The organism is Paraburkholderia tagetis (genome assembly GCF_022213065.1).
Classification (GTDB): domain Bacteria; phylum Pseudomonadota; class Gammaproteobacteria; order Burkholderiales; family Burkholderiaceae; genus Paraburkholderia; species Paraburkholderia tagetis.
This window is the reverse complement of the sequence record NZ_JAKLJA010000007.1, coordinates 57,672-250,136: the sequence shown is the minus strand read 5'-3', so window position 1 is coordinate 250,136 and position 192,465 is coordinate 57,672. Positions and strand designations below refer to the sequence as shown.

The window sequence follows — 192,465 nt, the reverse complement described above, 5'->3', positions numbered from 1 at the left end:
CTGACTTACTTTAGTGTGAGACTCTTGATACTTTCGCTACTCCCGATAACCCCGAAGAATCATCAGGTCACGAAACCCGTCAAGCGCCCACACTTATCGGCTGTAAATTTTTAAAGAGCAATCGCTCAAAAACAGCATTTAAATCCGCTGTTTTTTTCGCGCCCCGCATCAGAAGGGAGGCGAATTATGAATCGCCACGAACCTCTCGTCAAGAGAATTTCGAATATTTATTTTGAGGTCCCGACGCTGAATGTGAAAGCGGGCGACCTGGAACGGGCCGGCGCCGCACAGGCAAGCGGCTGATGAACCACGTTACCTTCCTCTGGGCGAAACACTGTCCGGGCGTGCGTCTGGGGGAAGGCTGATGCGGAGGCATTGGCTGGCGCCGCCGCTCTTGCTTCGCAACGTGGCCTTTCCGGGCAAGTGTCTTTCCATTGCGAAGACGCGTGGCGTTCGAGGGGCCGGGGTGAACTCGACGTCGTGACGAGCAACGGCCTCAACATCTACGAGCCGGACGACGAGCGGGTGACTGCGCTGTACCGTGTGTTCTTCGACATGCTGAAACCTGGGGGATGGCGCGTCTCGAGCTTCCTGACACCGCCGCCAGCAATATCTCCCCAGTCGCCCTGGAACGCCGAAGCGATTGACCAGACTGCGCTCGCACTTCAACATCTGCTTCTGGTGCGCATTGTTGAATGCAAAATGGAATGCGTTCCGCACGCACACACAGACCGCGCGACAACTCGAGGAAGCAGGGTTCGAGGACATCAGGTTCGTCGACGACCGGGCGCGGATGTTTCCGACTGTCGTCGCGCGAAAGGCTCAACGTCGATAGACCACCGGCAAATGTTCGCTTTTGTCCCCGACACACCGATGCCTTCGTGGAACACGCTGATGATCATGTTCGTCGGCCGCGACAGGCGAACATTGGCGGACCCAAAAAATACAGCTCTTGCCGCTTTAGCGCGCATGCGCGTGAACGCACTGCGGACCATGGCAGGGAGGGTCGGCGCATCATTGACTCCGACTCCCCCCTGCGCGCGCAAGCACGCGTCCCCCCGATATGGTTTTTATGTGGCGCTTGTGACAGGTCTAAGGTCTTCGCGCTCTGTGTCCCCCCGAAATGCATTGCCAGTGTATCGACGCGGAGCCGCATCCAATGTGGCGCACCTAACAAACGATCCTATTCTTCTGTAGAAATGGCGCACGAACCGCACGAGGGCATCCGAGTGTAGTCCGGCTCCGATCCAACGAGTGTTCTGGCGTCGGTCGCATACGAGGCCAGAACACCGAGGTCCAGCAGAAAGTCTCTTCGTTTCATGTCGGTCCTTGACTAATCGGATTTGCGAGCGGCCGGCCCGAGCACTGCAATTCACCCGGCGCCCAGCAGCATCGTGGACACCGAGGGAAACACGCCAATCAGCGCCAGCACGCCCATCATGATGAACACATACGGCAGCGTGCCGAGCACGATGCGCCGCAACGGCACGTCCGGCGCCACGCTCTGAACCACAAACAGGTTCAGACCGACCGGCGGATGAATCAGCGCCATCTCCATGTTGATGACCACCACCACGCCAAACCAGATCAAATTCCAGTGATACGCCTGCACCACCGGCACCAGCACCGGCATGGTCACGACGATAATCGCAATCGTCTCCATGAAGCAGCCGAGAAAGATCAGCAGCACATTAATGCTGATGAACAGGACCCACGGCTGGACATGCGCCTGCGCGATTGCCTGCGTGAGCGACGCGGCCACCTGGCTCGTCGTCATCACATAGCCGAACACGATGGCCGATGAAATCACCGCGAGAATCATCACGCTGCTGCGCGCGGCGTCGACGAGAATCTGCCGGAACGTGGTCCACGACAGCTCGCGATACACCACGCCCGCCAGCACGAGACTCGCGACGATGCCAAGAGACGCGGCTTCTTGCGGCGTGGCGAGCCCGCGGTAAAGCGACCCCAGGATAATCAGGATCAGGAGCGCGAACGGGCCAACGTCCTTTAGTGCAACGATACGTTCGGACACGCTCGCGAGCGGCCGTGTGCGTCGCCCCCTGAGTGCATCACCGCGCACCCGGTCGCGCATGGCGAGGAAAATCTGATACACGCCGAACGCCCCCGCCATGATCGCGCCGGGTACCAGTGTGGCGACGAACAGCTTGCCGATGGATTGCTCGGCAATCACGCTGTAGATGATCAGCGGAATGCTCGGCGGCAGCAGAATGCCGAGCGTGCCGCCCGCCGCCACGGCGCCGCATGCGCGACCTTCCGGCACCTCGTGACGGCGCATCTCCGACACCGCGAAGCCGCCAATCGCCGCCGCCGTGGCAACGCTCGATCCCGATACCGCCGCCATCACGCCGCACGCGAGCGTGGTCGCCACCGCAAGGCCGCCGGGCACGCCATCGAGGATCGTCGCGAGCGCCGAGTACAACCGTGCGCCCATGCCTGATGCCGAGATGATTGCCCCCATGAACATGAACATCGGCACGGATGTCAGTGTGAAAGTCGCAACCGATCCCCAGTACGTGCTCGCAATGAGGTTGAGCGCATCCCAGCCGCCGCCGGTGACGAACAATGAAACGAGCGCAATGGACAGCAAGGCGAATGCGATCGGCACACCCACCGACAACACGGCAAGCAGGCCACCGAACATGCCTGCACCGATCAGAAATGGATTCATTCACTCCTCCCCAGAAGCATTTCGTCCATCGCAAGGTTCTCGCCCTTCGGCGCGCGCACGAACACGATCGTCATGAGGCGAGTAATCTGCACGATAGACAGCAGCAGCACACCCGCCAGAAACCCGGAATACGGAATCCACAGCGGTAGCGAGAGCATGCCCCACGATTGCTCGCCGCCAGTCCACGCGTCCAGCCAGAAGTCGACGACGAGTCGCGCGAGCACCAGCGCCACGGCGGTCTCGATCACCGTGGAAACGCAGGCGAGCACGCGCTGGCCCTTCTCGCCGAGATGTGCGCTGATCACATCGACCTTCAGATGACGCCCTTGCCAGGCGAGTGCCGCCGAACCGACAAAAGTCATATACGCCATCAGGTACGTGGTGACTTCCGTGACCCACACATCGGATAAATGCAACACCTCGCGCGCAAGCACGCCGTAGGAAATCACGAGCACGGTTGCGATCACCGTGGCGCCCACCGAGAACGCAACGCCGCGGCACAACGCGTCAAGCCCGCGCGAGAAGCAATCGATCGTATAACGCATCGCAGTGGCCTCATTACTTATAGAGCGCCATGCTCTGGTCGAGCAGACGCGTGCCGTCCGGTACTTCGGCGCGGAATTTAGGGAAACTGACCCTCGCGAACAGCGCCTGCCACTGCTTCCACTCGTCGAGGGTCATCTTGTGGATCTTCACGTTATGGCTCGCAAAGAGTTGCGCGACACGCCGGTCATCGGCCTTTGCGCCCTCGAATGCGCTTTGCTCGAGACTCTTGCCAACGTCCGTCAAAATCTTCTGCTGCGCGGGCGTAAGCTTGTTCCACGTCTTCATGCTGATCGCGATCGGCTCGATCGTATAAAAGATGCTGTAGTCCTCGGGCGAGTTGTAATACTTCGCCACTTCGAACATCCGGTAGGACTCGAAGGTGCCCGACGACGTCCACAGGCCATCCAGCAAGCCGAGCTGCATCGCGCTATACGTCTCCGACGAGGCCATCGACACCGTGCTCGCCCCCGCGCTCTGCAATGCCGCTTCCATCATCTTTCCGGCGCCGCGCACCTTTTGTTGCGCCAAATCGCCAGGCAGGTTAATCGGCTTGGACTTCGACGCGACGCCGCCCGAAATCTGAATCCAGCAGAGCGTCTTGAAGCCATACTTTTCCAGCTTCGCTTCGAGTTCAGCCCACACGGCTGAATTGCGGAACTTGTAGACGTCCTCTGGGGTTTTCCAGAGACCGGGCAGCAGAATGAGGTTCATCTGCGGAATCGCACCCGCCACGTAGATGTACGGATAAATCGCCAGATCGACGCTGCCGCTCCTGAGCGCCGTATGGGTATTCAACGCCTTGACCAGCGATTCCGCCGGAAAGATGTTGATGTGAATCTTGCCGCCTGACTTCTGCTCGACCGCTTGCGCGAACTGCTTGCCGGTCTGCACGACGTAGTCGTTCGGGTCGTCAGGCCATTGATGGGCCATTTTCAGCGTGATGGTGTCGTCGGCGCGCGCGACGGTCGGCCATAACACGCTGCTCGCGGCCGCGGCCAGCACCCCTGCCACCGCAAGCCTACGGGCCGCTTTTTTCAAAAGGAATCGCTGCATCTTTGTCTCCTGTTTCATAGTTGTATGTAGTGAAGCTCAGAGGTACACCGCCATCTGCCAGATCAGCGCCGCATTCAACACCAGGGTGATCGCGACGCATGCCCATGCCAGAGCAAGCGCAAGGCCCTTGACACGGAAAACACCCATGAGTCCGGCATCCGATCCGAAGCGCACCAGAGGAATAGCCGCCAATGGCAACTGAATGCTGAGTACGACCTGACTGAAAATCAGCAACTGATTCGATCCGTGTTCGCCATACAGGCTGACCGCAAGCAATGCAGGTCCTATGGCGCAGACGCGGGTCAGCAGCGCACGCATCCATCGTGCGCTTTTCATGCGCAGAAAACCTTCCATCACCACCTGCCCGGCCATCGTGCCCGTAACGGTCGCGTTAAGCCCGCACGCAAGCAATGCCGCCGCGAAGACGATGCTGGCCCACCGGGTTCCGACGAGCGGCGCGATCAGGCGATGCGCATCAGCAAGATCGTCGACTTCGTAATGACCATTGGCATGGAAGACAGCGGCTGCCACGATCAGGAGCGCCGCATTCACAAGGAAAGCCAGGCCGAGCGAGACGAACGTATCGATGTTGACGCCTTTCATGGCGTTCAAAACGGATCGTTCATCACCGGCTCTCGCATGCTGCTTCACGAGCGCCGAGTGCAGATAGAGATTGTGCGGCATCACCGTGGCGCCCAGCATGCCGGCGGCGAGCCAGATCATGCCGGCGTCGCGCAGCAGTGCAGCGGGCGGTGCGACGCCGGCCAATGCACTATGCCAGGAGGGGTTCGCAAGCGCGACTTCGACAACGAAGCACAGTCCCACAAAGAAGATCAGCGCGCAGACGACGACTTGCAAAGCGCGCTGGCCTCGACTCTGGAGCGCAAGCATTGCGCATGCACCGATGGCGGACAGCAGCACACCAACGCTCAAAGAGACCCCGAGCAAGAGTTGCAACGCCACGGCACTGCCCACCACCTCCGCAACGTCGCACGCGATAATCGCCATCTCGCAGGCAATCCACAGAACGATCGTGGTGCGCCGGCTATAGCGCTCGCGGCATAACTGGGCGAGATCCCTGCCGGTCGCCACGCCGAGCCTGGAAGCCAGCCATTGCAGCAACAGGCCCATCAGGCTGGCTGCGAGCACGACGCTCAGGAACTGGTAACCGTATTTCGCTCCGCTGCCCAAGGCCGTGGCCCAGTTGCCCGGATCCATATAGCCGACCGAGACCAGTGCGCCTGCACCGAAAAACGAAGACCATCGTGCACGGCCGCCAGGCCCGGCGCTGCGCAAACGGCCTCGTCGTCCGCTGGGCCAGGGGCGGAAGGCTCCCGAAGATGCAGGGTCTACAGATCCGGTATGAATCGAATTTACCGACGTGGTGTTCATGCGGTTATGAGGCCAGGTGAGAAGCGTAGGGTCGTGCGCCGCGGGCGTATCGCTCGCGCCCGCTGATGCAGGAGATGGGAAAGCGCGCAGTTCGAAATCAGGATGCGGCGCTGATCTGAACGCCGGCCATCTCTTCGACGACGAGCGCAATCGCGCTGTGATCCATATCGCCACGACCCTGCTCGACCCCACGTTTCCAAAGCTCGTGAACGGCAGCCGAAATCAGCGCGGGCGAGTCGACATCGTGCGCCATGCCGAGTGCGATCCCCACGTCCTTGCACATGAGGGCGATCGAGAACCCGGGCACAAACTTCCTCGACAGAATCTGTTGAGGGAACTTGGTTTCACTGGCGGCGCTACGGCCGCTTCCTGCGTTGATCACGTTGAGCAGCGCCTGGGCATTCACGCCCATCTTCACGCCCAACGCCATGGCCTCGGATGTGATCGCCAGCGTTGTCGCGGTGATGAGGTTATTCACCGCCTTGGCTGTGTGACCGGCTCCGATGCCCCCAACATGAAAGATCTGGCTGCCAATATCCTCGAGCACGATTCGGGCGTCTTCGAAAACCTGTGCTTCTCCGCCCACCATGATCGTCAGCGCTCCCTGCTCGGCCTTCTGCACCCCGCCGCTCACAGGCGCGTCGAGCATGCGGATGCCGCGTTGCGACAGAATCCCGGCAATTTCCCGGGTGACGGCCGGCACCGAACTGGTCATGTCGATCAGCACGCTGCCCTTTGCCAGACCAGCAGCCAGGCCGCTAGCCAAGCCGCTAGCCAGGCCGCCCTCGCCCAGCACGACACGCTTGACGATGTCGGCGTTGGGCAGCACGGTCAGCACGACGTCGTGCCCGGCGGCAAGGCCACTGAGGGTGTCGTAAGGCGTCGCGCCGAGTGCTGCGAATCTGCCTGCCAGGTCGCGGTCGACGTCGAATACGCCGATAGGGTGGCCCTTGTGCAGCAAGCGCCGCGCGATACGCCCGCCCATCTGCCCAAGACCGACGACTGCAATACGTTTTTCCATGATTGACACCGAAAGGGTTTGATAGAGCGATGGGTTCAGCCCTGCGATTCCGGCAGCCGGATCAGCAGTCCGTTCATGCCGTCGGCAACCTTGACCTGGCAGGTCAGACGCGAGCCCTCGCCGCGCCGGTAGGCGAATTCGAGCATGTCAAGCTCGGCGCCGTCAGCAGGCTCGATGCGATCGCGCCATGCTTCGTCCACATAGCCGTGGCAGGTGGCGCAGGAGCAGGCGCCGCCGCAATCCGCATCGATGCCTTTCACGCCGTGGTGAACCGCGGCTTCCATGAGAGACTGGCCGGGCGCCGCGTCGACTTCTCGTCGGGAGCCGTCCGGCTCGATGAAAATAATGGTGGTCATTCTGGTTCCTGCTTGAGTTAATGAATGTTCGACAGGGGGACTGCGTTCAACGCCACGCCGGGGTCGGCGATCGCGTCGGCGGCGGGGCTGCGCCCGGCGCTCAGCCACTGTCTTGCGCTCATGAATGCTTTCGCATCGTTGATCGCGTCGACGGCGATAAAGCGCGGGCCGTCGTAGTACCAGATCGAACATGCCGTCTCCGACGTGTTCCGGACCACCACATGCGTGTAGCCGAGATTCAGGCCGGCGATTTGCAGCCTGGTCGAATACTGATCGGACCAGAACCATGGCACCGGCCGGTATTCAGCCGAGCCACCGACGATCGAACGCGCCACGGTTTCCGCCATGTCGACCGCGTTCTGGATCGACTCGAGCCGGATTTGCTGGCCCCGGTACGGAAAGCGCGCGCAATCGCCGGCCGCGTAGATGAACGGATCGCTGGTGCGCCCCCCGCAGTCGACCACGATGCCGTTGTCGATATGCAGTCCTGCCTGTTCGGCGAGGCCCGTTTGTGCAATCACACCGATACCCACCACCACGACGTCCGCGTCGATCGCGATGCCATTGGCGAGCCAGGCGGTCTTGCCGTTCCGGTCGGCATGGGCCAGCCGCTTCAACTCCACGCCTTCACAAATACGCACGCCGTTTGCCAGATGCAGCGCCCTGAAGCGGGCGGCCGTTTCGGCCGAGGCCACTCGCCCGAGAATGCGCGTGTCGCGCTCGACCAGCGTGACTTCCATGCCGAGCCTTCGCGCCACCGCCGCCGTTTCCAGGCCGATATAACCGCCTCCCACCACCAGCAGGCTCGCGCCAGGCTTCATCCCGGTACGCAGGCGCTCGGCATCGGCCAGCGTGCGGAACGTATGGACATTCGGCGCATTCCCGCCCTGCTCGAACGGCAGGCACCGGGGCGTCGCGCCGGTCGCGAGAACCAGGTGGTCGTAGCGAAGCGACTGGCCGTCCGCGAGCAGGATCTGCTTGCCGTCCCGATCGATGGACCTCACGTGAGAATCGGCCCGCAACTCGATCCGCTCGCTCTCGTACAAGGCGCGGGCCTTGATATGCAAGCGCTCGACATCGGCCTCGTCGGTCAAGTACTTCTTCGACAACGGCGGCCGCTGATAGGGCAAGCCCGGCTCCTCGCCTACGAGCGCGATGTGCCCTTGATATCCAAGCGCACGCAGCTTGAACGCCGCGGACACTCCCGCCTGGCCCGAACCGACGATTACGACACGTCCACTCATCCCGACTTCCTCTTCAATTCAACGATGCGCCGATCAAACGACATCTGGCCAGCGCGCGCGCTCATTCAAAGCCGAACCGATGCACGACGGTCTTGGTGGTCGAGAACTCGTCGAGTGCGTCGAAGCCCTTTTCGCGGCCATAGCCGCTCTTCTTGCGACCGCCGAACGGCAGCTCCACGCCGCCGCCAGCGCCATAGCAATTGATGTACACCTGGCCTGCCACCACCGCGCGAGCCATGCGTTGCTGACGTGCACCGTTCTCGCTCCAGATCGCCGCGACCAATCCGTATTCGGTCGCGTTGGCCAACGCGATCGCATCCTGTTCGTCTTCGAACGGCATCGCCGCCAGCAACGGACCGAACGCTTCGGCATGGGCGAGTTCGTGATCGCGCGGCACCGGGCCGAACAGCATCGGCGCAACGAAAAAACCGCCGGCCGGAACTTCGGCAACCTGGCCCTGGGCGATCAGCGGCAGGCCCGAGTCCTTGATGCGTTGCAGGAACGCGTTGATGCGCCCGAATTGCGCCCGGGTGATGATCGGACCGCAGTCCACCTGCGCTTCAGGCATGCCGGCGCGAATCCTCGCGATCGCCTCGGCCACGCGGCCCACGACTTCGTCGTACACCGTCTTCTGGACCAGCAACCGGCTGCCGGCCGAACAGGTCTGTCCGGTGTTCTGGACAATCGCAGCGACGATCGTCGGCACCGCCTTGTCGAGGTCGGCATCGTCGAACACGATCTGAGGCGACTTGCCGCCCAGTTCGAGCACGCACGGCACGTTGTTCGGCGCGGCAGCCATCTGGATTTGCGTGCCGACCGCGGGGGACCCGGTGAAGGTCACCAGATTGATATCCGGATGACTTGCCAGCGCGGCACCCGCTTCGTTGCCGTAGCCGGTAACGATGTTGACGGCGCCATCCGGCAGCCCCGCCTCCTGCATCAGCCTGGCGATCAACAGCACGGACTGGCAGGCCTCCTCGGAAGGCTTGACCACGATCGCGTTGCCCGCCGCCAAGGCCGGGCAAACAGTGCGACCAAACATCTGCGAGGGGTAGTTCCACGGGATGATGTGCGCGGTCACGCCGAGCGGCTCGCGCACCACCTGCACGCTGAAGTCGTTCAGATAGGGAATGATCTCCCCATGGTGCTTGTCCGCAGCGGCCCCATAGAACTCGAAATAGCGCGCCAGCACCGCGATATCCTTGCGGGCCAGGTGCAGCGGCTTGCCGGTATCGCGCGACTCCACCTGCGCGATCTCCTCGGCGCAGGCCTGAATGCGTTCGGCAACGCGCGAGAGCAGCCGGCCTCTTTCGGCGGCGCTCAGACGGCCCCATGCATTGTCATAGGCGTGGCGCGCAGCGCGTACGGCCGCATCGACTTCGATGGCCGTCGCGCGGCTGAGTCGCGTGAAGACCTCGCCGGTGGCGGGATTTTCCACGTCGATGACGCGTCCATCGGCGGCGGCCTGCCAGGCGCCGTTGATCAGTAGTGTCTTCATGCTGTGCTGGCACCTGCCATCTCGGCCATGACGTCCTGCGCCACGCGGAAGCTGTCGATACCGGCCGGCACGCCGCAATAAATGACGGCCTGCAGGAACACTTCGCGCAGCTCCACCTTGGTCAGGCCGTTGTTGAGGGCGCCGCGTACATGGGCGCGCAGTTCGGCGGTACGGCCCAGCGCGGTAATCATGCCAAGGTTGAGCAGCGAACGGTCGCGGCGGCTCAAGCCCGGGCGATTCCAGATCTCGTCCCAGCAATATTCCGTGACCAGTTCCTGCATCGGCCAGTTGTATTCGTTCGCACTATTGAGCGCGTTGTCGACATAGGTGTCGCCGACCACCGCGCGCCGCGTGGCGAGGCCTCGTTCGAATTTTTCGCTGCGTTTCCCTTCGTACATCCTGTGCCTCCTGAGAATGGGATCCGGCGCCTGCGCGAAAGCGCATGGCTTGCGTCGGCGCACGGCAGTTCCGGGTATTCGATTCACGTATGCGCCATGCGCATGGCGGTGCTCAGAGGTCTACGTAGACATCGCCGTCGCGGACCGACACCGGATACGTCTTGACCTTGGCGGCACTTTCGCAAAATAGGCTCTCACCCGTTTCGATGCTGAATTCCCAGCCGTGCCACGGGCAGCGCAGGACCTGACCTTCCATCCCATAGTTGAGCTCGCCGGCGTGATGCACGGGCAGCATGGTCCCTTCGACCGTGCCACACGCGAGCGGCGCGCGGCGGTGCGGGCACATGTTGCGAAAGGCGTAGACCTTCTCGCCGACCTTGCACACACCAATGGGCCTGCCGTCGATATCGAGCGCACGCGGGTTGCTATCGGTAAGCTCGTCCAGGCGGACGACTTTGATCTCCATTTTGGTTCCCGTGATTAGTTGGATTTCAGGCCAAACAGCTCGGCGGCGTTGTCATGAAAAATGCGCTGTCGCATCTGCGCGGGGAATTTGTGCATGACGGTCGCCGGATAGTCCGAATCCCAGTGCGGATAATCAGTACTGAAAAGCATGGTTCGCTCCGCATGCGCCATTTCCAGAATCTGCGTCAGATACTCGTCTTTTTCCGGCTCTTCGAGCGGCTGGCTGGTGAAGCGGACATGATCGAGCACGTACTTGCTGGGGGCCTGTTCCAGCCACGGCACCTCGCGGCGGAATTGCATCCAGTTCTGATCGAAGCGCCAGAGCATGTGCGGCACCCAGCCGAAGCCGAATTCCGCAAGCAACACCTTCAGCTTCGGGAAGCGCACGAACACGCCTTCGAACAACAGGCTCGAGAGATTGCCCATGGCGATCTGCGGGAAGCACGAGTGCCGTTCGATGTAGGTGCTCGGCGTACCGCCCGCGAAATGCACACTGGTCTGAAACGCCCCCTCGGTCCCGGTGGGGTGCAGGAAAATCGGCAGGCCGCATTCTTCGGCTGCCTCGTAGATTGGGTAGTAATGCGGGTTGCCCATCAGGATGTTCACCAGCGGCAGATAGACCGCTACCACATCCTCGCGATTACCGATCCGGCGAATTTCCCTGGCCGCTTCGTGCGGGTCGCCGGCCGTCACGCTCATGGCCAGGCGGTAGCGCTCATCCAGGCTCAACCACTTGTCGATAAAGTAGTCGTTGAACGCGCGGGCCAGCACCACGGCTTCCCCGGTATTCGGCAGGGCCACCAGCTTGCCCGCCTGGATAGACGAGAGGATCGCGAACTCGATGTTGAGCTTGTCGAGGTGGTCTTCGCGCAGGAATTGCGGATCGGAACCGCCGACGTCGCCGCCCGGCGTGGTCGTATCGCGGCGAATCGAGGTCGCGCCGGCCAGCGGCGGACGCAGCGGATGATCCGGCAAGATCGCGCGCTTGCCTTCAAACCGCATTTGCCAACTGCGGCTTAGATAAGGCTTGAGCCCTTCGATATCGCCCGGAACCCACGGATGAACATCCGAATCGATGATTTTCATGTCTGAACTCAATACTCGTTTTTCACTTTGTTAGAACACCGAATTACGGTCGAAGCAATTCAGTGCGGGTGACATAGCCCACGGCGGCCGCGGCTTTCGTTCCTGCGCTACTTCAGTGCGCTGCGCCTGCAACTCAATTCGTCGGTAGCGACAGCGTTGAGGTTGTGATGATGCTACTATCGGCCGGGCGTTCGAAGAATCTTGCTTTTTGGGTACCTGGTTTCGGCTGCGGCGAACGCCAGGGTTTATCCCAAGTACCGGCTTTGCCGATCCGCTTTGCCGATCCGCTTTATCGATCCCTTACCGCCCCCATAGATGGTTTTGCAGGACATATTTGCCAATGCATTTCGATCTCCCCGATCTCCGGGTATTCATCCACGTAGCCGAATCATCAAGCGTCACCCAAGGCGCACGGCGCGCCAACTTGTCGATCGCGGCGACCAGCGCGAGGATCAAATCCCTGGAAAGTCAACTGGGCGCCAAGCTGCTGTACCGCGATAGCAAGGGCGCAACGCTGACGCCGGCCGGTGAAAACCTCTTGAAGCACGCGAGGGTGATCATGCGTCAGGTCGACTATGTGAAAAGCGAGTTTGCCGAGTACGGGAGCGGTCTGGTCGGCCATATTCGGATATTTGCCAACACCACAGCGGTAACGGAGTATCTGCCGGAGATACTGGCGCAATTTCTCTCCACACGTCCGGCCGTTACGGTCGATCTTCAGGAGCGGCTGTCCCGCGAGATCGTCAGAGGCGTACTCGATGGAACCGCGGACCTCGGGCTTATCGCGGGCCCGATCGAGGCGCAAGGGCTCGAGATCATCCATGCCAGCACCGACCGATTGTTGCTGGCGCTGCCGGAAGGACATGAGCTGACGAAAAGGTCGTCCGTCACCCTGGCCGAAACGCTCGACTATCCTCACATTGGCTTCCGTGAAGGAAGCACCTTGTTCGATCTGGTGACTGCGCAGGTTGAGAACCTGGGCCGGACCTTATCCATGCGTGTGCAACTATCGAGCTACGAGGCAATTTGTCGGATGATTGAATCGGGTGTCGGAATCGGTATCATCCCCGAGTCCGCCGCGGTGCGTCATCGTCGAACGATGCGGCTTGTCACCGTGCCTCTTGGGGAATCCTGGGCGATACGGGAGCGTAGCTTGCTCGTTCGCGAGCTCGATGGAATGCCAGGGTGTGTCAGGGATCTGATGGATACCCTCAGATCGAATTGAAGCGTCAGTTTGAATTGCCGTTGGCTGTGTGGCGATCGCCTCGGGCGGATCGCTTCCTTTTGCGCGCCTGCAATGACGTTGATGACCTATATGGCCGGGAGCGTCCAGTATGTCGCTTTCAGCGTGGCGGCGTTGCTGTGCTGCAGGCCGTTGTTGTTATGGTGTTTGGTGTCGAGAGCGCGTTTCCTTGTGATCGTGTCGGTCTATTAGTGTTGCCCCTGTGCGGGGCGGCACCTACTTTTCTTTGCAGCCGCAAAGAAAAGTAGGCAAAAGAAAGCGGCTCAAACCGCTAGTGTGACGCAGTGGACCACTTGCCTTATATCGAAGTGGTTCCGGGGCATCCGTCACCTCGCGCCTTCAAACATAGTGACAAAGGACTCATGCATCCCGCTGCTCGCTACGCGCGCAGCGGTCGGGTCTGCATGGGAAACCAAGAGTTCTGCCTGGGCACTCGAAGGCGCATGCGCTGCATCGATTCGTATGCATTCCTCTGGTTTTGGATTATGCCCCACGGCGCGCGTAGCGCCGCCGGAGGTATGAGCCCTTAGTCACTCCGTTATACGGCGCGTGGTGACAGACGCTCCGGAACCGCTCTGATCACGGGCAAGTGGTGGACGGCGTCACACTAGCGGTTTGAGCGGCTTTCTTTTGCCTACTTTTCTTTGCCGCTGCAAAGAAAAGTAGGTGCCGCCCCGCACAGGGGCAACGCTAGCAGACCGACACGAAAGCAAGGAAACGCGAAAAGAAACGCGAAAACCCAGGCCCACGAAATAACAGAGAGAGAGAGAGCCGCTTCCAGTTCAGTTTCTCAACCGAGCCATGCCTTGACCGCTGAGGTCATCGCGTTAGCCGAGATACCGTAGCGATCATGAAGCGTAGGCAGCGCGCCGGCGGCGAGAAACTCATCCGGCAACGCGATTTGTCTGAACGGCGGCGTGACGCCCGCGCCGAGCAGCGTGCGTGCAACCGCTTCGCCCAGTCCGCCCATCACCGTATGGTTCTCAGCCACGATCACCATACGGCCACTCTTGCTCGCTTCGCGCACGATCGTCGCTGTATCGAGCGGCTTGATGGTCGGCACATGCAGCACGCCCACGCCGATGTTGTCCGCTTCGAGCGCCTTCGCAACTTCGAGCGAGCGCATCGTCATGATGCCGGACGAGATCAGCAGCACGTCGTTTCCGTCACGCAGCAGCTTCGCCTTGCCAAGTTCGAAGCGGTAGCCGTATTCATCGAGCACGGCAGGCACGTTGCCGCGCAACAGGCGTGCGTAGACCGGTCCCTTGTGGGCCGCGATGGCCGGCACCATTTGCTCGATATCGAGCGCATCGCAAGGATCGATCACGGTCATGTTCGGCATCGCGCGCATCAACGCGAGGTCTTCAGCGGCCTGATGGCTCGGGCCATAGCCCGTGGTAAGCCCCGGCAGCGCGCAGACGATCTTCACGTCGAGATTGTCTTCGGCGATGGTCTGATGGATGAAGTCGTAGGCGCGCCGCGTCGCGAATACGGCGTATGTCGTGACGAACGGCTGCGCGCCTTCATGCGCGAAGCCCGAGGCGGCGCCCATCAGCAATTGCTCGGCCATGCCCATCTGGTAATAGCGCTCCGGAAATTCCTTCGCGAAGAGGTGCAGGTCGGTGTATTTGCCAAGATCGGCTGTCATGCCTATCACGTTTGCCTTCGTGCGCGCGAGGTCGCACAGCGCGTGTCCGAACGGCGCGGAACGCGTGACCTGGCCTTCGGCCGCGATCGACGCAATCATCGCGGAGGTCTTCAGGCGCGGCTTCTTTTCGATGGTGCTCATGCTTGTCTCCCGGCTTCGAGTGCTTCGAGCGCGAGCTTCCACTCGTGCGCATCGACGCGGATAAAGTGATTCTTTTCGCGCTGCTCGAGAAACGGCACGCCGCAACCCATCTTCGTGTCGCAGACGATGATGCGCGGCTGCGGCTTGTCATGCCCGCGCGCATGATCAAAGGCGCGCTTGAGCGCGTCGATGTCGTTGCCGTCCACGCGCTGCACGTACCAGCCAAAGGCTTCGAGTTTCTCGACGAGCGGCTCGAACGCCATGATCTGCGTGGAAGGTCCATCGGCCTGCTGGTTGTTCACGTCGACGATGGCGATCAGCTTGTCGAGCTTCCAGTGCGCGGCGGACATGAGGCCTTCCCAGATCGCGCCCTCGTCGAGTTCGCCGTCCGAAAAGAGCGTGTAGACGAAGGCGTCCGAACCCTTGCGCTTGAGGCCGAGGCAGCGTCCCACTGCGATCGTCAGCCCCTGGCCCAGCGAGCCGCCCGACATTTCCATGCCTGGCGTGTAGCTTGCCATGCCCGACATCGGCAGGCGGCTGTCGTCGCTGCCATAGGTTTCCAGCTCTTCGGCAGGCAGGATGCCGGCTTCGAACAGCGCTGCGTACAGCGCGATCGCGTAGTGCCCGTTCGACAGCAGAAAGCGGTCGCGCCCTTCCCAATCGGGATCGTGCGCGCGGTAGCGCATCGCGCCGAAATACGCGACGGCGAGCACGTCCGCGATATCGAGCGCCTGGCCGATATAGCCCTGGCCCTGCACTTCGCCCATCAGCAGGGCATTTCTTCGGATGCGGTACGCGCGCTCGACGAGCGTCACGTCCTCGGTAATGACTTCGCTGTCCATGTATGGCTCCTTCGCGGGTCAGCGGTTGACAGAGCGGGCGGGAACGAGGAACACGAGCAAGGCGCCCAGCGTCACCGCCAGTGAGATGAAAACGAGGCCGGCGGTCGATTTCCCGGTGAGATCGTTGAGCCAGCCGACGATCGCCGGCGAAAAGAACCCGGCGAGGTTGGCAAAGCAGTTCACGGCGGCAATGCCCGCGGCAGCCGATACCCCACCGAGCAGTGCGGTAGGCAGCGACCAGAACTGCGAGGACGACACGAGAATGCCGGCCGATGCGATGCTCAGGCAGACGATCGACGCCCCCACGCCGCCGAGCATGGGCAAGGTCGCGAAGCCGGCGGCGGAGACGAGCATCGGAATCGCGAGGTGCAGGCGGCGCTCGCGGCGGCGGTCCGCACTCATGCCGATCAACGGCAGCGCGACAATGGCGCAGAGGTAGGGAATCGCCGTGAAAATACCCACCCAGAGCGGATCGGCAACGCCCGACTTGCGGATGATGGTGGGCAGCCAGAACGTCAAGCCGTATTGACCCAGCACCACGCAGAAGTAGATCGCGGCCATGAGCCACAAGCGCCGGTCGCCAACGAACGCCCGGATCGAGAGGTGGGCGGTGCGGTGTGCGTCGTCGCCTGCCACGTTGCGCTCGAGCAGCGCCTTTTCGGTGTCCGTGAGCCACTTCGCGCTGGCGATGCCGTCATCGAGAAACAGCAGGATCGCGACACCAAGCACGAGCGACGGCAATGCTTCGAGCACGAACAGCCACTTCCAGCCTGCCAAGGCCATCGTGCCGTGCAACGCGTGCAGGATCGCGCCGGAAAGCGGCCCGCCGACAATGCCCGCCAGCGGAATCGCCATGAAGAACAGCGAAAGCGCCTTGGCGCGGCGCGCCGACGGGTACCAGTAAGTCAGATAGAGAATCACGCCCGGCGCGAAGCCCGCTTCGGCAACACCGAGCAAAAAGCGCAGCGCGTAAAAAGCCACCGGCGATTTGACGAACACGAAGCTCGCGGAAATGACCGCCCACGTCAGCATGATCCGCGCCAGCCACCGGCGCGCGCCAACCTTGTGAAGCACGAGATTGCTTGGCACTTCGAACAGAAAGTAGCCGAGAAAGAAAATGCCCGCGCCCATGCCATACACGGTTTCACTAAAGCGCAGATCATTGAGCATCTGCAGCTTCGCAAAGCCCACATTGACGCGGTCCAGATACGCGCCCAGGTAGCAGAGCATCAGGAACGGAATCAGCCTGCGGCTCACCTTTGCATAAGTTCGGGCTTCGAAAGTCGACGAATCGCTACGCGCGGGTGCGTCGCCAGCCTCGCCCACCTTGCCCGCGACGAGCGGCGCACTGTATCGGGTCTTCATGGTTGTCTCCTGCCACGGCCCCGGGTGGTCCCGGGTGCCTGTCAATACCTGCCGCGCGAGCGCGGCGCTTCGGGTCAGCGCGTCGCGGCCTCAGTGGATGAGCATGCCGCCGTTGACATCCAGTGTGACGCCCGTCAGGTAGCTCGACAGGTCGCTCACGAGGAAAAGGCACGCATTCGCGACGTCGGCCGCGTCGCCGAGCCGGCTGAGCGGAATGCCCTTGATGATGTCGGCACGCATCTCGGGCGTGAGCTTGTCGCCCGTAATGTCGGTCTGGATCAGTCCAGGTGTGATCGAATTCACGCGGATGCGGTTCGGACCGAACTCGCGCGCCATCGCCTTGGCGAGGCCGAGCACGCCCGCCTTGGCGGCGCTATAGTGCGGGCCGCCGAAAATGCCGCCGCCGCGCTGCGCGGAAACCGACGACATGCAAACGATGCTGCCGCCGCTCTGGTCCTTCATGACCGGAATCACCGCCTGAGACATATAGAGCGTGCCGCGCAGGTTCACGTCGACGATCGCGTCGAAGTCCTTTCCGCTGATTTCCAGCGTCCGCACCGGTTGCGTAATGCCCGCATTGTTGATGAGGCCGTCGATGCGGCCAAAGTGTTCGAGCGTCGCGCGCGCGGCCTCGACACAGGCGGCCTTGTCGGTCACGTCGCAGGCGAGCCCGAGGTGCCCCGCGCCGAGATCGGCAGCGGCGGCCTGGGCGTCTTCCTTGCGCAGATCGAGAATCGCAATGCGTGCGCCTTGTGCAGCCAGCGCCTTCGCCGTGGCCTTGCCGATTCCGCGCGGCGAGGCCGCTCCCGTCACGATGACGATCCGGTTCTCGAGCAACATGAGTTGTCTCCTGAATGTTGATTGATTGGTGACTCAAGTGTCAGCGCACAGAGCCGCCGCATCAACGCGGAAACGTTCAACGATAGCTGAGAAAAATTCAGATGGAACCGGCGCCCCCCCGGTACACACGCGCGCACACACACACACGCGCGCCGGCGTAGCCGCGCGTTTAGCGGCGCGCCGGCTTGCCGGCGGCTGCCTCGCGCTCCATCCAGGCGAGGAAGCGCTGGACACGCGGCAGATCGGCATTCTGCGTCGGGTAAACCAGATGATGCGCGCCCACTTCGACCGCATGGCTGTCGTCGAAAACCGGCACGAGCAATCCGTCCCGGATTTTTACCGAGGCGAGCATGAGGCTTTCGAGCGCAATGCCCAGACCCAGCACGGCGGTCTCCAGCGACATATACGAGCGATCGAACGAAAAATCGAAAGTCTTGCGCGCCGCTGGCACACCTGCCCTGCCGAACCATTGTTTCCACTGGACGAGCGGCGTTTCAGAAAAGATGAGGCGATGGGCCAGCAGGTCCTCCGGCGTGCGCACCGGATGCTGCTCAAGATACGCGGGGGAAGCCAGCGGCGCGATGAATTCGCCGCGCACGGTCTTCACTTCGAGGTTGTCCCAGTTGCCGTAGCCGTGGCGAATGTCGATGTCGTAAAAGCCGTTGGAAAACGAAACGTTTTCATACGAGCAGGCCAGGTTGAGCTGGATGTCGTCATTCGCCTGCTGAAACGACGAAAGCCGTGGCAGCAGCCACATGAGGCCGAAGCTCGGGCTCGAGTGCACACGCAGGATATCGAGTTCCGCGGGGCTCGACGCGCGTTCCGTCGCGCGGCTCAGGTCCGCGAGCGACCCTGTCACATCGGCGAGATAACGCTGGCCCGTCGGCGTGAGGACGAGGCCTCGCCCCGAACGCTGGAACAACGGCTGGCCGATGATCGACTCGAGATTGCTGAGCTGATGACTCACCGCCGAAGCGGTCAGTCCGAGTTCTTCGGCTGCGCGGTTCACGCTTTTCGTCCTGGCCACGCTTTCGAACGCGATGATTGCCTTGAGCGGCGGAATACGCATAGTGAAATTTTTTCAGTTGCGGGATCGCCATGCGCCTGGCGCGCGCACGACTGCACAGGAGACAGCCATGCATTATCCGCATTTCCGTTCAGCCGTGCGAGACGGCCCGCGCCCGAGTGCCCCGAGTGCCCCGAGTGCCCCGAGTGCCCCGAGTGCCCCGAGTGCCCCGAGTGCCCCGAGCGGGCTGATGCCCCTGCGATCTCGCATGGCACACGGGCATGCCCGTCGATCGCTCGATGCGTTCAAGGCGATTACCAGGGGGTTTTCCCCAACGAAGCGGCGGGCGCTCTTTCATGACAATGCACAGCGCGTTTACCGCCTCTGACACCTTAGCCGATCACCGCGAGACGGTCTGCCGCCCTGACGGCCTGCCCGTCTGCCGGAAGGACGGGAGGGACAACCGAAGCTCGCCGCTGGTCGATCCGGAAATATGCCGCGGCCTCGGTCAGTCGGCTCCCCTGCTCCTGGAGCGAATGCGATGCCGCTGCCGCTTCCTCGACAAGCGCCGCATTCTGTTGCGTCACTTCGTCCATCTGCGTGATCGCCTGATTCACCTGTTCGATGCCGCGGCTCTGCTCGATAGATGCCGCTGCGATCTCTCCCATGATGTCGGTGACGCGCGAGACCGCCTGCGTGACATCGGCCATCGTCTTGCCCGCCTCGCTCGCGAGAACGGAGCCGCCCTGAATCTTCTCTACCGACGTGGCGATCAGTTCCTTGATCTCCTTGGCCGCGCTGGAGGAACGTTGCGCCAGACTTCTCACTTCGCTTGCGACCACCGCGAAGCCACGACCCTGCTCGCCGGCGCGCGCAGCCTCGACCGCTGCATTGAGTGCGAGAATGTTCGTCTGGAATGCAATACCTTCAATGATGCCCGTAATGTCAGCGATCTTCGACGAGCTATCGCTGATGTCGTTCATCGTGACAACGACCTTTTGGACAACTTCGCTGCCCTTTCCCGCTACCTCCGATGCATTGGCTGCAAGCGCACGTGCCTGCTGCGCGTTTTCCGCGTTTTGCTTCACTGTCGTAGTCAGCTCCTCCATGCTCGCGGCCGTTTCTTCGAGCGATGCAGCCTGCTCTTCGGTACGGGACGACAGATCCTGATTGCCCGACGCAATTTCACCCGATCCCGTCGCAATCGCATCCGTCGCCGTCTGAATGCGCAGGACAATGTCGACCAGGCCGTCGCGCATCGTCTTGACCGCGAACAGCACACTCGAACGATCATTTTCTCGCGCGGTGATTTGCTCGGTCAGGTCGCCGCGCGCGATATGGGTCGCGACGTCAGCGAGATGGCTGGGTTCGGTTCCGAGTTGGCGCAGCAATGTACGCGTGATCCACGTACCGAGCAGCACGACGATAACCAGCGTCGCCCCGCTGATCATCATGAGACTGACTCGCGCCGACGTGATCGTCGCCTGAGCTTGCGCTGCGCCTGCTTCCCCAAGCTTCACGTTATAGGCGCGATGCTCCATAAGCGCGTCGTTTGCTCTCTTCGCGGCATCCATGAAATTCTGCAGGGCTTCGCCATCGATCTGGCTTCCACTGCTATTTAGAGAGCTTGCTGTGAGCCGCTCCAATGCTGCGTCGAATTCCGCCAGACGCGCGCGGTCGGCGGAGAGTAATTCCCTGTCTTGTTGATCTGCCAGAAGCGGCTCGTATTCTTTCAAATGCGCGTCAACACCTGCGCGCCCTTCCTTCACCGCTTGCTGCATTCCGCTCCTTTTAGAAGGATCGGATGTAAGCAACGATTCGTATGTCTTGGCTCGCATCCTGATGAAACTGGCCTGTACATTGTCCAGCGCCATGAGGCTGGGAACCACATTGACCTGGGCGAACCCGGCCGTATCGTGCACGTGATCCATTTGCAGCAACCCCGTCGCCGTAATAGACAACAAACCCGTTGCCGCAACCAGGATTAAAAGGGCGAGACGTTTACCCACCGTCAGTGCACCGAGCCATTGCATTTTTCTTCTCCTTCGATTCGTTCCGCGCGCTGAGGTAGCGGCTTTTTTTTAAAACGCTTTTTCTATAGCTGACGAAAACGGCTCGCCCACTCGTTCCGCCAGCGCGGCAATTCCTCCACCGCCATCGGCCGACCAATGAAATATCCCTGCGCGCGATCACACGCCAACTCTCGCATATGGTGCCAGTCGTTGGCGTTTTCGACGCCCTCGGCAACCGTGGTCATCTTTAGCTGCTTTGCCAGCGACAGACTCGCCCGAACGATAGCGTCGAGCGATTCGTCTGCGTATGACCCGTGAATGAAGCTGCAATCGATTTTTATCTCGTCATACTGGAAGTCACGCAGTTGCGCTAGCGATGCGTGGCCAGTTCCGAAGTCGTCAATCGCTAATCCGATCCGCTTCAGCTTGAGTCTTGTCAGAATGTCCAGTGAGGACAGTTGATCGCCCACCAGTCTTCGTTCCGTTATCTCCATTGACAGCCTCGATAGCGGAAACCCGGCGTTCGCCGCTGATGCAGCGACAAAATCGGGGAAGTCCAGTGCATTGAGATTGTCCATCGACAGATTGACGCTCAGACGCAATTCGTCGCCAGGAAGCTGGAGCCCGGCGATCTCGCTCAATGCCGACGGCAGGACTTCACGCACGAACTCGTCGACAAGCCCGTGTTGCTCAACAAGTCCGATGAACTCACCGGCGCTGACGATCCCGTCACGCGGATGCCGCCACCGCACGAGCGCTTCCACGCCTGCCACCGCGCCTGTTGCGAGCGAGACCTGAGGCTGGTAATAGTTGACCAGCTGCCCGGTCCGGATGGCCGACACGAGATCATCCAGCGGGTATTTCGGTCCCGCCTCCGAACCTCTTGCCTCCCTCGCTCCTTCAGCCCGGCTCAAGTGGTCTTTCAATTGTTCACGTGTTGCCGGTTTCGGAAGGGCACCCAGCACGTTTAACCCGTGTGCCCGTGCCAGTCTTTCCGCGCTTCGAAGGATCCGTGGATCCTCGCCGCTGACGAGAACGAGGTGGCCTTCGTAGCGGGCACCGGCAAGGCGCCGCACGAACTCCACCCCATCCATTTCCGGCATCTGCAGATCCGTGAACACGACATGGGCACCGGGGCCGCCTGTATCGAGCATCGAAATCGCATCTTGTGCACGCTCGAAGGTGTGTACTTCATAGCCGAGCAGCGATAACTGGCGCGCCAGTACTTTCAGTACAAACGGTTCATCGTCGACGACAATGATTCTTCGTTTGCCCGTGCCCTCACCGGATCCGGTATTTTCAGGCTCGCTCAATTTGCATCTCCATACAGGAAGCATTACGCAGGCGTACCCGCTGGCAGGAAGTTCCGCAGCTTGTCGAGCAGCCTGGTTTTATCAAGCGGCTTGACCAGAAAATCCGTTGCGCCGGCCTGAAGGCTTTCGACGACAACCTGCCGCTCGCTATGTCCCGTAACCATGACAATTTTTACTTCCGAGAAGTTTGCGATGCGGCGAATACGCCGGGTCAACTCCACGCCACTGATATCGGGCAGGCCGACATCCATCAGCACCAGGTTTGGGCGACGTTGCCACATCAGCGCCATGGCTTCCGATCCGCACGAGGCAAATTGCGTCACGAGGTTCTGGCCGGCCAATAACCTGGCAATCAGCTTTTGCTGAAACTCGTCATCCTCGACAACCAGCACGCCAGGGCGCACCTTTTGCGAAAGCTTCAACACCTTCCGAACGGGCTCCAGTTGCGCCGCAAGCTGCTGCTCCATTTGCGGCGCCCGCTGTTGCAGGTCTGCAATTGCGGTCGATATCGCGCGGATCAGCTTCCCGAAGGTTTCGCCCCCCCTATGCTCGGGTCCACGAAGCGCGTTGGGCAGGTCGGCTCGCGCGCCTGCGTCTGGCACGCCATCGAGTGCGCCGTTCATGGCTTGCTCGGCTTGCCTGACCGTCATCCCGACGATGTCGAGCTCGTGTCCAAATTGCGCAATGCTTCCCCGCAGATCCTGCTCGAGCGAGCCCAGGGCGCCCGCCTGCATCGCCAGTTCACTGACCGTGACCGGCGCGAGCGCCTTCTCCTTCAGCCGGCGCATTGCATGGTGAACCGCCATTTTGAGCCGCGGGGCATCGTTGGTAATGGGCCAGAAGAGCACGTAGTCGTCGAACCGTTCGTCCCTGCAAAGCTCGTACGCACGCCATACCTCGCCCTTGCCGCAAAGTATCAAGGTGCGATGAGGCGCCTCATGCACGACTGCGCTCAGGCGCCCCAGGTCTGCGTAGTAGCGCTCGCAGGCGTCCAGCGTATCGAATGCCAGGATCAGTACCGCCGGCCGGTGTGTTTCGAAGTCCGCTACCGCGTCTTCCGGCTTGACTGAAAGCGCAACATTCTGGAATTCGCCGGAGAGAATCGATGCCACCAGTTCGGCATCTGCAACCGAACCGGTTGCAACGAGGATAGGCGCCTGAGACGGCAAAAAATCGATGTCTAACATGTCGTTGAATGATTATTTCTGATCCGGTTCCAGCAGCCTGGTGATTTCGCTCTGCACCGCGTCGACCATCACCTCGAACTCCGCTACCCACGCCCTCAGGCGCGCCGCATCTGCGGTCTTACCCATGTCTTCCAGGCGCGCACAGAGTTCGCCGAGCCCCAGCGCCCCCACTGAACGCGACGACGACTTGAGCTTGTGAGCGACAGCGCTGGCATCACGGCCGCGACCCGCCACGCAGTGTTCTCTCAACTCGACGGACAAACGCTGGATGGATGCAAGGTAGTCCTCAAGCAGTTCGCGAGCGACGTCGGGGTCGTCACCGACCACGCTGTGCAGGACCGTCAGGTCGACTGCGGACGAAGACCGCGCCACTTGCTGGGAGATTGTCATGTCAGGCGTCACGGGTGGTTCAGGCTCGGCGAGATGCTGATCAAGAACCGCTTTCAGTTGGTCGAGCCGCAGGGGTTTCGTTAAATAGGCATCCATTCCCATGGCGATGGCGCGCGTTGCCTCGCCCTGGATGGCATTGGCGGTGAGTGCAATGACAGGGCATGGCGTATCGCGCTCTTGCGCCCTGATTGCCGTCACCAGTTCGTATCCATCCATTTGAGGCATGTGAAGGTCGGTGAATATCAAGGCATATCGATGCTTTCGCCAGAGCGCCAGGGCCTCTGCACCATTATTCGCAATCTCCGCAACGTGACCGAGAATTGCCAGTTGCTTCAATATGACCTTCTGGTTCACCTCGTCGTCTTCTGCGACCAGGATCAGATGCCCCCGTTCGCGGGCCTCCTCGACCGTCAGGGCCACTTGCTTGCCGGCACGGCTGCGGGAAGCCGGACTCTCCCGGTGGCTGATGACCTGCGATCGCCCGAGAGCCAGACTCGCAGCTTCAAGCAGCGATCGCCGCTGCAGACCGGTTGCACCGATCCTGACGACACGTTCTCCGGCACGTTGCAGCGCTCCCCTCAATCCAGGTTTCACCCACACCTGCGCCAGCGGCGCCGCGCCCGTGTCGCTCGGGTACGACAACTGCGCCGTGTCGTCCGCGTCTGGATCCTCCCGCACGAACAGGCGCGCACCTGCCGAAACCGCACTTTCCTGCCAGCCCGTGTCCAACACAGCCTCATTGAGAATGATCGCACCAGCCCGCTGCAGCCACGCTGCCGCACCATGGCGGTCGTAACAGTCGCCCGTGAGCACACACTGCACGCCATGCAGATCCGGCAGATCGACGAGCGGCGCGCACGCCGGTTCATTGAACTGCAGGGTGACCGCGAATGTCGCGCCCTTTCCTTGCGCGCTGACCACGGAAATCTTTCCGCTCATCATCTCGACGAGCCGCCGACTGATGGCGAGCCCCAGCCCTGTACCACCGAACCGGCGCGTCGTCGAGGCTTCTGCCTGAGTGAACGGCATGAACAACTTCGACGTCACTTCCGGCGACATGCCGATACCGTTGTCTGCCACACTGAAAATCAGTTCGAGCGGATTGCGCGAGTTCATCGCAACATTGACCAACACCATTCCTGCCAGCTCCGGCCGCCCTCCTGAAAACTTGATGGCATTGCCGATCAGGTTATTCAGCACCTGTCGCAGACGGGTCCCGTCAGTCACAACATACTCAGGCACGTCAGGCTGCACGACGAGCGAGAGTTTGACTCCGCGTCTGCCGGCTTCAGTCAACATGGAATGACAGACACTTTCAACCAGATCGACGAGCGCAACATCCGTGAATTCGATGTCAAGTTTCCCCGCCTCGATCTTCGAAAAATCGAGAATGTCGTCAATGATGACCAGCAAGGAATGGGCAGACTGACGGATGGTCGAAAGCATGTCGGCCTGGTCGTCGGCAAGCTCGGTCTGCGCGAGCGCTTCGGTCATGCCGATGACCCCATTCATCGGAGTCCTGATTTCGTGGCTCATCGCGGCGAGGAAGGCACTCTTGGAGCGGGATGCGCTTTCAGCCTCGTATCGCGCATGCTCGAGTTGCTGTGTCGCAACCCGGCTGTCGGTTACATCACGCGCCGTCGCATAGACCATGCCGTCAACCAGTGCCGCCTTCCAGGCGAGCCAGCGTATCGATCCATCGCGGCACAGATACCGGTTTTCGAAATAATCGATGAAACCGCCCTGGCTCCGCTCAATGACTGCCAGGGTGGCTGCGCGATCGTCAGGATGGACGAATTCGATGAAGGGTCGCCCGGTCAATTCCTCATACGACCAGCCCAGCACCCTTGAAAACGCCGGGTTGACGCGCCTGAAATGGCCTGTTGCGTCGACCAGGGCAATCAGATCCAGGCTGAGGTCGAAGAATCTGTCGCGCTCTGTTTCGGCCCGCTTGCGATCGGTGATGTCGGCCAGCATGACGAGCGCACCTGGCTTGCCGTCGACTTCATAGGGAACGGCGGTGACCTCTCCGATAAAGGTCGTACCGTCGAGCCGCCGCCACTTTTCCTCGATCGTGGGCGCCATCTCGCCGTATTGCTCCATGCGCGCGATCCGCTGCGCGACGACCGGGATGCTCTCGGGGTGCAGGAAGTCGAAAGGCGATCTGCCGAGAACCTCATTGGCGGCACGCGCGCCCAGCATTTCGAGGGCATGCGGATTGGCGAATTTGATGGTCTTGTTCTCCCCCAGAATCACACCGTAGGGAAGCATGCCGATCAATTGCCGGTGGCGTTGTTCGCTGCGAATCAGTGCCTGTTCGCTGATGTACTCCCGCGTGACATCCCGCAAGACCACAACAACGCCCAGCGCATCCCCGCGCGCGGCTCGCGCGGGCGCGATGCTGATCGCAATTTTGCGCTCGTCCTTGCTTTTGGTGACAAGTGCACGTGTTTCCGCCAGACGGAACAGGTGCCCCGATCTGATCACCTCATTGATCGGAAGCGGCGCATCCTCGCAGGTTGCAACGTTCCTGATGCAGAAGATGTCCTGATAGTGTCGGTCAATGACATCGTCCTGCTTGTGACCCACCATGTCCTCGGCGGCAGGATTGAAGCGTTTGACCCTTCCCTCCCGATCGATGACGATCACGGCGTCGCCTATGGCACTCAGCGTCGCGTCGAGGTCACGTTCATTGTCCCTGATGCCCGTCTGGGCCGTGACATCCCGAATGAGTACGATCGTTTGTGAAGGCGCGTCCGCCCGGCGTTCGATCCGCAGTTCGTACACGACCGTCTCGGGTACCGCCATCTCGATGGTCTCGCAGACCATACCTCCAGCCGGCTCCCCCCTCAACAAAGCGGTCAGGCGGCACGCTTTGGCAGCCCGGTCATCGCTTTCATCGCGGGCCAGCAGCGCACGCACTACGTCGTCGGCTGTCGCGCCTGTCGTGACCTCCTTGTCCCACTCGAGCAACGAAAGCAGACTCGGGTTGTATCCGTCGATGCGCCCCTCCACAGAAAAGCCAACGACGGCGTCCGGTATTGTTCTGAACAGCGATTCGACACGCTTCGCTCTTTCGATTTGCAAACGGTCGCTGTCGCGCTCTCGCTGCAAGGCATCCCGCATCTGGCGCGAGAGCCGCGTTCTGTAAAATTCCGCGACCACGATCAACAGGCTCAGCACGACGCCGGCTATCGCAACGACCAAAGCCCGCGTCCAGTGGATCGCGAGGTAGTCGGAGACCGAGAATCCCACGACAACGGCAATCGGATAGCTGTGTAGCACCCGATATGCCGTTACACGGCGAACCCCGTCAATCCCGCTCGCCCTGGCAAACGAGCCTGCGGTGCTCTGGCTCAACGCGCGGCGGAGGGGACTGCTGTCCGGCAAGGGCATATCGACAATGGTTGACGCCCCAACCCGACGCAAACGGACCGTCTTGTCGGCGATGCCGATGACTTCCACCAGACCGTGATTGCCTATACGCAGCGCATCATAAAGGTCGGTCAGATACGCTGGCGCCATTGACACCACGACGACACCCAGAAAATGGCCGTGCATATCGTCGATCCTGCGTGACAGCTGGATGGATGGCTTGCCGCTCACCCGCCCGACTACTGCTTCCCCGATATAAAGCTGCGTTGAGCGGTCATGGACGTGTACCCGGAAATGGTCGCGATCGGACAGATCAACGGGTTTGAATCCCGGGACCGTGGACGCTCGCAGGATTCCGTTCCCGTCGATAACCGATATCTGCACCACGCCATCGGGCTCGACGAGTCCAGACGACACATATTCACGCAGGGGAATGTTGACGCCCTCGCGTCGCACGTGCCAGGCAATGGTGGCCGCGATTTCGTCTGCCGCGCGCAGGGAACGGTCCGTATTGCTGGCTAACACGTCCGCCAGTGCCTGCGCCTGCAATACGGCACGAGACAACTCGGCCTGGCGGTCCCAGGCCATGCAGGTAATGAGGGCGGCCCAGAGAGCAATCAGCAGCGCGGTGAAAGCGCGACTCTCCTTTTGACCCGTTACCGGTCGTGCCTTACGTTCATCCAAAGGAGACGTCATTTTCGGTATGGTGCTTGACATGTTGTGACGAAGCGGCTCGCGGTCTCCTTTTTTCGCAATTGATGACCAGCACGAGACTGGCGCGCAACGCATGTATGTTCCGGGCCGCGCCAGTTCTGTATAACGTCTTCCTGGCGGAAAACTTTAGGGGCTTGAGGCTCGCCAGCCAGGCGCATGGCAGACATGAAGCGCGCCGAAAAATCCAGGGGGAGTGGTATTCTTCAGCAGATTGACCAGCTGCCGGGGGAAAGATGAAAAAGCAACCAGATGCAGAGGCGGTCATTACCTCGATTCGTGCACCATACCGCTGGTTGATCAGGCCGGAACGCGCCCCGCTCATCGAAAAGGCGAAATATGATGCGTTCCGTACCGAACTCCCTTTTCTCTATGGGATCCTGATCGCGATTGCGTGCGGACTGGCTCTCACCCATGTCCGATACGCGCCCTCCTGGCTGGCGATCTATCTCCCCCTGCCCCTGGGCGCGGCCTGTGTCGTCCGGATGGTCTACTGGTTACGGACAACCGGTTGGCGTCGTCCGGCGACGTCAAGCGGCAACCCGGTCCGAATCCGGCTCGGCCTGGGAGCGGTCCTCGCATTCGGATTCGCTTGCTGGGCGTTGGCACTTTATCCATACGGCGATGCTCTCGCAAAGAGCAATGTCGCGGTCGGGGTGTTCGGGGCAGCGGTTGGCTGCGCATTTTGCCTTGTCTACATGCGCGCGAGACCCGTGGTCGTCACCATTGTCGCCCTTGCTCCGTTTGCACCGTTAATCCTCTTCTCGCTCCTGAACGGCGAGTACGCATCGACGGCGATCGCGATTGACCTGGTTCTCATGGCTGGCGCACTGGCCTTTGTCTTTCGCGGCTACTATGCCAGGCTCGCGCAACTGATCCGGTCACAGCAAAGACTGGCAAGAAGGCGCGAATGGGCCGCGCGGCTCGCCGAGGAAAATTTTCGCCTGGCGAACGTCGACGCCCTGACCCTTTTGCCAAACCGGCAGCGCTTTTTCCTGGACCTCGATGCACTGCTCCAGGCCCGGAGTGGCGACCGCTCCGCATTTGCAGTCGGCCTGCTTGAGGTCGACGGCCTGAAACCCCTCGATCATCTTTTCGGCCGCGAATTCCGGGATCATGTCCTGAAAGAAGTCGGGCGGCGGCTGTCTCTGCTGGCGAATCCCGATGTGATCATCGCCAGGGCTGGCGATCGGACGTTCGGACTGATCGTCCGCGGCAATGTCATGGACTCCCAGTTGCGCCAGATGGGGACCATGATCCGGTTCCATCTGGAGCAGCCCTACAATGTCTCGGAAAAACTGGCCCGCCTGTCTGTGTCGGTTGGCTTTGCCGTGTATCCGGAGGCGGGGGCCATCGCACAGCACCTGTACGAGCGCGCGGAATTCGCCCTGCAGCATGCGAAAACGGTACGACGCGGTGACACGGTCGTATTCGAGCAGGGCCACGAGAAGGCGATCAGGCGCGAGAGCGAAATTGAGCATCATCTTCGGCGGGCCGACCTCGAGAAAGAGCTATCCGTCCATTTCCAGCCAATCTTTGACGTCTCCTCGAAAGGTATCGTCGCTTTCGAGGCACTTGCCCGCTGGAAAAGCCCGGTGCTAGGTGTTATTCCCCCCACCGACTTTGTGGCGGTCGCAGAGCGCACCCATCTTATTCACGCCCTGACGGGCGTGCTGTTGCGAAAGACGCTGGACGCCGCGTCGGCATGGCCCGCTCAGATTCGTGTTTCCTTCAACCTGTCTGCGCGTGATCTCAGCTCGCCCGGGGCGATTGACACGATCATTGGCATTGTCCTGGCAAGCGGGATTGCCGCGCACAGAATCAACTTCGAAGTCACCGAAACGGCCCTCATCAACGATATCGATCGCGCTGGCGAAGCACTGCTCGCGCTCAAGCGCACGGGCGCGCATATCTATCTGGACGATTTCGGGACTGGCTACTCAAATTTAAACTACATCCACCGCTTGCCTCTCGACGTGGTCAAGATCGATCGCAGCTTCATTGCCGATATCGCCGAGCAGGAAAGCGCCCGGATCGTCGTCCAGACGATCGTCGATCTGTGTCATCGCCTCTCCCTCGACTGCATCGCAGAGGGCGTGGAGACGGCATCTCAAGTGAATGTGCTTGTGCGGGCGGGCTGCAGTGTCATGCAGGGGTATTTCTTCGGCAGACCCATCGGGGGATCCGACGTAGTCGACTCATTTCTCTCGAATGGATTCCTGAACGAGTTCAGCGGGCATCATTCATAGAGGGGCGATGCGCGGAAAGCGGCGATGATAGCTCGCGACCGCGCATGGCAGAAAATAGTAGGCCACCGAAGGCACGCAGGCGACGGTCACATGCCCCAGTCGACTTGCGTGCCAGCGCGACCTTCTCAGGTTTCGTATTTGAACGATACGGATACCCGGGCGCGATATTCAACCACCTTGCCATTGTCGATTTTGACGTCGAGCTTGCACACCTCGGCGATGCGCAAGTGACGGAGCGAATCGGCTGCCGTTTCCACCGCATTTTTCGCCGCTTCCTCCCAGGAGGTCGGGCTCGTTCCGATGATTTCCGTAACCTTATAGACGCTGGGATCCGTGCTCGTGCTCATGGTCTTTCTCCGCGTTGAGATGTGCAATGGTCCAGCCCGCGCATGGCGCGTGCCTCACGGGCCAGCCCCGCGCGAACGTTGCGCGGAACGACGCTGGCGTCGAAAAAAATTCCATAGCATCGCCGTCGCGTCAGGACCTTTGCCGGAATGAAACGCTTCACGCGGGTCGCCGCCGCTCCATGCATGACCCAGACCTCGAACGAGGCAAACTCTCACGACGAGCCGCCTTGCCCTCAGATAGTCCGTATATTCGACCGCATCCCGGCTGTATGTCCGTTGCTCGCCCACGCGCAGCGCGCCTTGTGCATCGATCAACCGGTTGAGCCATGCGAATTCGACCGCGAGTTGCGCAGCGTTGCGCTTCGAAACAACTGCATCGAGTTCCCCGTGAACAATAATGGCCGGCATGCCCGGATGGCTGACCAGGTCGACAGCCTTCTCCATGAGATGCAGCGGATCTTCGCGGCTGCCGCCACGCATGATGCGCATCGCGCTCATGGCGGAGTTAGCGGCGCCAAACACGGGGCCCGAATGCAGACCGACGGCGGCAAATAGCTCCGGATAGTGAACGGCGAGAACGGCGGCGAGACCGGCTCCCGCCGAGATTCCTGCGAGATACACGCGCTCGCGGTCGAAGCCATGCTCCCCGGCGATCTTCTCGACGAGCGACGCAACGGCCGGCGCCTCGGAGTGCGCCAGACTCTCGTGCCAGTGCCAGCAGCGGTGCGCGTGCGCGGTCTTTGCCTGCTCTGGAATCAGCACCGCAAATCCGGCCCGCTCGGCGAGCCGGCAAATACGGGTGCCAGCAGCAAACGACTCGGCGGTCTGCTTGCAACCATGCAGCATGACCACGAGCGGTTTGTCCGCGCAGGACGTCACGGTGGCCGGAAGATACAACGCGTAGGTGAGATGGTTGACGAGACGGCCGGCCAGCGCAGGCGCGGAGTGAAACGAGCGTATCCACCGACCTGCCGCGCGCGTCAGAAGCGGGCGCCCAGCGCGCGGTTCGCTAATACGCTTTGGCGCGGGCGGACGAGTGGACCTGAGCGTCGTCGGCTTGGGCGCGATCGCTTTCTTCTTCTGCCGTCCTCCCCTCTGGCCGAAGAGCAACTCGACACCTCTGAGCCAGAGGCTGGTTTTTTTCCTTGGCATGGGCAAGTGCTGTAAGCGGTCGATATCGACTTGGTGACGCGGCGCACGGGAAGGCCAGCAGCCGAATGCGCAAGTTGCGCACCAGCGCGGAGCTTCGCCGTGAAATGTGTCCAGCCATTTCACGCGGGCACTGATTGATGTTCGAGGCGTTGACCGCACGCGGCGACCATTCAAGCGTTACGCGTAATGGCTACAACGCAGCACCCCGCGCCGCGCGTGACCGCTAAGCGTGACTTCCGTACATCGACGGGGATCGGTGCGTTTGATATCTTCACTTTCGACAGTTGTATCGCGCTCGCATGACATTCTGCCCTTGGACACACTAGCCATGTGTCCATTGACCTGAGCCCGTCATATCGCCCTGGTATGACGGGCTCCTTTTTGCGCGGGCTTAACGCGCTAGCAGAACCTCAGGGGTTCTCATGCTGCCAGGCGGTTGTGCGCGCAACCCTATGCGCGCTGCGCGACCTGCTCCGCATGTCTTCGATGCATCAAGACCGTTGAGCATGACGCCATTCCACGACCTGCCAGGCAACGAGCCCCGGCAAAAAGACGACCAGATCGCGAATGCGACGGGCGAACGCCAGTGCGATGCAGGTTTGCGGATTGAGGCCCAGCGCCGTCCCGATCAAGAGGAAGCCACCTTCCTGCACACCGACTGCGCCCGGCACGAAGAATGCAATGGAACTAAGCGCCTGCACGAGCGACTCGATCACCAGCGCCTGCACAAAGCCGGTTTTCGCACCGAGGAAATATAGCGCGAGCCACACCTCCAGCGCGGTTGTGATGCATTGAAGCGATTGCCAGATCAGCAAGTAGCGCGTCACGATACCGCGCCGATGCCACAGCGCATTGACCCGATCCTCGACCTGCTCCGATTCATCGACGAGTTCCGCGACCTTGCCGCTCGCGATGCGGTTGAAGTGTTTCGAGAGCCGCCGGAACGGATTCGCGCGCAGCACGAGCGACAGCACGACGAGCGTGGGCGCGGAAGCGGCAATGCCCCAGGTCAGGATCGGCGGCAGATGCACGGCCCCCGAACCCAGCAGCCAGGCGAGGCTCGCGCCGGCGAAGAGTGCCTGGCTGATGAGCGTGAGCTGGATGTCGACGATGAAACTCGCCAGTACCGCAGGCGGCTCCATGCCCCATGCGTGCATCATGCGAAAAGTCACGACTTCGCCGCCCACGCGAGCAACGGGCAACATGCCGTTCACGGACTCGCGAATCCAGACGAGACCCAGCACCGCAATCAGTTTCGGCTGTATGGTGCCGCGCATCAGCAATTGCCAGTCCCTTGCGCTCGCGATCATCGGCAGGACATGGGCAATGCCCGCAAGCACGAGGCCCGCTCCAGCGGCGCGCATCAGCCCGAGCACGGCTTGCAGGTCGGCATGCCAAACCAGCCAGACCGCGAGGGCCAGGCCAGCTAATGCAATCAAGGGACCTGCGAATTTCATGCCTCGGACGCCGGCCGCCGAAGCGGCGGCACACTTTCGTATAGCGTCGAGAGTTGGGCGATTTCCATCGACGTTCCTCCGCGTGCTTATGTACGTGCTTACGTTGGGCGCTGCATTGACTGTGCCCGCGGACCGCTTTCTGCATCTTCACGATAGTCATTATCCAGCGCAGCGATAATCGTTTTCCGCCGGCATGAACATCGCCTGGAGCCGCCTGCCACGGGGCGTTCCGCCCTCAAACCGGTGATTATCCATAGGGCGTCGGTGTTTTCACTCATTTGACCGCCCTGCTTGTCTCTTTGCAGAATTCGTTCAGTAAAAGAACGCGGGTTCATTACGCGAACATACGGAGAGGCAATGAGTCAACATTCGGTCGTCAACGTGCAGACGTTCATTAACGAGCAGCCATTTGGGAAATTTCAGTGGCTCGTATTTTCAATGTGCTTCGTCATCGTCTTGCTGGACGGCTTCGATACGGCCTCCATCGGCTTTATCGCGCCCTCTCTGCTGGCCGAGTGGCATCTGGGCAAGCCTGAGCTTGCTCCGGTTCTCAGCGCCGCGCTTTTTGGCCTCGCGTTCGGGTCCCTCGCTGCGGGGCCGCTTTCGGACCGCCTCGGCCGCCGCGGGCTGCTGCTCGGCGCCGTGATTCTGTTCGGCACGGCCTGCCTCGGCTCGGCCTTTACCGTCACGCTCAACACCCTCACGGTGCTGCGCTTCGTGACCGGGCTTGGGCTTGGCGCGGCCATGCCGAACGCCGTCACGCTCATGAGCGAATTCTGCCCCGATCGCCGTCGTTCAACGGTCATCAATCTGATGTTCTGTGGTTTTCCGCTTGGCGCGGCATGCGGCGGTTTTCTCGCGGCATGGATGATTCCTCATTTCGGCTGGCGTAGCGTGCTGATACTCGGCGGTGTCACCCCGCTGCTGCTTGCCGTGCTACTGGCGGCAAAAATGCCGGAGTCGGTTCGATTCATGGTGGCGAACGTCAAACCGCATGCGCTGGTCCAGCAAACGCTTGCCCGCGTCTCGCGGGCGGCTCTCGACGCCGAACGCTTTGTCCTGAGCGAGAACGCGCCCGACACGGGCCGCAGGGGCCTCGGTGTCGTCCTGTCGAAGTCGTATATCGTCGGCTCGGTGATGCTGTGGGTAGCCTATTTCATGGGGCTCGTGATCTTCTATGCATCGATCAACTGGATGCCGCTCCTGCTAAAAGACGCGGGGCTCGCTCCGAAAAGCGCGACGCTGATCTCCGCGCTCTTTCCGCTCGGCGGCGTGGGCGCGGTGCTGTGCGGGGCGCTGATGGATCGTCTGAACGCAAACCGCGTGGTCGCCATCTGTTATGCGCTAACGGCCGTGAGCGTCTATGCGATCGGGCAGCTCGCAGGCAATGTCGGCGCGCTCGTTCTGGTCGTGTTCCTCGCGGGCATTCTGATGAACACGGCGCAATCGTCGTTGCCCGCGCTGGCGGCTGCGTTGTATCCCACCGCGGGCCGCGGTACCGGCGTGGCCTGGATGCTTGGCATTGGCCGTTTCGGCGGCATTGCGGGTTCATTCCTCGTCGCGGAACTGACTCGCCGGCACTTCGGGTTCGCTGACGTCTTCTCCACCGTAGCCATTGCGGGTGTGATCGCTTGCATCGCGCTGGCGATCAAACAAATGGCCGCGCCGCGAGCGGCTGCGGCGGCCGGAACAATCGAAACCGTTGGGCACTGAATGCATGACCGCGCGAGTCCAAAGGACATGCGCGGGCAGCACGATTGACCACGCTATAGGCGCGCGCTGTGCAGGCACTTCAGCGCGGCGAGATCGATCCAGCCACACTCCTCGCCCGCGACGGTTTCCGGCAGCGGCTGCTGCGGGTCGCCCAGATGCGGCAGCACGCGCAGTGCACCGTCGAAGCACTGCGACGCCGTATAGGCATTCGTCGTGATGACGGCGGGAATACCCGCAGCACGCGCCGCGCGCAAGCCGTTCTCCGAATCTTCCAGCGCGAGACATGCGGCGGCCGGCAAGCCGATCTGCTGCAAGACCGCGTAATACACGTCGGGCGCCGGCTTTTTCACGGGTGCGCTCGATGCGTCGCACACTGCCGCAAAGCGCTTGCGCCAGGCCGCGCCGAACGGCGCACTGAGCAGCGCGTCGAGGTTGGCCGTCGTGGTCGTGGTCGCAATCGCCAGCGGCAAGCCAGCCTCGTTCGCCTCGTCGATCAGGCGCGCGATGCCCGGCCGCAGCGCCACTGCGCCGCCATACACGCGCTCGGTGTAATAGCGCGTCTTGATGGCGTGAATCGCGGCTATCGTCTCCTTCATTCGCTTGCCGTCTGTCTCTTCCGGCTCGACACAGCGCCAGTAGCGCTCGATGCGCTCCTTGCCCCCTGCCACGTTGAGCAGACGCGTGTACAACGCTTCGTCCCAATGCCAGTCGAGCCGGACTTCGGCAAACGCGGCGTTGAACGCTTCGCGATGCACCGCTTCGGTGTCGGCCATAGTGCCATCGACGTCGAATATGAGCGCCTGCATGAGTCGCCTCTCCTTGCTGTTTTCCGCCATGAACTTACGAACAGGTCACGTTGGGCGCCTACGCCTGAATGCGCGCATGCTCGGCGCGGCTGCGCAGCCCTTCGATCACGCTCCGATAGTCCGGCACACCGAACACAGCGGAGCCCGCAACGAGCGTATCCGCGCCCGCCGCCGCCACCTGCGCCACGTTATCGAGCTTGATGCCGCCGTCGACTTCGAGGCGCAGCCGTCGGCCCGTGCGCGCCGCCGCATGGTCGATGAGCGTGGCCACGGCGCGAATCTTGCCGAGCGCCGACTCGATGAACTTCTGCCCGCCAAAGCCGGGATTCACCGACATCAGCAGCACGAAGTCGAGGTCGTCCAGCACCTCGTCGAGCCACGAAAGCGGCGTGGCGGGATTGAGCGCGAGACCGGCGCGGCATCCGCGCTCCTTGATCTGATGGAGCGTCCGGTGGACGTGATCGCTGGCCTCGGGATGAAAGCTGATCGAATTCGCACCGGCCTGCGCGAACTCGCCGACGAGCGCATCGACCGGCCGCACCATCAGATGCACGTCGATGGGCAACGACGTATGCGGGCGCAGCGCCGCGCACACCATCGGGCCGACCGTGAGATTCGGCACGTAGTGGTTGTCCATCACGTCGAAATGGAGCCAGTCGGCGCCGGCCGCTTCGATCGCGCGGACTTCGTCGCCAAGGCGCGCGAAATCGGCGGACAGCAGGCTCGGCGCAATGAGCATGGGATTGAGCGCATTCATTGCGTCACCTCCGCGCGCCGTAGCGTTCGGCCATGCGTTCGAGCGCAACGGGCTTGATGCGCGGGGCTGCCCCGGCGCAGCCGAATGCGTCGAAGCGGGCCGCGCAGATGCCGCGCGCCGCCTTTTTCGCGGCCGCGAATGCCTTGCGCGGATCGAATTCCGCAGGCTGTTCCGCGAAGAGTTTGCGCATGGCGCCCGTCATCGCGAGCCGGATATCGGTGTCGATATTCACCTTGCGCACGCCGTTGCGAATGCCGCGCTGAATTTCCTCCACCGGCACGCCGTAGGTTTCCTTGATGTCGCCGCCATAACGCCGGATGATTTCGAGCCATTCCTGCGGCACCGAGGAAGAGCCGTGCATCACCAGATGCGTATTGGGAATGCGCGCGTGGATCTGCGCGATGCGGTCGATGGCGAGAATGTCGCCGCTCGGCTTGCGCGTGAACTTGTAGGCGCCATGCGACGTGCCGATTGCAATCGCCAGCGCATCCACGCCGGTACGCTCGACGAAGTCGCGCGCCTCGCCCGGGTCGGTGAGCAGCATGTCGTGCGAGAGCTTGCCTTGTGCGCCGACGCCATCTTCCTCGCCCGCCTCGCCGGTCTCGAGCGAGCCGAGACAACCGAGTTCGCCTTCCACCGAGACGCCTACCGCATGCGCCATTTCGCAGACCGTGCGCGTGACGCGCACGTTGTATTCGTAGCTCGACGGCGTCTTCATGTCTTCTTCGAGCGAGCCGTCCATCATCACGCTGGAAAAGCCCGAGCGGATCGCCATCTGGCACACGGCGGGACTGCCGCCGTGGTCCTGGTGCAGCACGACGGGAATGTCGGGATGCGCTTCGATGGCGGCGAGCACCATATGGCGCAGGTAGGGCTCGCCCGCATACTTGCGCGCCCCTGCCGACGCCTGCAGGATCACGGGACTTTGCGTGTCCTCGGCGGCCTCCATGATGGCCTGAATCTGCTCGAGGTTGTTGACGTTGAACGCGGGCACGCCGTAGCCATGTTCGGCAGCGTGGTCGAGCAACTGGCGCAATGAAATGAGTGCCATGAGAATCTCCTTGATAAAAACCCGATGCGGCCCAGACCGCGAATCAGCCTGCGCGGCGCTGCAAGATATCGACGGCGGGCAGCACTTTGCCCTCCAGCACTTCGAGGAACGCGCCGCCGCCCGTGGAGATGTAGCCCACCTCGCTGGCAATGCCGTATTTCGCAATCGCGGCCAGCGTGTCGCCACCTCCTGCGATTGAAAACGCCGGCGACGCGGCAATTGCACGCGCGATCGTTTCGGTGCCGTGGCTGAACGCGTCGAACTCGAACACGCCGACCGGTCCGTTCCAGACGATCGTGCCCGCCCGGGCAAGCTGCTCCGTCAGCATCGTCGCGGTCTTCGGGCCGATGTCGAGAATCAGATCGTCCGCTTCGACATCCTGACTATCTTTCACGGTGGCCGGCGCGCTCGCACCGAAGGTCTTCGCGCATACCACGTCGACCGGAATCGGCACCGACGCGCCGCGCGCGGCCATCAGGTCCATGATCTCGCGCGCCTCGCCGGCCAGATCCGGCTCCGCGAGCGACTTGCCGATCGGCAGCCCCGCAGCGAGCATGAACGTGTTTGCAATGCCGCCGCCCACAATCAGTTGATCGACCTTCGCCGCGAGCGTCTTGAGTATCGTCAGCTTGGTCGATACCTTCGAGCCCGCAACGATCGCCACCAACGGGCGCGCAGGCGCACCGAGCGCCTTGCCGAGCGCATCGAGTTCCGCGATCAGCAGCGGCCCCGCGCATGCGACGCTCGCGTGCCGCGCGATGCCTTCCGTGGTGGCTTCCGCTCGGTGCGCGGTGCCGAACGCATCGTTCACGTAGATGTCGCACAGGTGCGCCATTTTTCGTGCGAGCGCGTCGTCGTTGGACTTCTCGCCGGGGTTCGCGCGACAGTTTTCGAGCAGTACGACCTCGCCCGGCTCGACGTCGAAGCCGCCTTCGACCCAGTCTTGCACGAGCCGCACGTTGCGGCCGAGCCGTTCCGAAAGACGCACGGCGACCGGCGCAAGCGATTCCTCGGGCTTCAGCGCGCCTTCGCGAGGGCGTCCGAGATGCGACGTCACCATCACTGCCGCCCCGGCTTTCACGCACATTGCAATCGCCGGCAGCGACGCGCGGATACGCGTGTCCTCGACGACGCGGCCTTGTTCGTCGAGCGGCACGTTCAGGTCGGCTCGGATGAATACGCGCTTGCCGCGCAACGCGTCGCGCGCCGCCAGATCTTCGAGCCTCAGCACCGATGCCTTCATTGCGGCGCCTCCATCCACGCGAGCGTCGTATCGAGCATGCGATTGCTGAAGCCCCATTCGTTGTCGTACCAGCTCAGCACCTTGACCAGCGTGCCGTCTCTTGTGCCGCCTATTACGCGTGTCTGCGTGGCGTCGAAAATCGACGAGCGCGGGTCGTGATTGAAATCGACCGACACCAGCGGCAAGTCGTTGTAGCCGAGAATGCCCTTCAACGCCCCATCAGCGGCGTCCCGGACGATCGCGTTGACTTCGTCGACGCTCGTCGCGCGCGCGGCCGTGAAGGTCAGGTCGACCACCGAGACATTGACGGTGGGCACGCGCATCGCGAAGCCATCGAGCCGGCCGTCCAGCTCGGGAATCACGAGACCGACGGCGGCCGCCGCGCCCGTTTTGGTGGGGATCATCGACTGCGTGGCGGCGCGCGCCCGACGCAGATCCTCGTGATACACGTCGGTAAGCACCTGGTCGTTCGTATACGAATGAATCGTCGTCATGAGGCCGCGCTCGATGCCAAGCGCCGCATGCAACGGCTTGACGAGCGGCGCGAGGCAATTGGTCGTGCACGAGGCGTTCGAGACGACCGTGAACGACTGGCGCAGGACGTCATCGTTGACGCCATAGACAATCGTTGCGTCCACGTCTTTGCCGCCCGGCGCGGAAATCATCACCTTGCGCGCGCCCGCCGCCAGATGCGCGGAGGCTTTTTCCTTGCTCGTGAAGCGTCCCGTGCACTCGAACACCACGTCGATGTCGAGTTCGCGCCAGGGCAGTTGCGCAGGATCGCGCACGGACAGCACCTTGATGCGGTCGCCGTCGACCACGAGGTCGTTGCCATCCACCTCGACGGCGCCAGCGAACGGGCCGTGCACGGTGTCGTAGCGCGTGAGATGCGCGTTGATATGCGCATCGCCGAGATCGTTGATCGCCACGATGCGAATTTCGCGGGTGCGCTTCGATTCGTACAGCGCGCGCAGGATATTGCGGCCGATGCGGCCATAGCCGTTGATCGCTACATTGACAGGCATGTGCTCTCCTTGATGTCGTGAACGGGCAGCGCCCAGTTCGGTATCCTTTCTGGTTCAGTTCGGCGGCAGCACGTGATCCGCCATCTCCGCGATGGAAGCGAACACGCGGTCCGGATACGCTTGCGCGATCGGCGCGCCGTGGTTGTAGCCGTAGGGCACGGCCCATGCCGCGACACCCGCGCGGCGTGCCGACTGCACGTCGGTGCGCGAATCGCCGAGGTGCGCAGCCGAGTCCATGGGCACATCCAGACGCTCCAGGCAATAGAGGATCGGCGCCGGATGGGGCTTCTTGTCGGGCAGGCTGTCGCCGCCGAGCACCACGTCGAAATACGGCGCGAACCCGGCGCGCTCGATCAGCCGCTGCGCGAACCGGTGGTCCTTGTTCGTGACCACGGCCATGCGCATGCCGGCGGCGCGCAGCCGCGCGAGCGCGGCAGCCACGCCCGGATAGGGCGTTGCCGTCGTGCCCGCCGTGGCGTCGTAATGCGTGTCGAATACGGGCATCATCTCGTCGAGCGTGATCTGCGCTTCGAGACCGTGGCTCGCGAGCACCTGGCGCATCAGCTCCCGCGTGCCGTTGCCGATGTAGCCGATCACGGTATCGAGCGAGACCGGCGCGAGACCGTGGGCTTCGAGCGCGCGGTTCACGGCAAGCGCAATTTCAGGCGCGGTGTCGAATAGCGTGCCGTCGAGATCGAATGTGATGAGTTGCGTCTTCATGGCAGGCAGGCCTCCACGATGTGCTCCACGGTCAGGCCGAAGTGCGCGAACAGATCGGCTGCCGGTGCCGATTCGCCGAACGACGTGAGGCCGATCACCTTGCCTTCCGGGCCCACATACTTGTGCCAGAAGTCGCCATGCGCGGCCTCCACCGCCACGCGGCGCACGCCTGGCGGGAGCACCGCCGCGCGATATGCAGCGTCCTGCCGGTCGAATACGGAAGTCGACGGCATCGACACCACGCGCACGCGCACGCCCTGCTGCACGAGCCGGCTTTGTGCGGCAATCACCATCGACACTTCGGATCCCGTAGCAATTAGCACCACATCGGGCGCGCCATCGGCAGCATCGCTCAGCACATAGCCGCCCTTGCGGATGCGCTCGATCCGGGCGTCGTCGGACGGCGCTTGCGGCAGGTTCTGGCGTGACAGCACGAGCGAGGTGGGTCCGTGCGCGCGCTCGATCGCCATCTGCCACGCAACCGCGGTCTCCACCGAATCGCACGGGCGCCAGACGTCGAGGCCCGGAATCAGGCGCAGGCTCGCAACGTGCTCGACCGGCTGATGCGTCGGCCCGTCCTCGCCCAGCCCGATCGAATCGTGCGTGAGCACATGAATCACGCGCAGCTTCATCAGCGCGCTCATGCGAATGGCGTTGCGCGCGTAGTCGGAGAACACGAGGAAGGTGCCGCCGTATGGAATGAAGCCGCCGTGCAGCGCCATGCCGTTCATCATCGCCATCATTCCGAACTCGCGCACCCCATACGAAAGGTAGTTCGCATGCGCATCGTGCGCGCCGCCCGGCACGAACGCCCGGGACGCCTTGACCGCCGTGAGATTGGAGCCGGTCAGGTCCGCCGAGCCACCGAACAGCTCGGGCAATTCGGGCACCAGCACTTCGAGCGCAAGCTGCGAAGACTTGCGCGTGGCGCAAGGCGCGGTGGCGTCGCGCGCCACGCCAATCAACTGCGCGACGACGCGCGGCCAGTCCTCAGGCAATTCGCCGCGCATGCGGCGCTCGAACTCGGCGGCCTCGTGCGGATACTCGGTGCGATACGCGTCGAACAGTGCCTCCCACTCGCGCACGCGCGCCGCACCGCGCTCGACTTCGCTCCAGCTCGCGCGAATGTCCTCGGGAATCTCGAACGGCGGATACTCCCAGCCCAGCGCGCGGCGCGTCGCGGCGATTTCATCGGCGCCGAGCGGCGCACCGTGTACGTCGTGCGTGTCCGCCATATTCGGCGAGCCCCAGCCGATGGTCGTGCGGCAGATGATCAGCGTCGGGCGCGCGTCGTCCGCATGCGCCTCGCGTATCGCCGCGTCCACCGCCGCCGCGTCGTGGCCGTCGAGCGGCCCGACCACCTGCCAGCCATACGCGCGAAAGCGCGCCGCCGTGTCGTCGGTAAACCAGCCGCTCACGTGGCCGTCGATCGAAATACCGTTGTCGTCGTAGAACGCAATCAGCTTGCCGAGCCCGAGCGTGCCGGCCAGCGAGCAGGCTTCATGGCTCACGCCTTCCATCAGGCAGCCGTCGCCGAGAAACACATAGGTATGGTGATCGACAACCGGAAATCCCGGCCGGTTGAAGCGCGCGGCCAGCCGCTTCTCCGCGAAGGCCATGCCCACACCGTTCGCGAGCCCCTGGCCGAGCGGCCCCGTCGTCGTTTCGACACCGGGAGTCAGACCATATTCAGGATGACCAGGCGTTTTCGAATGCAGTTGCCGGAAGCGCTTGAGTTCGTCGAGCGGCAGATCGTAGCCCGTGAGGTGCAGCGCCGCGTACAGCAGCATCGAGCCGTGCCCGTTCGAGAGCACGAAGCGGTCGCGATTCGGCCAGGACGGCTCGCACGGGCTGTGCCGCAGATGAACGCGCCACAGCACCTCGGCAATGTCGGCCATGCCCATCGGCATGCCGGGATGGCCCGATCGGGCGACCTCGACCGCGTCGATGGCGAGAAAGCGCAGCGCATTCGCGAGACGACGGCGGCTTGACGGCGCCGCGCTCTCGCGGCCCGCATGACGGGGATGATTCATGACGAAACCTCTTTTGTGAGCGCGGTTACAGCAGCGCCTGGCGGCGGTTGCTCATCAGGCGCAGGATCATCGGCGTGAAGATCAACTGGACGGCGAGACCCATCTTGCCGCCGGGACACACGATCGTGTTCGGCCGCGACATGAACGAGCCGTGCAGCATCGAAAGCAGATACGGAAAGTCGATGCCCTTCGGGTCTGCGAAGCGAATCACCAGCATGCTTTCGTCGAGCGATGGAATATCGCGCGCGATAAACGGGTTCGACGTATCGACGACCGGCACGCGCTGCACGTTCACATGCGTGCGCGAGAACTGCGGGCAGATATAGCTCACGTAGTCGGGCATGCGGCGCAGGATCGTGTCGACCACGGCCTCCTGCGAATAGCCGCGCAAGTTCTGGTCGCGATGCAGCTTCTGGATCCACTCGAGGTTGATCGTCGGCACGACGCCCACGAGCAGGTCCGCATGCTGCGCGACATTCACGCGATCGGTCACGACGGCGCCGTGCAGCCCTTCGTAGAACAGCAGGTCGGTGCCTTCCTGCAGATCGGCCCACGGCGTGAACGTGCCCGGCGCCTGGCCGTACTCGGCGCCTTCCACCTCGTCGTGCAGATATTTACGGCAGCGTCCCGTGCCGCGCTCGCCGTAGGCCGCAAACAGTTGCGCGAGTTCCTCGAACAGGTTCCCGCTCGGTCCGAAATGGCTGAAGCTGTGCTCGCCCGCCGCTTCGGCCTCCTTGAGCTTCTGGCGCATTTGCAGGCGGTCGTAGGCATGAAACGAATCGCCTTCGATGATGGCGGCGTTCACGTTCTCGCGCCGGAAAATATGCTGGAATGCGCGCGTGATCGTCGTCGTGCCTGCGCCCGACGAACCCGTGATCGCGACGATGGGATGTTTGGTCGACATGTCTCCTCCTGATGCTCGATCTCGTTGGCGCGAGCCTCAATGCGCCGCGCGGAACAGCGAACGCGTGTTGAAAAGCGGCGAATCGAAGCGCTCGCCGGCGCCGCGGTCGAATTCGCAGTGGTAGTGCTCGATGCGCTCGACTTCGCGCCGCGAGCCGAGGATCACCGGCACGCGCTGATGCAGCGCCTCGGGCTGCACTTCGAGAATGCGGCCGCGTCCCGTGGAGGCGCGCCCGCCCGCCTGCTCGACGAGCATCGCCATGGGGTTCGCCTCGTAGAGCAGCCGCAGCCGCCCCGGTTTGGCCGGATCCTTTTTGTCCTTCGGGTACATGAACACGCCGCCGCGCATGAGGATGCGATGCACTTCCGCCACGAGCGACGCAATCCAGCGCATGTTGAAGTCGGTCTGGCGCGGACCCGCTTTGCCTTCGAGACACTCATCGACATAGCGCTGCACGGGCGGCTCCCAATAGCGCATGTTCGACGCGTTGATCGCGAATTCGCGCGTTTCCTCGCTGATCCGCAGATCGGGGTGCGTGAGGATGTACGCGCCAATCTCCGGGTCGAGCGTGAAGCCGTGCACGCCGCGGCCGAGCGTCAGCACGATCATGTCGGCCGGCCCGAACAGCGCATAGCCCGCGCAAACCTGCGCCGTGCCCGGTTGCAGAAAGTCTTCCACCGTGGGCTCGGTCACGCCGGGAGGCGCCATGAGCACGGAGAAAATGGTGCCGACGGTCACGTTGACGTCGATGTTCGAGGAGCCGTCGAGCGGGTCGAACAGCAACAGATAACGCCCGCGCGGATACCCGGACGGAATCTCGTAAGCATGCTCGAGCTCTTCGGAGACCATGCCCGCGAGCTGGCCGCCCCACTCGCAGCACGCGAGCATGATCTCGTTGGAGATCACGTCGAGTTTCTGCTGCGTCTCGCCCTGCACGTTCTTCATGCCCGCCGCGCCAATTGCGCCATCGAGCGCGCCGCGAGCGACACGCGCACCGATGTACTTGCACGCGGTCTGGATATCGTTGACGAGCGCGGCAAGCTGCTCGTCCTGCGCCGGATGACGGCGGTGCTCCTCGATGATGAACTTCGAGAGCGTCGTTCGGCCATGCTGCATGGACGTCTCCTTTTATCGATCTGTCGTTCTATGGGGCTTTCTATGGGTATTTCCGTGGGTACTTCTACGGGCATTGCTATGCGGCATCGCCGAACACGCGGCTCGCGCGAATGTCGGCGGCTACGATCGTTTCGAGCGCCTCACGCGTCACGGGCGCTTGCGACGTAAATACACGATTGGCCTGGCGCAGCCGCGCCCGATCGAGCGCATTGCGAATCGAGCGCGCGTTCGCGAAATTAGGCTGCGCCTTGCGCCGTTCGACGTATTCGTTAAGCGCCGCCTTCGCGCCATCGTCGAGCCGGTAATGCATGTCGTGCAGCATCCGCTCGGCAATCTCGAACAACTCCGTATCGGTGTAGTCGGGAAAATCGATGTGATGCGCGATGCGCGACTTGAAGCCCGGATTGCTCTGGAAAAACGTGTCCATGCGCTCCTTGTAGCCCGCGAGGATCACCACGAGATCGTCGCGCTGGTTCTCCATGATTTGCAGCAGAATCTCGATCGCCTCCTGGCCATAGTCGCGCTCGTTTTCGGGGCGATACAGGTAGTACGCCTCGTCGATGAAGAGCACGCCGCCCATCGCGCGCTTGAGCACCTCCTTCGTCTTGGGCGCGGTGTGGCCGATGTACTGGCCCACGAGATCGTCGCGGGTCACGGCCACGACGTGGCCTTTTCTCACATAGCCGAGCCGGTGCAGAATCTCCGCCATGCGCATCGCGACCGTGGTCTTGCCCGTGCCCGGATTGCCGGTGAAGCACATATGCAGCGAAGGCGCGGCTGTCGTCATGCCAAGCTCCTTGCGCGCGCGCTCGACCACGAGAAATGCGGCAATTTCGCCGATACGCGTTTTCACCGGCCTCAAGCCCACGAGTTCGCGCTCGAGACGCTCGAGCACATCGTGAATCTGCGCGTCGCGCACGATGGCCTGCAGATCGATGGCGGTTTCAGTGCTCATGGCGTCCAGTCCCGTTAATAGTGAGGATTGCCTGGCGCACGGCTTGCGCCGCGCGCCACCTGCTTATCATCGTGCCCGCATCACAGGTAGCGTTCGCCCGATGGCTTGTCGTCCGCATAAGGACGCACGCTGTAGTGGATCGTGCGCGCCGCGCCGTCGTCGCGGCCGAGGCGGAAGCCCGGCTCGTTTTCCGGCCGGCTGACGATGAACGACAGGCGTGTCGTCTCGAAGCCGAACGTGGAATCGAACGCGTTCACCTTCACGTAGTGGTGCGGCTTCGCCTTGCGGCACGCGTTCACTTCGAGCATCACGCCGGCTGCGTCCCTGAGATCGAACATCGGCAAGCCCCACATGTCCCAATACGCGTTGCGCGGGTGCGGGTCGTCGGTGAACTCGACGGAGCAGGCCCAGCCCTCGCGCAGCGCGTAGTCGATCTGCGCGCGAATCTCGTCGTCGGTCAGGTCCGGCAGAAAAGAAAAAGTCCCTTGAGTGAGTCGCATATCGTTCTCCAGTCCTTCTGGCATGAGTTCTTGCACGAGTTACGAGGCCGTTGCCGTGGCTACGAAGTCCGGCGTGTCGGTGGACGCGTAGTTGAAGGTCACGTCGCGCCAGGTGTCGAGCGCCTGCTTGAGCGGTGTGCACCAGCGCGCCGCTGCTTCGAGAATCTGCGGGCCCTCCGTTGCAATGTCGCGCCCTTCGTTGCGTGCCTTCGTCATGGTTTCGAGCGCGACCCGATTCGCGGTCGCGCCGGCCTGAATGCCCATCGGGTGACCGATCGTGCCGCCGCCGAACTGCAGCACGACGTCGTCGCCGAACAGCGTGAGCAACTGATGCATCTGGCCCGCGTGGATGCCGCCCGAGGCGACCGGCATGACCTTCTTCATGGCGGCCCAATCCTGCTCGAAGAACAGGCCCCGTTGCAGATCGATCTCGTTGCGCTCGTCGCGGCACACGTTGTAGAAGCCCTGCACGGTGAGCGGATCGCCTTCGAGCTTGCCGACCGCCGTGCCCGTGTGCAGGTGATCGACGCCCGCGAGACGCAGCCATTTCGCGATCACGCGGAACGATACGCCGTGGGACTTCTGCCGCGTATAGGTGCTGTGGCCGGCGCGGTGCATATGCAGGATCATGTCGTTCTTGCGCGCCCAGTTCGACATCGACTGGATCGCGGTCCAGCCGATCACGAGGTCGACCATCACGACGCACGAGCCCAGCTCTTTCGCGAAGTCGGCGCGCTCGTACATGTCCTCCATCGTCGCGGCGGTAATGTTCATGTAATGCCCCTTGATCTCGCCGCTCGTCGCCTCCGCGCGCTTGACCGCTTCCATGCAGTACAGAAAACGGTCGCGCCAGTGCATGAAGGGCTGCGAGTTGATGTTCTCGTCGTCCTTCGTGAAGTCGAGGCCGCCGGCCAGCCCCTCATAGACCACGCGCCCGTAGTTCTTGCCGGAGAGGCCGAGCTTGGGCTTCATCGTCGCGCCGAGCAGCGCGCGGCCGAACTTGTCGAGCCGCTCGCGCTCCACGACGATGCCGGTCGGCGGCCCCTTGAAGGTCTTCACATAGGCCACCGGAATGCGCATGTCTTCGAGACGCAGCGTCTTCAAGGGCTTGAAGCCGAACACGTTGCCGATGATCGACGCGGTGAGATTCGCGATCGATCCTTCCTCGAACAGTTCGAGCTCGTAGGCTATGTAGGCGAAGTACTGCTGCTCGGTGGACGTGCCCGGACCCGTGTTCGGCACCGGATCGACGCGGTACGCCTTCGCGCGATACTTGTCGCAGGCGGTGAGCCGGTCGGTCCAGACCACGGTCCAGGTCGCCGTCGAAGATTCACCCGCAACGGCTGCGGCCGCTTCGTCCGGCTCCACACCCGCTTGCGGCGTGATGCGGAACAGGGCGATCACGTCCGTATCCTTGGGTTCATAGTCCGGCTGCCAGTACCCCATCTGTTTGTACTTGAGCACGCCGGCTGCATAACGTTGCTTGGCGTCCGTAATCACACCGCTTTCCACAGGCTTGGTCATCGTCTCGCTCCTTGGTGGCTGACCTCATGGACACCAAGGTTAAGCGGCGGGATAATTCATGTACATTCACGAATTACTTTCTCCCGATTAAGGATTTCTTAATGCGAGGCGTGACGCTCCGGCAAATCCGTGTCTTCGTCGCAGTGGCACGCCATCTGAACTTCTCGCGCGCGGCTGAAATGCTGAGCCTCACGCCGCCCGCGGTCACGATGCAGATTCGCGAGCTCGAAACGCAGGTCGGCTTGCCGCTCTTCGACCGGGAAGGCAGGAATGTCTCGCTCACCATTACGGGCGAGTACTTCCTCGTCTACGCGCGCAAGATCCTTGCGACGCTGAAAGACGCCGAGGACATGGTGGCCCGCTTCAAGAAGGTCGAGACCGGGCGCATCGTCATTGGCATGGTCAGCACCGCGCAGTATTTCGTGCCGCCGCTGCTGGGGCACTTTTGCAAGGACCATCCGGGCGTCGAGGTAAGTCTCACTGTCGGCAATCGTCAGACGCTGCTGGAGCAATTGCAGCGCAACGAGGTCGATCTGGCCGTGATGGGACGCCCTTCCAGAGAGCTCGCCACGCGCGCGGAGCCGTTCGCGGCCCACCCGCTCGTGTTCGTCTCGGCGCCTGACCATCCGCTGGCGCGCCTGGGCCACGTGCCGGCCCAGGCGCTTGCCGGCTATAACTTCATCGTGCGCGAGCCCGGTTCCGGCACGCGTGCGGTGCTGGAGGCGTACTTCGAGAAGCACGGCCTGACGCCGCACATCAGCATGGAAATGTCGGGAAACGAGACGATCAAGCAGGCCGTCATGGCGAACATGGGCGTCAGCCTCCTGTCCTTGCACACGCTGGGGCTCGAGCTGAGCAGCGGCCGTCTTGTCGTGGTCGACGTCGAAGACACACCGGTACTGCGCCGCTGGTATATGGTGAACCTGCTGTCGAAGATATTGTCGCCGCCTGCCGAGGCATTTCGCTATTTCATGCTCGAGCACGCGGAAGATTATCTGTCGCAGGAATTCGGACAGGAATGAGATACGCGGGCATTGCCGATATTAATTATCGGTTTTGAATCGACCATGCCGCCGATACTTAGAATCGGATCCGGGAAGACACAACCGCCGATGGCTGGAATCGGATCTGAATAGTCTCAACCGCCGATGCATAGTATCGGTGCATCGGCGGATACTCGTTCGGATAACTTAGGTTCCGGCGCCCTCCGACGCGGGTGTGGCCGCAGCCGACGGGTGGCCGATACCGCCTTCCTGCAGCCAGTAGCCGAGGCCCATGAAAACCGCGCCGCCAGCAATATTCCCCGCCGTCACGAAAATTTCGTTGTGGATTGCACCGGCGAGCGTGATCGACGCGGGATGATCGGACATCAGCGCCAGTGCGAACGCAAACATATTGGCTACGCTGTGTTCGAAACCGCAGGCCACGAATGCGAATATCGGCCAGAAGATGAGCCCGAGCTTTGCCGCATCGTTCTTCGTGCGTGCGGCCATCCAGATCGCGAGGCATACCAGCCAGTTGCAGAGCAGGCCCTTGGAGACGAGCACGAGGCCCGGAGCCGCCATCTTTGCCTCCACGGCCTTGAAGAACGCACCCGAGCCGTCCGTCAACAGCACCCCGCCGCCGCCCGCGAGCAAGATGGCCGCCAGGACAATGGCGCCGGTGAGGTTGCCTATCCACGACGCCACCCACACCAGCAACAGGCCACCCACGCCAGTCTCCCCTCGCAACAGTGCGAGCGGCATATACATGGCCGTTCCCGTGAACAGATCGGAACCGGCGAACACGACAATGGTCAGCGCGCAGGCGAACACGGCCCCCATCACGAGATGCACATAGGCCGGATCGACATGCGCACCCACCGTAAACATCAGAATGTCCCCAAAGCCGATATAAGCACCCGCCATGGCGGCACCGATCAGAAACGCCAGCGGCGTGTGCTGTGCCGTCGACGCCCGGTGGGCACCTGTCCTGGCAAATTTGTCGATACTTTCTGCGTACATTGCTGCTCCCGATAAGGATCGGTCTCCGCCGCCGGAGACGGGCCGGGCCATGCACTGCACAGCCCGCTGCTTTCATGGCCCCTCTTTTTCTGCTCGCCATGGATTTATGGAGAGCAAGGTTATGCGGCGCGATAGCCCATGTACATTCACGATTTTCTTGCCTGAACTTAAGAAGTTCTTAATCGGGCGTGATCGGCGCATTTTCGTTGCCGATGCGGGGCCCGTTGAAATTTCGACGCTGGCGGTGAAATGGGGACGGCGTCGCAGGTACGGCCGCTGCTGCGGTTTCGTTAGCCTCGCCGATGCCACGCAATGCCGCGGTTCGGTGCAAATGGCGAGGCCCATCGGAAACTGGAGGCCCGTATGCAGCCTGTGAAGCCCTCCGAAGGGCATCAAAGCGAACCGTTGAATCCTGGCGACGAAGGACCACCTGATGCGCCGGGCGTCGGCGAAGATTGGTGTGGCGCATGCCACGGCACGGGAATGGTGGAAGGTCAGCGCTGTTCCGTGTGCGGCGGCACCGGTAAGGTGCTCCAGGGAATTGGCGGAGGCTGAGCTGGAAAAAGACAGCGCCTTCCGAACTCCGGGAGGCGCCGCAGGAAGACGCCGTTCAGAAAGTCTCTTTCCACAGCTTCGCGCTAGCTGCCTCGATCTCACACTTGGGATAACGAACCACAGCGCGCAAGGCCGAACTCGTGGCGAAGCTCGAAGCGGCTGGCATCAAGCACACCGGCGATCGGACCATCACGCTCTCGCATCGCGACTTTCCAGTTTGAGGCGCCATACAACGACGCCCGACGCGTTTCTGGAGCATGGCCTTGCGCAGCACTCTCTCAGTTCCATCGCGAGAAGTCGTCCAGTTGATTCAGCCGCCGCATCCGCTGCGCGCGCAGATGCTCCTGCCGGTAATGGCAGACCACGAAAATAGTCGCCATCGCCAGTACCGCGAACCCGATCACCATACCGACCCAATCCACATCGCCTCCTTCAACATTGTCTGCAGGCTCCGGCCGTCTCTGCGGATTCTGTCCATGCTGCACGAATCGATATCTACCGTTTCCCTTCCCGAGCCGCCGATTCGAACCCGCCACGCCCATCTCTCGCGCCAGCCTCCACCAGCGTTCCGGCGCACTGGCTGTGGCCTTCCAACAATGCATGAACGGTGCGAATCCATTCTGCGTGCGTTGCCGCCGCGACTTCGTACCACCTCCGGGTCCAATCGTGCAGTCTTTCTGTGGCGAGCAAGGCAAGACTGGTTTGCTGCGCAAACCACTGTCCCCCGTGCGACTCGTTTGCGCCCACGTCCAGCCCATGCGCCTTGCTGAACACTGAGTGGATGCCGTGCATGCTCGGCCCGGTAACGACCCCGAAGCTCTCCAGAGTCACACTGGTCAGTTTGACAAGGCATTCGAGGTGGAACTTCTGCCTGGCGGCAAGCTGTTCTTGAGTCAGCATGATGAATTTAGAAGAGGGTTGACGGTGGCGAAGCCCGCTCAGCGCGGCGCCACGATTCGCGACAAGGTCTGGTTATTAATGTATTTTTTCAGCTAACAGCGAGGCCAACGTCAGCTTGCCTCGTTGCACGCGAAACCAGCGGTTTTATTCTAGCGTCGATTTCAATGCCTGGCGTGTTCGTAACTTATGCGTTACGGACGCCGACGACCTACGACTACGCACTCGATTCCCACGCAACCGATTTGAGCATCACCAGGTGCATAGGCCTCGTGGCGCGGCACAGATCTACGCGTAACGCCGCAGGTGGCATCCCCCACCCATTCATGCATGAGACATATTCAATCAGACGGTGTGCGTTGTCACACACTCCTTTTAATTTATCGGATCACCGCCAGGCGATCATCTTTCCGCACGCACCGATTGAATGCCTGTCCTTTGTTCGCTCAAAACGTCATGGCCAGCCAGAGAAGAATCACCATTCCCTCGGTGGAACGCCAAAGTACCGACGTTTCGACCGATGCGAAGGAAACCAATAAGTTGCTGGACCTGTCGTCCGCGATTGCCGGGCTGGATCGTGCGGCCGGCCTGATCGTCGAGAACGAAGCAGCGGAGCCGACCAATCGACGGATGCTCGACAAGGCGGAAAAGCACTATTGACACTGAATACAGCGTCGTTCGAATCCGGTACTGCGCGGCGGAATATCCGCCGCCCCTTGCCAGTCATCGTCACTGCGCGGCAAACGCCTGAATGCGCCGTGAGAGCGGAATTAATCTGAATCCCACTTCGCGCAGAAGCCATGTTTGTCGACTGCCAGACACTTCTTCTTGCTTATCGCGAGTGAATCATTCCCGCCGTAAATCGCCACGTCCGAAACGGAAGCGGGTTTCTCCGGCATATTGGCGCCAGCCGATACACGCTCTGTATTGTCGGTGGCATCTTGAGCGGGCTGCGCTGCGAGGACGACGGCCGGGAGTATTGCGGGCAGGACGAAAAGTATTAGCTTCATGACCAGACCCCTCACGTCTGAACAGAGATCCAAGTGTAAAGGCGCCTGCTTACGCCGCCCCTACGCTTTGTGTGTTGCCGCACGTTATGCGGATTTTTTTGAACACCGATCATGAGGCTCGCGTGCATTGGGAATGCAGCAGCAGATCTGTCCGGAAATGCCGGCTTGCGGACAACGCGCCCGGATGTACTTCTGTACGTCCCTTGACATATGCTCGACACAGTCGCTTCCCGCCGCGCTGAGTCGTATCAAGCCGCTGCCGGGCCTCACTGTGCGCATCGCAGTAGTCGCGGCAAAAGCCATTTGCAGCACGTTTCCAATCGACTTTAGATAAACCTTTGGCTCTCGCGCCGTGATTGCCGCATTGAACGAGACGCGCCGCAAAACCGCAGCACTTGATTGGCACGCAGTGAACGTGATCCAGAGATTTCAACGCGATGCCTGGCAGCTTCAACGCAGGCGCGCTTTATCAACCCGAGAATAGAAAATGACTGACATTGTGATCGTTTCGGCCGCACGCACCGCGGTCGGCAAATTCGGCGGCACGCTGGCAAAGATTGCGGCGCCCGATCTGGGCGCGCTGGTCATCAAGGCGGCGCTGGAGCGCGCGGGTGTGAAGCCCGAGCAGGTGAGCGACGTGATCATGGGTCAGGTGCTGACCGCCGGTTCGGGCCAGAACGTCGCGCGCCAGGCGTCGATCAAGGCGGGGCTGCCCACGGGCGTGCCCGCGATGACGATCAACAAGGTCTGCGGCTCGGGCCTGAAGGCCGTGATGCTCGCCGCCAACGCGATTCTCGCGGGCGACTCGGAGATCGTCGTGGCCGGCGGCCAGGAAAACATGAGCGCGGCGCCGCACGTGCTGCCGGGCTCGCGCGACGGCTTCCGCATGGGCGACGCGAAGCTCGTCGACACCATGATCGTCGACGGCCTGTGGGACGTTTATAACCAGTACCACATGGGCGTGACCGCCGAAAACGTGGCGAAGGAATACGGCATCACGCGCGAAGAGCAGGACGCATTCGCGGCGCTGTCGCAGAACAAGGCGGAAGCCGCGCAGAAGGCGGGCCGCTTCGACGCGGAAATCGTGCCGGTGCAGATTCCGCAACGCAAGGGCGACCCGCTGGTATTCAACACCGACGAATTCGTGCGCCACGGCGTGACGGCGGATTCGCTCGCGGGCCTGAAGCCGGCGTTCTCGAAGGAAGGCACGGTGACGGCGGCGAACGCATCGGGTCTGAACGACGGCGCAGCGGCAGTGGTCGTGATGTCGGCGAAGAAGGCCGAGGCGCTGGGCCTGAAGCCGCTCGCGCGCATCAAGGCCTACGCGGCCGGCGGCGTGGACCCGAAGGTGATGGGCATGGGCCCGGTGCCGGCGTCGAAGCGCTGCCTCGAGCGTGCGGGCTGGTCGGTGAACGATCTCGATCTCATGGAGATCAACGAGGCGTTCGCGGCACAGGCGCTGGCCGTGAACAAGCAGATGGGCTGGGACACGTCGAAGATCAACGTGAACGGCGGAGCGATTGCGATCGGTCACCCGATCGGCGCGTCGGGCTGCCGGATTCTGGTGACGCTGCTGCACGAAATGCAGCGCCGTGACGCGAAGCGGGGTCTCGCCTCGCTGTGCATCGGCGGCGGCATGGGCGTGGCGCTCGCGCTCGAGCGCGGCTGAGCCGTATCGAAGTAAAGCGGTTTGCCCGCAAGGCAGGAGCACTGCGCACAGGCGGGCAAACCGGATAAGTAGTGGCGACCCGTGGCCAGCCACCACCTGAATGATTGTAATTCTTCTCTCCTGGATAAATAGTATGACTAAGCGTATTGCATTGGTAACGGGTGGAATGGGCGGCCTCGGTGAGGCAATCAGCGTCCGGCTATACGACGCAGGTTTTCAGGTTGTTGTCACGCACTCGCCGGACAACGCCGGCGCAAAGGACTGGCTGGCCAGAATGAAGGAGACGGGCCGCGATTTCCACGCCTACCCTATCGATGTCGCGGACTATGACTCATGCCAACGCGCCGCGCAGAAGATCAAGAACGAAGTCGGCCCCGTCGACATTCTGATCAACAACGCCGGCATTACGCGCGACGCGACCTTCAAGAAGATGGACAAGGTCAATTGGGACATGGTCCTGCGCACGAACCTGGACTCCATCTTCAACATCTCGAAGCCGCTGTGCGATGGCATGGTCGAGCGCGCGTGGGGCCGCATCATCAACATCTCGTCGGTGAATGGTTCAAAGGGTTCAATCGGCCAGACCAACTATGCGGCAGCGAAGGCCGGCATGCACGGCTTCACGAAATCGCTCGCGCTGGAAGTCGCGCGCAAGGGCGTGACGGTGAACACGATTTCGCCAGGCTATCTCGCCACGAAAATGGTCACCGCCATCCCGCAGGAAATCCTGGACACGAAGATCGTGCCGCAGATCCCAATGGGCCGGCTCGGCAATCCGGAAGAAGTCGCGGCGCTCGTGCTGTTCCTCTGCTCGGACGACGCGGGTTTTATTACCGGAGCGAATATTCCCATCAACGGCGGCCAGCACATGCAATAATCGTCGGACTTGCGCGAATGGGGCAGCGACAGGTTCTTTGAACCGGTCGCATTTCCCCGGCTTCTTTTCGTCAGGCACGGATTGTGCGCAACGGTGTAGCCGCTGGCCGTTCGTAAAACGTATCAGCCCGTCGGGCGCAGACCAGCGGCATTATCTAGAACCCGTCTTTCCAGGAACATTCAGAACATGGCAACCGGTACCGTCAAGTGGTTTAACGATTCGAAGGGGTTTGGGTTCATCACGCCAGACGACGGCAGCGATGACCTGTTTGCTCACTTCTCCGAGGTTCAGGGCGCTGGCTTCAAATCTCTTCAGGAAGGCCAGAAGGTCAGTTTTGAAGTCAAGCAGGGCCCCAAGGGGAAACAGGCAGCAAACATCAAAGCCGTTTAAGTTTTCCGCCCTGCTTACCTTCCCTCGCCAATGCGCGCGCGAGGCACAGTGAGTTTGTGCACGTAACGGACGCGCCAGGTGCAACGCTCGGCGGCAAGCAGCAACACAATCGCGGATAAGGCCTTAAGGATGGCTCCGGCTACGACGCGCTTGTGCAGTATCCCCCTTGGAGATACTGGAGCCGCAGTGCTTGCACCTGATTGCATCCCTGCGTACACGGCGGTGGCATTCCGGGCATCTGCCGGGAAATGCAAGCGAACGCCCAACCATGGCAAGCGCTGACAGTCCCGCCAGAGCAAGAAAAATGACACCAGTCATGACGTGTTTTGTATTGACGGTTAGCAGAAATCCTGTGAAGAATAAAATTTTAGCGGTGATTTCGAAAAAACCATTGATATTTTCCAGAGTGAAGAAAGCGTATTTTTTGGGCGATGATCGTCCAGACAGACCACGGATAAAAAACGGTATCCGTACCAGTAGAATCGCCAACCAGAACGTAATAATCCAGGCGGCAATATCATCCCTCAAGAAAGCCGGTAGCCACGTCCAGCTATCTAAAGTTCGCGTCATCCAGCCGCTGTCAACCGCCGCCCCGACAAGCGCGTCGCCCCGTACCAGATGAACTATCCGCCCTGCTACACGAAGCGCGTCGCCACTACACCGGGCGACTTCATCGGGAGCGTCTCGAACTCGGATCAATAGCGACAACAGACTGATGTTTACCATGCCCGGATTCCTCAGTTATTGCGGTCTCTGAACAGGTTATCCCCTGCCAGGAATCCAGCCCGCGATGGCGAGCATGATGGCCTCCGACACAAAGGCCCGGCAAAGGCGAAGGCGGGCGCGGTAGAAGCGAAGGCAAGAACGTCCGGGCATCGCATGGCTCCCCCGAAAGAAGGCCTATGGGCTGCAACGGCAATTAGCAAGCCTGATGCCACGCGTCGCTGACTACACCACGCAACGCGTAACGACGGCAGCAGCGGTAGTGTCGTACCTGGTTCGATACCCACTTCTCAAGCCGGCAGGCAAGGTGGTGCATTCGAACAGGGCACGGCCGGATTTTTGTCGACACTACTATGCCGCGCACTATAATGCCAACGGGGTAAATCCGACGAATCCCGTTTCCGCTCTGCACCATGGCCCGAAATAAAACAGAAAACCTGCCCGATCTTTCCACGCTCCTTACGCCGAAGAATTCGCTGATGCTCGCAGTCGAGCGGGCGGTGCTGCGCGGCCAGGACTGGGCGGCCGCTTCGGTGCCGATTGCCGAGCAGATCGCGGCCCGGCTCGCCGGGGTCATCACGCTCGACCTCATGAAATCGGGGCAACGCCTGCTGGAAGCCGATATCAGCGAAGTGCTGCATGTGAGCCGCGCACCCGTGCGCGAAGCGCTGCGCATACTCGAACGCGATCGTCTGGTTGAGTTTCAGGCACGGCGCGGCGCAATCGTGACCGCGCCCGACCAGGCGGAGCTTCGAGATATCTTCCGCGTGCGCAGCGTGCTTTACATCACGATGCTGGAGCAGGTGGCACGCGAAAATCCATCGGGGCTCGAGGCGTTGCTGACCGAATACGTACCCAAGCTCACCAAGGCAGCCGACGAATCGGTAGACGCCTATGCCGTGGAAAGCTTCCTGCTGAATTTCGCCACCATCAGCCTGTGCACCAACCGGTTGCTGGTCGATATCCTGCACTCGATCTCGCTGCGGACGTTCCGTTATGTCCGGCTGGGATTCGTGGCTTCGCCTCAATCGATTCGCGCATCGCTGAAAGTCTGGCGTGCATTGCAAAAGGCTGCAATCAAGCAGGATAACGAACTACTGCTTTCTCTTGCAGCCTCCCGTCTGGACGAAGCGAGGGATGCTGCCGTTCGCGCGATAGCCGCAACGTCCACCGACAGCCTGCGTGCGCGTGCTTCAAGGACTCCGCGTGCCAAAGCGGGAACCGCTCCTGCGCAATGAGCGGCCCCCTCTTCGGCTGCGTGGGTGTCTCCTTTAACCCAATACCTCCAACTCAGACCGCTGTATCCGCGCTCACGGTGCCAGCGAAAGCAGGCGCCACATCGAGTTGCACATCGGAGATCCTGGCCGCATCGGCGTCGTAGCGGCGCATGGCGATGACAAAAAACACTGCCGCCAATACGCTACACAGCGGGATAACCGCGAGCGCGTGCTGCAAACCCCAGTGGTCTGATAGAACACCCGTCAGGACGGGTCCCACTGCCAGGCCAAACACGTTCTGAAACAGGGAAAGCACGGCCGCGCCGGTCGAGCGCACGCCTGGGTGAATGACGTCCATGGCGATGCCGGCAACCACACCCACGGTGCAGTTCATGAAAAAGCCGCCAAGAACGATCAGCATGAACTGTATATGGGCCGTGTAAGCGCCGCCAAACGCCACCACGAAGATCACCGAGGTGGCAACGCACAGCGCCGATAGCGCGGGCAGCTTGTTGCGCGGTTGGCGACGTGCCAGGCGCCCCACCACGATTCCCCAGAACGAGCAGCTAACCGCACCGACCAATACCACCAGCGCCGCCGCCTTGGCCGCGGCCTCCGGGGGCATGCCATGGAAACGGTTCAGATAGCTGGGCAGCCACGACCACATGGCCGACACGGTGATCAGTTGAGCCGACGCGCCAACGCAAACCCACAGCAGGGTGCGCGTGCGGGCCAGCGTGCCAAAGATGTGCTTGAGCGTCCCGCCCAGCGACTGGCTCGCCTGCTTCGAGTGGGGCGCCAGTGCCACGGTCTTGTAGTCGCGCACGAGCAGATAAAGCCATGCCAGCACGAGCCCAGGCGCGCCGACCACGCCGAACGCGGCCTTCCAGCCCCACCTGGCCGCGATCATCCCTCCCAGCGCGACACCCAGTACCGAACCCAGCGCTGGAGCAGCGTAGAAGATACCGAGCGCGGCGCTGCGCAAGCGCTTGGGAAACAGTGTCGAGATAAGCGCTACGCCTACGGAACCGTAGCCGGTTTCCCCCACCCCAACCACCGCACGCGCCACGAACAATTGACTGTAGTTGGCCGTGAACATGCACGAGATCGTGGCCAGGCTCCAGGTGATAGCCATGACGACGATGCTCTTTACACGCCCCATGCGGTCCGCCACCAGCGCAACCGGCAGACCCCCTACGCCCACCACGACGGAAACGACGGAAACCAGCGAGCCCAGTTGCTTGTCGCTCAGATTCCATTCGCTCTTGATGTGCGGAAATAGCGAAACGATGATCTGGCGGTCGATGAAATCGAAAAACATCAGCGCGAAGGTCATCGCAAAAGCAAACCAGACCTGCCGCCGGCTCGTCAGGTAATCGCCGTTATTGCTGGCCTCGGGGCCCTCGGGTCCATCGGGGCCATTGGTTAGCACGTTCATGCTTGCCTCTATTGATTGATGAAATTCCGCACGGTCAAACCGTTGCACGTGAAGATCGCTCAGCGCGTCGTGCTTCGGCAATGTGGTATCGCCGGCCAATGAGGTACACCGCGAAAGGCAGAATTGCCGCGAGCGGAAGCCAGCGCAACGCGCCTTGAAGACCTACCGCGTCCGCTATCACGCCGGTGAAAAAGGGACCTGCAGCGAGGCCGAGAATATTGTTGAAAAGCGTAAGCGTGGCAAATGCCGAGCCATGGATCGCCGGCGGTGTGGCCCCCGCGATAATCGCGCTACAGGTGCCGAACGAACTGGCAAGAAATAGCACTGCGGGTGCGAGAAGCGCGAGTTGCAGATTGCCTGGTGGCAAGCGGAACGCGATCGCCAGCAAGATGCCTAGCACGAGGCAATAAGCAATGGCCATGTTCCAACGCTTGAGCGACGAATCTCCGCTGATCCGGTCGGTCACCACACCACAGAGGAATTGCCCCAAGCCGCTGACGAGCACGAGACCGGCCGCCACCACGGCAGCCTTGCTGACCGGCATGCCCCAGTAGCGGTTCAGATAACTGGGCAGCCACACGAAGAGCGTGCCCTGAATGAAGATCTGCAAGGCGCTGCCGAGGTATGCACAAAATACGGAACGGGACGGAAACAAGGCAGCGGCAAGCGCTCGAGGTGTCAGTTTCAGGCGCTCATGCACCGGGGTTGCGCTGACAGCGTCTGGACGCGCACAGGCAACCCTTTTCTCCGTGACGACGAAGAAGTAAATGATCACCAGCGCAAAGCCGAAGATCGCCATCAGCGCCATTGACCAACGCCAGCCAAAGTGGCTCGCGATGATGCCGGAAACCGAAACGCCGAGCACTGATCCAAAGGCAGCGGCAGATGTGAAGCCGCCGGCAATGGTAGAGCGCAGATTCGCCGGAAAGAGGCTCATGAGCATGGCGAGTCCGACACTTCCGTATGCAGCTTCGCCGACACCAACGAAAATACGCGCGAGGAACATCTCGTGGTAGCTATTGGCAATCGCACATCCGAGCGTGGCGAGACTCCATAGCGCGGCCATCAGCGCAATGCTTTTGGCACGTCCCCAGCGGTCGGCAATCAGGGAAAATGGAAGCGTCAGCACGCCGACCGCCAACGGCACCACACCGCTAATCGAACCGAGTTGCGTATCGGAAAGCTGCCACTGGATTTTCAGAATCGGAAACAAGGCATTGAGCGCCTGACGCGACATGTAGTCGGACAACAAGAGGCAAAACATCAATGCGAATACCACCCACGCGTAGGCTCGGGCGCCACGGGTTGCCACGGCCTGCTCGGCCGGCACTGCGCTACTTGTATAAAGGCTCAATTTTGTCTCCTCCGGTGAGCGCGGAAAGATCGGGCAGGCTGTCTGTTTTATTTCGGACCATGGTGTAGAGCGGAACCGATATAAACGACTCAATAAGGCATGTCGCCTTCGATTCCCGCTCGCTCCATCTTGCGCGGCGCCGGCCAATAATCCATTACGGCGTAATGCTGCGTTGACCGGTTGTCCCAGACCGCAACGCTATTGGGCTTCCATCGGAAACGGACCTGATACTCCGGAATCGATGCCTGGCTGATCAGGTAGTTCAGCAGAAGACTCGCTCCCGGCGTCTTGTCCAGACCGTAACGCACATTCTCGGCGGTATGGTAGTTGACGAAATGCGTGGTGAAACTGCCGACGTAAAGCACCTTTTCGCCAGTCTCCGGGTGCGTGCGCACCACAGGGTGTTCCACCTCCGGATTCTGCGTCGCCAGTTTTCTTCGTTCGTCCGGGTCCATCGCCGCACCGAACGAGTGCTCGATGCTGCTTTTCGCTCTCAGCCCCTCGATACGCCTCTTGATTTCCTCAGGCAGTTGCTTATAAGCCTCGACCATATTGACCCAGATGGTGTCGCCCCCCACCTCCGGGCACTCGATACAGCGCAGCACGGCACCCATGGAGGGGTTGGGCCGCCAAAGCCCATCGGTATGGTAGTTATTCTCGTAAGGATTTTTTTCCTCCGAGCGATAGATCCGCACGAGGCCTGGATGCTCCGGATCGCTTCCCGCTACCGGATGATCTTCCAGCTTCCCGAATCTGCGGGCAAAGGCGACATGTTCCTCGCGGGAAATATCCTGGTCCCGGAAAAAGAGAACGCGGTGCTTGAGCAACAGCGCTTTCACTTCTGCGAACAGCGACGCATCGCGGGATGCGTCCCCCAGGCTCACACCGGACACTTCGGCGCCAATGCAAGCGGTCAGTCTTTCTACTTTGATCATGAACGATATCTCCTTGCGTCTGGCTGCGGTTTCGCTGATTCCCCACAGCCGCAGTTGCTACCTACGGGCACCGTCTGCGCGCCCCACTACTACTATCCGTTTCAATCTCGAATCGTCAGAAGCTGTGACGCAGACCGATCATCGCGGCCGTGGTCGATACGCCCGGCGCGACGGGCTGGCCGTACATGATCGTCTGGTTCATGGCCCCCCGGTTCGCGACATACCCAACCTGCGCAGAAACGATGGTGCGCTTCGACAAGCTGTAATCCAGGCCCACCGCGTATTCGCTCGAATGGTTCGCCGAGTGGTTGCGGTCCTTCAGGTAGTAGAAGCCGGACGTGACCTTGAGGAACGGGGTGAATTGATAGCCCAAGCCACCAGAAATCATTTCGTAGTCCGTGAGGCCTGGATTCGACGGGTTTTTGCCGATGCCGTACGACGCCGATACTGATACGCCCCGGAACGTGTACTTCGCGCCGAAATAGTAGAGACGGTTGTTGTCGAGCCCGGTCGGCGCGGCTGCCGCGAGGTTCGTGTCGTGAGCGTTGTAGTAGACGGCGGACAGATTGAGACCGTAGTTCGAATACTTGAGCACCGCCGATTCGCGCGTGCCGCCCTGCATCTGGCCCGGAACACCCCCGGGCGCGTACTCGAGCGCGACCGACGCGCCGTAGAGCTTCGGCGACTGGTAGACAAGCGCGTTGCTGTCGTACAGCGCGCCAATCGGCACATTGGTGTTCGTTCCAGGCCAGCCGGCAGCCTGGTTCATCCCGAGCCATGCGCCGAGGACGCTGCCGAAGTACTCCGCGGCGCGAACATCGGTATCGGCCATCGCATAGATCATTGGCGTGTATTGGCGTCCGGCGTCGAATGTGCCGAACGGTCCGGAGAGGCCGATCGTCGCCTGCTGGTTGAATACCGCCGTGCCGCCTGTCGTATCGGCCAGTCCGAGCTTGCCGTTGCTGCTGTTGAACACGCCCTGCAATCTGAAGTTGACCTTATAGCCGCCACCGATGTCTTCGCTCCCCTTGATGCCCCAGAAGCTCCCATAAATACTGCCGTCCTTGACGCCAAATACATGCCCATTGTTGCGGGCGTTCGGTGCGAACGACGACGCAGCCGTGCTCTGATAGAAAACGCCCGAGTCGATCGCGCCGTACAACGTGACCGACGACTGCGCATGCGCCGCGCTGGCCAATACCACGAGCACCGCTACGCCGCTCCACTTCAGTTTCATTGAGTCTCCTCTGCTCTTTATGTTTCCACGCGAATCCCAGATCCGTGCAACGGCCTGGCCTGCTCACCGAACGCTGAGGATGTCGATCATCCATCAAAATATTTGATGTCGACATTAATGTTTATACTGAGTCGAACGCGCAGAGGGAATGGATGCGGCTTCGCGTCAGGTCCGCACCTGCCCCGGGATACGAAAGACGCCCAATCATATTTATGTCGACATTATTTGTATCAAGGAATACACTCCGAACCACAGTGCTCAACCCGGAGACCCCTCACCATGAACTTCCTTGACGGCCACCTGTATCCCGAGAACCAGCAGCCTCTGATCATCACCGCCGCACCGTATGCGCCGGGCTGGATTCCCTCGGACTTCCCGGAAGATATTCCCGTCACCATGGAGGAGCAGATCCAGAAGGCGGTGGATTGCTATGAAGCCGGCGCCACCGTGCTGCATCTGCATGTGCGCGAAGCCGATGGCAAGGGCAGCAAGCGCCTGTCGATGTTCAATGAGCTGATCGCCGGCGTGCGCGAGCGCGTGCCGGAAATGGTCATTCAGGTGGGCGGCTCCATCAGCTTCGCGCCTGAATCCGAGGGCGAAGCCGCCAAATGGCTCAGCGACGACACGCGGCACATGCTGGCCGAACTCGATCCGAAGCCCGACCAGGTGACGGTGACCGTCAACACAACGCAGATGAATGTGACGGAGCACGCCGGGGTGGACGACTTCAAGGGCGTTTCGCGCGGATTCCCGAATCTCTACGCGACCTACAGGGACATGATTGTTCCCTCGAATCCCAGCTGGGCCGAGGAGCACATTCGACGACTGACGGCCGCCGGAATCCAGAGCGAATTTCAGGTCTACAACATCAACAGCTTTGAAACGATCGAGCGGATGATTCGGCGCGGCGTCTACAAGGGGCCGCTGGTGATGAACTGGGTGGCGATCAGCGGCGGCATGGATCAGGCCAATATCTACAACCTCGCCAACATGCTGCGCGCGGTGCCGGACGGCGCGGTGGTCACGGTGGAAAGCTCGGTGCTCAATGTGCTGCCCGTGAATATGATCGGCATCGCCTTGGGCCTTCATGTGCGCTGCGGCATCGAAGATGTGCTCTGGAACCAGACCCGCACGGGCAAGATGAGCTCCGTCGAGCAGATCAAGCAGTTGGTGCGTATCGCCGGCGAATTTGGCCGCCCCATCGCGACTGCGAAACAGGCACGAGAGATCATGAAGATCGGGGTCTTCTACGACACGGCGGAAGAAACGCTTCAGGCCAATGGCTTCGCGCCCAATCGCAACGGTGGCGACCAGGGATTCCTGCGCAAGCCCGGCTGAAGATTCGGATCGCTAACGAGCCGCAGGCAGACTGCGGCAGTCGATACATGACAGGAGAGAACATGGCGAAAGTCGTTAAGTTCTACGAAACCGGTGGCCCCGAGGTCCTTCGCTTCGAGGATGTCGAGATTGGCGAGCCGGGACCGGGCGAGGTGCGCGTGCGCCACGTGGCAGTGGGTCTTAACTTTGCCGACACGTACTTCCGTGGCGGTACTTACACGGTTGCGCTGCCTGCCGGCCTCGGCAACGAGGCTGCCGGCGTGGTCGAGGCCATCGGTGCGGGCGTGACGCATCTGGCGGTTGGCGACCGTGTGACCTACACGGGCTTCATCAACACGCTGGGCGCCTACAGCACCGAGCGGCTGATTTCGGCCGCGCTGTTGATCAAGTTGCCCGAGGCGATCCGTTGCGACGTAGCGGCGGCCATGACCATGCGTGGCCTGTCCGCCGCGTATCTGGTGCGCCGAATCTACCCGTTCAAGGCGGGCGACACCGTGCTGCTGCATGCAGCGGCAGGCGGCGTTGGCCTGATCGTTTCGCAGTGGGCCAAGTTGCTGGGGCTGACGGTGATCGGCACGGTTTCGACCGACGCCAAGGCCGCGGTCGCACGCGCGCACGGCTGCGATCACACGATCAACTACAGCCATGAGGATGTGGCCGAACGCGTGCGGGAATTGACCGGCGGAGTGGGCGTGTCGGTGGTCTTCGACAGCGTGGGCAAAGACACTTTCATGTCGTCGCTGGACTCGCTCAAACGCCGCGGCCTGCTGGTCTGCGTCGGCACCGCGTCCGGCAAGATCCCGCCGTTCGATCCGCAAATCCTGGCTCGTAAGGGCTCGCTGTACGTGACTCGCCCCGGACTTGCCGACTACATCGCCGATCCGCACGAAAAGGCGGAACTGGTCGACGAATTGTTCGGCCACGTCGCGGCCGGCCGCATCCGCATCGAGATCAATCAGCGCTATGCGTTGCAGGACGCGGTGCAGGCACACCGGGACCTGGAGGCGCGAAAAACCACGGGCTCCTCGATTTTCGTGATTTGAGTGTGCTGGTTTCCGGAACCGTTTCTGGAAACCACGAAAGCGGCTCGTCAGCCGCTTTTTTGGCAGCTGCGTTTTTGATAGCATCGGAGACAGTGATAACGAATCTTTACGCATCGTCTCCGATTAAATGATCGACACTCGCCAGCTCAGATACTTCACCGCCGTGGTCGAGGAATTGCATTTCGCGCGCGCGGCGGATCGCCTGGATATCGCCCAGTCGGCGCTGAGCGCGCAGATTCAGCGCCTCGAACAGGAACTCGGCGTGCGCCTGCTGAACCGCAACAAGCGCCAGCCAGTCACGCTCACCGATGCGGGGCGGCTCTTCCATGCCGAAGCCGTGGCGGCATTGCGGCATATCGAACGCGCGGACCAGATCGGCCGGCTCGCGGCCCGCGGCATGGCGGGCATCGTGCGGATCGGCTACGTCGCGTCGGGCGTGTCCAGCGGCGCGCTCTCCGCGCTGCTGCGCGATTTTCGCCTGTCGCATCCGAACGTGCGCATCGACGTCGTGCCGATGGAAACGCCACGCCAGTTCGAAGCGCTGGACGGCGGCGAAATCGATATCGGCATCGTGCGGCCGAGGCGCCAATATCCGCCCGGCATCGTGGCTACGATCGTCCATACCGAGCGCCTCATGGTCGCGATGGCCGACATGCATCCGCTGGCGACGCGTCGCAAGCTGACTGCGCACGACCTGAAGGACCAGAGCTTTATTTCGCCTCAATTCGACGACGACGAAGGATTCGGCGAGGTGCTCTCCGCGCTGGGCGCCGCCGGAGGTTTCTCGGCCTTTCTCGACTATCGCGTGCGGGACTTCATCTCCGGGCTCAGTCTGGCGTCCGCCGGCTATGGCGTCGCCGTGGTGCCCGAGTCGATGTCGCATTTCACGCAACCCGGCCTGTGCTACAAGCCCATCGCGGATTTCGAGTTTCCCGTCCACCTCGCCCTGGCAAGCAGGCGGCGGGAGCTCTCTCCCGCCGTGCGCGCTTTCGTGAGCGCATCACTCGCGCGCTCAGGCCAGGCATCGGCTTGAGCGTGTGCCGCGTTAGTCGAGCGCGCGCCGCTTTAGGGCACCAGCACCGTCGAACCGATGGTCTTGCGCGATTCGAGCGCGCGATGCGCGTCGGCGGCCTGGATGTCGATGAAGTTGACGGCGACATATGCATGCCGCACGCGGGCCTGGCCGGGGCCGGGCTCGCCGACATCGACGGTTTCCAGCCGCAGCACTTCCGGTCCGCCGATCTCATGAAAACGAATAGCTTTTGCCATATTGAGGATTCCTCGATGAGTTTCGAACTTCACTGCGCGAGTTTCATTGCGCGACGCTTATTGCGCGAGTTTCGCTACGCTTCAAGCCTCGATACGCGCGAGATCGCGCGCATAGCTGCGCTTGCCGACGAAGAATGCGGTGGCCGCAACGAGACTGACGAACGGCATGTACGCCAACGCGCCATGCAGCCCGATGCGATCCGCAAGGAAGCCGGTAAAGTAAGGCCCCGGTGCGGTGCCGAGCAGGTTGTAGGTAATCGCCAGCAGCGCGAACGCCGATGCGTGGATGGCGCGCGGCGTGAGATTCGCCACCATGGCGCCGCCCGGGCCATTGGTTCCCGAGGTGATGAACATCGCCACGCCAATCAGCACGAGTTGCCACACACCCGGTGCGAGACGGAACGCAATCGCCAGCAGCGCAAATACCGTCAGGCAATAGAGGAACGCCGCATCCCATTTCCGCACCGGCCGCGTTTTGCTGATCCTGTCGGCAATCAGGCCGCACGTGATCATGCCGACGCCCGAGAGCATCACGAATGCGGCCGCCGTGAGCGCCGCGCGGCCGGTTGCCATCCCGTAGTAGCGGTTCAGATAGCTTGGCATCCAGGCCCACAGCGACGCCGTGCAGAACAGTTGCAGCCCGCTGCCGAGATACGCGCAAACCAGCGACCTGGACGAAGCGAGGCCGCTCATCAGGCTGCGCAAGGTCGCCCGCGCGCCGGGCGCGGCGGGCGCACCCTCCACTTTGCCCGGCTGATAACGCGACACCCGCTTTTCCGTCACGACGACACGAAACACGATGACCAGCAGGAGTCCGAAGATCCCCATCGACGCGAACGACCAGGGCCATCCCAGATGGACCGCGATCATGCCGCCGAACGCCATGCCGAGCACCGAGCCGAACGACGCGCCCGCCGTAAAGGCCGCGAAGAGACTGGCGCGCATGGAGACGGGAAACACGCTCAGCAACAGCGCGGGCGCCACCGCGCCATAAGCGGCCTCGCCGAGGCCGACCAGCGCGCGGGCGACGAGCATCTCGCCGTAGTGGGTGGAAACGGCGCAGCCCAGCGTGGCGAGGCTCCACAGGGCCGCCATCACGGCGATGCTCTTGACGTGCCCCCAGCGCGCAGCCAGTAGCGACAAGGGAAGCGTCAGCGTGCCCACAAGCAGCGCCACGACGCTATTGAGCGAACCGAGCTGCGTGTCCGACAAGTGCCATGCTGCCTTGATCAGCGGGAACACGGCTGTGAGCACCTGCCTCGACATGTAGTCGGACATGACCAGGCCCAAGGTCAATGCGAATACGATCCACGGATACACCGGCAGCTTCTCTCGATGGGCAGGGGTTGTCGTCTGCCTGTCGTCAATTTCGTGCATCCTCATTCGTGTCTCCTTCGTCTCGTTGTTCTCGTGGCTCGCTCTGGTTTCTTCGATCTCTTCGATCTCTTCAATCTCTTCGTCAAACGACGCCATCCGCCTTCAGCTTCGCGATCCGCTCATCGGAGAACCCGAGCAACGCATGCAGCACATCCGCCGTGCCTTCACCAAGCTGCGGCGGCGCACGCCGCACCGGCGGGCGCACGCCATCGAGCCGATACGGCGGCGCCAGCACGTTCGCACTACCGCACTCCGGATGCTCGTGCGTCGCCACGAGCCCCGCATCGACGGCCCGCTTCGACGTGAGCGCCTCATGAACCCCGAGCACTTCGCCGCACGGAATCCCGGCCTCCCTCAGCCGCTCCAGCAAGTCCTGGCGCTTACGCCGGCCCAGCTCGCGATCGATTTCAGGCAGCAGCACGTCGCGGTTTTCCGCACGGCCGATATTCGTCCTGAAGCGATCGTCGTCAGCGAGATCGGGACGATCGATCACCTCGCGGCAGAAACGTTCGTACTGCCCATTGTTGCCCACCGTGATGACGAGCGGTCCGTCTTCCGCGTTGAACACGCCATACGGCACGATCGACGGATGGGCGTTGCCGAAGCGCCGCGGATCTTCACCCTTCATCAGCGCTTCGAGCCCGTAGTACGACGTGATCATCAGGCCGCAATCGAACAACGCCATCTCGATGTGGCGCCCCTTGCCGGTCTTCTGGCGTTCGAACAGCGCCGCGAGAATGGCTTGTGCCGAGTACATGCCGGTGAAGAGGTCGACGGCGGCCACACCGAACTTCAGCGGCGGCTGACTGGCCTCGCCGTTCAGCGCCATCAGCCCGGCCTCGCCCTGCACCACGAGGTCGTAGCCGGGGCGCGTGGCCTCCGGCCCCGTGCGGTCGTAACCGGAGATCGAGCAGTAGACCAGGTCCTCGCGAACCTGCTTCAGTTGCTCATAACCGAGGCCCATTTTTTCCACGCCGCCGAACTTGAAGTTCTGGATCACGACGTCGCTTTGCCGCGCGAGTTCGCGCACGATCTGCTGGCCCTCGGCCGTTTGCAGATCGACCGTCACCGAGCGCTTGTTGCGGTTCGCACTGTTGAAATAGGACGTCTGCGTCGAGCCGACCCGCATTCCCCAGTCGCGCGTGTCGTCGCCGCGACGCGGGTGTTCGACCTTGATGACTTCCGCACCGAGATCGCCCAGCACCGTCGCGCACCAGGGGCCCGCGAGCACGCGGGAGAGATCGAGAACGCGCACGCCCGCGAGCGGCAACGAAGAATTCAGAGTCGACATGACGAGTCCGGATAAGTCAGGGTTCAGGGCAGCAATGCCGTGCCGCGCGAGTGCTCAGGCAAGCGCGATATAGCGCGCGAGATGATGGTCTTCGTCGCCGAGTTGATGGTCGATCATCACGAGGCGCTTCGCGTAATGCGCGAGCGGCAGTTCCCACGTCATGCCGATGCCGCCGTGCAATTGAATACACTCCTCGGCCACGCGCGCGCCGATGCGGCCAATGCTGTACTTCGCCGCCGACAACGCACGCTCGCGCGTCACGCGTTCGCCATGCAACGCGGCCGCCGCGTTGATGACCGCCGAGCGCGCCTGCTCGATTTCGAGCAGCAGATCCGCCATGCGGTGCTGCAATGCCTGGAAGCTGCCGATCGGGACGCCAAACTGCTTGCGCGTGCGCAGGTACTCGAGCGTGTGATCCTTCGCCACGTCCATCGCGCCGAGCGCTTCCGCGCACAGCGCGAGCACGCCACAGCCGATCCCGTACTCGAGCGCCGCATACCCTTCGCCTTCGCCGCCCAGCAACGCCGCTGCGTCGAGCCGCACATCGTCGAACGAGACTTCGGCGGCGCGCCCGCCGTCGATCTTGCCGTAGCCGCGCACCTGGACGCCGGCTGCGTCGCGCGGCACGAGGAACAGCAAAATGCCGTCCTCGGCATCTTCAGTGCCGGCGGTGCGCGCGGACACCAGCAGCACTTGCGCATGCTCGCCGTGCTGCACGACGGCCTTGGCGCCGTTCAGGCGCCAGCCGTCCGCTTCGCGCACGGCGCGCGTCGCCACGCGTGACGATTCATAGCGGCTGTACGGTTCGCCATGGGCGAGCGCGACAATCTTCGCGCCGCTCACGACATCGGCCAACAACGCCTGTTGTGCCGCATTGGATGCGCGGGCAACGATCTGGCCGACCATCAACGCATCGAGAAACGGTTCGACCACGAGCCCACGGCCAAGCTGCTCGAACACGACGGCAATCGCGAAGCCGTCGCCGTCGAACCCGCCGTGCGCCTCGTCGAACAGCGCGCCGACGATGCCGAGTTCGGCGAATCGTGCCCACAGGTCCTCGCTGAAACCCTCTGCCGAGTGCGCAATCCTGTCGCGCGTTTCGAAGCCGTACTGCTCGCTGACGAAGCGGTTCAGCGTGTCCGCCAGTATGCGGCGGTCTTCGGTGTGCTGGAAATTCATGGCGTGCCCCTTTACAGCCCGAGGATCATCTTCGAGATGATGTTCTTCTGGATTTCGTTGGAGCCGCCGAAGATCGACAGCTTGCGATTGTTGAAGTACGACGCGGCGGCGCTCGCGGCACCATCCGGGCCGAGCGGCGGCGCGTCGTAGCCGTCGTGCAGCGCCTCCTCCACGAACGGCAGCGCATACGGCCCCATCGCGCGGCGCGTCAGCGAGAGGATTTCCTGGCGGATCTCCGTGCCGCGGATCTTGAGCATCGAGCTTTCCGCGCCCGGCACGCCGCCGCCCGCCACTGCCGCGATCACGCGCAGATTCGTGGTCTTCATGTTCTCGAGATCGATTTCGACGCGAGCGATGCGCGCGGCGAACATGGGGTTCTCGGCAAGCGGACGGCCGTTGCGGGCCACCTTCGCCGCGACCGCCTTCAGGCGCTCCAGCGCAGCTACGGAATAACCGACGCCGGCGATATTCGTGCGCTCGTAGGTCAGCAGATACTTCGCATAGGTCCAGCCCTTGCTCTCCTCGCCGACGAGGTTCTGCGCCGGCACGCGCACATCGGTGAAGAACACCTCGTTGACCTCGTGCTCGCCATCGAGCGTGATGATCGGGCGCACTTCCACGCCGGGCGCGTTCATGTCGACGAGCAGGAAGCTGATGCCCTCTTGCTTGCGCACGCCGCTCGCCGTGCGCACGAGACAGAAGATCATGTTCGCGTGCTGGCCGAGCGTGGTCCAGGTCTTCTGCCCGTTGACGATGTAGTGATCGCCATCCGCATCGGTGCCGCGCACGGCGGTGGTCCGCAGCGAAGCGAGATCGGACCCCGAGCCCGGCTCCGAGTAGCCCTGGCACCACCAGTCCGAGCCGTCGAGAATGCGCGGCAGCCAGTAGCGCTGCTGCGCCTCGCTGCCATACTTGATCAGCACCGGACCCAGCATGTTCACGCCGAACGGCACGACGCGCGGCGCACCGGCAAGCGCGCACTCATTCTCGAAGATGAACTTCTGCACTGCGCTCCAGCCCGGGCCGCCATGCTCCTTCGGCCAATGATTGGCGAGCCAGCCCTCGGCATTGAGGATCGCATGCCATTCGTTCAGGTCGTCGCGCGTCAGGCGCTTGCCGTCGCGAACCTTGTCCGCGAGCCGTTGCGGCAGTTTTTCGCTCAGGAAGCGCCGCACTTGCGCGCGAAAGGCTTCCTCTTCAGGGGTAAAGTTCAAGTCCATGACCGGGCTTCTTTCAGTAGATTTCGAACAAGGCGGCCGCACCCATGCCGCCGGAAATGCACATCGTGACGACCGCGTATTTCGCACCCCGGCGGCGGCCTTCGAGCAGCACGTGCCCCGCGAGGCGCGCGCCGGTCATGCCGAACGGATGCCCCACGGAGATCGCGCCGCCGTTCACGTTCAGCCGTTCCTCGGGAATGCCCAGGCGCTGCTGGCAGTAGATAGCCTGCGAGGCGAAGGCCTCGTTGAGTTCCCAGAGGCCGATGTCGTTCATCGTGAGGCCGTGGCGCGCGAGCAGCTTCGGCACCGCGAACACGGGGCCGATGCCCATCTCATCGGGCTCGCAGCCCGCCATCGCTAGACCACGGAATGCGCCGAGCGGCGCGAGGTTGCGGCGCGCGGCTTCCTTCGCTTCCATCATTACGCACGCCGAAGCACCGTCCGAAAGCTGCGATGCATTGCCCGCCGTGACGAACTTCTCCGGCCCCTTGACGGCGACCAGCTTCGCGAGCGCTTCATAGGTGGTGCCGCGGCGGTTGCAGGTGTCGACGTCGATCGTGACTTCGCGCTGGCTCACCTCGCCGGATTCCTTGCCGGTGACGGCCATCGTCGTGGTGACCGGCACGATCTCGTCGGCGAAGCGGCCCGCGCGCTGCGCCGCTTCGGTCTTGTTCTGGCTCGCCACCGAAAAGCGGTCCTGCGCCTCGCGGCTGATTCCATAGCGCTGCGCGACGATATCGGCGGTATCGATCATTTCCATGTAGAGCGCCGGCTTGTGCTCGACGAGCCACGGGTCGAGATCGCTCGCGCGATGCTGATCGCGGCGGATGCCGGAGATGCTTTCGACGCCGCCCGCGATCATGGCCGGTGCACCATCGACGACGATGCGGCCCGCGGCAATCGCAATCGCCTGTAGACCCGATGCGCAGAAACGGTTGACGGTCGTGCCGGCAATCGAGAGCGGCAAGCCGGCCCGGACCACGGCCTGACGCGCGATGTTGCGGCCGGTGATGCCTTCGGGGTAGCCGCATCCGAGGACAGCGTCCTCGATCGATTCGGGATCGATGCCCGAGCGCTCCACGGCGGCGCGCACCGCGAACGAAGCGAGTGCCGGACCGGGCGTGATGTTGAATTCGCCGCGATGCGCCTTGGTCAGCGGCGTGCGTGCGGTGGAGACGATGACGGCTTCGCGCATGGTCAGTGATCCTGAATGAAAATCGAGGTGGAGAGATCAGGCGATGTAATCGAGGCGTGCAACGTTCGCGCGTCTCCATGTACTGATCCATCGTTCAGCACATTGTCGAGCGACGATTATTTCTTGACAATCACAGTACGGATTGACGGACTGTTAACAGAGAGTTGACAGTCCAACGGCGCGGGGCACAATGGCACGCAGCCGGCGCGCGAGTGCGTCAGGCCCAGGTCTGGGCGAGTTCGAGAACTTTGTCGTGCAGGAAGTCGATCAGCGCTTGCGTGGCAGGCGACGGATAGCGGTTGGGCAGCGTGACGATATACACCGTGCTTTGCCGGCCCACGACGCGATATGCCGGCAGAACCGGCAGCAAATCCCGCTTTGGCTGGAGGTGGATCACATAGTCTGGCAGCACACCTATCCCCATACCCTCGCGCACCGCCTCCGCGAGGAATGGATAGTCGGACGATTCCAGCGCGGGCGGGACCGTGATCGTGTGGGCGTCCGCGGCATTCTCGCGGTGCAGGAGGTCGATCGGTACGCGCCGGCCGCTATAGGGCGCGCAGATGAGCGCGTGCTTTTCGAGGTCGGCGGGACACTCGATCGGGCCGTGCTCGCGCAGATAATCGGCCGACGCGCACAGGCTCCAGTCGAACGAGCAGATCTTGCGCGCGACGCAGTCGAGCGGCGGCGTCGAGGTAATCCTGAGCGCGACATCCACTTCGCCGGCGATCAGGTCTTCGATCCAGTTGTTGAACGTGACGGTGAGCGCGATGCCCGGATTCGCCCGCGCGAATTCGAGCAGTTTCGCGCCAGCGAACAACCGCCCGAAACCGGTCGGCACGCTGATCCGCACACGGCCGCGCAGAGTCTGGCCGAGGCTGTCGATCGACGCGCGGGCCGTGCTCACCTCTTCCATGATGCGCTGGCCGCAGTCATAGAGCGCGAGCCCGGCCTGCGTCAGCTCGAAGCTGCGCGTCGAGCGGCGCAACAGTTGGGCGCCGGTCTCGCGTTCCAGCAATTTCAGCCGCTGGCTCACATTCGCGCGCGTCATGCCGAGCTTGCGCGCGGCGGCGCTGAGGCTGCGCGCTTCCACGATCTCGACGAACAGGCCGATCAGGTTCAGGTCCATGGCTAGGTATGCGGGCTTTGTTATCCGCGCTGTTGTTCGCGCTGTTCGCGCTGTTATCTGGGTCACAGCGCGACATCTTACGCGCCCGACGCCTCCACCATAACGATGTGCGCGTTCGTCAAATTGTGGCGCGTTCGGTCAAGCGCGTCGCCGCCATAGTGCCGACAATCGGAAGCAGGCCAATAGTTGGCGCTAACGCATCGGGACGATTCCGCCCTCGGGAAACCGGGAATCGCGCCGATGCGTGCAACCCTCAATATCCGTGGAACTGTCACCATGAAGATCAAACTCCTCACCTGCTCGATTGGTGCCGAGCTCAGGGACGTGAGTATCGCCGACGTGGCGAAAGACGATGCCTTGTTTGCCGAAATCAAAACGCTGCTGTTGAAGCATCGGGTGCTGTTTTTCCGCGACCAGGATATTACGCGCGCCGACCATGTGGCGTTCGCGAGCCGCTTCGGTGATCTGGAAGACCACCCCGTGGCGAACACGGTGCCGGGCTACCCGGGCCTGATCGAGATCTACAAGAGCGAGAAGCGCGACCATTTCGAAAATACCTATCACAGCGATGCGTCGTGGCGGGCCAATCCGCCCAAGGGCGCGGTGCTGCGCTGCATTTCGTGCCCCGAAGTGGGCGGCGACACCATCTGGGTGAACATGGTGGAGGCGTACAAGAACCTGCCGGACGACATCAAGCAGAAGATTGAGGGCTTGCGCGCCAAGCACGGGATCGAGCATTCGTTTGGCGCGGTCATGACGACCGAGGAGCGTGAAGAGCTGGTGCGCAAGTATCCGCTGGTCGATCACCCGGTGGTGCGGACGCACCCGGAGACGGGCGAGAAAATCCTCTACGTGGGGCCGTTCTCGACGCATTTCATCAACTACCATACGCCAGAGAATGTGCGCTTCGGCCAGGACAAGACGCCGGGCGCGAGCCTGCTGTTGAACTACCTGATTAGCCAGGCCGCGATTCCCGAATACCAGGTGCGCTTTAAATGGGAACCGGGCAGCGTCGCGATCTGGGATAACATCGCGACGCAGCATTACGCGGTGAGTGATTATTGGCCCGCGCCGCGCCGGATGGAGCGTGCGACTATCTCGGGGGATCGATAGGGCGCGCATTGCGTGGGGCTTTTATTTCGGGGTTCATGTGTTTTCGTGGTTCGTTCGCTTTTTCGCGTTTCCTTGTATTCGTGTCGGTCTATTAGCGTTGCCCCTGTGCGGGGCGGCACCTACTTTTCTTTGCAGCCGCAAAGAAAAGTAGGCAAAAGAAAGCGGCTCACACCGCCAGTGTGACGCCGTCCACCTCTTGCCGGTTATCGAAGTGGTTCCGGAGCATCCGTCACCTCGCACCTTTAAACTGAGTGACAAAGGACTCATGCATCCCGCTGCTCGCTACGCGCGCAGCGGTCGGGTATGCATGGGAAACCATGAGTACTACCAAGGTAATCGAATGCGCACGCGCTCCACTGGTTTGGGGTTATGCCCCACGGGGCGCGCAGCGCCGCCGGAGGAATGAGTCCTTAGTCACTCCGTTGTACGGCGCGTGGTGACAGACGCTCCGGAACCGCTCCGATCACAGGCAAGGGGTGGACGGCGTCACACTAGCGGTTTGAGCGGCTTTCTTTTGCCTACTTTTCTTTGCCGCTGCAAAGAAAAGTAGGTGCCGCCCCGCACAGGGGCAACGCTAATAGACCGACACGAATACAAGGAAACGCAAAAAAGCAAAAAACCGAAAACCCCAAACCTGGCCCACCATGCAACACCTCGACAAACTGATACGCAGCGCCAGCCTGAACGGCTACATCGAGCTGGTGGAGTCGCTCGGGCGCGACCCCTACGCGTTCCTGCGCGCGGTCGGCATATCGGCGCGCGTGCTCGACAACCCCGAAGCGCTCATCCCCAGCCACACCGTGCGCGAGCTGCTCGAAGTCACCGCGCGCGACACCGGCGTGGAGGACTTCGCGCTGCGTCTCGCGGCCAGGCGCACGCTTTCCAACCTCGGGCCAATCTGGCTGGTGCTCAAGGACGAGCCGACTCCACGACAAGCGCTCGATACGTTGTGCCGCTACGAAAAGCTGCTGAGCGCCGCGCTGATCACGCGCATCGAGGACGCCGGCCAGTCCGTGGTGATCCGCGAAGCGCTGCTGCCGAGACCCGGGCTCGGCACACGCCAGGCGATGGAGCTCGCGGTCGCCGTGAAATTCCGCATTCTGCGCGAACTGATCGGCCCGCAGTGGCGGCCGCAGCAGGTTTGCTTCACCCACCGCCCGCCGGCCGACATGGCGCCCTATCGGGCCTTCTTCGACCGCACTCCGATGTTCAACCAGCCGTTCAACGGCCTCGTCTGCACGGCCGCCGACCTGTCGATGCCGCGCACGCGCGACGACCCGGGAGCCGCGTATTTCGCGCGGGACTATCTGGAGACAGCGCTGCGCCGCCGTGGTGAAGGTATCCGCGAAACCTGCCGGGAAGTCATCCTCGCCCTGCTCCCCGGCGGACGATGCACGGCGCAACTCGTTGCGCGGCATCTGCGCATCGACCGCCGCACGCTGCACCGTCACCTCAGCGACGAAGGGCTCACGTTCTCGGCGATGCTCAACCAGTTGCGCTCGGAACTGGCGATGCGCCACTTGCTCGAGAGCGACCTGCCGGTTGGCGAGGTCGCCGTACTGCTCGGCTTTTCCGCACACAGCAGCTTCAGCCACTGGTTTCGTGCCGAGTTCGGGTGCAGCGTCTCGGATTGGCGCAAGCAAGCGGCTCAAGCGACCCAAGCGACCGACCAGAAAGGACCGGCCGCCTATCCATAGCGGGTGTGGTGCTGCCGCGCTCGCGGCACCTTCAGCCTGACCGGCGAACGACTGGTGGCCTGAGACCCCGGCCCTCAGACCGTGGGCGCTCAGGCCGTGGATCGAACACTGCTGCCGTTCAGGCCGTCTTGCGCAGGAAGCCCTGGTTGCCGCCGTTGCGGTTCGGTGCGAAGCCGTTCGCGTGCAGCGATTCCTCGACCGTATCGTAGAACACGCCGATCTTGCTGATCTCGCGCGCCTCTTTCGCGGTCGCGATATCGCGGCCGAATTCGCGCGAGATGCGCACGAGCTGCTCGATCTGCTTCACGGTGCTCTGCTTTTCGGTGCGCGACTGGTTCCACAGACAGTCTTCCGTGCCGCAGCGCACGTGCAGGCCCATCGCAATGCCCATCATGTTGACCGGCAGCACGTTGCGCACGTTGCTCTCCACCGTGACCACGGCGCCGTCCGGCACCGCGCGAATGAAATTGCCGAGGCTGTAAATGTTCGGCGTATCCATGCCGCCCGCGATCGCCACCCAGTTCATCACCAGCGGACCCTTGTAAAAGCCACGGCGCATCAGCCGCTCCACCGACTCGAAGCTGTTGAGGTTGTAGCACTGAAACGCGCTCTGGATGCCGGCGGCCGTGAGGCGGCGCACGTGCTCTTCGACCCAGCCCGGCTGCGCGGGCACGGTCATTTCCTTGTAGGCGTTGAAGAGCGTCGGGTTCTCGCGCGAGGTGCCCTTGAAGTCCGCGTCTTCGGCCTGATCGGTGACGTTCATCTGCGAGGTGTTGACCGTCACCGTGACCTGGTCGGGCGCGGGGTCGAGATCGGCCAGCATGTGGCGCGTGTCGTCGGAGAGCCATTTGGCCGCCTGCCCTTCGTTTTCGGGTGCGAACGAGATCGAGCCGCCCACCTGGATGATCATCTCCGGCACGGCCTTGCGCACCCCGGCAATCAGCTCATTGAACTTGGAGAGGCGCTTGCTGCCCTTGCCGTCCAGCTCGCGCACGTGCAAGTGCAGCACCGTCGCGCCCGCGTTGTAGCAGTCCACCGCCTTCTGGATCTGCGCTTCCATCGTGACCGGGATGTCCTCGGGAAAGTCGCTGGGCAACCAGCCGGGCGCATAGGGCGCGGCCGTGATGATCAAGGGTTGCTGGTTCTCGGGGAAGAGGTGGCCGTCGAGAAAATTCATGATGCGTCTCCAGGGGAATGGCTGCTGTCGATTCAGCAGGAGCGGTTTTCGACGAGACCGGAACGCCATCTGGCGCGGCGCGTCCAGCTTCGATCCATGCTCACGAGTATCCGGAGTACCCATCATTCCCGCTTGCTTTACCGGGACATTCGTTTGCTTTGTTGGGACACCCTTTGTTGGAATACCACAAGGACGGCGCGGTCGGGAATCGGAATGTAAGTTGCGCTACTCAGCAAAAAGCTGTTGGGGGTTTTTTCATTTTGGACTCATGCCGGTGGAAACATCGAAACGACCATTCCGAGCAGCAGCAGCGCGGGGAGCGCGAGCAGCGCCACCGATTGAAGCACACGGAGCCAACGGGGGATGGACGCACCGGTGCGCAGGGTGACAAGGAACACGACGATAGAGAAGAAGCCGATTATCCAGAGCAGGTAGGCGGCGTCCCCGTCGGCCAATGCCGAGGCTGCTCCAAGAAAAGCAGAACTTGCAATCAATGGTTGAACTCCAGGAAATCCCACCGATAAAGCTCAAAATATTTCAGGAAATCCGTCTGTGTGGCACCGGTCGTGTTATTTCTGTAGTTCCAGCCATTCGCGGCCCGAATGAACAGCCCTGTTTCGGGCTTCATGCCGGCGTATGCGTCTTGGGAAGGGTCCGCAGAATTGCGCCCGAACAGCTTGTTGACCCAGGTAATCGGCTTGTGAATCTGCCAGTTTGAATTGCCCTGGTAGATGCTGATGCTCGATTCGGTCTTCCCTGTCACGACCTGAATATGGTGCGCGCGGCCACCGCTCGCCCGACCTTTACTGTCATGCGATAGCGCCAGAATGTCGCCGGGAAGAAGCGCCCTCGGGTCCGACAGCCGCACCGTGTTTTCTCCGCTTCGTTGGATGTCCGGCGCACCAAATGAAACCATAACCATGGTGATGAATCCGCGAGGCGTTTGCGGGTAGTTCTCGTGGTAGTCCGGATCGTAAATGTCCATGTTGCGGTATTCTCGCACGCCATCCGTCAGCTTTACGGGAAGCCCGCGCTTCGATGCGAAGTCGCATAGCAACTCGAGCGTGAAATCCTCACATGTGAACCTGCGCCCCGATAACCTGGCTGCCTCCGCCAACTGCGGGACTTGTGCGTGGTACGCCTGAATGTCGCTATCGGTCCACAGCCGTGTGGTCTTCCAGTAGACCTTGAGCTTGCAGGTATATGGAGTCTCGTCTGCCTGCCGGGTAAGGGGCGCCCAGATAACGTTGCTCATCGCATGGCCTCCCTGCGGAGAGATACGCCAATTCGCTGCTCAGCCGAACCGGACTTGATGGGTGTCCGGCCATTCGAATCGGTCATCACCGGGCTAGTCTGCCCATCCACATCGGTCAGGTGCACACGGATGCTCCTTTTCCGGATCGTAGAGCGCGACCTGATTGAAATCGGTGCCGGAGGACTGGAGCTTGCCAAGCTGCAGCAGAGCGCGCGCGACAACTGCATCTTTGCGGGCTCGTGGCCATGCCTTGAAGTCGTCAATGACGTTCCTGTACGCCGGCAGACCGGCACTCTCATGAAGGCGCGCGATGCAGTCGACTATGCGCTGCTCGATGCTGACTTCAATCGAGCGCGAGTGCTCCAGATTCACATTCCATTGGAGGGTCTTCTCGAAGGTCATTGGTTTGCCATTCGGGCGGGCTATCAGCTTGCCATCTCGCGCAGGCCATCCGAGATGAATACCGAGCCGGAGCGTGCCGAATAGGTCATCAATGAACACCGTCGGTACGAAATCACTCGCAGAAACTGCGTAATAGCTCTTTCCTGGCCTCGAGTTGAAAACGGAATCTAGCATCGCGTCGAATGGAGACAGGTACGCACAAATCGACTGGTCGGTGTCGGCGCCCTCACACATCACCTCCACCCACTTTGGATCATCGGGCTTTGGTGCATGCCGCACAACGACGAAGGTCGGCGGAATAGTAAAAAGAACCTTTGCAGAAGCATTCTTCAACGACGGCTCGGTTTTCAACACGCCTCCCGCAAAAAGAATTGGAGGGGCATTCTTTATTTACGAGATGAAAATGATCAATCAAATGTGTCCACCTTTGATCTTTATTGACACATTTCCCAGCCATCGCTTGGACATAAACTCCGCAATATCACGGCCTGAGCAGAAGTGTCTGAAGCGCCCCACCATGACGCCGTTCCTACCCTCACGCAAGCACGTCACTCGTAACCTCATCGACCGAGCACGTGCCAAGCATCGCCATGTTCCGGTCGACCTCGTCGCGCAAAAGCCCAATCGCATGCCGCACCCCCGGCGCACCACCCACAGCCGCCGCATACATGAACGGCCGCCCCACGAACACGCAACGGGCGCCGAGCGCGAGCGCCTTCAGCACATCGGCGCCACGCCGGACCCCGCTGTCCATCATCACGACCAGATCGTTGCCCACGGCATCGCAGATCTCCGGCAGCACCTGCAAGGGCTCGACCGCGCCATCGAGCTGGCGTCCGCCGTGGTTCGAGACGATGATGCCGTCCGCGCCGATGGACGCGGCGCGCCGTGCGTCGTCGACATGCAGGATGCCCTTGATCACCAGGTTCCCGCTCCAGCGCGCGCGAATCCGGGCGATATCCTCCCACGAAAGATGATCGCGGCCCGTGGTGTCGCGGATCGCCGACGCGGACAGCATCGGTGCGCCGCGCGTCGCGAACGAGTTTTCGAAGTGCGGCATGCCGTGGTTGATCAGCGTGCGCAGGAAGGTGCCGCAGAGCCAGCGGGGCCGGACGAGGCCGTCCATCGCGAGGCGCAGCGACGGGCGCAGCGGCAGCGAAAAGCCGGTGCGGACGTTGTTCTCGCGGTTCGCCCAGACGGGTATGTCGACCGTGACGACGAGGGTCGCGAAGCCCGCGGCCTGGACCCGGTCTATCAGCGCATCGAGGCGTGTGCGCTCGCCTGGCAGATAGGCCTGGAACCATGTGCCTGGCGCTGCGGCATGGACGGTCTCCATCGGAATCAGCGAGGTGCCGCTCATGATCGCGGGGATGTTCTCGCCCTGCGCGGCCTCGGCCAGCGCGACGTCGCCGCGATACGCGGAGATCGCGCTGATCCCGATTGGGGCGATGCCGAACGGCGACGCGTAGCGGCGGCCGAAAATCGTGGTTTCCTGCGACCGGTGCGAGACGTCGACGAGCACTTTCGGCCGGAACTTCAGGCGCTCGAATCCGGTGCGGTTCGCGGCGAGCGACAGCGCGTCCTCGGCGGCGCCGGAAATGTAGCCAAACAGCGGGCGCGGCAGGTAGCCCCGCGCCGCCACCTCGAAATCGGCCAATGAAAGGATCTTGCGCAGCCGCGCCGGAACATCCTGCTTCACGCCATACGCGGCCTGGCTTTTCTGCGCGGCACGCGGGAGCGGCTGGACGTCCGCAGCGCCGAGGTGATCTTTCATCTGTCTCTCCACAATCTGATTCTTCAAAAGGCTGAACGCCCGGGTCCGGATCGCTGATCCTCGCAGACAAACAGGCTGCCTGCCGGATCGGGCGATGGTGCCGTCACGCTGCGAACGTGCCTCGCTGGCGCATCAATTCGCGAAAGAGCGCTTCGTTGCGCTCGAACGGCGCGCGGCCGTGGACATAAAAATAATTGTTCAGGACAACCAGGTCCCCGACCGGCAGGCCGACTTCCCTGGTGCCCTTCGACGCTTCCATCGATGCCGAAAGATCATACAGATAAGCGGCCTCTTCCCGGTTGGCGGGTTGCACGAACTGGTCGATGAACGACAGCGACAAACCGAATTCGCTCTGGAAGAACACCGGACGCTCGACCCTTTCGTTGACGTTCTTGGAGCCAGGCGCCTTGTACAGGAACGGCCGGGTTGCGAGCTTGTGGTTCACGAAGCGCTCGCGCTCGTCCCAATCGTCGAGGTGCAGGAAGCGCGACTCGCCGCCGACCGCGTTCTGCTCGGCGAACTTCATCATCAGCAGCCAGTCGGTCGCCTCGGTCACGAACGTGCCGTCCGTGTGCATCGTGAACAGACGATAGGCCTGGCGCAGATAGGAGTCGCTGTCGTCGGTATGCCTGACCAGGAAGCGCGCGTAGTAGGTGCCGGACATCGAGTCGTGGTTGCTCGGCCCAAGGATGTGCCCGACCGCCGTGCCGAATTTGACGTAGTCCGAATCGTCCTGCGACAGCCCCTGAAGGCCGATGGTGAAACCGCCGTGGTCGCGGTCCTTGACCAGGTCGACCAGGGTGCGCGCGAACGCGTTGCCGAGGCGCTTGATCAGCAGCTCCGCGAGGTGGTAGCGCATGTACGGCACGTATTCGAGATTCTGGACGTCGATATGCCTGGCGTCCTCCAGGAATCCGGCGAGCGCGTCGAGGTCCGCGCTCACGTGGACGATTCGATGATGATGTGGATGCGGCGACAGACGAAACGACGGCTGGCGTGTGGCGGGAAGCGTGTCGGCGAGCGTGAGTTCCATGGTGTTCTCCGTTGAGTCGAATGACTCCATTTGAGCGCGCTTTTTTAATAACGACCAGTTCATTACGATGAATTTTTGTTCGCTATCTCAGATTAAAACCCAGGTAGCCCGCCACCGCCCCTCCCGGATTGGGGGGGAGCCGGCCCGCTGTGTTCAGTATGCTTGGCACGATGACGCGGCACGCCGCTGCGCCGATAGCCCTACGAGGTAGCCTCCGTGTCAGCGCCCCAAACACCGACGCTTTTGACAACCTGATTATCGCGACTCCGTCGGCCTACGCTTACCCATTGCTCATCAAGCAACTGCTGCTGAATTCGCAGAGCGTGAGCGCCAGCCAGCAGATCAGTTATCGAGGCGAGTTGCGCTATACATTCGCCGATCTGCGCAAGCGTATCGGGCAGCTCGCCTCCTCGCTCGAAGCACTCGGCGTACGGCACGGCGGCACCGTTGCCGTGCTGGATTGGGACAGTCACCGCTACCTCGAAAGCTACTTCGCCATCCCGATGATGGGCGCGACGCTATTCACGGTGAACGTTCGCACTTCCCCCCCAGCAGATCGCCTACGCATTGAACGACTCGCGCGCCGAAGTGGTGCTCGCGCACGTGGATTTTCTGCCGGTTCTGGAGCAGATTCAGGCGAAGCTGAAGTGCGTGCGCCAGGTCGTGGTGCTCGCCGACGGCAATCCGCTGCCGTCCACCGCACTGCCCTTCGCGGGCGAATATGAAGCGCTCCTCGCGCCGGCATCGGCGGATTATGTCTTTCCCGAGTTCGGGCTGATGCTGCCGCGTGGCATGGTATAGCGCGGCGGTTCCTTGTTTTCGTGGTGGTCGCGCTGTCGGTCGCGTTTCCTTGTTCCGGTCATATCGAACGGCCCTCCAGCCAGGAATCGAGTTTCGGCCACATGCGTTTGACTGCGTTCGCGCCGGCGGCAATGCTCACATGGCCGCCCGGCAACACGACTTCTTCCTTGTCAGCCGAGCCGACGCGCTCCACCAACGGGCGCGCGCACTCCGGCGGCACGATATGGTCGTATTGCGCCACGATATGCAACAGCGGCACGGTGATCTTGTCGAGATCGACGCGTCGCCCGCCAATGCGCAAGGTGCCTTCGTATAGGGCGTTTTTCTGCAACAGCTCTTGAGTCGTCTGGCGAAAGTAGCCGCCGGGAAGCGGCAGCGTCTCGTTGCCCCAGCGCTCCATCATGCGGTAGCCCTTGACGAACCGGTCGTTCCACAGGTTGTCCCACAGCCTGACCTGGCCGGCGATACGGCTGGCCGGGCGCAATGCGTCAAAGGTTGCGAGCACGAAATCCGCCGGCACGACGCCGACGCCATCGACGAAACGGTCGACGTCGAAACTCCGCTCGTCCGCCAACGACCGGAACAGCTCCATCTTCGAGAAGTCAACCGGCGTCGTCATGCAGACAAGGTTCTTTACCGGCCCGTCCGCGTGCAGCGACTGGTAGATCGCCGAGAGCATGCCGCCCGCGCAGTAGCCGAGCAGCGTCACCTCGTGTTCGCCCGAGTCCCGCTGCACACGGCGGATACAGTCGGGGATGAAGTCGAGCACGTAATCGTCGATCTTCAGCTCGCGCTCGTCGTCGGTTGGCGCGTTCCAGTCGATCAGGTACACGTCGTAGCCACGCTCGAGCAGGAACCCGATCAGGCTCTGCCCCGGCGCGAGGTCGAGGATGTAGCCCTTGTTGGTCGGCGCCATCACGACGAGCAGCGGCACACGATAGACTTCGTCGACGACCGCGCGGTAGTGCACGAGCTCCAGCGTGCCGCGCCGATGCAGCACGGTCTTGGGCGTGCGTCCGACCGGCGGCGTACTGACGCCGAGCATCTCCATGCTCTTGAGGCCGCGCTGCACGGCGCGCTCGACTTCGAGTTGCAGGCGCTCGGTCAGCGCGAGATCCGCGCCCTGCTTTCCAGTGGACTGCGAGGCCATCGTTCAGCCCCGCCTGGTACGCGCGCCGCGCCGCGTTTGCTTTGCCGCGGCAGCGGGTTCGGAGACAGCGGCTTCGGAGACAGATTCGAAGGCAGATTCGGAGGCGGGTTCGGAAGCAGCAGCCGCGCCGGGCGGGCGGCGAGTTCGCGCGGGCCTGGGCGCAGGCGCGGCGGACGCCTCCTGCGACAACAAGCGGTCGAGCTTCTCCTCGATGCGCCGCAACGACGTCGCCAGTTCATCGACCGACTTGCGGCTCGGCAGATTGGCGCGCCGCAAATACTCTTCGGTAGTTTTCTCGAACCATTGCTGCATGCCAAGCGAAACCGAAGAGACCTGGTGAACCGCCTGGAGCGCTTCCTGCGTTTTCAGAGTGCCGGCCGCGAACGCGTTGGCGTCGTTCTCGAGTTTCGACAAGGCTTCACGCCAGATCTGAAACGGATCGTGAAATACAGAGGATGCCATATCGTTTTGATACCGTTCGATAGAACAAAAGGGGGACCCGGAAATCGAGCGCCCTCGCGTATATACAAATACAAATGCAGCGGATCAGGTGTATCAAGCGGATCAAGCGAAGCAGGAACCGCCTTGCGCATGACCATGCCAGGTTTCGTTTGCCTCGATCGGCGCGAAGTACTGCCCGAGCAGCGCCCTGTAGACGGACACCGGGTTGAACAGCGAGAAAGCGCCAGGGGCCGCGATCCATCCGATATCGGTCAACGTGCGGCGCATCATCGTCCAGCGCCAACCCTCCAGCCGCTCACCGAGCATGAGCCACGCAATCAGCAGATTGCGGCCCATGGGCAGTCCTCCCCACACGAAATCGTCACGGCATCGCGCCGACAATTCGATGGTGCGATCGACCCGCACCGCCGCTTCGCCAGCGGGCGTTGCGAGGCGGAGCTTGAGCGCCGCGCCAATGCGATCGAGCGCATCGCGCGCGGCCCGCAGCACGCCATCGAAGTTCAGGAAGCCGTGAAACTGTCCCGCGTAGTGCAGCAATTCGACCGGCACGCCCGCTTCACGCAGACGCCGCGCGTAGGCCAGGCCATCGTCGCGGATCGGATCGAAGCCCGCCGTCACGACGAGCGCCGGTGGCAAGCCGCGCAAGTCGCACGCGAATGCGGGCGAGATCCAGGGATTCGCGAGGTCCGTGTGGCCTTGCGTGATCAGCACCCGGATCGCGTCGATACTCGCCGATGTCAGGACATAGCCGCTGGCGTTTTCCGCCTTGGAGGCGAAGTCGTCGAGCAGATTCGTGGCCGGATAGGCCAGCACTTGCAGCCGCAGCGCCGTTCCGCCTTGCTCGACATGACGCTGCGCCACGGCGGCGGCGAGATTGCCGCCGGCCGAATCGCCGCCCACGGCCAGGCGCGTGGTGTCGATGCCAAGCGAACGGCCATCGCGGACGATCCAGTCCAGCGCCGCCATGCAATCGGCCCTCCCGGCATGCAGGTCGTGCTCCGGCGCCAGCCGATAGCGAACCGCAACGACAATCGCGCCGCTGACCGCTGCGATATGGCGGCAAATGGCATCGGCGGTCGCGAATCCGCCCATCAGGAAGCCGCCACCATGAAACCAAAGGAGTGCTGGCATGGCCTCGGCCTCGGCCATCACCGAGGGCCGATACAGCTTCAACCGGATCGGCGCGTGCGGGCCGGGAACCGACAGCGTTTCGACGCGGGCCACCGCATCGGCGCGGCCGAGCGCAAGCGCCGACAAACGCCAGGCCAGCCGATGCTGGCGAAGGTTAAAGCGGTTGACCGGCCTGCGCTTCACGAAGTTGAGCAGTTTCAGAAGCGCTTCGGCTTCCGGATCGAGGCTTGCGGCACGCAGGCGCTTCGGTCGGCCAGGATCATGGCCAGAATCACGGCCAGGATCGCACCGCCCCGGCGCGCCCAAGGGATCGGATGCCCCGTCTTTGTATGTCGTCGAATTCACCGGCTACCCTCGCGCGCGTTGTGAAATATCGAGTCGTCCCCAGGCGTGCGCGGCATCACCCTCCTTCGCGATCAGGCGATCAGGCGAGCTTGCGCAGATGGCCTTGTTGCCTGCCCTGGCGGTTGGGCGCGAAGCCGTTGGCGTCCAGGGTTTCTTCCACCGTGTCGTAGAACACGCCGATGCGGGAGATCTCACGCGCCTCTTTGGCCGTGGCGATCGGCCGGCCGAACTCACGCGAGATGCGCACCAGTTGCTCGACCTGCGCGGCCGTGCCGATCTTTGCCGTGCGCGACTGGTTCCACAGGTTATCTTCGGTGCCCGTGCGCACGTGCAGACCCATCGCGATACCCATCATGTTCACGGGCAGCACGTTGAGCACGGAGCTTTCCACCGTCAACACCGCGCCATCGGGCACCGCACGCACGAAGTTAGCCAGACTGTAGATATTGGGCGCGTCCATGCCGCCGCCAATGGCGACCCAGTTCATCACCAGCGGCCCCTTGTAGATGCCGCGACGCATCAATCGCTCCACCGACTCGAAGCTGTTGATGTTGTAGCACTGGAACGCGCTCTGAATGCCCGCTGCCGAAAGGCGCCGGATATGCTCTTCGGCCCAGCCGGGCTGCGCGGGCACGGTCATCTCCTTGTAGGCGTTGAACACCGCCGGGTCTTCCATCGAGGTGCCCTCGATATCGCGCGCATCGAACTGCTCCAGGATGTTCATCTGCGAGGTGTTGATCGTCACCGTCACCTGGTCGGGCTTGGGGTCCAGTTCGGCCAGCATGTGGCGCGTATCGTCGGAGAGCCACTTGGCGGCTGCGCCCTCGGTTTCCGGCGCGAAACTGATGGAGCCGCCCACCTGGATGATCATCTCCGGCACGCGCGCACGCACCCCGGCAATCAGCTCGTTGAATTTCGACAGACGCTTGCTGCCCTTGCCGTCCAGCTCGCGCACGTGCAGATGCAGCACCGTCGCGCCCGCGTTGTAGCAGTCCACCGCCTTCTGGATCTGCTCCTCCATCGTGACGGGAATCTCGCCTGGGAAGTCCGACGGCAGCCACGACGGCGCATACGGTGCGGCCGTGATGATCAACGGCTGCTGGTTTTCGGGAAACAGATGTCCGTCGAGAAAGTTCATGGCGTGTCTCCTGAGTAAGCAACGAATGTGTTAGCGACGATTTGAAAAGAATATCGCTGCCAGATCGGCTGAAATGTATTATTTGGGACATCCGATATCTAAATTGGGACACCTGCATGCAGCGACCCATGCTCACAATCCGCAGCGCCAGCCTCACGGGCTATACCGACCTCGCCCGCCATGTCGGGCTGGACCCTGCGCGCATGCTGCGCAAGGTCGGCTTGAGTGCGCGCGACCTCGTGAATCCCGATACGCCCATCAGCACCAGCGCGGTACGCGAGCTACTGGAAAACAGTGCCGCGGCGGCAAACGTGGAAGATTTCGGCTTGCGGCTGGCGATGCGCCGCCGGTTGTCCAACCTCGGGCCGATCAGCGCCGTCATGAGCGAGGCGCCCACGGTGCGCGAGGCGCTCGAGAGCCTGTGCCGTTACATGCGTCTGATTAATGCGTCGCTACTGACCCGCATTGAAGACCATGGCGACGCCGTATTGATTCGCGAGAGCATTCTGGTGAACGACAAGAACTCGGTGCGGCAGTCCATCGAGATGGCCGTCGGCGTGCTTTATCGAAGCCTTGAAGAACTCCTCGGGCCGAGCTGGCGACCGCGCAGCGTCTGCTTCGAGCACCGCCCGCCGGACAGCGCGACATGCCACAAGACCTTGTTTCGATCGGCAGTCGAATTCAATTCGGGCTTCAACGGCATCGTGTGCCACGCCAGGGATCTGGCCGCACATCGGTCTGCCGGCGATTCGCAGATGGCGCTCTATGCCCGCCGCTTTCTGGATCAGGCATTGTCGGGCGCCAATGACAGCACCACGCACACCATTCGTCAGGTCATTGTTGCGATATTGCCCAATGGCCGCTGCACGGCGGACCAGGTGGCAAGGCACCTCGGCGTGGATCGTCGTACTTTGCATCGGCGTCTGGCCGCCGAGGATGCGAGCTTTTCGTCACTGCTTCAGGCTGTTCGATGCGAGCTCGCCTCGCGGCAGATCCGCGATGGCGACCGCTCGCTCTCGGAGCTAGCGGATCTGCTCGGCTTCTCCAGTTCGAGCGCGTTTGCTTTCTGGTTCAAAAAACACTTTGGCATGACGGTTTCGAACTGGAGGAACGCTCAGTAGATTGCGGCGGCGCACGCCCCGCGCGATCTGGGCCATGCGTTCGTCGCGATAGCCTCTTTTCTAGCATCGACGGTGCCTGTTAAGGGCAAACCCTGGCATTGACCTCAATCAAATTCACCCGTCACAATAGCCATATCGTGGACCACACGTCCACAATATGGACAAACAAGGATTCCTATGACGAACCAGACTTATTCCCCCATGACGCCCTATCAGCTTCCGTTTCCCAAGGAAGCGCAGCAGGAAATCGTCGTGCCGGCCGCCATTCCCGACGACGAACGCGTCTGGGTCCCGCAGGCGGAAAACGTCTGGTTCCGTCCGCTCTGCCTGAACACCTCGCAAGGCTACTGGATGAATTTGCTGCGCGTTCGCAAATCAGGTGTCCTGAGCAGGCATCGTCATCCGCAGGCGGTGCACGGCATGGTGCTCAAGGGCCGCTGGCGCTATCTGGAGCACGACTGGGAAGCCACCGAAGGCAGCTACGTGTTCGAGCCGCCGGGCGAAACGCACACGCTCTATGTGCCCGAAGACGTGGAGGAAATGATCACCTTCTTCCAGGTGAACGGCGTGATGTTCTACTGCGACCCGTGGGGCAACCACACCGGCTACGAAGACGTTTTCACGAAGATCGACATGTGCCGCAAGCATTATGCGGCGGTCGGTCTCGGCGAGGACTACGTGGACCAGTTCATCCGATGAGCCGCGCCCAATACGATTTCGCGGAGCGCGTCGTGGTCGTGACGGGCGCTGCGGGCGGCATCGGCCGCGCGATCTCCAATGCGTTTGCGCGCTGCGGCGCACGCACCGTCAACTGGGACCGCGTGCCTGGCGCGCTCGACACGCCCGATGCGCCGCGTCACGTCGAAGTCGATGTCACGCGCCCGGAAACGATCGAAGCCGCGCTCGCACTCACGCTCGAAACTTTCGGCCGCATCGATTACCTCGTGAACAACGCAGGCTTCGCCGGCTCGACGGTTCCGCTCGACGCCTACGATCCTGTCGAATGGCAGCGGATCGTCGAGGTGAATCTCGTGGGCACCTATCACGTTTGCCGCTTCGTCGTACCGGCCATGCGCCGCATGGGCACGGGCCGCATCGTCAACGTGGCCTCGCTCGCGGGCAAGGAAGGGACGCCGAATACATCGGCTTATAGCGCCGCGAAAGCCGGCGTGATCGCCCTGACGAAATCGCTGGGCAAGGAACTCGCGCAAACCGGCGTGCTCGTGAACGGCATCGCGCCCGCCGCAGTGGAAACGCCGTTGCTCGCGCAGATGTCGCCCGCGCATGTGCAGACGATGATCGACAAAAGCCCGATGAAACGGCTGGGCACGGTCGATGAAGTCGCCGATCTGACACTGTGGCTCTGTTCGGATTCCTGCACATTCAGCACCGGCGCGATCTTCGATCTTTCCGGTGGCCGCGCGACTTACTGACCGCGCGCGCTTTGTGGTCACTTTTCCGTCGCCTCGCCATCGCCTCATCCGCACATTAAAACAGATCAAGGAGACAACAACCCATGCCCCAAAAATCGCCCCGGCTCAAGCGCATACAGACGATCGCCATCGCCTTTCTGACGATAGCCGGCATCGTCAATTATCTCGATCGCAGCACACTGTCCATCGCCAATCACTCGGTCGCGCAGGAGCTGCATTTGAACGGCGCGCAAATGGGCCTGCTATTGTCGGCGTTTTCGCTCGCCTACGCGTTTTCGCAACTGCCGGTTGGCGCCCTGCTCGACCGTTTCGGCTCGCGCGCGATGCTCGGGCTGGGTCTCTTCGTCTGGTCGCTCGCGCAGGTTGCGGGCGGCTTCATCGTGACGCTCAACCACTTTCTCACGGCGCGCGTGGTGCTCGGCATTGCCGAAGCGCCGCTCTTTCCGGCGGGCGCGAAAGTGATACACGAATGGTTCGCCGTGCGCGAGCGCGGCGCGCCGACCGGCACGTTCGTCTCTTCCTCGACGATTGCGCCAATGATCGCTCCGCCGCTGCTCACCGCGCTCATGCTCTCGTTCGGCTGGCGCCCGATGTTCATCATCATGGGCGTACTGGGTGTGTTCGTGGCGATCGGCTGGTATGCGGTCTATCGCAACCGCGATCAGGTCGCGCTCACCGCCGGGGAAACCGCCTGGCTCGAAGACGGCGCACAGGAAGCGCCGCAGAAGAAAGGGTTGAGCTTCGCCGAATGGGGCATGCTGCTCAAGCTGCGCAACACGTGGGGCATGATTTTTGGCTTCATGGGCGTGATCTACATGGTGTGGCTCTATCTCACGTGGCTGCCGGGCTATCTGGAGAATGAACGCCATCTGAGCATCGCGCATACGGGCTGGCTCGTCGCGATTCCGTATGTATTCGGCACGATCGGCATGGCGAGTAGCGGCTATATCGCTGATTACCTGCTCAAGCGCGGCATGGCGCCCATTCGCAGCCGCAAGTGGCCGCTGTGCGTCGGCCTGATCGGCGCGGCGGCGTTCACGGTGCCGGCTGCGTACACACCTAGCACCGCGCTCGCCATCACTTACGTCTCGCTCGCGATGATGTTCGTGAACCTCTCCAGCGGCAGCGCGTGGGCGCTCGTGAGCGTGGCCGCGCCGCGTCACCTCGTGGCATCGCTCGGCAGCATGCAGAACTTCGGCGGCTATCTGGGCGGCTCGTTCGCACCGGTCATCACGGGCATCGTGGTCGATCAGACGCATTCGTTCGTCAACGCCCTGCTCATTAGCGCGGCCGTGGCGTTCGCCGCCGCGTTCGTCTATCTCTTAGTCGTCAAGGAAGTCGCGCCACAAAGCGCGAGCCAGGAGGCGGCGGCCCAACTCACCTGAACCCGTATTTCCGCACTCATTTACGCCATCGCATCATGACATTCAACGACTCTCTATTCGAAGGCAAGGTTGCGCTCGTCACGGGCGGCTTCTCCGGCATCGGCGCGGCCATCGCCAACCGGCTCGCGCAACTGGGCGCGCGCACTGTCGCGGCGGGCCTGCCGCCGCCCGCCTGTACGTCCAGCACGCCGGACGCGCTCGACCGCCGCGTGCAGCGCGCAACGCTGGACGTGCGCTCGGCCGACGACGTCGGGCGTGTGATCGGCGGCTTCGAGCGGCTCGATATCGTCGTGAACTGCGCGGGCGTCATCAGCCGCGGCGAAGAGCATCAACTCGACGTATTCGAGCGCGTGCTCGACATCAATCTCAACGGCACGATGCGCGTGTGCGCCAACGCGCGTGAATTGCTGAAAGCGTCGGCGGGCTGCATCGTCAACACGGCGTCCATGCTGAGCTTCTTCGGCGGCGGCCTCGTGCCGGCTTACAGCGCGAGCAAGGGCGGCGTCGCACAACTCACGCGCTCGCTCGCCATCGCCTACGCGGCCGACGCCATTCGCGTGAACGCGATTGCGCCGGGCTGGATCGCGACGCCGCTCACTCAGGCGCTGCAGGACGACGAGGGCCGCTCGCAAGGCATTCTCGAGCGCACGCCGATGAAGCGCTGGGGCCAGCCCGGCGAAGTGGCCGACGTCGCCGCGTTCCTCTGCTCGCCGGCCGCCTCGTTCATGACGGGCGCGATCGTGCCCGTCGATGGCGGCTATCTTTGCGCGTGAGCCTTGGGGGCATTGCCAGCGGCTCGGCGCTTCGGCGCGGCGCCCACTGCAGCCGCGCCCGAGCGCGGCAAACGCGGGCATAATGACGCGATTGTGATGCCCGCAAGCCTGCCGATGTCCGCCACCGATTCCAACGATTCCGCTCTCACCCCGCAGCCCGGCGACGCCAAAACCGTCGCCGGCGCCGCCGCGTTCTCGAAGTTCATCGCCGTCCTGCAACTGATTGCCGATGCCGACGCGCCGCCGAACGTCGCGAAGCTCGCGGCCGCGAGCGGCTATCCGCGCCCGACCGTGCACCGCATCGTCGCGGCGTTGCAGGCCGAGGGGCTCGTCGTTCCGCAAGGCGGCGGCAATACCTTCGCGCTCGGGCCGCGGCTCGTGAGCCTGGCGAGCCGTAGCTGGGAGCGGTCCGATCTGCGCATCGCCGCCGTGGACGCACTCATGGAATTGCGCAACACCACGTTCGAAACGGTGCACCTCGCAGTGCCCAGCGACGGCGCAATGGTCTACATCGAAAAACTGGAAAGCCCGCATGCCGTGCGCATGGCCTCGCGCATCGGCACGCGCGTGTCGCTCACATCGAGCTCGGTCGGCAAGGCGTGGCTCGCGACGCTCGCGCCCGCCGAGCGCGAGCCGCTGCTCCTGCAAGCGCCGCGCGTGCGCTACACGGAGCACACGATGACGGACCTCGACGCGATCCGCGAGGAAATCACCCTCACCGCGCAACGCGGCTACGCCGAGGATCGCGAGGAGAACGAACAATCGATCTGGTGCTATGGCGCAGCGATTCTCGGTGCGGACGGCCGCGCCGTGGGCTGCATCAGCGTCAGCATGCCGATGTTCCGGCGCCAGGCCGACGCGAAGCGCAGCTATATCGAGCCGCTGCTCGCCGCGTGCCGTACGATCGCCGCGCGCCTCGGGCCTGTTTCGGCGCACTGATTACGCCGCGCCCGGCAGAGGTCCTTTTTTATTTCAATGTGATCGCTCTGGAATAGATCAGGCACACAAGCCGTTTAGATGACATGGCGCTTGCCGCGCGAGGTGCGATGCGCCAGCGCGTGCATGGCGGCTCGGACGGGCACAGGTCATGCGCAATAGTGCGAAACGGCCGGCTCAAGTGCGGCAAGCCACGACTCTATCTGGTGCAGCCATGAAACCTCTCCATCACGCGGCGATGCTAATCGGCGCGGCAACGCTCTGTGGGAGCCCTTGTTACAGCAGTGCACAGCAAGTCATCAACACGACGTTGCTATCCAACGCGATTCATCTGGATAGCGGCGAGGTGAAAGCGGGAAACGTGACATTTGACGTCCACAACGCTGCGGGCAACAAGCTGGTGCACGAACTGGTGGTATTGAAAACGACACTGGCCGACAACGCGCTTCCGGTTCGCAATGGCCAGGTGCCCGAGCAGAAGTTCAAGAAAATGGGCGAAGTCGAGGACGTTTCACCGGGCGCGAGCAAGCGCCTGACCATCAAACTTGCGCCCGGTCGCTATGTGTTGGTTTGCAACAAGCCAGGCCACTATGCCATGGGCATGCATTCCTCGCTCACCGTCACACCGTGAGAATACGGTCGTTCCCGCACCGGGAACGGCCGCATTCCATTGCGTGGGCAACGCTACATGCCGACGCTCGTCCCTCCGCCCGTGCTTGAGCCGGTGCCCGAACCCGTGGTCGTGGCTGGGATCGGCGGCTTGTTCAGATCGATTCTTCCGTAGACGCCATCGGCTTCATCATTCGGCCCCGCTGCGAAGAACAACGTGCTGGAAGGTTGATTGCTGAGATCGTTGCCGAACGCGATACCCCACACGCCTTGCTCGACGATCGGACTGCCGTTCGCTCCATTGAGCGGTCCCATCGACTGGCCGCTCGATGCATTGAATGCATTGATCGTGCCGTCGCCGAAATTGCCGATCAGTATCGCGCCGCTCATTGAGCCAAAGTTAGCGGGCGCGTGCGCAATGCCCCAAGGCGCGTTTAGCCGGCCGCCCGACGCGAAGCGCTGCTTCAGGTTGCCCGCGGTGTCGTACACATCGACCATGCCGAGTCCCGAGCCCGCGACATCGTCATGTTTGGCTGAGTCCTGCATCGCATACGTGACGAACAGATTCGAGCCGATCGCCTGAATGCCGAACGGCGCGAAACCGGCCGGAATCGCCGGGTCGGTAAAGGTGCCCGGCATCGCGACCTTCTTGAAGGAGGTATTGAATACGTCGATCTTGTTGTTATGGAAGTCGGTCGCGTAAAGGAAGCTATTGCCGTTCGTCGTGGCGAGCGCGAGACCCTTGTACACGGCGCCACCCGTGCCGTCGTCGTACATGACGAACGCGCTGGTCGGCCCGACGACGGGCGCCCACGCAGTGAGGGTGCCGCCCTCGCCCGCAAAGATGAACGCCGCGATGCCGGATTTGCCGTTTTCCGTGACGGTGAAGCTTTGTGTGTCGTTGAAGACAATGCCCGTGGGCGATGCCGAACCGTTCTTGCCATTGGGTATGGTGACAACCAGCGGTTGCGGCACGCCGTTGCCGTCATAGAGCGTCGCGACATTGGTGCCATTGTCGGCAACCCAGGCGAAACCTTTCGGATTGAAGGCGACGCCCCATGGGTTCTTTAGATTCGCATCGGTATGCGCGGCGGATACCGCGCCATCGGACACGAGGGCCGTCACAGCAAACGACGTCTGGACGGGTGGATTCGCATTGTTCGAACCGGAGCCGCCGCCGCAGGATACGAGCGTCGCGATGGCCGCGGCGCAGGCTGCGGCGCCGAATACGTCGGGTAGAGACTTCATGACCGTACTCCTTGTGCTCTACATGCCCTGACGGTCATTCAACGAGGGGGAGATGAAGTTTATTCCTGCCGTGAGGGGTTTATTGTGTGTGGGGATCCTGGGTGGCCGCAATGGTTGAACTGGGTAGATAAAAGTGGGGATGAGGTAACGGATGGGGTGTGTGGATATTCCGTCTGGATAGTTGAAAATTTCTGGCGGGGTGTTTGGGAATTATGATTTTTGGGTTGCTTTGGACCGTTCCATTGGCACAGGTTTGCCATAAGCGTAGGATCGCGGAGGACGACCGCTCATTCCCAGTTATCAAGGCATCGAAAAGATATTAAACATCGGCAATAAAAATTTCTCAGCAAGCTAGCGACTTGACCAGGAGAACATCAATGAATAACAGAGAAAGAAATCCAGGGGAAAGAACTCCAATAAACCTGGTGCATCGCGCGATGCAGATCGCCGCTACCGCATGGCTTCTCACTGCATCATGCATCGCCATGGCCGACAATACCGTCCCACCCAATATCCCCGACTGCCAGGGGGCCCAATGCTTGCCGTACACCCTGAAAATCGTCATCCTGATCGGTATGTCCGTCCTGCTTTTCGTCAGCCTGATCATTGTGATCAAGTCGCTACGCGTGCAGAAATGGAGCCTCGCGCTTGCGCTATCCGAGGAAGCTTCTCTACCCGAAGGCACCCCGCAGCCAGCAGCAGGACAACTTCCCCCAATGGTCCCCAGCTCTTCGCGACTCATCGCCTTGTTTGGCACCATCATCCTCGGCACATTTTTTATCGGCGTCGGCTTTTATGTTATCTGGCAGCTTTGCTCGGGCGGCAGAATTGATATGGCAAACTCCGCCTGGGCATTCTTCGCATCGGGCGCCACCCTGTTCATCCCTTACGGTGTGAACAAGGCTGCAAGCGCACTTAACTAATCGCGCACGCGGAGCAAGCCATGCCGGTTTTTCAGCAAATCAAGAAGATGTTCGTGTTGATGATGGAGAACCGCTCCTACGACAACATCTTCGGATGGTCGGACCTGCGTGGCTGGACGCCGCAAGGCACTGCAACCGTGGCGGACGGGTTGCTCGGCAAGCCAACGTTCAATATCGGCGACGCGCACGGCAGAAGCTATCCGGTCGCTCAAGGCGCGCCATTCCGGCTGACCTTCGACCCCGGCCACGAGTTCACGGACACACTCGTGCAACTGTGCGGCGAGGCCCATGCCAAGCCCTACCTCGCGAATATCATTCACGATACGGCCAGCCTTCCCAACGGCGCCTATCCGCCGATGGCCGCGGATCCCACGGCATCCGGTTTCGGCTACGACCTCGATGCATACGGCTACGATGTCGCGACGGCCTTGCGCTGCTTTACGCCCGATCAGCTTCCGGTACTCAACTTCCTGGCGCAGCAGTTTGCCGTCTGTGATCGATGGTTCGCGTCGATGCCCGGCCCTACCTGGCCGAACCGCTTCTTTGCTCTCGCCGGCACCTCATGGGGACTCGATCATTCGCCGAGCAGCGCGGCAACCATAGCGTCGACGGTCTTTGACGGCTCGCGCTTCGGCACCGGCTCGGACTCGCTGCTCACCCGGTTGACGCCGGCGGAATGGCTGGTCGCGCATGGCGACACGCCACAGTCATGGGCGTTGAAGGGCGTCGATGCATCGCCTTCGCGCTTCGTTAAACACTCGGACTTGTTTTCGATGCTGGCGAGCCAGCAGGTGGATGCCAGTTTTATATTTATCGAGCCTACCTACGATCCGGCCGGCAATTTTCGCAATGGCGAGTCGATGCATCCGTGCGGGGACGTGCGCAACGGCGAGCAACTGATAGAGCGTGTCTACAACGCGATTCTCAATTCGCCGTACTGGGAGGAAAGCCTGCTTCTGATTGTCTTCGACGAGCATGGCGGGTTCTTCGATCATGTCATTCCCGAGCCGGGAAAAGTCCCCGGCATGCCGGCGCTGTCACCCACTGCCCCAACCCCGCTCACCAGGCGCGGGTTCCGCTTCGACCGCTTTGGCGTGCGCGTTCCGGCGCTGGTCATCTCGCCGTATGTCAAGCAGGCAACCATCGACCATACGTTTTACGACCATCTTTCAATCGCGAAGACGCTCGCACTGGTCACCCGCCGTACCGCATCTCCGCTCCTCAATACCGCGCGCTTTGCCAACGCCATGGACTTCTCCTCGATCCTGACGCTAAGCCAGCCACGCAAATCCGCGGACATTCACGCTTGCCCCTCGGCGCTACCCGTTGCCCCTCCGGCGACAGTGGCCACGCTCAATCGCAGTGCGACCGCTTTCAACAATTTGAACTGGCCTGTGCAATCCACTTACGGCGGCGCGTAACCATAGCCGCGGCCAGTGGGTGTAAGCCGCCGTAATGCACCCAACCCCGCAGACACTGCCCAAACCTGCCGGGTCGAAACTTTCATAACGCTGTCGACCATTCGGCAGTCTGGATGCATTCCATAAAAAAAATAAACTTTCATATAAATTTCTTTTACCTCATCCTTCGCCTACCCCTCAGCGTCGACGCAGCCCGGTACGGGCTCGCGAATCAGGTGGACCGTTCCCGAAAGACAATCGAATCGCTCTAATTAATTCGAAATCCGAATTAATTATCAATGCTTTCAAATAACAAACGGAGACATGCATGAAGAACTGTTCGAAACGACGACTCGTCGCATCGAGTGCGCTCGGCACCACGATGCTCGCCCTGTCGTGTAGCACTTACGCGCAGAGCAGCGTCACGCTTTACGGAACACTCGATGAGTCGATCGCCTACTACAACAACGTCGGCAACGGATCGCTGGTGGAGTTGCAAGGCGCCGATCTGGCGGCCAACAAGTGGGGAATGAAAGGCGGTGAAGATCTTGGCGGCGGACTGAAGGCGATCTTCACACTCGAGAATGGCTTCAATATCAATACCGGAAGGCTGGGTCAAGGCGGCCGGGAATTCGGGCGACAGGCCTTCGTCGGCCTCGACAGCCAATCGCTGGGAACATTGACGTTCGGTCGCCAGTACGATCCGACTGTCGACCTGGTGCAGGGCATTACCGCCGACAGCTACGGGCCCACCTTCACGACACCCGGCGACGCGGACAACAACGACAATTCGATCCGCGTCAGCAATGCGATCAAATACGCGAGCCCCGTCCTCGGCGGGCTTCAAGTCGAATTGCTTTACGCGCTCGGCGGTGTCGCGGGCAGCCCGTCCTCAGGCGAGACGTTCTCAGCCGCCGCGGCCTATAACAATGGCGGGTTGAGCCTTGCTACCGGCTATCTCTTCGCGAAAAATGACGACGTCAATGCGGGCGGCACTTCGGACCTGATTCAGAATAATTCCGTCACCCCGCTCTTCGACGCAATTCCCATGGTCGGATCGCGCCAGATTTTTCACGTTGCAGCCCAGTATGTGATCGGTTCGCTGACCGCGAACATTCGCTACAGCAACGCGCAGTACAAGCCCTATACGCAATTCGCGGCGTTCAATCGAACCGAAACCTATAACACCGGAGCCGCTTCACTCGGCTATCAGGCAACCCCGTTCGTGCTGCTCGCGGTCGGCTATACGTACACGCATTCGAGCGGTGCATCGTCGGCGAATTATCACTCCGTTGCAGCGGGCGCGACCTACAGCTTGTCCAAGACGACCACGCTCTACGCAGCGGCCGGTTACGCGCACGCAAACGGCACGACCTTCAGCAGCGACGGCGAGTCGATCGTTCCCGCCACTGGCGCAGTCGGCGACCTGACTTCGAGCTCCAGCACGCCCAACCAGGTTTCCGTCGTGGCCGGCATCGTTCACAAGTTCTAGATAGCCGTTTCGCCTCGATTCCTCTAATGGAGAAAGATGATGCAACTTCGCTCTAAAGCCATATCGCTCGCAATTGCAGGCATGGTCGGCTCGCTCACGCTTGTGAGCGCGAATGCCGATACGCAATACAAGCTCGTCAAGACGATCGACCTGCCCGGCACCCAGGGGGGACATGGAGACTGGACCACGTTCGATCCGCTCACGCACACGGTGTGGATATCGCAGTCGCCGGATCACAATGTGGTCGTGATCGATGCACAATCGCTCGACATCAAGCATGTGATCCCGGACATCAAGGACGGCAACGGCATCGCGCTCACGACCCAATACGCGTTCCTTTCGGACAATGGCAACGATCAGACCGTCGTCATCGACAAGAAAAGCTTCAAGAAAGTCGCGACGCTAAAGCCCCAGGGTAAAGGCCCCAACGGCGCCGTATTCGATCCCGCAACCAACACCGTGCTGACCACCACGGATAGCAACGACGCAACGTTCTTCAGTGCCGCAGCGCCGTTCAAGACGGTCGCTCACTTCCGCCTGTCACCGGACCCGGCGAAAGACGGTCCCGATGTCGGGCTGTACGTGGGCTCGAAACGGAAGATCTTCCAGCCGGTAGACAATCTGGTCGACGTCATCGACCCGGTCGCGCACAAGGTCGTGGCGACATGGGACGCGGGTATCCACGGCAGCGCGAAGCCAATGGTCTACGACAGCCGCACGAACCATTTCCTCCTTGGCTCGACGGACAAGAAGGTCGTGATACTGGACGGGGAAACCGGCAACGTCGTTGCATCGATTCCGGTCAAGGATAAAGTCGATCAAACGACGATCGACGAAGGGGCGCGGCGTGCGTTCGTGGGTGACAAATCGGGCGTCGTGGAAGTGATCGATCTCGACAGCAACAAGGTCGTTGCCGAGATACCTTCCGAGAAGAATACGCATACGCTGACCATCGACCCCGGCACGCATCGCCTGTTCGTCTATCGGAACGAGAGCAACAAGGTGGACGTGTTCGCTCTTGCCTGATGCTGGCGGCAGCAGATCATTTTCCTGAATGAAGCGCAACGCGCGGCGCAGCGGGCAATACGAAGCCCCGCTGCGCCGCGCGAATGCCGTGAGCGGCATTGATTCAATGACGTCGATGTGTGGTTGCGCCGGGAACCGGCGTAACGAAGGGCGCTGGGCGGGTGGACGGTTAGTTGCACTTCGTGCATGACCCGATCGCGTCGAAATACCGGAACGCCAGGAATCTCTCTGGCACAGGTCATCCGCGCATCTTGTCCGCGTGTTAGTGGGTCCCAGTCCGAAATGCGACTCCATCTTTCATTGGAACGGCAGCCCAATACCACTCAACCATTTAGCTGTCTACTCGCTACATAGAATGAGAATTCTTATTTGTTTTATCGAGCATTATCCCCCCTTGCATGAACCCATTTCAGGCCGTTGCTCGCACAACCACCACCAGCAACGCGCTACGTTGCTGCGCTTGAATCCACCGAGAATATGCAAATCAGATTTTTCTCGGCTTAAAAACTTTAAATATTGTCAATTCAAAAAGTTAACCATTGAGAGCCCTTCTTCAATGCTCTATAAAAACTAAAAACGAAACACAGGCGCTCAAAAATTCATTAATTGAAACACGGCAATTGCATTGCATGCCGCGCAGTACAACAGCGCATAAACCGGGCCAATACCTTTTCGGAGAGGAGGAAACACCATGGACAAACAGCGCATTGCGCAAGCCGCACGTTTGACAGTCATTGCCACGACCGTTGCCACACTGCTTTCGCTGACCGCCTGCGGCGGTTCGGGCTCGCTCAGCAGCGGCACCGGCAGCAGTGGCAGTGGCGACTTGCAGACGACCGGCGGAGCCGGCACCGACGGCGGCAGTGGCGGCGGCAGCGGCTCTAACACCTCGGCGGCCAACGGCGGCACGACCACCGGCGATAACGGCGGTATCGGCAACAACACGGGAGGCAACGTCGGCCCAGCCGTCGCGGCCAACGCCGTAGGCCAGGTCGTGCAGCCCGGCGGCAACGTTGTGAGCGACGCGGGCTCGACCGTCTCAGGCGTCGGCAGCACAATCGCTGCGCAAACACTGCCTGGCGTGAGCCCGCAAACCACACAGGCCGCGGGAGGCGTCGTCCAGAATCTTGGCGACGCGGTGACCACGCTCGGCAATGGTATTTCCCAGGGGCTCGGCCAGCTTGGCACGAGCAGCAATCCGATTGGCACCACGCTCGCAAGCACGGGCGGCGTCGTGAGCGACACGGGCGAGGCCGTCACCAGTTCAGGTCAACTCGTCACGAGTCTCGGCAGTGGCCCGCTTACGCCGCTCGCCGCCGTCACGACGCCCGTTGGCACGACGGTCAGCTCGATCGGGACCGCCGTCACCGGCACGGGCGACTCGCTCACGGGCGCATTCACGCAGGGCCCGGTGCAGCAGTCCACGGCACAACTGAGTTCGACCATCACGCCCATCACGTCGACGCTTGCCGCCACTACGCAGACGGTGGGTAACACGACGGGCGTCGGTGCGCCGGTCGCTGGCCTGCTGCAAACACTCGGCGGCGACATCCAGAAAACCGGCACGCTGGTCGCGCAAACGGGCGGCGCGAATCCCGTCACGACTGGCGCGGGCAATCTCGTCGCCGATACGGGCAAGACCGTTGCCAGCACAGGGAATCTGCTGACTGGCGGCAGCGCGAGCGGTACAGGCGGGTCGCTCGCTCCGGTCACGGGCATCCTGGGCGGCACGACGGGCGGAACCACCGGCGGCGGCACGGCTATCGGCGTTGGAGCCGGCGCGGGTGTCGGTGCGAGCCTCGTCTCGGGCGCCGTCGGCACGGTAACGGGCGCCGTGGGCAGTGTTGCCGCCGGCGCGGCGCTAGGCGCCGGTGTCAAGACCACTGGCACGTCCAGCACAGCGAGCACGGGTAACACCGCGCCCAGCCTCGCGCTCACTTCGCTGACCGGCGACAGCTCCGGCAGCAACTCGGCCGGCCTGCTCAGCAGCCTCACGTCACTCAGCGGCAGCCTGCTCGGCACCAGGAAATAATCGTTGCACACGCGTTGCAGCGTATCTGCGAGACCACGCTCAACGACCATCGACGTGCGAGATCGGCCATGTACGACGCAGCGTTTGGAGAGGAACGCCGCGTCGTGCAAAGCCCGGCAATACAGCGCCGTATAGTACGGAATCCATAGCAATAAAAAACCCAGGCAATCAGGGAATCGCATAAAAACCGCCAGCAAGGCGGCACGAAGAGACGACCGCGCCGGAGGGTTCAGGCAACCGGCGCGCGTCGCCCGACAAGTCGAGGGGAATTCAATGAAATGCGCAGAATGGGCCGTGCTCGCCACGGTGGGGATCATCGCGAGCATCGGTTTGACCGGGGTGGCGGTCGCGCAACAGAGCCGTCCAGTGGCGGCTAATGTGCCGGGCGGCGCTCCGCAGGGCGGCAACCCGCTAGAAGCCCTGCCGCAAATCAACGCGCCCAAGAAGGCGCCCAACGTCACCGTGCAGGTGCAGCAGCAAACGCCTGCCCTCCAGCAGTTGCTCGCCACGCACATCACGCCGACCACCTTCAAGGTCGAAGGCGTCAAATCGATTCCGTTCGACGAGGTCGCCAAACGCTTTACGCCCCTCGCGAATCACGACATCACAATCGGCCAGCTCATCGAGACGGCCAATGGCGTGACGAAGCTCTATCAGGACCGCGGCTACGCGCTCTCGTTCGCGTTCGTGCCCGCACAGGATTTCGCGGGCGGCGTGGTGCGCATCACGGTCGTCGAAGGCTATGTGAAAGACGTAAAGGTCACCGGCAAGCCCGGCGCACTCGAAGGCAAGATGCGCGCGATCGCCGCGCACATCGTCGAGGACCGGCCACTGCGCACGGCTACGTTCCAGCGCTATATCAACGTGCTCGGCATGCTGCCGGGCCTCACGGTGAAGGCCAACGTGCCACCGCCCACGACCACCGACGGCGCCACCACGCTCGAACTCGACGCCACGCACAAGCCCTTGAACGTGAGCACCGGCATCGATTTCAATCACCCGGGCGTGCAGGGTCTCATTACGCTCACCGAGAACGGCCTCACGCCGTTTGGCGAGCAGTTGAGCTTTTCGGCGCTGCTGCCCAAAGGCCGCGACAACGTCACGTATCTCGCCGCGCATGCGGCCGTGCCCATCGCGAGCGACGGCCTCACGGCGAAGCTCGACGCCTCGCATTATCGCGGCAACCCCGTCGACAATCCGGGCCTGCCCGGTTACGTCGAGCGCACCGTCATCAGCGACAAGCTCATGGGCTCGCTCTCGTATCCGCTGCTGCTGAGCAATACGCGCAGCCTCGTCGGCACCGCGAGTGTCTACGCGTCGCACGACGAGGACCGCTACCACAACACCATCAACGGGCTGCAATACGGCCTGAGCTCGCAGGTTCGCGTGCTGCAACTGCAAGCCGATTACACCGACGCGAAGCCGGGCCAGGTACGCAAGGCGAGCATCGCGGTGGCGAAGGCCTTCGATATTCTCGGCGCGTCGAAATCAGCGCAAACGAATATTCCCGGGCTCGCGCTGCAAAATCCCGTGTCGCTGAATTTCGTGCGCACCAATGCCTCGTTTTCGCAGAGCAACGACTGGCCGATGGGCTTCGGCACGGCCGTCGCGGCAACGGGGCAATTCAGCCCGAATACGCTGCCGACCTCGGAGCAAATTTCGTTCGGCGCACAGCGCTTCGCGGCGGGCTATCAACCCGGCGAGGCATCGGGCGATTCGGGCTGGGCTTTCGCGCTCGAACTCAATCATCCGTTCAAGCTGGGCAACGTGTGGTTGCAGTCGATCACACCCTACGTCTCGTTCGACATGGCGCGGGTGTATCTGCACGCGGGCACGCCCTCGCCTTCACGGCTTTCGTCGGCCTCGGCGGGTTTTCGGATCACGGACGGCAAGCACTACAGCCTCGATCTCTCCGTGGCCAAGGCGCTGGCCGATGCGCCCATCGAAAGCGCGTCGCGCAGCCCACGTGTGAATGCCACGTTCTCGTATCAGCTCAATTGATCGGAGCTTCTGCGCTGCTGCTGAATCGAAAAATGGCGCGCGCCGCTCAGTCCATCGCTCAGTCCATCGCTCAATCCGTTGATCAGCCAGCCGACCCACCAGGCACGGCGCGTGCACACTGCGCCCGTGCCTGCCGACTAGAGTTTCTCCTCGCAAGCGCGCGAAGCGCTTTCGCGTATCCTGCGGACACATAGCGATAAACATCAGTGGAGGAAGACACATGTTTCAACTCAACAGCCGCACTCACTCATTCGCCGCCCGCGCGGCGCGTCAATTCGTACTGGCCGGTGCGCTGCTCGGCGGCGTCATTGCCGCTCATGCGCAGTCGAACTCGCCTGTTGGCGTCTGGCAGACGATCGACGATCACAGCGGGCAACCCAAGGCGCTCGTGCAGATCAGCGAGGACGGCAGCGGTGGCCTCAGCGGCAAAATCATCAAGGGACTGGGAGCGAACGACCAACCCGACCGCCGCTGCACGGCATGCACGGACGCACGCAAGGACCAGCGGATTCTCGGCATGACGATCATCGACGACATGAAGCAGGCCGGCAGCGAATGGGATGGCGGGCACATTCTCGACCCCGAGAACGGCAAGGTGTACCGCTGCAAGATGCACACCGAAGACGGTGGCCAGAAGCTGGTGGTGCGCGGTTATCTGGGGATTTCGCTGCTGGGCCGGTCGCAGACGTGGGTACGCCAGCAGTAACGCACAAGCACGCACAAGCACACGCAAGCACGAGCGCCCAAAAATGCGAAGGCCGCCTTGCAACAAGGCGGCCTCGGCAGGCGTCTCCGGTGCGCACGATGCGCTCAAGAGAATGCGCTCAGACGCGCGCCCGGATACTCAATCCCGGCGCCCGATTCGATCAAGCCGTGTGACGGTACACCGAGCGATAGCTGAGCGGCTGTGGCACACCGGGCGTGGCGGGGCTGAACGGCGAATTGCGCGTAGCTGATGGCAACCCGGGCAACCCGGGCACCCCTTCCTGAACGCGCGCGGCGGCCTTTTCGGCACGGCTCAGATGCTTGCGCATGCGCGATTCGATCATGTCGCACAGCGCGACGCCCTCTTCGCCGAAGAGCTCGGCCATCACGCGCTTGAGAACACCTTCGTCGTGCCAGGCCTTGAAGCGACGATGGCAGGTTTGATAGGACGGGTAGCGGCGCGGCATGGCCGACCACGTAGCGCCGCTATACATGACCCACAAGACACCGTTGAGCACCGAACGGGTGTTGGCGAGCGGACGGCCGCGCATTTCCGAGCGCGGGCGCAGTTCTGGCAGCAGCGGCATCACGCGCTGCCATTCTTCCTCGGTAATATCGCGATGGGGGGTCATGGTCTACTCCTTTGTCAGAACCTGTCCTGACTAAAGATATCGACTTGACCCAGCGGCCCCTATCAGACGAGTCCGAATCTTGAAAAAGCGAATCCGGAGGTGATTTTGTGATGCGATAGCCGTATTTTTCGGGACGACAAACCCGCGCGGTTCAGGTGAGCGCCGTATCGACGATGCGGCGCGGCGTCTCGAGATACTCCTTCGACTGCATCTCGACGATGCGCGAAACCGTGCGCGTGAACTCGTTGGCCATCGGCCCTTCGGGATAGAGATCCTCGGGCGGCACGGCGGCCGACATCAGCAGCTTCACCTTGTGGTCGTAGAACACGTCGATGAGCCATGTGAAGCGGCGCGCCTCGGACGCCATGCGCGGCGTCATCTGCGGCACGCCGGAGAGAATCACGGCGTGAAAACGGCTCGCGAGCTCGAGGTAGTCGTTCTGCGAGCGCGGGCCGCCGCACAGCGTGGCGAAGTCGAACCAGACGACGCCATCCGCCTTGCGCAATGCCTTGAGTTCGCGCTTTTCGATGCGCAGCAGCGGGCTTTCGTCGGGCACCGCCGCAAGCTCCGCGAACGAGTGGCGCAACGCCTTGTCCGCGGCCGCGCCGAGCGGCGTGTGATAGACCTCGACCTGCGCGAGCGTGCGCTGGCGATAATCGATACCGGCATCGACGTTCAGGACATCCAACTTTTCCTTGATGAGTTCGATTGCGGGCAGCATGCGGTCGCGATGCAAGCCGTCGGGATAGAGCAAGTCGGGATCGTAGTTGGAGGTCATCACGAACTGCACGCCGTTCTTGAAGAGCCCGTCCAAAAGACGATAAAGAATCATCGCGTCGGCGATGTCCGAGACGTGGAATTCGTCGAAGCAGATCAGGCGATAACGCTTCGCGATGCGCCGTGCGAGTTCGTCGAGCGGATCGGCCTGACCCTTGAGCTCTTCGAGTTCGCGGTGCACCTCGCGCATGAATTCGTGAAAATGCAGACGCGTCTTGCGCTGCAACGGCACGACCGCATAGAAACTGTCCATCAGGAAGCTCTTGCCGCGGCCCACGCCGCCCCACATATAGACGCCTCGCGGCAAGTCCGGGTGGTTGATGAGCTTCCAGAACGCATTCGAGCGGCGTCCCTTGTACGCGACCCACTCGTCGTAGCACCGCTGCAGCCGGTCGATGGCGGCATGCTGGGCCGCATCGGGTTTGTATCCCCGCTTCTGCAGTTCGTTTTCGTAGTATTCGGTGACGTTCATTTTTCTGGGCCGCAAACAAAGAGAGGCGGGAGGGCCCGAGCCCACCCGCCTCTGTACGTGATGCATGGTACTGCGAGGCAGGGTGGCCATAAAAAGCCGGCCGCCCTGCCCGTGCGCATTACATGTTGAGCGCGCGCTTGTCGGTGGCGAGCGCCGCTTCGCGCATGACTTCGGACAGCGACGGGTGCGGATGGCAGATGCGGCCGATGTCTTCGGCGGCAGCCTTGAATTCCATCGCCACCACGGCTTCCGCGATCAGGTCCGATGCGTTGGCCGAGATGATATGCACGCCGAGCAGTTCGTCGGTCTTGGCGTCGGCGATCATCTTCACGAAGCCGTCCGACTTGTTGATGCCAAGGGCGCGGCCGTTCGCCATGAACGGGAACTGGCCCGTCTTGATGTCGCGGCCTTCGGCCTTGAGCTGCTGCTCCGTCTTGCCGACCCATGCGATTTCCGGCTCGGTGTAGATCACCCACGGAATGCAGTTGTAGTCGATGTGCGGCTTCTGGCCGTCGATCACTTCCGCGACCAGCACGCCTTCGTCTTCGGCCTTGTGCGCAAGCATCGGGCCGCGCACCACGTCGCCGATCGCGTAGACGTTCGGCACTGCCGTGCGGCAGTGGTCGTCCACGTCGATGAAGCCGCGCTCGTTGGCCTTCAGACCAATCGCTTCGAGGCCGAGGTTGTCGGTGTTCGGCACGCGGCCAACCGACACGATCAGGCGGTCGGCTTCGAGCACTTGCGCGTTGCCGTCCTTGTCCGTGTAGTTGATCGTGACATTCTTGTCGGTGGCCTTCACTTCGCCCACCTTCACGCCGACGTGAATGTCGAGACCCTGCTTCTTGAAGAGCTTCGCGGCTTCCTTCGCGAGCGCCTGGTCGGCGGCGCCGAGGAATTCCGGCAGCGCTTCGAGGACCGTGACGTCGGCACCGAGACGGCGCCACACCGAGCCAAGCTCCAGACCGATCACGCCTGCGCCGATCACGGCCAGCTTCTTCGGCACGGAGTCGAACGTGAGCGCGCCTTCGTTGTCGGCGATGATCTTGTTGTCGACCGGCATGCCCGGCAGATGACGTGCCTTCGAGCCCGTCGCGATGATGACGTTCTTCGCCGTGACGACTTCAGCTTCGCCTTCGCCCGACACTTCGATCTGCACGCCGGCGTCAGTCTTGCCCGTGAACTTGCCATGGCCCTTGAGCCAGGTAATCTTGTTCTTGCGGAACAGGAACTCGATGCCCTTGGTCATCTTCTCGACGATGCCTTCCTTACGCTCGAGCATCTTCGCGACGTCGATCTTCACGTCGCCCACGCTGATGCCGTGGTCGACGAGATGATGCGCGGCGTTCTCGAACTCTTCGGACGAAGCGAGCAGCGCCTTCGACGGAATGCAGCCCACGTTCAGGCAGGTGCCGCCGAGCTTCAGCGCGCCGGCCGGGTTCTTCCACTTTTCGATACACGCAACCGACTTGCCGAGCTGCGCGGCGCGGATCGCCGCGATATAGCCGCCGGGGCCGGCGCCGATCACGACGACGTCAAATTCTTTGGACATGGTTATCCTTTCGATACATGAGCGCGGCGCGCGGAGTCCGGCTTCCGGAATCCGCGCGCGCGACGCTCAGTGTGAGACTGGGTACTAGACGAACTACGCTTACAGGTCGAGCAGCAGGCGAGCCGGATCTTCCAGAGCGTCCTTCATCGCGACCAGCGACAGCACGGCTTCGCGGCCGTCGATGATGCGGTGGTCGTAGGACATCGCGAGGTAGTTCATCGGACGGATCACGATCTGGCCGTTCTCGACCACCGCGCGCTCCTTGGTGGCGTGCACGCCGAGGATCGCCGACTGCGGCGGGTTGATGATCGGCGTCGAGAGCATCGAGCCGAACACACCGCCATTCGAGATCGAGAACGTACCGCCCGTCATTTCCTCGATCGAGAGCTTGCCGTCCTTGGCCTTCTGGCCGAATTCGGCGATCTTCTTCTCGATGTCGGCGAGGCTCATCTGGTCTGCGTTGCGCAGGATGGGCACCACCAGACCGCGCGGCGAGCCGACAGCGATACCGATGTCGAAGTAGCCGTGGTAGACGATGTCGTTGCCGTCGATCGACGCGTTCACGAGCGGGAACTTCTTCAGCGCATGAACCGCCGCCTTCACGAAGAACGACATGAAGCCGAGCTTCACGCCGTGTTCCTTCTCGAACTTGTCCTTGTACTTGTTGCGCAGGTCCATGACCGGCGCCATGTTCACTTCGTTGAACGTCGTGAGGATGGCGTTGGTTTGCTGCGACTCGAGCAGACGCTCGGCGATACGCGCACGCAGACGCGACATCGGCACGCGCTGTTCCGGACGGTCGTTGAGCCAGTTCGCAGCCGATGCCGGCGCGCTGACTTGCGGCAGCGAGGGCTTCGCGGCAGCGGCGGGCCGGGCGGCCGGCGCGGCTGCGGGAGCGGCCTTCGGCGCGCCCGCGCCGAGCACGTCCTGCTTGGTGATGCGGCCGTCACGGCCCGTGCCGGCGACGTCGCCGCCCGAGAGACCCTTCTCAGCCATCAGCTTGTTCGCTGCGGGCGAGGCGATGGTGCTGCTCGAGCCCGATGCGGCAGCAGCGGCGGCCGGTGCGGCTGCGGGTGCAGCAGCAGCCGGGGCGGCAGCAGCAGCGGGAGCCGCAGCGGCGCCAGCCTTGGCTTCCGTGTCGATCTTCGCGATCAACTGTTCGCTCGCGACGGTTGCGCCGTCGCCCACCACGATCTCGGCCAGCACGCCGGCAGCCGGCGCGGGCACTTCGAGCACGACCTTGTCGGTTTCGATCTCGATGACGACTTCGTCCTGGGCAACTGCTTCGCCCGGCTTCTTCTTCCACTGCAGCATCGTGCCTTCCGACACCGACTCCGAAAACTGAGGGACCTTGACTTCTACGATAGCCATGTGATTTTCCTGAATACTTTATCGGGGACCACCCCGTGTAACGAACCGGTCCGCGCACCTGAGCGCGGGAAAGCGCGTGATCTATAAGGTCGCGCTTTCCCGGTTCGATTCGCTCTATGTGCTTACTTCGCGACCTGCGCGCCCTTCAGGCGGCCGAACGCACCTTCGATCAGCGACTTCTGCTGCTCATAGTGCTTCGCGTAGTAGCCGACGGCCGGCGAGGCGGAAGCAGGACGGCCGCTGTACGCGAGCTTCATGCCTTCCTTCATGCCTTCCTTCAGGTGGTGCTCGATGTAGAACCACGGGCCCTGATTCTGCGGCTCGTCCTGCACCCAGACCACTTCGGTCGCGTTGTCGTACTTCTTCAGCTCGGCTTCGAACTGCTTGTGCGCGAACGGATAGAGCTGTTCGATACGGATGATCGCGACGTCGTTCGACTTCGATTCGCGGCGATGCGCCACGAGGTCGTAGTACACGCGGCCCGAGCAGGCGACCACGCGCTTGACCTTCTTCGCGTCGATGCTGTCGTCCACTTCGCCGACGACCGGCTGGAACGTGCCCTTCGCGAGTTCGGACAGATCCGACACGGCTTCCTTGTGACGCAGCAGCGACTTCGGCGTGAAGATGATGAGCGGCTTGCGGAACAGGCGGATCATCTGGCGGCGCAGCAGGTGGAAGATCTGCGCCGGCGTGGTCGGCTGAACGACCTGCATGTTGTGCTCGGCGCACAGTTGCAGGAAACGCTCGATACGTGCCGACGAGTGCTCCGGACCCTGACCTTCGTAGCCGTGCGGCAGCAGCATCGTGAGACCCGAGACGCGGCCCCACTTCACTTCGCCCGACGAGATGAACTGGTCGATCACGACCTGCGCGCCGTTCACGAAGTCGCCGAACTGGCCTTCCCACGCGACGAGCGTGTTCGGCTCAGCCGTCGAATAGCCGTACTCGAAACCGAGCACTGCTTCTTCGGAGAGCACCGAGTCGATCACCGTGAAGCTTGCCTGGTTCTCGCCAATGTTCTGCAGCGGGATGTACGTGCCGTCGTTCCAGCGCTCACGGTTCTGGTCGTGCAGAACAGCGTGACGGTGCGTGAACGTGCCACGGCCCGAGTCCTGGCCCGTGAGACGCACGGCGTAGCCCGAAGCGACCAGCGAGGCGAACGCGAGGTGCTCGCCCATGCCCCAGTCGAGCTTCGACTCGCCCTTGCCCATCGCACGGCGGTCGTTGATGACGCGCTCGACCAGCGGGTGAACCTTGAAGTTCTCGGGGATCGTGGTGATGCGCTCGGCCAGACGCTTGAGCTCTGCCAGCGGCACGGCCGTGTCGGCGGCGTCGGTCCACTTGCGGTTCAGGAACGGCACCCAGTCCACCGCGTACTTGCTCTTGTAGTTCGAGAGCACCGGGTCGATGGTGTGGTGACCTTCGTCCATCGCGGCACGGTAGGCCTTGATGTAGTTGTCGCCGTCTTCAGCCGTGATCACGCCCTGCTGCACGAGCTTCTCGGCGTACAGCGCACGGGTGCCCGGGTGCTTCGCGATCGTCTTGTACATGAGCGGCTGCGTGACCGCCGGGGTGTCCTGCTCGTTGTGGCCGAGCTTGCGGAAGCAGATGATGTCGACCACGACATCCTTGTGGAACTGCATGCGGAATTCGACCGCGAGCTGGATCGCCAGCACGACCGCTTCCGGATCGTCGCCGTTCACGTGCAGAACCGGCGCCTCGATCATCTTGACCACGTCGGTACAGTAGAGCGTCGAACGCGCGTCGCGCGGGTCCGAGGTCGTGAAGCCGATCTGGTTGTTGATGACGATGTGCAGCGTGCCGTGCGTGCCGTAACCGCGCGTTTGCGCGAGGTTCAGCGTTTCCATCACGACGCCCTGGCCCGCGAAAGCCGCGTCGCCGTGGATCTGCACCGGCAGCACTTGCAGGCCGTTGTCGTCGCCGCGGCGATCCATACGGGCCTTGGCCGAGCCTTCGACCACCGGGTTGACGATTTCGAGGTGCGACGGGTTGAACGCGAGCGACAGGTGGACCGGACCGCCTTCGGTCGCGATGTCCGACGAGAAGCCCTTGTGGTACTTCACGTCGCCTGCCGGCAGGTCGTCGACGTGCTTGCCTTCGAATTCGGCAAACAGGTCCGACGGCATCTTGCCGAGCGTGTTCACCAGCACGTTCAGGCGGCCGCGGTGGGCCATGCCGATCACGATTTCCTGCACGCCCTTGGCGCCCGCATGACGGACGACTTCGTCCATCGCAGCGATGAAGCTCTCGCCGCCTTCGAGCGAGAAGCGCTTCTGGCCGACGTACTTGGTGTGCAGGAAGCGCTCGAGGCCTTCGGCGGCCGTCAGGCGCTGAAGGATGTGCTTCTTCTTGTCGTTCGTGAAGTTGGGCGTCGAGCGGATCGACTCGAGACGCTCCTTCCACCAGCGCTTTTGCTCAGGATCGCTGATGTACATGTACTCGGCGCCGATCGTGCCGCAATACGTGTCGCGCAGTGCCTTGACGATCTCGCGCAACGACGCGCGCTCGAAACCGAAATACAGGTTCGTGGCGCTGAACGTCTCGTCCATGTCGGCTTCGGTGAAGTCGTAGAACGCGGGCTCGAGCTCGGGGATATTCGGACGCTCGCGGCGCTTCAGCGGATCGAGATTGGCCCATTGCGAGCCAAGGAATCGATAAGCACCAATGAGGGACTGAACGTAAACTTGCTTGCGCGCCGTGGCGAGATCTTCGCCACCTCCGCGCGGGATGAACGCATTGGCCTTGGCGCGCTGGGCAAACGACTCGACGATCGGCCCATGGGCGATATCGTTGTCAGTCGTGCCGCTCGACGACGGCACGTTTTGCAGTGCGTCAAAGTATTGGCGCCACGTGTCCGGAACGGACGCGGGGTTATCAAGATATGCTTCGTATAGCTCTTCGACATACGGAGCATTGCCGCCGAACAGGTAGGAGTTCAGCTGGAACTGCTTCATCGTTTCCGACATTTACGCTCACCTTTCTTCGAGTTTCTCGAGAAATAGCGGGTTACTCAACCTTCCGCGCCACGGCCTGACCGTTTAGCGGATTGCGAATCAAGTCTGCTTGGAAGGACCTAAATCATGCATCCGCGGAGGATATCACAGAAGCGATACCCGCCATAGATTGCAATGCGTCACGAGCGCACACGCAAACCCTTTGCAGACGGGCCTTTGCGGCATTTGCAACACACCCTTTACGCATCGCAACACAATTGTTACCGGACGCAAAAAAGCCGCCCACAAAGAGGCGGCTTTCCTGGCTTCTTACTTGCATTGCGGTGCGCAAAAAATCGACAACAGCGCGCTTACTCGGCACCGGCTTCGCGGCTTGCGCGGCGACGCTCGTGCTCTTTCAGATGGCGCTTGCGCAGACGGATCGACTGCGGCGTGACTTCCACGAGTTCGTCGTCGTCGATGAATTCGACTGCGTATTCGAGCGACATCTGGATCGGCGGCACGAGGCGCACAGCTTCGTCGGTGCCCGAGGCGCGCACGTTGGTGAGCTGCTTGCCCTTGATCGGGTTCACGACGAGGTCGTTGTCGCGGCTATGAATGCCGATGATCATGCCTTCGTACAGCGCGTCGCCCGGCTTCACGAACATGCGGCCGCGGTCCTGCAGCTTCCACAGCGCGTAGGCAACGGCGGCGCCGTCGTCCTGCGAGATCAGCACGCCGTTGCGGCGCTCGCCGAGCGTGCCTTCCTTGATCGGGCCATAGGCGTCGAACACGTGACTCATCAGGCCCGTGCCGCGCGTGAGCGTCATGAACTCACCCTGGAAGCCGATCAGGCCACGGGCCGGAATGCGGTACTCGAGGCGCGTGCGGCCACGGCTGTCCGAAGCCATGTCGAGCATTTCGCCCTTGCGGCGGCCCAGCTCTTCCATCACGCCGCCCTGGTGGCTGTCTTCGACGTCCACCGTCAGCATTTCGTACGGCTCCTGCTTCACGCCGTCGACTTCGTGCAGCACCACGCGCGGACGCGACACGGCCAGCTCGTAGCCTTCGCGGCGCATGTTTTCGATCAGGATCGTGAGGTGCAGCTCGCCACGGCCCGACACTTCGAACGTGGTTTCGTCGCCGGTGTCCTTCACGCGCAGCGCGACGTTGTGGTTCAGCTCCTTCGTGAGACGGTCGCGGATCTGACGGCTCGTCACGAACTTGCCTTCCTTGCCCGCGAGCGGCGACGAGTTCACGAGGAAGTTCATCGTGAGCGTCGGCTCGTCCACCGTGATCATCGGCAGGGCTTCGGGGGTATCGACCGCGCAGATGGTCGCACCAATGCCGATGTCTTCAATGCCGTTGATCAGCACGATGTCGCCGGCTTCGGCCGATTCGACCTGCACGCGCTCGAGGCCGCTGAACGACAGCACCTGGTTGATCTTGCGGTTCATCACGTCGCCTTCCGGGCCGAAGCGCACCGCCACCGGCTGACCCGGCTTGATGCGGCCGCGCTTGATGCGGCCCACGCCGATACGGCCGACGTAGGTCGAGTAGTCGAGCGAGGTGATCTGGAGCTGGAGCGGACCTTCCGGGTCGGCGTCGCGCACCGGCACGTGTTCGAGGATCGCCTCGAACAGCGGGCGCATGTCGCCTTCGCGCGCATCGGCGGAGAGCGACGCGTAGCCGTTCAGGCCCGAGGCGTACACGACCGGGAAGTCGAGCTGCTCTTCGGTCGCGCCGAGCTTGTCGAACAGGTCGAAGGTCTGGTTGATCACCCAGTCGATGCGGGCGCCCGGACGGTCGATCTTGTTGACGACGACGATCGGCTTCAGGCCGAGTGCGAGCGCCTTCTTCGTGACGAAGCGCGTTTGCGGCATCGGGCCTTCGACGGCGTCGACGAGCAGCAGCACCGAGTCGACCATCGAGAGCACGCGCTCCACTTCGCCGCCGAAGTCGGCGTGCCCCGGGGTGTCGACGATGTTGATGTGCGTGCCTTCGTACTCGACCGCGCAGTTCTTCGCGAGAATCGTGATCCCGCGCTCTTTTTCGATGTCGTTCGAATCCATGACGCGTTCGGCGACCTGCTGGTTGTCACGGAAGGTGCCGGACTGGCGCAGCAGTTGGTCGACGAGAGTAGTCTTGCCATGGTCGACGTGGGCAATGATGGCGATGTTGCGAAGGGCGCGGGACATAGGAACCTGGGTACTCAGTTGGGTGCGCCGCATGAGCTCGACAGCGGGCTCGCACAACGGTCTTCAACGCTTTCCGGCACTCCGGCCGGGCGTCGCGAGCAGACGTCGCGTATGACGCACTTTTGGGAACCTGAAATTATAGCACGTGCAAATGAATTGATCGTGCTCATACTCAGGGACGCGTCGAAGACATGGCCGGGCGCGTCGGAGTGCGCCGGGGCGCATCCCGACCGATTAAACCCTATCCGGCAAAGGTTTCTCCGCCCAGCCACAATAATCCCTTGCCGCGTCAACTAACGACTCCTATAATCCCTGCCTGGTCAATCATTGCAGTCGCAGCAGAAACATGACGGATCCGACTCCCATGCCGCCACCCGAAGTTCGCAATTACGACTTTGGCGAAAGCGTTGGCTACCTCATTTCGCGGGTGAAATCGACGATGTCGAACCTGATCACCCAGCGCACCGTTGCCGAGCTCGGCGTAACGAGCCAGCAAGCCAGCGTGCTGTTCATGGTGGCGAGCGGCAAGTGCGTACTCGCAGCGGAGCTGGCGCGCGAGTACGGCATCGACGCGAGCGCGGTGACCCGCCTCGTCGACCGGCTGGAAAAGCGCGGCCTGCTCAAACGCGTGCGCAGCTCCGAGGACCGCCGTGCCGTGCGCCTCGCGCTCACGCCCGAGGGCGAAGCCATCGCCGCACGCATGCCGGCGATCTTCACGAGCGTGACCGAGCAGCTCTCGCAGGGTCTCACGCCCGAGGAAATCGGCTTTCTGAAGAGCATGTTGCGGCGGGTTCTTTCCAATAGCTGCGAAGCCATCCAGAACGCCGGACAGAATGCAAGTTCGTGTGCTGGCCCGAGTGGTAACCCGAGTGGTAGCCATAGCGCCGGGCAAAATCCGCCGTCCAATTCATGACGGGGCAAGTAAATTTGAGTGCGCTGCACAAAAAAATAGCTGCAACGTCCAGCATTACTTCACTTTCTCAGGCCATGAGACGAGCAATGAAACCCGATACCCAGTTTGCGCCAGCGCTCTCCCGCCGGGGGGCCATCGCCGCCGCGGTGGCGGCGCTCGCGCTTGCGGGCTGCGCAAACTACTTCGGCGTCAAGAGCGACAAGACCATCGCGCAGCCGCAACAGTTCGAGAGCTCGCAGAGCATCCCGGCCGAGGGCGGCCAGTGGCCCACGCTCGACTGGGCGCAGCAGTTCGGCGACCCGCAGTTGCCCAGGCTGATCGACGAGGCGCTCGAGGGCAGCCCCACCATCGCGCAGGCGCAGGCCCGGATCGCCAAGGCGTCGTCGTATATCGAGACGTCGAAGTCGGCGCTCTATCCGAAGGCCAACGCGAGCTACTCATGGACGCGCGAGCTGTATTCGGAGAACGCCCTCTTCCCGCCGCCTTTCGGCGGCACCTGGTACAGCGAGAACAATGCGCTCGCGAGCGCCTCGTGGGATCTGGATCTCTGGGGCAAGAATCGTCAGCGCCTCGCCCAGGCGGTTTCCTCGCAGCGCGCCGCCCAGGCAGACATGCAGCAGGCGCGCATCACGCTCGCCGCATCGGTCGCGCGCACCTATAACCAGCTCGCGCAGCTCTATGCGCTGCGCGACATCGCTGCGCACGAAATCGACAACCGCAAGACCATCGGCACGATCACGAACGGGCGCGTGGTGGCGGGCCTCGACACCAATGTCGAGCGCCAGACCGCGAATGGCAACATCGCGACGAGCCAGGCCAACCTCACGCAGATCGACGGCCAGATCGAAAGCGTGCGCTATCAGTTGGGCGCGCTGCTCGGCAAGGGCCCGGACCGCGGCCTGCAAATCGCGCAACCCGTGCTCAACCCGGTCGCCGACATGGCCCTGCCCGGCAACCTGCCCGCCGACCTCGTGGCGCGCCGCCCCGACATCGTCGCCGCGCGCTGGCAAGTCGAGGCCGCCATGCACGACGTGAAGGAAGCCAAGGCCGAGTTCTATCCCGACGTGAACCTTGCGGCCGGCTTCGGCTTCGACGCGTTCGGCTGGGGCCGCTTTCTCAATATCGCGAGCCGCCAGATGAACATCGGGCCGGCCGTGCACCTGCCGATCTTCGATGGGGGCGCGCTGCGCGCGCAGTTGAAGGGGCGCTACGCCGACTTCGATCTCGATGTGGCGAACTACAACCAGACGCTCATCAACGCGCTCCAGCAAGTGGCCACGCAGGTTTCGTCGATCCGCTCGGCGGACCGGCAGCTCGTGGACGCCCAGCGCGCGCTCGACGCCTCGACCAACGCGTATCAGCTCGCCGTGATCCGCTACAAGGCGGGCCTCTCGGAGCAGCTTCAGGTGCTCAACGCCGACCAGAACCGTCTCGCCGCGGAGCAAACCGTCTCGAACCTCAAGATGCAGCGCCGCGACCAGCAGATGGCGCTCATCACAGCGCTCGGCGGCGGCTTCGACGCGCACGACGCGGGCCTCGTGCCGCCGGTCGAGATCGGCAGCAATGCGAAAGGACAAAGCGACGTGAACGGTGGGCCGTGGAGCGGCGCTTACGTGCCGGCGCAGCGCGCCGCAGCCCCTGCCTCGGCAACATCGGGGGCCACGGCAAGCGCAGCCGCCTCGAACTGAACACCAATAACTGAACGAACAGCACGCCAGAACCCGGAGATCCTTCCATGAGCACCCCCCAGCAACCGGCGGCCAATCCGCAGCCGAACGCGAACAACGGCAAGCGCAAGCGCATGATGACGCTGCTTGTGCTCGTGATCGTGATTGCAGCCATTGCCTACGGCCTCTACTACTTCCTCGTCGCGCGCTTCTCGGAGGGCACCGACGACGCCTACGTGAACGGCAACGTCGTGCAGATCACGCCGCAGGTGACGGGCACGGTGATCGCCGTGAACGCGGACGACACGCAAACCGTGAAGTCCGGCGACCCGCTCGTACAGCTCGACCCCGCCGATTCGCGCATCGCGCTGCAACAGGCCGAGGCGAATCTCGGCCAGACGGTGCGCCAGGTGCGCGGCCTCTTCGCTGACGACAGCCAGTACCAGGCCCAGGTCGCCGTGCGTCAGGCCGACCTTTCGCGCGCCCAGGACGACCTGCGCCGCCGCATGCAGGTCGCGCAAACAGGCGCCGTCTCGCAGGAAGAAATCTCGCACGCCCGCGACGCCGTGAAAAGCGCCCAAGCCGGGCTCGAAGCCGCGCAGCAGCAGCTCGCTGCGAACCGCGCGCTCACCGCGAACACGACCATCGCCAATCATCCGAACGTGATGGTCGCAGCCGCGAAACTGCGTGACGCCTGGCTGACGAACGCGCGCAACACGCTGCCCGCGCCGGTGACCGGCTACGTGGCCAAGCGCTCGGTGCAGGTGGGCCAGCGTGTCTCGCCGGGCACGCCGCTCATGTCAGTGGTGCCGCTGAACGCCGTGTGGGTGGACGCCAACTTCAAGGAAGTGCAGCTCAAGCACATGCGCATCGGCCAGCCGGTCGAGATGACCGCCGACGTGTACGGTTCGTCGGTGGTCTATCACGGCAAGGTGGTGGGCTTCTCGGCGGGCACGGGCTCGGCCTTCTCGCTGCTGCCCGCGCAAAACGCCACGGGTAACTGGATCAAGGTGGTGCAGCGCCTGCCGGTGCGTATCGCGCTCGACCCGAAAGAGTTGCAAGAGCACCCGCTGCGCATCGGCCTTTCGATGCAGGTGGACGTGAACATCAAGAACGACTCGGGCAGCCAGCTCGGCAACGCGCAGAACACGGTTTATCAAACCGACGTGTTCGCAAAGTACGGCGACGAAGCCGATGCCGAAATCGCGCGCATCATCGCGGAGAACGCAGGCCAGAACGGTAACCAGAGCGCCGGCAAGGCGCAGGTTTCGTCGGCGAGCAACGGCACAGCGAAGCACGCAGCCGGGCTGATGTAAGCCCGCGCGCGCCACGAAATACACCGGGCAGTCAATCACCAGGCACTCGATGGCAGCACAACAACCCGTAGTCCATCCGCCGCTGCAAGGCGCGCAACTCGTGATCGGCACCATCGCGGTGTCGCTCGCCGTGTTCATGAACGTGCTGGACACCTCGATCGCGAACGTGTCGATCCCAACGATCTCGGGCGACCTCGGCGTCGCCTCCGATCAGGGCACGTGGGTCATCACCTCGTTCGCGGTCGCCAACGCGATCTCCGTGCCGCTGACCGGCTGGCTCACCGATCGCATCGGCCAGGTGCGCCTGTTCATGGCGTCGATCATCCTGTTCGTGATTTCGTCGTGGATGTGCGGCCTCTCGCCCAACCTGCCCTTCCTGCTCGCGTCGCGCGTGCTGCAAGGCGCCGTGGCCGGCCCGATGATCCCGCTCTCGCAAACGCTGCTGCTCGCGAGCTATCCGCGCGCGAAGGCGCCCATCGCGCTCTCGATGTGGTCGATGACCACGCTGATCGCGCCGGTGGCCGGCCCGATTCTCGGCGGCTGGATCTCGGACAACATCTCGTGGCCGTGGATCTTCTATGTGAACATCCCGGTGGGCATCCTGGCCGCCTTCGCCACGTGGGCGATCTTCCGCAACCGCGATTCGGTCATCAGGAAGGCGCCCATCGACGGCGTGGGCCTGGGACTCCTGATCGTCTGGGTCGGCTCGCTGCAGGTCATGCTCGACAAGGGCAAGGATCTCGACTGGTTCGCGTCGACGACGATCATCGTGCTTGCTCTCACGGCCGTGGTCGCCTTCGCGTTCTTCGTGGTCTGGGAGCTGACCGCCGATCACCCGGTGGTCGATCTCTCGCTGTTCGCGAGACGCAACTTCACGGGCGCGACGATTGCGCTTTCGGTGGGCTACGGCCTTTACTTCGGCAATCTCGTGCTGCTGCCGTTGTGGCTGCAAACCACGCTGGGCTACACCGCCACCGACGCGGGCATCATCATGGCGCCCGTGGGCTTCTTCGCGATCATGCTCTCGCCGATCACGGGCCGCATCCTCCCGCGCACCGACCCGCGCTATATCGCGACGGCGGCATTCGTGGTGTTCGCGCTGTGCTTCTGGATGCGCTCGCAGTACACGACCGGCGTGGACACCTGGGCGCTCACGGTGCCTACCTTGATCCAGGGCATCGGCATGGCGGGCCTCTTCATTCCGCTCGTCTCGATCACGCTCTCGGGTCTGCCCGGCAATCGCATTCCCGCGGCATCGGGCTTGTCGAACTTCGTGCGGATCATGTGCGGCGGCATCGGCACCTCGATCTTCGAAACGGCGTGGGACCATCGCACCACGTTCCACCACGCGCGCCTCACCGAGCAAGCCACGCCGACCAACCCGATCTTCAACCAGTCGATGCAGCAGATGCAGAACGCGGCCGGACTCGATCCCTCGCAAGCACACGGGCTGTTCGACCGCATGGTCTCGCAGCAGGCGGCCCAGCTCGGCGTGAACGACTTGTTCTGGATTTCCTCGGCGATCTTCATCGTGCTGATCGCGCTAATCTGGGTCACGCGTCCCGATCGCGCGGGCGGCGCCGATGCGGGCGCGGCGGCTTCGGCTGCACACTAAGGAAAGTTGCGCGCGCACCGAATCCAGTCAGGCCGCGCCGCTCACCACCAGCCGCTCCGGCGCGAGCACGCCATTGGCCGCCTTCGCCACGCCGAGCAGGCGTGCGCCCTCGTCATACACGCGCACGCGATCGGCTGCTTCGCAGGCCGCGCGGTCGAGCACGAGTTCGTTGAGCGGCAAGCGCTGGCCGTGTGTGAAACGTCGCGCCGCCTCGGCGTTCAGCGTCACGGCCGGAAACGTGGAAAGCAGCGCGTCCACGGGCTGGAGCCATGCGTCACGCGCGGGCTCGTCGGCGGCCGTGAGCGCATCCAGCGTCACCGCATGCTCGAGCGTGAGCGCGCCCACGCCCGTGCGCCGCAGCATCACGAGATGCGCACCGCACCCGAGCGCCTCGCCGATGTCCTCCGCGAGCGTGCGCACATAAGTGCCCTTGCTGCACGTAACGCGGAACGTAACCTCGGCAATGGCCGGCAGCCCGCAAGCGATCATCTCCAGCGCAAGGATCGTTACCTGGCGCCCTTCGCGCTCGACCGTCTGGCCGGCACGCGCGTATTCATAGAGCGGTTTGCCGTCGCGCTTGAGCGCCGAGTACATCGGCGGCACCTGCACTATTTCGCCGACGAATTTCGTCATCGCTGCGCGCACGGCGGCTTCGTCGCAGCGCACCTCGCGGGTCTCGATGGCTTCGCCTTCGGCATCGCCCGTCGTGGTGCGAATGCCGAGGCGCATGGCCGCCTCGTAGGTTTTGTCGGCGTCGAGCAGATCCTGCGAGAACTTGGTCGCCTCGCCGAAACACAGCGGCAGCAGGCCCGTCGCAAGCGGATCGAGCGTGCCGGTGTGGCCCGCCTTCTTCACGCGAAAGAGACGCTTCGCGCGGATCAACGCGTCGTTGCTGGACAGGCCAATCGGCTTGTCCAGCAGCAGCACGCCGTCGAGCAAACGGCGCGGCACCTTCGGACGGGCCGCGTCAGGTCGCTGTTCGCCCTGATTCTTTTTCGATGATGCAGTCATGCGTGGCGGCGTCAGTCGTCCTTCGCGCGCGAGGCGTTCGCCTCGTCGATGAGACGCGACATCTCGACACCCTTTTCGATCGACTGGTCGTAGTGGAAATGCAGCGTCGGCACCGTGTGGATATGCAAGCGCTTGAACAACTGGTTATGAAGATGGCCAGCGGCGTGATTGAGCGCTTCCTGCGTGGTCTTCGGGTCGCCCGTGAGCGTCGTGAAGTAGACCTTCGCGTGCGCGTAGTCGGGCGTAAGCTCCACGCTCTGGATCGTGACGAGACCCACGCGCGGATCCTTCACTTCGCGCATCAGCTCGGAGAGGTCGCGCTGGATCTGGTCGGCGATCTGCACGTTGCGATTCGGGGAAGAACGTTTTTTCGGCATGATGATTCCAAAAACAAAACGGGCGGAGCTGGCCAGCGCCTGCCCCGCCCGTTATCGGCAAAACTCGCGGCTAAACCCGCGGGCGGCATGAAAACCCGCCCGCGTGCGCCGCTGAATTACAGCGTACGCGCGACTTCGGTGATCTCGAACACTTCGAACTGGTCGCCTTCGACGATGTCGTTGAAGTTCTTGATCGACATACCGCACTCGAAGCCCTGCTTGACTTCCTTGACGTCGTCCTTGAAGCGCTTGAGCGAGTCGAGTTCGCCGGTATGGATGACCACGTTGTTGCGAATCACGCGCACCGACGACGAACGCTTGACGAAACCGTCCGTGACCATACAACCCGCGATCAGGCCAACCTTCGGCACGCGGATCACCTGACGCACCTCGGCCATACCCGTGACCGTCTCGCGCTTCTCCGGCGCCAGCATGCCCGACATCGCCGCCTTCACCTCATCCACTGCGTCATAGATGATGTTGTAGTAGCGGATGTCGATGCCGTTCGCCTCGGCCACCTTACGCGCCTGCGCATCCGCACGCGTATTGAAGCCGATGATGACCGCCTTCGAAGCCGTTGCCAGGTTGACGTCCGACTCGCTGATCGCACCGACCGCGCTGTGCACGATCTGCACGCGCACTTCGCTGGTCGACAGTTTGAGCAGCGATTGCACCAGCGCTTCCTGCGAGCCCTGCACGTCCGCCTTGACGATGAGCGGCAGGTTCTGCACTTCGCCTTCCGCCATCTGCTCGAGCATGTTTTCGAGCTTCGCGGCCTGCTGCTTCGCCAGCTTGACGTCGCGGAACTTGCCTTGACGGAACATGGCGATTTCGCGCGCCTTGCGCTCGTCCGGCAGCACGATGACTTCTTCGCCCGCACCCGGCACTTCCGAAAGACCCTGGATTTCGACCGGGATCGACGGACCCGCTTCCTTCGTGGGCTTGCCGGTTTCGTCGAGCATCGCTCGAACGCGGCCGTAGGCGCTGCCTGCGAGCACGACGTCGCCGCGATTGAGCGTACCCGACTGCACCAGAATGGTCGCGACCGGGCCCTTGCCCTTGTCGAGCTTCGCTTCGATCACGAGACCCTTGGCCGGCGCTTCGACCGGAGCCGTCAGCTCCAGCACTTCGGCCTGCAGCAGCACGTTTTCGAGCAGGTCGTCGATGCCCGCGCCGGTCTTGGCCGACACCGGCACAAACGGCGAATCGCCACCGTACTCTTCCGGCACGACGCCTTCCGCCACGAGCTCCTGCTTCACGCGCTCCAGATTCGCATCCGGCTTGTCGATCTTGTTGATTGCCACGACGAGCGGCACACCGGCCGCCTTCGCGTGCGAGATGGCTTCCTTCGTCTGCGGCATCACGCCGTCGTCGGCAGCCACCACGAGAATGACGATATCGGTTGCCTTCGCACCGCGGGCACGCATGGCCGTGAAGGCCTCGTGACCCGGCGTGTCGAGGAACGTGATCACGCCGCGCGGCGTATCCACGTGGTAAGCGCCGATATGCTGCGTAATGCCGCCCGCTTCGCCCGCTGCGACCTTGGCGCGGCGGATGTAGTCGAGCAGCGAGGTCTTGCCGTGGTCGACGTGACCCATGACGGTGACGACCGGCGGACGCGGCAGTTGCTCGGCGTCCGTTGCGGTGGTTTGACCTTCGACCAGCAGTGCTTCCGGATCGTCGAGCTTCGCGGCAACCGCACGGTGGCCGAGTTCCTCGACGATGATCATCGCCGTTTCCTGGTCGAGCATCTGGTTGATGGTGACCATCTGGCCCATCTTCATCATCACCTTGATGACTTCCGACGCCTTCACGGCCATCTTGTGCGCGAGGTCGGCCACCGTGATGGTTTCCGGCACGTGCACTTCACGCACGATCGGCTCGGTCGGCGCCTGGAACGTCGACGAATTGTCCTGGTGACGGCCACGGCCCTTCGGGCCACCGCGCCAACCGCGGTCCACGCCGCCCGACGAGTCGCCGCGCGTCTTGATCCCGCGGCGCTTGGCGGCGTCGTCCTGCCAGCCGCCCTTGCCGGCGCCCGGCTTCTTGTTGCGGTCGCCCGCGCCGGCACCCGGCGCGCTCGTGGAGGGCGCAGCCGTGGTCGCGGGCTTCTTCGCACCGGCACCCGACGCACCCGCGGCCGGACGCGCCTGGCCTTCCGGACGCGCCGGCTTGTGCAACGTGCCCTTGGCCTCGGCGGGCTTCGGCGGCTCGACGGGCTTGGGCGGTTCGACCGCCTTCACCTGCGCCTTGCGCGGCGTGTTCATCATTTCGCGGATCGCGCGCGCTTCGGCCTCGGCGGCCGCACGGCGGCGAGCGATCTCTTCCTGTTCCTTCTGCGCCTTCTCGGCGGCCTCGCGCGCGGCTGCTTCGGCCTTCTGGGCCGCTTCGCGCTGTGCGGCGCGCTCGGCTGCGGCGCGCTGCTCGTCCTGTTGGTCTTGTTGCTGCTTCACTTCCTTGGTCGCTTCGCTCTCTGCGGTGCGTTGTGCAGCCACGGCCTGCGCGGCCAGTTCGCGCGCGGCGGCCTCGGCTGCGGCCTTCTTTTGCGAGGCTTCTTCCTCGGCGCGGCGGCGCTCGGCCTCGGCGGCCTCTTCGCGTGCGCGGCGCTCCGCCTCTTCTAGCGCGAGGCGCTCCTGGCGCTCCTTGAGCTCCTGAGCCTGATGCTCGAGCAACTCGGCCTCGCGGCGCGCTTCCTCTTCGCGGCGCTGCAGTTCCGCCTCTTCGGCGGCAACGGCTGCGTCGGCGGCATGATTCGATGCCTCCGCCTGCTCGGCGGACTCGTCGCGGCGGACGAACGTGCGCTTCTTGCGCACCTCGACCTGAATGGTGCGAGCCTTACCCGTGGAGTCGGACTGCTTGATTTCCGACGTATGCCGTTTCGTCAGCGTGATCTTGCGCTTGTCTGCATCAGTCGAGCCGTGAGACTTGCGCAAGTGGTCGAGCAGACGCGCCTTGTCCGTTTCGGACAAGGAGTCAGCTTCGCTCGCTTTCGTGACGCCCGCCGCCTGCAACTGCTCCAGCAGCACGCCTGCAGGCATTTTCAGTTCCGCGGCAAATTGGGCTACGTTGTTACTCGCCATTCATTCCTCTTAATGCAAGGACCGATTCCTTGCGGTTGACATCGGTTCATGCGGCACCGAGTGCCCCGCCGCTTGTGCATCCAGCTAGCGGGGCGGCCGCGATCAGTTCAATGGGTCATGGTCGCTTCCTGCTCGTCGCGCCCGGGTTCCGTACCTGTTGCCAGGTCACTCGAACCAGTGCTCGCGCGCTTTCATGATCAACGCCTTGGCGGCATCCTCTTCCATTCCCGTCATTTCGGTGAGTTCATCCACGGCCAGCTCGGCAAGCTCGTCGCGGGTGTGAATCTCGTGCTGCGCCAGCTTCGCCAGCAGCTCCGGGTCGATGCCGTCGAGGCTCTTCAGATCCAGCGCAGCGCTTTCCACCTTCTCCTCGTTCGCGATGGCCTGCGTGAGCAGCGCATCGCGCGCGCGGTTGCGCAGTTCGTGCACGGTGTCCTCGTCGAACGCCTCGATTTCCAGCATTTCGTTGAGCGGCACGTAAGCGATCTCTTCGAGGCTCGTGAAGCCCTCGTCGATCAGGATGTCGGCGACTTCCTCGTCCACATCGAGACGCGCCATGAACAGGTCGCGCAACACAGTGCGCTCCTGGTTCTGCTTCTGCGCGGATTCGTCCGGCGTCATGATATTGATCTGCCAGCCGGTGAGCTCGCTGGCAAGACGCACGTTCTGGCCGCTGCGGCCGATGGCGACCGCGAGTTCGCTCTCGTCGACGACAACGTCCATCGAGTGCTTCTCTTCGTCGACGACGATCGACTGCACGGCAGCCGGCGCGAGCGCGCCGATTACGAACTGGGCGGGATCTTCCGACCATAGCACGATGTCGACGTTTTCGCCACCGAGCTCGTTGCGCACAGCCTGCACGCGCGAGCCGCGGATACCGACGCAGGTGCCGATCGGGTCGATGCGCTTGTCATAAGCCACCACGCCGATCTTGGCGCGCACGCCAGGGTCGCGCGCCGCTGCCTTGATCTCGAGAAGGCCCTGCTCGATTTCCGGCACTTCCATCTCGAACAGCTTCATCAGGAACTCGGGCGCGGTGCGCGAGAGTTCGATCTGCGGGCCGCGCGCGGTGCGGTCGATCTTGCCGATCCAGGCGCGCACGCGGTCGCCCACGCGCAGGTTTTCCTTCGGAATCAGCTGGTCGCGGCGCAGCAGCGCTTCGACGCGACCCGATTCGACGATGAAATTGCCCTTGTCCATGCGCTTGACCGTGCCGGTCATGATGCTTTCGCCGCGCTCGAGGAAGTCGCTCAGGATCTGCTCGCGCTCGGCGTCGCGCACCTTCTGCAGGATGACCTGCTTGGCGGCCTGCGCGCCGATACGGCCGAACTCGACCGAAGGCACCGACTGCTCGATGAACTCGTCGATCTGCGCGTCGGTCTTCTGCTCACGGGCTTCGAACAGCAGGATTTCCTGGTCCGGCTCCTGCAGGCCCGCCTCGTCCGGCACGACACGCCAGCGGCGATACGTTTCGTGCTCGCCGCTTTCGCGGTCGATATGCACGCGGATATCCGCATCCTCGTCGAAGAGCTTCTTGGAGGCTGACGCAAGCGCCGCTTCAAGGGCGGCGAACACCACGTCCTTGTCGACATTCTTCTCGCGTGCCAGCGCATCCACCAGCATCAACACTTCGCGACTCATTGTTTGCGGCTCCTAAAGTCAACTTTGGGGATAAGGCGTGCTTTGTCGATGTCCGCGAGCGTGAAATCGAGCATCGCAGGACCCGCCTTCCCTTCGAATTCCAGACCGATGGTCTCGCCTTCCGGGGCATGCACGATGCCGCGGTACGATTTCCGTCCGTCCAATGGCTTTTTCAACGTGATGACCGCTTCGCAGCCCGCGAAGCGTTCGAAGTCCGCCAGTTTCTTTAGCGGACGGTCGAGGCCGGGCGACGAGACTTCGAGGCGCTCGTAGTCGATGTTTTCGACCGTCAGAACGTGCTGCAGCTGACGCGTGACCTTCTCGCAGTCCTCGATCGCGATACCCGCGGGCTGATCGATGTAGATGGTCAGCATGCCGCGCCCGGTGCGCTCGAGGTCGACCAGCTCGTAACCGAGCCCGGTGACCGTGGTTTCAATCAGTTCCGTCAGTTGCACAATGCCCACTCCAGATATTCGCGCAGCGAGCCGGCAACTTCCAGTGATTCGGGATTCGCGGGCCGCGCGCCAGGTGAGCGCGCGCGCTTTCACCCTTTCGCACCTACTTGCACCCTGCCCCACGATGATGACCGCTCCGGCCAGCTCCGGCGCCGACGATGCGTTTGCATTCTGCTTTTTGCATCAATTCGGGCGGACCAAAAAAAAATGGGCGAAACGCCCATCTTCTCACTTAGCCAGGTGGTCGCACCTGGGGCGCAAATAAAAGCCGCACGCCCAGCGACTTCGAGATTGTAGCCTTTTTTGGGCTTTAACGCAAACTGGCGGGCCGCCCGGAGCCGATCTCAGTGCCCGCGCGTACGGTTGCGCGGCGCGCCGCGCTGGCCGCCGTTGCGGTTGCCGCCCGGCGCGCGGTTGCCGCTCGTATTGGCGTTGCCGTTATTGCCCGGCCCGCGGCGATTGCCGCCGGTAGCGCCGCTGCCGCCATTACCGCTCGCATTGCCGCCCGCACGCTTGCCCGTGCCGGGTGCGCGGTTGCCGTCGACGTCACGCGTACCGCTGCGGCTGTTGCCGCGATTGCTGCGATTGCCGCCCGTACCACCGCCAAAACCCGCGCCACCGAAACCCGCGCCGCCAAAGTTGCCCTGCGAACCGCCGAATCCACCCTGCGCCGCACCGCGGCGGCCCTGGCCCTGGCGGGGCTGGCGCGGCTGGCCCATCGCGCCGTGCGAGCTCAGCACCGGCTCGCGGTTGATGAAGCCCATCGAGGTCTGCATCGGATCGGGCTGACGGCGCTCCTGCTCCTTGCCGCGACCGCCCTTCTCCTCGGTCGGCGCCTTCAGGCCGACCGCCGCCATCAGGCTGCGCACCTGGTTGTCCTCGAGCTCTTCCCAACGGCCGCGCTTGAGCCCCTTGGGCAGTGCGATCGGACCGTGACGCGTGCGGATCAGGCGGCTCACCATCAGGCCGACAGCCTCGAACATGCGGCGCACTTCGCGGTTACGGCCTTCGGCCAGCGCGACGTGATACCAATGATTCGTGCCCTCGCCGCCGCCATCGCGGATACGCAGGAAGTTCGCCGGGCCGTCGTCGAGCTCGATGCCCTTGAGCAGCTTCTGGCGATTGCCTTCGGTCAGCTCGCCCACCACGCGCACTGCGTACTCACGCTCCACGCTGTAGCGCGGGTGCATGAAACGATTGGCGAGATCGCCCGAGGTCGTGAGCATCAGGAGACCTTCGGTGTTGAAGTCGAGACGCCCCACGGCCAGCCACTTCGCCGTCTTCATCGACGGCAGACGGTCGAACACGGACGGGCGGCCTTCCGGGTCGGCATGGCTCACGATTTCGCCGGTGGGCTTGTGATACAGCAGCACGCGCGGCGGCTTGTTCGCCAGCTTGCGCTTGATCGGCTTGCCGTTGATGCGGACCTGGTCGGTCGGCAGAATGCGCTGGCCGATGTGCGCAGGCTCGCCGTTCACCGACACGCGCCCGGCGATGATCAGCTCTTCCATGTCGCGGCGCGAGCCCATGCCGGCGTCGGCCAGCACCTTGTGCAGCTTCGGCGCGTCGTCGTCCGGGCTCAGCACGCGCTTGGCCTGCTGAACGCGGCCACGGCGCAGCATCGGCGCACGCACGCCGCTGCCCGTACCGTTATCGGCGTCGAAAGCCGGCGACGTCACGTACAGGAACAGATCGTCCTGGGCGCCCTCGCTCGCGGCGGCAGGCGCCTCGGCGCGGCCCTTACCGCCCTTGCCGGCACCCTTGGCGCCCTGCTTGCCAGCTTGCGCGGGCTTCGTCTGCCCTGCGCCGGCGGCATCGCGGCGGCCCTTCTTCGCGCCGACGTCCTTGCGCGGCGTGCGCACCTGAGCAACGACGACGCCGTCCGGCGGCGCCTCCGTCGCGACCAGCGCGGCGACGCCCGGCGTAGCGACGCCCGGCGCAGATTCCGACGCTGCAGCGCCTTCGCCCGCTTTGGCCTTCGCGCCCGCACGGCGGCGCGCGATCAGGCTGCGCGGGCCGCGGCGCAGACCGCGGCGGGGACGGTCCTCACCCGCGGCTTCGCTTGCCGGCTGGCCAGCGACGTCGCCATGGTCGGCGCGCGTGTCGTCATCGCGCGCGGAAGACGCGCGACGTCCGGATTCGGACGCGTCGGTCGAATCGGTGTCGTGGATATCAGTCAAAACAACCTCGAAATGTCAGGTTGCGCGCCCACTCGCAATGGCTTGCGGAGGGCGCGTCAAAAATGTTTGTTGCGTCAGACGCCGCGTCGAGCGGCTTCGTCGTCCGTCGTCGAGACGGGGTCGTCCTGCGCCGCGTCGCTGCGGCTTGGGTATTCTTCTTCGGGCGCGCCGGCCGAGTGCCTGGCGGGCTCCGTTTCCTGCGCCTCGACGCGGGTTTCGTCGCGACGGTCCGCGTGCACGGCCTCCTGTGCGGTTGCATCGGCCATGCCCGGCGTGTGCCCAGTTATCTGCTCATTTTCCGGCCCGGTTATCTGCTCAATTACCGGTTCGGGTACCTGAGCAGGCGCCGGCTGTCCCGCATCGGCATCAGCATCGACCGCCACCACCACTTCACCGCTTTCCGTCACGCTCGCGGCGACCAGTTGCGCCACCTCGCTGTCCGGGAACTCGATCGCGTGCTGGGCCAGCAATTGCTCGCCCAACTGGCTCGACGGGTCGTCGAGCGGCGGCAGTTCCTCGAGCGACTTCAGGCCGAGGTCGTCCAGAAATTGACGCGTCGTTGCGTAAAGCGCCGGCCGGCCCGGCACGTCCCGGTGGCCGATCACCTCGATCCAGTTACGGTCCTCGAGCTGCTTGACGACCTGCGTGTTGACCGTCACCCCGCGAATCTCTTCAATATCGCCGCGCGTGACCGGCTGCCGGTACGCGATGATCGCGAGTGTTTCGAGCACGGCGCGCGAATAGCGCGGCGGCTTCTCGGGATGCAGGCGGTCGAGATACGTGCGCATGGCCGGCTTGCTCTGAAAGCGCCAACCAGACGCGAGGCCCACCAGTTCCACACCGCGCCCGGACCATTCGCTACGCAGGTCTTCGAGCAGGTTACGGACGGTGTCGGCCGAAATGTCGTCGGCAAACAGTTTGCGCAGATCGCCGATCTTGAGCGGCTCCTGCGTGCAGATCAATGCAGTCTCGAGGACGATTTTCGCCTCTTGGGTATTCATGCAGCCAGGTCAGACCCTAAGTAAGGTAAATCAGGTTCATGGAACCGGATCAGACAGACGAAAGACGATATGGAACTGGAGACGCGCTCGCCCGATTCTGATCGGTCATATTGATGGGAGCACGCACCGGGGGGCCGCTAATTAGCGTAAAACAGGCAAAGTGCCAGACCCAGCCGGACGGAGCAGCGAAATTCCCGCAGGGAATCGCGTGACTGAACGCCATCTTACGCAAAAACGCCGGGGGCGTAAAGACAGCGTCAGGCTTGCTTTCATCTATCTGAATCTGCGTCGAACCGGCCCCGGATCCGCACCGGATTCTCGCCCAATCCGGCTCGCCGGCGACCCTTGCGTGCTGCATGACGCGTGCCGCGGCGCATTGCCCGCGATGCGCTATCCAGCCGCGCTCAGCGGCGCGCGAGATAGCGCGACAGGCGCTCGACGCCGGCGTCGAGCCGAGCCGGGTCGCACGCGTAGCACCAGCGCACGAAACCCTCGCCTTGCGGGCCGAACGCGCTGCCCGGCGCGAGCCCAAGGCCCGCCTCGCGCACCAGCGCCTTGCACAGGTCGAGGCTATTTTGCGCGCCCTCAAGCTTGAAAAACAGGTACATCGCGCCGTGCGGGACTTTCACGTCGACGCCCGGCAGCTTCGCGAGCGCCGCCGCGAGATGGTCGCGCGAGACGCGCAGGTTCGCGACGAGCGCACGCGTGGACGCCTCGCCCTGCTCGAGCGCGACGATGCCCGCCTGCTGGACGAACGACGGTGCGCACGACGTGTTGTACTCGACCAGCTTGCCGAGGTCGTCCATGAGCACACGCGGCGCGACGATCCAGCCAAGTCGCCAGCCCGTCATGAGCCAGGCTTTCGAGAACGAATTGACACAAATCAAGCGTTCTTCGCGCGACGCCAGATCGAGGAACGAGGACGCCGTGCGCTCGCCGGGCTCGCCGTAATAAAGCCGCTCATAGACCTCGTCGGCGACGATCCAGATGCCGTGACGACGGCAATGCTCCAGAACCGCGCGCTGTTCGTCGCGCGTCATCACCCAGCCGGTCGGATTGTTGGGCGAGTTGATCATGAGCAGCTTCGTGTCGGGCGTGAGCGCCTTCAGGAGCTTCTCCAGATCGAGCGTCCAGCCGCGCTCGCCGTAGCCGAGCGCGGCCGTCTCGACCGTCGCGCCGAGAATCTTCGGGATCTCGACGAGATTGGGCCAAAGCGGCGTCACCGCGACCACGCGGTCGCCCGCGCCCACGACGAGTTGCGCCGCGAGCATCAGCGCATTCACGCCGGCGCTCGTCACCGCGACGTTTTCCATCGGCGTCGCGCCGTGCAGCTCGCTCACGTAGCGCGCCAGCGCCTCGCGCAGCGGCGCAATGCCGAGATTGTGCGTATAGAACGTCTCCCCGCGCGCGAGCGCCCCGGCAGCCGCCTCGCGGATGAACGCCGGCGTCACGCGATCGGATTCGCCGAACCAGAACGGCAGGATGTCGGCGACACCGAAACCCGCGTTCGCCACCTCGCGAATCTGCGACGAGCGCAACGCCCTCACCGCGTCTCGCGCCGCAGTTGGAGCGGCGGCGCCAGCTCCGGTAACCGGGGCAGTCGTGGCATTGAGCGAAAAGGTGGCGGACGAAGACAGGTCGAGATCGCGCATCGAAGCTTCCGGTAAGAGACAGAGAGTCAGGTCGAGTTCAGCGGGGGATTCGCGTTTGCGAAAGATCAACAGTGTAGCGTGCGTGAGCGCGTGGCAAAGGCCACTCCGCAAGGCCCGCGCGCGCCACATGTCACCCCTGGCCAGCCTGCCATGCTTGCCCTGCCTGCCATGCGTTACGTAACTCTTCGGGGCCGGCGTCCAGTTCGCGGATTAGCGCCCACACGGCCTCGGCGGCGGGCGAAAGCGAGCGGTCGCGTCGGCGCACGAGTTCGACGGTGCGCTCGGCGCGCGGCACGAGCGCGCGTGCGATCAGCGACGACCCCGCCGGCACCGGCAGCGCAAACCGCGGCAGCACGCTCACCCCCACCCCAGCCTCCACGAGACCGAACGCCGTCGCCGGATGCCCCAGCTCCTGCACGACGCGCGCGCTCACGCCCTGCTCCCTCAGCACCGCATCGATCAGCGGGCGGCTGCCCGAGGCGTGGTCGAGCAACACGAGCGCCTCGCCGCCGAGCGACTTCCACGCGACCTGCTGCTCGCGTGCGAGTGCGTGATCGCCGCGCACGACCACGCAGAACGAGTCCGTGGTCAGCAACTCGGTTTCGAGATCCTCCGCTGCAAACGGTCCGATGACGACCCCGAAATCCACCTCGCCCGAACGCACCTTGCGCAGCACGTCGCTCTGCACATCGTCGCGCAGGCCGAGCGTCACATACGGGAACTGCCGCCCGCACGCGGCCACGACCTCGGGCATCAGACGGCACGCGATGGTTGGACTCGCCGCCACGACGACGCGGCCGCGCCGCTGCTCGCCAATCTCGCGAATCTCGCGCAGCGCGTCGTCGAGATCGCCGATCAGGCGTGGAATGCTCGCAATCAGATTGGTGCCGACATCGGTTAGCTGCACTTCACGCGTGGTGCGATCGACGAGCTTCACGCCCATCTCCGCTTCGAGTTCGCGCACGCAACGACTCACCGCGGACTGCGTGAGGCCGATCTCTTCGCCGGCCCGGCTGAAGCTCTGCAGCCGCGCCACTTCGATGAACACGCGCAGCTGTCGCAAAGTCACATTCATCCAACGGCCTCATGAATTCTTCCATTTCATGCAATTTTATGACAGGAAGCAATCACGTTACAGCGGTAAAAGTCCAGCCCTAAACGCACACAGTCATCTCGCCGCAATGCAGCAATACGGCGCAAACGCACGCCCAGCGGGTATCTATGCACAAGATTGGTGATTGTCCCGATTTCCCGATGATGCGTTTTCGAGTCTCATACGGCCCTGGCAAGCACCCGCGCAGGCTTGACGCCACGCGGCTTCGAGACGAAAGCGTGCGAGCTGGCACGCTTCTCGCATTAAGGCACGTACAGGATCGCAGGACGGTCCACGGCTTTTCGAGGATGGCCCGTCCAAACCGATTCCGCCTGGTACTCCGCCAGCCGGCCGGAAGTACATGAAGAGTGCGCAGCGCGGGGCAGCGCACCGAAGATAGCTTCGCTGAGGTGAAACATGATGCTGTTCGACGATTTGAGAGACAACGAGTGGGCGCTGGTCGAAGTGTTGTTCTGTGCGGAACCCGCACGGAGCGAACGGCGCGGACGGCCTCGCGTCGAAGCGCGTGCCGTGGTCAACGCAGTGCTTTGGGTGCTTTCGACGGGTGAAGGCTGGTCCAAGCTGCCGGGCCGCTATCCCTCGCCGCCCACCTGCCGCCGCCGCTTCGACGAGTGGCAAGCCGACGGCACGCTGGCCGAAATCGTGAAGCGTCTGGGCACGAGCGGCCGCGAGATCTCGCTGCGCGGACGCATCGGCGCCACGGCCACGAAGCCGCCCGCACCGCCGAGCCGCGACCGTCTGCGCGGCGCCTTCTGGACCAATCCTGAGTCATGGCGCGCGCCTGCCAAAATGGCCTGAGCGCCTCCGGCGCGAGGCTTGCCGTACCTGTACCACTTTTGTTTTTCCCGCCGGGCGCTGCACGCGCCCGGCACCCGACTTCCGCGGCGCACGCCGCGCGACACCACTGCGACGCCACCTTTTAGCGCCCGTGCCCCTGAGCCATTGAACCGGCGCGGTCTACTGACCACCATCGCCCGCCTTGCGCGCGGCACGCCGAACGCCTTGCGCGTTCGCCATCGCCCCGGGCATCCCGCTTCACGGCCGTAGCGACCTACACCAAACCGGACGGCACAACGCCGGAACCGGTGTGTACGAAACATCTATTTACCAATATTTACAGCGTGCTTTCGCAAGGAACATTAGCTTAGAGCCATGTCTACAAACGTCAACTACCCGTATTGACGGGAGGCTTCCATGAAATCCATGACTCTGCTCAACCGGGGCTTCATGGTTTCTCTCTCCGCCCTTGTACTCCTTGCGCCCCTGTCACTCTCGGCTCCGCTCGCGTCCTTGCTGACGCCCGACGCCACAGCTCAGCCGCCACGCGCTGGCACACCGCACCTGTCCATGGCGCGCACTGGCGCGCATTCGTGGGGACTTGCCGATAACCGTCGCGCCGATGATGCTGCGCAACCCGTACCGCGCGGCAACCTGCGCGGCGACATCGTCGATAACGCGCGCCGCAGTGGAGCACCGCGCCAGGATCGGCCAAACACACCACGCAGCCGCTAACCACGCTACCGATGTTCGGCTTGAAGATGATGGGAACCACCGCGCCCGAAGCCGGTCTACTCTTTGCCATTAAGCACAGCGTGGCAGCAGTAATTCCGGTAAGCCCGTATCTTTCGATACGGGCTTTTTTTTGGCGCTGCTATAAACCGGATTGACCGGCTTCGTCGGAAGACTGCGCGACGGCATCGGCGACATACTCTGCCATGCGCTGCTCAGTCCAGTTGAGGGAGCGTTCGTCGCGGGAGAGGCGCGTGAATTCGGCACGACCGCGGTCGGTCAGCACGGCGATATCGACCGGCGCGTGGAAGCCGGGAGCGGGAGCAACGGTGCGCTGCCTGACGGTGTCCATGAGCCCCAGGTCACGCAAATATTGAAAAACTCCCGGGCGCCGTGCCCACGGGACCTGCCGATACTGCACCCGCCGCAACGCTTCGAGTACTGCTTCGTTGGAATACGTGGTCATCTCACTTCTTTCTTAAAATGCAGTCCTGCGGCCATCCCGCCTGCTGCGGCGCAATGCCAGCAAGGGCTGCAACGGCTGCGGGATACGCGGCCAGGCGCCCTGCCGTTTCCCCGCGCCGTGGCAAGGACTGCAGGTTATTCGGGGCCCCGAGAAAGTGCGGCGCACTGGCGCCCGACACGCATCATCCCGAAAACAATACGTTACCTCATTCAAATTGATTCTATTCGGATTATTTGCGCTATTTTTTGCGCTGTTCATGCTGTGGCGAAGCGCACGTCGGCTCGTCGCGGCCACGGCCGTCATCTTTTTCTGGCTGCTCGGATCGGGGTGGCTGGCCCAGCCGCTAGTCGATCTCGCGCAGCCCCGAAACTATCGCACTCCCTACGATCCAGCGTCGACACCCGCTTGCGCGTTCGGCCCGCGCACAGCGATCATCATGCTCGGCGGCGGCACGAACGAAAGCCCCGATGGCACGCTCGTGCCCAAGCACGACGTGTACGCGCGCATTGCGCTGACGGCCGCGTTGCAAGCACGCTGCCTCGCGGCCGGCGGCATATGCAAGGTGATCGTGAGCGGCGGCAACCCGCAGCATCACGCCGCCAGCGAAGCCGATACCTATGCGCCGTGGCTAGCACGCGCGGGTGTCGCGAAAAGCGATCTCGTGCTGGAAAATCGCAGCCTCACGACCTGGGAGAACGCACGCAACGTTGCACCGATCGTGCACGTCCAGCGCGCGGACAGGCTCTTCGTCGTAACCTCGGCCTATCACATGCACCGCGCAATGCTGGACTTTCACCGCTTCGGGATGAATCCTGTGCCAGCTGTGTCGGACGTGCGCCGCGTGCACACGGGCATCTGGCCGCGGCGAGCCAATCTGCGCGACGCGGAAACGGCGTTGCACGAATTGATTGGGATTGCGCAGTTTTATGTGTACCGCATGCTCGGCTGGTTCTAGGCTGCCCGGCCGACGAACGGTACGAACGAGCAGGCGATGGACAAGAACGGCCACGAGGCAACAACGTGGCGACAACATCCGCGAGGATATGTAAAGATATGTAACAAGCGCGCGCATGCCTTATGCGATGTCATCTGGAACGAGTATTCGATCGTTAGAATGGCATGCCAATCCTGCTTAGGCAGGCACAGGCTGGGTCCATAAACCGCTCCTTCGGAGGTAGTGATGAAAAAAGTGTCCCTCGCAGTCCTGATTTCGCTTTCCGCCCTGACGGGCGCTGCCTATGCGCAAACGGAAAACGGCGTCACGATGAGCACCGATCCGGCCAAGGCTGCTGATGTCGAGCAGCGTGCGCAAGGTCTGCAGGCGCAACAGCAGGCAGCCGCCCAGGCGCCGGCCGAGATGCCCATGAAGCATCACCAGAAGAAAGGCAGCCACGCTTCGCATCACAAGGCGCCTGCCAAGAAAGCCGCAGAGTAAAGTTCGCTCATCGGCCCCTGTGGCCGTGCAGGGCGGGCGCGCCATGCCGAACAAGCCGATGCCGGTCCCCGGTATCGGCTTTTTTCTTGCTTGGCGCCTGGCACCGAAGCGCACGGTTGCCAGCAAGTCGCTTCGCGCGGGGTATGCTAAAGTCGCGCACCCGGATTTCACCACCTGTTTGTGCGCGACTCGCGCGGAGAAACATCCATGAGCAACATCCAGCTCGACATCGAATGGACCGAAGCAGCATCCCGCAAGATCGAAAAGCTGATGCCGCGCGGCAAAGACGGCGACGCCTTTCTCGCGCTGCCCCCCATCGAATGCCTGCCGATGGAAGGCGACGTCCTGTTCCTCGGCCCGCAAGGCAAGCAGCAGCCGTTCATTGTCGCCGAGCGTCAATATCACCATGAAGGCGACGCCGACTGGACCATCATCCTGATCCTCGACGTGCCCGATACGGCGCACTAACTCGTTCATCGAGTCACGACTGCACGGCACCTCCACGGTGCCGTTGCGACATCCGGGCCGCGCGTCGAGCCCACCATGAAGGCCGCCCTTCCCCATAGCCGGCTCGTCACCCGCCTCGTCAGCCTGGCAAGCATAATTTGCCGATACTCCGTACACTGGCGGTAAAGCGTACTGCTCAGACCGCCATGCGCCTGTCGTTGCGCCTAGCTGCGCTTCATCGTCCGCCGTTCGTCTGCGTGCCTGTCCTGTTGCGTGCGAGCGCAGTCCAATCCGCTTGCGCCGGACCGGCCGCAGTCGGCCAGTGAATTTCACCAAGCGCCTCGAGGTGCGCCCCAGCGCCATGTCGAACACGCAGGCATCGCTCGCCACGCTGCTCACGCATCTGGAACCGCATGACGGGCGGTTTCGAGCGCGCTGGCACGGAACGCTGCTCGAAAGCGTATTCCAGCCGGTGCTCTCGATCACGCATCAACGCGTGGTCGGTTACGAGGCGCTGTTGCGCGTCGGCGGCACCGCACCCGGCAATCCTGCGTCCAGCAGCACCGGTCCCGCCGCGCTATTCGCACGCGCAACGCCCGAAGCCGCGCGCGAGCTCGACGAACTCGCGCGCTGTCTGCATCTCGCAAATTTCACCGCCCAGGGCATCGCAACGGGCTGGCTCTTCCTCAACTCGCTGCCGCACCCCACACCGGGAGACTGGCCGACACAAGCCGCCATCGACGGGCTGTGCCGCCACTTCGCCTTCCCGCATGAGCGCGTGGTGATCGAAGTGCTCGAGCAGCGCGCCGGCGACGAGCCGGCCTCGTTTCTCGAAGCCCGCCCACCGCCGGGCGGACGCGACTTCCTCGTCGCGCTCGACGATTTCGGTGCGGGCTTTTCGAATTTCGATCGCGTCTGGCGCTACCGTCCCGACATCGTCAAGCTCGATCGCTCGCTCGTGCAGCGCGCCGCAAACGGCGAGAGCCATGTCTCATTCGTCGCCAGTCTCGTCTCGATCCTCCATCATGCGGGCGCGATGGTGCTCGCGGAGGGCGTCGAGACCGAACAAGAACTGATGGTGCTGATGCAGGCCGATGTCGATCTCGTGCAGGGCTTCTGGTTCGGCCAGCCGCACGCCTCGGTGCGCGAGGCCAGCGCCGACGCGCCCGCGCTCGCGCAAACGATGTGGCGACGCTTCGCCGACTATCAGCGCCACAGCCGGTTGCACGAGCAGGTCGATCTTGGCAAGGTGACGCGTGCCATGCTGCGCGGGGCACGCGTGCTGACCTCGGGCGGCGCGCTCGAAGCCGCCGCGGCGGCGATTTTCGAGCACGTCAATGCGCTGCGCGTCTTCGCGGCGAACGATCAGGGCGAACAGCATGCGCCGTCGATCGCGGCGCCGGGCGTCGGGCCGCCGGCCCGGCTCGCGCCGCTCTATCCGGACACGAACAGCAATTGGTCGCGCCGCGAATACTTCCGGCGCGCGCTCGCCGCGCCCGGACGCGTGACCGTGATGGGACCGCACTACTCGCTTCATGACGGCGCGCTCTGCTACACCGCCGCCATCGCGCTTGACTATGCGGGCGCAACGCACGTGCTATGCGCCGATTTCCCGCCGGCGCTGGCACTGCGCGAATCGCCGCGGGGCCAGGCAGCGGCGCCTTGAACGCCCGGCGGCGCGATGTGCAGCTTCATCTGTGCCGCTGCCGCTTCATTCAAGCACGCGGCGGCGCCCCGCTTTCACCTCGCCTTTGCGCGCCTTGCCGTCGAGACGGCGCAGCTTCGACGCACGCGTGGGCCGGGTGGCCACGCGCGCCTTCCTCGTCACACTCACACTGTCGATGAGCGCCTCGAGACGCTCGAGCGCGGCGGCGCGATTCTGCTCCTGTGTGCGGTATTCCTGCGACTTGATAACGACCACGCCCTCGTGCGAGATACGCCGGTCGGCGAGCGCAAGCAAGCGCATCTTGAGCACGTCGGGCAGCGACGACGCGCGGATGTCAAAGCGCAGATGAATCGCGCTCGACACCTTGTTGACGTTCTGGCCGCCCGCGCCCTGAGCGCGAACGGCGGAGAGCTCGACTTCGTGCAGCGGAACAGGCAAACGGGCAGTCATGGCGGGTGCGAATGCAGGAGCAAAACGGCAGGAGCAAAGCGGCCCGGCTGGGCCAAGCTTCGCAGTGTCGCACACGACCGCACGCGGCGTCCGGCATTGCAACTCAAGGAGAGGCAGCGCGAAGCACCCTGTTGGACGATCCGGGACAATACGGGACACGCTGGACGCACAACACGGGACGCCTCCCGGAACCCGAACCGGTCCACACTAGCTCGGGCACACGATATGCATAGACGCGTATTATGGGTCACGGCAGGGTCGTTTGCCGATGGCCGGCCCTTGACTCATACTTTCTTCATCCATTTCTGGAGCGCGCCTCCCATGAAGCTGCGTCCAGCTTTCGTTGCCGAACTGGCGGTCAACCTGTTGCTGCCGTGGGTCGCGTACCGGCTCGCCCAACCTCACTGGGGCGAATTCGGCGGCCTCATTGCCTCGGCCATTCCGCCGCTCCTCTGGAGCATCGTCGAACTCGTGCGCTTTCGACACGTCGACGCGCTCTCGGCCGTCATTCTGCTCGGCATCGTGCTCTCGCTCGCCGCCATGGCGTTCGGCGGCAGCACCCGCATGCTGCTGATGCGCGAAAGCTTCGCTTCGGGCGCAATTGGCGCCGCGTTCCTGTTTTCGCTGCTGGCGAAACGCCCGCTGGTGTTCTACCTGGCGCGCGCCACGGTCGCGCGCGAAACGCGCGAGGGCGTCGCGCGGCTCGAGTTGCTATGGAGCGAAAATCGCAGCTTCGTGGCGGCCATGCGCCTGCTCACCGTTGTCTGGGGTGCCGGGCTCGTCGCCGATGCCGTCTTGCGCACCTACCTCGCCGCCACCTGGCCAATCGAGCGCGTTCTGATCGTCTTGCCGATGCTCGGCTATGGCGTGTTCGGCGCGCTGCTCGCGTGGACCTTCTGGTACCGCACGCGCATGCGCCGTATCCGCGGCACGCACGGCCTGTTCGGCGACGCCACCACGCAGGGCGCGGACTGACACACCGGCCGCCCGGCCAGGCGGCCGCCACTGCGCACCGAATCAACGCGCGCCACAGCGGTCATCGCTCGGCGGGCGCCTCCCAAACGACGCAGCCCGCACCGCCGCGAGAAGCCCGGCAATACAGAGACGGGCAGATCGCACCCGAAATCATTTAAACTCAGCGCCACAGTCCGCGGCGCACCGTCCGCACCCGAACACTACCGGCAGTCGATGCGCTACTCCGTAGAAATCAGGAAATTCCTTTATAGCCAGTACTTCTACGGCGGCTTGCGCATCGCGGTCGGCATCTCGCTTCCGGCCATCCTGTGCCTGTTTGTCTTCGACAAGAGCGATCTCGGCTTCACGATCTCGACCGGCGCGCTCGGCGCATGCGTCGTCGACATGCCGGGTCCCCTCAAGTACAAGCGCAACGAGATGCTCGCTTGCAGCGCGATCGGTTTTCTCTCCGCGTACGCAACCGGACTCGCCACCTTCAGCCCGGTCGCGCTCTGGGCCACGGTCGTGCCGCTCACCTTCGTGCTCTCGCTGATCGTCGTCTACGGCAACCGTTGGCCGCAGATCAGCTTCGCCACGCTGTTCATGATGGTGATGACGCTCGAAGAGCATTTCACGCCGCATCAGGCGCTCGTCAACGCGTCGTGGATCCTGCTGGGCGGCCTTTGGTACACCGGCTGGTCCACCCTGGTGAGCCGCCTGATGCTCGATCGCATCGAGCAGCAGGCGATCGCCGAAAGCGTGTTCGCGTGCGCCGATTATTTGCTCGCGCGCGCGCAGTTTTTCGACCTCGACAACGATCTCGACGAGTGCTACCGCAACCTCGTCGCCAAGCAGATCGCGGCGGTCGAGCGCCAGGACGCCGCGCGCGACATCGTCCTGCGCAACCTGCCCAAGCTCAAGAGCGGCAAGATCGACGCGCGCCGCGCGACGCACTTCAACCTGTTCATCAACACGGTCGACCTGCACGAGATGTTCGTGGGCGCGCACACCGACTACCCGCTCGTGCGCAACACCTTCGGCGGCTCCGATCTGCTGGCCTTCTACCGCGACCTGATCCGCAAGGCCGCCGCCGACCTCGAGGACATCGGCCTCGCGGTGCTGCAGAACGAGGCGCCGCGCGCGACCATCAACGTGAAAGCCGAGCTGCGCGCGATCGAGTACGAGCTCGAGCTGCTCAAGAAGCGCGATCTGCCCGCGACGGACCCGGAGGCCTACGCGGCGGTCTCGGCCTCGTTCCGGCGCATCTGGAGCGCGACGCGCCTGATCGACCGCATGCGCCGCGACCTCGCGAACGAGACGCCCGCGACCGAGACGGAGCTGCGCATCGACGAAGCACTGGAGCGATTCGTGACGAGCCGGCGCGTGCCCTTCCTGCAGATCTTCTCGAATCTCACGATGGCCTCGCCGAGCTTTCGCCATGCGCTGCGCGTGACGATCGCCGTGGCCGTGGGCTTCTGGCTCGGGCGCCTGTTGCCGCTCACGAACGCCTACTGGATCGTGATGACGAGCATCATCATTCTCAAGCCCGGCTACTCGCTCACGCGCCAGCGCAACGCGCAGCGTATCGTCGGCACGCTGATCGGCTGCGCGGCGAGCATCGCGCTCATCCTGCTCGTGAAGCAGCCGCTCGTGCTGCTCGTCTCGATGTTCGCGGCGATGGTGATGAGCTACAGCCTGCTGCTCTTCAACTACACGGCGAGCGTGGTGTTCACCTCGGCCTACGTGCTGCTGATGTTCCATCTGCTTGCGCCGGGGAATATGCGCATCATCGGCGAGCGCGCGATCGACACCGTCGTTGGCTGCATGATCGCCGTCGGCGCGAGCCATCTGTTCCCCTACTGGGAATATCGGCTGATGGGCAAGCTCGTGAACGACATGATCGCCGCGACGCGCAGCTATCTGGAAGCGAGCTGGTGGTGGAGCGGCCGCACGCGCGGCGCGCAGCCGGCGTTTGCGGCGGCGATGCCCAGCGAGGCGAGCGCGCGCGTGCCGGCATTCGCGACGGCGTCGAGCGGCGCGCCGGTGGCGGAGGTGCCGGTTGCGGCGAACGTGACGGATCACGGCGCACCTCGCGATCTCAAGGCGGCAGCATCAGCAGCCCAGAGCGCCGGCGAGCAAACCGACGTCGCGCTCGAAGCCGGCCCGCAACCGCCGCCATCCGCATCCGCATCCGCATCCGCATCCGCTCAGCCCGCGGCATCGACGGGTAGCGCAAAGGCCAGCACGCAGGCGAATACGCAGGCAGGCAGCGCGCCATCGACGTCGGCTGGCGCCGCCGTCCCCGCGCTCGCGCGCGACTTCCGCTACCGGCTCGCGCGCAAGAACGTGCACATCGCCTTCGCCAATCTCGGCCAGGCATTCCAGCGCATGATGCTCGAACCGAAGTCGGCGCAGAAGTTCGTGCCGGAGCTCAACGACCTCCTCGTGCGCGGCCACGTGCTGGCCTCGCAGATCACGGCCACGGCGCCGCTGTTGCGCGACACCGCGAATGTGCGGCCGGGCGCGAGGCTCGATGCACTCGAACACGCGCTCAACTGCGTGCGCGAGAACCTGGTGGCCGCCGAAGCGGGCACGCCGATCCACGACGATCAAACCGAGATCACGAAGCGCATGACGCGCGAACTCGACACGATGGTGGTGGAAACGGAGCGCTCGCTCGGCACCGCCAGCGAATTCGCGCAGGACCTGAAGCTGCTCGCACATCACTGCAAGCAGATGCTCGCGGCGTCCTGGATCCTTCGCAAGGACGCGAGCGTGATCCGGCTTCCCGAAGAATGAAAAATGCGGCGGTGACCCGGGTCGCCGCCGCAACGAGTTGCGCCGGCGCTCAACGCGCCGGACTGCACATCATTGCGCCGCGCTGGCTGAGCTAGCAGCGCTGGCTGGCTGCGACGCGGCAGCGCTCGCGGCCGACGCACCGACGGTCTCGTTGTACTCGCGCTTGCTGCGTATCGCATTGAAGAGCACGGTACCGATCACGATGAGCACCACCACCACTATCAACACGCCAACACCAAAGGCGGGGTTCTTCTTGCGCGGTTCGTTCATGGATCGTGCCCTGCCTGGGTAATAAGAAAAGGAAACGGGCATTCTACGCCGCCGTGCCTTGCGGACTGCTTGCGGGCGACTCGCGGACTGCTGCGAAATGCCCCCCGGGCGAAATTACGGCGGGCGCTCAGACGCCGCGCACCGGCAGCGCCGTTGAATATTTGATCTGCTCCATCGCAAAACTGGAGCTCACATCGAAAAGCGGCACGGCGCGAATCAACTGCTTGTAGACGCGGTCGTAGTCGTCGATATCCGAGACCACCACGCGCAGCAGATAGTCGGTCTCGCCGCTCATGCGATAGGCCTCGACGATCTCGGGAATCTCCTGCACCGCGCGCGTGAAAGTCTGCGCCCACGCCTCGGTGTGCTGGTTGGTGCGCACGGCGACGAACACCGTCGTGCCTACGCCCAGCTTCTTCGGATCGCATAGCGCCACCTGGGCGCGAATGACGCCGGTTTCCTTGAGCCGCTGCACGCGCTTCCAGCACGGGGTCTGGGAAAGGTTCACGCGCTGGGCCAGCTCCGCAACCGGCATGGTCGCATCCTGCTGCAACAGCTCCACCAGTTTCCTGTCGATGATATCCATTCCCGGTCTCCCCGTAGCGTAGAAATTTCTTCTATCTTACGCCGCAATAGGGAAAAAGAATGGAAACTCTTTCTCGACGCCGGGCGCTATAACTCTTTCTGTAAGAACGACGAAAAGAGACCGCCATGAACGCCCCTTCCGAACCCCTTCTGCTTCAGGCCATGCGCGCGTCCAGCATGGCCGGCGCAACTGGACACACAGCCGCCGTCGCGCACCTGTGCGCGGCGCTCGATGAGGCGTTCGACGCTTGCCGGACTCCAGGCAAGCCGGGCACGCCCGCCGATCCGTCACGCTGTGCAGCCTTCGCGCGCGGTGTACGCGCCGCGCTGGCACAGGCGCTGGCCGACCCGACGCTCGTCACAGTCGCGCAGCGCGAAGGCAGCGCCGAGAAGTATCGGCGCCACCTGATCGCGGCCGATCCGCATGGGCGCTACGCGGTCGCCTCGCTCGTCTGGCAGCCGGGCCAGGCGAGCCCGATCCACGCGCATCACACGTGGTGCGGCTACGCGGTGCTCGAAGGCACCTTGACCGAAATGCTCTATGCCTGGGACGAGGCGCGCCAGGGTGCCGAGGTGGTGCGCGCGCACCTGCGCGCGGCGGGCGCCATCAACTTCGGCGGACGCGGGCGCGCGAACATTCACCGGCTCTTCAACGGCAGCGCCAGCACGTGCATTTCGCTGCACGTCTACGGTGTATCGGGAGGACAGTTCGCCACGCACGTGAACGACATCGTGCCGCTCGTGGCCTCCGAAACCTGCGCGCGGGACGCTGCGGTACAGGCCATCGCCGTATAGCCGCGCGAGAATCCTGGTCGTTATTTCGTCATGCAGATCAATATGGCGCGTTCGCGCCACCTGCATCCCCACTGCCCAGAGCGTGAAACCATGACGATGGGGCAAAATCGGGAGGCTTCAGTGTAGCCGCAGTCGGCAGGCGCACACGCCTTGCACGCGTGCCCCACCAGTTACCCCATTCCGCCCTTCACGCCGTTCAATACGCCACGGTTGCGAGCTGGCGGATGAAGCGGCCCTGCTCCAGTTCGTCGACGAACGCGACGGCGTAATCCTCGGCGGAGATGCGGCTTTCGCCGCGTGTGTCGGCGATCAACGTGTCGGCGCCCGTGCGAAACGTGCCGGTACGCTCACCCGGCGCGATCAGCGCGGCGGGCGCGAAGAAGGTCCAGTCCAGATCCGTCACCGTGCGGTAATAGTTCAGCGCGACGCGATGCGCAAGCGCGATCGGCTTATAGGCGTCGGGGAAGCCTGTGGTATCGACGAGCTGCACGCCCGGCGCGACTTCGAGCGAGCCCGCGCCGCCCACCACCACGAGTCGCTTGAGGCCCGCCGCCCGCGTGCCTTCGACGAGCGCACGGCTCGCCGTCTGGAGGTCGTCGAGCTGGCTCATGGGCGGCGCGTAGGCGCTCGCGACCACGTCGTGGCCGCGCACCGCCGCCGCCACGTTCGCTGCGTCGAGCAGATCGGCTTTCGCGGCATGGACATCGGGCGCCACGGCGACGCGCTCGGGCTGGCGCACCAGCGCGCTCACCTGATGCCCGCGCCGTGCCGCTTCGGCCGCAATACGCGAGCCGATCATGCCGGTTGCGCCAAACAACGCGATCTTCAGTGACTTGCTCATTTTCCAGCTCCTGTACGAAATATTTATGTAACTATTTTAGTTACATTTAAGCACCTAAAAAACGGGGCAACGCCCCGTCAGGATATGCATTTGCACGTACCGCTCACACCTATCACGCACCTACCAGGCACCGTCCGTTCAAACTTCGCCGCGCTCACGCGCGACGCGGCGCCTTCGGCACGCGTGCCCGTTCGAGCTTGCGTTCGTTGCGCTGCATGTCCTCGACTACGTCGGCGAGCGTGCGCGTAGCGAGTGACGCCTCCATTGCGCGCTGCGCGTCGTCGATGATGCCGCGCAGCGTCTCCTGGATGTGCCGCCCCACCATGCAGGCCGGATTGGGCTCTTCGCGATGCAAGGCAAAGAGCTGCGCGTCGTCGACCGCACGGTAGATCTCCAGCAGCGTGATCGTGTGCGGCTCGCGCGCCAGCAGCGCCCCGCCGCCCGCGCCAAGCTGCGACGCGCTGAGTCCCGCATTGGCGAGCATTGTCAGAAGACGCCGGATCAGCGCAGGGTTCGTGTTCACGCTGCCCGCGATGATTTCCGAGGACAACGGCGCGCCCTCCTGCAATGCCAGCAGCGCGAGCACATGAACGGCGAACGCGAAACGGCTACTCGTATTCACAACAAACCGGCCGCGGGAAGCACGGCGAGATAAAGTGTAACCATCATAATTACATTAATTGCGAACGTCAATTGCGGTCAGCTCTGGTCAACTGCGATTGACTGCACTCAACAGCAGACCCGCACGGCGCCCGTCACTGGTTCTTGCCCGCTGCCGCGCCGGCCGCAGCCGAACTGCTCGCGGCCCAGCGCTGGAGCGAACTCCCCGCCATCGAGAGGCCCGTGCCCGTGGCCGCCGCTGCGTTGCCGAGCATCGCATGGGCCGCGCTCGCCGCCGCCTGCCACTGCCCGCGCGCCTGCGAGGCCATGGCGTCGGCCGAGGCGCTCGCGCCCGAGGCAATCGACGCGCGCGCGCCCTCGTCCTGCGCCTGAAGCTGCGCACGAGCTTGCGCTTGCGTTTGCGAAGCCGCCTGGCCGAGCTTGTTCTGCGCGACGCCGAGTTGCTGGTTCACGTAGCTGGCCGCCTTGTCCAGCGTCTGGGCCGCCTGCGCGGCGGCCTGGCTGGCCGCGAGCTGAGCGGCTTGCTGTGCGGCATCGGCGGACTTCTTGCTCAGATCGGACACCGTCGCGTTCTGCTTGTCGCAGCCAGCGGCAAGCGCCACGCACAGCAAAACGGGCACGATGCCCAACCGTTTCGAAACCTTCAAAGACATGGTCATCCTGAAAAAGACGCCGCACCGAGCGGCTTGCAAAGATGAAAACGCGGCAATGATACGCTGCCGCGCCGCACGATCTCCCGCGCGACCAGCGAAAAACCCGCGCGCTCGAACACGGGGCGCGCGAGCGCGCTGGCGTCGGTGTCGAGCGTGCTCGCCCACGCCTCGCGCGCAAGGGCCTCGAAGCGCGCGATGAGCGCGGAGGCGAGGCCCCGCCGCGTCCAGCCCGGCGCGACGTAGAGCATCTCCACATGGTCGCGCGGAAAGAGCTGGCCGAATGCAACCGGCTCGCCCGCATGTTCGGCAATGAGCGTCACGCCACGCGCGAGACGGGCGTCGAACGCGTCGAGATCCTCGGCCACCGCAGCCCAGGCCGCGCGCTGCCCGGCGTCGTAGTACGGCGCGGTCAGCCTCAGGATAGCGTCGCGAAAGAGCGAGGCGAGCGCCGCCGCGTCGTGCTGCGCCACGTAAGCGCGCCAGACGATGGCGTCATGCACGCGCTGGGGATCGGGATCGGCCGCGCCGGCCTTCGTAATATCGTCAAGCATGTGAAGTAGACTGCGTGGACGCCTGTTCCGTTCCTCCGCCCCCCAATAGCAACAACGCAGCAACAACGCAGCATCCACAGCAACCGCAACCCGCAACAACCCGCATGGAGCCAAGCGATGGCAGTCAAGAAGATTCTCTTTCTCACCGGCGATTTTGCCGAAGACTATGAAACGATGGTGCCATTCCAGGCGCTGCAGGCCGTGGGCCACAAGGTCGACGCCGTGTGCCCGGGCAAGAAGGCCGGCGAGCGCATCAAGACCGCGATCCACGACTTCGAAGGCGATCAGACCTATACCGAAAAGCCGGGCCACCAGTTCGCGCTGAACGCGAGCTTCGACGAGATCGATCCGCGGCACTACGATGCGCTCGCCATTGCGGGCGGCCGTGCGCCCGAGTATCTGCGCCTGAACCCGAAGGTGATCGAGATCGTGCAGCACTTCGCGCAAGCGAACAAGCCGGTGGCCGCCATCTGCCATGCGGCGCAGTTGCTCGCCGCCGCCGAGGTCATCCGCGGCAAGCGCATTTCGGCTTATCCGGCGTGCGCGCCCGAAGTGCGTCTCGCGGGCGGCGAATATGCCGATATCGCCATCGACAGCGCCGTGACTGATGCGCCGTTCGTCACCGCGCCGGCCTGGCCTGCGCATCCCGAATGGCTGCGTCAATTCCTCGCCTTGCTCGGCACGCGCATCGAGCCCTGAAGCACGGACCGCGCGCCGCCGCCATGCGCGGACGGCGCGCGCTATCCGGCAGAGAATCGCCAGAAACGCCCGCCGGCCCGTTGTGCACGTACCTGACAATATTTAACTCAATCGCGCGAAAATTCGGACCACTCCGATGCCAGTCCTTCCCTGCACTTCCGACAATGTCCTTTTGATTGCAGGAATGCACGGCGATGGATCTGACGGATTGGGTGGTTTTACTCGCGATTGTCTTGATGGCGATCTCGTTCTTTTGCAAGCGCACGAGCCGGTGCGGGACCTCTGCCGAGCGCGCGCGCCATGCGCGCGGCACGCGCATGCTGATTCAGGCGGGCGTCGCACTGTGGAGCGCGTTGTTCATGCTCGAACGCACGCTGGTCTCGCCGGGCAGCCTGCACAGCGCACACCTGAATCCTCACGCCGCGCTGGCCGTCGTGCTCGCGTTGGTCATCGCGGGGTGCCTCTGGTCGATTCGCGGCCGCAGCCTGCTCAAGCCACGGCGCATCTTTGCCTGCTGAACCGGCTGGCTGGCCGGGCATTCACCTGAGCACTCACGCCCCGGTCGAGCCCGAGCCGGCTCCACCCATGACCCGAAGACCCGCCAGCGGCCCATCCGCAGCCGGAGCACCCGCCACCGCCGTGTCGCCCGGCGCGGCACCGCCGCCCGCCGGCGCCGACGGTGCCACGCCGTTGCCCGCCACGCCGTCGGTCGCCACGCCGTCAGTCGCGCTTTCGATCACGCCATCGCCGTACCGCTCGCGCGAGCGCTCGTGCGCAACCACGAGCGCCACGGCAACCCCGGGTGCGGGCGGCACGACTGCCAGTGCATCGGGCAGCGAAAGATAGAACGTCGTGCCCTCGCCTTCGACCGATTCCACCCAGATGCGTCCGCCGTGCCGCTCGACCATGCGGCGCACAAGCGCGAGCCCAATGCCCTCGCCGGGCGCGACGTTGCCGTGCATGCGCTGGAAGGCCTGGAACAGGCGCGGCCGCGCCACCTCGGGAATGCCCAGTCCGTTGTCGCGCACGTAGAAAATCTGCAGCGACTCCACCCCTGGCGGCGCGCTGGCCGTGCCGATCTCGACGCGTCCCTCGCGCGCGGGATCGAGATAGTTGAGCGCATTGCCAATCAGATTCGCGAAGATCTGCTCGAGCGCGGTCGGGTCGCCCCACACCGGCGGCAGCTCACGCACGCTCACCTGGGCGTTGCGCGCGCGCACCGAGGCATGCATCGCATCGACCACGCGCTGCACCAGTTCCTGTACGTAAACGCGCTGACGCCGGTACTCCACGCGCCCCACGCGCGCGAGCCGCAACAGCGCGTCGATGATATGCGAGGCGCGCAGCACCGCCGTCTGCAAATAGCGCAGCGCCTCGCCGATATCCTCGTTGATGATCCGCTCGACGCGCGCCCGCGCTTCGGGACCCAGCGAAGAGCGCGCCACGCGCTCGCGCAAGTCGTCGCAGGCGTGATTGAGTTCGCGCGAAAAACCTTGCAGGTTCACGAGCGGCGCACGCAGGTCATGCGACACGCTGTGGATGAACATCTCGTTTTCCTGGGTCTGCTGACGCAGGTCCTCGTTGATGCGCGCAAGCTGCTCGGCGCGGCGCGCGAGGTCGGCCTCGAACCCGAGCCGCAGCCGCTCCGCTTCCACGAGCCGCTGGCTGATCTGATGCAGCGTGAGATCGAGCTCGGCGATCTCGTCGTTGCCGGTCGCAAGCGGCGCGAGCGGTTCATTGCCGGCGAGCCGGCCCGCGTTGTCGGAAAGCGCGTTGAGCCGCCCGCGCACGCCGCGCGTGAAGAGCCAGACGGCCAGCGCCACCAGCATGATCGAGCCGATCACCGCGGTCATCACGAGCGACTGCTGCTGCGCGCGCGCCTGCTCGGCAGCCGTGACGCGCATCACGTCGAGGCGGCGCTCCTCGGTCTGAAACGAAGTGACCTGGGTGCGCACGCGGTCGAGGGCATCGGCGTCCGAGTAGGTGCGAAAGCGCTCGATGAGATCGGCGCGGCGCCCGGAATGCAGCAGATCCTGAATACGGTCCGACCACTGGCGATAGCTTTGCACCGCCTGACGGATCTTCACGGCGCGCTCGACCTGGGACGGATTGTCGGCGACAAGCTCCGCGAGCCGGTCGATCCGTCGATCGACGTCCATCCACATCGCGACCGGCGTCGAAAACCGCGCGTCGCCCGCGGCCACCGCGCCGCGCAGCTGCACCGATTCGACCAGCACCGGCTCCAGCACGCGGCCCGCCTGCGTGAGCACGGCCTGGCTGTGCTGGCCCCCGCGTTCGGCACTTTCCGCGTCGGCTTCGGCCTTCACGATAGCCGACAGCAGCGTCAGTTCGAAGACGGCCGGGATCGCGATCAGCATCAGCCCTTTGGTGGTGAGGCGCATTGCGTGGCGGTTCGGGGTGTCCGGACGGCTAGAGGTGTGGGTTCGACCATTATGTCGGCGCTTGCATCCATGTGCATTCCACACGCGTTCCATGTGTGGCCCGGGCGCCGCGCAACCGGCGCACCACCGGCGCACCACCGGCGCACCACCGGCGCACAACAATATTTCGAATGACCGACAACGTATTGATGAGGAAAGGCAAATCGAATAAATCGCCCTAATCTGGCGCGTCGCCTCACCAACTTGGCGCACGAGCACTGCAATTGTGCCGGACCGCCCGCACCCGCTGCGTGCGCACACATTTCGTGCGCGCAACCCCGGCGCATGAACGGCGCGCTCCGGTGCACGCGCGCACCGGAAAATGGCCTGCCGCCACATGTCGCTCACCAGTTTGGCGCGAAGCTGGCCCATATCTTGCTCAGTGTGCGCCTATTTATGCGCCTATATTGGGCAAAGGGCAGGACGCAAGGATGGACAATCTCAAAACCGGCACCGACACGCTGTTTCTGCTGCTGGGCGCCGCCATGGTGCTCGCCATGCATGCGGGGTTCGCGTTTCTCGAACTCGGCACCGTGCGCAAGAAGAACCAGGTCAATGCGCTCGTGAAGATCCTCGTCGATTTTTCGGTCTCGACGATCGCATATTTCTTCATCGGCTACACCATCGCCTACGGCGTGCAGTTCTTCTCGCACGCCGACGTGCTCGCCGAGCACAACGGCTATCAGCTCGTGCGCTTCTTCTTCCTGCTCACCTTCGCGGCGGCGATTCCGGCCATCGTCTCGGGCGGCATCGCGGAGCGCTCGAAGTTCAACCCGCAACTGTTCGCGACTTTCGTGATCGTCGGCTTCATCTATCCGTTCTTCGAAGGCATGGTGTGGAACAACCGCCTGCACTTCGAAGATGCGATCACGCATGTGTTCGGCGTGCCGTTTCATGATTTCGCGGGCTCGGTGGTGGTGCACGCATTCGGCGGCTGGGTGGCGCTGCCCGCCGTGCTGCTGCTCGGGCCGCGCCACGGGCGCTATTCGCGCGACGGCCGCATCTCCGCGCATCCGCCCTCGAACATCCCTTTCCTCGCGCTCGGCGCCTGGGTGCTCGCGGTGGGCTGGTTCGGCTTTAACGTAATGAGCGCGCAGACCATCGACAAGATCAGCGGCCTCGTGGCCGTGAATTCGCTGATGGCGATGGTGGGCGGCACACTCGCCGCCTGGTTCGCGGGCCGCAACGACCCGGGCTTCACCTATAACGGGCCGCTCGCGGGGCTCGTGGCCGTGTGCGCGGGCTCGGATGTGATGCATCCGCTCGGCGCGCTCGCGACGGGCGCGGTGGCCGGCGTGCTGTTCGTCTACATGTTCACCTGCGTGCAGAACCGCTGGCGCATCGACGACGTGCTCGGCGTGTGGCCGCTGCACGGGCTGTGCGGCGCGTGGGGCGGCGTCGCGGCGGGGATCTTCGGCGTGCACGCGCTGGGTGGAACCGGCGGCGTCTCGCTCGGCGCGCAGATCGTCGGGACGATAGCCGGCATCGTGATCGCCTCGCTTGGCGGCTTCGTGGTCTACGGTGCGCTGCGCGCAATCGTGGGCTTGCGCCTCGATCAGGAAGACGAATACAACGGCGCCGATATTGCGGTCCACAAGATCAGCGCGACGCCGGAGCGCGAAACCGTGTTCTGACGCTTCAGGGCGCGCGCGCCCGCTCCGTCGACTTCGGTCCCGAGGTCGGGTCGATTCTGGCGCAGGCGAAAAAAAAGCGCCACGTATAAACGTGACGCTTTGAAAAGTTCTAGCCATTCCGAGGGCCGTGCTAGAACCTGAGAGACGGTATTCGATTGCTGACCAGGCCGCCGAATTTATGCGAAATGCATATGCCGGGGTACTTAAAAACCCCGCAAGGTACACGGGGTTCTCGCTCGGCGCCTTCGAGGTCAGCTCGAAAGTGACTGAATTTTTTATCCAGATGCTGACTAAGTCAAGCAAAATCTCGCCAGAATACGCGAACTATCAAACATTTCCCGGCAATTTCCCATGCGGCTGAGATGTCCCGGGTTTTGCCAGCACAACTCGGACAGCAGCCCGCGCAATCGCCAGTCAGATGCACCAGCCCGTCTCCAACCAGTGCCGATCTCGCACCTGACATCGATGCTCCTCCCCCCCTGCGCTTTCTCCGACAAGCCATCGCACCTTCCCACAACGCGTCGGACGAGCTGTAACCGTCGTAACGTGCCGAAAGATACGAGGCTGGACTGTAAGAGAGACAGCAACGTAGCATCATGCTTTTTGGCTGCATCGGCGCCCGACCTGACATCGCTCAGCCACGCGCGGACCATCGCACGCGCGTCGTCCGTCGCAGACGCATCGAGCGCGCGTGACGATCAAGGCATCGTGCAAGCATCGCGCGAGCGCCGGCAACGCGTGTCGCCCTGCGTCGGGGCCGCGGACGGCGCATCGTCCCGCTGGCCGACAAACACCTGACATCGACCTTGCGCGCGTCTCGCGTAGCATCGCGTCATGCGTGACCGGGCGTGGCTGAATTTGGCTGAATTTGGCTGAATTTGGCTAGGTTCGGCCGACGCAGACGCGCGCCGCCCCGGCCAGCCGAACGAACACCCGGCACGCCCACCCGGCCAACCCGCTCAACCGACAAGCACGTCACCGATTTTGTTACCAACCTGACCGATGGATAAAGAAGAAAAGCGCCCGGATTCCCCTCGTCGAGACACGCCGTCCGCGCCTGCGCCTTCGGGCGGCCCGGCGCCGCGCAAGAGCCGCGGCAAGCTGATTGCGTTTGTCGTCGTGCTGATCGTCGCCGCCATCGTGCTGCTGCGCTGGCAGCCCTGGAGCAAGCCCCCGGGCGCCGGCAGCCCCGCCGCCGCGAGCGGCGGCCGCATGCGCCACGGCGGCCCCGGCGCGATGGCGAACATGCCGCAGCCGGTCAGCGTGGCGGCCGCCAAGGCGGGCGACATGCCCATCGTCATCACGGCGCTCGGCACGGTCACGCCGCTTGCCTCCGTCACGGTGCGCACGCAACTTTCCGGCACGCTGCAAAGCGTCAACTTCGAGGAAGGCCAGATGGTGAAAAAGGGCGACGTGCTCGCGCAGATCGACCCGCGCCCCTATCAGATCTCGCTCGCCAACGCCGAAGGCCAGCTCGCGCGCGACCAGGCGCTGCTCGCCACCGCCCGCCTCGACCTCAAGCGCTACCAGACGCTGCTCGCGCAGGACTCGATCGCGAGCCAGCAGGTGGACACGCAGGGCTCGCTCGTGAAGCAGTACGAGGGCACCGTCAAGTCCGACCAGGCCAACATCGACACCTACAAGCTCGACCTCACCTATGCGCGCATCATCGCGCCGGTCTCGGGGCGCGTGGGTCTGCGCCAGGTCGACCCGGGCAACTACGTCACGCCCGGCGACACCAACGGCATCGTCATGCTCACGCAGTTGCAGCCGATCAGCGTGATCTTCACGACCTCGGAGGACAACCTGCCGCCGATCCTGAAGCAGTTGCGCGCGGGCACGAAGATGTCGGTCTCGGCCTACGACCGCAGCAACACCACGTTGCTCGAAAACGGCTTCCTGCAAACCATCGACAACCAGATCGACACCACGACCGGCACCGTGAAGCTGCGCGCGAGCTTCGCCAACGGCGACGGCTCGCTGTTCCCGAATCAGTTCGTCAATGCACGCCTGCTCGTCGACACGATCCACGACGCGGTGATCGTGCCCACCTCCTCCGTGCTCAATGGCTCGCAGGGGCAGTACGTCTATGTGGTGAAGCCCGACAACACCGTCACGGTGCGGCTCGTGAAGGTCGGTCCGGTCAACGCCGAGCGCACCAGCATCGCCTCGGGCCTCGCCGTGGGCGAGCGCATCGTGACCGACGGCTCGGACCGCCTGCGCGAAGGCTCGAAAATCACGATCCCCGCCGAGCGTCCGAAACACGCGTCGGCTACCTCAGGTGCCTCAGGTGTATCAGGTGCCTCAGGTACAGCAGGTAGTACGAAGAGCGGCGCATCGGGAGCCCACCAGGGCCGCCGCCACGCATCCGGCGCTGAGGGCCAGTAAGCCGCATGAATCCCTCCCGCGCCTTTATCCTGCGTCCGGTCGGCACGGCGCTGCTCATGGCGGCGATCATGCTGGTCGGCCTCGTCGCGCTGCGTTTCCTGCCGCTTTCCGCTCTGCCCGAAGTCGATTACCCGACCATCCAGGTGCAGACTTTCTATCCGGGCGCGAGCCCGGAAGTGATGACGTCCTCGGTCACGGCGCCGCTCGAGCGCCAGTTCGGGCAGATGCCGTCGCTCAACCAGATGTCGTCGCGCAGCTCGGCGGGCGCCTCGGTCATCACGTTGCAGTTCAGCCTCGATCTGCCGCTCGACGTCGCCGAGCAGGAGGTGCAGGCGGCCATCAATGCGGCTGGCAACCTGCTGCCCTCGGACCTGCCCGCGCCGCCGATCTACGCCAAGGTCAACCCCGCCGACGCGCCTATCCTCACGCTCGCGATCACCTCGAAGACGCTGCCGCTCACGCAGGTCCAGGACCTCGCCGACACGCGCCTCGCGCAGAAAATTTCGCAGGTTGCGGGCGTGGGTCTCGTGAGCCTCACGGGCGGCCAGCGTCCGGCCGTGCGCATCCAGGCGAACCCGCGCGCGCTCGCGGCCTACGGCCTGAATCTCGACGACTTGCGCACCAGCATCTCGAACCTCAACGTCAACACGCCGAAGGGCAACTTCGACGGCCCGACGCGCGCGTACTCGATCAACGCGAACGATCAACTCACGGACGCCGACGCGTATAAAAGCGCGGTCATCGCGTACCGCAACGGCCGCCCGGTGATGCTCACGGATGTGGCCAATATCATGCAGGGCGCCGAGAACACCAAGCTCGGCGCGTGGGTGAACAACACGCCCGCGATCATCCTGAACGTGCAGCGCCAGCCCGGCGCTAACGTGATCCAGGTGGTGGACAGCGTCAAGGCGCTGCTGCCGCGGTTGCAGCAAGCGCTGCCCGCCTCGCTCGACGTGCAGATCGTCACCGACCGCACCACCACGATCCGCGCCTCGGTGCGCGACGTGCAATTCGAACTGCTGATGTCGGTCGTGCTGGTGGTGCTGGTGATGTACCTGTTCCTCGCCAACATCTACGCGACGATCATTCCGAGCCTCTCGGTGCCGCTCTCGCTGATCGGCACGCTCGCGGTCATGTACCTGTGCGGCTTCTCGCTCGACAATCTTTCGCTAATGGCGCTCACCATCGCGACCGGCTTCGTCGTGGACGACGCCATCGTCATGATCGAGAACATCGCGCGCTACGTGGAGGACGGCGACACGCCGCTCGAAGCCGCGCTCAAGGGTTCGAAGCAGATCGGCTTCACGATTATTTCGTTGACCGTATCGCTGATCGCGGTGCTGATTCCGCTGCTCTTCATGGGCGACGTGGTGGGCCGGCTCTTTCACGAATTCGCGATCACGCTCGCCGTGACCATCGTGATCTCGGCCGTGGTCTCGCTCACGCTCGTACCGATGATGTGCGCGAAGATGCTGCGCCACACACCGCCGCCCGAGAGCCACCGGTTCGAGGCGCGCGTGCATGGCTTCTTCGAATACATCATCGGCCGTTATGGCGTCGCGCTCGAATGGGTGCTCGCGCGCCAGCGGCTCACGATGATCGTGTTCGCGATCACGCTCGTGCTCACCGGCATCCTCTACGTGGTGGTGCCCAAGGGCTTCTTCCCGGTGCAGGACACCGGCGTGATCCAGGCGATCACGCAGGCGCCTCAATCGGTTTCCTATGCGTCGATGGCCGAGCGCCAGCAGGCGCTCGCCACCGAGATCCTCAAGAACGAGAACGTGGACAGCCTCACCTCGTTCATTGGCGTGGACGGCACCAACATCACGCTCAACAGCGGGCGCATGCTCATCAACCTGAAGCCGCGCGACGACCGCAGCGAATCGGCGAGCCAGATCATCCGCGACCTGCAACAGTCGGTTTCGCACGTCACGGGCGCGACGCTCTACATGCAGCCGGTGCAGGACCTCACGATCGACTCGACCGTGAGCCCGACGCAATACCAGTTCATGCTCACGACGCCCAACATCCAGGACTTCACGACCTGGGTGCCCAAGCTCGTGCACCGGCTGGCGCAGTTGCCCGAACTCGCCGATGTCGCGACCGATCTCCAGGACCAGGGCCAGTCGGTGTTCATCGAGATCGACCGCGCCAGCGCCGCGCGCTACGGCATCACGCCCGCGACCGTGGACAACGCGCTCTACGACGCGTTCGGCCAGCGCATCATCTCGACGATCTTCACGCAGTCGAACCAGTACCGTGTGATTCTCGAAGCCGATCCGGTCATGCAGCACTACACGGACTCGCTGAACGCGCTCTACCTGCCCTCCGCCACGTCGACATCGGGCCAGGTGCCGCTCTCGGCCATCGCGAAGTTCCACGAACGGCCCGCGCCGCTGCTCGTCACGCATCTCTCGCAGTTCCCGGCCACGACCATCTCGTTCAACCTCGCGCCCGGCGCGTCGCTGGGCGCGGCGGTCAAGGCGATCCAGCAGGCCGAGCAGGACGTCGGCCTGCCGGGCTCGTTCCAGACCCGCTTCCAGGGCGCGGCGCTCGCCTTCCAGGCATCGCTCTCGAACGAACTGTTCCTGATCCTCGCGGCCATCGTGACGATGTATATCGTGCTGGGCGTGCTCTACGAGAGCTTCGTGCACCCGATCACGATTCTCTCGACGCTGCCATCCGCCGGCATCGGCGCGCTGCTTGCGCTGATCATGACCGGGCACGACCTCGACATCATCGGCATCATCGGCATCGTGCTGTTGATCGGCATCGTGAAAAAGAACGCGATCATGATGATCGACTTCGCGCTCGACGCCGAGCGCAACGAAGGCAAGTCGCCGCGCGAGGCGATCTACCAGGCCTGCCTGCTGCGCTTTCGACCGATCATGATGACGACGCTGGCTGCGCTGCTGGGCGCGCTGCCGCTCATGCTCGGCACCGGCGCGGGCTCGGAGTTGCGGCGGCCGCTGGGCATCGCCATCGCGGGCGGCCTGATCGTGAGCCAGGCGCTCACGCTCTTCACCACGCCCGTGATCTACCTGGCGTTCGACCGGCTCGCCGCGCGCATGCGCCGGCGCTTCGGCGGCGGCTCGCACCGCACGCCACCCACGCCACCCACGCCACCCACGCCGCCCACGCCGCCCACGCCGCCCACGCCACCCGCGCCTTCGTCGACGGAGCACTGACGCGATGAATCTCTCGCGCCCGTTCATCAACCGCCCCGTCGCCACCACGCTGCTTGCGATCGGCATCGCGCTCGCGGGCCTCTTCGCCTTCGCGAAGCTGCCCGTCGCGCCCCTGCCGCAAGTGGACTTTCCCACCATCTCCGTGCAGGCGACGCTGCCTGGCGCCAGCCCGGAAACGGTGGCGACCAGCGTGGCGAGCCCGCTGGAGCGGCACCTCGGGTCGATCGCCGACGTCTCCGAGATGACCTCGACGAGCTCGGTGGGCAGCACGCGCATCACGTTGCAATTCGGCCTGAACCGCGACATCGACGGCGCCGCGCGCGACGTGCAGGCCGCCATCAACGCCGCGCGCGCCGACCTGCCCACGAGCCTCAGGCAGAACCCGACCTACCACAAGGTCAATCCCGCCGACGCGCCCATCCTGATCCTCGCGCTCACCTCGCCCACGCTCAGCGCGGGCCAGCTCTACGACTCGGCGGCCACGGTGCTGCAACAGTCGCTCTCGCAGGTGAACGGCGTGGGCGAAGTCGACGTGAGCGGCTCGGCCAACCCGGCCGTGCGCGTGGAGCTCGAACCGCACGCGCTGTTTCATTACGGCATCGGCCTCGAAGACGTGCGCGCGGCACTCGCCTCGGCCAACGCGAACAGTCCCAAGGGCGACATCGAGTTCGGCCCGCGGCGCTTCCAGCTCTACACCAACGACCAGGCGAGCAAGGCGAGCCAGTACAAGGACCTCATCATCGCCTACCGCAACGGCGCGGGCGTGAAGCTCTCGGACGTGGGCGACGTGGTCGATTCGGTCGAGGACCTGCGCAACCTCGGTCTTGCCAACGGCAAGCGCTCGGTGCTCGTGATCATCTACCGCCAGCCCGGCGCGAACATCATCGAAACCGTGGACCGCGTGGTGGCGATGCTGCCGCAACTGAAGGCGTCGCTGCCCGCCGATGTCGAGGTGATCCCCGCCTCGGACCGCTCGGTCACGATCCGCGCCTCGCTCAAGGACACCGAGCACACGCTCATGATCGCCGTGGCGCTCGTGGTGATGGTGGTGTTCCTGTTCCTGCGCAACTGGCGCGCGACGCTGATTCCGAGCGTGGCGGTGCCCATCTCGATCATCGGCACCTTCGCGGCCATGTACCTGATGGGCTTCTCGCTCGACAACCTCTCGCTGATGGCGCTCACCATCGCGACCGGCTTCGTCGTGGACGACGCCATCGTCGTGCTGGAGAACATTTCGCGCCACCTCGAGAACGGCGTGCCGCGCAGGCGGGCGGCGCTGCTCGGCGCGCGCGAAGTGGGCTTCACGGTGCTCTCGATTAGCGTCTCGCTGGTGGCCGTGTTCCTGCCCATTCTGCTGATGGGCGGTATCGTCGGACGCCTCTTTCGCGAATTCGCGCTCACGCTCTCGCTCGCGATTGGCGTGTCGCTCGTGGTGTCGCTCACGCTCACGCCGATGATGTGCTCGCGCCTGCTGGAGCAGCCGCAGGAGAAGAAAAAGGAAAGCCGCTTCGGGCAATGGCTCGAACGCGGCTTCACGCGCCTGCACCGCGGCTATGAGCACACGCTCGGCTGGGCGCTCGCGCACCCGCGGCTGATTCTCATGACGCTCATCGCCACCGTCGCGCTGAACGTCGTGCTCTACGTGAACATCGCCAAGGGCTTCTTTCCGCAGCAGGACACGGGGCGCCTCGTGGGCGGCATCCAGGCCGACCAGTCCACCTCGTTCCAGGCGATGAAGGTGAAGTTCGCCGAGATGATGAAGATCGTCGGCGAGAATCCAGCCGTCGATCAGGTGGTGGGCTTCACGGGCGGCCGCGCGACCAACTCGGGCTTCATGTTCGTCTCGCTCAAGCCCAAGAGCGAGCGCAAGATGTCCGCCGACCAGGTGATCGCGCAACTGCGCACGCCGCTCTCGCACGTGGCGGGCGCGCGCACCTTCCTGCAGTCCGTGCAGGACATCCGCGTGGGCGGACGGCAATCGAACGCGCAGTATCAGTTCACGCTGCTCGCCGACAACACCACCGACCTCTACAAGTGGGCGCCGAAGCTCACCGAGGCGCTCCAGGCGCGCCCCGAACTCGCCGACGTGAACTCGGACCAGCAACAAGGCGGCCTCGAATCGATGATCACGATCGACCGCGCGAGCGCGGCGCGGCTGAACATCAAGCCAGCGCAGATCGACAGCACGCTCTACGACGCATTCGGCCAGCGCCAGGTCTCCACCATCTACAACCCGCTCAACCAGTACCACGTGGTGATGGAGGTCGCGCCGCAGTACTGGCAAAGCCCGGACATGCTCGACCAGATCTGGGTGAGCACCTCGGGCGGAAGCGCGAGCGGCGCGCAAAGCACCAACGCGACGGCGGGCACGGTGAGCGGCCCCGCCACGGCGCGTGCGGCGACCGGCGGCACGGGCGCAAAATCAGGCACAGGCTCGGCCTCGAGCGCCGCAACCATCGCCGCCGACTCCGCGCGCAACCTCGCGAACAACTCGATCGCGGCGAGCGGCAAGTCGAGCGCGTCCTCGGGCGCGGCCGTCTCCACGGCGAAGGAAACGATGATCCCGCTCTCGGCGATCGCCTCGTTCGGGCCGGGCACGACGCCGCTCTCGGTGAACCACCAGAGCCAGTTCGTGGCCTCGACGATCTCGTTCAATCTGCCGCCGGGCAAATCGCTCTCGGACGCCACCCAGGCCATCTACGACACGATGGCCCAGATCGGCATGCCGCAGACCATCCACGGCAGCTTCCAGGGCACGGCGCAGGCGTTCCAGCAGTCGCTCAACAACCAGCCGCTGCTGATTCTCGCGGCGCTCGCGGCCGTGTATATCGTGCTGGGCATTCTCTACGAGAGCTATATCCACCCGCTCACGATTCTCTCGACGCTGCCTTCGGCGGGCGTGGGCGCGCTGCTCGCGCTGCTGCTCTTCAAGACCGAGTTCAGCATCATTGCGCTGATTGGCGTGATCTTGCTGATCGGCATCGTGAAGAAGAACGCGATCATGATGGTGGACTTCGCGATCGACGCATCGCGCCAGGGCCTGAGCTCGCGCAACGCGATCTATCAGGCGTGCCTGCTGCGCTTCCGGCCGATCATGATGACGACCTGCGCGGCGCTGCTGGGCGCGCTGCCGCTCGCGTTCGGGCGCGGCGAAGGTGCGGAGCTGCGCGCGCCGCTCGGCATCTCTATCGTGGGCGGGCTGATCGTGAGCCAGGCGCTCACGCTCTATACGACGCCGGTGGTGTATCTGTATATGGACCGCCTGCGCGTGTGGTGGGATGCGAAGCGCGGGCGCGCGGAGCCGCCGCCGAGGGTGCTGGAGTAAGTGGGGCTGAACGCTTGAGGTGCTTGGGGTACGAGGGCGGCCGGGGGGACTTCGGCCGCGTGGTTTTTTGTGTGGGATTCAGTTTTGAGCGCTGGCCTTCGGAAGAGCCGCCAGAAACTCCTTCGCCAAGCCAACGCAATAATCGAACGAAGGTGTAAATCCTAGCGTCTCGATGTCGTTGAATCTTGCCAGCAAAAAGGTGCGATGCTCGACCAGAAGTCGTAAAAACGTTTCGCGGTGCCGAACAAGATATGCGCCTGCCACCATCAGATTATCGGACTCCCGTTCAATCACGAGGCTCAGGTCGAACAGATCCCGTGCCGTCGGACGGTCTCCGCGATACCACATCTTCTTGGCGACAATCTCCGCCGCAGTCTCGACCTTGACCGGTTGATCCATCAGCACCCACTCATCGTAGCCGGGAGCGGTCAGATTCTGTGAGACGACGAAGTCGATTTCGCCTTCGGGCAGGATGAGCTTCACGAAGCCCGCGTGCTCGTCGTAGTCCGTCGTAATTTCCGATGCTGTCTCGTTGATACGAGGATTGACGTACCCAAGGTACTGCGGATTGGGAACGAAAATATCGACGTCCTTGCTCAAGCGGTGGCCATAACGCAGCATGAGCACTGTTCCCCCTCCGAAGGTCCAGAACGGCGTGGATGTGCCATGCGTGCGTATCTCCTCGACAAGCGTCAATGCATGCCGGAAGAGAATCTGCTACGGGCCGCCGGGCAGCGGCGAAGGTGCGCTCATACCCATACCCCCCGATAAAGATGAAGATCCTTCGACCACGCGGCGAGGTTCTTCCATATCTGCCTCAGTGGGATTCCCGAGTGCCGGGAAGCCTCTTCGACCGCTTTAACGACCACGGGCACCGGAACCTCGTCGAGAATGACGGAAATCTGCGATTCGTATCCTTCGGGAATCTGGCCGGTGGCAAGCGCGTGCGTCAGCAGACGCTCGGTGAGTTCTCCCTTGTAGCTAACGTTCGCGCTCACCGCAGCCTTGTAGAGGCCGCGTTGCTCCGGCCTTGGCGTGGCAGCCAATTCGAGGCCGAGCACACTTAGCAGGGGAATCAACTTGTTGATACCCAGATCCTTGACCTTCCCCGACTCGAACTGATTGACGGTGAACCGGGACAGACCGGCGAGTTTCGCCAATTGAGCCTGGGTGAGATCAAGCTCCACACGCCGTTTCGCAACGGCCTGACCAATCTCGTAGAGTTGCATGATGACCTCCAGGACGCCCATGCTGGCCGCCCATCGATGTAAAGTATATTTTACATCAGCGGAGATCTTTATCTGTAAGATTCTGGAAACAACGACTGCCGTGCCTCGACGCGATCACACCCGTGCCCAGCGCCGCCCGCCGCCTCAATGCTGCTCGTGCCCCGGTGCGTCCGAGCGCGAAGTGCGAATCACGAGCCCATCCGGCGAAAAATGCGCGTTGAACATGCCGTCGCCGGCCACGCCGCCTTCGGCCCAGTGCCAGCTCCACACTTCCTCGTGACTCAGCGCGTACTTCGCGACCGTCGCAGGCTTGCCGAGCAGGCGGCGCACCTCGTCCTGTGTCATGCCGGGCGCGACCTGCGCGATATTTTGCGCCGTGAGCGCCTGGGTCATCGCGACCAGCTTGCCGTCGGCGTCGAAGTCGAGCATCCACGTGGTCAGGCCGTTCGGGCCGCGCGGATATTCGAGGCGCTGCGCGCCATCGTCGTCCTCCCACACCATTTCCGGCTTGCCGGCCTGATGGCGCACGTCTTCAACCGTCGAGACACCGATTTTCAGTCCGCCGAACGCCATCGAATCCGGTTTGACGGCATTCACGGCATCGGCGACTTTTTGCTGGTCGCAGGCGCTCAAAAGCGCGGCACAGGCTGCGGCGCTCAGAACAACAAAATATTTCCCGAGTTTCAGTTTCATCTCCGTTCAGTCTGCGCTTCGCGATCCTGGTGCGCGAGGCCTCGTTAAAGCTGCGGCGTCCCCGCGTTGGCACTTTCGCCCGCTGCGGCAACGGCCGGTGCAGCGCGCAAGGCACCCCGCTGCCATGCCACCGCACGCTCGCTCTCCGGCGCCGTGAGCATCCGCTTGACGAGCACGGCCTGCATGTCGTCGACGGCGCGCGGCGTCCGGAAAATCTCTTCGTCGGGCACGCCGCGCGTCTTGAGCGCCTGGCCAACCGGGCTCAACGTCATGTTCAGTTGAGCGAGGTTGAAACGCGCGTGAGTCCAGCCCGTGTACCAGTGCCACTCAGTGTAATAGAGCCAACTGCGCTCGTTGAATGCGCGCACGTGCGTCGGATCTTGCCATGCGCCGTGAGAGAGGTCGTACGGCACACCCACGCGCATCGCACCGCCCACGCGCAACAGTTCGAGGCAATTTGTCATGAAGGTCACCAGATCCGGCACGTGTTCGAGCACGTCCATCGCCGTGATTTCGTCGAACTGGCCTGCTTCGAGACGCGTCAGCCCGTAGCTGGGGCTGAAGAATATCTGCTTCAAGCCCGCGGGGTTGGCGAGATCACCGAGAATATCGGGCTGCCATTTCGGGTCGATGTCGATATTCAACTGTTCGGGATCGTAGGCCTTGCCGCTCCCGAGATTGATGCGGCGCGGCACCGGCCGGGAAACTTGTGCAAGGACCGCCGCGAGCATCGCGGCCTGGTCGCGGCGCGCGAAGATTTCGAAGCCGCGCTGCTCGACCTCGCGACGTCGCGCATCGTCCTTCACAAGCGCGACGCAGGATTTCACAAGCTCTCCATAGGGCACCGCAACGATGGCGGCACGCACGTCGTCGTCGATTTCGGTATCGGGCTCGCATTCGCTCACCACGGCCTTGTGATTCGCGAGCAGCCACGACGTGCGAACGATCTCGTGAATCTTGTCGTCGTAAAAGTGGACGTTGAGCACGATCTTGCTGCGCGCAATCCACTGATCGCGCGCAGCACCATAGACGCCCATCAGGTGCTGGACGACGAGCCCGGCTTCGCGCAGACCATCCAGAATCTTGTGGCGGCGCTCGTTGAGCGAACCGTAAAAGAGCACATCCACGTCCTGGTTTCCGGCTGGCTCGATCGTGGTGAGCGCCGGCACATAGCCGGGCTTGAGCAGGTGCACGTGTGGATTGCCGGTCAGCTCGCGCACTCGCTCGACGTTCGACGGCGAATAATCGAACACGACATGGCGGCGCATTAGCGCGATGTAGTGCGGAAATTGTGCGGGCCAGCCAGCCCTCATCTGCTCCAGATTCACGACGATGGTGTTGGGCGGCAACGCAATCCCGGGATCGAGCAGATGCGCACCGAACACGACGTTGACGCCTTCGCCGGTGAGCAATTCGTTGTCGGCGGCATCGACGCGCGCGCCGAGGGCCGCAAAGGCCACCAACAGACCAAACGCGTATTCGCGAAACGCGGCGCCGTGAGTGTAGTCCGCGCGCTGGATAGTGACGATACGCACGCGCTCGAAGAGGCGTGGCGCGACGGGGGGATTCTGCATCGGAATTCGCTCCTTGATACGCGCCAGCAAGGAGCCGCCCGGAGGCGGGCGAGAATCATCCGCCGACGCGGCGGATGATTCTCGGTACGTCTCATTACGCAGTTTTTGTGTTACTGCAATGTATTTGCCGTTGAGGCAGCATCAATCGGAGTTCCGCACGGTGCTCTCCACAGGCGCCGCGCTTCAAAGTTTCTGCGCAATCGCCAGCGTAAAAATACGCGCCCAGCGCTTGGCCTCGCGCTCGCTCGGCATCGGCAGATGCCAGAGCGGCTGGCCCGCATCGGCCACGCTGAGCGCAACTTGCCAGCCGCTCGCGTCGTGCGCGGGCTGCGCACCCCGCAGGTCCGCGAAAATGTACGCGCCACGCGCTTCGCCGAACTTGACTTCGCACAGCCGCTTGCCGGCCGCCAGCCGCGCCTCGCCCCATGCGCCCGCGACGCGATGGGTCCATTCGCCCTCGCCGCGCAGGTTCGGCGCCACTTCGCGGCGCCGCCGCAGCCAGTTCGCAAGCAGCGTGGCGAGCGCCGCCACAAACACGGCTGCCACGCCGATGGCCACGTCTGTGCCGAAGCGCGTGGCCAATGCCTGAAACGACCACACCGCACCGTAGACAAGCGCGGCGAACACGAAAAGGAGAACGAGAATGGGCATACGAAGACCGGATCCGCAGGCGCGCATGGGCCGCGGATGACGACTGAAAAAAAGAAACTGCACGATACCAGTACGCGGCAGGCGCGGCGCCGGCACAGGGGCCGGCGTTTGCCGCATCGCAAGCGCAACTCACAGGTCGCCGCGCGCGGCACAAGATGTGCTACGCGCCGCGGGCATCGCGATGGCTGCAATGATCACGGCAACGATTACTGCCGCGGATGCTGCGCGGCCCACTCCTTCACGGCGCGCAACGTGTTCTCCACGTGCTTGTCGGGCGAGAGGCTCGTGTATTCGTAGATGATCTTGCCATCCGGCGCGATCACGTAGGAGACGCGATTGGCCATGGCGGCGTGCATCGGCATCGACGCGTCGTAGGCCTTGATGACCTTCGAATCCCCGTCGGCGGCAACGGGGAACTTGCTGCGGCACTCGCTCACCGAGAACTTCGTGAGCGTATCGATGTTGTCGTGCGAAACGCCGATCACGGTTGCGCCGTACTGCTTGTACTGGTCGACGGCTTCGGCAAAATCATGCGCCTCGATCGTGCACCCCTTGGTGAACGCCGCCGGGTAGAAGTACAGCACCACCGGCCCCTTCTTGAGCTCGCTGGCGAGTGAATACGTATAGGTCTTGCCGCCCAGCGACGCCTGCGTCGTGAAATCGGGCGCGGAGTCGCCCGGTTTTAGCGTCGCCTGCGCGCTCAGGGTGAAGAACGCGAATCCGGCGCACGCGAGCGCCGCAGCCCCCGCCGCGAAATATCTCGGTTTCATGTTGGATATCCTCGTATGACCTCGAATGCGTCGCCGGGGCTGCCGGGCCAGCGCGGCGGCCCGAAACACGAGCGGCGAGGCATGGCAAGACGGTCCGCGGCGCAGTCCCGCCGCGTCCGGCGACGGCCCTATTGCACCACACTTCAGGACCACACTCCCCCAGCGCACGCAGGGCCCGCACTGCCCGGGCCTGGTTAGATGCGCGCACAGTGCATGCCCGCGCGCCGGCGCACGGCTTCCGACCGCTCGTTGCGCCTGCCCGTTGCGCCTGCCCGTTACATATGCCGATTGCGTATGCCGATTATGCATGCCCGTTGCCCCCTTTGCGCCCGCCCTTCAACCATCCGCGTATGCCGAAAACCACGCGCCAGCCCACAGATTGAGCTCGCCTAGCAGTGCCGGCGTGAGCATCGCGAAGCGCCCTCCCGCTTCGCTCACGAGCGACCCGGCGAGCCGGTCGTCGCCGCGCTCGCACGCCTGTGCCAGGCGTAACAGCATGCCCAGCTCGCCGCGCTGGCCATCCACGGCCTCGCTGATCTCGCGCGCGAGACCGAGGCGCTCCAGCGTGTGCGCCGGCGTCGAGCCCACCAGCACATGCACGAGCGAGAAGATGCCCGTCATGAACGCGGCGTCGGCGAACTCGGCGTCGTTCGGCGCGAGGCTGCGCGCGGCCAGCTCCATGAAATGCGAGCGCGTGCCCGCGAGCTGCACGAGCGGATCGGAGGCCCACGGCAGATCGCGGCCGCTCGCGTAGAGCAGCAGTTGCGCCCAGCGCGCGATCTGGCGCGTGCCGGCCGCGAGCACGGCCTCGCGCAGCGACGAGATCGGCCGCCCGGGCGCATAGGCGCTCGAATTGACGAGCCGCAGCAATTGCACGATCACGCCCGGATGGCTGCGCAGTTCGCGCTCGAGCTCGGCCACACCCACATCGCTCGCCACCAGCGCGAGCAGGCGCACGAGTGCGAGCCGCGAGGCGCGCACGCGTGGCGCGCGCAGCATTTGCGGACGCGCGAAGAAGTAACCCTGGAACAGATCGAAGCCGAGACCGTGCACATAATCGAAGTCCTCGCGCGTCTCGACCTTTTCGGCGATCAGCGTCTTGCCCTCGGCGGCGACAGCCGCGGCGAGCGCGGGCAGCGCGGCGCGCTCGGCCTGCAACAGATCGACCTTGACGATGTCGGCATAGGGCAGCGCGCGGCGCAGGTCGTCGGTGAGCGCGCTCACGTCGTCGAAGGCAATGCGGTAGCCGTCGCGGCGCAGTTGCGCGAGGCGCTCGAGCACGGCCGCGTCGAGCGTCACGTGCTCCAGCACTTCGAGCACGAAGCGGCCCGGCGGCAGCAGATGCACGATGTCGTCGAAGAGCAGCTCGCGGCTCATGTTCACGTAGCCGTAGTGACGTCCGAGCACGGTGGGCACGCCGAGCTGCCCCATGGTGCGCGCCATCACCTGGGCGGTGGCGAGCGCGTCGTCGGTCACGTCGGCGCGGTTTTGGGTGCTGCCGCGAAACAGCAGCTCGTAAGCGTTGAGCGCGCCGTTGCGATCGAGAATCGGCTGACGCCCCAGATAGACGAACGGCTGGGCAACGCCGTGCGCACCCTGCGTGGCAGGCTGATCGGGTTGTGCGTGCACCTGTGCGCGGGCGTAATCGCTTGCGTCTCGCGCGGCCGCCTGCGCGGGTCGCGCGGACGGTAACGATGAATCGGACATAACGTAAGACTCGGACAGAGGGGTTCGGTCTGGATGACTCGTTCTGGGGCCTCGTTGGAAAAATGATGCGGCCGGCCAGGACCCGGTCGACGCTCGCACGAAGTCGAACGCCGGCCGCGAGGCAGGCGCGAAGTCTTGCCTCCATGCCGCACGCATACGATCCGTCTGCTGGGTGCCCGCTGGTGCCTGCTGGGTGCCAGGCTCGCGCCGGCGCCACTTTAACCGAATCCGTGCGCGCCGGCATCGCCTCGCGTGAGAACGTTGCCGCGCGGTCGTTTTTCGCCCCGGGCAGCTAAAGATTTCGCCATCGGGGTCGATATCCCGGTGTGATGGGCGCGCCAGGCAGGCGCAATCGCCCGCTGCCCGACCCGGCATGCGGACCCGCCACGCTTCGAAGGCATGCCGTGCGCCCGACTCCGCCCGACTCGATACGCCGACAAGTACACAGGTTGCCAGCGATACACATGGAAGCGAACAGGATTACCGCGCCCCGCCCGGGCTGGCTGCGCACGGTCTTGGACCGGCTGCGGCCACGCGCCAGGCGCACGGGCGAGCGGGACGACGCCCATTGCGGCATCCCGCTCGCCCGTGCGGACGACGCGCCGCAAGCGTTCGAGCAGACCGCCGCCGCAGTGGACTTCCTCGTGCATGTGGACCGCAACCTGCGCTTTCTCTACGTCTCCGACGCGAGTCTGCGCTTTGCCGGCTATCACCGCGAGTTCCTGCTCGGCGCGTCGCTGCACGACCTCGTCGCGCCCGACGATCTCGCACGGCTCGACGCGCTCTTCGCCCGCGCCTTGGCGAGCGGCGCGCTCGAAAAGGACACGATCGACCTCGTGAAGGCGCTCACCTATCCGCTCGCCGTCGAGCTGCGCGTGCAGCGCGCCGCCTGGGCGGGCGTGGACGGCTTCTCCGTGGCGGGCTTCGACGTCTCCGACTGGCAACGCACGCAAACGCGCCTCACGCACGCGCTCCATCACGATCCACTCACCGGCCTGCCGAATCAGGCGGCGCTCGACCCGGTGCTCGAACGCGCACTGGCCGAAGCCGACCGGCACGGCACGTCCATCGCCCTGCTGCTGCTCGATCTCGACGACTATCAGCGCGTGAACCGCGCGCTCGGCTACGAAGCCGGCGACGAGTTGCTGCGCGAAACCGCGCGCCGCCTCACGCACCTCGCCCAGCAGGGCGAGTTCATTGCGCGCACGGGCAGCGACGAGTTCGCCGTTCTGATCACGCCGCCCTATCCACACTCCGCGCCACACGCTGCGCCACAGTCCACGTTGCCACGCGTGCCGCAACCCGGCGAAACGCCCGCCAACGTGCGCACCGCAGCCGAAGCGCTCGCGCGGCGCCTGCTCACGTCGATCCTGCAACCCTATTCGTTTCGCGACCAGCCGGTGCATCTCGCGGCGAGCATCGGCGTCGCGTTCCATCCCGAGCAGCGTGCGGACTGCGGCGAGAGCAGCGCAAGCAATATGCAGCCGGACAGCACTCCGCTCATCCGCCGCGCCGACCAGGCGCTGCAACAGGCCAAGGCCGCGGGCGGCAACACGCTGATGCTGCACGTGCCCGACGACGATTCAACCGACGCCCAGCGTCTGAAGCTCGAATCGGATCTGCACGACGGCGTGCGCAACGGCGAGTTCTCGCTGCACTTCCAGCCGATCACCAGCAGCGCGACGCATGGCGTGGTCGGCGTCGAAGCGCTGATTCGCTGGCAACATCCCTTGCACGGACTGTTGCCGCCATCAACATTTATCCCGCTTGCGGAATCCGTCGGCCTGATTAATTATCTCGGCAACTGGGTTTTGAGGGCGGCGTGCATGCAGTTGACCCAATGGGACGAGCAAGGCATTGCCTTGCAGTACGTCGCGGTCAACGTGTCGCCGCAGCAGTTCCGCAATCCGCGTTTCAAGGAGAGCGTCGAAGAAGCGATCGGGCTCACCGGAATCAGTCCGCGCCGGCTCGTCTTCGAGATCACCGAAAGCGTGCTGATGCAGGATCCGCAGCACGCAGTCACGCTGCTGGAGGAGCTCACGGCGCTCGGCATCCGCTTCGCGGTGGACGACTTCGGCACGGGCTATTCGAGTCTCGCGTATCTGCAGCGCTTTCCGCTTTCGAAGCTGAAGATCGACCGCAGCTTTGTCGTGAATCTGCTCACCTCGCGCAACGATCAGGCGATCGTCAATGCCGTGGTGGGGCTCGCGCGCACGCTTGAACTCGAGCTCGTCGCCGAAGGCGTCGAAACCGAGGCGCAGCGCGAGCTGCTCACGAAGATGGGCTGCGACCATATCCAGGGATGGCTCGTCTGCAAGGCATTGCCTTCGGAAGAGCTCTCGCAGCGTTTCGAGTCGCGCACCTTGCACGTCCACGGCATGCATTGAGCGCGGCACCGGTACACGCAGGGCATTAGCGAAATTGACATGGTTCAGATGGTAAAGGCAGTCCTGCTCGACCGGCTCTGGGCTCGTATGAACGAGCGCGGCGACTTTCCCATGCTGTCGCAATCGCTGCGCACGACCGTCGCGGCCATGACCAACGACGACTACGACTTCACCGCGCTCGTGAAGGTCGTGCTCTCGGACTTCGCGCTCACACAGAAGGTGCTGCGGCTCGCCAACTCCGCCATGTACCTGGCCTTCGGCGGCAACATCACGACTGTCACGCGCGCGCTGATGGTGCTCGGCATGGACGCGGTCGGCCATCTCGTGGTGGGCCTGAAAATCGTCGACCACTTCCATCACAGCGCGCCGCGCCGCATCGATGCCAAGCTCGAACTGAACCGCACGATGCTCTCGGGCTGCATCGCCCGCAAGCTCACCGAGCGCGGCGACCTGCGCGCGGGCGAAGAGGCCGTGGTCTGCACGCTGATGCGCCAGGTGGGCAAGCTACTCGTGGTGTTCTATCTCGAACCCGAGTGGGACCAGATCCGCCGCGAATGCGAGCGAGGCACAGCCGAGGACGATGCCTGCATCGACGTGCTCGGCGTGAGCTTCACCGAGATCGGCCAGGATGCGGCCACGCGCTGGCGCCTGCCCACGGCGATTCGCGAAGGCATGGGCGAATACGATCCGGCAGACAGCGAGCCGCGCCAGGTGCAATGGCTGCGCGCCATCACGAACTATTCGACCGAGGTGGCGCGCGTGCTCACTACGGCGAGCTTCACCGACGAAGCGCGCGAAGAGCATATTGACGAGCTTGCGCGGCACTATGGCCGCGCGCTCAATACCGAGCCGGAAACGCTCGTGCAGATGAGCCTCGCGCTCGCCCGCGAAGAAGCCGACGACGGCGTGATGCGCGAGATCGTCGAGCTGCGCGCGAACGCCGACGCCATCGCGCGCGAGTCGCTCGACCCCGAAGCGCGCATCGCGGCGGGCGTGCAAGACCTGCGCGCGCTGCCACCCGGGAGCCCGCTCGCCACGGCGCTCACGCTCGCCACCGAAACCGTGCTGGCCGGTCTTGGCTTCGCACGCACGATCGTGTTCGTGCGGCGCGGCGCGAACATGTTCGAGGCGCAGCGCGGCTTCGGCCCGCAAGTCGAGGGCAATCTGGACCAGCTCTCGTTCAGCGCGGCGTTCCAGCCCGACGTGTTCCATCTCGCGATTGCAAACTCGGTGGGCATCTTCATCGAAAATGCACGCGATCCGAAAATGCTCGCGCGTCTGCCGGCGTGGTATCGCGCCCGCCTCGACGACGCGCGCGCGTTCGTGCTGCTGCCGGTGGCCCACGCGGGCGAGCCGCCCGTGGCGCTACTCTATGGAGACTGGCTGCTGAGCCAGGAGCCGCGCCGCATCTCGCAGAAGGAAATGAGCGCGTTGAACGAGCTCGCGCACGAGCTTGCACGGTTTTTCGCGGCGAGTCCGGTGAAGGCGTAAGGCGCTTTCGGCGCGCCTCGCCGGAACCTCAGTCTTCGATCCGCTCCAGCCCTTCGGCCTCGGCGTTGCGCTCGGCCATGCCGGCCCACTCCGCCGCCGCGAGCGCGAGCGCCGCCAGCGCGCCCGCGTCGAGTGGCGCGAGCGTGGCGCACGCCGCATCCACGGCTGCCCAGTCGGCGCACTCGAGCGCCTCGCTCACGCCAAGCAACCGGCCCAGCACGCCTTCGCGGCGCGCGATGGCCGCGCGGATCGGCTTGGCGAGCCTGAGCACTTCGAGCGTCTGGTCGAGCGGCCCGCCGAACACGGCGTCGACGAACGAGAACACCCCCACCAGAAACGCCGCGTCTTCCTCCGCGGGCCCGGCTTCGGGCAGCAACGCAGCGGCAAGCTCCATGAAGCGCGCGCGCGTGGCGACGAGTTGTAGCAGCGGGTCGTCTTCCAGCGAGATCTTGCGCCCGTCCGCGTACAGCAACAGTTGCGTCCAGCGCGCGATACGGTTGGTGCCGGTCGCGTTGATCGCTTCGCGCAGTGTCGTCACCTTGCGCCCGAGGCTGAAGCTGCTCGAGTTCGCGAGCCGCATCAGATGCATCACGAGGACAGGATTGAGCTTCAGCTCCGCTTCGAGCTGCATCACGGTGGGCTCCGAGGCCAGCAATTGCAGCAGGCTCAGCAGCGCCTGGCGCGGTGCACTCGCACGGCGCGCCCCGCCCTGAGGTTTGGCGAAGTAATAGCCCTGGAAACGGTCGAAGCCCAGCGCATGAGCGCGTTCGTATTCGGCTGGCGTCTCGATGCCGAGCGCCACGAGAATCTTGCCCGCCGCCTTGAGCACGCTCGCGAATTTCGGCAGCAGCGCGGGCGCGACGCCGCGCGGATCGAGCTTGACGGCGTCCGCGTAGGGCAGCAGCTTCGCGAACGCGTCGTCGGCCTGCGTAACATGGTCGAGCGCGAAGCGATAGCGCCTGGCGTGCAGCTTGACGAGCTGCGCGATCAGTTCGGGATCGGCGCCGATGCCGGGCGGCAGCTCCAGGATCACACGATCGGCGGGCAGCCGCAGCAGCACATCGTCGAACAGTAGCTCGCGTGTCACGTCGAGCCAGGCCGGATGGCCGGTCAACGCGGCGCGCAGCGTGGGCGCGCCGAACGCTTCGATCAGCGCCCTGTTTTGCGCCGCGCTCTGCGCCCCGGCCCGCACCGCGCCGTCATCCGGCAGTGCGTCGCCCTCGTGCGCTTCGGTGTGTGCTTCAGCGTGCGCTTCGGTGTGCACTTCGGCGGATTCCGCGAAGCCGTCGCGCGCAACGACACGCGGCAGCGTCTCGAACGCGCAAAGCACGCCGTCACGATCGAGCAATGGCTCGCGCGCGAAATAAACCTGCCACGGGTCAGGCGACGATTCGGCCGTGGTTTGCGGCGTGGTTTGCGCCAGTCGATGGCTGCCTTCGACGCCGGCCATGTGCGGCCGGTCTGTGGCATTGAAGCTCATGAATCCCCCGCGAAGCGCCGCGCTTTGCCCGGCGCCTGGTCGTATGGTCTGTTCCTGCTTGTTCTGGGTGCCAGTACTGCCACCGCGCGGCCACGGCAGCGTTTTCTTGCTCTTGCGATTCTAGCCTGGCCCATATGCCGCGCATATGAAGCCCGCGGCTGGTTGAAATAAAAAATGCCGGCCAGGGCTTTGCCTGGCCGGCATTCGCGGCGGGACCAAGCCCGCCCCTTGCGCTCGAATGCTCGAACGCTCAAGCGCCTGCGCGCTTTACTTGAGCACCACCTTCACATCGAAGTACTTCGCGGCGATACGGTCGATCGTGCCGTCGGCCTTCAGCTCCTTGAGCGCGCCGTTGAGCGCGGCCTTCAGCGCCGCGTCGTTCTTGCGCACGCCGTAGCCCACGCCCTCGCCGAGCAGCTTCGCGTCGACGATCTTCGGTCCCGCGAAGGCGAAGCCCGCGCCCTGCGGCTTGTTCAGGAAGCCCTTCGATGCGGCCTCGGCATCCTGGAAGGCGGCGTCCAGACGCCCCGAGGCGAGGTCGGCGTAGATCTGGTCCTGGGTCTGATACGGCACGACGTCGACGCCGGCGGGCGACCACTTGGCCTTCGCATAGGTTTCCTGGATCGTGCCCTGGAGCACGCCCACGTGCTTGCCCTTGAGCGACTCGGGCGTGGGCAGCAGCGGGCTGCCCTTCTTCGCGATCATCTGGTTGGGGATCGCGTAGATCGGATCGGTGAAGTCGACGGCCTGGCGGCGCTGATCCGTGATCGTCATGTCCGAGTTGATGGCGCTGAACTTGCGCGCCTGCAGTGCCGGAATCAGGCCGTCGAACGAGTTCTCCACCCACATGCACTTCGCCTTGAGCTTCGCGCAGACGGCATTGCCCACGTCGATGTCGAAGCCCTGCAGCTCGCCGCTCGGCGACTTCGATTCGAACGGCGCGTACGACGCCTCGACGCCGAAGCGGATTTCCTTGATGTCGGCGGCCTGGGCAGCGCCTGCGGCCATGGTGAAGGCCGCGCAGAGCGTGAAGGTGGCCAGCTTGTTCCAGTTCATGTTCATCTATGTCTCATTTCAGTCGAATTGCAGCGCGCTTCAGTTTATTGGGGGCGCGCTTCGGGGGCAGGATCGCTGCGCCAAGAAGGCGGCTCGAACGGACGCATCGCCTATGATGCGCCGCAGCAACCGCAGGGCCGCGATTGTACCGCGACCGGCCCAGGCGGCCGGGAACGCGTTCCGGCGGGACTTTCGCAGGGATTCAGCACGATTCGGCGCAGCACGGCTCACGCTCAGGCAAGCGAAGCCAGCGTTTCGGCGGTGGTATCGACGACGAGCAGGCCCGCGCGCAAGCCAGGCTTCACGGTGGGATTCGGAAACACGATGCGCTCCTCGTCGTGCGCGACGACGTAGCGATACGCGCCGTCCTCCGCCAGCACCGTGCCGCGCGCGAATGGCGTGAAGTTCGCCACGTCGGCGGCGACGTGCAGCGCGAACGCGTCGCTCTGCTTCGTGATCTGGCCGATCACCGTGAAGACGCGCGGCATTGGCGCATCGTGCGTCGCCTGCGCGCCCGAAACGAGCCTGCGCGCCGCCGCGTCGGCCTGCGCAAAACGCGCAAGATCGTTCTGCCCGAACGGCCGCACCTTGCCGAGTTCGAGCGTGCACGCGCTGGCGCCGCACGCATCGGCGGTAAACGACGAATACGTCGCGCCCTTCTCCGTATGGATCAGGACGGCCGCGATGCTCGCGTCGGCGAGCCAGTCGAACATCGCGCGCGTGGGCGCGTCGCCGGTATAAGGCAGCAGCGCGAACTGCTCGAACGCCGAGGCGCGAATCGCCGTGTGCATGTCGAGGTGCCAGCGCACGCCGGGCTCGGCGGGCGCATCGGCAAAGAAGCGCTGCGCCGCCGTTTCCAGCGCGACGGCGCGCGGCGCCTCGCGGCTTTGCGGCACGCGCGCGTGACGGCCGCCGAACAGGCGGTTGAGGTCGTCGTCTTCGTAGCGCGTGGCGGCGCGCATCGCGGCCACGTTGCCGAGCACGACCAGCAAACGGCAGGCGAGCGCGAGGTGCCCCGCCGCCAGATCGGCCACCATCTGCGAAAGCAGTTCGATGGGCGCGGTCTCGTCGCCATGCACGCCTGCGGAGAGCAGCACGCTCTTGAGCGTCTCGCCGCGTGCGCTGCCCGTATGCACGGGCTCGAATTGCAGCACGCCTTCGTCGAGCCATTGCCAGCGCACCGCGCCGTAAGCGCAGGTGCCCGCCGCTTGCGCGGCGCTCGCGGGCCGCGCGCCTGCCAGTGTCGAGGCCAGGAAATCGGCGAGGCAATCGGGCGTGGCCGCCCCCGCCGGATGTTGCGAGCGGACCGGCTCAGCGCTGGAAGTCATAGAGCGACCCCAAGCTGAGAATCTGCGTGAGCTCGTCGAGCGCCGTGCGCGACTCCACCAGCAGCGCCGGATCGGCAAGATCCTGGGGCGCGAGGCGGTCGCGATAGTGCTTTTCGATCCATGCGTCGAGGCGTCCGAACAGCGCGTCGTTCATCCACACGCCCGGCGCCACCGCCGCGCGCTCGGCCTCGCTCAGCACCACGCGCAGGCGCAGGCACGCGGGGCCGCCGCCGTTCTTCATGCTCTCGCGCAGGTCGAACACGAGCACCTCGTCGATGGGGCCGCTCTTCGCGGCCAGTTCGTCGAGATAGACCGCCACGCGCGGATTCTCGCGGCATTCCTGCGGCACGACGAGAATCTGCTTGCCGTCCGCGCGGCTCAGCAACTGGCTGTTGAAGAGATACGACGAGACCGCATCGGCCACGCTCACCTGCGCGTCGGGCACTTCGATCACGTCGAACGGCGCGCCGTGCGCCCCGAGCTTCCTGCGTAGTTCGTCGTAGACGTGCTTCTGGTCGACGAACGCACGCTCGTGGCAGAACAGCGTGCTACGGTTGCCCACGGCGATCACGTCGTTATGGAACACACCGGCGTCGATCACTTCGGGAGTCTGCTGCGCGAACACGGTCGTTTCGTCGGTGAGACCGTGGCGCTGCGCGATCGCGCGGCTCGCCTCGAAAGTCTGGCGTGCGGGGAAGCGCTTGGGCTCCGGTCCGCGACGGTACTCGCTGCGGCCGTAGACGAAAAACTCCACGCCGCGCTCGCCATATTGCGCGCAAAAACGCGTGTGGTTCGCCGCGCCCTCGTCGCCGAGCGCAGGCGTGCCCGGCAGCGCGTCGTGCACCACGAAGTGCGACGGGTCCGCGAAGATCGCACCGAGCGTGCGGCGCGTGGACTCGTGCTCGATCGCGCGATGCAGCTTGCTGCACAGGTTCGCGGGCGTGAAGTGCACGCGGCGCTCGGGCGTGTCCGCCGAGGGGCTCACGGTGGCCGCGTTCGCGGTCCACATCGCCGAGGCCGAGCTGGCTGCCGCGAGCAGTTCGGGCGCGTCCTTCGCGGCGCGCGCGATAGCGTCAGCGTCCTTGCCCGTGAAGCCCAGCTCGCGCAAGAGCCGCATCGAGGGTCGCTCCTGCGGCGGCAGCACGCCCTGCGCGAAGCCGAGGTCGGCGAGGCGCTTCATCTTGCGCAAGCCCTGCTGCGCGGCGGCGCGCGGGTTGGCGACCGACTTCTCGTTGTTCTGCGAAGCGACGTTGCCGAACGAGAGTCCGGCGTAGTTATGGGTGGGGCCGACGAGGCCGTCGAAGTTGGCCTCCAGGGTCCCCGCCAGTGCCGTGGCGGGCGCCTTTGCGATATGGGTCATCGTCCGATCCTCAGAATTGAAGGCCCGGCGAGACGCTCGCGGGCATGGTCAGTTGTGCGCTCTCGACCGAAGCCATCGGCCAGGCGCAGTAGTCGGCAGCGTAGAACGCGCTCGGACGGTGGTTGCCCGAGCGGCCCGGGCCGCCGAAGGGCGCGCCGCTCGACGCGCCGTTGGTCGGGCGGTTCCAGTTCACGATGCCCGCGCGAATCTCGCGCGAGAAGCGCTGCCAGAGCGCGGAGTCGTCGGCGAGCAGGCCCGCCGAGAGACCGTAGGCCGTGTTGTTGGCCTGCGCGATGGCGTCGTCGAAACCGGCGTAGCGGATGATTTGCGCGAGCGGACCGAAGTGCTCTTCGTCGGGCAAGTCGGCCACGTTCGTCACGTCGAGAATGCCCGGCGTGACGAGGCCGAGCGCGGGGTCGCGCTGCTCCATGCGCAACAGCGCCTTCGCGCCGCGTTCGAGCAATTGAGCCTGCGCGTCGATCAGCTTCGCCGCCGCGCGCGCCGAGATCACGGCGCCCATGAACGGCTGCGGTTCGGCGTTGTATTCGCCCACCGCGATGCGCGAGGACACTTCGACAAAGCGTTCGATGAAGCGGTCGCCGAACGCGCCGGCCGGCACGAGAATACGGCGCGCGCAAGTGCAGCGCTGCCCCGCCGAGAGAAACGCCGACTGGATCGCGTGATGCACGGCGGCGTCGAGGTCTTCCACGGGCGCGACGACGAGCGGATTGTTGCCGCCCATCTCCAGCGCGAGCACGATTTCGGGACGCCCGCCGAACTGGCGATGCAGCAGCGTGCCCGTGTCCGAACTGCCCGTGAAGAAGAGTCCGTCGATCTGGCGATGATTCGCGAGCGCAATGCCGGTGTCGCGCTCGCCTTGCACGAGATTGATCACGCCCGCGGGCAAGCCCGCCTCGCGCCAGATCTCGACCGTTGCGCGCGCAACGTCCGGCGCAAGCTCCGAAGGCTTGAACACGACCGCGTTGCCCGCGATCAGCGCCGGCACGATGTGCCCATTGGGCAAATGGCCCGGGAAGTTATACGGTCCGAACACGGCCACCACGCCGTGCGGGCGATGGCGCAGCACGGCCACGCCGTCGGCCATTTCGCTGCGCTTTTCTCCGGTGCGCTCGCCGTAGGCCGTGATCGAGATGGCAACCTTCGCGGCCATCGCTGCGGCCTCGGTGCGCGCTTCCCAGAGCGGCTTGCCGGTCTCGCGGCCGATTGCCTGCGCGAGTTGCTCCTTGCGTTCGGTGACAAGCGCCGCGAAGCGCTTGACGATCTCGCAGCGCGTCTCGAACGGCGTCTGCGACCACGCGACGAATGCGCGGCGCGCGGCGCTCACGGCACGGTCCACGTCCTCGGCGCTCGCGGCGTTGCCGCTCCACACGGTCTCGCCCGTGCCCGGATTGCGCGAAGCGAATGCGGGGCCGCTAGCCGCGCACCATTGCCCATCGATGAAAAGCTCGTTCATGGTGATCCCTGTTTTTTAGCGTGGCTTGCAGGCCCCGCCCTTAACCTTGCCGCGGCTTGTGCGTCGCGCCCAGCACGCGCACCGGCTCGCCCTCTGCGACGTTCAGCGCCGCGGCTTCCTGCGCGCTCAGCGTGAACGCGCCGTCCTGCACGACGCCCGGGGCGAAGCCCACGCGGAAGTCGGTCAGCGACGTGTTCGATACGAGCGAGCGCACGCCCTCGTCGGCTGCCTGCGCCGCACCAATGCGAACCGGCACCACCACGCTCTCGCGCACCGTTCGCAAGTCGGCGGTATGGCATTCGAGCACGGGGCCCGCGTCGAAGATATCGACGTGATTCTCGTAGCGCAGCCCTTCGGCTTCGAGCATGCGGCGTGCCGGCACCGTGTCCGCGTGCGTGAGGCCCACGCAGGCCTGCGCTTCCTCGGGCAGCAACTCGACATACACCGGGAAACGCGGCATCAACTCAGCGAGAAACGCCTTGCGGCCGTGCGAACTCAGGTAATCAGCCGCGTTGAAGTCGATTTGATAGAAGTGCGAACCGACTGCACGCCAGAACGGCGAGGTGCCTTCCGCATCGAAGTGCCCGCGCAATTCGGCACAGAGGCGCTCCGGAAAGCGCTCGCGGAACTGCGCGATGAACATGAAGCGCGAACGCGACAGCAGGCCGCCCATGCCGCCCGTGCGATAGCGCGGCGAGAGGAACAGCGAGCACACCTCGGCGTAGCCCGTGAGGTCGTGCGAGATGTTCAGCGCGCGCATGCGCGTCCAGATGCCGAGGTCCTGACTCGCGTGCACGACCGTGCTCACGCGATAGTTGTAGAACGGCTGCTGCAGGCCCACCGCCGTTTCGATGCCGCACACGCCGGCCACGTCGCCGGTCGCGGTGTCTTCCATCACGAAGAAGTAACCCGCTTCGCTCTGCTCCGCCTCGTCCGCCAGCGTGCGGCGCGTGCGCTCGATGCGCGCCGCGAGCGCATCGCGGTCGGGCTTGAAGGTCGTGAGACCAGGGCCGGTTTCCTGGGCGAGCGCGACGAGCGCGTCCACATCGCCCGTCTGCACGACGCGTACTACGATCATTGCGCTTCTCCCTTCGACTGTCCCATCGCTTTTCCCACCGACTCGTCCTCGTTTTGCGGACCGTCCTCGCTCTGGCGATACAGCGGCGCGCAGCGCACCGGCTCGCCATCCTGCACGTTGAGCGCCGCCCGCGTGGCCGCGTCGAGCGGCGCGGCGGCCGGCACGCCGTGGCGGGCGGCTGCTCCCGTCGCCGCTTGCGCAACCGCTTGTGCACTTTCAGGCAGCGTCGCCAGCGCGCAGCGGAACTCGCCGCCATGCTGGCTCGCGACGAGATACTTCGCGCCCGGGGCCGCGCCAGCGCTCTCGCGCACCGTGCGCATCTGATTGCCCTCGACCGAGGACGTGCGGTCCATCTGCGCGGTCATCACCGGGCCCGCGTCGAAGATATCGACGTAGCGGTCCGTCTCGAAGCCCTCTTCCAGATGGATCTCATAGGCGAGCAAGGCGCTCGTGTCGGGCTCGCCCAGCACGCGCTGCGCGGCTTCGGGCAATAGCGGCACATAAAGCGGATACGCGGGCATCACCTCGGCGATGAAGGTGCGGCTGCGGCCGCCCGAAACCATTTCGATGTCCTTGAAATCGCGGCCGAAGAACTTGCGTCCCACCGCCTCCCAGAACGGCGAGACGCCTGCGTCGTCGGTCACGCCGAGCAGCAGCGAGAACACCTCGGGCGTGAAGCGGCGCCGGTTCATCGCGATGTACATCATGCGGGCGCGCGACATCAGATGCGCGGCCGCATCGCCGCGCAGCGACGGATCGATATAGAAGCCCGCGAGCCGGCTCTTGCCCGTGAGCTCGTGAGACATGGTGAGCGCGTGAATCTTGCGGTTCACATGCAGCTCGCGCGAGGCGTGAATCAGCGCGTCGTTGCGGAATGCGTAGAACGGCTCCGAATAGCCCGCCGCCGCGACGATGCTCGAGGTGCCGACGAGCTTGCCCGTCGCCGAGTCTTCGAGCACGAAAAGATAGAACTCCTCGCCGGGGAAATCCACCTGGGCGCGAAACGAATCCTCCGAAAGCGCGATGCGCGCCTCCAGCGCCGCGCGGTCGTGCGGCAGCGAATGCAGTACGGGCTGCGCGGTGCGGGCCATATGGGCGATCGCATCGAGATCGGAGAGCCTTGCGGGGCGAACGAATAGCATCGTCGGTCCTGTGTCGTATGAGGCGCGCCGGGTTTTAGCGTGCGCCGATCACATCTTCGAAGGCCTTTTCGAGGCGCGCGAAGCCCTCGTTCAGGTCCGCTTCGGGGATGATGAGCGACGGCGCGAAACGCAGCACGTCGGGGCCCGCGATCAGCATCATCACGCCGCGGTTCGCAGCGGCCCCGTTGAAGTCCTTCGCGCGGCCCGCGAAGCGTGCGCTGAGTTCGGCGCCGATCAGGAGACCCTTGCCGCGCACTTCCTTGAATACGTCGAAGCGTTCGTTCAAATGCGCGAGCTTCGCGCGGATCGCCTCGCCGCGCGCGCGCACGCCGGCGAGCAGCGCCGGGTCGCTCACGAGCTCGACCACCTTGTCCGCGATTGCGGCGCCAAGCGGATTGCCGCCGTAAGTCGTGCCGTGCACGCCCACCTTGAAGTGCGCGGCGATGGCCTCGGTCGTGAGCATCGCGCCAATCGGGAAGCCGTTGCCGAGCGCCTTGGCCGTGGTCAGGATGTCCGGCGTCACGCCCGTGTCCTGATACGCGTAGAAGGTGCCGGTGCGGCCCACGCCCGTTTGCACTTCGTCGAAAATCAGCAGCGCGTTGTGCGCGTCGCAAGCTTCGCGCAGCGCTTTCAGGAAGGCCGGATCGGCGGGAATCACGCCGCCCTCGCCCTGCACCGGCTCGACGATCACGGCGCAGGTCTGCGCACCGATCGCGCGCTTCGCGGCTTCGATGTCGTTGTACGGCAGATGCACGATGCCCGCGGGCACGGGGCCGAAGCCTTCCGAGTACTTGGGCTGGCCGCCCACGCTCACCGTGAAGAAAGTGCGGCCATGAAACGACTGCGTGAACGAAACGATCTCGGCCTTCTGCTCGCCATGACGGTCGAACGCCACGCGGCGCGCGAGCTTGAGCGCGGCCTCGTTGGCCTCGGCGCCCGAGTTCGCGAAGAACGCGCGATCGGCGAACGTGAGTGCTTCGAGCTTGCGCGCGAGGCGCAGCACGGGCTCGTTGGTGTAGCCGTTGCCGATGTGCCAGAGCTTGCCGCCCTGCTGGTGCAGCACGCGCAGCAGTTCGGGGTTGGCGTGGCCGAGCGAGGTCACGGCGATGCCGCACGCGAAGTCGATATAGTCGCGGCCTTCGGTGTCCCAGACACGCGAGCCCTCGCCGCGGTCGGGGACGAACGGCGCGGGCGAAAAGCACGGCACCATCACTTCGTCGAAGGTTTTGCGGCTCACGGTCTGGTCGTTCATGGCGAATCCTCTTGGGCTCAAATTGGAGTTCTGGCTTGGGGGCTGCGTGCGTTTGTTGCGGCGCAGCGCCCTTTGCGGCATTAGCAGAAACAGTGTAGGCAACCGCGCCGCAATCGTCTTGCGTAACCGCGACGTGTTTTTTCGTCGGAGCCTGAATGCGGGTGCGGTTGGCGGCGATCGTGGGCGATCGGCGGCGATCGGGGACGCTCAGTCGCGCTCCGGCGGCTCCACGAGCGCGCCGGCGCGCGGCTCGGACATCGCACCGGCCGCGCCGCCGTGCTGGCGCTCGATCCAGTTACGGCGATCCTCGCGCGGCGTCACGCCGAAGCGCTCGCGATACGCGTTGGAAAAATGCGCCGCCGACGAAAACCCGCACGCGAGGCTGATCTGCACCACCGACTTGCTGGTGCGCTGCAACTGCGAGCGCGCTTTAGCAAGGCGCAGGCCCAGGTAGTACTTCGACGGCATCGCATTGAGGTACTGCCTGAACAGGCGCTCCAATTGACGGCGCGAAACGCCCACGTGGCCGGCGATCTCGTCGGTCGTGAGCGGGTCCTCGATATTCGCTTCCATCAGCATGAGCGCATCGTTCAGGCGCGGATGGCGCTCGCCGGGCGCGGTCACGAACGGAATGCGCTGACGCTCGTCGCCGCTGCGCAGCGTGCTCGCACCCATCGCATCGGCGATACGGTCCACGAGTTCGGGGCCATGCTCGCGGCCGATCATCGCAAGCATGAAATCGAGCGTGGCCTGCCCGCCCGAGCAGGTCGCGCGGTCGCGGTCGATTTCGTAGATGTGCTGCGTGACGATGGTGCGCTCGAATTGTTCGGAGAACTGCTGATAGGTTTCCCAGTTCACCGCGACGCGATAGTTCTGCAACTGCCCCGCCATCGCGAGCCACCAGATGCCGTGGTGGATGCCGGTCACGAGCGGCGTGCGTTGCCCCACGCGTGCGAGGCTCGCGAGAAAGAGCCGGTAATCGGCGAACTGCTGAAAGCGCTCGGTCACGACGATGAGCCAGTCGCACGAAAGCCCGTCGCCGAACGCGCAGTCGGCGGGCCATTGCGCGCCGCCCGCGAGCGGCACGGGCCGGCCGTTCCACGAACACATCTGCCAGCGGTAGAGCGCGCGCCCGTCGATCTCGTTGGCGAGATTCAGGGCGTCGACGATCGGGCCCACGCCCGACATCGAGACAGGCGGCAAGGCAACGATCGCGACCTGGGTCGTGCGGGACACCGCGTTTGACACGTTCTGGCGCCCCGCTTACTTGAGGCTGCCCGAGAGGAACTGGCGCAGCCGCTCGCTCTCCGGATTGCCGAGCACGTCGGCGGGCGCGCCCTCTTCTTCCGTGCGGCCCTGGTGCAGAAACATCACATGATTGGAGACGTTGCGCGCGAAACCCATTTCGTGCGTGACGACGATCATCGTGCGGCCTTCCTCAGCGAGCTTCTGCATCACCTTGAGCACTTCGCCCACGAGTTCGGGGTCGAGCGCGGAGGTGGGCTCATCGAACAGCATGACGTCGGGGTTCATCGCGAGCGCGCGCGCAATCGCCACGCGCTGCTGCTGGCCGCCCGAGAGATGCGAGGGATATTGCTTTTCCACACGCGGCGCGAGGCCCACCTTCTCCAGATACCCGCGCGCACGCTCCTCGGCTTCCTTGCGCGACACGCCCAGCACGTGAATGGGCGCTTCGATCACGTTCTCGAGCACATTCATGTGCGACCAGAGATTGAAGTGCTGGAACACCATCGCGAGCTTGGTGCGGATGCGCTGGAGCTGCTTATGATCGGCCACGTCGAGGTCGCCGTTGCGGCCCGCCTTGGTGCGCACGGACTCGCCGTCCACCACGATCTCGCCCGCGTTCGGCTTCTCGAGGAAATTGATGCAGCGCAGGAACGTGCTCTTGCCCGAGCCGCTCGCGCCAATGATGCTGATCACGTCGCCCTTCTTCGCGTCGAGCGAGACGCCCTTGAGCACTTCGTTGTCGCCGTAGCGCTTGTGGATGTCGCGCGCAATCAGCTTGCTATTCGAGGATTGCGCGGATTGCGAAAACTGCGCGGATTGCGCCGGGGTTTGCGTTTGGGTTTGCGTCGCACGCGGGGTCGTTTGCATCGTCTGAGCCAAGATGGTCTCCCAAAAATTATCGCGTACGCACGGCGAGGTGGCCGAGCCAGCGTTTCTCCGCGCGGCGGAACGCGGCCACCAGCACGAACGATACCGCACAGTAGATCAGCGCCGCGAGCCCGAACGACTCGAACGAGCGGTACGTGGCCGAGTTGGCGTCGCGCGCGACCTTGAGGATGTCGGGCACCGTCGCCGTGAACGCCACTGTCGTCGCGTGCAGCATCAGGATGACTTCGTTACTGTACAGCGGCAGCGCACGGCGCAGCGCCGAAGGCAGCACGACGCGCCAGTACATCGTGAAGGGGCTCATGCCGTAGGCGCGCGCCGCTTCTACTTCGCCGTGCGAGGTCGAGCGAATTGCGCCCGCGAAAATCTCGGTCGTATAGGCGCAGGTATTGAGCGCGAACGCGAGCACCGCGCAGTTCAGGCCGCTGCGAAAAAACGCGTCGAGCAGCGGCTCCGAGCGAATGAAGGCGAGACTGTACACGCCCGTGTAGATCAGCAGCAACTGCACGTAGAGCGGCGTGCCGCGAAACACGTAGGTATAGAAGCGCACCGGCAGCGAGAGCCAGCGCCGGCTCGACACGCGCGCGACCGCGAGCGGCACCGCGCAGCAAAAGCCGAACGCCACGGAGATCACAAGCAGCCAAAGCGTCATGGCGAGGCCGGAAACATGCTCGCCGTCCCAGTAGAGGAACGCCTGGCCGAATTGATGGAGGATTTCGTTCATCGCTTCGCTCTCTGAGGGTTCACAGTTGCGCGTGGCGCACGCCCGCCGAGTAGCGGCGTTCGAGCCAGATCAGCGCGAAATTCGAAATGGTGGTGATGGCGAGGTAGATGAGCGCCGCGACCACCAGGAAGAAGAACAGGTTGAAGGTGCTGCGGCCCGCGTCCTGGGCGGCCTTCACGACGTCGGCCAAGCCGATGATCGAGACCAGCGCCGTCGCCTTCACGAGCACCTGCCAGTTGTTGCCGATGCCCGGCAGCGCGAAACGCATCATCTGCGGAAACAGGATGCGTGCGAACACGCGCGCGCCGCTCATGCCGTAGGCGTAGCCCGCTTCGAGCTGGCCGCGCGGCACGGAGAGGAACGCGCCGCGGAACGTCTCGGTGAAATACGCGCCGTAGATGAAGCCGAGCGTGAGCACGCCGGCCACGAACGGGTCGATGTCGATCTGCGCCATGCCGAGCGCGTCGGTGGCCTCGTTCACGCCGATCTGGATGCTGTAGAAGAGCAGCAGCATCAGCACGAGATCGGGGACCGAGCGAATCAGCGTGGTGTAGGCCGTCGCGCAGGCCGCGAGCGGGCGGTGGAACGAAAGCTTCGCCGCCGCGCCCACGAGACCGAGCAGCACGGCCACGCCAAGCGAGAGCAACGAAAGTTCGATCGTCTGGATCGTACCGGCGAGCAGCACCGGGCCAAAGCCGTAGAGCATCACGCGCGTCTCCGTGAAAGTTGTTGTCGATGCCCGGGCGTTTGCCGTGGGCGCCGTTTTGAAGATGTGCGCGGATAGTCGCAGCGCAAAATGGAATGCTCAAACGCGCGCGCCGCTTATGCTGCGACGCAACATCCCGGCGCTTTGCCCGGCTGGCCGGTGTTTTCGCCCGTGCTGTCAAAGGCGCGATGATTTTGAAAGCCGAAAAAACAACGCCCCGGCAGACGGGGCGTTTTCACAAGTTTCGGGTCGCTTTTTCGATAGAAGCGACGGCGCCTGTTTCCGGCGTGCGCCGGGCGGCGGAGCGTCAGGAGATTCAGGCGCCGTGCGCCGAAAGCGAGCCTTCGCGGGCCATCGAAAGCTCGAGACGCTCCACGAGCGCGCCAAACACGAGCCCGATCGCGGTCCAGAGAATCGCCTGCATGCCAATCGCCGCGGTGCGGAACTTCCACAGCAGCACGGCCGGGAATGCGGCCGGCACTTCGTCGATGCCGGGCAGCGCGGCCTGGATCGCGCCAATCACGACGACAAACAACACGAGCGCCGCAATCGAGCCGTTCCAGCCACCCCATTTCCTGGCCAGCGCGCCGCGCACCTTGAGCGAAAACACCGTGACGGCGAGCGAGATCGCGATCATCAGGAAGAAGAGCCCGGTGCGATAGCCGATCGTTTCGTGGTCGCCGACCGAAGGCGGGTTCGCCGGATATTTGATGTTGGGCACGATGACGAGCGCCACGAACGCCGCGAGCGCGATCCACGCGCAAAGCGCGCGTGCCGAGAGACGCCCGGTGCGCCCGCGCGCATACGCGAACACGAGCGCGAAGATCCCGCCGACAGACGCGCCATAGACCATCACGCCCGCGAAGAGCCCGTAGCTCGCCTGGGTCGCGCGGCTCACGATTTCCGGCTCGGGCGCCTCGTCCTTCGCGGCATCGGCGTGTTCTTCGAGCGCGATGGCCCGGTCGACCTGGGGCTCGCCCACCACCTTGGCGAACGAGAACGTGAGCAGTCCCGCGGCGATGCCTGCGAGCATACCGCGTATCAACAGCTTGCCTACCATGTCAGCCCCCGGTCAGTGGCACGGGAAGCCGAGCAGATGGCGGCCGTCGTGGACGAATTCGTGGACGAGCATGCCCGGGAAGATCGACGTCGCGCCCTGTTCGGCACCGACGAAATACAGCGCCAGCAGCAGCATGAGACCGCCAAAGATGGCCCAGGGCAGGATCTCGCGCAGAGGAATGGGTGCGGGCGTGATGGCCGGCACAGATGACGGGTGTGCCGGATGGAATGCGGCTTCGGACATGATGACTTCTCCTGGGGTTACGCGCCCCGTTAGTCGTGCAATGGAATGGCTTCGGAATGGCTCCGGCTGTGCCCCGATACCTCACACGCGGGTCTGGCTTCCGTGGCTTCGAGAGGTCGGCGTTCGACGTTTCGAAAGCGAGCGGTTACAGTGGCGCGACCGTGCCGGACTTGCACCGGCTTCCGCGTGTCGGGGACGCTGTATTCTACGCGCCGAGCCAGCCTTGCGCGGCACGGATGCGCCCAGGGTGCGAGCGCGGCACATGCTAAATGCCTATGAACGAGCAGCAGGAGAACGGGCCGATGCCGGAAACGACCGTCTGGCTGGTGTGTCATGCGGCCGATGCCGCATTGCGGGCGGGGACGTTTCCTCGCGCACCGGGCGCGGATCATGACGAAGACGAAGCGCTCGATGCGCGCGCCATCGACGCTATCGACGCGTGGCGCGTGCACTGGCAAGCCCGGCTCACCGGCGTTGACGCAGAAGCGCCGTTCGCGCTGGCGAGCCCCGCCGCTATCGCTCGTGCGAGCGCGCGGGCGGCCGGCTTCGCGCCCGAGCACACCGATGCGCTTGCGGACGCCCACTACGGCGCATGGGCCGGCCGGCGCCTCACCGACATCGCACGCGAAGCCCCCGAAGCACTCGCGGCCTGGACGCGTGATCCGGCCTTCAAACCGCCCGGCGGCGGTGAATCGTTCGACGACGTGCGCAGGCGGGTGGCTTCGTGGCTCGGCTCCCTTTCCTGTGCGGAGAAAACCATCGTGGCATTCACGCACGCGCCAGTGATCCGCGCGGCGATTTTGCACGCGCTGAACGCCCCTTCAGCGTCGTTCCGTCAGGTGGAGATCGCACCGCTTTCAGTGACCGCGCTGCGACGCTCTCAGCAAGGCTGGGGCTGGGTTGCGGCGCGCCCATGATGCAACAGGCCTGATCGCGTATCAACGTGTTGACACATGCCTGCTCGACGAGTACGGTTGGCACGTATCTACACGTTGATACGCCGTTTGGCATACTGGCGAATAACTCAAGGAGAAGGAAAATGGCTATCCAGACCCTCAAGCGTTGGGGAAATAGCCTGGCGGTACGCATCCCGGCCAGCGCCGCTGCAAAGCTGGCGCTCACGGAAGGACAGGAGATCGAGGTGGAAGTCGAAGACGGGGCGCTTACAGTCCGCGCTCATTCAGCCATACGGCGTTTTTCCCGCGAGCGATATTTGCGGCAGTTGCACGAGAGAAAGCTCGAGCAGCACTCGCTCATCGACTTCGGCGAACCGCAGGGCTTCGAATTCGGTGGACCCGATGACCCGACGCGTTTTGACCGTTGGTGAAGGCACATGAAGAACGGAATACCCGACGCGGGCGATATTGTCTGGCTGAACGTCGGCCCGAGCATGGGCAACGAGCAGAACGGCTTCCGCCCGGCCCTCGTGGTCACAGACGCCGAATTCAACGAGCTTACGAGCCGTTTCATCGGGCTGCCCATCACCAGCGCCATTCACGGCTGGGAATCGGAAATCCCGATCAGCGGCCTGAGCAAGCCCTGCGTCGCCATGGCCGACCAGATCACCACGCTGTCTTTGACGGGGAGAGTCTGGCGCCACAGGGGAGAGGCCGCGACGGAGGAAGAACTGAGCGCGGCGAAATTCGCCATCGCCGGCATCCTGAATCTTTGACGCGAGGGGCTTCCGGGCACCTTCGGGCGACCTTCACGCACCTTCAGGCACCTGGCTCCCCCAATCGACGCCGCGCGCGCGGCAGCCTGCCTACTCCATCCCCAACTGCGCCTTGATCGCGGGCAGCATGTACTGCACGGCCGCGCGCCCTTCCGCGATCGCCGGCGCAGCGCGATGAAAGTCGAAGATTCCCATGCCGCCCAGACGCGGCTGGATCAGCACGTCGGCGGGCTCGCCCGCCAGCCGGCTACGCGTGATGCGCACCTGCATGATGTCGATGCTCTGGGCAATCGAATTCAACAACGAAGGCACGCGCGCACTGGGCGGCGGCGCGACACGCACGTCCGGGCCGCCGCCCAGTACGTCTGGCCCCGAAGGCTGCAACCAGTTCGGAAACGGCTTGCCGTTGCGGCGCAGCAGCAACGGGGGCTCCGCGACGTGTGCACCGGGGGGCGCATCGGGCAGCGAGCCGGCTGGCGCGTCCGACTGCGCCTCCGACTGCGCGTCCGACCGTGCCTCCGACTGCGCGCCTGACAGCGCATCGAGCGGCAATTCCGGCTCCGCGCCCCTCATCGCCGGCGCACCGGCGCCCGCTCCCTCGACCGGCGTTTCGCGCGGCAAGGTATCTAGCATGCCGCCCAGGTCGCGGCCATTGAGAATGTCGTGATTGAGGTCGATGGCGATCACCATGTCGGCACGCATCGCACGCGCCGCCGAGACCGGCACCGGGTTGCTGAGCCCGCCGTCCACGAGCCACACGCCATCGTGCCAGATCGGCGTGAAAAGACCGGGAATCGCGATGGACGCGCGCACCGCGTCCACCACGCCGCCGTCACGCAGCCAGACTTCGCGGCCCGTGTCGAGCTCGGTGGCCACCGCCGTAAACGGCATTGCCAGCTCGTCGATCGTGCGCCCGTCGAACTGCTTCGCAAACAGGTCGATCACCTTGCGCCCACCCAGCAGCCCGCCGGAAAAGCGCAAGTCGAGCAGGCGCACCACCGTCTGCCAGGTGAGCTTGCCGACCCATTCCTCGAGCCAGTCCAGATCGCCGTTCGCGTAGACGGCGCCCACGAGCGCCCCGATGGAGGTGCCGCACACCACGTCGGGCTTGATGCCCGCCTCCTCGAGCGCACGTATCGCGCCGATATGAGCCCAGCCGCGCGCAGCCCCGCCGCCCAGCACGAGCCCCACGCGCGGCGGCCGCCGACGATGCATCACCATGCGTGCCTCCCACTTCCACTGACTTTCTTCATCTGTCAACGCCCCCGGATCACGTCGGAGCGCGAGGTCGTCGAGACCCGTCCGTCCGGCCCGAAGTGCACGTTGAAGTACGCTTCCTGCGTGACGCCGCCTTCGAGCCACTTCCAGCTCCACACGGTCTCCTGCTTGAGCCGATACGCGGCCACCTGACCGGGCTTGCCGAGCAGGCGACGCACGTCGTCCTGGCTCTCGCCGATGCGCACCTTCGCGAAGTTCTCCGCAGTGAGCGCCTGGGTGATCGCCACGAGCCGCCCGTCCGGGCCGATGTCGACCATGTAGGTCTTGAGCCCCTGCGGGCCGCGCGGATATTCGAGCCGCCGCGAGCCGTCGTCGAACACGCGTTCGGTCTCGGGCTTGCCCATCTGCTCGCGCACCGCTTCGAGCGTCGAGACGCCGGGCGTCATGCCCTTGAGCAGCAGCACGTCGGGCTTCACCGAATCGAAGAAGGTCTTGAACGTCTGCCGGAGGGCGTCGAGCATGGTGTCGATCTGGCGGTCGTCGCAGCCCGGGAGCGTGAGCGCCGCCAAGGCGGCGCACGCCACGGCGAGCGAACGTGTGGATGAAAAAGTGGGCGACATGTCGTGGCGGGACATCGGTGAAACGGCGCTTGCCGCGCACGCCGGGCCAGGCAGGCCCAATGGCTCAGCGTGCGCTTACATCCCACAATGTACCGTCAATGAGGCTGGTCGTGGCGCGCGGCGGCTTTCGAATGAGATTCGGAATGTGGCTTCGAATGCGGCTTCGACTGAGACCCGGAATGGGGCTCGTGCAGCTCATGCGGCGCGCGCGCGCCGGCCACGGCGGGCCCCGCCTCGCTTGCGGCGGCGGCATGCTTGCCGTCGCGCAGCGAGCGGCGCGTGCGCACGATCTCGGCGGCCTGCCACGACAGCAGCGCGAGCACGCCGAACACCACCTCGCGCATGCGCTTGACGAGCGCGAGCGAGAACGCCACTTCCTGGTTCACGCCGAACAACTGCGCCAGCAGCACCACGGCGACTTCCTGCACGCCGAGGCCCGCCGGCACCATGAAGGCCGCGTGGCGCACCGCCTGGGTGATGGCCTCGATGGCGAGCGCCTCGCCCACCGTGACCGGATGGCCGAGCAGCGTGAGCGCCCACCATGTCTCGAACGCGCCGAGCATATAGCCGCCGAGCTGCCAGAAGAACGCGCGGAACATGAGGCCGGTGCGCGACATGAGGCGATCGAGATCGGCGTCGAGCTGCTGGCCGTCGATCCCCATCATGAGCGAATTGCCCGTGCCGAGAAGGCGCGCGGCCCAGCGCTCGATCGCATGGAACACGCCGCCACGGCGCAGCAGAAAAACCGCGAGCACGGGCAGCGGCGCCGTGAGGAGCAGCGCGAGCGCAATCGTGATGATGGTGCGCAGCGACCCGCCGTCGCCCGTCGCCGCCACGATCAGCACGACGCCGAGTGCCGAGAATGCGTATTGCACCGCAATCGTCACGAACACCTCGACGATCACCGAGGCCGTGACCTGGCTCGCGTCGCCGGCGCCGCGCAGTTTCCAGCGCGCGAGACGCACGCCGACGATCTCCCCGCCCACGCCCACTACGGGCAAGAGACGGTTGACGGCCTCGCGCACGGTCGCGATCCACCAGAGGAAACGCAGCGGCGCGCGCTTGTCGAGCAGGAGGCGCCACGCGTGCGCATCGAGCAGCAGCGGCAGCGCGTGGAACGGCACGAGCCAGAGGAGCACCGGACCCGCCGTGCCGATCACGCGCACCACGTCGCGCGCGCCGTCGTGCACGGTCAGCCCGATCAGGATCGCGATCCCGACCGGCAAGCCCAGCCATTGAAGCCACTTCATGACGATGCCTGTGTCTCCTGGATCAGCCCGCGTGCGCCCACCGATGCAGAGGATTTCGCCTCTTGCCCAAAAAATACATCGGTGAATCCGCCATGACGCACGCCCGAGCGCTTCAGGGCCTCGGCCACGCGCGGCGAGATCAGCGCGCCGAGTTCGTCGGCGTGGCGATAGGTGCGCATCGACGGCGTGATCGGTCCCTCGCCCCCCGCCGGCGCCTCGGCCGGATGGCAATAAATTTCGCCCACGCCCTGCGGCGGCAAATGCGCGAGCGCATCGAGCAGCACCGCCTCGTCCATCGCACCCGTGTTCGCAATGCCCACAACGTAATCGTTATGCGCGACGCCCGCACGAGCAAGGCGCGCGCGCACGAGCGCAAGCCAGGGCTTGAGCGCAACCGGCGCGCCCGCCTCCCGCGGCAGGCGCATCGCGCGCAAGCCGTACTCCCGGCCAATCGAGAGAATCAGCGAGAGCACGGTGGGATGCAGATGGAAATGCTTGTGGGTGTTCACGTGATCGAGCGCGAGCCCGGTCGCCGCGAACGCCTCGAATTGCGCGCGAATCTCTTTGGCAAGCTGCGCACGCACGTGCGGCAAAAAGAAAAAGCGAACGCCGTCGCGCACCATGTTGTCGCCGAAGCGGCCTTGCGCGTCGACGAGCGCCGGAATCCGCGCACGCGGCAGCATGGCAGCGCCGTCGGCGAGCACGAGATGCAGGCCCACGCGCAGGTTCGGCAGTTGCCGCGCGCGCGCCACCGCATCCGCGGCGGCAGGCGCTGCCACCATCAGGCTCGCGGCGTTAAGGACGCCATCGCGATGCGCCCGCTCGACCGCCGCGTTGACCCGCTCGTGCAGGCCGAAGTCGTCGGCGGTGAAGATCAGCGCGCGGCCGCCGCGGCTGCCTTGCCCGGTGTTCGCGGCGTTGGCGGCAGTGTTTGCGGCAATGTCCGCGGCACCATCCGCGCGCGGCGGCGCATCCATCATGCCTCGTGGGCGCGCAGGAAGCGGAAGAACTCCACGCCTTCGCGCAGACGGCGCTTCATCATGTCCCAGCTCGTGAGCATCTCGCGCACGATTTCCCAGATCTTCGACGGGCGGAAATAGAACTGGCGATAGAACTGCTCGAGGTGGTGATAGATCTCATCGCGCGACAGATGCGGATAGCCGATCGCCGCAAGCTGCACGCCTTCCTTGCTCACGAGGTTGATGGTCTTGTTCTCTGCCATCCAGCCGTTATCGACGGCCTGCTTGTAGAGCGTCGTGCCCGGATAGGGCGCGGCGAGCGAGACCTGGATCGTGTGCGGATTGATTTCCTTCGCGTACTCGATGGTCTTCTTGATGGTGTCCTGCGTCTCGCCCGGCAGGCCGAGAATGAAGGTGCCGTGGATCTTGATGCCGAGCTTCTTGCAATCCGCGCTGAAGCGGCGCGCGAAGTCGGTGCGCACGCCCTTCTTGATGTTCACGAGGATCTGGTCGTCGCCCGATTCGAAGCCCACGAGCAGCAGACGCAGGCCGTTTTCCTTCATGACCTTGAGTGTCTTGTACGGCACGTTCGCCTTGGCGTTGCACGACCACGTCATGCCGAGCTTGCCGAGGCCGATCGCGATGGCTTCGGCGCGCGGCAGGTCGTCGGTGAAGGTGTCGTCGTCGAACATGAGTTCCTTGACTTCCGGCATGTTCTCGCGAATCCACTTCGCTTCCGCGATCACGTTCTCGACCGAGCGCGTGCGGTAGCGGTGGCCGCTGACCGTCTGCGGCCACAGGCAGAACGTGCAGCGCGACTTGCAGCCACGACCCGTGTAGATCGAGACATACGGGTAGTTCAGGTAGCCGATGAAGTAGTTGTCGATCTTCAGATCGCGCTTGTAGACCGGTGCAACAAAGGGCAGCTCGTCCATGTTCTCGAGAATCGGACGCGCTTCGTTGTGCTCGATCGAGCCGTCCTTCGCGCGCCAGCTCAGGCCCTTGATCTCGGGGAACGGCTTGCCTTCGGCGATTTCCTTGCAGGTGAAGTCGAATTCCTCGCGGCAGACGAAGTCGATGGCTTCGGTCGCGGTGAGCGAGTTGTGCGGATCGACCATCACCTTCGCGCCCACCATGCCCACGAGCAGCGACGGCTTGCGCTTTTTCAGGTCCTGGGCGAACAGCGCATCGGTCGGGAACGACGGCGTGCTCGTGTGGATGATGACGAGGTCGTAGTCCATCGCGATCTTGAGCGTCTCTTCGACGCCGATGCCGTCGGCGGGCGCGTCGAGCACGCGGCTGTCCGGCACGAGGGCCGCAGGCTGGGCGAGCCAGGTCGGATACCAGAACGAGCGGATCTCGCGCTTCGCCTGATAGCGCGAGCCTGCGCCACCATCGAAGCCGTCATAGGACGGGGCCTGCAAAAACAGCGTTTTCATGAGATGAGTGCTCCGGCAACCCGTTTTCTTAAGCGGGCGTGAATGAACGACAAATGAACGACAAGCGCGCGCGCCGGACGAAGCCGGCGCTGCACGCGACAATTGGGTTGCGCCCGGGTTTCACGCCCGGTGCGCCTGGGTCAGTACTTCAGTTCGTGCTTCGGTTCGTGCTTCGATTCGCACCTCGATCCGCGCTTCGAACCGGCTCACTGCTGCATCAACGGCCATCCGACACCTCGACGGCCGCGCGGCGCGGCACGGCGCTCACGCGCGCTTCGCCGCCCGTGCCCGGCATGGCGGCCATGTCGACAGTAGCGACGGTGGCGACCGTGTCGGGGTTGGCGACCGGCACGCGCACACCGCGCCAGATGACGTGCGAGCCGAATACGGCGGCCAGCCACTGCAGCAGCAAGAGCGCGTCGCGCAGCGGCACCAGCGGCAAATCGTGCCAGAACTCCCGCAGGCTCGAACTGCCGCGCACATGCAGCGCCAATCGCGCGATGATACCGCCAACCGTGCTCGTACCGAGCGCGGCCAACATTATCCGCGTCCCGCTGCCGGGCGTAACGGCGCCGGCCTGGAGCTGCCAGCAGGCGAGCGCGCCGAGCACGAGCCACGGCGAGGTGAAGGTAATGAACAGCGACGCGAAACCCGCCGGATTGACCGAGCGGATCGTGCGCAGCCAGCGCGTCTCGCGCAGCCACAGCGTGCGGAAGTTCGGCTCGATCACGTCGGTTGCGACCAGCACCGGCGCGAGCACCGTGGCCAGCCCGTGATCGCGCGCAAAACGGGC

Annotated in this window: 165 protein-coding genes and 3 pseudogenes (1 of these 168 cut by a window edge); 55 read left to right on the top strand and 113 right to left on the bottom strand. The window is 63.8% G+C overall.

Annotated elements, in window-relative coordinates; genetic code table 11:
- Positions 1–1,372: 1,372 nt before the first annotated feature.
- The 11 genes from L5014_RS12400 to L5014_RS12350 form a co-directional block, all read right to left on the bottom strand.
- Entirely contained in the window at positions 1,373–2,692 is a 1,320-nt protein-coding gene (locus L5014_RS12400; protein ID WP_238463914.1) for a TRAP transporter large permease, read from the bottom strand.
- Positions 2,689–3,237 (bottom strand): TRAP transporter small permease, encoded by a 549-nt coding sequence (locus L5014_RS12395; RefSeq protein WP_238463912.1) that lies wholly within the window; start codon positions 3,235–3,237, stop codon positions 2,689–2,691. The genes L5014_RS12400 and L5014_RS12395 overlap by 4 nt, the downstream gene beginning before the upstream one ends.
- A 13-nt stretch (positions 3,238–3,250) precedes the next feature.
- A complete protein-coding gene (gene dctP, locus L5014_RS12390; protein WP_238463910.1) occupies positions 3,251–4,291 on the bottom strand; it encodes a TRAP transporter substrate-binding protein DctP in 1,041 nt (346 codons plus the stop codon).
- Between the two features lie 36 nt (positions 4,292–4,327).
- Complete coding sequence (locus tag L5014_RS12385) at positions 4,328–5,683, bottom strand: Nramp family divalent metal transporter (protein WP_238463908.1); 1,356 nt, start codon at positions 5,681–5,683, stop codon at positions 4,328–4,330.
- 97 nt (positions 5,684–5,780) lie between these two features.
- Positions 5,781–6,704, bottom strand: a complete 924-nt coding sequence (locus tag L5014_RS12380; protein WP_238463907.1) for an NAD(P)-dependent oxidoreductase — start codon at positions 6,702–6,704, stop codon at positions 5,781–5,783.
- Between the two features lie 35 nt (positions 6,705–6,739).
- The gene (locus L5014_RS12375; protein ID WP_238463906.1) at positions 6,740–7,060 is read right to left on the bottom strand and encodes a 2Fe-2S iron-sulfur cluster-binding protein; all 321 of its coding nucleotides are present in this window, start codon (positions 7,058–7,060) and stop codon (positions 6,740–6,742) included.
- A gap of 17 nt (positions 7,061–7,077) precedes the next feature.
- Positions 7,078–8,304 (bottom strand): NAD(P)/FAD-dependent oxidoreductase, encoded by a 1,227-nt coding sequence (locus tag L5014_RS12370; protein ID WP_238463905.1) that lies wholly within the window; start codon positions 8,302–8,304, stop codon positions 7,078–7,080.
- Positions 8,305–8,365: 61 nt separating this feature from the next.
- Positions 8,366–9,802, bottom strand: coding sequence for an aldehyde dehydrogenase family protein (locus L5014_RS12365; protein WP_238463904.1), 1,437 nt, complete (start codon positions 9,800–9,802; stop codon positions 8,366–8,368).
- Complete coding sequence (locus L5014_RS12360; protein WP_238463947.1) at positions 9,799–10,200, bottom strand: carboxymuconolactone decarboxylase family protein; 402 nt, start codon at positions 10,198–10,200, stop codon at positions 9,799–9,801. The genes L5014_RS12365 and L5014_RS12360 overlap by 4 nt, the downstream gene beginning before the upstream one ends.
- 112 nt (positions 10,201–10,312) lie before the next feature.
- On the bottom strand, positions 10,313–10,666 hold the full coding sequence (locus L5014_RS12355) for a Rieske (2Fe-2S) protein (protein WP_238463903.1): 354 nt from the start codon (positions 10,664–10,666) through the stop codon (positions 10,313–10,315).
- 14 nt (positions 10,667–10,680) lie between these two features.
- Complete coding sequence (locus L5014_RS12350) at positions 10,681–11,751, bottom strand: amidohydrolase family protein (protein ID WP_238463902.1); 1,071 nt, start codon at positions 11,749–11,751, stop codon at positions 10,681–10,683.
- Between the two features lie 340 nt (positions 11,752–12,091).
- Here L5014_RS12350 and L5014_RS12345 point away from each other — a divergent pair, with 340 nt between their 5' ends.
- On the top strand, positions 12,092–12,976 hold the full coding sequence (locus L5014_RS12345) for a LysR family transcriptional regulator (RefSeq protein WP_238463901.1): 885 nt from the start codon (positions 12,092–12,094) through the stop codon (positions 12,974–12,976).
- A gap of 808 nt (positions 12,977–13,784) precedes the next feature.
- Here the strand turns inward: L5014_RS12345 and L5014_RS12340 are convergent.
- The 9 genes from L5014_RS12340 to L5014_RS12295 all read right to left on the bottom strand — a co-directional run bounded on the left by L5014_RS12340 (position 13,785) and on the right by L5014_RS12295 (position 27,809).
- Complete coding sequence (locus tag L5014_RS12340) at positions 13,785–14,783, bottom strand: transketolase family protein (protein ID WP_238463900.1); 999 nt, start codon at positions 14,781–14,783, stop codon at positions 13,785–13,787.
- Positions 14,780–15,625: a transketolase gene (locus L5014_RS12335; protein WP_238463899.1), complete on the bottom strand. Its 846-nt coding sequence runs from the start codon at positions 15,623–15,625 to the stop codon at positions 14,780–14,782. Before L5014_RS12335 ends, L5014_RS12340 begins: the two co-directional genes overlap by 4 nt.
- Positions 15,626–15,643: 18 nt before the next feature.
- On the bottom strand, positions 15,644–16,990 hold the full coding sequence (locus L5014_RS12330) for an MFS transporter (protein ID WP_238463898.1): 1,347 nt from the start codon (positions 16,988–16,990) through the stop codon (positions 15,644–15,646).
- Positions 16,991–17,080: 90 nt separating this feature from the next.
- The gene (locus tag L5014_RS12325; RefSeq protein WP_238463897.1) at positions 17,081–17,830 is read right to left on the bottom strand and encodes an SDR family NAD(P)-dependent oxidoreductase; all 750 of its coding nucleotides are present in this window, start codon (positions 17,828–17,830) and stop codon (positions 17,081–17,083) included.
- Positions 17,831–17,999: 169 nt separating this feature from the next.
- Complete coding sequence (locus tag L5014_RS12320) at positions 18,000–18,899, bottom strand: LysR substrate-binding domain-containing protein (RefSeq protein WP_238463896.1); 900 nt, start codon at positions 18,897–18,899, stop codon at positions 18,000–18,002.
- A 329-nt stretch (positions 18,900–19,228) separates the two neighbouring features.
- Complete coding sequence (locus tag L5014_RS38605; protein ID WP_274389348.1) at positions 19,229–20,869, bottom strand: methyl-accepting chemotaxis protein; 1,641 nt, start codon at positions 20,867–20,869, stop codon at positions 19,229–19,231.
- Positions 20,870–20,931: 62 nt separating this feature from the next.
- A complete protein-coding gene (locus L5014_RS12305; RefSeq protein WP_238463895.1) occupies positions 20,932–22,161 on the bottom strand; it encodes an EAL domain-containing response regulator in 1,230 nt (409 codons plus the stop codon).
- Between the two features lie 23 nt (positions 22,162–22,184).
- On the bottom strand, positions 22,185–23,348 hold the full coding sequence (locus L5014_RS12300) for a response regulator (protein ID WP_238463894.1): 1,164 nt from the start codon (positions 23,346–23,348) through the stop codon (positions 22,185–22,187).
- 12 nt (positions 23,349–23,360) lie between these two features.
- Positions 23,361–27,809: a PAS domain S-box protein gene (locus L5014_RS12295; RefSeq protein ID WP_238463893.1), complete on the bottom strand. Its 4,449-nt coding sequence runs from the start codon at positions 27,807–27,809 to the stop codon at positions 23,361–23,363.
- A gap of 251 nt (positions 27,810–28,060) precedes the next feature.
- On the opposite strand from L5014_RS12295, the gene L5014_RS12290 reads away from it, so the two are divergent.
- Positions 28,061–30,073, top strand: a complete 2,013-nt coding sequence (locus L5014_RS12290; protein ID WP_238463892.1) for a putative bifunctional diguanylate cyclase/phosphodiesterase — start codon at positions 28,061–28,063, stop codon at positions 30,071–30,073.
- Between the two features lie 6 nt (positions 30,074–30,079).
- On the opposite strand, the pseudogene L5014_RS12285 reads toward L5014_RS12290, so the two are convergent.
- The 4 genes and pseudogenes from L5014_RS12285 to L5014_RS12270 all read right to left on the bottom strand — a co-directional run.
- Positions 30,080–30,181: pseudogene (locus L5014_RS12285) on the bottom strand (LysR family transcriptional regulator); the annotation flags it as partial.
- A 17-nt stretch (positions 30,182–30,198) separates the two neighbouring features.
- A complete protein-coding gene (locus L5014_RS12280; RefSeq protein ID WP_238463891.1) occupies positions 30,199–30,420 on the bottom strand; it encodes a dodecin family protein in 222 nt (73 codons plus the stop codon).
- Positions 30,421–30,474: 54 nt separating this feature from the next.
- Complete coding sequence (locus tag L5014_RS12275) at positions 30,475–31,572, bottom strand: extracellular catalytic domain type 1 short-chain-length polyhydroxyalkanoate depolymerase (protein WP_238463890.1); 1,098 nt, start codon at positions 31,570–31,572, stop codon at positions 30,475–30,477.
- 491 nt (positions 31,573–32,063) lie between these two features.
- The gene (locus L5014_RS12270; RefSeq protein WP_238463889.1) at positions 32,064–33,029 is read right to left on the bottom strand and encodes a lysylphosphatidylglycerol synthase domain-containing protein; all 966 of its coding nucleotides are present in this window, start codon (positions 33,027–33,029) and stop codon (positions 32,064–32,066) included.
- 357 nt (positions 33,030–33,386) lie between these two features.
- Between L5014_RS12270 and L5014_RS12265 the strand changes: the two genes are divergently transcribed.
- Positions 33,387–34,742 (top strand): MFS transporter, encoded by a 1,356-nt coding sequence (locus L5014_RS12265; RefSeq protein ID WP_238463888.1) that lies wholly within the window; start codon positions 33,387–33,389, stop codon positions 34,740–34,742.
- Positions 34,743–34,795: 53 nt separating this feature from the next.
- On the opposite strand, the gene L5014_RS12260 is transcribed toward L5014_RS12265, so the two are convergent.
- The 12 genes from L5014_RS12260 to L5014_RS12205 form a co-directional block, all read right to left on the bottom strand.
- On the bottom strand, positions 34,796–35,548 hold the full coding sequence (locus L5014_RS12260) for an HAD-IA family hydrolase (RefSeq protein ID WP_238463887.1): 753 nt from the start codon (positions 35,546–35,548) through the stop codon (positions 34,796–34,798).
- A gap of 58 nt (positions 35,549–35,606) precedes the next feature.
- Positions 35,607–36,305, bottom strand: coding sequence for a ribulose-phosphate 3-epimerase (rpe, locus tag L5014_RS12255; RefSeq protein WP_238463886.1), 699 nt, complete (start codon positions 36,303–36,305; stop codon positions 35,607–35,609).
- 4 nt (positions 36,306–36,309) lie between these two features.
- Positions 36,310–37,356, bottom strand: coding sequence for a class II fructose-bisphosphate aldolase (fba, locus tag L5014_RS12250; RefSeq protein ID WP_238463885.1), 1,047 nt, complete (start codon positions 37,354–37,356; stop codon positions 36,310–36,312).
- Positions 37,357–37,399: 43 nt separating this feature from the next.
- Positions 37,400–38,599 (bottom strand): phosphoglycerate kinase, encoded by a 1,200-nt coding sequence (locus tag L5014_RS12245; RefSeq protein ID WP_238463884.1) that lies wholly within the window; start codon positions 38,597–38,599, stop codon positions 37,400–37,402.
- Positions 38,596–39,624, bottom strand: coding sequence for a type I glyceraldehyde-3-phosphate dehydrogenase (gene gap / locus L5014_RS12240; RefSeq protein ID WP_238463883.1), 1,029 nt, complete (start codon positions 39,622–39,624; stop codon positions 38,596–38,598). Before gap ends, L5014_RS12245 begins: the two co-directional genes overlap by 4 nt.
- A gap of 54 nt (positions 39,625–39,678) precedes the next feature.
- On the bottom strand, positions 39,679–40,344 hold the full coding sequence (gene gph / locus L5014_RS12235; RefSeq protein WP_238463882.1) for a phosphoglycolate phosphatase: 666 nt from the start codon (positions 40,342–40,344) through the stop codon (positions 39,679–39,681).
- Complete coding sequence (gene tkt, locus L5014_RS12230) at positions 40,341–42,377, bottom strand: transketolase (protein ID WP_238463881.1); 2,037 nt, start codon at positions 42,375–42,377, stop codon at positions 40,341–40,343. Before tkt ends, gph begins: the two co-directional genes overlap by 4 nt.
- Before the next feature lie 25 nt (positions 42,378–42,402).
- Complete coding sequence (locus L5014_RS12225) at positions 42,403–43,281, bottom strand: phosphoribulokinase (RefSeq protein ID WP_238463880.1); 879 nt, start codon at positions 43,279–43,281, stop codon at positions 42,403–42,405.
- Between the two features lie 36 nt (positions 43,282–43,317).
- On the bottom strand, positions 43,318–44,397 hold the full coding sequence (locus L5014_RS12220) for a class 1 fructose-bisphosphatase (RefSeq protein ID WP_238463879.1): 1,080 nt from the start codon (positions 44,395–44,397) through the stop codon (positions 43,318–43,320).
- Between the two features lie 76 nt (positions 44,398–44,473).
- Complete coding sequence (gene cbbX, locus L5014_RS12215; RefSeq protein ID WP_238463878.1) at positions 44,474–45,352, bottom strand: CbbX protein; 879 nt, start codon at positions 45,350–45,352, stop codon at positions 44,474–44,476.
- Between the two features lie 80 nt (positions 45,353–45,432).
- Positions 45,433–45,852 carry a ribulose bisphosphate carboxylase small subunit gene (locus L5014_RS12210; RefSeq protein ID WP_238463877.1) on the bottom strand — a complete coding sequence of 140 codons (420 nt, stop codon included), beginning with the start codon at positions 45,850–45,852 and terminating at the stop codon, positions 45,433–45,435.
- 39 nt (positions 45,853–45,891) lie between these two features.
- Complete coding sequence (locus L5014_RS12205) at positions 45,892–47,376, bottom strand: form I ribulose bisphosphate carboxylase large subunit (protein WP_238463876.1); 1,485 nt, start codon at positions 47,374–47,376, stop codon at positions 45,892–45,894.
- A 101-nt stretch (positions 47,377–47,477) separates the two neighbouring features.
- Here L5014_RS12205 and L5014_RS12200 point away from each other — a divergent pair, with 101 nt between their 5' ends.
- Positions 47,478–48,398 carry a LysR family transcriptional regulator gene (locus tag L5014_RS12200; protein WP_238463875.1) on the top strand — a complete coding sequence of 307 codons (921 nt, stop codon included), beginning with the start codon at positions 47,478–47,480 and terminating at the stop codon, positions 48,396–48,398.
- A 168-nt stretch (positions 48,399–48,566) separates the two neighbouring features.
- Here L5014_RS12200 and L5014_RS12195 read toward each other — a convergent pair whose 3' ends face one another.
- Positions 48,567–49,379: a formate/nitrite transporter family protein gene (locus L5014_RS12195; protein WP_238463874.1), complete on the bottom strand. Its 813-nt coding sequence runs from the start codon at positions 49,377–49,379 to the stop codon at positions 48,567–48,569.
- Positions 49,380–49,742: 363 nt separating this feature from the next.
- Between L5014_RS12195 and L5014_RS12190 the strand changes: the two genes are divergently transcribed.
- Positions 49,743–49,934 carry a hypothetical protein gene (locus L5014_RS12190; protein WP_238463873.1) on the top strand — a complete coding sequence of 64 codons (192 nt, stop codon included), beginning with the start codon at positions 49,743–49,745 and terminating at the stop codon, positions 49,932–49,934.
- A 278-nt stretch (positions 49,935–50,212) separates the two neighbouring features.
- On the opposite strand, the gene L5014_RS12185 is transcribed toward L5014_RS12190, so the two are convergent.
- Complete coding sequence (locus L5014_RS12185) at positions 50,213–50,356, bottom strand: hypothetical protein (RefSeq protein ID WP_238463872.1); 144 nt, start codon at positions 50,354–50,356, stop codon at positions 50,213–50,215.
- Between the two features lie 355 nt (positions 50,357–50,711).
- On the opposite strand from L5014_RS12185, the gene L5014_RS12180 reads away from it, so the two are divergent.
- The gene (locus L5014_RS12180) at positions 50,712–50,930 is read left to right on the top strand and encodes a hypothetical protein (RefSeq protein ID WP_238463871.1); all 219 of its coding nucleotides are present in this window, start codon (positions 50,712–50,714) and stop codon (positions 50,928–50,930) included.
- Positions 50,931–51,287: 357 nt separating this feature from the next.
- Complete coding sequence (locus L5014_RS12175; protein ID WP_238463870.1) at positions 51,288–51,491, top strand: hypothetical protein; 204 nt, start codon at positions 51,288–51,290, stop codon at positions 51,489–51,491.
- Positions 51,492–51,601: 110 nt separating this feature from the next.
- Here L5014_RS12175 and L5014_RS12170 read toward each other — a convergent pair whose 3' ends face one another.
- Positions 51,602–51,841 (bottom strand): hypothetical protein, encoded by a 240-nt coding sequence (locus L5014_RS12170; RefSeq protein WP_238463869.1) that lies wholly within the window; start codon positions 51,839–51,841, stop codon positions 51,602–51,604.
- Positions 51,842–52,328: 487 nt separating this feature from the next.
- Here L5014_RS12170 and L5014_RS12165 point away from each other — a divergent pair, with 487 nt between their 5' ends.
- From L5014_RS12165 to L5014_RS12155, 3 genes are all read left to right on the top strand, one after another.
- Positions 52,329–53,510, top strand: a complete 1,182-nt coding sequence (locus L5014_RS12165) for an acetyl-CoA C-acetyltransferase (protein WP_238463868.1) — start codon at positions 52,329–52,331, stop codon at positions 53,508–53,510.
- A 133-nt stretch (positions 53,511–53,643) separates the two neighbouring features.
- Complete coding sequence (phbB, locus tag L5014_RS12160) at positions 53,644–54,387, top strand: acetoacetyl-CoA reductase (protein WP_238463867.1); 744 nt, start codon at positions 53,644–53,646, stop codon at positions 54,385–54,387.
- Positions 54,388–54,573: 186 nt separating this feature from the next.
- Entirely contained in the window at positions 54,574–54,777 is a 204-nt protein-coding gene (locus L5014_RS12155) for a cold-shock protein (RefSeq protein WP_238463866.1), read from the top strand.
- Between the two features lie 123 nt (positions 54,778–54,900).
- Here the strand turns inward: L5014_RS12155 and L5014_RS12150 are convergent, their stop codons facing one another.
- A complete protein-coding gene (locus L5014_RS12150; RefSeq protein WP_238463865.1) occupies positions 54,901–55,503 on the bottom strand; it encodes a zinc ribbon domain-containing protein in 603 nt (200 codons plus the stop codon).
- 497 nt (positions 55,504–56,000) lie between these two features.
- Here L5014_RS12150 and L5014_RS12145 point away from each other — a divergent pair, with 497 nt between their 5' ends.
- Complete coding sequence (locus L5014_RS12145) at positions 56,001–56,738, top strand: GntR family transcriptional regulator (RefSeq protein ID WP_238463864.1); 738 nt, start codon at positions 56,001–56,003, stop codon at positions 56,736–56,738.
- Between the two features lie 52 nt (positions 56,739–56,790).
- Here L5014_RS12145 and L5014_RS12140 read toward each other — a convergent pair whose 3' ends face one another.
- From L5014_RS12140 to L5014_RS12125, 4 genes are all read right to left on the bottom strand, one after another.
- On the bottom strand, positions 56,791–58,155 hold the full coding sequence (locus tag L5014_RS12140; RefSeq protein ID WP_238463863.1) for an MFS transporter: 1,365 nt from the start codon (positions 58,153–58,155) through the stop codon (positions 56,791–56,793).
- Between the two features lie 34 nt (positions 58,156–58,189).
- On the bottom strand, positions 58,190–59,509 hold the full coding sequence (locus tag L5014_RS12135) for an MFS transporter (RefSeq protein ID WP_238463862.1): 1,320 nt from the start codon (positions 59,507–59,509) through the stop codon (positions 58,190–58,192).
- Between the two features lie 89 nt (positions 59,510–59,598).
- Entirely contained in the window at positions 59,599–60,444 is an 846-nt protein-coding gene (locus tag L5014_RS12130) for a TauD/TfdA dioxygenase family protein (protein WP_274389346.1), read from the bottom strand.
- A gap of 115 nt (positions 60,445–60,559) precedes the next feature.
- Entirely contained in the window at positions 60,560–61,681 is a 1,122-nt protein-coding gene (locus L5014_RS12125) for a porin (RefSeq protein WP_238463861.1), read from the bottom strand.
- Positions 61,682–61,960: 279 nt separating this feature from the next.
- Between L5014_RS12125 and L5014_RS12120 the strand changes: the two genes are divergently transcribed.
- The 3 genes from L5014_RS12120 to L5014_RS12110 all read left to right on the top strand — a co-directional run bounded on the left by L5014_RS12120 (position 61,961) and on the right by L5014_RS12110 (position 65,095).
- Positions 61,961–63,019 carry a beta-keto acid cleavage family enzyme gene (locus tag L5014_RS12120; RefSeq protein ID WP_238463860.1) on the top strand — a complete coding sequence of 353 codons (1,059 nt, stop codon included), beginning with the start codon at positions 61,961–61,963 and terminating at the stop codon, positions 63,017–63,019.
- Between the two features lie 62 nt (positions 63,020–63,081).
- Complete coding sequence (locus L5014_RS12115; RefSeq protein WP_238463859.1) at positions 63,082–64,062, top strand: quinone oxidoreductase family protein; 981 nt, start codon at positions 63,082–63,084, stop codon at positions 64,060–64,062.
- A gap of 127 nt (positions 64,063–64,189) precedes the next feature.
- Positions 64,190–65,095, top strand: a complete 906-nt coding sequence (locus L5014_RS12110; RefSeq protein WP_238463858.1) for a LysR family transcriptional regulator — start codon at positions 64,190–64,192, stop codon at positions 65,093–65,095.
- A gap of 32 nt (positions 65,096–65,127) precedes the next feature.
- Here L5014_RS12110 and L5014_RS39000 read toward each other — a convergent pair whose 3' ends face one another.
- The 7 genes from L5014_RS39000 to L5014_RS12075 all read right to left on the bottom strand — a co-directional run bounded on the left by L5014_RS39000 (position 65,128) and on the right by L5014_RS12075 (position 72,722).
- Positions 65,128–65,364, bottom strand: a complete 237-nt coding sequence (locus L5014_RS39000) for a hypothetical protein (protein ID WP_420800057.1) — start codon at positions 65,362–65,364, stop codon at positions 65,128–65,130.
- A gap of 48 nt (positions 65,365–65,412) precedes the next feature.
- The gene (locus tag L5014_RS12100) at positions 65,413–66,714 is read right to left on the bottom strand and encodes an MFS transporter (protein WP_420800058.1); all 1,302 of its coding nucleotides are present in this window, start codon (positions 66,712–66,714) and stop codon (positions 65,413–65,415) included.
- 76 nt (positions 66,715–66,790) lie between these two features.
- Positions 66,791–67,999: a CaiB/BaiF CoA transferase family protein gene (locus L5014_RS12095; protein ID WP_238463856.1), complete on the bottom strand. Its 1,209-nt coding sequence runs from the start codon at positions 67,997–67,999 to the stop codon at positions 66,791–66,793.
- Positions 68,000–68,053: 54 nt separating this feature from the next.
- The gene (locus tag L5014_RS12090) at positions 68,054–69,178 is read right to left on the bottom strand and encodes an acyl-CoA dehydrogenase family protein (RefSeq protein WP_238463855.1); all 1,125 of its coding nucleotides are present in this window, start codon (positions 69,176–69,178) and stop codon (positions 68,054–68,056) included.
- Positions 69,179–69,189: 11 nt separating this feature from the next.
- Positions 69,190–70,398, bottom strand: a complete 1,209-nt coding sequence (locus L5014_RS12085; RefSeq protein ID WP_238463854.1) for an acyl-CoA dehydrogenase family protein — start codon at positions 70,396–70,398, stop codon at positions 69,190–69,192.
- A 13-nt stretch (positions 70,399–70,411) separates the two neighbouring features.
- On the bottom strand, positions 70,412–71,593 hold the full coding sequence (locus L5014_RS12080; protein WP_238463853.1) for an acetyl-CoA C-acyltransferase: 1,182 nt from the start codon (positions 71,591–71,593) through the stop codon (positions 70,412–70,414).
- A gap of 217 nt (positions 71,594–71,810) precedes the next feature.
- Entirely contained in the window at positions 71,811–72,722 is a 912-nt protein-coding gene (locus tag L5014_RS12075; RefSeq protein ID WP_238463852.1) for a LysR family transcriptional regulator, read from the bottom strand.
- 276 nt (positions 72,723–72,998) lie between these two features.
- Here L5014_RS12075 and L5014_RS12070 point away from each other — a divergent pair, with 276 nt between their 5' ends.
- On the top strand, positions 72,999–73,835 hold the full coding sequence (locus L5014_RS12070) for a TauD/TfdA dioxygenase family protein (RefSeq protein WP_238463944.1): 837 nt from the start codon (positions 72,999–73,001) through the stop codon (positions 73,833–73,835).
- A gap of 644 nt (positions 73,836–74,479) precedes the next feature.
- Entirely contained in the window at positions 74,480–75,532 is a 1,053-nt protein-coding gene (locus L5014_RS12065) for an AraC family transcriptional regulator (RefSeq protein WP_238463851.1), read from the top strand.
- A gap of 118 nt (positions 75,533–75,650) precedes the next feature.
- Here L5014_RS12065 and L5014_RS12060 read toward each other — a convergent pair whose 3' ends face one another.
- The 6 genes from L5014_RS12060 to glaH all read right to left on the bottom strand — a co-directional run bounded on the left by L5014_RS12060 (position 75,651) and on the right by glaH (position 81,173).
- On the bottom strand, positions 75,651–76,709 hold the full coding sequence (locus tag L5014_RS12060; protein WP_238463850.1) for a beta-keto acid cleavage family enzyme: 1,059 nt from the start codon (positions 76,707–76,709) through the stop codon (positions 75,651–75,653).
- Positions 76,710–76,975: 266 nt separating this feature from the next.
- Positions 76,976–77,203, bottom strand: a complete 228-nt coding sequence (locus L5014_RS12055; protein WP_238463849.1) for a hypothetical protein — start codon at positions 77,201–77,203, stop codon at positions 76,976–76,978.
- Complete coding sequence (locus L5014_RS12050; protein ID WP_238463848.1) at positions 77,200–77,964, bottom strand: hypothetical protein; 765 nt, start codon at positions 77,962–77,964, stop codon at positions 77,200–77,202. Before L5014_RS12050 ends, L5014_RS12055 begins: the two co-directional genes overlap by 4 nt.
- A gap of 93 nt (positions 77,965–78,057) precedes the next feature.
- Complete coding sequence (locus L5014_RS12045) at positions 78,058–78,717, bottom strand: hypothetical protein (protein WP_238463847.1); 660 nt, start codon at positions 78,715–78,717, stop codon at positions 78,058–78,060.
- 184 nt (positions 78,718–78,901) lie between these two features.
- Positions 78,902–80,140, bottom strand: coding sequence for an alpha-hydroxy acid oxidase (locus tag L5014_RS12040; RefSeq protein WP_238463846.1), 1,239 nt, complete (start codon positions 80,138–80,140; stop codon positions 78,902–78,904).
- Positions 80,141–80,243: 103 nt separating this feature from the next.
- The gene (glaH, locus tag L5014_RS12035) at positions 80,244–81,173 is read right to left on the bottom strand and encodes a glutarate dioxygenase GlaH (RefSeq protein WP_238463845.1); all 930 of its coding nucleotides are present in this window, start codon (positions 81,171–81,173) and stop codon (positions 80,244–80,246) included.
- Between the two features lie 251 nt (positions 81,174–81,424).
- Here glaH and L5014_RS12030 point away from each other — a divergent pair.
- Positions 81,425–81,944: pseudogene (locus L5014_RS12030) on the top strand (AMP-binding protein); the annotation flags it as partial.
- 88 nt (positions 81,945–82,032) lie between these two features.
- Here the strand turns inward: L5014_RS12030 and L5014_RS12025 are convergent.
- The 4 genes from L5014_RS12025 to L5014_RS12010 all read right to left on the bottom strand — a co-directional run bounded on the left by L5014_RS12025 (position 82,033) and on the right by L5014_RS12010 (position 86,200).
- Positions 82,033–83,124: a PHA/PHB synthase family protein gene (locus L5014_RS12025; protein WP_238463844.1), complete on the bottom strand. Its 1,092-nt coding sequence runs from the start codon at positions 83,122–83,124 to the stop codon at positions 82,033–82,035.
- 3 nt (positions 83,125–83,127) lie between these two features.
- Entirely contained in the window at positions 83,128–83,586 is a 459-nt protein-coding gene (locus tag L5014_RS12020; RefSeq protein ID WP_238463843.1) for a hypothetical protein, read from the bottom strand.
- A 102-nt stretch (positions 83,587–83,688) separates the two neighbouring features.
- Positions 83,689–85,062, bottom strand: coding sequence for an alpha/beta hydrolase (locus tag L5014_RS12015; protein ID WP_238463842.1), 1,374 nt, complete (start codon positions 85,060–85,062; stop codon positions 83,689–83,691).
- Positions 85,063–85,141: 79 nt separating this feature from the next.
- Positions 85,142–86,200 carry a beta-keto acid cleavage family enzyme gene (locus tag L5014_RS12010; protein WP_238463841.1) on the bottom strand — a complete coding sequence of 353 codons (1,059 nt, stop codon included), beginning with the start codon at positions 86,198–86,200 and terminating at the stop codon, positions 85,142–85,144.
- A gap of 116 nt (positions 86,201–86,316) precedes the next feature.
- Between L5014_RS12010 and L5014_RS12005 the strand changes: the two genes are divergently transcribed.
- The 7 genes from L5014_RS12005 (at position 86,317) to L5014_RS11975 (ending at position 92,479) form a co-directional block, all read left to right on the top strand.
- Positions 86,317–87,321 carry an AraC family transcriptional regulator gene (locus L5014_RS12005; RefSeq protein ID WP_338019283.1) on the top strand — a complete coding sequence of 335 codons (1,005 nt, stop codon included), beginning with the start codon at positions 86,317–86,319 and terminating at the stop codon, positions 87,319–87,321.
- A gap of 177 nt (positions 87,322–87,498) precedes the next feature.
- Positions 87,499–88,020, top strand: a complete 522-nt coding sequence (locus L5014_RS12000) for a 2,4'-dihydroxyacetophenone dioxygenase family protein (protein WP_238463839.1) — start codon at positions 87,499–87,501, stop codon at positions 88,018–88,020.
- Positions 88,017–88,754: an SDR family NAD(P)-dependent oxidoreductase gene (locus L5014_RS11995; RefSeq protein WP_238463838.1), complete on the top strand. Its 738-nt coding sequence runs from the start codon at positions 88,017–88,019 to the stop codon at positions 88,752–88,754. The genes L5014_RS12000 and L5014_RS11995 overlap by 4 nt, the downstream gene beginning before the upstream one ends.
- An 83-nt stretch (positions 88,755–88,837) precedes the next feature.
- Positions 88,838–90,139 carry an MFS transporter gene (locus tag L5014_RS11990; RefSeq protein ID WP_238463837.1) on the top strand — a complete coding sequence of 434 codons (1,302 nt, stop codon included), beginning with the start codon at positions 88,838–88,840 and terminating at the stop codon, positions 90,137–90,139.
- Positions 90,140–90,174: 35 nt separating this feature from the next.
- The gene (locus L5014_RS11985; RefSeq protein ID WP_238463836.1) at positions 90,175–90,912 is read left to right on the top strand and encodes an SDR family NAD(P)-dependent oxidoreductase; all 738 of its coding nucleotides are present in this window, start codon (positions 90,175–90,177) and stop codon (positions 90,910–90,912) included.
- A 114-nt stretch (positions 90,913–91,026) separates the two neighbouring features.
- The gene (locus L5014_RS11980) at positions 91,027–91,851 is read left to right on the top strand and encodes an IclR family transcriptional regulator (protein ID WP_238463942.1); all 825 of its coding nucleotides are present in this window, start codon (positions 91,027–91,029) and stop codon (positions 91,849–91,851) included.
- 211 nt (positions 91,852–92,062) lie between these two features.
- Complete coding sequence (locus tag L5014_RS11975; protein ID WP_238463835.1) at positions 92,063–92,479, top strand: plastocyanin/azurin family copper-binding protein; 417 nt, start codon at positions 92,063–92,065, stop codon at positions 92,477–92,479.
- Between the two features lie 53 nt (positions 92,480–92,532).
- Here L5014_RS11975 and L5014_RS11970 read toward each other — a convergent pair whose 3' ends face one another.
- Positions 92,533–93,705 (bottom strand): TIGR03118 family protein, encoded by a 1,173-nt coding sequence (locus L5014_RS11970; protein WP_238463834.1) that lies wholly within the window; start codon positions 93,703–93,705, stop codon positions 92,533–92,535.
- Between the two features lie 377 nt (positions 93,706–94,082).
- On the opposite strand from L5014_RS11970, the gene L5014_RS11965 reads away from it, so the two are divergent.
- From L5014_RS11965 to L5014_RS11935, 7 genes are all read left to right on the top strand, one after another.
- Positions 94,083–94,628 carry a hypothetical protein gene (locus tag L5014_RS11965; protein WP_238463833.1) on the top strand — a complete coding sequence of 182 codons (546 nt, stop codon included), beginning with the start codon at positions 94,083–94,085 and terminating at the stop codon, positions 94,626–94,628.
- A gap of 20 nt (positions 94,629–94,648) precedes the next feature.
- A complete protein-coding gene (locus L5014_RS11960) occupies positions 94,649–96,049 on the top strand; it encodes an alkaline phosphatase family protein (RefSeq protein WP_238463832.1) in 1,401 nt (466 codons plus the stop codon).
- Between the two features lie 307 nt (positions 96,050–96,356).
- Positions 96,357–97,520, top strand: coding sequence for a porin (locus tag L5014_RS11955; protein ID WP_238463831.1), 1,164 nt, complete (start codon positions 96,357–96,359; stop codon positions 97,518–97,520).
- 36 nt (positions 97,521–97,556) lie between these two features.
- Positions 97,557–98,546 carry a YncE family protein gene (locus L5014_RS11950; protein WP_238463830.1) on the top strand — a complete coding sequence of 330 codons (990 nt, stop codon included), beginning with the start codon at positions 97,557–97,559 and terminating at the stop codon, positions 98,544–98,546.
- 691 nt (positions 98,547–99,237) lie between these two features.
- On the top strand, positions 99,238–100,578 hold the full coding sequence (locus L5014_RS11945; protein ID WP_238463829.1) for a collagen-like triple helix repeat-containing protein: 1,341 nt from the start codon (positions 99,238–99,240) through the stop codon (positions 100,576–100,578).
- Positions 100,579–100,851: 273 nt separating this feature from the next.
- Positions 100,852–102,579 carry a ShlB/FhaC/HecB family hemolysin secretion/activation protein gene (locus L5014_RS11940; RefSeq protein ID WP_238463828.1) on the top strand — a complete coding sequence of 576 codons (1,728 nt, stop codon included), beginning with the start codon at positions 100,852–100,854 and terminating at the stop codon, positions 102,577–102,579.
- A gap of 220 nt (positions 102,580–102,799) precedes the next feature.
- Positions 102,800–103,285: a DUF2147 domain-containing protein gene (locus L5014_RS11935; protein WP_238463827.1), complete on the top strand. Its 486-nt coding sequence runs from the start codon at positions 102,800–102,802 to the stop codon at positions 103,283–103,285.
- Positions 103,286–103,445: 160 nt separating this feature from the next.
- Here L5014_RS11935 and L5014_RS11930 read toward each other — a convergent pair whose 3' ends face one another.
- From L5014_RS11930 to typA, 6 genes are all read right to left on the bottom strand, one after another.
- Positions 103,446–103,916, bottom strand: a complete 471-nt coding sequence (locus L5014_RS11930; protein ID WP_238463826.1) for a transposase — start codon at positions 103,914–103,916, stop codon at positions 103,446–103,448.
- Positions 103,917–104,067: 151 nt separating this feature from the next.
- Positions 104,068–105,165, bottom strand: coding sequence for a cell division protein ZapE (gene zapE, locus L5014_RS11925; protein ID WP_238463825.1), 1,098 nt, complete (start codon positions 105,163–105,165; stop codon positions 104,068–104,070).
- Positions 105,166–105,283: 118 nt separating this feature from the next.
- Complete coding sequence (gene lpdA / locus L5014_RS11920; RefSeq protein ID WP_238463824.1) at positions 105,284–106,714, bottom strand: dihydrolipoyl dehydrogenase; 1,431 nt, start codon at positions 106,712–106,714, stop codon at positions 105,284–105,286.
- Between the two features lie 99 nt (positions 106,715–106,813).
- Positions 106,814–108,085: a 2-oxoglutarate dehydrogenase complex dihydrolipoyllysine-residue succinyltransferase gene (gene odhB, locus L5014_RS11915; protein WP_238463823.1), complete on the bottom strand. Its 1,272-nt coding sequence runs from the start codon at positions 108,083–108,085 to the stop codon at positions 106,814–106,816.
- Positions 108,086–108,207: 122 nt separating this feature from the next.
- A complete protein-coding gene (locus tag L5014_RS11910; RefSeq protein ID WP_238463822.1) occupies positions 108,208–111,072 on the bottom strand; it encodes a 2-oxoglutarate dehydrogenase E1 component in 2,865 nt (954 codons plus the stop codon).
- Between the two features lie 338 nt (positions 111,073–111,410).
- Positions 111,411–113,237, bottom strand: a complete 1,827-nt coding sequence (typA, locus tag L5014_RS11905) for a translational GTPase TypA (RefSeq protein ID WP_238463821.1) — start codon at positions 113,235–113,237, stop codon at positions 111,411–111,413.
- Between the two features lie 346 nt (positions 113,238–113,583).
- Between typA and L5014_RS11900 the strand changes: the two genes are divergently transcribed.
- The 4 genes from L5014_RS11900 (at position 113,584) to L5014_RS11885 (ending at position 118,748) form a co-directional block, all read left to right on the top strand.
- Entirely contained in the window at positions 113,584–114,150 is a 567-nt protein-coding gene (locus L5014_RS11900; RefSeq protein WP_238463820.1) for a MarR family winged helix-turn-helix transcriptional regulator, read from the top strand.
- 86 nt (positions 114,151–114,236) lie between these two features.
- Positions 114,237–115,838 carry an efflux transporter outer membrane subunit gene (locus tag L5014_RS11895; protein ID WP_238463819.1) on the top strand — a complete coding sequence of 534 codons (1,602 nt, stop codon included), beginning with the start codon at positions 114,237–114,239 and terminating at the stop codon, positions 115,836–115,838.
- 47 nt (positions 115,839–115,885) lie between these two features.
- Entirely contained in the window at positions 115,886–117,133 is a 1,248-nt protein-coding gene (locus L5014_RS11890) for an EmrA/EmrK family multidrug efflux transporter periplasmic adaptor subunit (RefSeq protein WP_238463818.1), read from the top strand.
- Between the two features lie 49 nt (positions 117,134–117,182).
- A complete protein-coding gene (locus L5014_RS11885) occupies positions 117,183–118,748 on the top strand; it encodes a DHA2 family efflux MFS transporter permease subunit (protein WP_238463817.1) in 1,566 nt (521 codons plus the stop codon).
- Positions 118,749–118,775: 27 nt separating this feature from the next.
- On the opposite strand, the gene truB is transcribed toward L5014_RS11885, so the two are convergent.
- The 9 genes from truB to L5014_RS11840 form a co-directional block, all read right to left on the bottom strand.
- Complete coding sequence (gene truB / locus L5014_RS11880; protein WP_238463816.1) at positions 118,776–119,759, bottom strand: tRNA pseudouridine(55) synthase TruB; 984 nt, start codon at positions 119,757–119,759, stop codon at positions 118,776–118,778.
- 11 nt (positions 119,760–119,770) lie between these two features.
- A complete protein-coding gene (gene rbfA / locus L5014_RS11875) occupies positions 119,771–120,136 on the bottom strand; it encodes a 30S ribosome-binding factor RbfA (protein WP_238463815.1) in 366 nt (121 codons plus the stop codon).
- A 116-nt stretch (positions 120,137–120,252) separates the two neighbouring features.
- A complete protein-coding gene (infB, locus tag L5014_RS11870; RefSeq protein ID WP_238463814.1) occupies positions 120,253–123,216 on the bottom strand; it encodes a translation initiation factor IF-2 in 2,964 nt (987 codons plus the stop codon).
- A gap of 165 nt (positions 123,217–123,381) precedes the next feature.
- Positions 123,382–124,857 carry a transcription termination factor NusA gene (gene nusA / locus L5014_RS11865; protein ID WP_238463813.1) on the bottom strand — a complete coding sequence of 492 codons (1,476 nt, stop codon included), beginning with the start codon at positions 124,855–124,857 and terminating at the stop codon, positions 123,382–123,384.
- Positions 124,854–125,312 carry a ribosome maturation factor RimP gene (gene rimP / locus L5014_RS11860; RefSeq protein WP_028216619.1) on the bottom strand — a complete coding sequence of 153 codons (459 nt, stop codon included), beginning with the start codon at positions 125,310–125,312 and terminating at the stop codon, positions 124,854–124,856. Before rimP ends, nusA begins: the two co-directional genes overlap by 4 nt.
- A gap of 344 nt (positions 125,313–125,656) precedes the next feature.
- Complete coding sequence (gene rluB / locus L5014_RS11855) at positions 125,657–127,492, bottom strand: 23S rRNA pseudouridine(2605) synthase RluB (protein WP_238463812.1); 1,836 nt, start codon at positions 127,490–127,492, stop codon at positions 125,657–125,659.
- 74 nt (positions 127,493–127,566) lie between these two features.
- Positions 127,567–128,493, bottom strand: coding sequence for an SMC-Scp complex subunit ScpB (gene scpB, locus L5014_RS11850; RefSeq protein ID WP_238463811.1), 927 nt, complete (start codon positions 128,491–128,493; stop codon positions 127,567–127,569).
- 404 nt (positions 128,494–128,897) lie between these two features.
- Complete coding sequence (locus tag L5014_RS11845) at positions 128,898–130,145, bottom strand: pyridoxal phosphate-dependent aminotransferase (RefSeq protein WP_238463810.1); 1,248 nt, start codon at positions 130,143–130,145, stop codon at positions 128,898–128,900.
- 130 nt (positions 130,146–130,275) lie between these two features.
- Entirely contained in the window at positions 130,276–131,220 is a 945-nt protein-coding gene (locus L5014_RS11840; protein WP_238463809.1) for a LysR family transcriptional regulator, read from the bottom strand.
- Positions 131,221–131,658: 438 nt separating this feature from the next.
- Here L5014_RS11840 and L5014_RS11835 point away from each other — a divergent pair.
- Both L5014_RS11835 and L5014_RS11830 read left to right on the top strand, forming a co-directional pair.
- Positions 131,659–132,054: pseudogene (locus L5014_RS11835) on the top strand (transposase); the annotation flags it as partial.
- Positions 132,055–132,453: 399 nt separating this feature from the next.
- Positions 132,454–132,771, top strand: coding sequence for a hypothetical protein (locus L5014_RS11830; protein ID WP_238463807.1), 318 nt, complete (start codon positions 132,454–132,456; stop codon positions 132,769–132,771).
- A 139-nt stretch (positions 132,772–132,910) separates the two neighbouring features.
- On the opposite strand, the gene L5014_RS11825 is transcribed toward L5014_RS11830, so the two are convergent.
- On the bottom strand, positions 132,911–133,234 hold the full coding sequence (locus tag L5014_RS11825) for a hypothetical protein (protein ID WP_238463806.1): 324 nt from the start codon (positions 133,232–133,234) through the stop codon (positions 132,911–132,913).
- A gap of 256 nt (positions 133,235–133,490) precedes the next feature.
- Here L5014_RS11825 and L5014_RS11820 point away from each other — a divergent pair, with 256 nt between their 5' ends.
- The 4 genes from L5014_RS11820 (at position 133,491) to L5014_RS11805 (ending at position 136,782) form a co-directional block, all read left to right on the top strand.
- Positions 133,491–134,189: a YdcF family protein gene (locus tag L5014_RS11820; RefSeq protein WP_238463805.1), complete on the top strand. Its 699-nt coding sequence runs from the start codon at positions 133,491–133,493 to the stop codon at positions 134,187–134,189.
- 225 nt (positions 134,190–134,414) lie between these two features.
- Positions 134,415–134,669 carry a hypothetical protein gene (locus L5014_RS11815; RefSeq protein WP_238463804.1) on the top strand — a complete coding sequence of 85 codons (255 nt, stop codon included), beginning with the start codon at positions 134,415–134,417 and terminating at the stop codon, positions 134,667–134,669.
- A gap of 207 nt (positions 134,670–134,876) precedes the next feature.
- Entirely contained in the window at positions 134,877–135,137 is a 261-nt protein-coding gene (locus L5014_RS11810) for a DNA-binding protein (RefSeq protein ID WP_238463803.1), read from the top strand.
- A gap of 340 nt (positions 135,138–135,477) precedes the next feature.
- Positions 135,478–136,782 (top strand): EAL domain-containing protein, encoded by a 1,305-nt coding sequence (locus L5014_RS11805; protein WP_238463940.1) that lies wholly within the window; start codon positions 135,478–135,480, stop codon positions 136,780–136,782.
- Positions 136,783–136,827: 45 nt separating this feature from the next.
- Here L5014_RS11805 and arfB read toward each other — a convergent pair whose 3' ends face one another.
- The gene (gene arfB, locus L5014_RS11800) at positions 136,828–137,232 is read right to left on the bottom strand and encodes an alternative ribosome rescue aminoacyl-tRNA hydrolase ArfB (protein ID WP_238463802.1); all 405 of its coding nucleotides are present in this window, start codon (positions 137,230–137,232) and stop codon (positions 136,828–136,830) included.
- Between the two features lie 321 nt (positions 137,233–137,553).
- On the opposite strand from arfB, the gene L5014_RS11795 reads away from it, so the two are divergent.
- Together L5014_RS11795 and L5014_RS11790 are read left to right on the top strand one after the other, a co-directional pair.
- Positions 137,554–138,207 (top strand): VC0807 family protein, encoded by a 654-nt coding sequence (locus tag L5014_RS11795; RefSeq protein WP_238463801.1) that lies wholly within the window; start codon positions 137,554–137,556, stop codon positions 138,205–138,207.
- Positions 138,208–138,420: 213 nt separating this feature from the next.
- A complete protein-coding gene (locus tag L5014_RS11790; protein ID WP_238463800.1) occupies positions 138,421–140,985 on the top strand; it encodes an FUSC family protein in 2,565 nt (854 codons plus the stop codon).
- A gap of 69 nt (positions 140,986–141,054) precedes the next feature.
- Here L5014_RS11790 and L5014_RS11785 read toward each other — a convergent pair whose 3' ends face one another.
- Together L5014_RS11785 and L5014_RS11780 are read right to left on the bottom strand one after the other, a co-directional pair.
- Positions 141,055–141,255, bottom strand: a complete 201-nt coding sequence (locus L5014_RS11785; RefSeq protein ID WP_238463799.1) for a hypothetical protein — start codon at positions 141,253–141,255, stop codon at positions 141,055–141,057.
- Between the two features lie 127 nt (positions 141,256–141,382).
- The gene (locus tag L5014_RS11780; protein ID WP_238463798.1) at positions 141,383–141,841 is read right to left on the bottom strand and encodes an Lrp/AsnC family transcriptional regulator; all 459 of its coding nucleotides are present in this window, start codon (positions 141,839–141,841) and stop codon (positions 141,383–141,385) included.
- A gap of 125 nt (positions 141,842–141,966) precedes the next feature.
- Here L5014_RS11780 and L5014_RS11775 point away from each other — a divergent pair, with 125 nt between their 5' ends.
- Positions 141,967–142,635, top strand: coding sequence for a cysteine dioxygenase family protein (locus L5014_RS11775; protein ID WP_238463797.1), 669 nt, complete (start codon positions 141,967–141,969; stop codon positions 142,633–142,635).
- Positions 142,636–142,831: 196 nt separating this feature from the next.
- On the opposite strand, the gene L5014_RS11770 is transcribed toward L5014_RS11775, so the two are convergent.
- The 4 genes from L5014_RS11770 to L5014_RS11755 form a co-directional block, all read right to left on the bottom strand.
- On the bottom strand, positions 142,832–143,476 hold the full coding sequence (locus L5014_RS11770) for an NAD(P)-dependent oxidoreductase (RefSeq protein ID WP_238463796.1): 645 nt from the start codon (positions 143,474–143,476) through the stop codon (positions 142,832–142,834).
- A 154-nt stretch (positions 143,477–143,630) separates the two neighbouring features.
- Positions 143,631–144,098, bottom strand: a complete 468-nt coding sequence (locus L5014_RS11765) for an Rrf2 family transcriptional regulator (RefSeq protein ID WP_238463795.1) — start codon at positions 144,096–144,098, stop codon at positions 143,631–143,633.
- Positions 144,099–144,231: 133 nt separating this feature from the next.
- Positions 144,232–144,750: a hypothetical protein gene (locus L5014_RS11760; RefSeq protein ID WP_238463794.1), complete on the bottom strand. Its 519-nt coding sequence runs from the start codon at positions 144,748–144,750 to the stop codon at positions 144,232–144,234.
- Positions 144,751–144,752: 2 nt separating this feature from the next.
- A complete protein-coding gene (locus tag L5014_RS11755; protein WP_238463793.1) occupies positions 144,753–145,301 on the bottom strand; it encodes a GNAT family N-acetyltransferase in 549 nt (182 codons plus the stop codon).
- 117 nt (positions 145,302–145,418) lie between these two features.
- Here L5014_RS11755 and L5014_RS11750 point away from each other — a divergent pair, with 117 nt between their 5' ends.
- Together L5014_RS11750 and L5014_RS11745 are read left to right on the top strand one after the other, a co-directional pair.
- Positions 145,419–146,000 (top strand): DJ-1/PfpI family protein, encoded by a 582-nt coding sequence (locus L5014_RS11750; RefSeq protein ID WP_238463792.1) that lies wholly within the window; start codon positions 145,419–145,421, stop codon positions 145,998–146,000.
- A gap of 194 nt (positions 146,001–146,194) precedes the next feature.
- Positions 146,195–146,518, top strand: a complete 324-nt coding sequence (locus L5014_RS11745) for a hypothetical protein (protein WP_238463791.1) — start codon at positions 146,195–146,197, stop codon at positions 146,516–146,518.
- 33 nt (positions 146,519–146,551) lie between these two features.
- Here L5014_RS11745 and L5014_RS11740 read toward each other — a convergent pair whose 3' ends face one another.
- Positions 146,552–148,402, bottom strand: coding sequence for a sensor histidine kinase (locus L5014_RS11740; protein ID WP_238463790.1), 1,851 nt, complete (start codon positions 148,400–148,402; stop codon positions 146,552–146,554).
- A 470-nt stretch (positions 148,403–148,872) separates the two neighbouring features.
- Here L5014_RS11740 and L5014_RS11735 point away from each other — a divergent pair, with 470 nt between their 5' ends.
- From L5014_RS11735 to L5014_RS11720, 4 genes are all read left to right on the top strand, one after another.
- Complete coding sequence (locus tag L5014_RS11735) at positions 148,873–150,075, top strand: ammonium transporter (protein WP_238463789.1); 1,203 nt, start codon at positions 148,873–148,875, stop codon at positions 150,073–150,075.
- Between the two features lie 1,002 nt (positions 150,076–151,077).
- A complete protein-coding gene (locus tag L5014_RS11730) occupies positions 151,078–152,463 on the top strand; it encodes an MdtA/MuxA family multidrug efflux RND transporter periplasmic adaptor subunit (protein WP_238463788.1) in 1,386 nt (461 codons plus the stop codon).
- Positions 152,464–152,468: 5 nt separating this feature from the next.
- Positions 152,469–155,651, top strand: a complete 3,183-nt coding sequence (locus tag L5014_RS11725; RefSeq protein WP_238463787.1) for an MdtB/MuxB family multidrug efflux RND transporter permease subunit — start codon at positions 152,469–152,471, stop codon at positions 155,649–155,651.
- 4 nt (positions 155,652–155,655) lie between these two features.
- Positions 155,656–158,976, top strand: coding sequence for an efflux RND transporter permease subunit (locus L5014_RS11720; protein WP_238463786.1), 3,321 nt, complete (start codon positions 155,656–155,658; stop codon positions 158,974–158,976).
- A gap of 78 nt (positions 158,977–159,054) precedes the next feature.
- Here the strand turns inward: L5014_RS11720 and L5014_RS11715 are convergent, their stop codons facing one another.
- The 7 genes from L5014_RS11715 to L5014_RS11685 all read right to left on the bottom strand — a co-directional run bounded on the left by L5014_RS11715 (position 159,055) and on the right by L5014_RS11685 (position 165,600).
- Positions 159,055–159,597 carry a nucleotidyl transferase AbiEii/AbiGii toxin family protein gene (locus tag L5014_RS11715; RefSeq protein WP_338019280.1) on the bottom strand — a complete coding sequence of 181 codons (543 nt, stop codon included), beginning with the start codon at positions 159,595–159,597 and terminating at the stop codon, positions 159,055–159,057.
- A gap of 128 nt (positions 159,598–159,725) precedes the next feature.
- Positions 159,726–160,205, bottom strand: coding sequence for a helix-turn-helix domain-containing protein (locus L5014_RS11710; RefSeq protein ID WP_238463785.1), 480 nt, complete (start codon positions 160,203–160,205; stop codon positions 159,726–159,728).
- A 144-nt stretch (positions 160,206–160,349) separates the two neighbouring features.
- Positions 160,350–160,898, bottom strand: coding sequence for an outer membrane protein assembly factor BamE domain-containing protein (gene bamE / locus L5014_RS11705; protein ID WP_238463784.1), 549 nt, complete (start codon positions 160,896–160,898; stop codon positions 160,350–160,352).
- Between the two features lie 44 nt (positions 160,899–160,942).
- The gene (locus L5014_RS11700) at positions 160,943–162,472 is read right to left on the bottom strand and encodes a class I SAM-dependent methyltransferase (protein WP_238463783.1); all 1,530 of its coding nucleotides are present in this window, start codon (positions 162,470–162,472) and stop codon (positions 160,943–160,945) included.
- A gap of 183 nt (positions 162,473–162,655) precedes the next feature.
- Entirely contained in the window at positions 162,656–163,123 is a 468-nt protein-coding gene (locus L5014_RS11695; RefSeq protein WP_238463782.1) for a hypothetical protein, read from the bottom strand.
- A 206-nt stretch (positions 163,124–163,329) separates the two neighbouring features.
- On the bottom strand, positions 163,330–163,893 hold the full coding sequence (locus L5014_RS11690; protein WP_238463781.1) for a peroxiredoxin: 564 nt from the start codon (positions 163,891–163,893) through the stop codon (positions 163,330–163,332).
- Between the two features lie 336 nt (positions 163,894–164,229).
- Positions 164,230–165,600, bottom strand: a complete 1,371-nt coding sequence (locus L5014_RS11685; protein ID WP_238463780.1) for an EAL and HDOD domain-containing protein — start codon at positions 165,598–165,600, stop codon at positions 164,230–164,232.
- 464 nt (positions 165,601–166,064) lie between these two features.
- On the opposite strand from L5014_RS11685, the gene L5014_RS11680 reads away from it, so the two are divergent.
- Positions 166,065–167,987 carry a putative bifunctional diguanylate cyclase/phosphodiesterase gene (locus L5014_RS11680; RefSeq protein ID WP_238463779.1) on the top strand — a complete coding sequence of 641 codons (1,923 nt, stop codon included), beginning with the start codon at positions 166,065–166,067 and terminating at the stop codon, positions 167,985–167,987.
- Positions 167,988–168,035: 48 nt separating this feature from the next.
- Positions 168,036–169,478, top strand: a complete 1,443-nt coding sequence (locus L5014_RS11675) for an HDOD domain-containing protein (RefSeq protein WP_238463937.1) — start codon at positions 168,036–168,038, stop codon at positions 169,476–169,478.
- Between the two features lie 28 nt (positions 169,479–169,506).
- Here the strand turns inward: L5014_RS11675 and L5014_RS11670 are convergent, their stop codons facing one another.
- The 14 genes from L5014_RS11670 to L5014_RS11605 all read right to left on the bottom strand — a co-directional run bounded on the left by L5014_RS11670 (position 169,507) and on the right by L5014_RS11605 (position 184,514).
- Positions 169,507–170,958, bottom strand: coding sequence for an EAL and HDOD domain-containing protein (locus L5014_RS11670; protein ID WP_238463778.1), 1,452 nt, complete (start codon positions 170,956–170,958; stop codon positions 169,507–169,509).
- A gap of 267 nt (positions 170,959–171,225) precedes the next feature.
- A complete protein-coding gene (locus L5014_RS11665; RefSeq protein ID WP_238463777.1) occupies positions 171,226–172,020 on the bottom strand; it encodes an ABC transporter substrate-binding protein in 795 nt (264 codons plus the stop codon).
- Between the two features lie 227 nt (positions 172,021–172,247).
- A complete protein-coding gene (gene astE, locus L5014_RS11660; protein WP_238463776.1) occupies positions 172,248–173,342 on the bottom strand; it encodes a succinylglutamate desuccinylase in 1,095 nt (364 codons plus the stop codon).
- Positions 173,326–174,702, bottom strand: a complete 1,377-nt coding sequence (astB, locus tag L5014_RS11655) for an N-succinylarginine dihydrolase (protein ID WP_238463775.1) — start codon at positions 174,700–174,702, stop codon at positions 173,326–173,328. The genes astE and astB overlap by 17 nt, the downstream gene beginning before the upstream one ends.
- Before the next feature lie 10 nt (positions 174,703–174,712).
- Complete coding sequence (gene astD, locus L5014_RS11650) at positions 174,713–176,176, bottom strand: succinylglutamate-semialdehyde dehydrogenase (RefSeq protein WP_238463774.1); 1,464 nt, start codon at positions 176,174–176,176, stop codon at positions 174,713–174,715.
- 40 nt (positions 176,177–176,216) lie between these two features.
- On the bottom strand, positions 176,217–177,254 hold the full coding sequence (gene astA, locus L5014_RS11645) for an arginine N-succinyltransferase (RefSeq protein WP_238463773.1): 1,038 nt from the start codon (positions 177,252–177,254) through the stop codon (positions 176,217–176,219).
- The gene (gene aruF, locus L5014_RS11640) at positions 177,251–178,396 is read right to left on the bottom strand and encodes an arginine/ornithine succinyltransferase subunit alpha (RefSeq protein ID WP_238463772.1); all 1,146 of its coding nucleotides are present in this window, start codon (positions 178,394–178,396) and stop codon (positions 177,251–177,253) included. Before aruF ends, astA begins: the two co-directional genes overlap by 4 nt.
- A gap of 34 nt (positions 178,397–178,430) precedes the next feature.
- On the bottom strand, positions 178,431–179,648 hold the full coding sequence (locus L5014_RS11635; protein ID WP_238463771.1) for an aspartate aminotransferase family protein: 1,218 nt from the start codon (positions 179,646–179,648) through the stop codon (positions 178,431–178,433).
- Between the two features lie 207 nt (positions 179,649–179,855).
- The gene (locus tag L5014_RS11630) at positions 179,856–180,836 is read right to left on the bottom strand and encodes a GlxA family transcriptional regulator (protein WP_238463935.1); all 981 of its coding nucleotides are present in this window, start codon (positions 180,834–180,836) and stop codon (positions 179,856–179,858) included.
- A gap of 75 nt (positions 180,837–180,911) precedes the next feature.
- Positions 180,912–181,763 (bottom strand): ABC transporter ATP-binding protein, encoded by an 852-nt coding sequence (locus L5014_RS11625; protein WP_238463770.1) that lies wholly within the window; start codon positions 181,761–181,763, stop codon positions 180,912–180,914.
- A gap of 28 nt (positions 181,764–181,791) precedes the next feature.
- The gene (locus L5014_RS11620; RefSeq protein WP_238463769.1) at positions 181,792–182,505 is read right to left on the bottom strand and encodes an ABC transporter permease; all 714 of its coding nucleotides are present in this window, start codon (positions 182,503–182,505) and stop codon (positions 181,792–181,794) included.
- Positions 182,506–182,524: 19 nt separating this feature from the next.
- Complete coding sequence (locus L5014_RS11615; RefSeq protein WP_238463768.1) at positions 182,525–183,214, bottom strand: ABC transporter permease; 690 nt, start codon at positions 183,212–183,214, stop codon at positions 182,525–182,527.
- A 313-nt stretch (positions 183,215–183,527) separates the two neighbouring features.
- Entirely contained in the window at positions 183,528–184,271 is a 744-nt protein-coding gene (locus L5014_RS11610) for a CbtA family protein (protein ID WP_238463767.1), read from the bottom strand.
- Between the two features lie 12 nt (positions 184,272–184,283).
- Positions 184,284–184,514, bottom strand: a complete 231-nt coding sequence (locus tag L5014_RS11605; protein ID WP_238463766.1) for a CbtB domain-containing protein — start codon at positions 184,512–184,514, stop codon at positions 184,284–184,286.
- Between the two features lie 302 nt (positions 184,515–184,816).
- Here L5014_RS11605 and L5014_RS11600 point away from each other — a divergent pair, with 302 nt between their 5' ends.
- The 3 genes from L5014_RS11600 to L5014_RS11590 all read left to right on the top strand — a co-directional run bounded on the left by L5014_RS11600 (position 184,817) and on the right by L5014_RS11590 (position 186,186).
- Positions 184,817–185,431 (top strand): histidine phosphatase family protein, encoded by a 615-nt coding sequence (locus L5014_RS11600; protein ID WP_238463765.1) that lies wholly within the window; start codon positions 184,817–184,819, stop codon positions 185,429–185,431.
- Between the two features lie 122 nt (positions 185,432–185,553).
- The gene (locus L5014_RS11595; protein ID WP_238463764.1) at positions 185,554–185,841 is read left to right on the top strand and encodes an AbrB/MazE/SpoVT family DNA-binding domain-containing protein; all 288 of its coding nucleotides are present in this window, start codon (positions 185,554–185,556) and stop codon (positions 185,839–185,841) included.
- 6 nt (positions 185,842–185,847) lie between these two features.
- Positions 185,848–186,186 (top strand): type II toxin-antitoxin system PemK/MazF family toxin, encoded by a 339-nt coding sequence (locus L5014_RS11590; protein ID WP_238463763.1) that lies wholly within the window; start codon positions 185,848–185,850, stop codon positions 186,184–186,186.
- A gap of 90 nt (positions 186,187–186,276) precedes the next feature.
- Here the strand turns inward: L5014_RS11590 and L5014_RS11585 are convergent, their stop codons facing one another.
- The 6 genes from L5014_RS11585 to hpnI form a co-directional block, all read right to left on the bottom strand.
- A complete protein-coding gene (locus L5014_RS11585) occupies positions 186,277–187,404 on the bottom strand; it encodes a patatin-like phospholipase family protein (RefSeq protein WP_238463933.1) in 1,128 nt (375 codons plus the stop codon).
- A gap of 38 nt (positions 187,405–187,442) precedes the next feature.
- Complete coding sequence (locus tag L5014_RS11580) at positions 187,443–188,024, bottom strand: hypothetical protein (RefSeq protein ID WP_238463931.1); 582 nt, start codon at positions 188,022–188,024, stop codon at positions 187,443–187,445.
- Positions 188,025–188,119: 95 nt separating this feature from the next.
- Positions 188,120–189,274: a lysylphosphatidylglycerol synthase domain-containing protein gene (locus L5014_RS11575; RefSeq protein ID WP_238463762.1), complete on the bottom strand. Its 1,155-nt coding sequence runs from the start codon at positions 189,272–189,274 to the stop codon at positions 188,120–188,122.
- Entirely contained in the window at positions 189,271–190,254 is a 984-nt protein-coding gene (gene hpnK / locus L5014_RS11570; RefSeq protein ID WP_238463761.1) for a hopanoid biosynthesis-associated protein HpnK, read from the bottom strand. Before hpnK ends, L5014_RS11575 begins: the two co-directional genes overlap by 4 nt.
- Positions 190,251–191,672 carry a hopanoid biosynthesis associated radical SAM protein HpnJ gene (gene hpnJ / locus L5014_RS11565; RefSeq protein WP_238463760.1) on the bottom strand — a complete coding sequence of 474 codons (1,422 nt, stop codon included), beginning with the start codon at positions 191,670–191,672 and terminating at the stop codon, positions 190,251–190,253. The genes hpnK and hpnJ overlap by 4 nt, the downstream gene beginning before the upstream one ends.
- 217 nt (positions 191,673–191,889) lie before the next feature.
- A protein-coding gene (hpnI, locus tag L5014_RS11560) for a bacteriohopanetetrol glucosamine biosynthesis glycosyltransferase HpnI (RefSeq protein WP_238463759.1) crosses the window boundary here: on the bottom strand, positions 191,890–192,465 show its 3' portion. 738 nt of this gene lie beyond the right edge of the window; only the last 576 of its 1,314 coding nucleotides appear in the window; its start codon lies beyond the right edge, outside the window; its stop codon occupies positions 191,890–191,892.

Coding starts and splice junctions, on each gene's coding strand:
- L5014_RS11725 (WP_238463787.1), top strand. CDS start 152,469: ATGAATCCCTCCCGCGCCTTTATCCTGCGTCCGGTCGGCACGGCGCTG.
- L5014_RS12065 (WP_238463851.1), top strand. CDS start 74,480: ATGCAACACCTCGACAAACTGATACGCAGCGCCAGCCTGAACGGCTAC.
- zapE (WP_238463825.1), bottom strand. CDS start 105,165: ATGAACGTCACCGAATACTACGAAAACGAACTGCAGAAGCGGGGATAC.
- L5014_RS12345 (WP_238463901.1), top strand. CDS start 12,092: ATGCATTTCGATCTCCCCGATCTCCGGGTATTCATCCACGTAGCCGAA.
- L5014_RS11760 (WP_238463794.1), bottom strand. CDS start 144,750: ATGTCTTTGAAGGTTTCGAAACGGTTGGGCATCGTGCCCGTTTTGCTG.
- L5014_RS12280 (WP_238463891.1), bottom strand. CDS start 30,420: ATGAGCACGAGCACGGATCCCAGCGTCTATAAGGTTACGGAAATCATC.
- L5014_RS11620 (WP_238463769.1), bottom strand. CDS start 182,505: ATGAACGAAATCCTCCATCAATTCGGCCAGGCGTTCCTCTACTGGGAC.
- L5014_RS12195 (WP_238463874.1), bottom strand. CDS start 49,379: ATGTACGCAGAAAGTATCGACAAATTTGCCAGGACAGGTGCCCACCGG.
- L5014_RS12110 (WP_238463858.1), top strand. CDS start 64,190: ATGATCGACACTCGCCAGCTCAGATACTTCACCGCCGTGGTCGAGGAA.
- L5014_RS11895 (WP_238463819.1), top strand. CDS start 114,237: ATGAAACCCGATACCCAGTTTGCGCCAGCGCTCTCCCGCCGGGGGGCC.
- L5014_RS11730 (WP_238463788.1), top strand. CDS start 151,078: ATGGATAAAGAAGAAAAGCGCCCGGATTCCCCTCGTCGAGACACGCCG.
- L5014_RS11970 (WP_238463834.1), bottom strand. CDS start 93,705: ATGAAGTCTCTACCCGACGTATTCGGCGCCGCAGCCTGCGCCGCGGCC.
- L5014_RS12085 (WP_238463854.1), bottom strand. CDS start 70,398: ATGGACTTGAACTTTACCCCTGAAGAGGAAGCCTTTCGCGCGCAAGTG.
- L5014_RS11720 (WP_238463786.1), top strand. CDS start 155,656: ATGAATCTCTCGCGCCCGTTCATCAACCGCCCCGTCGCCACCACGCTG.
- astD (WP_238463774.1), bottom strand. CDS start 176,176: ATGAACGAGCTTTTCATCGATGGGCAATGGTGCGCGGCTAGCGGCCCC.
- L5014_RS11700 (WP_238463783.1), bottom strand. CDS start 162,472: ATGCAGAATCCCCCCGTCGCGCCACGCCTCTTCGAGCGCGTGCGTATC.
- dctP (WP_238463910.1), bottom strand. CDS start 4,291: ATGCAGCGATTCCTTTTGAAAAAAGCGGCCCGTAGGCTTGCGGTGGCA.
- L5014_RS12165 (WP_238463868.1), top strand. CDS start 52,329: ATGACTGACATTGTGATCGTTTCGGCCGCACGCACCGCGGTCGGCAAA.
- L5014_RS11755 (WP_238463793.1), bottom strand. CDS start 145,301: ATGCTTGACGATATTACGAAGGCCGGCGCGGCCGATCCCGATCCCCAG.
- astB (WP_238463775.1), bottom strand. CDS start 174,702: ATGACCCATATCGCAAAGGCGCCCGCCACGGCACTGGCGGGGACCCTG.
- L5014_RS11960 (WP_238463832.1), top strand. CDS start 94,649: ATGCCGGTTTTTCAGCAAATCAAGAAGATGTTCGTGTTGATGATGGAG.
- astA (WP_238463773.1), bottom strand. CDS start 177,254: ATGATCGTAGTACGCGTCGTGCAGACGGGCGATGTGGACGCGCTCGTC.
- L5014_RS11985 (WP_238463836.1), top strand. CDS start 90,175: ATGACATTCAACGACTCTCTATTCGAAGGCAAGGTTGCGCTCGTCACG.
- lpdA (WP_238463824.1), bottom strand. CDS start 106,714: ATGTCCAAAGAATTTGACGTCGTCGTGATCGGCGCCGGCCCCGGCGGC.
- L5014_RS11600 (WP_238463765.1), top strand. CDS start 184,817: ATGCCGGAAACGACCGTCTGGCTGGTGTGTCATGCGGCCGATGCCGCA.
- L5014_RS11980 (WP_238463942.1), top strand. CDS start 91,027: ATGTCCGCCACCGATTCCAACGATTCCGCTCTCACCCCGCAGCCCGGC.
- L5014_RS38605 (WP_274389348.1), bottom strand. CDS start 20,869: ATGCAATGGCTCGGTGCACTGACGGTGGGTAAACGTCTCGCCCTTTTA.
- L5014_RS12265 (WP_238463888.1), top strand. CDS start 33,387: ATGAGTCAACATTCGGTCGTCAACGTGCAGACGTTCATTAACGAGCAG.
- L5014_RS11690 (WP_238463781.1), bottom strand. CDS start 163,893: ATGAAACCGAGATATTTCGCGGCGGGGGCTGCGGCGCTCGCGTGCGCC.
- L5014_RS12070 (WP_238463944.1), top strand. CDS start 72,999: ATGAAGATCAAACTCCTCACCTGCTCGATTGGTGCCGAGCTCAGGGAC.
- L5014_RS11780 (WP_238463798.1), bottom strand. CDS start 141,841: ATGGATATCATCGACAGGAAACTGGTGGAGCTGTTGCAGCAGGATGCG.
- cbbX (WP_238463878.1), bottom strand. CDS start 45,352: ATGAGCACTGAAACCGCCATCGATCTGCAGGCCATCGTGCGCGACGCG.
- L5014_RS11670 (WP_238463778.1), bottom strand. CDS start 170,958: ATGAGCTTCAATGCCACAGACCGGCCGCACATGGCCGGCGTCGAAGGC.
- glaH (WP_238463845.1), bottom strand. CDS start 81,173: ATGGAACTCACGCTCGCCGACACGCTTCCCGCCACACGCCAGCCGTCG.
- L5014_RS11775 (WP_238463797.1), top strand. CDS start 141,967: ATGAACGCCCCTTCCGAACCCCTTCTGCTTCAGGCCATGCGCGCGTCC.
- L5014_RS12380 (WP_238463907.1), bottom strand. CDS start 6,704: ATGGAAAAACGTATTGCAGTCGTCGGTCTTGGGCAGATGGGCGGGCGT.
- aruF (WP_238463772.1), bottom strand. CDS start 178,396: ATGCTATTCGTTCGCCCCGCAAGGCTCTCCGATCTCGATGCGATCGCC.
- L5014_RS11910 (WP_238463822.1), bottom strand. CDS start 111,072: ATGTCGGAAACGATGAAGCAGTTCCAGCTGAACTCCTACCTGTTCGGC.
- L5014_RS12060 (WP_238463850.1), bottom strand. CDS start 76,709: ATGAATTTTCTCGACGGCCACCTCTTCCCCGAGAACCAGCAACCCTTG.
- L5014_RS11930 (WP_238463826.1), bottom strand. CDS start 103,916: ATGACCCCCCATCGCGATATTACCGAGGAAGAATGGCAGCGCGTGATG.
- L5014_RS11595 (WP_238463764.1), top strand. CDS start 185,554: ATGGCTATCCAGACCCTCAAGCGTTGGGGAAATAGCCTGGCGGTACGC.
- L5014_RS11590 (WP_238463763.1), top strand. CDS start 185,848: ATGAAGAACGGAATACCCGACGCGGGCGATATTGTCTGGCTGAACGTC.
- L5014_RS12000 (WP_238463839.1), top strand. CDS start 87,499: ATGACGAACCAGACTTATTCCCCCATGACGCCCTATCAGCTTCCGTTT.
- L5014_RS12175 (WP_238463870.1), top strand. CDS start 51,288: ATGGCCAGCCAGAGAAGAATCACCATTCCCTCGGTGGAACGCCAAAGT.
- L5014_RS11770 (WP_238463796.1), bottom strand. CDS start 143,476: ATGAGCAAGTCACTGAAGATCGCGTTGTTTGGCGCAACCGGCATGATC.
- truB (WP_238463816.1), bottom strand. CDS start 119,759: ATGACTGCATCATCGAAAAAGAATCAGGGCGAACAGCGACCTGACGCG.
- L5014_RS12225 (WP_238463880.1), bottom strand. CDS start 43,281: ATGTCGACCAAACATCCCATCGTCGCGATCACGGGTTCGTCGGGCGCA.
- L5014_RS12155 (WP_238463866.1), top strand. CDS start 54,574: ATGGCAACCGGTACCGTCAAGTGGTTTAACGATTCGAAGGGGTTTGGG.
- L5014_RS12360 (WP_238463947.1), bottom strand. CDS start 10,200: ATGTACGAAGGGAAACGCAGCGAAAAATTCGAACGAGGCCTCGCCACG.
- gap (WP_238463883.1), bottom strand. CDS start 39,624: ATGCCTGTCAATGTAGCGATCAACGGCTATGGCCGCATCGGCCGCAAT.
- L5014_RS12040 (WP_238463846.1), bottom strand. CDS start 80,140: ATGAAAGATCACCTCGGCGCTGCGGACGTCCAGCCGCTCCCGCGTGCC.
- L5014_RS12025 (WP_238463844.1), bottom strand. CDS start 83,124: ATGGCCTCGCAGTCCACTGGAAAGCAGGGCGCGGATCTCGCGCTGACC.
- L5014_RS12365 (WP_238463904.1), bottom strand. CDS start 9,802: ATGAAGACACTACTGATCAACGGCGCCTGGCAGGCCGCCGCCGATGGA.
- L5014_RS12350 (WP_238463902.1), bottom strand. CDS start 11,751: ATGAAAATCATCGATTCGGATGTTCATCCGTGGGTTCCGGGCGATATC.
- rpe (WP_238463886.1), bottom strand. CDS start 36,305: ATGAATGCGCTCAATCCCATGCTCATTGCGCCGAGCCTGCTGTCCGCC.
- L5014_RS11735 (WP_238463789.1), top strand. CDS start 148,873: ATGGACAATCTCAAAACCGGCACCGACACGCTGTTTCTGCTGCTGGGC.
- L5014_RS11885 (WP_238463817.1), top strand. CDS start 117,183: ATGGCAGCACAACAACCCGTAGTCCATCCGCCGCTGCAAGGCGCGCAA.
- L5014_RS11575 (WP_238463762.1), bottom strand. CDS start 189,274: ATGAAGTGGCTTCAATGGCTGGGCTTGCCGGTCGGGATCGCGATCCTG.
- L5014_RS12335 (WP_238463899.1), bottom strand. CDS start 15,625: ATGGACAGCGAAGTCATTACCGAGGACGTGACGCTCGTCGAGCGCGCG.
- L5014_RS12275 (WP_238463890.1), bottom strand. CDS start 31,572: ATGCCAAGGAAAAAAACCAGCCTCTGGCTCAGAGGTGTCGAGTTGCTC.
- L5014_RS12125 (WP_238463861.1), bottom strand. CDS start 61,681: ATGAAACTGAAGTGGAGCGGCGTAGCGGTGCTCGTGGTATTGGCCAGC.
- arfB (WP_238463802.1), bottom strand. CDS start 137,232: ATGACTGCCCGTTTGCCTGTTCCGCTGCACGAAGTCGAGCTCTCCGCC.
- L5014_RS11795 (WP_238463801.1), top strand. CDS start 137,554: ATGAAGCTGCGTCCAGCTTTCGTTGCCGAACTGGCGGTCAACCTGTTG.
- L5014_RS12150 (WP_238463865.1), bottom strand. CDS start 55,503: ATGGTAAACATCAGTCTGTTGTCGCTATTGATCCGAGTTCGAGACGCT.
- L5014_RS12320 (WP_238463896.1), bottom strand. CDS start 18,899: ATGCGTATTCCGCCGCTCAAGGCAATCATCGCGTTCGAAAGCGTGGCC.
- L5014_RS12005 (WP_338019283.1), top strand. CDS start 86,317: ATGCAGCGACCCATGCTCACAATCCGCAGCGCCAGCCTCACGGGCTAT.
- L5014_RS11935 (WP_238463827.1), top strand. CDS start 102,800: ATGTTTCAACTCAACAGCCGCACTCACTCATTCGCCGCCCGCGCGGCG.
- L5014_RS11890 (WP_238463818.1), top strand. CDS start 115,886: ATGAGCACCCCCCAGCAACCGGCGGCCAATCCGCAGCCGAACGCGAAC.
- scpB (WP_238463811.1), bottom strand. CDS start 128,493: ATGAATACCCAAGAGGCGAAAATCGTCCTCGAGACTGCATTGATCTGC.
- L5014_RS12100 (WP_420800058.1), bottom strand. CDS start 66,714: ATGAGGATGCACGAAATTGACGACAGGCAGACGACAACCCCTGCCCAT.
- L5014_RS12355 (WP_238463903.1), bottom strand. CDS start 10,666: ATGGAGATCAAAGTCGTCCGCCTGGACGAGCTTACCGATAGCAACCCG.
- bamE (WP_238463784.1), bottom strand. CDS start 160,898: ATGAAACTGAAACTCGGGAAATATTTTGTTGTTCTGAGCGCCGCAGCC.
- L5014_RS11675 (WP_238463937.1), top strand. CDS start 168,036: ATGGTAAAGGCAGTCCTGCTCGACCGGCTCTGGGCTCGTATGAACGAG.
- L5014_RS12370 (WP_238463905.1), bottom strand. CDS start 8,304: ATGAGTGGACGTGTCGTAATCGTCGGTTCGGGCCAGGCGGGAGTGTCC.
- L5014_RS11680 (WP_238463779.1), top strand. CDS start 166,065: ATGGAAGCGAACAGGATTACCGCGCCCCGCCCGGGCTGGCTGCGCACG.
- L5014_RS11975 (WP_238463835.1), top strand. CDS start 92,063: ATGAAACCTCTCCATCACGCGGCGATGCTAATCGGCGCGGCAACGCTC.
- nusA (WP_238463813.1), bottom strand. CDS start 124,857: ATGAGTCGCGAAGTGTTGATGCTGGTGGATGCGCTGGCACGCGAGAAG.
- L5014_RS11965 (WP_238463833.1), top strand. CDS start 94,083: ATGAATAACAGAGAAAGAAATCCAGGGGAAAGAACTCCAATAAACCTG.
- L5014_RS11750 (WP_238463792.1), top strand. CDS start 145,419: ATGGCAGTCAAGAAGATTCTCTTTCTCACCGGCGATTTTGCCGAAGAC.
- L5014_RS11685 (WP_238463780.1), bottom strand. CDS start 165,600: ATGTCCGATTCATCGTTACCGTCCGCGCGACCCGCGCAGGCGGCCGCG.
- gph (WP_238463882.1), bottom strand. CDS start 40,344: ATGAAGACGCAACTCATCACATTCGATCTCGACGGCACGCTATTCGAC.
- L5014_RS11695 (WP_238463782.1), bottom strand. CDS start 163,123: ATGCCCATTCTCGTTCTCCTTTTCGTGTTCGCCGCGCTTGTCTACGGT.
- L5014_RS11845 (WP_238463810.1), bottom strand. CDS start 130,145: ATGCGCGATCTCGACCTGTCTTCGTCCGCCACCTTTTCGCTCAATGCC.
- L5014_RS11900 (WP_238463820.1), top strand. CDS start 113,584: ATGACGGATCCGACTCCCATGCCGCCACCCGAAGTTCGCAATTACGAC.
- L5014_RS11635 (WP_238463771.1), bottom strand. CDS start 179,648: ATGAACGACCAGACCGTGAGCCGCAAAACCTTCGACGAAGTGATGGTG.
- L5014_RS12120 (WP_238463860.1), top strand. CDS start 61,961: ATGAACTTCCTTGACGGCCACCTGTATCCCGAGAACCAGCAGCCTCTG.
- hpnJ (WP_238463760.1), bottom strand. CDS start 191,672: ATGAAAACGCTGTTTTTGCAGGCCCCGTCCTATGACGGCTTCGATGGT.
- L5014_RS11940 (WP_238463828.1), top strand. CDS start 100,852: ATGAAATGCGCAGAATGGGCCGTGCTCGCCACGGTGGGGATCATCGCG.
- L5014_RS12115 (WP_238463859.1), top strand. CDS start 63,082: ATGGCGAAAGTCGTTAAGTTCTACGAAACCGGTGGCCCCGAGGTCCTT.
- L5014_RS11665 (WP_238463777.1), bottom strand. CDS start 172,020: ATGAACATGAACTGGAACAAGCTGGCCACCTTCACGCTCTGCGCGGCC.
- L5014_RS11580 (WP_238463931.1), bottom strand. CDS start 188,024: ATGTCGCCCACTTTTTCATCCACACGTTCGCTCGCCGTGGCGTGCGCC.
- L5014_RS12260 (WP_238463887.1), bottom strand. CDS start 35,548: ATGCAGGCGCTCATATTCGACGTCGATGGCACTATGGCCGACACCGAA.
- L5014_RS12300 (WP_238463894.1), bottom strand. CDS start 23,348: ATGTTAGACATCGATTTTTTGCCGTCTCAGGCGCCTATCCTCGTTGCA.
- L5014_RS12290 (WP_238463892.1), top strand. CDS start 28,061: ATGAAAAAGCAACCAGATGCAGAGGCGGTCATTACCTCGATTCGTGCA.
- L5014_RS11815 (WP_238463804.1), top strand. CDS start 134,415: ATGAAAAAAGTGTCCCTCGCAGTCCTGATTTCGCTTTCCGCCCTGACG.
- L5014_RS12095 (WP_238463856.1), bottom strand. CDS start 67,999: ATGTCGACTCTGAATTCTTCGTTGCCGCTCGCGGGCGTGCGCGTTCTC.
- L5014_RS12020 (WP_238463843.1), bottom strand. CDS start 83,586: ATGGCATCCTCTGTATTTCACGATCCGTTTCAGATCTGGCGTGAAGCC.
- L5014_RS12375 (WP_238463906.1), bottom strand. CDS start 7,060: ATGACCACCATTATTTTCATCGAGCCGGACGGCTCCCGACGAGAAGTC.
- L5014_RS12080 (WP_238463853.1), bottom strand. CDS start 71,593: ATGCGCGAAGCCGTCATCGTCTCCACCGCACGCACGCCGCTGACCAAG.
- L5014_RS11805 (WP_238463940.1), top strand. CDS start 135,478: ATGTCGAACACGCAGGCATCGCTCGCCACGCTGCTCACGCATCTGGAA.
- L5014_RS12330 (WP_238463898.1), bottom strand. CDS start 16,990: ATGAAGACCCGATACAGTGCGCCGCTCGTCGCGGGCAAGGTGGGCGAG.
- L5014_RS12325 (WP_238463897.1), bottom strand. CDS start 17,830: ATGTTGCTCGAGAACCGGATCGTCATCGTGACGGGAGCGGCCTCGCCG.
- L5014_RS12170 (WP_238463869.1), bottom strand. CDS start 51,841: ATGAAGCTAATACTTTTCGTCCTGCCCGCAATACTCCCGGCCGTCGTC.
- L5014_RS11630 (WP_238463935.1), bottom strand. CDS start 180,836: ATGTCGGGCGTGGGCCCGATCGTCGACGCCCTGAATCTCGCCAACGAG.
- L5014_RS11610 (WP_238463767.1), bottom strand. CDS start 184,271: ATGGTAGGCAAGCTGTTGATACGCGGTATGCTCGCAGGCATCGCCGCG.
- L5014_RS11745 (WP_238463791.1), top strand. CDS start 146,195: ATGGATCTGACGGATTGGGTGGTTTTACTCGCGATTGTCTTGATGGCG.
- L5014_RS12340 (WP_238463900.1), bottom strand. CDS start 14,783: ATGAGCACCATCGAAAAGAAGCCGCGCCTGAAGACCTCCGCGATGATT.
- L5014_RS12200 (WP_238463875.1), top strand. CDS start 47,478: ATGCGAGGCGTGACGCTCCGGCAAATCCGTGTCTTCGTCGCAGTGGCA.
- L5014_RS12090 (WP_238463855.1), bottom strand. CDS start 69,178: ATGAATTTCCAGCACACCGAAGACCGCCGCATACTGGCGGACACGCTG.
- L5014_RS11950 (WP_238463830.1), top strand. CDS start 97,557: ATGATGCAACTTCGCTCTAAAGCCATATCGCTCGCAATTGCAGGCATG.
- L5014_RS11995 (WP_238463838.1), top strand. CDS start 88,017: ATGAGCCGCGCCCAATACGATTTCGCGGAGCGCGTCGTGGTCGTGACG.
- L5014_RS11830 (WP_238463807.1), top strand. CDS start 132,454: ATGAAATCCATGACTCTGCTCAACCGGGGCTTCATGGTTTCTCTCTCC.
- L5014_RS11990 (WP_238463837.1), top strand. CDS start 88,838: ATGCCCCAAAAATCGCCCCGGCTCAAGCGCATACAGACGATCGCCATC.
- L5014_RS12130 (WP_274389346.1), bottom strand. CDS start 60,444: ATGATCAAAGTAGAAAGACTGACCGCTTGCATTGGCGCCGAAGTGTCC.
- L5014_RS11790 (WP_238463800.1), top strand. CDS start 138,421: ATGCGCTACTCCGTAGAAATCAGGAAATTCCTTTATAGCCAGTACTTC.
- L5014_RS12205 (WP_238463876.1), bottom strand. CDS start 47,376: ATGACCAAGCCTGTGGAAAGCGGTGTGATTACGGACGCCAAGCAACGT.
- L5014_RS12010 (WP_238463841.1), bottom strand. CDS start 86,200: ATGAACTTTCTCGACGGACATCTGTTTCCCGAAAACCAGCAGCCGTTG.
- tkt (WP_238463881.1), bottom strand. CDS start 42,377: ATGAATCATCCCCGTCATGCGGGCCGCGAGAGCGCGGCGCCGTCAAGC.
- L5014_RS11955 (WP_238463831.1), top strand. CDS start 96,357: ATGAAGAACTGTTCGAAACGACGACTCGTCGCATCGAGTGCGCTCGGC.
- L5014_RS12220 (WP_238463879.1), bottom strand. CDS start 44,397: ATGCAGCATGGCCGAACGACGCTCTCGAAGTTCATCATCGAGGAGCAC.
- L5014_RS11840 (WP_238463809.1), bottom strand. CDS start 131,220: ATGAATGTGACTTTGCGACAGCTGCGCGTGTTCATCGAAGTGGCGCGG.
- typA (WP_238463821.1), bottom strand. CDS start 113,237: ATGTCCCGCGCCCTTCGCAACATCGCCATCATTGCCCACGTCGACCAT.
- L5014_RS12295 (WP_238463893.1), bottom strand. CDS start 27,809: ATGACGTCTCCTTTGGATGAACGTAAGGCACGACCGGTAACGGGTCAA.
- odhB (WP_238463823.1), bottom strand. CDS start 108,085: ATGGCTATCGTAGAAGTCAAGGTCCCTCAGTTTTCGGAGTCGGTGTCG.
- L5014_RS12075 (WP_238463852.1), bottom strand. CDS start 72,722: ATGGACCTGAACCTGATCGGCCTGTTCGTCGAGATCGTGGAAGCGCGC.
- L5014_RS12395 (WP_238463912.1), bottom strand. CDS start 3,237: ATGCGTTATACGATCGATTGCTTCTCGCGCGGGCTTGACGCGTTGTGC.
- phbB (WP_238463867.1), top strand. CDS start 53,644: ATGACTAAGCGTATTGCATTGGTAACGGGTGGAATGGGCGGCCTCGGT.
- infB (WP_238463814.1), bottom strand. CDS start 123,216: ATGGCGAGTAACAACGTAGCCCAATTTGCCGCGGAACTGAAAATGCCT.
- fba (WP_238463885.1), bottom strand. CDS start 37,356: ATGGCACTCATTTCATTGCGCCAGTTGCTCGACCACGCTGCCGAACAT.
- L5014_RS11625 (WP_238463770.1), bottom strand. CDS start 181,763: ATGCAAACGACCCCGCGTGCGACGCAAACCCAAACGCAAACCCCGGCG.
- L5014_RS11785 (WP_238463799.1), bottom strand. CDS start 141,255: ATGAACGAACCGCGCAAGAAGAACCCCGCCTTTGGTGTTGGCGTGTTG.
- L5014_RS11825 (WP_238463806.1), bottom strand. CDS start 133,234: ATGACCACGTATTCCAACGAAGCAGTACTCGAAGCGTTGCGGCGGGTG.
- L5014_RS12385 (WP_238463908.1), bottom strand. CDS start 5,683: ATGAACACCACGTCGGTAAATTCGATTCATACCGGATCTGTAGACCCT.
- L5014_RS12245 (WP_238463884.1), bottom strand. CDS start 38,599: ATGAAGGCATCGGTGCTGAGGCTCGAAGATCTGGCGGCGCGCGACGCG.
- L5014_RS12400 (WP_238463914.1), bottom strand. CDS start 2,692: ATGAATCCATTTCTGATCGGTGCAGGCATGTTCGGTGGCCTGCTTGCC.
- L5014_RS11605 (WP_238463766.1), bottom strand. CDS start 184,514: ATGTCCGAAGCCGCATTCCATCCGGCACACCCGTCATCTGTGCCGGCC.
- L5014_RS11945 (WP_238463829.1), top strand. CDS start 99,238: ATGGACAAACAGCGCATTGCGCAAGCCGCACGTTTGACAGTCATTGCC.
- L5014_RS11715 (WP_338019280.1), bottom strand. CDS start 159,597: ATGCTGCGTTATGGCCACCGCTTGAGCAAGGACGTCGATATTTTCGTT.
- L5014_RS11740 (WP_238463790.1), bottom strand. CDS start 148,402: ATGCGCCTCACCACCAAAGGGCTGATGCTGATCGCGATCCCGGCCGTC.
- L5014_RS12190 (WP_238463873.1), top strand. CDS start 49,743: ATGCAGCCTGTGAAGCCCTCCGAAGGGCATCAAAGCGAACCGTTGAAT.
- L5014_RS11810 (WP_238463803.1), top strand. CDS start 134,877: ATGAGCAACATCCAGCTCGACATCGAATGGACCGAAGCAGCATCCCGC.
- L5014_RS12140 (WP_238463863.1), bottom strand. CDS start 58,155: ATGAACGTGCTAACCAATGGCCCCGATGGACCCGAGGGCCCCGAGGCC.
- astE (WP_238463776.1), bottom strand. CDS start 173,342: ATGACTTCCAGCGCTGAGCCGGTCCGCTCGCAACATCCGGCGGGGGCG.
- rbfA (WP_238463815.1), bottom strand. CDS start 120,136: ATGCCGAAAAAACGTTCTTCCCCGAATCGCAACGTGCAGATCGCCGAC.
- L5014_RS11820 (WP_238463805.1), top strand. CDS start 133,491: ATGCTGTGGCGAAGCGCACGTCGGCTCGTCGCGGCCACGGCCGTCATC.
- L5014_RS12210 (WP_238463877.1), bottom strand. CDS start 45,852: ATGCGACTCACTCAAGGGACTTTTTCTTTTCTGCCGGACCTGACCGAC.
- hpnK (WP_238463761.1), bottom strand. CDS start 190,254: ATGATGGATGCGCCGCCGCGCGCGGATGGTGCCGCGGACATTGCCGCA.
- L5014_RS11710 (WP_238463785.1), bottom strand. CDS start 160,205: ATGCAACTCTACGAGATTGGTCAGGCCGTTGCGAAACGGCGTGTGGAG.
- L5014_RS12050 (WP_238463848.1), bottom strand. CDS start 77,964: ATGAGCAACGTTATCTGGGCGCCCCTTACCCGGCAGGCAGACGAGACT.
- L5014_RS12270 (WP_238463889.1), bottom strand. CDS start 33,029: ATGAAATTCGCAGGTCCCTTGATTGCATTAGCTGGCCTGGCCCTCGCG.